Here is a 230,686-nt window from a genome sequence, read left to right as displayed (position 1 = left end):
GAATCACTGAATGTGCTTTCTGGCGTGATAAATATAGCATCCGTCAGTGCTTTTGGCTTGTATTGTAATTTTGTTGAACTGTATATATTAAAGCCATTATATTGAATACTATCTAATACGTATGCCTTGTTTTTCGAAACATTGTCGGTGAAAATATTTACTTTGCTAATTTGATAGATCTTAAAAGGAACTTGAGCTAAGGTATCTCCAGATTTTACCGTTTGTTGATCTACAATAAGGAGAATATTAGCTTTGTTCTTGCGGTCTATAATCGTATCTACCTCATAGCGAATGTTGATTTCTTGGAAGTGATAAGCTCCATTGTTTCTGTAAATCGACGTAATTCGCTTTCGCTCTTCTTCAAAGTTTTTGACATCAAACACCGTATTGGACTTGAGTAAGCTTTTGGATTGATGATCTTCATATAAAGTCTTTAATGCTGGTGTACCGATCAAATAAGAAATACTATCTAATAAATAAGGATCTCCTGTTGTTATATAATAGGAGTTACTTCTCTTTTGTTTGCCAATTTGCTTGGCTTCTTGCGTTACCTTCGTATCGAAGTACCCTTTGTTGAAGTAATAGTTCTTTAAACGGGTAATGGATTTTTCTGTTTTTACGCTATCGTATAATACTGGTGGTTCACCTGTTTTAATTAAAAAGTTATTAAACCCCGCAATAATAAATGACTCTCCTAAGCGATTAACTTGTTTGCGCGAAAGAACAGCTTCTAAGGTTTTGTTGGTTTTAGGGTGTTGGTCTAACCAAGCATGATAGTTAGAATCAGCATTTTGTTTGGCTAGGTTGTATAAGTTTAGTCGTAAACGAGAGCCAATAACAGGAAATTTGCTATTGGGTTGTTGGTATAATTGATTGTAGATCTCTTCCTTGGATGTTTTCTTGTCATTGATAACTATACTGTTCTCCATTAATAGATCATAATCCTCTGGCACATTCTTCGTTAAGGAACACGAAAAAAAACATGCAGAGATTATAAGAATAAATACTATTTTTGATAAAAAATTGCCCAACTTTATTACATCGATAAATACAGATCAAAAATACATTTTTTTATGGTTACCAAAAACCAAATTAAGGGAATAAAAAGCCTTCATCAAAAAAAATATAGAAAAGAACACCAATTGTTTATCGCAGAAGGAGTTAAAGTCATTCAGGAACTGCTGCAATCTTCCTTTGTTTTAGAGCATTTGTATGTGACAAACGAGATGGAATTTGATGTTCCTGCTCATCAGCGAACAATAGTGTCTGCAGATGATTTGAAAAAAATGAGCGCTTTGACCACAACGCCTAATTGTTTGGCGGTCTTTCATTGTTTAGAAAGTAAGTCGCTTGATTTTTCGGATTGGGTAGTGGCTTTGGATGATGTTCGAGATCCAGGAAATCTAGGAACAATTATTCGATTGTGTGATTGGTTTGGTATTCGACATATTGTGTGTTCTTTAGAAACTGTAGATTGTTACAATCCTAAGGTCATTCAGGCCACAATGGGATCTGTATCTCGCGTAAATATTGCGTATACCGATTTGGCTACGCGATTGAAAAAGGTAGATGCTCCTATATACGGAACCTTCTTAGGAGGTGAAAATATCTATGAAATGAAAGGTGTACAGCCAGGAGTAATCGTCATGGGAAACGAAGCAAACGGCATTTCTACTGAAATTGAGCAGCTTGTTTCTCGAAAAATAACAATTCCTCGTTTTGGCAATTTACAACAAACAGAAAGTTTGAATGTGGCTATGGCTACTTCAATTGTATTGAGTGAGTTTCGTAGATCTGTTTTTAATGAACAGTAAAGTTTAAGAAAACACCTCTTGTTTTCATGGAGCTAATGTGTCCTGTCCATGGGCTGTCTGGATCTTTGTCGCGAACTAATTCATCCCCTAGGCCAAATACCCCTCGGATAGAAGGACTAAATTTGAAGTATTCAAAATAGATGTCAATTCCTACACCTAGTTCGTAGTTGGTTGTCCACTGTTTCATTCTCCAAACTCCTTCATAGTTGTCGTCATCTGACTTGTGGTTGCTACTCAAGTTTAAGTCGGCAGAAAAACCTCCCAATACATAAGGGCGAATATTTCCCGTACGCATAGCAGAAAATTTGAGAAGTAAAGGCAAGTGAATCAGGGTAGAACTGATTGATTTTGTACTTGAATTAGTTATTTCTTGCATTGAAGGAACCGAATTAGGCTTGTTCTTCATGTAATAATCCATCACAAAAGCGCGAGGAAATTTTAAATCGCGTTTAGAATAGATTAAACCTGGTTCAAAACGCAAATCCAAATACTCCATAATACGCAAGTTCCCTACAAGTCCCACATTGAAACCCATATTGGTTGTTATTTGTATTTCAGTATGATCACTGCCATATTCGCCAGCTAGACTTTTTAGTTTGTCGTAATACTGTTTATCGTAGTCAAAATTAAAATTTAGAAAGTTCGATCCAATATAATAACCGTAGTGAACGCGTTGCTTGTCCCAATCAGCTTTATTTATGATTGGATTTCTTCCAAAAATCCCTTGTGCAGTTACGTGTGCAGAAGCGAATAGAATAATAAGTAAGATAAACAGTTTTTTCATAACTACTTTGAAGCAGAATATATGGTTGCTATACCCATCGTTTGCGGACGGTGTTTCACAGTCTTAAACCCGACTTTTACCAAAATATTGTTCAATTCTTGTCCAAAAGGGAAATTTTTAGCAGAATCAGATAAATATTTATAAGCATCTTGATCTTTTGAAAACAGTTTTCCCATGAAAGGCATAATGTTTTTCGTGTAAAAGAAGTATCCTTGCTTAAACGGAAATTTAGTCGGAACTGAGGTTTCTAAGATAATAAAAATTCCATTAGGTTTTAATACTCTTAAAATTTCTGTTAAACCTTTTTCTAAATTTTCAAAATTGCGTATTCCAAAACCTACAGTAATAGCGTCAAATGAATCGTCTTCAAAGGGTAAGTTTTCAGAATCGCCTTGAATCATTTCAATGCGATGGTCTAAATTCAGGGCTTTTATTTTTTTTCTACCTACTTCAAGCATTCCTGCAGATAGATCTAATCCTGTGATTTTGTGAGCATTAGTTTTGGATAAAAGTATTGCCATGTCTCCTGTTCCTGTTGCAATATCCAAAATCGTTGTGGGATTCGTCTCTTCAACTAACTTTAGTACTTTTTTTCTCCAACCTTGATCCGTCCCTAATGAGATCATTCGATTCAAATTGTCATAGTTACCTGAAATTGTATCGAACATTTGCTCTACTTGTTGTTTTTTTCCAAGCTGAGAATCTTTATAGGGCGTGATATTTTTACTCATTGTTATTATTTTTAGGCAAATATAAATAATCTAGAGCAAAAAGATAGGTTTCTCTAAAGGAATAAAAATAGGGAGTTAAAAAAGGGAATATCGATTCGATATTCCCTTTATATGACTTAGAATTGAATGTACATATGATAGTATTCTCCACCTACAAAATCAAGTTGTTTGCCTTGAATAAATCCAAGTCGAGCATATAATTTCATAGCATTGGGATTTTCTAGGTCGACGATTAATCCTACTTGTTTGTGCTGTTGTGATTTTGCAAAATCTGTAGCAGCTTTTAATAAATGACTGCCAACACCTTTCCCTTGTGCTAGGGGAGATACAGCTACTGTATCGAGATAGTATTCTCCTCCTTCTGTTTCTGGTTCGGGAATCCTATCGTTGTTGTATTTCTTTTTCATTAATTCAAGAACGGGTTCTCTAAGCTTGATAAAGTCATCTCCGTTGTATCCCGTTACTGAACCAACTACATTTTCCTCATCGTCAACGGCTACAAAAGTATTTTGGTAGCTGTATAAGTTATTAGGCTCTTTGAATAAGGTTGTAAGAAAATGAATGGCTTCTTCAATATCTTCTTGTTGGATGAAACTGAATACAATGTCTTCCATTGCTTGTAGCATTAATTCAGGTACAACATCAAAATCTTCCTTTTGTGCGGGTCTAATGGTAAAATGCATGATTTTGTTTTTTAATTTTTTACAAAGTTAGGAAAGAGTTTGTTAGGGTTCAACTAACTTTTTCTTTCTTTTAAGAGTTTGTACCAAATTGGACTCGCATTTTTGATATTGAGTTTTTCAGGATCAAAGATGGGATTGCGCCCTTGTTTATGTTGTGCGATATAATCATTCAAGGCAACAATAGTGGGTTTATACAGAAATAAAATCGCGATAAAGTTAATCCAAGCCATCAGGCCAACACCAATGTCTCCAATACTCCATGCAGTTGCAGATTCATTGATCGAAGCGTAGAAAACCGTAGCCAGCAAAACTAAACGCATCAGCCAACGCAGTATGATTTTCGGCTGATTGGTCAAGTAGTTAAAATTGGATTCCGCTATAAATACGTAAGACATAATGGTTGTAAAGGCAAAAAAAGTCAATGCAATTGCAATGAATTGACTGGCAAATAGAGGAAAATGAACCCCAATTGCTTTGACTGTATAAGCAGATCCTACTTCTACATCTGGAATATTGTTGATAATGTAATTACCTGCTTCATCAAAAACATTATACTGATGTGTGAACAAGATCATGAAAGCAGTAGCAGTACAAACAAAAAGCGTGTCGATATAAACAGAAAAAGCTTGTACCAGTCCTTGTTTTACGGGATGAGAAGTTTCTGAAGCCGCCGCCGCGTGTGGTGCTGTACCTTGTCCCGCCTCATTTGAATATATCCCGCGTTTGACTCCCCAAGCAATGGCCGCTCCAAAGATACCGCTAAAAGTCGCTTCTAAATTAAAGGCAGAACGGAAGATTAAAGCGAATATTGAAGGAATTTCTTTGGCGTTAATAGCAATAATGATCACGGCCATTATGATGTATATCACCGCCATGAAAGGCACAACTACTTGAGCAATGCGACCTATTTTTTTGGCACCACCAAACACTGTTAGACTTAGTAAAACACAAAGGGCTAAACCAGTCATCCACTGCGGGACATGGAAGGCATCTTTGATGCTAATTGAAATGCTATTTCCTTGAATGCTCGGTAAAAATAAAACACAACTAAGGATGGTGACAAAGGCGAAAAGCAAAGCTAGTTTTTTGCTGTTTAGCCCTTTTTCTATATAAAAAGCAGGACCTCCACAATAATGTCCATTTTTTTCTACTTTATAAATTTGAGCTAAGGTCGATTCAACAAAAGCAGAAGCGCTTCCTAAGAAGGCAATCATCCACATCCAAAAAATGGCACCGGGACCCCCATAAGCAATGGCTGTCGCAACCCCCACAATGTTTCCAACCCCCACGCGTCCTGCGATAGCAATGCTAAAGGCTTGAAAAGGACTGACTCCTTTTTCGGAAGAACCTTCTGTAAAGAGCAATTTGACCATCTGTCGGATATAGCGCACCTGGACAAATCGCGTTTTAATTGTAAAGAATAATCCTGCCCCAAGGCATAAGATGATGAATACATTCGACCATAATAGGTCATTAATAAATTTTATCGCTTCTCCCATCTGAAATAATTTAAACTGAAAAATAGTAATTTTTAATTAAATACGCTATTTATGTGTCAATATTGTACGTAATAGTAGTTTTTGGTTTGTATAGTTGAGTGTGTGTGGGGCTTTGTTTGCGAAAAAAAAAGGATTGCTCTTGTAGAGGATAGTGTTAAAGGTGCGGTATGAGGTGTTTTTTGCCTTGTTTTTCTTTTAGAAAACAGTCAAAAAAAAAGCTACTTCTATAGAGAAGTAGCTTGTGTATTTTGTAATCTAAATTTAAGCTTAGTAACGGATGCTGAATAAACCTTCTGCTTTGTTTTCTAAATTGTCAAAACGCGCTGTACATTCTTGAATCATTTTAACAGCAGCAGCTTTGTCTCCAAAACCATTTGTAGTCACTTGTTTGTTTTCTAAGTCTTTGTACACTTGGAAGAAATGTTCTACTTCTTTTTTGAAGTGCTCGTTTACATCGTTGATGTCGTTTAATTTGTTCATCAATGGATCAGATACAGGAACACAAAGAATTTTTTCATCTTGTCCTTTATCGTCAGCCATGTAGAAAATACCAATAGGTTTTACTTCAACAACCATTCCAGGAAGAGATGGCTCAGTAAATAATACTAGTACGTCTAGTGGATCTCCATCTAAAGCTAAAGTTTCAGGAATAAAACCATAATCAGCTGGATATCTCATGTTTGAGTAAAGTAAACGATCAAATCTCAATCGTTTTAAATCAAAATCATATTCGTATTTATTTCTACTACCTGCTGGAATCTCAACGAAGGCATCAAAAGTTTCGAATGTACTCATATTCATTTATTTTTATAGTCAAAAAACTTAATAATGGGTGCAAAAATACTTCAATTCGTGCGTTTTACCAAGTTTTATCTAGAATATTAGAAATAAATTCCGAATGACCCTCGAATCGCGAACTTTCTAGCATCAGGCATATCTAAATAATTTCCTCGCCAGCTTAAGTCAAGTCGGAAAATTTTAAAAATATTTCCCACACCCACATAATATTCGTAATAAAAATCTTCGGGAGCTTTGTAAACTAATTGAGAAGCGTTCAAATCGATATTCTCTTGAGATATTTTCCCGTATATTCCACGAATACCCACGATTTCTCTCAAATTTAAATCTCTAAACCACGGAATTCTCGAAAGCAAACGCCCTCCAAAATTGTGTTCTAGGTGAATAGAGGCATATTCATTGGTTACAAATTCGTAGTAGTTTAAGTTGGCAAAGGTGTTTTCAATGTTAAACCACGATTGGTTTCCAGGTACAACACTCAGTAACCCCAAGGGTACTTCACCAAAGGTTTTACCTGCTTCAACTGTGGTGGTAAAGGTCCCAAAACCTCCTAATAAAACGGGTTTTCTCGCATAGAATTGTACTTTGTCATATTGGAAATTACTGTCAAGTGCGCCCTTGAAGCCGTGACTATAGCGCAGGTATAGTTTGAAGTATTTCTGGTCGATTTCTTTGCGATCAACACCATAGCCAATCGTTCTTTTTCCAGGGGTATAATCAATAGCCATTTCTATTTCTGACTGCTTGGTCTCATTAGAAGTAATCGTTCGTTCTTTATCTACATAATAGTCTAAGTTAAACAGATCAGACGCAGGTTTTAGCGTGCGATAGCTGAATGTAGTGAGCAAGCAAAAGTTCTTAGCGGGTTCAATCTCTAAGCCTATGGTTGATAAATTGATATCTGTTAGTTTAGAGTTGTCTCCACTGGCAAAGAGGGAACTAGAGGCAAAACTGCGTCCTAATACATCGTTAGTCTCCGTAAGACTAACGCCAATTTGTTCTACATCTCGGCGGTTTCCTCCAAAAAGAATAAAGCGAGAGGGGCTGTGGAGCAGCACTTTTCCGCTGATTCCATATTTAAATTTATTGTCTTTGAAACCATAGGCACCATAGCCTTCTAAACGCCATTTGTCATTTGGACCAAAATACGTTCTTCCTCCAGCACGCATGCGCAATCCTTCAATATCGTTGTAGCCAAAAGTGGAAAAGATAGGACCATAGTCGAACTTGTATTTGGGGATATTGTAGTAATTGCTTGCAATAGTAGAGGTTAAGTCGAATAGAAATCTGAATTTCGGTACGGTTTTCAAGGTGTCTAACATTTTGTAAATGCCAAATTCATCTTTGCTCAGAGGCTCAAAACGGTACGTTTGCCAGAATTCATCTGAGCGCGTATAAATCGATTCGTCATATTCGTTGACATCCTTTTTGTAAAACTCATCTGGATGTTTGACGTTGAATTGGTGGTTTTGGTATACAGTTGTTCGCTTGCCGTAAATACCCTTAGAATCTTCTTTTTTTGAAAGGGCAAAATCGGACATGAAGTGATCTCGGGTCAGTAAAAAGACGGAGTCATTAAGCACGTCAAATTCTTGCTCAATGTAAATTTCTTTTACCCAGTTGATGTTGGCATCACGACTGGCTTCCATGTTGATTTTTTTAATAGCAAAGGTGGAGTCGTTCACCCAAAAATCCCCTTTGAAGGTCAGTTCTCCTTTTCGTCTAGGGTAGTACACAATATTATAGCACCATTTATGGTCGATAAATGCACTGTCGGCTAGAACATAGTTGTAGACATTAATCCCTGTTCGCGATAGGGGGCTGACAAAATCTTTGTCGAAAATCTTGATGTAGTTGTTGTAGATGTTATATTCTGCATATAAATCTTTCACAAACTCAATAATATGTTGATTGGTATCAAAACCTGAGTTCTTGTTTCCCAGTGTTTTTTCTATTTTTTTATTGTCGATATTATCTCCAAATACTTGACCAATATTCTCATTGAGAAAAATTGGAAGGTACGTTTTTCCTGTAATGCGATTGGTGTCCACTTGGTCAAAAATGAATTCCATCCCCTTGAAAATCTTTTTCTTGCGGTAAGCACTGTCAATGGTGTTTAAATCAAATTCAATCTTCTCGTACTTGTCAAACTCATATTGGCTGAACATGTGCAAGCCATTTTTGCGTTTGCGCTCCCATATTTTTCTCAAAATATCAAGAGCAGGGTTGTTTTTTTTGGATGTTTTACCCGCATAAATACGAACTTCTTCGAGCATATTGTCCTCTTGTAGCGCAATGCTTAAATCGAGGTTGGTACGGCTTTTTAAAGGGATGTAGGTTGTTTTGTATCCAACGAAAGACACCACTAATGTATCGTAGTTATTTTCAGTTTCCAGATAGAACTTTCCAAGCTCATTGGCAATCACACCTTGTGTAGAATTTTTGAAATATACACTGGCATAAGATACATCTACTTGGTTCGCGTCTTTGATTCTACCACTTACTTTTGTTTGAGCAATGCCTTGAATGCTAGCTAATAAAAGGAAAACTAGGTAAAATAATATCTTTTTTCTCATAGTCAATTTGGGAGTAAACAAAAAACTCCATCCTATTAAAAATAAGATGGAGTAATTCAAATATACAATATTTTTTTACTTAAAAAAGTTTATCTGTATAGTACTTTTTTCACTGCCTTGATTACGTCGTTTGCATTAGGCAACCATTGTTCAAGTAAAACAGGTGAATAAGGTGCAGGTGTATCTGCAGTTGTAATTCTTTGAATTGGAGCATCTAAATGGTCAAATGCTTGTTCCTGAACCAAATAAGTGATTTCTGAAGAAATACTTCCAAATGGCCAAGCTTCTTCCAAGATAACTAAGCGATTCGTTTTCTTTACAGAAGTTAAAATAGCTTCTTGATCTAATGGACGTACTGTTCGCAAGTCAATTACTTCACAAGAAATGCCTTCTTTCTCTAATTCTTCAGCTGCTTTCAGCGCTTCTTTGATGATTTTACCAAAAGAAACAATGGTAACATCTTTTCCTGCTTTTTTAATATCAGCAACACCTAAAGGAATCGTATATTCTCCATCAGGCACTTCACCTTTATCTCCATACATTTGCTCTGATTCCATGAAAATAACAGGGTCATTATCGCGAATAGCCGCTTTTAATAATCCTTTTGCATCGTATGGATTAGAAGGGACTACCACTTTTAATCCTGGTACGTTTGCATACCAATTTTCAAAAGCTTGAGAGTGCGTTGCACCTAATTGTCCAGCGGAAGCAGTTGGCCCGCGAAATACAATGGGAATGTTGAATTGACCACCTGACATTTGACGCATTTTAGCTGCGTTGTTTATTATTTGGTCGATTCCTACTAAAGAGAAGTTGAATGTCATAAATTCAACAATTGGACGGTTTCCATTCATGGCAGAACCAACGGCAATCCCAGCAAAACCAAGTTCTGCAATAGGAGCGTCAATTACGCGTTTAGGACCGAATTCGTCCAACATACCTTTTGAAGCTTTATATGCACCATTATACTCTGCTACTTCTTCCCCAATTAAATATATGGTTTCATCGTGGCGCATTTCTTCGCTCATAGCTTCACATACGGCCTCTCTAAATTGAATCGTTCTCATAAGTTCTTGTTTTCCGTAAAATTATTCAATAGGAGCAAAAGTATGAAAAAATATTCGTACCTCCCTTATCTAAGTTTCTGTTTTGTTTTTTTTAACGGGTCGTCTGCTAAACTAAGTTTAGGGAGCGCTAACAAGACCTTGTCGAGGAAGCACCATGGAGCGAGGAAGAAATGCTGAAAACGGATCGTATTTTGTCATAAAGAAAGGATGGATTTAGGGGTGGAATTGTGGAAAAAATACGCAAGGTGATGAAGTTTTGCCGATTCAAAAAAAAATGTTGTACAGCTTGAGAATCCTTGTTTTATTTGCATTTGTAAACAATAATAAAAACTAAAAAGTATGATGAAAAAGGTTAAAATTGCACTTGTATGTGCGATGGTTTCCATGGGAGTTTATTCATGTAGTAGTGACGATAATTCTTCAAGCGAATCAAGTTATGAAATTGTGGCTAAAACATCGGATAACGCTGTATTAAACACTATTGTTGTTGTAGAAGGTGGCACTACCGAAACAATTGCAGATTTAGGGAAAAAAGAATGGTCTAAGTCGTTCTCAGGGAAAAAAGTTGTCGCTGTTTCAGTTACTGGAGGAACATTAAACCAAGAGGATAAAACAGGTGTCTTAACTTTGGAAGTCGTGAAAAACGGAAAAGTAGTGGAAACATCTAAAGCAAATGGAAACATTTTAGTTGCGAGTATTTCACTGTAAGTACAAAATACTTGACAAAGAAACTGTAATTTTAAAAAACGAAATAAGAATAGAGGGTGTCCCAAAAGGTCACCCTCTTGCTTTTTGATAAAATCAGCTTTTCTGATTTCAATTGAGATTTAACGCATGTAAAACGCAATTTAGCTTTAGACTGTTTTATGGAGTTGTTTTTTAGGCGTGCGATTGTCTTTTGAAACAAATTTTCGTGTTATAGGGCGAATTACCCTTCCCCCCTTATGTTTATCCGAAAAAAAAGAAAGTTTATAGTTCCTTTTGGGTTTGCTTTGAGTTTGCTTGGTTTAGGGCCTTTTACCGAACAAGCATAAAACAAGATAAAACAGACTCATAATGAAGATGTAATGGCCCATAAGAAGAATCTCAACAACTACAGAGTGTTATATAGGTATAGTGAAAATAAAAAAATCAAAATAGCTGCAAAAAGCTCATAAATCTGACCTTTCAAAAGCTTTGATCGAAAATAATTAGTCATACGATGATTAGGTAAACTATTATCGGAAAGCTACATAAAATACTTGCAGATAATTGTTTTTGAAGACAAACAATGAAGAAACCCCGCTTTTTTAGCTGGGGTTTTGTGTTTTAAGCTTTTTAGACAGCCTTTTTTTGTTGGATTTAGGTGAAGGAGGGGATGGGTTTTTATTCATCAAATATTGACAGCTTATTGCTGATATATTTCGTGTATAACAGCAAAATGGATTTTTTTTTGATGTTGAAGTATTTAGAAAAATCTTGCGAGGGTAAGATTTGTAAATGAATTTAAAAGGTGGAAATTATGTTGAAAAAATGCAATTGGTACTGTTAAGTGTTTTAGTCGTTACTATGGGTGTAGTTGGCTATAGTCAACAGAAAAACAGTAAACGCGAAGTGCGTACAGAACAAAATCTGCAGTATGAGGTGGTCGTGCAGTCGACCAATGCCCGAATAACAAGTATTATGATGAAATTGAGCAAATAGGTATAGATGTAGTCAAGGACATGTTTCGTTGTGATTTTGTCGATTTACGTCCTATTTCTGGAACTCACGCTAATATGATAGTTTATGCTGCATTTACTAAACCTAATGATAAAGTCTTGTCTTTTTTAATAAAAAATATTATGAAACAAAAAATAGCGATTGCTTTCGGTGGAAAATCACCAGAACACCAAGTCTCCTTGCATTCAGCTACAACTATTTGTAATGCCTTGGATCAATCACAGTTTGATGTTATTCTCTTAGGTAACGACAGAAAAGGTGCATGGTATTATAATGTTGATTATGTAAAGGAACACATTGATTTAGCAATAGATGATTATTTTGAGCATGCACGGGAAGTATATATGCAAGAAAATCAAGGAGGTGGGGTGTTTTTTGATAGTCAGACACATGAGCTTTTAGCTAGTTTTTCTGTTGTTTTTCCTATTATACATGGAATTTTTGGAGAGGATGGATGCTTACAGGGATTTTTTAATTTTCTTGGCATCCCTTTCGTAGGCTCAGGTGTTTTGGGATCCTCAATTTGTATGGATAAAGAAATAACAAAACGCGTTTTAAGAGATAACGGAATTCCTATTACTCGGTTTATTTGTTTGAATAAAGCGAATAAAGAAACCGTTTCTTTTGAAGAAGTTGTGAATGAACTAGGGAATCCTTTTTTTGTTAAGCCTTGTAATGCTGGATCTTCTTTTGGAGTGAGTAAAGTAGATAAGAAAGCGGACTTTAAGACGGCAATAGCTCTCGCTTTTCAATTTGATAAAAAGATTTTGTTAGAGGAAGCAGTTGAAGGAAAAGAAATTGAATGTAGCGTTCTTGGCAATGAATTTCCTATTTCTTCAGTTCTGGGAGAAATAACGACAACAACAGGTTTTTATTCCTATGATGTAAAGTATTGGAATACTTCAAGGGCTACTCTGTGTATTCCTGCAGAAATTCCCGTTGAAATTTCTAATAAAATTAGAGTTTGTGCTATCCATGCCTATCGAGCTACTTGTTGTGAAGGCTTTGCGCGGGTTGATTTTTTTTTGAAAGCGAATGGAAATTTTGTTGTTAATGAAATAAACACTTTGCCTGGTTTTACGGCATACAGTATGTATCCTAAGCTTTTCGAATATGCAGGATTATCCATTCAAAAAGTAGTAAGTCGATTGATTGCATTAGCGCTTGAAACAAAGGAAAGGAATTAAATCTCTTGCTTAAGTCCTTTCCTTTGTTTCAATATTATTTAGCCCTAATTAAATTATAAATTTTTTAAGATTTTGTCTTTTGTTTCGCAAAATGGATATTTGAAGTACGAAATTTGATAAAAGATACGGGATTATTGTGTGATTTAGTACATTTTATTTGGTTAATTCAAACTAAAATAGTATGCTTGCATAGTAAAATATTGAAAATTAATTCTTATTTTCGTTCACAAGTAATATTGTAAAACAAAAAACTATAATAATAATGAAGATATTAGTTTGCATCAGCCACGTGCCTGATACTACATCAAAAATCAATTTCACAAACGGTGATGCTGAATTTGATACAAATGGAGTGCAATTTGTGATCAATGCTAACGATGAATATGCATTAACACGTGCCATTTGGTTTAAAGAAAAACAAGGAGCTACAGTAACAGTAGTGAATGTTGGAGGAGCTGATACAGAGCCAACCTTGCGTAAAGCATTGGCTATTGGTGCTGATGAAGCAATCCGCGTAAACGCTGTGCCTACAGATGGTTTGTTCGTTGCAAAGCAATTAGCTGAAGTGGTGAAAAACGGAGGATATGATTTGGTATTGGCAGGAAAAGAATCATTGGATTACAATGGTGGAATGGTTCCTGGTATGTTAGCTGCTATCTTAGGGTATGACTTCATCAATTCTTGTGAAGGAATCGAAGTGGATGGAACGGCTGTAAAAGCAATTCGCCAAATTGACGGGGGTAAAGAAACAATTTCTGGAAAATTACCTGTTGTTATTGGAGGACAAAAAGGATTAGTTGACGAGAAAGATTTGCGTATTCCAAATATGCGTGGAATTATGGCTGCTAGAACAAAAGCTTTAACGGTTCTTGAACCAGTGGGAGCGGATGTTGCAACAAAAGCAGTAAAATTCGAAAAACCAGCTGCAAAATCAGCGTGTAAAATGATTGCTCCGGATAACTTAGATGAGTTAATCAACTTGTTACACAACGAAGCAAAAGTGATCTAATCTCGTAATTTTTAACCTTAAACAGAAAAAGTATGTCAGTTTTAATATATGCTGAATCAGCAGAAGGAAAATTTAAAAAAGTAGCATTAGAATTAGCTTCTTATGCAAAAAAAGTAGCAGACTCATTGGGAACAACCGTTACAGCTGTAACAGTGAACGCTTCTGATGTTAGCGAATTAGGAAAATATGGTGTGGACAAAGTATTAAAAGTATCTAGCGATAAATTAAATACGTTCAACGCAAAAGCATATGCAGATGTAATCAAGCAAGCGGCTCAAAAAGAAGGGGCTAAATTGGTGGTTTTATCTTCTTCAACAGACAGTTTGTATGCTGCTCCTGCAGTTGCAATTGGATTGAATGCAGGTTTTGCTTCTAACGTAATCGCTTTACCTGAAAGTACTGCTCCATTTGTAGTAAAAAGAACAGGATTCTCAAATAAAGCATTCAACTTTACTGAAATTTCTTCTGATGTAAAAGTAATCGCTTTAGGGAAAAATTCATTTGGATTGGTAGAAGCTTCAGGTGCTGCAACAGCAGAAGATTTTGCTCCAAGCCTAAACGATGCGGATTTCAGCTTAAAAGTTGAAGGAGTAGAAAAAGTATCAGGAAAAGTAACAATCGCGGATGCTGATGTTGTGGTATCAGGTGGACGCGGAATGAAAGGACCTGAAAACTGGGGTATGTTAGAAGATTTAGCAGAGGTATTAGGTGCTGCTTTAGCTTGTTCTAAACCAGTATCTGATGTGGGATGGAGATCACACGAAGAGCACGTTGGACAAACAGGAAAACCAGTAGCAGCAAATCTTTACATTGCAGTTGGTATTTCAGGAGCAATTCAACACATTGCTGGAGTTAACTCTTCAAAAGTAAAAGTGGTAATTAACACAGATCCAGAAGCTCCTTTCTTTAAAGTAGCAGACTATGGAATCGTAGGAGATGCGTTCCAAGTATTACCGCAATTGGTTGAAAAATTAAAAGAGTTCAAAGCGAAAAACGCATAATCAGCATTTTTTGATTTAGATAATTTACCAAGACAGTAACTAAAATCTAAAGATTGTTTATCTTTGATTTAGTTACTGTTTTTTTGTTTTTATAAAGAAAATTATGAGTTTGATTAAGCTGACAGTTAAAGGAATTTCATATAGCCATTCTCAAAATGGTGCTTATGCCTTAATCTTAGATGAAGAGCATGGCGACCGAAAATTACCTATTGTTATTGGAGCTTTTGAAGCACAGGCCATTGCCATTGCCATCGAAGAAGAAATTCGACCTCCAAGACCTTTAACACACGATTTATTTAAAAGTTTTGCTGATACATTTGATATTCAACTCAAACATGTCATTGTTCACAAATTAGTGGATGGTGTGTTTTTTTCGAGTTTAGTTTGGGAAAAAAATGGCGTTGAAGAAGTTATGGATGCGCGTACATCGGATGCTATTGCTTTGGCAATTCGCTTCTTTGCACCGATTTATACCTATCCGGACATCATGAATAAAGCAGGGATTATCCTAAATGGCAGTCCTGAAATTGAAGAGGAAGATCAAGCCGATGACGATATTGCCAGTCAAGTGGAACAATTTTTAGAATTAGATATCGAAGGCAAAGGGTATACTAAATACGGATTACAAGATTTACAGCGATTATTGAACGAGGCTATTGGTAATGAAGATTATGAAACAGCAGCGAGAATTAGAGATGAAATTAGTAAGCGATCATAATTAACAAAGGAGGGATAAAGAATGAAACAATATTTAAATTTAGTACAAGAGGTTTTAAATCAGGGCGTGCAAAAAGGAGACCGCACGGGTACGGGTACAAAGAGTATTTTTGGTCATCAAATGCGCTTTGATTTAGCTGAAGGTTTCCCGTTGGTAACGACTAAAAAAGTGCATTTAAAATCGATTATTCACGAACTACTTTGGTTTTTAAAAGGGGAAACAAATATTGCTTATTTAAAAGAAAACGGTGTTCGCATTTGGGATGAATGGGCAGACGAAAATGGAGATTTAGGACCCGTATATGGCTATCAATGGCGCAATTGGAACGGAGAAGGCATTGATCAAATCAAAGAAGTAATCGATACACTAAAGAACAACCCAGACAGTAGACGTATTATGGTTTCTGCATGGAACCCCAGCGTACTACCGGATACGAGTGTTTCTTTTGCTGAAAACGTAGCGAATAATAAAGCTGCGTTACCTCCATGTCATTCCTTTTTTCAATTTTATGTAGCAGAAGGGAAGTTGTCTTGTCAACTGTATCAACGCAGTGCGGATGTTTTTTTAGGGGTACCTTTTAACATCGCTTCATATGCTTTATTGACGATGATGGTCGCTCAAGTATGTGACCTACAAGTGGGTGATTTTGTTCATACATTTGGAGATGTACACATCTATAATAATCATATTGAACAGGTAAATTTACAGTTGAGTAGAGCGCCTTATGCATTGCCAAAAATGAAAATTAACCCAGCGGTAAAAGATATTTTTAGCTTTACTTATGAGGATTTTACATTAGAAGACTATGTATCGCATCCTGCGATAAAAGGTAAAGTATCTGTATAATTCTAATCCAAAAATACGATGGAAAAAACGGAAGCAATTAAACAGTATGAATACGCAAAGAATCGAATCAAACAGCGCAAAATGTTGTTGTTTCACTTTGTTGTTTTTCTCTTGGGATCAATCGTACTATACGCCATAAATATGTGGGTAAAAGATCCGCAAGTGGTTGGAGTATGGTGGACGTATGCCGTAGGAGCTTGGGCTTTAGTACTCCTGTTTCACGTGATTAATGTACTCGTAATTAATCGCTTTATGGGACCTGCTTGGCAAGAACGAGAAATTGAACGATTAATTGCCATTCAACAAGAAAAAATCAAACAGTTACGAGCAAAAGTAGAAAAGGATTTTCCTTTAGTTGACGTAAAACGCGATTTAAATCACGACGATTCAAAACAGTAAATCATGATTACTTTAATAGCAGCAATTGCCGAGAATAGGGTATTGGGAAAAGACAATGCTATCATTTGGCATTTACCCGATGATTTCAAACACTTTAAAACGCTGACTTCCCATCACTACATCATCATGGGACGTAAAACGTTTGAGTCCTTTCCTAAACCATTGCCCAATCGAACGCATGTGATTATTACACGACAAGAAGAGTATAACGCTCCAGAAAATTGTCTGGTCGTACATAGTTTAGCCGAAGCTTTAACGCTTACCCAAAAGGAAGAAGAAGTGTTTGTAATTGGGGGAGGTGAAATTTATCATCAAGCTTTGGATTGCGCTGATAAATTAGAACTAACTCAAATTCACGCTTCTTTTGAAGGAGATGCTTTTTTTCCTGAATTCTCAACGTCCGATTGGCACTTGGTAAATGAGAGTTATCATCCACAAGATGAACGACACGCCTATGCTTTTACTTTTCAAACGTATATCCGAAAGTAGATATGAACAAGTTAGTCGCTTTTTTGATTCTTTGTTGTAGTCTTGCTACAGTGGCGCAAGAGTCTTTGCAAACGCAGTATTTAAATAGTGAAATCCTAAAAGAAAAAGAGGTCTTTATCAGTAAGGATATTTTTGACAACACTTTTACGCAAGAGGAAAATATATTGCGCAAACGAAGTAAATACAGTGCGGAACATTTTAGTTTGCCCAAGTTGGGAACACTGAAAATGGTTGACTTGACCCATGCTCAATTTCCGGTATTATTCTATAGCGATTTTAACTCCATCGTTTTACTGAGTAAGGAATTAGCGCTATTGAATACGCTGGATCTAACGGGGCGATTCTCAGCTATGGATCCTGCTTATGTCGGTACAAGTACACAGAAAAATCTGTGGATTGTCAATCAAGCCAATCAAAGTGTTTTGCGCTATAATTTGAGTACGCTAGAAGTGCGAAACATTTATACAATTAAAGAGGACCAAATCAAGACGTATCAGTCCACTTTGAATTATTTGTATCGCGTTACTGCAACGAATCAAATTATAGGAATAGATATCTATGGAAATGAGGTGTTGAATTATACATTGCCCTCAGCCTATGACCACATTCAAATTGTAAATAATAAACAAGTATTTTATTCACATCAAAATAAATTGTACTATGTTGATATGGAGAAGAATAAGGTTTTTGAAATTATAACTGATGTAAAAAGCATTTTAGGCTTCTTTTATAACACCCAAAAATTGAGTATTTTTGCCGAGCAAAAAATAAATAATTATCAAATAAAATTACCGTAATGCATATAGCGATTGCTGGAAATATTGGAGCGGGAAAAACAACACTAACAGACTTATTAGCCAAACATTATGGATGGGAAGCACATTATGAAGATGTGGTTGATAATCCCTATTTAGATGATTTCTATCATCAAATGGATCGTTGGTCATTTAACTTACAAGTGTATTTTTTGAATAGTCGTTTTCGCCAAGTACTTCAAATTAGACAAAGTGGAAAAACCATTATTCAAGATCGAACGATATATGAAGATGCTCATATTTTCGCTCCAAACTTGCACGCCATGGGTTTAATGTCAAATCGAGATTTCAAGAACTACTCCACTCTTTTTGATTTAATGCAAGATTTAGTGGCCGCACCAGACTTGTTGATCTACTTGAGAAGTACAGTACCTAATTTAGTGGGACAGATTCACAAAAGAGGAAGAGAATACGAAAATTCAATCTCTATTGAGTATTTGAGTGGGTTGAATGATCGTTATGAAAATTGGATTAAGGGATATGACAAAGGAAAATTGTTGGTGATTGATGTAGATGAATTGGATTTTGTGGATAAACCGGAGGATTTAGGATCTATTATCCATAAGATAGACACCGAAATTAATGGACTATTTTAGCAGTAAAAATAAAAAAAAGAGCAAGTGCTCTTTTTTTTATGACTATTATTCGTTTGCTGTAGTTGTAAATTCGTGAAAAAGCTTTTCTAAATTTTTATTTTTCGGTTGTAAAGAAAGCGTTTTTAAGCCTTGTTGTTGCGCAAAGTCATAAACCGTAGCGCGATAGTCTTGTCCCGAAGGGAAAACAAGTTCCCATTGGGTATCGTGAATGTGATTGGCTTTGATTAGATGTGGAATTCGATTGACAAATTCAATTTCTATCTTGAAATCAAATTCAACGGCAATAATTTGTTCTTCTTGGTTATCGAGTAATTCGTGTAAGAATTGATCTGCAACAATATGTCCTTTCTTAATGATGATGACGCGTTCGCAAATCGCTTCTACTTCTTGCATAATGTGCGTAGAAAGAAATACTGTTTTGTCCTTTCCAACCGCTTTGATTAATTCTCTAATTTCCACTAATTGATTGGGATCAAGTCCCGTTGTTGGTTCATCTAAGATCAATACCTCTGGATCGTGTAGTAAAGCTGTGGCAATTCCTACACGTTGGCGATAACCTTTGGATAGCTGACCAATCTTTTTGTGCGCCTCAGGTGTCAATCCCGTCAGGGCAATCACTTCATCTATGCGTTCTTTTTTCGTTTTGTAGATGGAAGCGTTGAACTGCAAATACTCTCTGACATACATATCCAAATACAGCGGATTGTGTTCTGGTAAATAACCAATCGATTGCTGTACTTTCTTTGCTTGTGTTGCTACGTTGTATTCGTTGACATAAGCAACTCCTTCGTCACTGTGAATAAAGGTAGTTAGTATTTTCATCAGCGTTGATTTTCCCGCTCCATTTGGTCCCAAGAAACCGACAATTTGCCCTTTGGGCACGGTAAAACTGATGGCGTTTAACGCTTGTTGTTCGCCGTAATATTTACTAATGTTTTCTACTTTAATTGACATATATACTGGAAGGTTAGTAAAAACAAATGTAGGTAAATTAATGAGAAAATCCGAAAGAGACGCTAAGAATGATAACCGCTATTACAATTAGGGTAATCACGACATATAGGCTGTCTTTTTCTAAGATAAAAGAAATTAACGATAGCAGTAAGCGCAGCACAGGAGTTAAAAACAAAAGCAAGATGCCCAAGAAAATAATCGACGCTCCGTTCCAATCCTTGACACCTTGGAAGATCGTGTTAAAAACAACAAATAGATTTTGGTCCTTTTCAACAAACGTAGAGAAAGAAACTACTTGCTCGGCGTCTTTTGCCAGCAAGATGATACCGCCAAGAAGGGTTACCGTTAACGCACTTAAGACGCCATAGCGCAACACATTGCCGATGATGCTTTGCAATTGATTATCTGTGAATTTAGTTGTACTCATTGGTTCTCGTTTTAAATTTTTCCTGTAATTCCGTTGTAAATCATGTTCAATGCAATAATGAAAATTAGAACAGCAAAGAACAATTTGAGTTTTTTGGTATTGGCTTTCATTAATATTTTAGCTCCAACCATAGAACCAAGGAGTACTCCAATAATGACAGGCATACAAAGGGTAGGTTCAATATAGCCTTTTTGAATGTAGATGACCGAACTGGCAATGGCCGTTACGCCCATCATGAAATTACTAGTTGTAGTTGATACTTTGAATGGAACTTTCATAATGGTATCCATAGCAATTACTTTAAAAGCACCCGAACCAATGCCCAATAATCCCGACATCATACCTGCAACGCCCATCATGCTAAATCCGCCGAGGATATTAGTCATGCTGTAGTGTGTTTTCTCGCCAGAGGCTGTTGGATAATGACCTGCTAGTTTGAGTTTCTTAGCTAGTATACTGCCTTGTTCTGGAAGGATGAGGTGGTCTTCTTTTTTGCGGATGGAATTCAAAGACGAGAATATTAAGGTAGCTCCAAAAATAATGGCGAGTAGAGAAGTAGGGGCGTTGGTTGAGAGCAGTGCACCAACTACGGCGCCAATGGTTGTTGCAATTTCCAGGAACATCCCCAATCGCATATTGGTAATTCCTTCGCGTACATAAGCAGATGCAGAGCCTGAAGAGGTTGCAATAACAGCTACTAGTGCTGTTCCAATGGCGTAGTGCATATCAACACCGAGGAAAACAGAAAGTAAAGGGATTATAATAATACCGCCTCCAAGTCCCGATAATGAGCCGATAAAACCAGCTGCAAAGGCTCCTAGAAATAGAATTAAGATAAAAGGTAATAATGACATTAAGGTTGAGTTTTTGATGAAAAGTAAATGTATTAATTATTATAAAAAACAAAGAATAAAAAGGACGTTATCTCGGTTTTGCCTTGTATCATTTTCGATTAAATCCCATTTTATAGAATATAACTCGTAAATTTGCATAAATGAAATTGTAAGAAATGAGTAAAGATTGGTTAACTGCTTTTCAAGGTCAGTCTCCTGCAATTATTGCAGGTCCCTGTAGTGCTGAAACACCAGAACAATTGTTGCAAATTGCTCACGCCTTGCCTAAAGAGGTGAAGGTATTTCGCGCGGGAATTTGGAAGCCACGAACAAAACCAGGAGGATTTGAGGGAGTAGGTGCTATTGGTTTGGAGTGGATGAGACAGGTAAAAGAAGAAACAGGATTGCTGTTAGCAACAGAAGTGGCTACTGCAGAACATGTCGAATTGTGTTTGCAAAACGATTTCGATATCTTGTGGATCGGTGCTCGTACCGCAGTGAATCCTTTTTCTGTACAAGAGATAGCAGATGCCTTGAGAGGAACGGATAAAATTGTCATGTTGAAAAATCCAATTAATCCTGATTTATCGTTGTGGATGGGCGGATTAGAACGCTTGGAAAAAGCAAATATCAGCAAGTTGGGATTGATCCATCGCGGATTTAGTACGTATGAGAAAACAAAATATAGAAATATTCCTGAATGGCAAATTCCGCTAGACATTAAATCAGAATTGCCGCATATTCCTATTTTTTGTGATCCTTCCCATATTACAGGACGACGCGATCGAATTTTAGCTGTATCTCAATTGGCTTTGGATTTGAATTTTGACGGGTTGATGATTGAAACGCATGGTAACCCTGACAAAGCATGGAGTGATGCTGCCCAGCAAGTGACGCCCGAACAATTGCAAACCATTGTTCAAACACTCAAGCTGCGCAATATTACGGATGATACGGAGGAATACTTACAGAAATTGCAAACCTATCGCATCCAAATTGACGATATGGATAGCAAAATATTAGATTTATTGAAAAAGAGAATGATGATTTCGGATGCCATTGGCTCTTTGAAACGCGAGCGAAACGTAGCTGTTTTTCAACAAGAACGATGGAATAGCATTGTAGAAAAAATGATGAAAGAAGGAGAACATTTGGGCTTTACCGATGCATTTATTCGAACGATTTATACCGCGATCCATCAAGAAAGTATTTACCGTCAGGATCAGGTAATTAATAGAAAAGACGATTAATAATAGTAGAGAATCACACAGAAGAGATAGACTAGGTGTTTTTCCACCTAGTCTCTTTTTTTTGGCTAGATTTTAAAATATATTTGCCTTATGAAAGGAACTGTTTATAAATCAACGGGAAGCTGGTATCTTGTAAAGGGAGAAGATGGGCTATTTTACAATTGTCGCATCAAGGGAAAGTTTCGTATTAAAGGTATTAAAAGTACGAATCCTATTGCTGTTGGAGATCATGTTACATTTGAGTTAGAAACAACCAATGATGCAACGACGGGAGTGATTAGTGAAATTGCACCTCGTATGAATTATATTGTGCGTAAATCGGTGAACTTGTCTAAACAATTGCATATCATTGCGTCGAATATTGATACGATGTTTTTGATTGTTACTATTGATAACCCCGTGACGACAACGAGCTTTATTGATCGCTTTTTAGTTACAGCAGAAGCGTATGGTATTAAAACTGTTTTAGTTTTTAATAAGATTGATACTTATTCAGAAGAAGCATTAGATGAACAATTGTACTTGCAATATATCTATACTCAAATAGGATATGAGTGTTTGCGAGTATCTGCATTGGAATCAAAGGGTTTAGAGGCTATTAAAGCGCGCATGCTCGGCAAAGTGTCGATGTTTTCAGGACATTCAGGGGTTGGGAAATCAACGTTGATTAATGCAATCGAACCAGGATTAAATCTGAAGACTGCCCAAATTTCAGAACAACATCAACAAGGGCAACATACTACTACGTTTGCTGAAATGTTTGATTTGACATTTGATGCAGCGATTATTGATACCCCAGGAATTAGAGGATTTGGTGTGGTCGATATGGAACCTCAGGAAGTAGGAGATTATTTTCCTGAATTTTTTGCGCTAAAGGATAAGTGCAAATTCAATAATTGTTTGCATCGAGAAGAACCCCATTGTGCCGTAAAAGAGGCGTTAGATAACGATGAATTGGCTTGGTCTCGCTACAAAACCTATATTCAAATTCTAGATGGAGAAGAAGAACATTATCGCACCGATATTTATAAAGACGGAAGAAACCAAGAGTAATAATAAGGTTGGGTATATCGAAAACAAAGGAGTTGTTTCAAGCGATGAAACAACTCCTTCTTTTTTTAAAAAAATAAAAATATTAAAAATTAGAAAAATAATAGGTATTGCCAAAACGATACGTGGCCATTTCTAATAACAATACATCTTTTACCTGTTGGGACAGTGTTGAATCTTCGAGTACTGCGGTTTCCATTTCTTTAGAATAAGCAGTAAAAAGAGCTTTATTATTGAGAGAGAGAAAGGTGCTTGTATATAATTTAGCAATGGGTTTGAAAAGCATTACGTCTGTTGGGTTTTTGAACAAATAGAGGTGTTCGTAATATGCATCACTTTCGTCATCCTCTACTTGATTGATTTTGTTCACTAGGTCAACTGCAATTTCTTTTTCATAGGAAGCATCTAACCCTAATTGCTTAGCTTCTTGATAGATTTTATCGTATAAAACTGCGGATACTTCACTTTGAGGAATTGTCAAAAGCGTTGAATCCTTGAGCACTTCATTAACTAATACATAATGATAATACCCCAAGTTATCCATAACATTGCGTTCAAAGGCTGCAGTTTTAATTTGTTGAATATCCGATAAAACTAAGGTTTGGTAAGGTTTTAAACCTGTAGCATCTTGCACCACCTTTTTTGAATTATCTCCAGATAATGCCTCTATTGCAGAGGCTGTAGCGCCAGCAAGCAAGGCTTCCTTCCAATCGCTATTTGTGCCGTGTTTGGCTACGTAGACTGCAACCGCCTTTGCATCAGCTGCCGCGATGTTCTTGAGCCAATTCCAAAAACTAGCCTTAGCTAGGCTTGGTTGTTCTTGCTGTTTTTGCAGATAGGTCGCTGTGATGCGTTCGTAAATACTACTTTCTGTATTTTGGGAGTCGCCTGCTGTTGTCTGAGGCTGATCGGAATTGCAAGAGGCAAAGAGTGTAAGTACACTGAAGATGATTATATATAACTTTTTCATGTTTGTAAATATTAAGTCAACCCTTTCGGATTGAGTAAATTAATTAATGCTAATTACGCCTAACACAAGGACAGTATAAAATCACTTTAAAAGAAATAATGTTTTATATGTTATGCTTAGTTGAAGAAAATAAAGAAATAGTATAGGCTATTTTTATTTACTGGATCAGGGGATTAATGCCGGCAATTAATCGTAAATACACCTCTAAATAGAATGTTACTTAAAGCGCAATCAAATAAAACAGCCAAATTGCAGACTATTTAATTTTTTTACTGAATTAGTTGTGATACATGTGTTTTTTAGCAAGTAACAATGTGTTTTTTTGCTTTAAATTTATTTTTTTATTTCAAGTGATGGAGTGAAATTAGAGTAAAAGCAGGGGGTTTTTAGTTAACTAATTGTTAAAATAAATAGGCTTATTCGAATTGTATATGAAATAGAAGTTCCTTGTTTTTTATGTGTAATCATACAACCAGAACGGTATGGCTTTCTTTTTCTTTTTCTTTTTTTGAGAGGGAAGAAATGGACGTCTTGAGCTGAGTGTAAATCCTCTTCAAAATAACAACATAAACAGAACTAGTTTTGTATTTTTGAAAATGAATAATAGTAAAGCCATTTAAATGAAGAACAAGATTGCATTAGTTGCCTTTGGTATTTTAGGTTGCATGGTTTGGGCGAAACAACCGTTGTATGCAAGTCCAAAAGAAAAGGATGTACGACAAACTACTCCTACTGCGATACAAGAACAAGCTGTTGCTGTGGTGCTGAACGAAGAAGGAATAGTTGACTACGAGTTTAGTGAAGAAAGTGGTTTTAAGATTAATCAAAAAGTAAAGCGCAGTATTCTGATTCAAACAGCGGAAGGAATTAGTCATGCGAGTTTACAAATTCCTTTTTATTCTGGGCGATATGCCAAAGAAACGGTCGTTATTGAATATTATAAAATCTATCGTTCAGTCAACGGAAGAGAAGAGGTTCTGGCTATTGAGGAGGCGACTAACACAAAAGTGGAGCAAGAGTTTTATCTCAAAGAGATCAAAGTCAACGATATTCGAGCAGGTGATCGCATTGAATATAGTTATACCAAAACCATAGACAATATCGACGTGATTCCAACGTGGTATTTTCAAGAAGATATACCCAAACTCAAAAGCAACTATACGGTTCGAATACCAGAGAACTTGACCTATTTTATTTCAAAGACGGGAAATTTACGTCTAAATGAAACCAAAGAGGTTACCCAAGATGCGCGAAATTTATCTTCATCAAAATGGGGAACTTCGTATCGATTCAAAGAGGCTATTCTTCAGTTTAGTGCCATCAATATTCCTGCTTTCCAATACGAGCCTTTCGCGAATAATGTTCAAAATAACATCAGTGGGATCCGCTTTGATTTAATTCAGTTTCAATATCCCATGAGTCCCTCTGTGGTAATTCCGCATGAGCCAGCTGCAGTAGCAAAAGAAATTTACAAAAGCAGAAATTTTGGCAGTGAGCTAGAGCTAGATGCATATTGGATAAAAGTACTGAAAGAATTTCCTGTAATACAGGGGAGTGAACGTGAAAAAGCGGAGCAGATGATTGCTTTTGTTCAGGATAAAATCAAGTGGAATAAACAGTATGGTTATCAAGCAGAAAAGGGCGTAAAGCGGGCGATGAAACAAGGAGAAGGAAATGGGGCGGATATTAACTTAGCGTTGATTGGAGCACTTGGAGCGGTTGGAATTCACGCAGAACCCCTTGTACTGAGTACGCAATCAAATGGCAAAGCTCCCTTGTTGTTCACTCGTTTTATCAATCACACCATCGTGGGACTAAAACTCGAAGATACGTTTTATGTTGTCGATGCAACGCTACCTAATACTGTATTAAATATACTTCCTTTTGAGGATTTAAATGGTGAGGGATGGCTGATTACAGCTAAATATGCAGTCAGTAAAGTAGATTTAACGCCTAAACAACTGTCTTTCCGACAAGAAGATTTTGTTTTACAACTGGACGAATCAGGACAGGCAGTAGGGCAGTTGAATAGCACATTAATGCGTTACGAAGCGTTGGCATTCCAAGAAAGATATGGCGAAAGCCCATTAAATAGAAGTAGAAGTGATATTGAAGCTCGTAGCCCACAATTATTCTTAAGCGATGGAAAAATAACGACAAAACCTGGAGAAGTTGAAGTGGCTTTTCACTTGCGAAAGTTTAACTTTGCCACTCTAGAGGAAGATGGGGAAATCATGAAATTTAATCCGATGGAGTTCTATCGCGATAAAGCAAATCCATTTGTTCGTGAAACCAGACAATCCGATATTGATTTTGTATATCCTTTTATGGATATCTATAAAGTGAATATTCAATTGCCAACGGGCTATAAAGTGAAGCAATTAGCGGCAAGTGGCGTTTTGACAAATAAATTAACAGGGATGAATATGACATATGAGGTAAAGGAAGTAGAGTCAAATCAAGTGCAAATTGGCTATACATTACGCGTGACAAACCCCATTATTGTGAAAGAATATTATAGCGAATTGCAATCCTTCTACCAGGAAGTCGACAGCAAAATGAACGAATTTATCCTGCTTGAAAAAAGAAACGAATTAGAAAATAATAGGAATTGAGAATAGTCATACAACGAGTAACAGAAGCCTCTGTTACAGTAGAAGGAACAACAATAGGTCGTATTGACATGGGACTATTGGTATTAGTCGGAATAGAAGAGGTAGACACGCAACAAGATATCGAATGGCTTTCGGGTAAGCTGGTGAATTTGCGCATCTTTGAGGATGAACAAGGTGTCATGAATAAATCGGTTCTCGATGTTGAAGGCGACGTATTAGTGGTGAGCCAGTTTACCTTACATGCTTCCACAAAAAAAGGCAATCGCCCTTCGTACATAAGAGCGGCAAAACCCGATTTTGCTATTCCGATGTATGAAGCTTTTATAGCTCAAGTTGAGCGTGATTTAAATAAAAAGGTACAAACGGGAAAATTTGGTGCAGCTATGAAGGTAGCTTTACTCAATGATGGACCTGTAACCATTTGTATAGACTCTCAAAATAAAGAATAATGAAAACTACCTTGATTAAATTTAGCCTATTTACGGTTATCTATATTTTGTTTTCGTGGTTTATTGCCACGGATTTTGTATGTGCCTTAAAGGGAGATCCACTGTGTATGCAGAATGTAGCGATTCGCTACGTGATTTTCATCGTGTTGATGGTTGTTTATGAAAAATGGGTAAAAAACAGATTGTTTAAAAAAAAGTAAAGTAGAATCAAATGAATATTAAAGACGCACAATTAGCTGTAGATACTTGGATTAAAGAACACGGTGTACGCTATTTTAACGAGCTAACCAATATGGCTCAATTGACCGAAGAGGTTGGAGAAGTTGCTCGAATTATCGCTCGTCGTTATGGAGAGCAATCGGAAAAAGAAAGTGATAAAAACAAAGACTTAGGTGAAGAATTAGCCGATGTAGTTTTTGTTGTTTTGTGTTTAGCTAACCAAACCGGGGTTAATCTACAAGAGGCATTTGACAAGAAAATGGATGTCAAAACCAAAAGAGATCACGATCGCCATCACAACAACGAGAAATTGAAATAACAATTAAATCATGCAGGTTCACTTACAAAAATCACCCTTAGAATCCGGACAAACGGTTGTTATTTCAGGAAGTAAATCCGAAAGTAATCGCTTGTTGTTGTTGCAAAAAATAATTCCGCAATTAGCGATTGAAAATTTAGCAGATTCCGATGATGTGGTGGCCATGCAAAAAGGTTTACTAACAACTCAAGGAACAGTAAACGTTCATCATGCCGGAACGGCGATGCGTTTTTTGACTGCTTATTTTGCGTTGTGTCAGGATCAAACCATAGTTTTGGAGGGTAGTGAACGCATGCACAACCGTCCTATTGCAATTTTAGTTGATGCGTTGCGCGACTTAGGCGCAGAGATTGCGTATATAGAGAAAGAAGGGTTTCCTCCTTTGAAAATCAAAGGAATACAAGCTGTTGGAGGAAGTATTTCAATCCCTGCGGGGATCAGCAGCCAGTATATTTCTGCTTTGCTGTTAGTTGGGGCACAGTTGAAAAATGGAGTAACGCTTGATTTGCTAGGAGAAATTACGTCGAGACCCTATATCGAAATGACATTGTCTCTACTTCGAGCATTAGGAGCAGCAACGTCTTTTGAAGGGCAAACAATTACCGTTCGACCTCCTGTTAAAATAAAACAAACTCATTTTACTGTTGAAGCGGATTGGTCCTCCGCCTCTTATTATTATTCACTTGTCGCTTTGTCTCCTCTTGGTACCACCCTGCGCCTTGGAAAATACAAGCAAGTTAGCTTACAAGGAGATTCACAATTGGTTGCTATTTATGCCAGATTAGGAGTGGAAACCGTGTTTGAAGCAGAAGATTATTTGCAATTAACTAAAGTAAAAGAGGTAGATGGACTTTTTGAAGCGGATTTTACAGCTACACCTGATATAGCACAAACGGTAGTGGTTACTTGTTTTGGATTGGGGATAGCTTGTCATATAACAGGATTGCATACACTGAAGATTAAGGAAACAGACCGTTTAGTCGCGATGCAAAATGAATTGGCTAAATTAGGAGGGCATCTCCATGTTACCGCAACGAGTTTGCATTTGTCTTCAGATCGAATTCAAATGACTGCAATCCCCGTGATCGATACGTATCAAGATCACCGCATGGCCATGGCGTTTGCACCACTTGTCGTGCAAATGGACCTCCTTGTGAATGAGGCTGAAGTTGTGAATAAGTCCTATCCTTCTTTTTGGGAGGACTTGAAAAAAACAGGTGTTCAAGCTGTTGAAATTAAGTTAGATATAAAAAAATAGTGCTAAAAACTTGACAACGCCTATCTCAAGGTTGTATATTTGTAAAACTTAAAAAGAATTGACTTCTTTTTATTGAACTAATTAAAATTGTTTTCAATGAAGTTATCAAACTTTAATTTTGATTTGCCTGAAACATTATTGGCAGAGTTTCCAGCTGAGAATAGAGATGAGGCTCGTCTAATGGTTATTGACCGTAAAACGGGTTCTATCGAGCATAAATTATTCAAAGATGTTGTAGATTATTTTGGAGAAGGGGATGTCATGGTGTTAAACAATACGAAAGTATTTCCTGCACGTCTTTATGGGAATAAAGAAAAAACAGGTGCTAGAATCGAAGTTTTCTTATTGCGCGAATTGAACGAAGAACAACGTTTGTGGGATGTATTAGTAGATCCAGCGCGTAAGATTCGAATTGGAAATAAATTATACTTTGGAGAAGACGATTCATTAGTTGCTGAGGTAATTGACAATACTACATCTAGAGGTAGAACGTTGCGCTTTTTGTACGACGGTTCTTATGAAGAATTCAGAACTAAATTACAAGAGTTAGGCGAAACACCGATTCCAAAATACATCAACAGAGAAGTAGTTCCAGAAGATGCAGAGCGTTATCAAACGATTTATGCTAAAGAAGAAGGAGCTGTAGCTGCACCAACTGCTGGTTTGCACTTTTCTAAACACTTGATGAAGCGTTTAGAAATTAACGGAATTAAATTTGCTGAAATTACACTTCACATTGGATTAGGAACATTCAATCCAGTAGAAGTAGAAGATTTGTCAAAACACAAAATGGACTCTGAAGAATTCGTTGTGTCTCAAGAAGCTTGTGATGTTGTCAATGAAGCAAAAGACCTGAAACACAGAGTATGTGCTGTGGGTACAACTTGTATGAGAGCATTAGAAAGTTCGGTTTCTTCTAGTCAAACGCTAAATCCATATAGTGGATGGACCAATAAATTCATCTTCCCTCCTTATGATTTTAGTATCGCGGATTGTATGATTACCAATTTCCACATGCCGAAATCTACTTTATTAATGATGATTTCTGCTTTCTGTGGACATGATTTAATGATGAAAGCCTACAAAGAAGCAGTGGAAGAAGGATATAAATTCTATTCTTACGGAGATGCAATGTTGATTTTGTAAGATCAACTAGAAATAAGATATCAATAAAAAATCCCTTGCCTATCCCAGCAAGGGATTTTTTATATGTAGAAAACAGTAAAAATATTGATAAAAATTCTACTTTTACAAAAACCAAAATTATAAAACATGAAATTTGAGAATACGTTAGCTTTTGCTCAAAGTCTTGATGCGAAAGATACCTTGTCAAGCTATAGAAGTGAATTTAACTTTCCTAAAGTAAATGGAAAGCAAGTGATTTATTTTACGGGTAATTCGCTAGGACTTCAACCTAAAAGAGCGGTAGAATACGTAAATGAAGTGATGACAGATTGGGCGGAGTTAGCAGTAGAAGGACATTTTTATGCAGATAAACCGTGGTGGGATTACCACGAAAGATTTAGCGAGCCCTTGAGTAAAATTGTGGGAGCAAAGGCTTCTGAGGTTACGGTGATGAATACCCTAACAGTAAACTTGCACCTATTAATGGCTACCTTTTACAAGCCTTCAGGAAAACGCGTGAAGATTTTATGTGAAGAAAAAGCCTTTCCTAGTGATCAATATTTAATTCAAACACAAGTAAAGTGGCACGGATTAGATCCAAAAGATATCATTGTTGAGGTAAAGCGCAGACCCGGTGAACACAACTTTAGATTGGAAGACATTTTAGCGAAGATTGAAGAAGTAGGAGATGAGTTAGCTTTAGTGTTAATGGGAGGTTTGAATTATTATACGGGACAAGTATTGGATATGAAAACCATCACAGCAAAAGCACATGAACAAGGGGCTTATGTAGGATGGGATTTAGCCCATGCTGCCGGAAATATCAATTTAGAATTACATAACTGGGATGCAGATTTTGCGGCTTGGTGTAGTTATAAATACATGAATTCAGGGCCTGGAAATGCTTCTGGGTGTTTTATTCACGAGAAACATCACGCAAATAAGGATCTAGTTCGCCTTGGAGGATGGTGGGGACACAACAAAGAAAGACGCTTTTTGATGGAGCCGAATTACGATCCAATTGAAAATGCGCACGGATGGCAAATCAGTAACTTACCGATCTTGTCTTTGGCACCCTATTTAGCTTCAGTAGAGCTATTTGCCGAAGTGGGAATGGATAAATTAATCGAGAAAAGAAATGTAATCACCGCTTATTTAGCATTTATTATCAATGCTATTGGTGCTGAAGTAGGAGGTAGTTTTGAGATTATTACTCCAATGGCGCAAGAGGAACGTGCAAGTCAATTGTCTATTTTATTGCATGGAGAAGGACGTGCCCTGTTTACTTACTTAATGGAAGCGGGTGTTATTGTCGATTGGAGAGAGCCAAACGTGATCCGTTTAGCGCCAGTGCCTTTGTATACTAGCTTTGAAGATATGTACCAATTTGGGCAAATCTTAAAAGAAGGGATTCTAAGCCAAAAATAATTTTGATAGTACAACAGTGATTTAATTCCTAAATTTGCAGCGAAAAATAACAGCTTAATATATGTCAACAAAGCAACAAAAAATAGAGACTTTTGATCCGTCTCAACCAGGGTTAGCTGATGCAACAATCTATGGTTTGCCTTTTACAGCAGAAGAAAGTGAAATTATTGTAGTTCCCGTTCCTTGGGAAGTAACCGTAAGTTATGGCGCAGGAGCATCAGAAGGACCAGAAGCAATTTTAGAAGCTTCATACCAAGTAGATTTGTTACATCAAAATTACCCTGAATTGTGGAAGTTGGGAATCTATTTTGATGAAGCACCTGCGCATTGGCAAGAACAAAGTGCCACGTATAAAACGTTGGCTCAACCGATTATTGAGGCCCTAGAAAATGGAGAAGATCTAGCAGATCATCCTGCTTTACAAGAGAGCTTGAATACCATCAACCAAGTGTGTGAAACTTTACACAAAGAAGTGGAAGCCAAGGTTGCGGATTGGATGAGCAAAGGAAAACGCGTAGTTTTATTAGGAGGAGATCACAGTACCCCTTTTGGATACTATAATGCAGTAGCGAAACACCATGATTCTTTTGGTATTTTGCACTTTGATGCACACATGGATCTAAGAGATGCATATGAAGGATTTACGTATTCTCACGCTTCTATTATGTTTAATACGTTGAAATTGCCTCAAGTGCAAAAAATTGTTCAAGTGGGAATTCGCGATTTCTGTGAACAAGAAGTAGACGTGGTAAAAACTTCAGGTCGAGTATTGGTACACACCGATGTAGATTTGAAAAAAGACGAATTTGAAGGCATGAGCTGGCAAGTGAAATGTGATCAAATTATCGCTTCTTTGCCGCAAAAAGTGGTCATCAGTTTTGATATTGATGCTTTATTGCCTTGGTATTGTCCAAATACAGGCACACCCGTGCCAGGAGGATTGACTTTTGAGCAAGCAACTTATTTAATCACTAGACTTTCAGAAACCAATAAGGAAATTATTGGAATGGATTTGGTAGAAGTTGCACCAGGAGAAGATGATTGGGATGGAAACGTAGGAGCGAGACTCTTATTTCATATGTGTGGAGCATTCGCAAAATCACAAGGATTAGCAGTAGGAAAGGAATTAACATTTGAGAAATAAAAAAATAATCCCTTTTAAAAGGGATTATTTTTTTTGATTTTCCTTGAGAAAGAAATTGACTAAGGTTAAAATGATGGCTAATGTCAACATACTATAGACAAATAAACCATCAAAATAAAAGATAAACTGACAGATGTACCAACAACCAGTCAGTAAAATCACGATAATCCAAATTAAATGTTTCATTGCTGTTAAGAGTGTGGATTAAAAGTAGTCGATAATACGTAGAGCTAAAAACACTATTCAAATATTAATTAGGTAATTATTTTAAAGATTCAAATATTGAAAAGGAATATGGGGAAAAGTATTGCAATTGTAGGAAGTGGATTGGTAGGAACTGTGTTGGCTATTGCATTAAAACAACAGGGACATCAGGTTTTTGTTTATGAAAAAGGAGATGATATTCGCACCATTGATTTTTCAGGACGCTCGATTAATTTAGCGCTTTCCGAACGCGGATGGAAGATGTTGAAACGCGTTGGATTAGAAGACAAGGTTCGACAGTTTGGAATTCCAATGTATCAACGCGCGATTCACCATGTTGATAAAGAAGAAAAACAACCCTATGGAATCCATGGAGAAGCAATTTGGGCCGTTTCACGTGGAGGTTTGAATAAAAAACTCGTGGAATGGGCAGAAGAAGTAGGGGTGCAATTTGTTTTTAATACGCCAATTTGGAGTCTTGATGTCAAAACAGGTATGCTTTATACAAGTGAATACGAGCATGAAGAATGGAAGGCGATTCAACACGATGTAATTTTCGGTGCAGATGGAGCCTATTCAAAAGTGAGAAGCCGCTTGCAAAGACGCAGTAGATTCGAATACCAACAAGCATATTTGCCCATTGCGTATAAAGAACTTGTCATTCCTGCCAAAGAAAAAGGCGTTTTTCCTATAGATGAAAATTCGTTTCATATTTGGCCGAGAAAAGATTTTATGCTAATTGCACTACCTAATATGGATGGCTCTTTTACTTGTACTCTTTTTATGCCTTATGAAGGTAAGGTCTCTTTTGAAGCAATTCAATCTGATGAAGCGATTCAACACTTTTTTAAAACCTATTTTCCTGATGCATTGCAGTTAATGCCGGATTTGTTGAAATTATATCGAAACAACCCCGTAAATTCACTTGTTACCACCAGGTGTTTTCCGTGGGTATACAAGGATAAAGTAGCCTTGATAGGAGATGCCGCTCATGCTGTAGTTCCATTTTATGGACAAGGGCTCAATGCAGGCTTAGAAGATGTGGATGTTTTATTGGATTGTTTACTAGAACATGATGCGAATTGGACGGATGCGTTGGATGCGTATCAACATTCTCGCAAAGTGAATGCCGATGCTATTGCAGAATTGTCGTATCGCAACTTTAGAGAAATGAGTGAACTCACGGCAAACCCCTTGTTTTTGCTGCGCAAGAAAATAGAGAGTAAGTTTGCTAAAAAATATCCTGATTTGTGGTTGCCTTTATATGATCGTGTAACCTTTAGTCAAGGAAGCTACCAAGAGGCTTTAGCCATTGGAGACCAACAAGCAGCAATTATGGATGTGATTATGGCGATGAATGAAATCGAAACACGCTGGGATAGCAGTGAAATTGAAGAAAAATTAAAACAGTTGATAAACGAAAATAGAGGATCTTAATCCTCTATTTTCGTTTTTTGGTTGATCGGGAGGAATTAGTTGAACCTCCCATTACCTTATTGAGTAAGCTAAATGCGCCTTTTATAAAGGTGGCACTTGTAACCACTTTTAATATACTCTTGGCTACGGTGTTGTCTTCCTTTTTAGCAGATGACGTTGTTTTTGTCGTTGTGGCCTCGGCTTGTTCATTTAGTGCTGTTGATCGCTTTTCTAAAATTTCATAGGCGCTTTCAACCGCTACCGTTTGATTGTATCGCTGCACGAGTTTAGATTGATCTGTGATCTGCTTGATTTCACCTGCTGTCAATACATCCATACGACTCATCGGAGCGCGCATTGTACAAACAACTAAAGGAGTGGGAATTCCCTTTTCGTTTAAAGCTGTTACCAATGCCTCCCCAGTCCCTAGTTGAGTAATGATCTCGTTGGTTGTGTAATAAGCAGTAGAAGGGAAGTTTTCGGAAGCTGCTTTGATGGCTTTTCTGTCTTTTTCAGTAAACGCTCGAAGCGCATGTTGGATTTTTAATCCCAGCTGTGCCAATACGCCATTGGGAATGTCGGTTGGATTTTGAGTGATGAAGTAAATACCAATCCCTTTAGAGCGAATTAACTTAACAATTGTTTCAATTTGATTTAATAAGGCTTTGCTCGCTTCATTGAAGATAAGGTGCGCTTCATCTATAAATAAAACTAATTCGGGTTGTCCACTGTCCCCTTGTTCAGGCATCTTATTGTAAATCTGTGTTAGCAGGTTCAACATAAATGTAGAAAACAGTTTGGGCTTGTCTTGAATGTCGGTTAAACGCAAAATATTGATGTATCCCCTTCCTTTTTCATCGTACCGCATCAAATCTAATACATCAAAAGACGGCTGACCAAAGAACAAATCAGCACCTTGTTGCTCTAATTCGATTACCTTTCTGAGGATGGCATTCGTGGAAGCAGGGGAAATTCGCCCGTATTCATTTTCAATTTCACCCTTTCCTTCGTTGGTTAAGTACTGTAAAAGCTTTTTAAAATCGCGTAAATCAACTAATTCTAGGTTGTGATCTGCTGCAAACTTGAAGAGCAAAGCGATAATTCCAGCTTGTGTATCGTTGAGTTCAAGTATTCGGCTGAGCAATATTGGACCAAATTCAGCTATTGTAGCGCGCAATCGTACCCCGTTTTGCTGTGAAAGCGTCAGTAATTCAACGGGAAAACCACTAGGAGCAAAAGGCAAATTCATTTGTTCGTGGCGATTTTGAATAAAGTCATTGAGCACGCCTGGCTCTGCGATACCGCTAAAGTCTCCTTTAATATCCATCATAAGAACGGGAATCCCCTTTGCAGATAGCTGTTCGGATAGTACCTGTATGGTTTTTGTCTTTCCTGTTCCTGTTGCTCCTGCTATTAATCCATGGCGATTTAACGTTTTTAATGGAAGATTAATAAAAGCATCTGCAACAATTTTTTGATCTAGATTTGCGCAGCCAATCGCAATAAAATCACTTTTATGACTATAGCCATTAATGATGTCAGTTTTAAAATTCGCTAGGCTCATGTTGTATATTTTATATAATTAAAGATGATTTTGAGTCAAATACACAAGTTTATGTGAATAAATGTTATAATTATCAAATGTTAAATGTATCTGTGTTGATGAAATAAAGATAGTAAAATTCATTTAGACTTATTATCTTTACCACTGCTTACTATTTTTTAAAAGTTAAGGTAAGTATAAAAAAGTCTTATGTTAAGTCAAGGTTAGCTTATTTTAAAAAAATAGATTTTAATTTTTTTATTTCATCTAAAAACATAAATTTGCGACACTGATGACTTTAAAAAAGTAAAAAAGTAATAAGTAATAATTGAAAAAAAGAATTAAATTTTAAAAAGATGACAAACGTATCAAACGAATCAGTTGAAAAAGTAGGGTCAAGCTCAGGAGCAAGTAGATTATTTGCATCATTAGCAGTAGTTTTATGTATTGTATTTGGTTACCTTATTTGGGAATTCATTATGGGTAACCCAGCAAACTTTGAGAATGGTGATCCAGCTGGACATCCACTACCAGGTAACTTTATGGGAATGGTGTATAAAGGAGGTCCTGTTGTTGCTGTGTTAATTGGTTTATTAACTATGACAATTGTTTTCTCAATCGAGAGATTTTTAGTAATCTCTAAAGCTTCTGGAAAAGGAGATGTTGGGAAGTTCGTTAAAGAAATCCAAGTTTCTATCAATGAAGGAAGAATCGAAGAAGCTATGGAAGCGTGTGATACTCAAAAAGGATCAGTAGCTAACGTTGTTAGAGCTGGTTTAGTTAAGTATCAACAAATGAAAAAAGAAGGATACAATAGCGAAGAAGCTACTGAAGCAATCCAAAAAGAAATCGAAGAAGCTACAACGCTTGAGATGCCAATGTTAGAGAAAAACATGATTGTATTGGCTACATTAGTATCTATTGGTACATTATGTGGATTATTAGGTACAGTAACAGGGATGATTAAAGCGTTCTCTGCTTTAGCAACTTCTGGTACTCCTGACTCAGCTGCATTAGCAACAGGTATTTCTGAAGCATTAGTTTGTACTGCAACAGGTATTGGTACTTCTACATTAGCGATTGTAATGTATAACTCATTTACTACAAAAATTGATAGATTAACTTATTCAATTGATGAAGCTGGATTTGCTATTACTCAAGCATACAGAAGATTCAAAGGATTAGTAAAATAATTTTAGAATAAGTATTAATTATCTTATATTGAGAAATATAGGAGTTAAAAAGATTTATCAATGGCTAAAGGTAAAATGAAAAAGAAGAGTATGAGCGTAGATATGACCGCAATGTGTGACGTGTCATTCTTACTCTTAACTTTCTTCGTATTAACATCGACAGCAAAGCTTCCGGAGCCATTACCAGTAGATACACCAAATTCAACCGTTCAAACGAAGTTGCCAGAAAGTAACTTAGCAACAGTTACAATTGGAGGAGAGCCAGGTAAAGAAAAGGTTTTCTTCGGAGTTTTGGGAAAAGAAGATCGTATTGCTACACTTGAAAAAATGGGTAGTCGTTATCAGATTGAGTTTAATGATGAAGAGAAGCAAGTATTTGCTTATACTGAAGGTATCGGAACTCCTATTAACGAATTGAAGAAATTTTTAAATCAACCAGCCGATGTTAGAAATAAAATTGGAGCAGACCAACCAGGTGTTCCAACTGACTCGTTGAACAATCAATTAAAAGATTGGGTTGAGATGGCACGTACAGTGGCAAAAGAGAGAAATAACAAAGTTTTAGACGTTGCAATTAAGGGAGATGCGGAAGCAAACTACCCTGCAGTGAAAAAAGTTATCGATATCTTGCAAGAACAACGTGTAAATAAATTCTTCCTAGTTACAGGGCTTAGAAACGAAGATTTTTAATCATTAAAAAATTAAACTGTAAATGGCTGAATTAAATACAGGCGGCGGAGGCAATAAGGATAAAAAAGTAAGAAGTAAGAAACAAAATGCCGGAGTAGATTTAACTGCGATGGTGGATTTAGCGTTCTTATTGATTACGTTCTTTATGTTGACAACATCTATGAACAAGCCTCAGTCTATGAATCTTGCGATGCCTGATAAACAAGCAGAGCTTGATATTGAAGACCAGAAGACTAAGGTAGATGAGAACCGTACAATGACGATACTAATTGGCGGAGACAATAAAGTAAAATGGTATATGGGTATGGTAAACAACCCAATAGAAGGACCTACAGATCAAACGTATGGCAAAGCTGGTATTCGTCAAGTATTGTTAGAGAAAGACAAACAAGCGATTGCTTACTCGAGAGAAGCAGACAAAGGATTGATCGTGATCATCAGAGCTAGTGAAAAAGCTACTTATCGCAATTTAGTTGATATTTTAGATGAGATGGCTATCTCAGGTATTAAATCATATGCATTAGTAGATATCACGCCTGAAGATTTAGAAATATTAGGTGAGAAGTAGTTAACGTTCTGAGAAATTAAGAAATTATGTCAAAATTAAATATCTTTAAAAAGGATTGGGTTGATATTATCTTCGAAGGACGTAACAAGTCTTACGGAGCATATCAATTGCGATCTGAAAACCCAAAAGTAACAACTGTAGCATTGTTCTCAGGTATTGCTTTGTTCGGTTTAGCATTGGTTTCACCCATGTTAATCGATATGGCAAAAGGAACTTTTGGAAATAATAAGGTGGATAAGTTGGATAAGGTTATCGAGATGGAAAATTTAAATTTGCCTGAGGATATCCCACCACCACCTCCACCACCAGAGGATGTACCACCACCTCCACCACCTCCACCAGCAGATGAGGTTAAGTCAATAAACGATACTAAAAAGTTTACTGAACCCGAAATTGCTAAGAAAGAGGAAGTGAAGGAAGAGATTGTTTCTCAAAAAGAGCTGGAATCAGCTGACGTAGGAACAAAGGATATGAAAGGTGATAAGGACAAAGGGGAAATCAAGATTAAAGAAAAAACAGGAGAAGCGGACAAAGGAACTGGTTCAGGTGGTGACGGAGATGGAAACGAAGTTTTCATCGCTGTACAAGTACCAGCTGAATACCCTGGAGGTATGCAAGCGTTTAATAAGCAATTTATTCAACGTTTCAGAACCCCAGACATCGATTCAGGTGTGAAATCTATCCGTGTTATCGTTATGTTTATCGTTGAAAAAGACGGATCTTTAACTGATATCAAAGTTGTACGTGACCCAGGTTACGGAGCTGGAAAAGAAGCAGTACGCGTGTTGAATAACATGCCGAAGTGGAAACCAGCCGTACAAAACGGGAAAACAGTTCGATCACAGTTTACATTACCTATTACAATTCAAGTTCAATAGTAATGTTTAACAATAAATTCAAACAAAAATCGCTCATTGAGCGATTTTTGTTCTTTTTTGGACTCTTGTTTTTTCTTCTTTATTTGTTTTGTGGTATTGCACTTATCGTAAGTAAGTCACTCCCTTTTCAAATGGAAGACAATCACCGAATCTTATTCGGTATTGTATTAATAGTCTACGGTTTTTTTAGATTCTACCGTTTGTGGAGTACTAATATGGGAAAAGATTAAAAAAAAGCTTCGATTCATTCGAAGCTTTTTTTATTCCTAGTTTTTATGTTAAAAACTACTTTTATTTTTTCCTTCTTGCAAAGAATATCTATCTTAGACGAAAGTAAATGAGCAAACTAAGTTTTGTTCTAAATTTGTTTTATATGATTCAAAGAAGAAGCGCTGCTAGAATGGGAATTTTAGCTGGTGTTTTAGTAGCAACGAGTTTGTTCTTTCAGTGTAAAGATAAAAACACGACAACTGCTGATTCCAATTCAGAAGTAGTTTCTCAAGAAGAGACTTTATTAAGCGGCAAGCTAACAATAGGAGTAGACGAATCTGTCTTTCCAATCGTTGAAGATGTGGCTGTTCTTTTTGAAAATGAATATAAAAATGCAAAACTAACCCTACTCCCTAAATCAGAACGCGAAGTGCTCAATTTATTGTTTGCCGATTCGATTCGCGTAGCTGTGATGCCTCGTTTGTTGACGGAGGAAGAATTGGAACACTATAAAGGAGTTGTTGCTCCAAAGCAAACGCACTTTGCCAGTGATGCCATTGTTTTTGTAACGAGTAAAATGGCCGTGGATTCTATCGTGGATTATACCGCTATTTTAAAGCAATTGGAAAAAGGCCGATTGAATGAAGCTGACTCTTTTCTTGTTTTTGATAATTACAACTCTAGCGTTTCTTCCGCATTTAGAAAAGCAACAGGCTTCGATTCTTTTCCTAAGGACTATGCCTATTTTCTCAATACAACTGAAGAAGTGATTGACTATGTTGTCAAAAACCCAAAAGCGATTGGCGTAATTGGATTGAATTGGTTGACACAACCCAATGCCGCGATTCAAAAGAATATTGAAGCTGTTAAAGTATTAGCAGTTAAAAACGACGCAGATAAGCAATACTATAAACCAAGTCAGAACAATCTTGCCGAAGGGACTTATCCGTTAATTCGAAAATTATACATTTGGGATATGCAAGGTAAAAATGGCTTAGGAACAGGATTTGCTTCGTATATTGCTGGATATAAAGGACAGCGTATTGTATTAAAATCGGGCTTGTTTCCATTTAATACACCACCAAGAGAAATTGTCGTAACAAAAGAGATTAAATAATAAACCACATACTTATAAAACAATAACGATATATTATGAATAAAAAGTATTCTATTTCATTGTTAACTTTAGCTTTAAGTAGTTCTTTTGCTTTTGCTCAAAGTATAAATGAAGCAAAAACAGCAATCAATGCAGAGCAATTTGATAAGGCTAAAGAGATTTTAAAAGATTTAATTGGTAAAAAGCCAGCAGACGGAATTAACTACTACTATTTAGGAGATGTATTCTTAAAAGAAGACCAATCTGATTCAGCACGTTATTATTTCGATAAAGGGCTTTTAGCGAAATCAAAAGGTTCATTAAACTATATCGGTTTAGGTCAAATTGAATTAGATAACAATCGCGCAGCTGAGGCAGTTACTAATTTCAACAAGGCTGAAAAAGAGATTAGAAAGAAAGATTACAGTGAGCAGTTGTTGATTGCGGCGGCTTATTTGAACTCAAAAATGCCAGATGCAAAAGCAGCACAAACTATCGCAGCTGATGTTGTAGCGAAAGATTACAACAACCCAATGGGGCATTTGCTTTTAGGTCGTTCATTCTTAGAACAGAAAAATTTAAATGACGCATTTGCATCATTTAGAAATGCATACGATTTAGATAATACATTAGTTGAAGCTAAATTGCAAATGGCTATGATTACAAAGCGCGCAAGAGCTTATGCTGATGCAATCAAAGCGTGTGAGGAAATCTTAGCTACAACCCCTGATTATGCTCCAGCTTATAGAGAAATTGCTGAAATTTCATATATGTGGTCTAAAGCAAACGCACCAAAAGAAAAAGAATTGATTGCGAAAGCAGGAGAAAACTACAAAAAGTTTATCAAGGCAACAGACAACTCAATTGATTCTCAAATGCGTTATGCGGATTTCTTGGTTTTAACAGAAAACTACCCTGAATTAGAGCGTGTAGCCATGCAAATGAAAGATATCAAAGGTGTAAACCCACGTATCCATAGATATTTAGGCTATGCAGCTTACGAAAATAAAAATTATCAAGTGAGTGCGGATGCTTTGGATAAATTCTTAAAAGTGTACTTGAAAGAATCAAAAAGCTTAAACGCTATTGGTAGAGATTATATGTATTTAGGTTTGTCTGAAATTGGATTGTCAAATGACGGAGCAAACAAAGAACTATACCACAAAGGACTAAATCACCTGAAAGATGCAGTGAATGTAGAAATTGCTATTGCGGGTGAATTCAATCGTTATGGGTTGGATTTGTTTAGAGCAAAAAAATACCAAGAGGTAATTGATATTTTGAGCATCTCTGCAGAGGTTAAAGAATCGTCTGGTTATATTTACGATAACTATTATGTTGGGTATTCTTATTACTTATTAGGGTCAACAGATCGTCCGGACAGTGAGGATTTATTGAAAAAAGCAGATGAATATTTAGCAAAAACAATCGAAGCATCGCCACTAACACAAGAAGCGTATTTCTATAGAGCACGTGCAAATCGCTACATCGATCACGTAGATGCTTATGATCGAATGTTTGAATCATACCAAGGGTTCTTGAAAGTGTTAACAGAGAAGAATGAATTGAAAAACACTTCAAATAAAGAGCAAGTAATCGAGGCACATACGTCAATAGCTACTTATTATGCAAATAAAAATAGAAATAAGGAAGCTGTAGAGGAATTTAAAAAAGTATTAAATTTAGATCCATCGAATAGTTTTGCTAAAAAAACAATGGAAGCGATTCAAAAAGGATAATAAATTATATAAAAGAAGTAAAAGGCTGAATATCTAAGGTATTCAGCCTTTTTTTTATGCAATTTCTATTGTAGTTTTCCTAATCCTACTATATTTGCCGGATGCAACTATCTATTATTATTTTAAATTATAATGTTCGCTATTTTTTAGAACAATGTATTAAATCTGTCCAATCTGCAATAAAGGCAATTGATGCAGAGATTATAGTAGTAGATAATAATTCTCAGGATAGTAGTGCTGCTATGATGCACGACATTTTTCCGGAGGTTCTTTATTTTGAAAATCAGGATAACTTAGGTTTTCCCAAGGGAAATAATATCGGAGTAAAACACGCCAAAGGCAAATACATCTGTATTCTTAATCCCGATACTGTTGTTGCAGAAGATACATTCGAACAGCTTTTAGCACTTTTTGAGCACAAAGAACGATTGGGAATTGTCGGTTGTCAATTAATTGATGGTCGCGGTGGTTTTTTACCCGAGTCAAAAAGAGGGATTCCAACCTATTGGCGCTCTTTAATGAAGGTAACGGGCTTATATAAGCTATTTCCGACGAGTACCTTTGCAAATGGCTATTACGCTTCCCATTTGCCTCAACACCAAAATGGAGCTGTTGAGATATTGGTGGGGGCCTTTATGTTTATGCCTCGTGCTTTATATTTAGAATTAGGAGGATTTGATGAGCGATTTTTTATGTACGTCGAAGATACCGATTTGTCTTATTCTAGCTTGAAAGCGGGATATGAAAATTATTATTTAGCGGATACAATGATTATTCATTACAAAGGAGAAAGCACAGTAAAAGATCTTGAATACGTAAAGCGATTTCATCGAGGTACACAAATATTTTATGAAAAGCACTTTCGTAAATCATACATCTTTGAATTTGCCATGCGTTTAATTGCATTCACTTTTCTATTTGCCAAACAAAGAACAAAAAGTCCAAACTTAGAAGTTGTCAGTTCGACTTTAGTGGTTAGCAATAGTTCAAGGTTAAAGCAACAGATTGAAGCAGCCCTGCAAAAGGCGATTATTCAGGTGGACAGTCTAGCTCAATTACAAGGTGAAATAGATCAAAAAGCAAAAGAAAATGACTATTTAGTAGAAATTATCTTTGATGGCGATTATTTAACTAATAAAGAGATCATTACCTTTATGCATAAAAATTATAGATCAGAAATAATTTATAAAATTAAACCTGTGAATTCTTTGTTTTTGATTGGTAGTAATGATAGTAATAGTAAAGGATCCGTGATAATTTTAGAAGAATGATAATTTTATCTTTACGTGGAAAAAGTCCGAAATATTATTAAATTTGTAATCTGAATTAAGAAACACAACCTTAGGTTATAAATATGGCAAAGTTCGAATTGAAATTACCCAAAATGGGAGAAAGTGTTGCGGAAGCAACCATTACAAACTGGTTGAAGAATGTAGGGGATCGCATTGAGGCTGATGAGACAGTATTAGAAATCGCAACGGATAAAGTTGACAGTGAAGTTCCATCAGAAGTCGAGGGAACTTTGGTTGAAATATTATTTCAAGTAGACGATGTTGTTCAAGTAGGACAAACAATCGCTATTATTGAAACAGAAGGAGGCGAAGTAGCTTCAACTCCAGCTGCTACAGCAACACCAACTGCAGCAGTAGAACAAACCGTACAAGTAGCACAAGACGTTGCTGCACCAGTAGATTTTTCAGCATCGGAGAAATTCTTTTCACCTTTAGTTAAAAATATCGCAAAAGAAGAAGGAATATCTTTGAGTGAATTGGAAGCTATCCAAGGAACAGGAAAAGAAGGACGAGTGACTAAAAACGATATTTTAGCTTATGTTGAGACAAGAGGTGCTCAACCACAAGCTGTAGCTGCACCAGTTGCTAAAGTGGAAGTAGCAAAACCAGCAGCAGCTCCTGCAACAGCAGCTAAAGCAGTTCCTGTGTCTGTTAACGGTGGAGATGAGATTGTGGAAATGGATCGTATGCGTAAACTGATTTCAGGATACATGGTACAATCACTTCAAACTTCAGCGCACGTACAATCGTTTATCGAAGTAGACGTGACGAATATCGTAAACTGGAGAAATAAAGTTAAAAATTCTTTCGAGAAAAGAGAGGGTGAAAAATTGACGTTCACGCCAATCTTCATGGAAGCAGTTGCTAAAGCGTTAAAAGATTTCCCAGGAATGAATATTTCTGTTGATGGAGATTTCATCATCAAGAAAAAGAATATCAACTTAGGAATGGCAGCAGCCTTACCAAACGGAAACTTAATTGTACCTGTAATTAAAAACGCAGATCAATTGAACTTAGTTGGCATGGCAAAAGCGGTAAACGACCTAGGGAACCGTGCAAAAGCAGGTAAATTAAAACCAGATGATACACAAGGTGGAACGTATACTGTAACAAACGTGGGTACGTTTGGAAGTGTTTTTGGTACGCCAATCATCAACCAACCACAAGTGGGTATTTTAGCTTTAGGAGCTATTAGAAAAGTACCAGCGGTTATTGAAACACCAGAAGGAGACTTCATCGGTATCCGTCAAAAAATGTTCTTGTCACACAGTTATGATCACCGTGTAGTAGATGGAGCATTAGGAGGTTCATTTGTGAAGCGTGTAGCTGACATTTTAGAAGCTTGGGATATTAATAGAGAAATCTAGTTTGGTTTACGGTGAACGGTTTACAATTCACGGTAGCGATATAAATATAAAAGGGATTGTCTAAGTGACGGTCCCTTTTTTTGTATTAGATGTTTTGGCTTTTACCTTTTGACTATTTATCATTTGACTATACGTTGTTTCTTTTTTGAAGGAAGTAAGAAAAGCAAAGGAAGAAATCCGGCTAGTATGACAATGACAATAAAATAGGTACCTAACCCTTCTGCATTTCCTAGAGCGGTTTGAATGGTTTGGAACTGAAGGTAGAACAGAATGATGAGTGTGGTTAGGTTTAAAACACGCATCATACGCGTGGCTTTGGTATAATACACTGCTGCATTTTCTTCTGTTATTTCCGTTGGATAATTATATAGATGGGGTTTATTCTGAAAGTAACGCAATAAAGCAAAAACGAAAACACCTATTCCCACCAATAAAAAGAGCGCAGCTTTATCTCCATAAGCATCTGGCTCTCCTGCTGCATTAAAGTGGGTCGGGATGGTTTCGGGTAACTGATTGTAGTAAAAGGCAGTAACTCCTACAAAAGCCAGTAGTATTAGAATATTCATTCCATCGAGGCAACGATCGATAGGAGTAGGGGTAATTTTAAGTACAGGTCTTTGATTCATTTGGGTTGTTTGTTTAATAAAGTTAAAATCAAATATAATAAAATTAAGTTAAGTTTAAATAAAATTTAATATTATTGTGTTGCTTTAGAAAAATAAATAATTTTAAATACAAGAATCTATAGTATATTAGATAAACAAATAGGAGAAGTATATTTTTAATTCAGCAGATGAAACATTTTTTACCTTTTTTACTGTTTTTGTTTAGTATGGGAACGTGTACTTCTTTACAAGCTTATCCCATTTTTCCACGAACGCTAAGTGATGTATATAAAGCAGCAGATCATGTGGTGTATGGCAAAGTGGTTGGATTTATTGAAGTAAAGGAAGATTCAGATCCAACGAAACCTCCACCTCCACCTCAAATGTATAATTCAATGGTTCAACTCTTAGTAAGAGAGGAGATAAAGGGAGAAGTCAAAGAAACGGAGATTTGCATTGCACATTATCGTGGAATGATGTGTCCTGAACCTTTTGATTTTACAGAAGGACAAGAAGTGTTACTTTTTCTGAATAAAGATGGAAAAGAAAATTTTTATTGGACTTATGCCTGGTCGTATGGGGCAAGAGAACTAAAGGCAGAGGAGTACCTACTGTACAAGAAGAAACTAGTCGATTTACAAACTATATTGGATAATTCGGATAAAGCGATTCAAGAACAGCAATATGTTGATTGGATGGTAGAGTGCATCAAAGAACCATTAACGCGTTGGGATGGTACTTTTGATTTACTCAATGAAAAATTGGAGGATACTCCTGAACGCAAACTAGTTGCTAATCCTTATCCTTTAAGTAGTGAGCAGAACAAAGAATTACGTCCACTTGTTTTTAGTAAAAAAGAATTAGATGACATAGATATTCGATTATTGAATCATTTGAGGGGTAAAGAAGACAAGGAGATCTTGGATTTGATGTATAAAAAAATGAAGACAACCCCTTTGGATAAGGGTAGTTATACTTTTTTTACTATGGGGACCAAAATGATAGCCGAATTATCACATCGAAAAGAGTTAATAACCTTGAGTTTGGAAATTGAAGATTTAGGACTATCTAAAGAAGGGGAAAGGAAAATCAAAGAGTTTCAAAAAATAATGTAAGCGAAAGAAGCCCTTTTAAGGCTTCTTTCTTTGTTTGTGCCAATCCTCTTTTAGAGCTCTTCTTTCAAATAATGTTGATGCATTTTCTCCACGCGTTTGGCAATCTGTCGTTGCAGATGACGGGGAGAAAGAACGACGATGGCTTCCCCAAAGCCCAGTATTTCGCGCTCTAGTTCAAAGTTAAGCACCACATCCAAGCGAATTTTCATTCCCTTTTCATTTTCTTCTAACACCACTTGAGAGCTGTGTAGGGGTTTTGTTTTGACATAAGGGGCATGGTACTGATTCACCCAGAGGATTACTTTTTGTGCGCGGTCTTGTTCTGTTTTGGTTACACCTAAAGTATCTTCAAAGTAACGATCAAAATCAACCCCTTGGTATGCTTTGTACGGTTCATTGGCAATGGAATAAACATTGACGATGCGGTCTAAGGCCAAGGTGAGTAAATGACGCCCTTTACTCGCTCTAGTAACCAAAAACCAACGGTTGCGGTATTCCTTGAGTAAATACGGATAATAGAACTGTTTAGAAGCCTCTTTGGACTTGAATGATTTGTATTCGATCAATAAGGTTTGCTTGCTCTTTATCGCTTCGTATAGCGGGCTAATGAACTTAATTCCCTTCAACAATGGGTTGCCCTCCATCTGAATGTAGTTCGGGGCTTGTGTACTGCGCGTTAGCAAACTATTGTCTAGTTTGGCAATCACCTCACTCATTTCATCTACCTGGCTAAATCCATTGAGGTGTTTTAAAATTGAAACCACTTCTTTGAGCTTTTCCATATCCGCCTCATTGATCGGTGAGTTTTTTATGCTGTACTGCGGATCTTCATAGGTATAGTACTTTCGATCTACCACAACAATAGGCGCATTATAGCCCAAACTATCACTGCGCATACTCTGAATATCCGATTGAATCGTGCGCTTGCTAATTCCCGTATCTATGCCTTCGTATTCATATAACCCATCGGCCACCTTTTCAATTAGGTCGTTCAAGGTCCATTTTCTGAATCGATTCTGTAAACATTCATCAATAATGCGGTAACGCAAAAGCGCTAGTTTGTTTGTTGCCATGAGATTTTACTTGTAATAGTCCTTCAAAAATACGCAAAATGCACAGAAGTACGCAATAGTTATGCGTAGTTGTTTTTTTTAGCAAGGGAGAGTCCTATCATTTAAACTTGTATCTTTAGGATTCAAACTAATCATCCATGACGATAAAACCCAACTTTCATTCCCAATGCGTTCTTTTAAAGAACAAGAAACAGGTGGTCATTAGAGAAGCTCAACCTGAAGATGCTTTGGCTCTAATTCAATTGATACAAACGTATTTAGAAGACAGCGAATACATTCCATTAGAACCAGCTGAATTTACGAAAACAGAAGAAGAAGGAGTACACTGGATTACTTCTTTGCAAACAGCTTCTAATTCGCTTTTTTTGTTGGCAGAATATGAAGGAAGGATTATAGGGAATCTCGACTTAACCGGACATGGAAGGAAGGCATTGCAACATACCGCTATTTTAGGGATGGGAATGCTAAAGGAATGGAGAGGTTGTGGTTTAGGAACCGCACTTGTTTGTCAGGCGATGGATTGGGCTAAGCAACAGCGTCAACTAGAATTAATTTGGCTTCAGGTTTATGAAGAAAACAAGGCAGCTATTGCGTTGTACCAAAAACACGGTTTTACAACCATTGGCATCATGCCTGCTTTTATCAAAGCTAATCATCGCTATTACAACAATCAAATCATGCAGGTTCAGTTGTAATATCTTCCCCTATAAAGCTGTAGGTCGAAAGAGGTTGTTCCAAAGAAGCACCTCTTTTTTTTGTTTATAGACCATACAGTCTACTTTTTTAGGTGATTTATTCTACTTTTATTCTTTATCTACGCAATAGTTATGCGTAGTTGTTTTTTTATACTCTTTTTTTAATTTTTAATTCCTTGATTTACAGTGTTTACGGTTTTATTTTGAAAATATTTTCATCTACGCAGTTCGCTTGCGGACATGGGTATGCATCTTTGTACTGTTCGAAAGATACAAACCTTGGAAGCGTTTCAGTATAGCGCGGAAGTAAGGCACAATCGTTCCCCTTATCCTGTTTGTATGTGTAGAATAATGAGGTTCGACTCCTCACATTCGCTTCGGTGAATGACTAGTGGTTTAATTCTGTTATTCGGGTCGTAGGTTCGAATCCTACTATTGCAGTAGCAATATAACTCAGCTGGTTAGAGTAGAATACCAATTGCCTTAAAAGCAATCATGATGAAGTTGGAGATCTTCTAAAAATCTCCTCCAAAAAAAAGTTCAGTCCATTAGTGTTTCTGTTTTAGCTGTTTTTCTCTTGAGAAAGACTGCACAAAACACCTTGCCTAAGCCTGTAAAAACAAGCGAGGCTACAAAAGAGGATTAGGGATGATATAGGGCGAATCACTTGCTTGCTGAGGGATTCCAGACTATAAACAAATAATCTAATTTTTTAGTCTGCTTCTTTTTCCGCCAACCGCAAGGGAAACCTAATTGAGGCTGTTCTTTTATACACATGACATAAAAAATAAAAAAGATAAAAATGAAAAAGTTACAAGTAAAAACCAACCACGTAGCCTTAGTGTTTAACCAAGGAGAATTGCAAAAAGTACATTCCGCAGGTCAGTATTGGTTATGGGGAAATAAAGAAGTGGTAGAGTATAACAAAGCCGAACTATTCCCTATGCGTAGAGATATGGATGCGTTGTTGAAAAATGAGCAGCTAGTGGAGATGTTAGAAATCGTCGATGTGATGGATAACGAAGTGGTTTTGGTGTACAAAAACAAAATCTTTCATACGGCAGTAGCTGCAGGACGTTATATCTATTGGAAAGACAATGGAATCTATTCGTTTGAACGCTATCAGACAACCACCTTAGAAGTGCCTGTTGCGATTGCTAGAAACATCAGAACCAAAGGCAATATGCTCAACTTCTTGCGTATGTACACTGTGGGAGCAAATGAAAAGGGATTGCTATTTGTCGATGAACAATTTCAAGGGGTTTTGAATGCAGGAGATTACTGCTATTGGAAAAATGAAATTAAAGTGCAAGTCCTCGTTGTGGATGTACGTCAACAAACGATGGATATGAATGGACAAGAAATCTTGACCAAGGACAAAGTACAATTGCGCATCAATTTCAACATCGTCTATCAAGTCCGTGATTTGTTAATCGCTTATGTGGCAAACAAAGAGGTAGAGAAGCAAATGTACAATGTCGTTCAATTGATGTTGAGACAAAAAGTAGGTCGCCTATCTTTCGATGAATTGATGGAAAACAAAGAAAATGTTTCCCAAGCTATTTTGGAAGACGTGCAAGCGGAACTTGTCGCTTTGGGAATCGACTTAAAAGCTTGTGGTATCAAAGATATCATCTTGCCAGGAGATATTCGAGAGATTATGAATCAGGTGTTGATTGCAGAGAAAAAAGCACAAGCCAATATGATTACGAGAAGAGAAGAAACAGCGGCTACCCGTAGTTTGCTGAACACCGCCAAATTGATGGAAGAAAATGATATGTTGATGCGATTGAAAGAGATGGAATACATGGAGAAAATCGCTGATAAAGTTGGGGAAATCAGTTTGTCTGGTGGTGGAAATGTATTGAAACAATTAAAAGAAGTATTTGGGTAGTTGATCGTTAACGGTTGACGGTTGACAGTTGACAGTTGATGGTTGACGGTTGATGGTTGACGGTTGACAGTTGATGGTTGATGGTTGATGGTTGACGGTTGATGGTTGACGGTTGATGGTTGACGGTTGACAGTTGACGGTTGACGATTGACAGTTGATGGTTGACAGTTGACGGTTGACGGTTGACAGTTGACGGTTGACGGTTGACGGTTGATGGTTGACGGTTGATGGTTGATGGTTGACGGTTGATGGTTGATGGTTGATGGTTGATGGTTGATGGTTGATGGTTGATGGTTGATGGTTGATGGTTGATGGTTGATGGTTGATGGTTGATGGTTGACGGTTGATGGTTGACGGTTGACGGTTGATGGTTGATGGTTGATGGTTGATGGTTGACGGTTGATGGTTGACGGTTGATGGTTGATGGTTGACGGTTGATGGTTGACGGTTGATGGTTGATGGTTGACGGTTGACGGTTGACGGTTGATGGTTGACGGTTGACAGTTGATGGTTGACAGTTGATGGTTGACAGTTGATGGTTGACAGTTGATGGTTGACGGTCACCTCACACCATCTCACCGAGCAAAAAACAAAAAACAAAAAAAATGGAAAAGAATACCCCAATTAACGGGAACGATTTAATAGCCTTAGGATACCCACAAACAGAACTAGTAGGTATTGCGTTAAAGGCAAATAAAAAGCGAACAGGGTTAACGAAAATAGAAATGTTAGCCCATTACAAAATGGTGTTGGATAATGCCGAAGATTACACCAACCATAAGATATTTGGAAAACTAGCCACTGCTATTATCGAAGGCGTTGGTCAACGAGAAGAAGAAGAGGTGATCCCACTGAGAGAAGAAGCCGTTGCTTATAGTATCTACGGATCAGAGCATATTGAAGAAGGAGCTATTCGTCAGATGGAAGTAGCCGTAAAATTACCCGTGGCGGTTGCTGGAGCCTTGATGCCCGATGCCCACCAAGGGTATGGATTGCCTATTGGAGGGGTTTTAGCCACAGAAAATGCCGTTATTCCCTATGGAGTTGGGGTGGATATTGGATGTCGAATGGCCTTGTCTATTTTTGATATGAAGGGAATAGAATTCTACGGAATGGAAGCCCTATTAAAAGAACAATTGGTGAAACATACCAAGTTTGGTGCAGGGCATGGGTTCCTGGGACAATACAAAGCGCAACATGCTATTTTAGACCGTGGTGAATTTAACCTGAACCCTTTTATCAAGAATTTACACGATAAAGCATGGGCGCAATTGGGTTCTTCTGGAGGGGGAAATCACTTTGTAGAATGGGGACTGATGGAGTTCTTGGAACGCGATGAGGTATTGAATATTGATAAAGGAACTTATGTGGCTCTACTGACCCATTCAGGATCCCGAGGAATGGGAGCCATGATTGCTGGTCGATATACCCAAATTGCCAAAGACCAATGTAAGTTGCCACATGAAGCGAAGAACTTGGCGTACTTGGATCTGAATTCAGAAGCCGGACAAGAATATTGGACGTTGATGAATTTAGCAGGTGATTATGCATCCGCTTGTCATGAGGTGATTCACGATAAATTGACCAAAGCCATTGGAGCAGAAGTGTTAGCTAAAATTGAGAACCACCATAATTTTGCGTGGAAGGAAATGTACCAAGGGAAAGAGGTGATTGTCCACCGTAAAGGAGCAACACCAGCCAGTAAAGGAGTGATGGGAATTATCCCAGGATCCATGACCGCACCAGGATTTTTAGTTCGAGGAAAAGGAGAAGAGGAAGCCTTGCATTCTGCTTCCCATGGAGCTGGTCGACAAATGAGTCGAACACAAGCCATTAAAACGCTAAAAGCACGCGATATAAAGGCTGTTCTACAAGATCACGGAGTAGAACTCATCGGAGCTGGAAAAGATGAAGCACCGATGGCGTATAAAGATATTCATCAAGTGATGGCCGCTCAAGGTGAGTTAGTCGATGTAGTAGCGATGTTTACCCCTAAAATCGTCCGTATGGCCGATGACGGAAGTAGAGAGGATTGAGTTGGTTGACGGTTAACGGTTTGCGTTTTCTGAATAGGTAAATTGTTCTCTAATCGAAAGCTTTGAGTAACGGATGCGTCCTCTCCTTGCGTCGAGGACATACTGTGTGTCCAAAATAGTAATCAGTTATGGGGTATCGGTTAATTTTTTGATTTAAGAATACATATATTCTTTAATCGATAATCTGGCGAAAAAGCAACTTGCGAAAAAACGAAAAAGCAAATTTAAAGGTTTACGGTTTGCGGTTTACAGTTTACGGTTTACGGTTTGCGGTTTGCGTTTTCTGAATAGGTAAATTGTTCTCTAATCGAAAGCTTTGAGTAACGGATGCGTCCTCTCCTTGCGTCGAGGACATACTGTGTGTCCAAAATAGTAATCAGTTATGGGGTATCGGTTAATTTTTTGATTTAAGAATACATATATTCTTTAATCGATAATCTGGCGAAAAAGCAACTTGCGAAAAAACGAAAAAGCAAATTTAAAGGTTTACGGTTTGCGGTTTACAGTTTACGGTTTACGGTTTGCGGTTTGCGTTTTCTGAATAGGTAAATTGTTCTCTAATCGAAAGCTTTGAGTAACGGATGCGTCCTCTCCTTGCGTCGAGGACATACTGTGTGTCCAAAATAGTTATCAGTTATGGGGTATCGGTTAATTTTTTGATTTAAGGATACATATATTCTTTAATCGATAATCTGGCGAAAAAGCAACTTGCGAAAAAACGAAAAAGCAAATTTAAAGGTTTACGGTTTGCGTTTTCTGAATAGGTAAATTGTTCTCTAATCGAAAGCTTTGAGTAACGGATGCGTCCTCTCCTTGCGTCGAGGACATACTGTGTGTCCAAAATAGTTATCAGTTATGGGGTATCGGTTAATTTTTTGATTTAAGAATACATATATTCTTTAATCGATAATCTGGCGAAAAAGCAACTTGCGAAAAAACGAAAAAGCAAATTTAAAGGTTTACAGTTTGCGGTTTGCAGGGCACTGTTAACAGTTAACCGTAAACCGTAAACTGTTAAGTCCCCATTTCAATTGCATCCCAATCGGTTTCTTGATTAATTAACCACTCGAAAGCACGACGGCGTTCGTACACAATCCCTTCATTAATAACTGCTTCTTTACCTTGGAGGCGTTCATCCACGCAATACCAATGCAAGCGGTAGTAATAATCAAGTTGGGTATAAATATCTTCAACTGTTCGACTAATTGTAATTTGATTCAATCGGCTGTTGTCTTCTCCTTCTTCCAGATTCGGTAACATCGTAGCCATCGACTCGTCGTTCCATTCGGTTTCATCTAAATGAGGAATCATTTTCGCTGCCCACATCAAGGCCCATAATCCTTCCAAATACCAACGTAGGGTATTGATTTCATATTGATCCAAATCCGCTTGTGTTTTGGTTAAAACTTCTTTTTCCCAAGTGGATAAGTGTGCAGTTAAGTTTTGGTCTTCAATCCATTGTTGAACCACGTCTACAGGAGCTTCAAAAGAGATGTTAATCAACGCATTCATCACAGACATACGTCCAATCAACGCTTCTTGACTGCGCATATTCGGATTTTCTAAAATGGGCAACCAATCAATATAGCGGTAATTCTTTTTTGCAATACGCGCAATATTAGCCTCTTTGATTGCGATACGCTGTTCTTCCGTTAGATTCATAACAGTTATTTTTTGTTTGAGGTAAAGGTAAAAGAAATAAGACGGTTATTTACCCCTGATTTTGGATAAATGCATCTAATAGTATTGAGTATCTAGCAGGATGTAAATCGTGTCCCATCTGTTCGATTAATACCAATTTCGATTGAGGAATAGCGGTGTGTAAATCCAAACCATGTGCTTGGGGGAAAATAGGATCAATTGTTCCATGTATAATTATTACAGGACATGGAATACTCGCCGTTATTTTATTAGCGGGATTCTGATGGGCTATTGTAAAAAAATATGCATCCAAAGTGAAAGGACTAGATGTTTCTTTTGTGAATTAAGCGTTGGAAATGACCAATAGCTTTGTGCGTCTTGTGGGTTATTTTTACCTGTATCAACACCTCCTAATGCCATTGTATTCGGTACGGGAATGCTCAAACAAAAGGATTTTAGATTAGGGGGAATGTTCGGTGCTTTTGTGGGAACGATTGTTATTATCCTATGGGTATTATTCTTACAAGAATTCACTGATTTTTTTGAGTATTTAAAGTAAATAGGAAATTCCTATTATAGTAGATAAGAACGCAAAGCGCAAGGGATTCTATTCCTTGCGCTTTTTTCTTTATCTAATCGAATTAGATGAAAGACTTTAGCTTTAACCTTATTGGGTTAGAGGCATAGCCTAAAAATATTTCCATCAAAAAACGAAGAAAGGATTGTAATTACATGCTCAAATCACATATAAGGTATTTGGGGTTATAGGTTCGGTTTAATTCTTGCTGGTAGTCGTTAGCAGATCATTTTCATAAGGCTTATAATTCTAGGTTTGAGGCTAAAATAAGCAGGGGCAACCAAAATCGTTGTACCTGGCTTGTGCTTGTTGTTCCTTTAACAAAAGGCAACGTGTGTTCTCTGGTATACTATTTTTTAACCGTGCATTTTTATTAATCAATAAAATTGAAATTCAGAATCAGGTGGTTGGAACTTTTATCAAAAGCAAACAGTGCCACCACTCTTTGTATAGAATCAGCGGGTAGGTCAAAGGTTAAGCTGTGTGAGGTGTATCCGCGTTGTTTCATTCTTGTTTTTATTAATCATTCAATACACAATAGCCAATGAAGGATATATTTTCAACTTATACCGGGGCAACAGACAGAACTCCTTTTTTTTCTGCTGCAAACCAACAGAGTAATGCCGTAGCCATTGCCAAACACTATATACCTGGGGTGAATCAATTAGTAGATGTCAAGTTTATGGCCGAGGGGAAAGAGTTGATTCACTATAAGAGTTTTGAGCTCAAACAAAGTACTCAAATGCATCATGCATTTGCAGTATCGTTTAGTCACGATTGCTTAGGAGTTAAAGAGACCTACCGCATGGAAGAAGCTCAAAAACTATTGGGTAAACGCCTCTTGGTTTCTATGCGCTATAAGAATCTACTAGATAAACCGGAGCGTTTTTTTTCAGGGGTTATTACTCAAGTAAGCTTTGAACAAGGGCATGGTAGTGAGGGGTATTTGGTTTTAAAAGGCAATAGCCCGACCATTCTTTTGGATCAGGCCCTTCATATTCAGAGTTTTGGAGGAAGTGCTCCTGACCCGTTGGATTATATTGTCCATAAGATTCTCGACCAGGGCTATCATCAGAATCACCTGTTTCAGTCTAGCATAAAATTGTCTCGTGCAATGACTGTTTCCTACAGTTGTCAGTACAATGAAACCGCCTATAATTATTTAGCGCGTTTAGCGGCTATGCATGGGGAACAATTTTTTTATGATGGGGAGGTTCTTCATTTTGGAGAATTACCCCATGGAGAAAAACCCATTTCATTGGTATATGGACGCGATGTTAGTCAGGTAGAAATACGCATGCAAGGGCGTCATGTCAATCGCAATCTCTATGGGTATAACAGTTTTAACCATGAACATTTACGGGCAGCTAGTGCAACAGATTTAGGGGTAAAAGGCACCTTGGCCCAGGCTTCTTATGCGCGATCCAAAGAAATTTTCAAAGCGCCTTCTCTACAGCAAGTCCCGCTAAAGTCCCCTAGCGATCAAGATGTTTTATACGCTCAACGCGGTGTAATTGGCGGTGAAGGGATTCAAGTGTTTGTCATTACAGGAGTTACGACGATTCCCTTCTTATACCCCGGTTGTGTGGTTGAGTTGAATATGCTACAACCCAATAAAAAAGGGAGTAGTCATTTTACAACTGTAATTATTACGGATATAGAACACAGGGTTGATGCTTTAGGTCAATATAAAGGCGAGTTTAAAGCAGTTGATGCGCAAACGGGGTATATACCTCCTTCTGTTTTTAAATCTCCTATGGTAGAACAACATATCGGTACGGTAGTCAGCAATGAAGATCCCGAGGGGAAAGGACGCGTACAGGTACAGTTTGGCTGGCAAGACACGAGTCAATACACCGACTTCATTCGGGTAATGAGTGGAGATGCAGGAAGTAGTGATCAAGTAAAAAAGAATCGCGGTATGGTTTTTATACCCGAAAAAGGCGATCAAGTAATGGTGAGTTTTGTGGGTAATCACCCCGATCGTCCGTTTGTGATGGGGAGTTTATTTTACGGAGAAAACGCAGCTGGAGGAGGTGTAAACAACCAAATTAAGAGTATCCAAACCCGCAGTGGTCATACCCTTAAGTTTACAGAAGAGAAATCCATCGAGATCTTTGATGCTAGTGGAAACTACATTGTATTGGATACAACTGGAAAAAGTATCACCGTATCCGCACCAGAAAATATCCTGCTTACAGCGAGAAACATCCAACTTCAAGCCAGTGAAAATATTGTAGCTCATGCCGGTGGGAATATTCGCATACAAGCAGAACAAAATATCGATCAGATGGCAGGAGAAACGTTTAGCCTAACAGCCAAAAATAATTATACTCAGATTAGCACTCAGACCAATATAAAAACCAAAGAGTACTTTGTTACAAGTCAGGTAGGCCGTATAGAAGCAACAAGAGATAATCTGCAGTTGTCTTCGAGTTGTGAAGTAGAAATGCTCAGTACTAAAAAAGTAAAAATGTTTTAAGGCTTATGGAAGGGAAGAAGAAGTACCTGAGTTTTTCGTTTTTAAATACACGAGTAGAGTATGATGTTGTGATTAAGATTGTCAACGGTGATAAACAACAAGAAATTCGCTATGCTACGGAAATTAAAAAAGTAGACGGTTGGCTCAATACTCATTATATCATTAAGCGAACACCTCAAATTGTATTTCCAGTAGTCGATAATCCTTATATGGAAGTGTTACAGTTGACGAGTTCCCTTTGGAAGGAGTTACATCTTTTGATAAACAACGATGGAGAAATAAAGAAGATTGTCAATTTAAAAGAGATTCAGGACTATTGGACAACCACATTACAATTTAAACTGGCGCAGCGATATGAAGGTACGCGTATTCAGGGATTAATCGCCCAATTAGATCAACTGGTTAAAAGCGAACCGCAATTGATAAGGAAAATTGAACAGGACCCGTTTTTTTATCACTGGATCAAGCACAATCTAGGAGAGTATGTCAAAAACGATGCTACTGGGGCCTACACAAAAGTAGGGAGTCTCCATTCTAGCTATCAGATAGAACAAACAAAAAATGGGAGAACAATACAAGAAAGTGTAAAGAAAACTGCAGCTGAATTAGAACAATTAAAACAGAAGTGGAAGCTAAATGTAGAGGAAGAGTTGAATGGCGAAGAGCACTGTAACAGTGAGTATAATAGCGATCGGGAACTTGTCAGCCTTGTTCGAAACGAGCGTTATAAGCAAGGAGAAAATGTGATACGCACTACCGCTTTTACGATAACAAAAAAATAAAGTAGGCTAGCTATAGCTAGACGAAAAAAAAGGACTATGAAAAAGGACAATCAAATAACAGCCGGACCAATTGAACAAGATCCTCCTAACAAGCAGGAAGCAGTAGGCTCAGGAGAATCTACTGCTACACAAGCAAGAGAAAGTCTCATCATCTCGGTAGAAGAACTAAATGATGCAACTCAAATGGATCAGGATAACTGTGATGCTGTTGTGTCAAGTGTAGAGCAAACTCAAGAAGAAAAACAAGAAAATGATACCGCTAATGAAACGATATCAGCACAATATGTGGTTTGTAAAGGAGCTACTTGTAACTGTGATGGGAATCCTTCGGCTAAGGGAACTTTAGAGGTTACTACCCATAAGAAATACTACATCAATGATCAAGGAACAGATAAACCTATTGCTACGGTTGAAGATGTGATGTTTAAGGAAGGAGTTTCACCCTTTATCACATGTAGTCATAAAAAGGGCAATGATAAAACTTGTACCTATGCCCCCAAAGGGAAGTGGAAAGTGCCCAATAATGCCAAATTTCCAGAAGTAGGAGGCAAGGATATTCTCACGGAATTAGGAACATTGAGCTGTGCCATAGGAGGGACATTGACAATTATGACCCATGGTCAAACTGTAGATATAGACGGTGAGGACGTACAAGAAGTAGAGGATGCTTTTGTTGATATGAGTGCGATCAATGCCATGCTGAGTTATGAAGAACTCCCATCAGAAGAACAAAAATATCCAGAAGAATATGTTAGTGATGTGTCTAAACTAGAATATATAGCAAGTGAGGATATTATCCTAACCCCTCAAAGCGAAGGTAATACCCGCGCTTTCTATGTGTTGAAAGGTCAGTTTGTCGATTTTAGAGCAACAGTAACCGTCAATACAGCGGATAAACACAAAAGAAGAGGAAATAATATCAGTTGGGGAATTACAGAAATTCTTTCAGAAGATGTATTTACAGGGGCGAAAAGTTCTTCGTCAAAAACCTATAAATTACAGCTAGCTGACCAAAATAAAGTCGTGTATAAAGCCTTTAAACGAGTCACTAATCCGTTTGGTTTCGCCTTTGCCAAAAGTGGACGCTATATTATAGATGCAAGTTCCCGTGAGAAAGAAGCAGGTAAGGAATGGGCTTACTATAAAGACCAGTATTTTTATATCGAAGTAGTAGATCAAGCGAGTATCACTGCCCTTAGTGTAAAGGGAATCAATCAGGAGATTTTTATTGGAAATGAGGTAACAATTACCGTGATTAGCAACCTTCCTTTATCCTCAACAACGTTGAGAAGTCTGACTATAACAATAGCATCCGTATCAATAACGGGGCAGGAATCTATACTGTATAGTTATCGCGATTCTTCTATCGAATCAATGGTGAACAGTAAACGCTACACACAGACTGCCAATAAATTAGAGGCGAAGTTTACCTGTGTAAATTCGGGTTTGTTTACGATTAAAATACTACAAGACGGACAGGAATTGACTGCGTTTCGTCAATCAATGGAAGTGTTAGAAAACAAAGTGATTGATATTAAACAAGTGGAAGGACGTATTCGTCGTGGAACCCAAGCTAGTTATCAGGCAATTTTAAAGAATGGAAATACAGTAGATACAACTAAAATAAGATGGAGAATTATAAGTCCTCAAGGAAGAACGTATGGAGAGGAAAAAGTGGGAGAGACAGGAATATTTGTTTTTAGAGAGTTAGGAAAGTATGCCCTACAATGCCTCTATGGAAGTCGCCTATTTTTTGACCAAGAGAAGGTGCAGAAGCAGATTGAAGTAATCGACAATAAAATAGAAGGCGTAACAGTACAGCATGCTGTGGCAAAAGAAGAAGGCGAAAATTATACTGTCTTTGTCAATCAGCGTGTTGTAGTTCATATCGGTACGCCTTTAGATTATGTTTATGAGGCTGTAGCACCTACTTCGAATACGAGTGCGTTGAATTTCCATGCCTCCAATGAAGAAGCCCTAGTTTATATCCATGCGAATAAAAGTAAAAAAGATCCTTTGTTACTTTATAGCCTATCGTATTTGGGAAAAGGTTCTAATCAAACCGAAGGCGAAATAAAACTAAGCAGAGAGATAACAAAAAAAATAGGAATTACTCCTGTTTACTTTACTGCAAGTACGGCTACCTTAGACTTGACTTTGTGCAGCGAAGGGATGTATTTTTTGAGCGTTCAGTTGGGGCAGGATACTCCCGTTGAGGTCGTTTTAAACAGCAGGAAGGGACGTATAAAACAGTGGTTTTTTCACGATGGCAAACACAAAACAACGAGGATTGGATATAAACAGAATTTTGGTATCACTGCAACGGTAGAGGGATGGACCAATAAAAAAGGGAAGCTCCATATTTGGTGGGACAATCGTACAAACGGTGGAACAATCTTAAAGCACAGTAAGGCAGCAGCAACCATCGAAAAAGAGCGACATCACTTAATTTATAGCCAAGAAGTTACTTTCGACAGCAAAGGGGTACTAAATAGAACGATAGGAGAAGGTACTGATTTTTGGAAAAAATTGGTTGAAGTAGTGGGTAGTAAACAAACAAAAGAAGAAATTTTTAATTTTTACTTTACCCTTTCCGAGGTAGAAGTGCCTTGTGAGAATCAAAACGAAGAAGTATACCATAGTGAGTTTCGAAAAGGGCATGTATTTCCCAATCAAAGTATAGCTTCAGGGACCTATGCTATTTTGGCTGAACAACCACATGGTGTTGGGAAATTTGTCGATAAGGATAAGAAAGCTTTAGATGCGATTGTTCAGTATACCGATCAGACTTCTATTGCCCTTCAGCTCTATAAAGGATTTGAAAATGAAATAGATCAGACGATTTACGAAATCCACCTCTATGAGAATAAAAAAGGAGACGACAAATTTATTGAGTGTTACAATATAGTGGCTCATGAAACGGAAATTGTCAATTATATTCAACTCCCTACCTCTAGTGCTGCGTATGGATCATCTACCCATGTGCAAGATAAAGGCAATGAGAAAAATCCTCGGTTGTTTTATTTTATCCTATATAAATGGAAGAAAGAAGACCAAAAAGAGTTTAATCGCTTGAAGGGACAACCCGCTCAAAAAAGGAGTACGTATAGCAATAGCAGTAAGCTTAAATTTAGGATGATGTATCCTGAAAACTTAGGAGTTAAAAGCCAAAATGACAGTAGCATTATTGAATTAGAAGAGGAGGATAAAGCCCAGTATATTGCAAATCTAAAGAAAAAGAAAGCGGAAAAGAAACGCAAGCAAGAACTCAATCAGAAGTATATGGCAAATGCTATAGAAGGGATGAATGATAGAGGTGATGAGTTCAGAAAAAAATATGCTCCTTTTATTCAAATTTACGAACAATTGGACCGTGAAATCAAGGCAATCGATCAGGAGATACAAACGCTATCAGCCTACAACGCGCGAATAGCACGCAACAACGCCAAGATGAGCGAAGGAAGAAAAGGCGTAAAGAACTACTTTCAACAGCTAAAACTCGCGGTTAATCCGATATACAATGAGGTACAGAATCGAAATAAAAAGCGGGTACCAGTGAAGGTGGAAAGTGGAAATTCAGAATCAGCGCATCGTAAGGATTGTATATGCAAACAACTTTATTTTGGAATGTATTTAAAAAGCTGTGAAGAACGTAAAAAGGTGATAGAAGTAGCAGGAAGGTTGTGGGGAGAAGAGGATAAAATCAAGTGGGCTAATTATATAATGACTATAATTTATACGGAAACTAATAAAACATATGATCCAAGTATTAAGAATACACAAGGAAATGTTGGGTTAATACAGTTTGGTAAAAGTGGTTCAAAAGATATTGGTACAACACAAGATGATTTGGCGAAAATGACATTCGTGGAACAAATGGATTATGTTGAGAAATTTTTGAAGAAGAATTATACAAAACTAAAAGTACCAGTTGATCTGTATTTGATGATTTTTAGACCTATAACTGCAGGTAATGGAAGTAATCCAAATTATGTTATTCTTGATTCAGAAATCAAAGAACAAAGGAATGCCTATAGAAATAATCCTAAATTCATGTTAGAAAAAGAGGAGAAATTATTAAAAAATGGCAAAACCTATGTGTGGGAAGTAGATGAAATAGTACAAGAAGTTTTTAGTTGGGGAAGTTGTAGTAAATATATAGGTGCTTGTGATCACGTTGATAAAGAAAAGTTTTATAACTATAGAGCTCCTTGGATGTATATCGCTATTGAAAAAGCCAAAGAAATGAAAGGGAGTACCGAAGATAGTAACCCGATGTATCTTAACGCAAAAACATATTTGAGATATTGTGATAATATGAAAGAACCAACAGATGGTACTTATGGACCATGGTGTGCAGCCTTTATGAATTGGTGTGTTAAACACGTAGGATATTCTCATGTAGCATCAGCCGCTTCATTAGCTCCCTTATGGGATAAAAGTAATCGCTATAAAAAAATAGAAGAGCCTATTTATGGGTGTATTGTGGTGTATATGTCTGACAATGGAAGAAATGGACATACTGGTTTTTTGTATGGTTTGACAAAAGAAGGAAATAATATTCTGTTAGGTGGAAATCAAGATGATAGGATTGCTTTTGCAGAATATGGATTGTATGCTGATCGAAAAAAAACAAAAAAGTTGTATGGTTATTACATACCCTCCGATTATGAAGTGAATGAAAGTGATAAACTTACAGAGGACGATAGGTATGATTTTGACTATAAATCTTTTAATGCATCTTTCGGAATATCAGTGGAAAAAGAATCTAAAAATAAAACCAATTAATAAAGATGAAAATAGTAAATCTCAGTTTGTTATTTCTAGTGCTGTTTTTAGGATGTAAGAAAACAGCGAATCAACCAAAACAACCACAAGAAGAAAATGTAATGGAACAAGTGAAAAAGAATAATATTGCGGAGTTGTCAGACATTGTGAATGTCTCTTTGTTGAAAAAACAGTTTGAATTACAGAAAGACAGATCATATAGTGATGAAGATGATGGAGCTTATAATTTAGCACAAGTAGATTTAGATCTGATCTCGGATTTGATGCTGTATGAATATAAGAAAAATGGTTATAAACAACTATCGGAAAGTGAATTTCTAAAAAGGTTAAAAAATATATTTCCTATAGACTGTAACTGTCTTAGCTATGGAAAGATTAGCGACCGCTATATTGTGTATCATGGAGAGTTGATGGATAGACAAAAGAGTACACTAGAGGAGGAAGCTGGAATGTATGTATCGCCTGCGATTACGAAGAATTTATTTTTTGATTTAAAAAATAGAATAGTGCTTCCTTCGTTACCTTTAGATTCATTTATTATCATTCATGAAGATGATAGTTATTCTTACAATCCTGATGAAAATAATGCTCAAAATAGAAAAGTAGATTATCACAGGAATAACTATTTTTTGAATAGTAGTAAAGCGAGTCTAAGATGGTTAATGGCTTATGATGAGTTTTTTGTAAGAGATTTAGTGAAAGTAGTAGGATATGAAAAAGACAAAGAACTTTTGGAATGGGTAATAGAAGAATCTTCGTTGCATTCAGAATTTGGTGGGATGGATTTGAATAAATACTTAAAATTGTTCTATTCTTATACTTGTAATGAAGAAGATATAAAATTTCATTTTGAAGTAATGAACATGATGGCCTCCTCCAATGAAGAACACAATTATAGCAATCTGAAATTACTACTACAATTACTAGATGGACCTAATGACAATAGCGGTAAAGGAATCCATTTTTATGAGAAGGCAAAAGTTGCTGCCTGTGTCTTGGAGATGGTAAGAAGGCTTGGAGAAAAAGAAGATGCTATTTTAGTAGTAGGAGATTTTTATGAAACGAGTTTGGTAAAAGAACAATACGACAAGGAGTTTAGAACAAATAACTTTTATGGATTTGAAGCCCTAGAGAGTTTTTGGGAAGCAGCAAAAGTAGCAGGTAAAGGGATTGAGAATGTAGAAGACTAGGTCATTATAGTGCCTTGTATTCTCAATTGTATCTACCAGAAAGCAGAACCGAATTACTCGCTTATTTGAAGAAGCATAACTATTTTGGTTATAATGATTATCCAGAGATGATCGAAGAGATTCGTATGGAGCATGGAATGTAGTAAATAAAGGCTCAGCGGAAGTTGAGCTTTTTTAGTATCAGCCTACAACGCGCGAATAGCACGCAACAACGCCAAGATGAGCGAAGGAAGAAAAGGCGTAAAGAACTACTTTCAACTGCCTTTAACTTCCAGTTATTTTTTTTCCATGAACAACTTCTCTAAATAGGCTGTTTTTTCTTTCTCCGCTTCTAATAGACGCTCATACAATTTTTTATTTTCTTCATACGCTTCTACTAATTTATCTAATGGATTGAATGTAGGGTTGTATAAATTCTTTATTGCAGAAGAATCATCTTGAAAGGTATTATTGCTAATAATATTCATTACTTTATCATCAGAATATTCTTTAATTACCTCAACAGGCACTTCTAGAATCTTAGCAATACTTTCCAGTTTAGTTTCCTCAACCGTTTCACTATTTTCAATATTAGATACTTGTTGCTGACTAACGCCTAAAAGCTCAGCTAACGTTGTTTGTTTCATTCCTTTTATTTCACGGATTCGACTAATATTTCTTCCTATATGTTTACGAGTGGTGGTGGTCATAGCTTCATGTGTTTAGCGTTTACAAATATATAAAAGAGACCTTCTAAAACCTAAAACGAGTCTATCTATAATACGAATGTAAGATACTAATTTTCAATTGTATTATACAAGTAAAATTAGTTCTGTACCGTTATTTAGGATACGATCTTTGGTTAGATTACAAAATCAATGCCAGGTACTAATTATAGAAAAAAATTAGTAATCAGTTAATTACAAACGTTGTGGAATAATTTTTAGACTACACAAGATGTACTTGCTCGGGCGGTTACAATCCTTCGATTAAAGGAAGGAATCTTTTCTTTTAGTAGAATCTACTGATCACTTTTTTATCTCTACTTCGTTTCGATTTGTGAAGAGGGTTAGGAGGGTTAGGAGGGTTAGGAGGGTTAACCGATTAATCAAACTAACCAATTAATCCATCATCAACAATTATTCCTTGTCAATTTGTCTAAACAAGTCCATAACCGCTTGTAGTTGGTTGCTTTTTACTTTAGGAAGTAATTCCACGGCAACAGCCTCTGCTGTTACTTTTGCTTCAGCATAGACGCGTTGCCCTGTTTCAGTTAGCACGACATAACTAACACGGGCGTCTCGTGTATTGCTCTCTCTTCCCACTAATCCATTTTTTTCCAACGGACTCAGTAAGCGCGTCACCCCTGATGGAGTAAGTCCTATGCGACTCGCCAGATCAATTCTCCTCATCTTACCTTCTGCATCAGAGGCAAGCAAATGGAGTAACATAAAATCAGTATAACTCAATCCATGTACACTCAATCGATCAAACTTTCGCTGAAGGATGGATTGAGTTTTTGTCAGGTTGAACAACAGTTGTAATGATTCATTTATCATTTGAAATATGTTTGATTAGTCAAATACTTTTACGAAGGTATAAAAAAAATCTACTTGAGTGAAAGCCAAGTAGATTTTTTTATTTATAACACCTAGGATTGGTGGTTTATCTCATTGTATGATTGGATAAAAATTACATTTTTTCCAGAAAATCAATTCGTTTTTCGATCGGAGGGTGGGTACTAAAAATAGAACCAATGCTTCCCATAAATCCTTTGCTTTCCGAATCGGAACTATTGTCAATGAAGAGTTCTTTTACTTCGTCGTTCGTTGTATCTAGTTTAGAATTGCCGCTAATTTTACGTAGGGCGCTAGCCAAGGCATGTGCATCTTTGGTCATTTCTACTGCTCCAGCATCGGCCATATATTCTCGACTTCTCGATAGGGCAAATTTAAAGATCATTGAGAAAAAGTAGATGACAAGCGTTACCACCAAAATAAGGATAATGATAGCTCCTCCATTGTCTTTTCCACCTCGTCTTCGTCCCAAACCATGGAATAATCCGCGGAGTAATAAATCCAGAATAACGCCCAAGATTCCTACAAATACAATGGTTACGATCAGTAATCGCACATCGTTATTTCGGATGTGCATCAATTCATGAGCAATCACCCCTTCCAATTCTTTATCGTCTAATTTCTCTATGATTCCCCTAGTTAAGGTAACAGAATGTGATTGCTGATTGATCCCCGAAGCAAAGGCATTTAAAGCCTCTGTTTCAATAATAAAGAGTTTCGGCATGGGCATACCCACAGACATGCATAGATTTTCTGTCAGATTATACACCCGCATATTGTCCTTTCGGTCCAACGGTTTTGCGTGGGTAGCCCGTTGAATCATTTGGTTGTGAAAGAAATAAGAAATAACAAACCAAACCCCAACGACGACAAAAACAATTGGAGTGACTTGCAAGATGGGATCATAGGCCATTTCCCAATTCCAACTAGCTAAGTAGTACAAAATAAAGACAATCCCCAATAAAATTAACAAGGGAAAAGCGAATAAAAGTAGAATGGACTTGGTATTATTTCGTCTTATTTGTGTATGTAAACCAACGTATGCCATTAAAATTTAATCTCAGGAGCTACATCAAGCTGCGCTCTTTGTTCAACACCTAACTCAAAGAAAGGTTGAGTTGTCATATTTTTCATTCCCGCTACAATGTTTGAAGGAATCGATTCAATAGCTGTATTTAATTCTTTCGTAGCGGAGTTGAAGTAACGGCGAACCGCTGCTAATTTGTTCTCAATATCCGAGATTTCATTTTGCAACTGTAAGAAGTTCGTATTGGCTTTCAAATCAGGATACGCTTCTACTGCAACACGCAATCCGGCTAATGCAGACGAAACTTGTTGTTCTGCTTGAATCTTGGAGTTGATGTCTCCTGCCTGAAGTGCTGCCGTACGGGCTGCTGTTAGTTTTTCCAAGGTGCTAGCCTCGTGTTCCATGTATCCTTTTACAGAAGAAACAAGTTGCGGAATTAAATCATGACGTTGTTTTAACTGTACGTCAATGTCTGCAAACGCATTTTCTCTGTTGTTTTTTAAGGCGACTAATTTGTTGTTGGTCACAATATACCAAAGTACCAGTAGAACAAGAACGCCAATTCCAATAAAAATTCCCATAATCATATTTTTTTTCTAATATACGATTATTAGCTCTTTTTTAGGGTGTAAATAAAAAAAAGAGCTGGTTAAAAAAAGAAAGATTAACAAAGTATAGCCATTTTTATACGGTTTCATGCAGTTGTATTTTTACTTAAAAAAAGAGAACTTTATCGAAACAAGTAAAAATAAACAGCTATCTTTGTATCGTAATATTACGATGATAGATAGAAGTAAAAAGTATGGGAATTACAAAATCAGAATTATTTAGCGACAAGAAAAACCGTTTAGCAGCCATGTTTAAAGTGTTGGGACATCCCGCTCGTTTGGCTATTTTACAGTTTATCATCAATCAAAAAGCGTGCATTTGCAGTGATTTGGTTGAAGAACTTGGATTAGCACAAGCCACCATTTCTCAACATTTAAAAGAGTTAAAGAACATCGGGTTATTACAAGGGTCAGTAGAAGGTAAAACCGTTTGCTACTGTATTGATGAGGAGGTTTGGAACGAATTTGCAGAAGAGTTCGCTGCTTTCTTCGGCCAATCCACCCATATTGACAAATGCTGCTAAAGCATTTTTTTATTCTAACGTATCGTAATATTACGATGTAATATAAAAATAGAAATCATGAAATTATCAGAAGTAAAACAAGTATTAGCCGGATTGGAAAAAGTAGATTTTCAATTGGAAGATGGAAGCTTTGTTCCCGAACATTTTCACGTAACGGAAGTAGGACAGGTAGAAAAGAAATACATCGATTGTGGAGGCGTAATTCGCACCGAAAAGAAAGTGAGTTTTCAGTTGTGGAATGCCAATGATTTTGAGCATCGATTAAAGGCAGGGAAATTATTGAATATTATTCGTTTATCAGAAAACAAGTTGGGTATTGAAGAGGGTGAGGTAGAGGTAGAGTTTCAAGGAAAAACAACCATTGGTAAGTATAACTTAGCCTTTAATGGAACCCATTTTATCTTGGTCAACACTTTAACGGCTTGTTTGGCTGAAGATGCCTGTGGGATCAAACCAGAAGATTTACCAGAAACGGCAAGTTCTTGTTGTGATCCTAATTCTGGTTGCTGTTAAGAATAGAGAGAAGAGAGAAGAGAGGGGAAATCGGAGCGCAGTGAACGTCCCTAAATATGGTTGACCGTTTTTAAACATTAACTTCATTATTAAATATAGTAATAAATGGTTTGGAAAAAGTACTTTTTCCAAACCATTTGTTTTCAAATTCAACTGGCGTCATTTTAGCTATTGAATTATGAGGTCTGGTATTATTATAGTGGTTGACTGCTTTTTTAATTAATCTTTTGAGTTCACAGAAGTTTTTAGGTTTCCAATATTCTAAATAATCATTTTTAATGGTTCTATTAATACGTTCAGCATAGGCATTATCTTGTGCAGAAAGAGCCATACTAATATTTATTCCTTTGTTTTTAAGCAACTGAACATATCCCTTATAAGTATATTGACTTCCTCTGTCCGAATGATGGATCAAAGGAGGAGTATTGTTTTTAAAAGCCATGTTTAAGGCTTTTATATTGGCTTGTGCTCTCATATTATCAGAGACGTGATAACCTACAATTTTCTTTGTATAAACATCTATAATAAAGACAGCATAATAAAAAGTTTCTCCTATTCTGATATAAGTTATATCTGATTGCCATATGGTTGAAGGAGCATTTACCTGCATGCCTTTAATTAAATTTGGATAGTGTATAGTAGAAGCTACTGTAGTTTTGATATAATTCTTGCGTTTGTGCAAACGATACCCTAAGCTCATAAAAATCTCTATAAACTTATCTCTACCTAAAAAACTGGGTTTTAAAGTATAGTACATCTTCTCAACCCCACAACCAGGATGTTCGCCTCGTAAATCATCCACCTCTAATACAAGTTTAGATACTTCTGTATCAAAAACAACTTGTTTCTTAGCATATTGATTTACGGCTTGTTTACTAATTCCAATAGTCCGATATAAACTATTTAAAGAATAGCTTATTTGTTCCTTTTCTTGGCGGAACCAGTTGATTGTGGGGTGTTTGAGTTTTTTAATATGTCATAATCTAACTCTTCACTAGCGATTTCTATAAGTTTAGAATAGAAATCTACCTGAATTTGTTTCTGACCAACCATGCGCTCTAGTTCTTTAACCTTAGCTTCTAGCTCTTTTACTTTGTTTGTGTTACTTGCTTTCATCTCTACAATTCTTTGTCCTGGTTCATTAAAGATAGAAAATTTATAAATCCATCGGTAAATTGCAGAGTTAGGAATTTTGTATAAACGACTTATTTGAAGGACACTATAGGTCCCTTTTTCAAATAAACTAACAATCTCGCGTTTGAATTCTTCAGAATAAACACGACTCTTTTGAATTTTTTTAACGTTTACTTTCATAGGAAAATTGACTTTTTATGGTCAACCTATATCAGAGACGTACACAGCGTAGATTCATCGAATACCAAAATAAAATATAAATCCAATGAGATAGAGAGGAGAGGAGTGAATTTTCGGATTAAAGAAGATTCTTTTTATTCAACAAAAATCGCTCAACCCCTCACCACCTCACCGTCTCACCTTCACACCCTCTCACCCCCTTCCTACAACAAACACCTCACCTTCACACCACCACAAATTCACAAAACACATACGCATGCAAACCAGAATGAAATTTTTAGACCGCTACCTTACGCTATGGATCTTTTTAGCCATGGGATTAGGCGTTTTGTTGGGGAATGTATTTCCCAACTTGCCAACAGCGATGAATCAATTCAGTGTAGGAAGTACCAATATTCCCTTGGCCATTGGATTAATTGTCATGATGTATCCCCCTTTAGCTAAAGTGAATTATACCTTATTGCCTTTGGCCTTTAAGGATAAAAAAGTATTAAGTCTATCGTTGGTGTTAAACTGGATTGTTGGGCCGTTATTGATGTTTGTTTTAGCCCTTCTTTTTTTACGTCAGCAGCCCGATTTAATGGTAGGGGTTATCCTGATTGGTTTGGCGCGTTGTATTGCCATGGTGATTGTGTGGAATGATCTCGCGAAGGGAAATCGAGAATATGCCGCTTTACTCATTGCCTTGAACAGTATTTTTCAAATCCTGTTTTACAGCGTATTTGTTTGGCTGTTCATCAATGTATTGCCTCCGTATTTTGGATTTGAAGCCTATGGTGTTTCCATTGACATGATGGATGTGGTTCAAAGTGTCGCCCTTTATTTGGGTATTCCATTCTTAGCGGGTTTTCTCAGTCATAAATACCTGTTGCAATACAAAGGAGAAACCTGGTACAACCATACGTTTATTCCCTTTATTTCTCCTTTTACGCTATATGCCTTGTTGTTTACCATTGTGTTTATGTTCAGCCTCAAAGGAGAACAAATCGTGCAACTCCCAGGACAGGTATTTCAAGTAGCCATTCCCTTGGTGATTTACTTTGTTTTGATGTTTTTTATTAGCTTTTTCATCAACAAATCTTGGGGTGTTCCTTATGATAAAAATGCCGCCATCGCTTTTACCGCAACAGGAAATAACTTCGAGTTGGCGATTGCCGTAGCCATATCGGTGTTTGGAATTCATTCCCCTCAAGCTTTTGTGGGCGTAATCGGTCCTTTGGTTGAGGTGCCGGTGTTGATTTTACTCGTAAAAGCTAGTTTGACATTGAGGTATGGAAAGAAGAAAGAGGAGAGAGGAGAGGAGTGAATTTTTGGATTGAAGAAGATTTCATTATCAAATGACAATGAATTTGAGAAAAGAAAGAAAAGCTATATTTTCTAAATAGAATAAGACCCTTTAAACGATAAGCTAAACCCAACACAAGTCAAATAATTGAAAAGACGGCAAAAATAAAATCGAAGCGTAGTGAAGATTCATCGAACTCCAAAATAAAACATAAACCTACTGAGATACATCTAAACCTACTGAGATAACCCCATGGAAATATTGTTTGCTAAAGTATTGTATTTCTGTTTTTTTGTTGTTTTTATATCTGTTATTTTTTGTTAATTTTGTGTGCAAAATAATTATTAAATTAATAATTGCATATGAAATTAAAATACTACGTAGTAGCAGCCTTGTTGAGTAGTGCTTGGGTAAATGCGCAAGTGAATGTGGATTTAAAGCACACCATCGAGCAGGTTCTCCTAGAACCGTTAACGGGAAATGTATTGGTAGAGGATAAAGAAAATATCTCTGCTATTGATGCTGAAAGCCACAAAGTGGTTTGGAGTATCGCAAAAAAAGACTATGTCAGTACGACGGCTTTGCAAAGCATCGATAAAATAAATTCAAAAGTATCGGCGAATGACTTTATTGGCGCTTTTTCCAAAAACGAAGAAATTTCGTTAATTCCCAATTCTCCCTTCGCATTAGTGAATTTAGAAAACAACGATTTAATCATCAATGCAGCAACGGGAAAAGTAGTATTTAATTCTGCTGATGCCGGTTACCGCATTTTAGAAACCTATTACCTACTTGCTGAAAACACGCTATTGGTTTTAGGAGTAAAAGGCGATCAAATTGAATTTGTCAACTTTGATTTAAATACAAAGGGAATCAAATGGTCTAATTCGGTAGGAACGGTAGATAGTTTAGGAAAAACCTTAGGCGGATTATTTAAAGTAAAACGAGTAGCCGAAGATAAGATTGTAGCAGTAGGCTCAACGATAATGGTGACGGTAAAAGGCGTTTTATACAACATCGATAAAAGCTCAGGAAAAGTAAATTGGAATACTTCTTATGCGATTACCAGTTTCTTTATCAATCAAAACAAAGATAAAGTAGTGGTAATTACAGATGAATCGAGTTTGTTTTCATCCAAATACGCCCTGAATGTATTGAACCTTTCCAATGGCGATAAGTTGTGGAAAGACAATATCACCACCAAGAATATTTCATATTTAGAAGATCATCAAGATAAAATTTTAGTAGCGCATACTACAGGATTCAACTTCTTTAGCTATAAGGACGGTAAAAAAGTTTGGAAGAAAGACGCTAAAGGAAAGAACATCAAACGCGTAATTCCAGTGGATCAAGATTATTTGTATATCGCAGATAATGAAATGAACTTGGTGAATAACAGTGGAGAAAACAAATGGAAGAAGTTTGTTGAGATTGCAGATGATGAAAAAGACGAAGTGTACTATTTAGATAAAGTAGGTAGCGACCGTGTTTTCTATTTAACCGATACCTATGGCAACATGGTAGACTATGTCTCAGGAAAGAAAATTTGGAAGAAGAACGTGAAGTTTGACAAGAAAAGACCGTTAGTTTATTCTGTTACAGGAGATAAGTTTTTAGTGTATAACAACAAGCGTATTTATACGTTCGATGCCAATTCTACAGATGATCCAAAACCAAAAGGGAAAGTAGAAGTAAACAACGATAAAACCATTAAAAGCATTGAAGCTTTTGATTGGGGCGTGTGTTTAGTAGGGGAGAACGATGTCATTGGTTTGGATTACGAAGGCAATCAACTGTATCACAATACCTACAAAGAGCCAGGAGAAGGACAACGAAGATTGTTGAAATCAGCAGGTATTGTTGGAGGAGCCTTGTTGCAAACAGGACAAGGAGCGAATGCAGCAATGGCGAATGCAACGGTAACAATGACCTATAGAGATACAAACGGAGAGTTGAAATCTGAAACCGGACATTTATTAACGGAATCAGCACAAAATCGCGCAAATAGAAATGCAGATGCTTTTGGTGGAGCTGCGGATGCGTTAGATAAAAACCTAACTGCTAAAGTAAAAAGTCGTTTCAACGCGATGAAACAAAATGACGAATATGCTTTCGTAGCCAATAGAGGAGAGAAAGGACCTGAATTGATCAAGGTGCGCAAGCAAGATGGAAAAGAAGTGGTAAAGATTGAATTAGATGGGAATAAACCGCTATATGAAATTGATCCAGTGAATGAAAATCTATACTACGCCAGTGGTAGTACGCTGAAGATTTACACGAAGTAATTCAGTTGAAATAAACAGCAAAAGGGTGTTCCAATCGGAGCACCCTTTTTTTTGTTCCTTGCAGTGAATGAGTTTCAAGTTGAGGTTTCCTTCTTTTTTCGTTCGTGCAGGGATAAAAAAACAATTACACCTAAAAAAACACAAGGAAAGTGCCTAAAAATGCGTGTTACCGCTGTTTTTATAGTATCTTGGCAGTACTGAAAAATAAAATTGCCCCATGACTGTAGCACCTTCCAAACGAATTACTTTTTGGCAACGTGTCCTATTGTATGAACTGTTGTTTGTGGCCTTGTCTTTTGTACAAGCGTCCCTTGCTATGTATCCATTTAAAGATCAGCCTTCCAGTAGTTTATCCTTCGATTTTTATACGGATGCTTTTTTTGCTTCCCTGCTTGTCAGTGTAGGCTATGTATTGGCGCTATTCCTTGTTTTGCGCATTAAACCTTGGTTGTTGCAGCTTGTGGTCCATCTACTTGTTGTTGGTTTGCTTTGGTTTTGGATTGATTTTGGTATTTTTCAGGACCGAGAAGCTGGATGGAGCACCTATACCACACAAGAAGCACTCTACGCGACGGTGGAGCATAGCCTTTGGATTATCCTCCTTAGTTCTGCTGTATTGGTGTGGGGAAATTGTAAAGTGCAACAACAGCCCTCCATCAAGTCCTAATGATGGCAACTAGTCTTCCTTTATAAATTGGTGATACTGACTCGAACTATTCCTATCTCCTTGAGCAGACTCCCAAATCGTCCAAATGTGGAGGCGTTGAACTTTTGGTAAAAATAAAACAGGAAGCTCAAGCTCTCCTTTTTGACGTTCACTTATTTGAATGCAAACAAAGCATTTGTCTTGTTTTTCACAATAGAGACACAAGGTTAATTTATCTTCCTTATGGGCGAGAATATTCATCAACGAAGTATCCCAAGTGATGCGTACTGTGGTTGCTGCAATTTGCTGAATTTCCACCGTATGTGCTGCGGGTAGTGTTCCGACAGCGAGTAGCGCTTGATCAATAAGGAGGTGAGGTTCTCCATCAATCACTTCAATTCCCTTTTTCATCAGTAAGGAAATTAATTGTTCTTTTCCCGATATTTTTTTGCCGTTTACCATCGCATGCGGATAGTAAAGCTTCACGGCTTCGCTCACTTTACGCACAAAACCAGAGACCAAACGCAGTTTGTCTCGTTGTAGTTTTTGGGCTGGAGTTGCTTTTTTTGACGATTTTCCAGGCCACGTGCGCAATAAACTTCGACCTCTCCACTGAACCCCTACAAAACCTCCAATTCTTCCACTTATTCCTCCAAAGATACCTTCTTTTAATTCTGCCATAGCTATGATTTTTAGAGTTGTAATATATCGAAAAAGCAACGCAGAAAAAGTTAACGCATCAAAGCAGGGTAAAATAAATAAATGCAGTGTTTACGAGGGTTCAGGAAGAAAGGGAAAGAAAAATAGGTGAATAGTTGAAATGAGAAACGGCAGAGCAGAACAAGGCGCAAGGTGCAAATGAAGATGTAAGGGCATGGGATCGATTTTGTTGGGATTAGGGGGCTGTTTGTAGTATGCTTTGAGGAAAATATCATTAGCTTGGAGATGAATTGGAGGTTCCTTGGACCTGGATTCGACAAAAAGGCTGTTTTTCCTTGTCTTGTCCATGGAAGGTCGGTGATTCGTCGAGCAAATTGAAAGAGTGGTGTAGAGGAGGTAGGAAGGGAGTTCAGTCTATAATAAGAAAATTCGCTAATTCAATATTTTCAATGTTGGAGAGAATAGGGGAATTGTGTTTATTAATGGAGATAAATGGAATGTTAATTAAATATGCCTAAATTTGATATATATAATTCAAATTAATGTCTGAAAAAAAATTCTAATATTTTTTGATTGCTTAATTCTATGAATAAACGTTTAAATGAAGCAGACAAAAGAGATAAGTTAAATAGTATGAAAAAAGTAGAGGTTGTTGCAGCAATATTGATGCATAATGATGAAATACTTTGTGCGCAAAGGGCGGAAAGTAAATTAGATTATATTTCGAAAAAGTTTGAATTTCCTGGAGGAAAAATTGAACTAGGAGAAACTCATAAAGAAGCTCTAAGAAGAGAATTAAAAGAAGAACTGAATATAAAACCTGAAATTAATGAGCTTTATCTTACTGTAGTTCATCAATATCCAGATTTTGAATTAACTATGCATAGCTTCTTGTGTAATATGCCAAATAGAGAGATTACTTTAAATGAACATATTTCTCATGTGTGGTTAAAGAAAGAACATTTATTAGAATTGGATTGGGCAGCTGCAGATTTACCTATTGTGTATAAAGTGATGCAAGATGAGTGAAAGTTTACACCATGATTTTATTGGAGGTATTCATCAGGGTTTTATAGATAAAGATATTGTATCTAATTCTATTAATATTCCTAAGCTTCTAACAAATAAGGATATTCCTAAGGAGAAAGTATTATCGACACTATTGCACGAACTCAATACTTGTAATGAGTTTCTTATCTCCGTTGCTTTTGTTACAACAAGTGGTATTGCGGTATTGTTTAATACACTTATTGCTTTAGAAAAGAGAAATATCAAAGGAAAAGTATTAGTGTCTCAATACTTAAATTTTACTCAGCCAGAAGCACTTAAAAAACTGAAAACTTTTAAAAATATTGAGCTTAAAATTTCAACACAAAACAATACACATACAAAAGGATATATTTTTCGTAAGGATACTCATTATACAATCGTAATAGGTAGTAGTAATTTAACTGCAAATGCCTTAACTGTAAATAAAGAATGGAATCTTAAAATATCAGGATTAAATGCAAGTGGTATTGTAGATGATGTTTTGAATGAGTTTCATCGTGATTTTGAAGAAGCTATCTCGGTTACAGATAAATTTATCACTTTTTATGAAGAATTGTATCTTAAGTTAAAGGAGAAAAGACAAATTGAATCAAAAGAGATCAATAGTGAAATAGTAATTCAACCTAATAAAATGCAAAAGGTTGCCTTAGGAAATTTAAGAAAACTAAGACAAGCAAATAAAAATAAAGGATTGATAATTTCCGCTACAGGAACAGGAAAAACATATTTGTCAGCTTTTGATGTGAAAAGTGTTAATCCTAAAAGAATGCTATTTGTAGTACATCGTTTAAATATTGCTAATGATGCGCTTCATACATTTAAAACGCTATTAGGGAAAGATAGAACATATGGGCTTTTTTCTGGGGACCAGCGTGATATGGAAGCAGATTTTATCTTTTCAACAATCCAAACAATCTCAAAAGAAGAAAATTTAGTCAAGTTTGATAAAACTCACTTTGATTATATTATAGTCGATGAATCTCATCGTTTGGGAGGAGCTTCATACCTGAGATTGTTAGACTATTTTGACCCTAAATTTTTATTGGGAATGACTGCAACGCCTGAACGTACAGATGGATTTGATATCTTTAGTCTTTTTGATCATAATATTGCTTATGAGATAAGACTGCATACGGCTATGCAAGAAAATATGTTGAGTAATTTTCATTACTATGGGATTTCTGATTTATTGGTTAATAATGAACATAGAGAAAATGTAAGAGATTTTAATTTGTTAGCTGATACCGAGAGAGTAAATAAGATTATTTTTAATGCTAAACGCTTTGGAAGTGATAATGGCATCATTAGAGGCTTGGTGTTCTGTTCGAGTAATGTTGAATCTGCTTTTTTATCGTCAAAATTTAATGAAAGTGGATTTAAAACACTTGCTTTATCTGGAAAAAGTACTGAAAATGAACGAATAGAAGCAATTGCTAGATTAGAATCTGATGATAATAAAGAAAAATTGGATTATATTTTTACGGTAGATATTTTTAATGAAGGAATAGATATACCTAAGATAAATCAGATTTTGATGATTAGACCTACTGAGTCTGCCATTGTTTTTGTACAGCAATTAGGACGTGGTTTGAGAAAAGCTGAAAATAAAGAGTTTTTAACTATTGTAGACTTTATAGGGAATTATGAAAATAATTATTTAATCCCTATAGCTTTGTATGGGGATACTTCATACAACAAAGACACTTTGAGAAGATTAATTTCCGAAGGAAGCAAGCATTTGCCAGGTGCGTCTACAATTAATTTTGATGAGATAACAAAAGAAAAAATTTACGAAGCAATTGCTACGGCTAATATGTCTACGCTGTCGGATTTAAAAAAAGATTATCAATTATTAAAATTTAGATTAGGAAGAATACCTTTGATGGTTGATTTTCTAGCGTATGAATCTAGAGACCCTTTTCAGTTTGTTGTCTATTCAAAATCTTATTACAATTTTGTAGTGCGTGTTGATGATACTTTTGAACCTGAATTAGATGAGAGTAGTATCGATTTATTGATGCTCTTTTCAAGAGAAATAAATAATGCGAAAAGAGTTGAAGAAAGTTATTTGCTAAAAATATTGCTGGAGCAAAAAAAAGTAACAATTCAATTTCTTAAAGAGCGAATTTATACAGTGTTTAACTACATACCAACTGATGCTACAATAGACTCGTGTATAAGAAATATTAATTTTGACTTTCTTAAAGAGTCTAAAAAGATAATTGTACAGAATCAAGACCATATTCAATTTCATCCAGAGTTTAACGAGATACTTGAAAAGGGTGTTTTTAAAAACTTCTTCGTTGATACGATTGAATATTCGATACAAGCGTTTGGGAAGTCGTTTACACCAATTAATTTTAGAGATGGATTAGTATTATATAATAAGTATAGTCGCAAGGATGTTTGCCGATTACTGAATTGGCCAACAGATATCAGTAGTACATTATATGGTTATAGAACAGTGAATGAAATTACTCCTTGTTTTGTAACATACCACAAATCGGATGATATTGAAGAAACAATTAAATATAATGATCACTTTATAAGTCCATCAATTTTTGCGTGGGATTCTAGGTCTAATAGGAAATTAGATAGTCCTGAGATAAAAAATGTACTTAATTCAAAGAGAATATTATTATTTGTAAAAAAAGAGGATGCCGAAGGAACGGATTTTTATTATATGGGAGATGTAAGTATAATTAAAGACTCAGTACAACAAAGTTATATGACAGATTCAGCATCGCCAGTTGTTCATTTTAAGTTTCAATTAGAGCAGCCAGTTGCAGAAGAATTATATGAATATATAACATCAGGAGCAATCATAGTGGATTAATATAAAAAAGTAAAAGACCGATTGAAGAAACACTTCACGTCGGTCTTTTTTATTTTCCTCTACCCAAATATTCCCTATATTTAATCGAAACGAATTGAAATGAAATACCTCCCTTTTAGTATATTGGTTTTGTTATTGATCAGTTGTCAACAGCCCCAAGCACAAACCTTGTTGGCAGCTTCACTCACACCCGAACAAAAGGCCAAGCAAGACCGCCTTATCGAAACCTATGCGACCAATAAAGCCCATCAGTATAATTACACCGTTCAACTAAAAGAATGGCAAGACGCTTTAGATGAAGGGTTGGCACAAGACCCTACGATTGCCTATTTGTGGCAGCAAAAGGCCATGCCTTATTTTAAGGCTAGAAAATACGAAGTGGGGATGGCGTATATAAACAAAGCCGTGTTGTATGATGCAGAACGTTATTTGGGCTATCGCGCCTTTATCAAATGCATCTTCTCCAAAACCTATCGCGAAGCTATTGCCGATTTCGAAACCTGTATTGCCCATTGGGGCGATCGTTATGAAATGGATCACACCTATACTTTTTACATCGGACTGTCTTATTTACAACTCAATGAATTCGACAAAGCCGAAGCCTATTTCTTAAAAGCCGTAGCCAAGCAAAAAGAAGTGTTTCCGGATGTGCATCACCTCGAACTTTTTTATTTGGGCATCGTTTGTTACGAACAAGAACGCTTTGCAGAAGCCATCGCTTATTTTGACCAAGCAGTGGTCAACTACAAAGAATTTTCAGACGCTTATTACTATAAGGGCTTATGCCAATGGAAAATGAATGAACCGAAAGAAAAGATTAAAGCAACTTCAGATCTGTTTTTTACCTACAACGAACAAGGGTTTTCTATTAATGAAGCCAATGCTATTTACGAGCGCTATCCCTATCAAATTCCGAAGCAAAATAAAGAGTAAAATAAACAGTTTTATGCGTATCTTACTTAGATCTAAAAGTGGAGTATGGATGCTTATCGCAAGTATATTGTAGGTTTTATTTGGGGCATTTCGGGAATCTTGATAGCGGCTTTTATTCTATTTGGCGGACTATTTTATATTGCAGAAACAGAGCGAAGACCCAGGAGTAGTGCTGATGAAGCGTTTTGTGGAGTGCCTAATTTACCAGAAGAAGTACAACAAGGAAAAGCGTTGTTTTATCAGCATTGTCTAGCTTGTCACAAGTTGGATATGGATGGTAGTGGTCCAGGATTAAGAAACGCAGATCCTCTGGTTTTACAGCGTTGGTTACTCGTTGATCCTGCACAAAAAGATCAAGTGGAATATGGACGTATGTTTCATCTCCAAACATTTAAAAATCAATTGTCAGAAGAAGATATTCAATCTGTTCAGACCTATTTGACGTATTGAAATAGAGAACATCAAATGATGTATCCCTTGTTTACTTTTACTTCAGAAATACTACCTTTGTATCAAATCAACTCACATGAAAAAACTAGTAATACTCGCAATCGTAGGTTTGTTTGCATTAGGATGTAAACAAAATACAACACAAGAACCACCGGTACAACAAGCTACAACCAAAGAAGAAGTGGCTAAAGCCTTTGCAACTACAGCAGCCCTTAAAAAGATAAGCAGTGAGTTATTGGTTCCCATGGAAATTGTAGAACCCGCAGCTAAGGAGGTAACAGCCAAATACGGATTGGAATTTGGGGGCAATTGCTATGCGTGTGACGTGGTGAATATCTTGATTGACGGAGAGATGATTACCTTGATGAATGCGTGCGATTTACACAGTCAAGTGTCTTATACAATCGAATCAGTAGAGGAAAAAGGAAAGCAAATTAGCATCCGAACGCAGTCTCATACATTTGTATTTGAACAAGTAGAGGAGTATCCCGTGTATAGCCTAAAAGTACAGGGAGATGAGATTGACGAATCCATGTTTAGAGAAGCCTCTTTTTATACCTTGCGCAGTTTGTTGGAAACATTTGAAGTACACGATTGTGGCGATTTTGAAGGATAAAAGTGCAAAAAAGTGTTTTTTTTGTGATTTTCATGAGAGAGACAAGTTGTATATTGGAGTAGAAAAACACACAAGATGATCAAGTACAGTTATACTATTATGTACGTAAAACACGTAGAAGCTACGGTTGCGTTTTACGAAAGTGCTTTTGGGTTTGAACGCAAGTTTATTACACCAGAAGGCGATTATGCAGAATTAATTTCAGGAGAGACAACACTAGCTTTTGCCTCAGCAGATTTAGCACAGTCTAATTTAGCTAAAGGATATACAGCTGTAAGTAAAGAGCAGGTGATGGGCATCGAATTGGGATTTGTCGTAGACAATGTAACAGAAGCTCTAAACAAAGCAATAGAAGCTGGAGCTACCCTATATGAACCCTTAAAGGTAAAACCTTGGGGGCAAAGCGTAGCATATGTTATCGATTGTAATGGTTTTCTAATTGAGTTATGTACAGCCATGGGAGGCTAAAAAAGACAATACAAGATACTACCCAAAGTTGGGTAAAAAGAAATTGTGATGGTCGCGCATCACAATTTTTTTTTTCACGTGAAGGGTATATCGTCTTGCGCTTAGTCTAGTTTGTTCTCATCGTCATCTTCTTCCTTTTTTGGGCTTCCTCCCATAAACATGAAGATCGCTATGACAAGTCCCACACATACTAAGCCAAAGATAATGATCATAAATGTGCCATTAGCAAAATTGTACAGAGGTAAATTCATTAAGTTCATAATACGTGTTTATTTATGTTATTCTGTACTAATTTATGAAAAATAATAATAATATAGTCTGATAAATGTCAGTTGTTTATTGTGAATAATAAAAAAAGCCCCTTTTTTTTGGAAAGGGGCTTCTGTTTGCTATAGCTTATCTAAGGTATTTCCTAAGGGAAGGTTCATTTTTTTAGTTAAAGAGGAAAGTTCTTTTAAACTGAAGTTTCCTGTAATGAGTACTAAAACACTTTCTTTTGTTGGATCTACACTGTCGTTGTACATGACTAGTTCCGAAATAGTTTGATTCGTTCCCGATTTGTCGATGTAAATAACAATCTTAGAGTCGTTGTCTTTTTTGTTGATTAATTCCTTGAGATTTTTGGACTGTACGTACTCAGAGATTGTAGTAGTCATGTCTTTTTTTACCTCTTGCGTTTTTGTGTTGAAAACGCGTAAACTTGTCAGCTTTTTAATTAAGTCAAAATAGCGTTGCTCTTCTGTGTTAGTCGCTTCTACTTTTACGTTAGCCATCATTTCGAACATCTTTTTGTTGACAACAACATTGCTGATGTTTTTATTTTTTTCAAATTTTGAAAAGCTGTCTTGTGCCCAAACTACATTTGCTGTAAATAATAAGAAGCAACAGATCAAATAAGGTACGATTCGTTTCATAAAAATCTAATTAGTTGTATCGCTAGTATTTAAAGCTTTGGAAACCTCGGATAAAATTGATTTACACTCCTGATAAGCGAGTTCAGGATTGGAAAAAGTGCCGAGATTGGTCTCTGAGGGTGGCGCTTGTATCGTCTTGAGATATTGAGATTGTACAATCAAGACAAGTAAGCTAACAATCAGGATACCGCCAATGAAGTAAGTGATGTTTTTTTTGTTCTTCATTATTTCTTGCGAACTAAATTAATATTATAGTAAAAATAGAAAATATAATTGAAAAATTATTACTTTTTACGAAGATAGTGTCGACGAGTAGCAATAAAAAAGAGTCCCTGAGGACTCTTTTATTTTTTATTTGTAGTTCGCGTAGAAATGTTTCGTTAGAATTCCTGCTGTGAAACTGCTCACCTTCTGTCCATTTTGGTAAACGTGAACCGTGCTTGGATCTAGCATATCTCCTGCATCACCCACGTAAATCGTATTCTTAATTACATTGAAGCCGTAAAAAGTTGAAGCTTCGATGTATTCTTTTTCTGGAATTGTCAATACCGGAGCTACTTGTACATTGGTATCATGTGGATTCCATTTGTACACCGCGTTATTACTTGTGTAGTACATGTCGTTATTGTCTACACGCAAATTCTTAGCAGCTGTGTTTCTGGTTGAGAAAAATTCAGTTACCTTCTCATCCGTTTGTGCATCAATCTTATAGAAAAAAGATTTGTCTGCTGTACTTGAAACAGCGAAAATAAAATCACCTAATGTTACAAAGTCCTTCAATTCTTTTTGAACAGGTATAGACTTGATAATATTGAATTTTTCATCCACAACAACGATTTCACTCTTATCTGCTGAAATGTTTTTCTGTACGTATACTTTGGTATGCCAAGCTAAAATTTGTCCTACTGGAGCATTGATTTTAATCAAGGTAAGGAATTGGTAGTTTGAATCGTACACACTTACTGTTTGTGTTTCTTCATTGGTAACATACACTTTGTTGTTTGCAAAAGCAATGGATAAAGGTTTGTTTAAACCTTCTGTAATTGTTCCTTCGTGTTTGAAGGTATAGCGGTTGAAAATTTCAACTTTATTCGATCCTTTTAATACAACAAATGCTTTGTTGTCTTTGAAGGCCATACTTTGTGCACCATCTCCTAATGCTCTATCTGCCGTTTGCGCAATATTAGCATGATATTTATCGTAAGCAAAACTTGAAAATCCTATGGATGCATCATTATACGCTAAACCGCCTTGATTTAAAATAAGTAAACCGTTGTCAAGGTTAGGTACTTGTGGTACTTCTACAAAAGGATCATCCGATGTACTACAAGATGTTGAAAGGATTGATAATGATAGTGCTAGAAATAAAAGTTTTTTCATATTTAGTTGCATAGTATTAGTATTACACAAAAGTGAAAGTTTAATAAAATGTTAATTTTTATCTTTCTCAAAATTAGTTTTTATTCTGAAATAAACAAGTGCTAATTGGTAAAATTTATAGGTCAACTCCTTAATTTACATTCAAATCACTTGTTCTGTACCATTCATTCGCAGCAGAAGGGATTTGTCAACCTATTTTAACCCCATAAAATACGCTTTTCTCCCTTCTTCTTCTTTCTCTTTCTCCTAACGTAAATTGGGGAATTGTAGTATAGTAAACAGGCGTTTTTTTTTGAAAAAGGAGAAAGGGCTATTTTTTTGTTAACTATTTTTAACAATTGAAGGTGCTTTGTAACCTACTAGGTGAATTAGAAGTTTTACATGCTGTTTTTTACTTGGTGGATTTAAATCGAATGAAATTCAATCAAGAGATGTCTTTTGCCAACTGCATGAAAAACCTCGCGCATTTAACAGCCAATATCCAAGATGTTGAAAAAATGGCGGAGCATTACGCGCGATTGATTGGCAAAAGTTCGAAGGAAGTTTTTATTCGTTTGTGGTTAGAAACAATTAAGTTTCAACTTAGATGCTACAAAAAAGAAAGAGATTAAGTTTAGAATCAAACAATTTTATTTTAGTTCGGATAGAAGAAAGGAGAAAGGAGTGTGAATTTTCTTAAAAAGAATCACTTCTTTAATCGAGAATTCACACTCCTTTCTTCTGACCTCTTTCCTCTTTCTTTTTTCCGCTCTCCAAATAAGAAGAAATAAGTTTATTTTTGTGTGGTAAACGCAAGTATGTATGAGAAAAATAGCTTTTTGTTTGTTGATGTGTATGGGGGGGCTTTTGTTTGTTGGGTGCAAGGATAAGCCAACAACAGAAGTAGGACAAACGACACAACAGCCCCTGATTACCTACGCCAAAGGTTTTACGTTAACTGCGTATGACAATCTATATGTAGTGCAAATTATCCAACCTTGGGTTTCCGCAAAGGAGCGTTTTACTTATGTGTTGAAAAGACAACAGGCGCAAGTACCTGATTCGCTGCAGCGCTATACGCAAATTCAAATTCCTATTCGAACAATGGCTTGTACGTCTACTACCCATATTCCCGCTTTAGACGTTTTAGATGAAGTTCCTGCCCTTGTTGGGTTTGCAGGCTTAGATTATATTTCAACAGCAAGTGTTCGACAACAAATTAAAGCTGGAAAAATCAAAGAACTAGGGCAAAATGAGGCGTTGAATGTTGAAGTCGTAGTTGATATGCAACCCGATGTACTGATGGCCTTTGCAATGGACAATGGAAATAAAGCACTACAAACCATTGAACAAGCTGGAATTCCCGTTTTGTACAATGGAGATTGGACGGAACAAAATCCGTTGGGTAAGGCGGAATGGATCAAGCTGTTTGGCGTTTTGTTCGATAAAGAAAAAGAAGCCAATCGCTTTTTTGATCAACTGCTAACCGATTATACCGCTGCTTTACAGCTGGTAACAACACAAAAACAACAACCAAGCGTATTAAGTGGAGTGATGTATGCCGATGTATGGTATTTACCAGAGGGAAATAGTTGGGCAGCAACCTATTTTAAAGATGCTAAAACCAATTATTTATGGCAAGAGACAAAGGGGGTCGGTAGTTTAGCCTTATCTTTTGAACAAGTGCTGGAAAAAGGACAACAAGCGGATCTTTGGATTAATCCCGGACATTATGAATCACTGCGTGATTTAGCCGCAGCTAACCCGCACTACAAAGAATTTGATGCGTTTAAAAACAAAAAAGTATATTCTTTTGCACCGACCAAAGGGGAAACGGGAGGAACTCTTTTTTATGAATGGGGACCACTGCGACCAGATCTTGTGCTGAAGGACCTAATCAAAATCGCACATCCAGAAATTCTCCCAAAGTATCAACCTCATTTTTACAGACAATTACAAGAATGAAAAAACAAAAAATAAGTTGGTGGCTCGGGAGTATACTCGTTTTATTCGTCCTGATACTCAACCTTTCTTGGGGGAGTGTTCAAATTCCCTTTAAAGAAGTTGTTCGCATTCTCCTAGGACAAGAAGGAACAAAAGCATCATGGGAGTATATTGTATTGCATTATCGATTGCCCAAGGCCATTGTTGCCATGCTCGTGGGGATAGCACTATCACTGAGTGGGTTGTTAATGCAAACACTGTTTCGAAATCCCATGGCAGAATCCTATGTCTTGGGAATCAGCGCAGGGGCAGGACTCGGTGTTGCCTTGGTATTGATGGGAGGCGCAGTGCTTCCCGCTTTTATTACCCCCTACCTTACCTCTAGCTATGCGCTATTGCTTACGTCCGTTTTAGGTAGTACGCTGCTGTTGCTGTTAGTTCTGGGAGTCTCACATCGTGTCAAGAACTCCGTTACCGTATTAATTGTCGGTTTGATGTTTGGTAGTTTTGCCAATGCCATCATCTCCATACTAACCTATTTTAGCGAAGCAGAACAACTCAAAAAGTACACCGTATGGATGTCGGGCAGTTTAGGAAACTTAACCAAAGAAATGCTCTGGCTTTTTTTGATTGTCGTTGGTATTGGGGTGCTACTGTCTGTATTTTTAATCCGACGATTAGATGCGCTGTTGTTGGGAGAAGCCTATGCAACTTCACTGGGAATAAACGTCAAGCAAACGAGAAATTTAATTATTATCACTACCAGTCTATTGGCAGGTGGTGCAACGGCATTTGTTGGACCGATTGCCTTTATTGGCTTGGCGGTTCCGCATATGGCGCGTTTGTTGTGGAAAACCAATACGCATCGCACATTAATTGGCGCTTGTATTTGGATGGGAAGTATTGTCCTCTTACTCTGTGACATGCTTACACAGATTCAGCCCCACGCGATTCTGCCCATCAATGCCATTACCGCTATTTTTGGAGCGCCCATCGTAATTGCTTTGCTATTTAAATATCGCGTTTTTTAGAAAATAGAAAAATAGACAAAAACTAAGCTTGATGACTAGTTTTTAAATTATCTTTGCAAGCTGTAAATAGACAATATGAAGTTCGAATTATTACATACTGATGTTCAGTCACGTGCGCGTGCTGGAAAAATTACGACGGATCACGGCGTAATTGAAACACCTATTTTCATGCCTGTGGGTACAGTTGCAACAGTAAAGGGTGTACACCAACGTGAACTAAAAGAAGAAATTAACCCAGATGTCATTCTAGGAAATACCTACCATTTATATTTACGACCAAAAGTAGAAATTTTAAAGCAAGCCGGTGGTTTGCATAAATTCATGAATTGGGACCGCAATATTTTAACTGATAGTGGAGGATTTCAAGTGTATTCGCTTTCTGCTAATAGAAAGATTAAAGAAGAAGGAGTAAAATTTAAATCCCATATTGATGGATCGTATCACTTTTTCTCTCCAGAGAATGTGATGGAAATTCAACGTGCGATTGGAGCGGATATCATCATGGCTTTTGACGAATGTACGCCTTATCCTTGTGATTATCGCTATGCAAAGCGCTCAATGCACATGACGCACCGTTGGTTAGATCGTTGTGTGACTCATTTTAATAACACACCTGAAATGTACGGGTATTCTCAAGCATTATTCCCTATTGTTCAAGGAAGTACGTATAAAGATTTACGTCAACAATCAGCAGAGTATATTGCCAATGTTGGAGCAGAAGGAAATGCCATTGGTGGATTATCTGTAGGAGAACCTGCAGAAGAAATGTACGCCATGACAGATGTGGTTACCTCTATTTTACCAGAAGATAAACCACGTTATTTGATGGGGGTGGGTACACCAATTAATATTTTAGAAAATATCGCCCTAGGTGTAGATATGTTCGACTGTGTAATGCCTACGCGTAATGCGCGAAATGGGATGTTATTTACATCCGAAGGAATTATCAATATGAAAAATAAAAAGTGGGAAAATGACTTTTCTCCGATCGATGCAATGGGACATACTTGGGTAGATACGGCTTATTCGAAAGCGTATTTGCGCCATCTATTTGCCGCTAATGAGTCGCTTGGAAAACAAATTGCGTCTATCCACAATTTAGGTTTCTATATGTGGTTGGTACGCGAAGCACGCCAACAAATCTTAGCAGGAACATTCGCAACTTGGAAAAATAAGATGGTGAAGCAATTAGGAGAAAGATTGTAAAAATCAACAAACGTCAAATAGCAAAAGTAGGGTACAGATGAAAATTATAGACTGGTATATTTTAAAGCGATATTTAGCCACTTTTTTTGTGATGCTCTTGCTATTTGTACCTATTGGTATTGTGATTGACGTCTCTGAAAAGATTAATAAAATCCTAGAAAACAAGGTGCCAGTACAAGCTACAGTTTTGTATTACTTGGATTTTACCGTCTATTTTGCCAATATGTTGTTTCCTATATTTCTGTTTATTTCCATTATTTGGTTTACGTCCAAACTGGCGAATAATACCGAAATTGTAGCTATTTTAAGTTCGGGAATTTCCTTTACGCGATTTTTACGCCCTTATTTGATTGGTGCAACATTAATTTCATTTCTAGCGCTAGCTATGTCCATGTATATCGTGCCTAAAGCGAGTGCGGGGTATAACGATTTTCGCTATAAATACCTGAAAAGAGATGAGGTGCGCGAAAGTCAGAACGTATTCAAGCAAATCAATCCGAATGAATTTATCTTTGTCAGTAACTTCAACTACAGTACCAACACGGGATATAACTTTACCATTGAAGAATTTGACGGAAATAAGTTAGTCTCTAAAATTGAAGCGAAACGCATTGAATGGAATGAAGAAACGAAAATGTATACGCTGTACGATTACTTTAAAAGAGAAGTAGGAGAAAAGGGGGATGTTTTGGAATCTGCTAATGCTAAGGAATTGAAATTAGAATTCGATATAGATGATTTAAGTCCAGTTGTTTACGCAGCAGAAACGATGACTTTAGGCCAGTTGAAGCGCTTTATTGAAAAAGAACGCATGCGTGGGTCTTCTAATATCAATGTGCACTTAGTTGTGTTGTATAAGAAATACAGTGTGCCTGTATCGGCTTTTATTTTGACCATTATTGCCGTATCCGTGTCTTCAATGAAGCGAAGAGGAGGGATGGGGATCAACTTAGCTATTGGTATTGCCTTAGCTTTTATTTATGTCTTTTTTGATAAGATTTTTAGTGTTTTAGCGGAAGCCTCTAGTATGTCACCTTTAGTGGCCGTGTGGATTCCCAATGTCACATTCGCAATTTTAGCTATATTTTTATTACGAAATGCTCGCAGATAATGTAAAGAGTAATTTGCTGTTACACCTCATTGTATTCGTTTGGGGGTTTACCGCTATTTTAGGTAATTTAATTACACTAGATGCTCTACCTTTGGTTTGGTACAGAATTGTTATTGCTGTTATTACGTTGCTCTTGCTGTTTGCGTTTAAACGACAAACGCTACAAGAAAGCAAGAGTAATATCTCTAAATTTTTAGCCGCTGGAATAGTTATCGCACTGCATTGGTTGACCTTTTTTTGGGCCATTAAAGTGTCTAATGTATCCGTTACCTTGGCCTGTTTGTCAACAGGTGCTTTTTTTACTTCAATTTTAGAACCGATCTTCTATAAACGCAAGATTATTGCCTATGAAGTATTCTTTGGTTTTATCGTTGTATGTGCGTTAGGATTGATTTTTAGCGTGAGTACCGAATATGTTGAAGGAATTATGTTGGCCTTGTCCGCAGCTTGTTTGTCTGCTGTTTTTTCTATTATCAATGGAAAATTCGCACAACATTCCTCGGCTTCAATCATCACCTTTTACGAAATGGTCGGCGGATTGTTGATCCTGTCCCTCTATTTGTTGTTTAGTGGTGGGTTTACAGCAGAATTCTTTGTCGTTACTACTTCAGATTGGCTGTGGTTGTTGGTGTTAGGTACTTTTTGCACCGCTTTTGCATTCATCGGTTCGGTCTATGTAATGAAGTATATTACTCCCTTTACCGTGATGTTAACCATCAACTTAGAACCGGTATACGGTATTCTACTTGCAATTTTGATCTTTAAAGACAGTGAGAAAATGAGCCCCGAATTTTATGTCGGTGCCTTGTTAATATTAAGTACAGTAGTACTGAATGCTATTGTTAAAAACAGGAAAAAGATAAAAGTTGACAAAATATAGTAGGGCTATATAGAGGAAAATTTTATCTTTGTCCTTAGTAATTGAAACTAAAATTTATTCATAAATGGAATATTTAGATTTTGAGCTTCCTATTAAAGAACTTGAGGAGCAGTTAAAAAAATGTACGTTAATCGGGGAAGAATCTGATGTGGATGTATCAACGACTTGCTCACAAATCGAGAAAAAATTAGAAGAGACAAAGAAAACAATATATAAGAATTTGACTCCTTGGCAACGCGTACAGTTGTCAAGACACCCAAACAGACCTTATACCGTTGATTATATTAAAGCGCTTTGCGGAGATACGTTTTTAGAATTATTTGGTGATAGAAATGTGAAAGATGATAAAGCAATGATCGGTGGATTAGGTAAAATTGGCGATCAGAGTTTTATGTTTGTAGGTCAACAAAAGGGATTCAACACAAAGACTAGACAGTTCAGAAACTTTGGGATGGCAAATCCTGAAGGATACAGAAAAGCTTTGCGTTTGATGCAAATGGCTGAGAAATTTAATATTCCAATTGTTACTTTAATCGATACGCCAGGGGCATACCCAGGATTAGAGGCTGAAGAAAGAGGACAAGGTGAAGCTATCGCTCGTAATATCTACGAAATGTTCCGTATTAAAGTGCCAATCATCTGTATTATTATCGGTGAAGGTGCTTCAGGAGGTGCTTTGGGGATTGGTGTGGGTGACCGCGTAACCATGTTAGAAAATACTTGGTACTCTGTAATTTCACCAGAATCTTGTTCGTCTATTTTATGGAGAAGCTGGGAATATAAAGAACAAGCAGCAGATGCATTAAAATTAACATCTTATGACATGAAAAAGAATAAGCTTGTTGATGATATTATTGCAGAACCTCTTGGTGGAGCTCACTCAGATAGAGAAGCTACTTTTGAATCAGTGAGATCTTATATTGTAAAAACACACAAGGAATTAGCAAAAACTCCATTGGATAAGTTACTAGACCAACGCATGGAAAAGTACTTCGAAATGGGAGAATACAAAAGCTAATTAAACCTGTAATACATAAAGAAAATCCGAGTTTTTACTCGGATTTTTTGTGCTTTACTATTTCTTGAATCAAATGAAAATAGGATATTTTTATTGATTGTAAATGGAATAGAAGAGTAGGTAACAAAAAAAGAGTTATTTTCGCATTATGGAACAAGCAAAAGATATACGTACCTATGCCAGCTCTTTTAATAAAGATGTAATTGCTTTAGAGAAAGGGAAGTTACCGCCTCAAGTTACTGACTTTGAGGAGGCTGTGTTGGGTGCAATGATGATTGATAAAAAGGGAATTGACGAAGTGATTGATATCCTTCAGCCTGATGCTTTTTATAAGGAAGGACACAAGTATATTTTTGAAGCAATTGATCAATTGTTCGTGGGAAACCAACCTATTGATTTGTTGACTGTATCTGCTCAGCTGCGAAAAAACGCAAAACTGGATATCGCAGGTGGGGATGCTTATTTGGTTAGCTTAACGCAAAAAATCAGTTCTTCGGCGCATATTGAATTTCACTCTCGTGTGATACTGCAGAAATTTATTCAACGCAGTTTGATTCGAATTTCAAATGAAATTATCGAAGACGCTTATGATGAAACAACCGATGTTTTTGATTTGTTGGACAAAGCGGAAGCGAAGCTTTATGAGGTTACACAAGGAAATATTAAAAAGAGCTCGGAAACAGCTCAAAGTTTAGTGGCACAAGCCAAAAAGCGAATCGAAGAAATTAGTACCAAAGAAGGATTGAGTGGTTTGCCTACGGGTTTTCATAAATTAGATGAGCTAACGTCTGGATGGCAACCGAGTGATTTGATTATTATCGCTGCACGTCCAGGGATGGGGAAAACGGCTTTTGTATTATCGATGGCACGTAATATTGCCATTGAAGCAGGAGCAGGAGTAGCCTTTTTCTCCTTAGAGATGTCCTCTGTTCAGCTAATTACGCGTTTGATTTCCTCAGAAACAGGATTGTCCTCTGAGAAATTGCGTACAGGTAAACTAGAGAAACACGAATGGGAGCAATTGAACGTAAAAGTGAAAGATCTTGAACGTGCACCTTTGTTTATCGATGATACACCTTCGTTGTCTATTTTCGATTTACGTGCGAAAGCAAGGCGTTTAGCTTCGCAATACGGCATTAAACTAATCGTGATTGACTACTTGCAGTTGATGACAGCAGGAGGAAGCCAAAAAGGTGGTGGAAACCGTGAGCAAGAGATTTCAACGATTTCTCGAAATTTAAAAGCGTTAGCCAAGGAGTTGGATATTCCTGTTATCGCCTTGTCGCAGTTATCGCGTGCGGTAGAAACAAGAGGAACGTCTAAACGACCTTTATTATCGGATTTAAGGGAGTCTGGAGCGATTGAGCAAGATGCGGATATCGTATCGTTTATTTATCGTCCAGAGTACTATAAAATTGAAGAATGGGATGATGAGTTCCGTTCTCCTACAGCAGGACAAGCTGAATTTATTGTAGCAAAACACAGAAATGGTGGTTTGGACAATATCCGCCTAAAATTCTTAGGTATGTTTGGTAAGTTTGATAACCTAGATGAAGATGCACGTATGGAAGGTTTTACTGGTGGTGATGGAGTGTATTCTTCCGCTATTAATGAAGGTGGAGCCAATATGACACAACACTTACCACCCGCCAGGGATGTATTTAACGATGATGATGTACCGTTTTAGTGAACGGTTGACAGTTGACGGTTGACGGTTAACAGAAGATATTCAATAGTAAGAAAATCATTCCTTTATAGGAGTGATTTTTTTGTTTAGATGAGATGAATAGTTAACGGTTGACGGTTGACAGTTGACGGTTGACGGTTAACAGAAGATATTCAATAGTAAGAAAATCATTCCTTTATAGGAGTGATTTTTTTGTTTAGATGAGATGATGAGGAATAACTCGTAGTGGCAAATGGCAATTTACCAACCTGTCACTCCGGTCTGTATGTCACCCTGAGGAAACGAAGGGTCGCATCCGCTGCGTCTATCTTAGGGGGAGGTTAATAGTTAATAGTTGACAGTTAACAGTTGACAGTTAACAGTTGACAGTTAACAGAAGATATTCAATAGTAAGAAAATCATTCCTTTATAGGAGTGATTTTTTTGTTTAGATGAGATGAATAGTTAACGGTTGACAGTTGACGGTTGACAGAAGATATTCAATAGTAAGAAAATCATTCCTTTATAGGAGTGATTTTTTTGTTTAGATGAGATGAATAGTAATCAGTTGACGGTTGACAGTTAACGGTTGACGGTTGAAATTGTCTAAATAGACATGTACTCTTTAATCGAAAGAATTACGCAAAAAAGCACCTTGCAAAAAAACAAAAAAGCATAACAAAAAAGTACCTTGTAAAAAAGCAGAACCAGTGTTGAGTGACAGATGTGTCTATCTTAGGGTGAGGTTAATAGTTGACAGTTGACGGTTGACGGTTGACGGTTGAAATTGTCTAAATAGACATGTACTCTTTAATCGAAAGAATTACGCAAAAAAGCACCTTGCAAAAAAGCAAAAAAGCAAAACAAAAAAGCAAGGATAGAATTAAATCAGAGTATTTACCCTTTTCCCCTCTCTCTATTTACCTCTCTCTATTTTCCAATCTGCGATTGGCAAACTCCCAATTCAAATGAGGAAGCAGTGCTTTGATGTATTTTTCTTTGTCGTTTTTATACAAAGGCAAGTAAGCGTGTTCCCATAAATCAATAACTAAAAGAGGTTTTCCCAGTCTTAAAGTGATTGGATTTGTGTTGTTGTCAGTGGTAACCAAAGTCAAGTTATTGCGGTGGTCAACCAACAACCACAACCAACCAGCTCCTTCGAATTCTACTGCGATTCGCGTGATTTCAGCTTTTAAATTGTTGTACGAGCCAAAGCTAGAAGTTATCAAAGCAGATAAGCTTGTATTAGGGCTCGTTGTTGTATTTTTATTAATAGACTGCCAAAAGAAATCGTGATTATAAGAAGCGCCGGCTAAATTTGCTATCTCAATTTGTGCGGGTGTAACTTTGTTTAGAATCCCCACCAAGCTATCCGTAACATAAGGTGTATTGTGAATAGCTGTGTTTAATCGATTTACGTAGTCCAAGTGAATTACACCATAGTGAAGCGCTAGATCTTCGGGTTTAAACAAGTCCTCGATCTCTTCATATTGAAAAGAAAGCGCGGGCATATCGAAAGGGCCTTGTTTGGTTTTTACTTTTTCCTGCCCAAGAACCGATTTCTTCTCTACGACAAATGTTTCTCTTTTAGGAATCTCTACTTCAATGCGGTCATTTTGCTTGCCACAAGAAGACGCTGATAGGGCTAAAAAAAGAAATGCGAGGTGTAACAACTTGATGTTTTTCATTCTTCGCTTAAAATAGATTGAGCTAGCTTGATGTACTCTGTTTTCGCTTGTTCAGTGGATAGGTGACTGACCTGAGTCCAAGCATTGAATTTAAACGCTTTTTTCAAATCATGCGACATATGTTCAAAGTCTTGGTGACTCAAACCATTGGTTGCTTGTTTGTAATACGCATAAATCCGCAGCATAACATCGGGTGCCAAATTTCTCGCTTCCTTTGAAATTCGGTTATAGGCTTCTAAGAAGTCTTTATCTAGTTGCTCGTTCATTATTGTTTTTTTGCAATTACCGTTTTGTTACCAATAGCTTTTTGGTTTAATACCACATCTACTTTTGTTCCAATCGGCAAATATAAATCTACTCTAGATCCAAATTTAATAAAACCAGCATCTGTTCCTTGAATGGCTTGCATCCCTGGTTTTGCATAATTTATAATGCGTTTGGCTAATGCACCTGCAATTTGGCGATACATTACCTCTCCAAAAACTTGATTTTCGATGACAACTGTCGTTCTTTCGTTTTCTTCACTTGCCTTCGGATGCCAAGCTACAAGGTATTTTCCCGCGTGATATTGACTGTATTTAATCAATCCGCTTAACCCGTAACGCGTAACGTGTACGTTAATTGGAGACATGAAGATAGAAACCATTAAACGTTTGTCTTTAAAGTACTCAGGCTCATAAACTTCTTCGATTACAACTACTTTTCCATCCACAGGCGCCACAATAACGTGGTCGTTAGGGGTAATGTTTCGGTTTGGATTTCTAAAGAATTGCAAGACCAAGATTAGCAGGGCTAGAATAATAGATGACAAGGTCATTCTTAACCAATCAATCGTTATCACATAATCTAAAACTACAATAAAGATTACAGCGACTACTAACGAGAAAAAAATAATTTTAGTTCCTTCTTTATGAAACATGACTTATAAAATTTGAAAAATGATATACAAAAATGGTGAGATAAATAAGATACTGTCTAAGCGATCTAAGATACCTCCGTGTCCTGGCATGATACTGCCACTATCTTTTACGCCTGCTTCTCGTTTGAAATGAGATTCAACTAAGTCGCCAAGTGTGCCAAATAATCCTACAAAAATAGCACTTGCAATCCAAATATACACATTTAAAAAGGTAAAAAAGTGATTTAGTATAAGTGATGCGATAATAGCGAATAGAATTCCCCCTAAGAGACCCTCAATTGTTTTCTTTGGCGAAATGCGTTCAAATAGCTTGTGTTTGCCGAATTTCTTGCCGACAATATAGGCAAAAGTATCGTTGGTCCATACCAGTAGTAGGATGCCTATTACGATTTGTGGTTGATAGCCTTCGGCCGTATAAGGAAGATGTAAAAAAGCGAAAAAAGTACCAATTACATAGCCTAGAAAAATAATAATCTTTAGTGGTAAACTGCGATTGGGTTTACGGGTGGTAAATAATTCTGCTGTAATAGCAAGTAAAATTAAAAAAGTTACCATTACCATGGTCTGAATTGGAAGTGCAACATAATCTTGGAAGAGAGCTGCAACAGCAACCAAACTGACACCCACACAAAAGTATTTGGATAGTTTAATCAATTTAGCAAACTCGTAAGCTGCTACAACCATAAAAAAACCAAAGAGTATTTTGAATGTTAGTGCATCGTATAAAGTTGCACTTAGCAGTAGAACAATATAGATAATACCTGATATTGCTCTTTTAATGGTTTCAGACATAATTTATAGATCTTCTAATAAAAGTAAATATAAGTTTTTAGGAGATCTGCCATAACTTAAGAAATCTTGATTGGCAGAAGGCTTAAAGCAATTGATTGCCGTAATATTGGTAGGCAAGGCACTGCTGTATTTTCTTTTTATCTCGCGAAGTCCATCGCTTTTTGTTCGTGTAATTTGACTTGTTGCGGCAATGATAATAACATTGTCGGGAATTTCATGCGGCTTATAGTCCTTAAGTTGTTTGTCACAAAACAGAATAGCTCCATCGTCAGCGATTAAGCTTTCACAGGATGAAACAAAAAATAAAGGCTGCTTAGCATTGATAAAGTTGATGTTATTCTCTTTCAACAGCGAATGAAATTGTTTTTCATTCGTTAAAGCTTGCTTTTCAAACCAGTCATTTTCAATCAAAACATTGACAAAAGCTTCTTGTAATTCGGTTTGGGTATCGCAGTATAAAAACTTACCGCCGTTATGCTTAAAGTTAACAGTGAAAAGGTCATCAACAGGCATAACAGTTTCTGGAAGATATTGGCTTCTTAAATCATCAGCCTCTTCGTTGCTTTGTTTTGACATAAATCCGCTAATTAACTTCTTTAGAAAGCTCATACGCTAAGTGTCGAAATGTATAAATTTTATTATTTTCAAAGATAAAAAAAATCTTAACTTAAATGGGTCTTTAAGTTAAGATTTTTATATTGATTCTTAGTAAAGTCTTACTAAGCGATTGTATTTTCTGTATCCGTTTGAGGTTGAATCGGATTTTCCTCTGGATTTGATTTGTCAAAAGGACGTTTACCAAAGATATTTTCTAAATCTTTTTGGAAAATTACCTCTTTCTCACAAAGTAAATCGGCCAGTTGGATTAATTTGTCTTTGTGTTCAGTTAAGATGGCTTGAGCGCGCTCATATTGTCCTTCAATTAACTTGGAGATTTCTTGGTCAATTACTTTAGCCGTATCTTCTGAATAAGGTTTGCTAAAGTTGTATTCGCTTTGACCTGATGAATCATAATACGTAATGTTTCCTAGCTTGTCATTTAAACCGTAAATGGTTACCATAGCTCTCGCTTGTTTGGCTACCTTTTCAAGGTCACTTAACGCTCCTGTAGAGATTTTGTCAAAAACAATTTTCTCCGCAGCACGTCCACCCATAGTAGCACACATTTCGTCTAACATTTGTTCCGTACGTACAATTTGTCGCTCTGCAGGTAGGTACCAAGCAGCTCCTAAACTTTGTCCGCGAGGAACAATGGTTACTTTTACAAGTGGTGCTGCGTGTTCACACATCCAACTTACTGTTGCGTGACCTGCTTCGTGTATTGCAATAGCGTATTTCTCTTCTACGGTGATGATTTTGTTTTTCTTTTCAAGACCTCCAATAATTCGGTCTACCGCATCCAAGAAGTCTTGCATATCTACTTCTTTCTTGTCCTTACGCGCTGCTGTTAAAGCGGCTTCGTTACAAACATTGGCAATATCAGCTCCAGAGAATCCCGGTGTTTGTTTTGCCAAGAAATCAATGTCTAAATCATCTACTCGTTTGATGTTGCGCAAGTGTACATTGAAGATTGCTTCTCTTTCCTTAACATCGGGAAGATCAACGTAAATCTGTCTGTCAAAACGACCTGCACGCAATAAAGCTTTATCTAAGATTTCAGCTCTATTTGTCGCTGCTAATACGATAACATTGGTATGAGAACCAAAACCATCCATCTCAGTTAACAATTGGTTTAGCGTGTTTTCTCTTTCGTCATTTGAACCAGAGAAATTGCTTTTTCCACGTGCTCTACCTACAGCATCAATCTCATCGATGAAAATAATAGCAGGAGATTTTTCTTTTGCTTGTTTGAATAAATCGCGTACACGCGATGCTCCAACACCCACAAACATCTCAACAAAATCAGATCCGGACAAGGAGAAGAAAGGTACTTTCGCCTCTCCTGCCACTGCTTTAGCTAATAGTGTCTTACCTGTTCCTGGAGGCCCTACTAAAAGCGCTCCTTTTGGTATTTTCCCTCCAATGGAAGTATATTTCTCAGGGTTCTTTAAGAATTCTACTATTTCTACAATTTCTTCTTTTGCCCCCTCTAATCCTGCAACATCACTAAACGTTATTTTGAGGTCATTTTTCTCGTCAAAAAGCTTGGCTTTTGATTTTCCAATAGAGAAAATTTGCCCGCCACCGCCAGCACCACCGCCACCAGTCATTCTCTTCATCATAAATAACCAAAATCCAATGATAATGATGATAGGAAGGAAACTAATAAAATAATCGCCCCAATTGCTTTCTGGTTCGGATTTATACTCCACTAATTTGCCTTCTCCAGCTGCCTCGTCTAATTTCTTTTGGAATATCTCAGAGTTACCTATTTCAGTTACAAACTGTGGACCTGTACTTTCTTTACCTAGGATTGACTTTCGTTGTAATTCTTCAAAATCTTTACTCTGTAAAGCATCTTTCGTCAAATATACCTTAGCAACAGAACGATTGAATTCTACCTTTTCTACTTTTCCTTCTTTTAGGTAGTCGAAAAATTTAGAAAGACTCAGTTGTTTGGAATCTCCAACACCACTGCTGTTCGATAAAAAGTTTATAACCAATACGATAACCACAATGCTCGCGTATAAAATCCACGGGCTAAATTTGGGTTTGTTTTGGTTTGGTTTTATGTTTCCCGCCATGAAGAATAAATTTTAAAGTTTAGTATTGGCTGTTGATATTTGTAATCTTTGCGTCTCCCCACAAGCTCTCTAAGTTGTAAAATTCGCGAATCGATTTCTGGAACACGTGTACTACTACATTAACGTAGTCCATTAAAATCCATTCTGCATTAATCTCACCTTCAACATGCCAAGGTTTGTCGTGTAATTCTTTTGATACAATTTTTTGAACGGAACCTGCAATCGCATTGACTTGCGTATTCGAATTCCCATCGCATATAATGAAATAATCACAAGGTGTGTTATCTATTTCTCTTAAATCTAAAATCGTCGTATTTTCCCCTTTTACAGCTTCAATTCCTTTGATAATATTAGCAATCAATTCGTCGTTGTTGATAGTTTTGTTTGTCATTTATTGATTTTATCTAAATTTCTTCAAGTTAACAAAAATATGTTTCCTAATTTTGGGTTCAAATATAGTGAATCGCTTCTGATTAGACTACAATAATTTTATATGAATATCATCAAACTCGATGCCACTGCGTCCACAAATACTTATTTAAGAGCGATGTTAACAAATTGTAATTTGGAAAACTTCACTACAATTGTCACAGAAAATCAATTTGCAGGGAAAGGACAAAGAGGAGAAAGTTGGGTTTCTGAAGCAGGTAGTAACTTGACTTTTAGTGTTTTGATGAAGAGTAGCCCTCAAGCGGTAACGGGGGTCTTTGACTTGAATGTGATGGTCGCTTTGCGCGTGGCAACTACTTTAAAAAAAATAACATCTCTGCCATATTTTATTAAATGGCCAAATGACATTTTGTCTGCAAACAAGAAAGTAGGTGGCATATTAATCGAGAATATTATCAAGGCAAATGGGGAGGTGTTTTCTGTTGTTGGTATTGGTATTAATGTAAATCAGCTTCATTTTCCTGCCCTAAGTAAAGCGAGTTCTTTGGCGTTGCTACAGGGGAATAACATAGATAAAGACTTACTTTTACATGCTTTGCTTGCTGAACTAAAAGAAGGTTATGAGGAATTACAGCAAGAGAATACACTGGCTTTATGGGAAAAATACAAAGCCCATCTGTATCGAAAAGATGTAGTTTCTGTATTTCAAAAACCTGAGGGAGAGCGTTTTAATGGTATTATTCGAAACGTGACAGCCTATGGTAAATTAGTGATAGAAACCGAAGATCAAGGCGAATTGGAATTTGCCCTAAAAGAGGTTCAGCTCCTATATTAGTTCAAAATAAGGAAACCCTTATTTTGAACTGTGTATCTTATTTTTGATGGGTAATCGAAATGGAGTTGATGCAATAGCGATGCCCTGTTGTTTCTTGAGGTCCGTCAGGAAATACATGACCTAAATGCCCCTGGCAGTTTGAACAGACAACTTCTACGCGAATCATGCCGTGTGATACATCTTTGATGTAGGATACACTGCCGTCGATCGCTTGGTCAAAAGAGGGCCAACCACAAGCAGAATCGAATTTCGTTTGAGCTTCAAATAGCAACTGCCCGCATCCAGCACAATGGTAGTGTCCGCCTTCAAAAAAATCAGTGTAAATTCCAGTGAAAGGACGCTCTGTACCTTTTTCTCTTAAAACGTAGTATTGCTCTTCTGTTAGGATTTCTTTCCACTCTTGTTCGGTGGTGTTCTTGTCTTTTTTCATAATGAGAGAGTTTAGCGTAATCTTCTTTATTCTTGTGTGAAATCGCGAATGCGCTCAATAACTTTTTTATCGCCTAATACCTTGCGATGCCCCAGCCCACTAGTAATCATTAATTGGCTGTTTGGTGCGTGTTTTTTAATTTCATAGGCCGCTTTAATAGGTACATCAATATCATCCTCGTCGTGTATAATGAGTAGGGGAATGGCAATTTGTTCTGCCGCTTTATGCACGCAATAGCTGTCCATCGTGCGGTTGAATTGTTTTTCAAAGCGCATTTTAATAATTTCTGCAATACGAGGTTTTAGTTGAAGTTGCTTCACGAAATCTTCAATCACATCTTGTACAATATCTCCACTGCCAATAATAATCGCTTTTTTTGCTTGAAGTCCATCGCGCAAAGCGTTCATCGTTGTCATCCCACCTAGCGAATGTCCAACAACTAATTCAAAAGGGCCAAATTGCTTTTCAATCTCAAAAGCAGAAGCGATGAATTCGGTTAAATTCGTTTTCGTCTTGGGTGCAAAACCATGACCAGGAGCATCAAAACTCACAATGTCGTATCCCTGGCGAATTAAAATATTGGCAATGGTAACCAATTGGGTCCCACGACCGTTCCAACCGTGAATTAATAGCGCTTTCTTGTTGGCTCTTTTGTTGATGCCATATTCGTACATGACAATGTCTTTCTTAATGGCATTGACATACAATTTACTGCGTTTGCTTTTGGCGAGCATTTCCTTTTCTCGCTTGGGTGTTTTGAATTTTATAGGTGTGATAAAGAGATTCTGTGCAAATTTAGCCGCTAATGGAAGAGAGAAACATTGTAACATCTTTCCTGTCCAAATAATTGACTTAGGTACTTCTAAGGAATGTTTTGCTTTTTTTGAATTGTTTTGCATGAGTTAAAAACATTTGAAACAAAAGTACAAAATATATTGGCAGACGTCTTTTGTTTTTGCTTTTCTGTATTTTCGTTTTTTTGTAAAGTTTCCTTAGTATATAAAATCTTCTTTTTGTTAAAAGGGAAATGATCTAACTAAAGAATAAGTTCAACAAAAACGCAACTAGCAAAAAAAACAAAAAGGCTTTTTTGCTTTTCTGTATTTTCGCTTTTTTGTAAAGTTTCCTTAGTATATAAAATCTTCTTTTTGTTAAAAGAAAAATGATTCAACTAAAGAATAAGTTCAACAAAAACGCAACTAGCAAAAAAACGAAAAGGCTTTTTTGCTTTTCTGTATTTTCGCTTTTTTGTAAAGTACCTCTTGTATAAACAATTTTCTTTTTGTTAAAAGGGAAATGATCTAACTAAAGAATAAGTTCAACAAAAAAGCACCTAGCAAAAAAACGAAAAGGCTTTTTTGCTTTTCTGTATTTTCGTTTTTTTGTAAAGTACCTCTTGTATAAACAATTTTCTTTTCATTGAAAGGGAAATGATCTAACTAAAGAATAAGTTCAACAAAAACGCAACTAGCAAAAAAACGAAAAGGCTTTTTTGCTTTTCTGTATTTTCGCTTTTTCGTAAAGTTTCCTTTGTATATAAAATCTTCTTTTTGTTAAAAGAAAAATGATCTAACTAAAGATTAAGTTCAACAAAAACGCAACTAGCAAAAAAACGAAAAGGCTTTTTTGCTTTTCTGTATTTTCGCTTTTTTGTAAAGTTTCCTTTGTATATAAAATCTTCTTTTTGTTAAAAGAAAAATGATCTAACTAAAGATTAAGTTCAACAAAAACGCAACTAACGAAAAAGCAAAAAAGCACCCCACAAAAAAGCAACTAGCAAAAAAACGAAAAGGCTTTTTTGCTTTTCTGTATTTTTGCTTTTTCGTAAAGTTTCCCTTTGTATATAAAATCTTCTTTTTGTTAAAAGAAAAATGATCTAACTAAAGATTAAGTTCAACAAAAACGCAACTAACGAAAAAGCAAAAAAGCACCCCACAAAAAAGCATCCCACAAAAAAGCACCCCACAAAAAAACTCTCCAATAAATCAACTTGTGGAATAAGTTTTGTATGAATAACGACGTTTAATTTTAATATTGTTTAGTTATGCATGTTTTTTATTTTGAAAAGCTTTTAGTATGGCAAAATGCTAGAAGTGTAACAAAAGATATTTATATTGTTACAAGAAATTACCCTAATGATGAAAAATTCGGTTTAGTTTCCCAACTTCGACGCGCTGTCTCAAGTGTGACTGCAAATGTTGCGGAAGGAATGTCTCGAGCAACAAATAAGGATAGATTACACATGTTAAACATAGCATACTCTTCAGCCATTGAAGTGATTAATTTTTTAATTCTAAGTTTAGATTTAGGTTTTATATCGGAAGAAGAATATCGTGTACTTAGGCAAAAAATTGAATTGATTACAAATCAATTACAAAGTTTAGGCAATAAGCTGAGGGAGTAACTAGCGTAAAGGCTTTTTTGCTTTTCTGTATTTTCGCTTTTTTTGTAAAGTACCTCTTGTATAAACAATTTTCTTTTCATTGAAAGGGAAATGATCTAACTAAAGATTAAGTTCAACAAAAACGCAACTAGCAAAAAAACGAAAAGGCTTTTTTGCTTTTCTGTATTTTCGCTTTTTCGTAAAGTTTCCTTAGTATATAAAATCTTCTTTTTGTTAAAAGAAAAATGATCTAACTAAAGAATAAGTTCAACAAAAACGCAACTAACGAAAAAGCAAAAAAGCACCCCACAAAAAAGCAACTAGCAAAAAAACGAAAAGGCTTTTTTGCTTTTCTGTATTTTCGCTTTTTTGTAAAGTACCTCTTGTATAAACAATTTTCTTTTCATTGAAAGGGAAATGATCTAACTAAAGAATAAGTTCAACAAAAACGCAACTAGCAAAAAAACGAAAAGGCTTTTTTGCTTTTCTGTATTTTTGCTTTTTCGTAAAGTTTCCCTTTGTATATAAAATCTTCTTTTTGTTAAAAGAAAAATGATCTAACTAAAGATTAAGTTCAACAAAAACGCAACTAACGAAAAAGCAAAAAAGCACCCCACAAAAAAGCAACTAGCAAAAAAACGAAAAGGCTTTTTTGCTTTTCTGTATTTTTGCTTTTTCGTAAAGTTTCCCTTTGTATATAAAATCTTCTTTTTGTTAAAAGAAAAATGATCTAACTAAAGATTAAGTTCAACAAAAACGCAACTAACGAAAAAGCAAAAAAGCACCCCACAAAAAAGCACCTAGCAAAAAAACAAAAAAGCCCTTTCCTGTTGTTAAACATAAAAGAATAGTTTTATTTTTGAAGAAAAAATAGAATGAAAAAACTAGTTTTATCTTTGGGAGTGCTTCTTTTGGTAAGTGGTTGTAAGACCAATCCGTTTAGTGGTAAAAGCACAATGGCTTTTGTGTCCGATGCTTCTTTATTTCCATCGTCTTTTCAGCAATATGGAGATTTTTTAAAAGAACACAAAGTGGTGAAAGGCACAAAAGATGCCAAGCGCATTGAAGATATTGGAAATAAAATTCGCGTAGCCGCTGAAAAATGGCTGACAGCGAATGGCTATCCTACTTATTTGCAAGATTATCGTTGGGAATATAACTTAGTGGATGATAAAGAGGTGAATGCTTGGTGTATGCCAGGAGGGAAAATCGTTTTCTTTACGGGGATTTTGCCAATTTGCCAAACAGATGCTGGAATTGCTACGGTTATGGGGCATGAGGTTTCACACGCTTTAGCAAATCACGGACAGCAACGAATGAGTGCGGCGATGTTACAGCAAGCTGCAGCTATGGGATTGGATGCTGCTACGACAAATAGTAAGGAATCAACCAAACAAGCTTTGGGAATGGCCTTCGGATTAGGAAGTCAATATGGAGCCATGTTGCCTTTTAGTCGAAGTAATGAAACAGAAGCCGATAAAATTGGACTAACCTTAATGGCGATTGCAGGGTATAACCCCGATGAAGCGGTTTCATTTTGGAGCCGTATGGCCGCCAATAGTGGAGGAGGAGGGGGATCTTCGTTCTTGAGTACACACCCTTCAAACCAAGAGCGCATTGATAATCTGAAAAAATTAATTCCAGCTGCTAAAGCTGAAGCTGCCAAATTTGGCGTGACATTTTAAAATATAGTAGAAAAAAGCGACCGGTCTAGGTTGCTTTTTCTATTTTAGTGGGTTATTTAGATTCAATAGTATGAAAAACTTCCAAAAGGGAAATCCTAAATTATTAAATGCATGGGCCTTTTACGATTGGGCAAATTCTGTTTATGCATTAGTTATCTCTTCCTCTATTTTTCCGCTGTACTATGGTATGTTGTTCCGAGCAAGAGAAATCAATAGTTACTCTTTTTTTGGGATAGAGATGAACAGCGAAAGCATCATCAGCTACATTACGGCTTTGGGCTTTTTGTTGATTGCTTTTATCTCTCCTTTGCTTTCTGGAATTGCCGATTATTTGGGAACCAAAAAGTTTTTTATGAAGCTTTTTTGTGCGATTGGCTCAATCTCTTGCATGCTCCTCTACTTTTTTAGCTTAGACTATTTTGGGTTGAGTTTGTTGATTTACATGATGGGATTAATCGGCTTTTGGGGAAGTTTAGTTTTTTACAATTCTTATTTACCCGATATCGCTTTTGAAGAACAACAAGATCGAATCAGCGCGAAAGGATATGCCCTTGGCTATGTTGGAAGTGTACTCTTGTTAGTGATGAACTTAGGTTTAATCATGAATGCGGAAACCTTGGGGTTTGAAGACGCTACACAAGCCATGCGTTTCTCTTTTATTTTAGTTGGACTTTGGTGGCTGACTTTCAGTCAGATTACTTTTAGAAGATTGCCCGATTTTAAAAATGACAAAAAACTGACGCGTGAAATTTTCTTTAAAGGATTTAAAGAATTAAAAAAAGTAATGGAACAGCTAAAAGAACAAACCATACTAAAACGGTATTTAGTTGCGTTCTTTGTGTATAGTATGGCAGTGCAAACGGTCATGATAATCGCCGCTTTTTTTGGAGAAAAAGAAATTGCATGGGCCGATGATCAACAGCGTAGTATGGGGTTAATCGTTAGTATCATGCTCATTCAAATTATTGCTATTCTAGGCGCATTTACCACAGCTAGTTTATCTAAACGCATCGGAAACATCCGAACGCTGTGTGTGTTGAATGTACTTTGGGTCTTTATTTGTATTTATGCTTATACCATTGTGACACCCAATGAGTTTTATGTCGCCGCGGCTTTTGTAGGATTAGTGATGGGGGGAATTCAATCCCTGTCGCGCTCTACGTATGCAAAACTATTACCTGAAACAACGGATACCACGTCTTTTTTTAGTTTCTACGACGTGACAGAAAAAATAGGAATTGTGGTGGGAATGTCAATTTATGGATTAATTAGCGATTTAACAGGGAAGATGCAAAATGCAATTTTATTTTTAATTCTGTTTTTTATCGTTGGTTTTTTCTTATTATTGCGGGTAAAAGATAGGAAGAATTAAAAAGAAGATTTTTTGTTAATTTATTTTTGTTAAAAAATATTTAAAATCTATTAAAATATATATATTTGAATCTGTAATTAGAATATTAAATTATGAAGAAAATTTATTCGATATTGATTGGTGCAAGTTTGTTAGCTTTATGTGGGGTTGGGGTTTCGTCATGTAGTAGTTCAGATGATGATTTTGTTGATCCAGATTTCAAAGTACCAGCTTATTTTACAGTTACACTTCCAGATACAACTTTTGTTAAGAAAGAGAAGTTTAATGCTTATGTTGATGAGAATGGCGAATTCCAATTCTATATTGACGATTTAAAACAAGGACACTTCTTTGATATGAAAATCTTGAAGTTTCAAGTGGGAAATTTTCCAACCAATATCAATACCATAGATTACACTTATAGCGTTGGCGAGAACAGCTTTGAGTTTTTTAATTCAACTGATTTAGCGAACCCGAAACGAAACAATGGAATAATTAAAATTACCAATATAGATCGAAATGATATGCTAGTAAGTGGAAACTTTAGTAGCTTATTATTGCCTTCACCTTTGAATCAATACATGAATCAATCGTTCAGAATTACCGGAAGTTTCGAGAATATTCCTTATGAGCGTATTGGAACGAACGAGGCTGGGTACATTTTTGCCAATGTTAATGGAGAAGATCTTAGAGACATGGATGTGTTTTCTAAATTTGAAGGAGATATCCTAAATGGAGAGATTGTGATGAATGCTAGAAGTAAATCAATGCGCAAGCGAATGATAAAAATTAGCTTTGATAAAACACTTCCTATAGGTAGCTATGATTATGCGAAAGTAAAAGTACAATATACTTCTGAAAATGGAGTAGTTTACGTTTCGAATGACAAAGATGAAGATTTGGTAGGTAGTGTGTTTAGAATCGATAAAATCGAACCTTTAACGATCGACAATAAAAAAGTATATGCTGGAAAATTTACCTTCAAGTTAAAATCAAAAGAAGGAGATATGATTACGTTGAACTTTGGAGATTACAAAGCAAAGTTATCGATGAAAGAGGTAATTATAACCAATCCAGATCCAGGAACTGGTGGCCCAGGAACTGGTCCAGAGATTCCAGAACTATAGTTTGATAAGTATATAAACTGACATAAGACCTTGCTTTATGCGAGGTTTTTTTATGGCATAAAGATTGAACTACTAGGGTAGTATAGAACTAATAAGTAGTTAAAGTAATTGATAGTTAATGACTTGTGATTTTGGTTGTTACCTTTGTATTATTAGCTACTGACAAAATGACGTGATATTTATAATATGGCAAACCAAAAAATAATAACATTAGATAATTTGATGCTTGATGATTTCTTAGATGGTGATTCTGAATTTATTCCTTTGTTAAGTCAGGAAGATGAAGAAGAAATGAATAATGAAGAACTGCCAATTGAATTGCCAATTTTGCCTTTGCGTAATATGGTTTTATTTCCAGGAGTAGTTATTCCGATTACTGCGGGAAGGGATAAATCAATTAAGTTAATTGAGGCTGCAAATAAAAAAGGAAAGAGTATTGGGGTAGTTGCTCAACTCAATGAAGATACGGAAGACCCAGGTTTAAACGATATTCATCACCAAGGAACAGTGGCGCGAATTATTAAAGTCCTTAAATTACCTGATGGCAACATAACGGTAATCTTACAAGGGAAAAAGCGATTTGAAATCGCGGCTTTAGTTTCAGAAAAACCTTATTTAACAGCAACGGTAAAAGAATGCGACGAAATTCGCCCAGAAGGGGATGATCAGGAGTTTTTGGCTGTGGTAGATTCAATTAAAGAATTAGCAGTTGAGATTATCAAAGAAAATCCAAATATTCCAACAGAGGCTTCTTTTGCAGTTAAAAATATAGAAAGCAATTCGTTTTTAATCAATTTTGTGTCTTCGAATCTGAATTTGTCAGTGGAAGATAAACAGCGTTTATTACGCGTTAACGATTTAAAAGAACGCGCTTATGATACGTTGCGTTTGATGAATGTAGAGCTGCAAAAACTACAGCTAAAAAACACAATTCAGACCAAAGTGCGCATTGATTTAGATCAGCAACAAAAAGAGTATTTCTTACACCAACAGATGAAAACCATCCAGGAAGAACTAGGCGGGTTTTCGAATGAGGAGGAATTTGAAGAAATGCGCAAAAAGGGCAAAGATAAAAAATGGTCCAAGGAGGTACGCGAGCGTTTTGACAAGGAATTGATGAAATGGCAACGCATGAATCCTCAAGTGGCTGAATTTGGAATTCAACGCAACTATTTAGAGCTTTTATTAGAACTACCTTGGAAGAAATATTCAGAGGATAAGTTTGATTTAAAGCGCTCTCAAAAGATTTTAGATAAAGATCACTACGGGATTGAAGACGTAAAGAAAAGAGTATTAGAGCACATGGCTGTTTTAAAACTGCGCAATGACTTGAAAGCTCCAATCTTGTGTTTATACGGGCCTCCAGGTGTTGGTAAAACGTCGATTGGAAAGTCGATAGCCAAGGCGTTAGGTCGTGAATACGTGCGTATTTCACTGGGTGGTTTACGCGATGAAGCAGAAATTAGAGGACATAGAAAAACCTATATCGGTGCAATGCCAGGGCGTATTATTCAAAGCTTGAAGAAAGCTGGAACCTCAAATCCTGTATTCTTATTGGATGAGATTGATAAATTGTCGGTAAGTAATAATGGAGATCCTTCTTCTGCCTTGTTAGAAGTGTTGGATCCTGAACAAAACAGCGACTTCTATGACAACTTCCTAGAAATGGGCTATGATTTGTCTAAAGTGATGTTTATTGCGACATCGAATAGCTTGTCAACGATTCAGCCTGCTTTGAGAGATCGTATGGAAATCATTGAAATGACGGGGTATACGATTGAAGAAAAAGTGGAAATCGGAAAACAACACTTATTGCCAAAACAGCTAGAAGAACACGGGTTAACAGCCAAAGATTTAACTGTGGGCAAAAAGCAAATGGAATTTATTGTTACTCATTATACGCGTGAATCTGGAGTGCGTGGATTGAATAAACAATTGGCTCATGTAGCAAGAGGTATCGCAAAACGCATTGTATTAGAAGAAGAGTACAATCCAAAAGTAACGGATGAAGATATTCGCAAAATCTTGGGAACACCAAGATTTGAAGCAGATAAATACGAGAATAACGATGTAGCTGGTGTAGTGACTGGTTTAGCTTGGACAAGTGTAGGAGGAGATATCTTGTATATCGAATCCATCATTTCTAAAGGAAAAGGCGGATTGAGCATTACTGGAAACCTGGGTACAGTTATGAAAGAATCGGCTACGATTGCTTTAGAATACATCAAAGCTCATGCCGATGAATTCGGAATTGAATCGGATGTGTTTGAACAGTATAAGATTCACATTCACGTGCCAGAAGGAGCAACACCAAAAGATGGCCCAAGTGCCGGAATTACCATGTTGACTTCGATGGTGTCTTCCTTTACGCAACGCAAAGTGAAAAAGAACTTAGCCATGACAGGTGAAATTACCTTAAGAGGAAAAGTGTTACCTGTAGGTGGAATTAAGGAGAAAATCCTAGCTGCGAAACGCGCCAATATCAAGGAAATTATCTTGTGTAAAGAAAATAGAAAAGATATTGAAGAAATTAAAGAAGACTATGTGAAAGGATTAACCTTCCACTACGTTGATCGCATGGAAGAGGTGTTGGATATTGCTTTATTGAAAGAAAAAGTAAAAAATGCAAAGAACTTCAACACAGAAAAAGCAAAATAAGCGTAAACTTTAGTCAATAAAATAACAAAAGGGTGTCCCAAAAGGTCACCCTTTTGTTATTTGCTCTTTGCTCTTTGTGAAGTTGTCGATTCTCTACAAAGCACAAATCGAAATGAGAAAGAAGAGAGAGGAAATCGAAACGTAGTGAAGATTCATCGAATACCAATATAAAATATTAACCTAATGAGATAAACCTCACGATGAGCAAACCTCACGATGAACAAACTTTTACAATTGTTTTTGAAAATGTAATATATTAGCATCATAATACAAAACTTCAAATGAAGCATTCAATCGCAGGGATTTGTTTATTCGTTTTCTACTTGCTATCGCCTGATGCGCATAGTCAAGTTGGTGCAGACTATACCTATCAGTTTTTGAACTTACCCTCTTCTCCTAGGCAAGCGGCTTTAGGAGGCAAAAACTATGGATTTACCGAACAAGTGGGGCAGGCCTTTTGGAATCCAGCCGTGATTAATGAAGCGATGGATAATCAGTTGGATTTGAGTTTCAGTAAAGTATATGGCGTAGCCAATTACGGTTCTTTGGGATATTCCAAAACGTTTCGTTCCAAGCGAAATCTCTTTGTCGGAGTGAATTTTATCAACTATGGAGACTTAGAGGGATACGATGAATTTGGCAGTTATACGGGTAGTTTTAAGGGGAATGAGGTCGCTTTAACCTTGGGGTCTTCCTATCAAATTGAACAATCCGATTGGTATGTAGGAGCCAATGTCAAGTTTGTATTTTCCTCGATGGAGTCTTACCAGTCTATTGGGGCAGCCATTGACCTAGGTGTCTTGTATAAGGATGAAATTGATCGATGGGATTTTGCGCTAACTGCTAGAAACTTAGGGGCTCAACTACAGACCTATGCCGAGTATCGAGAAAAATTGCCATTAGATGTCGCAATTTCGCTTTCAAAAGAATTAGAAAATGTACCTTTGCGCTGGCACATTACAATAGATAATTTACAACAATGGGATTTGTCCTTTTCAAACCCCAATAGGGGCACTACGTCTATAGACGAAGAATTCAAAGAAGAAAAGGTCGGTTTTTTTAATAATGCACTACGGCATTTCATTGTTGGAGTAGAACTCTTTCCTCGAAAGAAGTTCCAACTTCGCTTGGGATATAACTTCCGAAAAGGAGAGGAATTGCGCATTGTCGACAATAGACATTTCGCAGGAATCACTGCGGGCGTTGGGTTACAACTCAAACGCTTTAAATTCGACTATTCTTATGCACGCCAAACCGCAGCAGCAAACACGAGTATGTTTGGTGTTCGTATTGATATGAATTAATTGTAAATTTTTCAAATTTGAAAAAGATAACTATAGCGATTGACGGTTTTTCCTCTACAGGAAAAAGTACGTTAGCCAAAGCACTGGCCAAGTCATTGGGATATATCTATATTGACACCGGTGCGATGTATCGCGCCGTGACACTTTTTGCCATGCGCAAGGGGTTAATCTCGTCCAAGTCTTTTGACGAAGCACGATTGATTGAACTATTAGATACTTTTGATGTACACTTTGAATACAACGTAGCCAAAGGGTATGCCGATATCTACTTGAACCAAGAAAATGTGGAGGAACTCATCCGCACCCTGGAAGTATCCCAGTTTGTGAGTCAAATTGCAGCTGTTTCAGAAGTGAGAAAAAAATTAGTAGAGCAACAGCAAAACCTAGGTAGAGCAAAAGGCGTTGTCATGGATGGTAGAGATATTGGAACGGTTGTTTTTCCCGACGCAGAATTGAAAGTTTTCATGACGGCCTCTCCTGAGATTCGCGCAGAAAGACGCTTTAAAGAATTGCAGGAAAAAAACAGTTCGGTGGTCTATGAAGAAGTATATCGCAACGTGGTTGAACGAGATGAAATCGATACGTCGCGCAAAGATTCGCCTTTAGTAAAAGCGGAAGATGCTATCGAAATTGACAACTCAAACTTGTCCAGAGAAGAACAATTCGATTTAATCCTGAAATTAGTAAAAGAAAGAATTTAATATGATCCATGAAAAAACGCGCATGGGGCATACGCATGCGGTTTGTTTCTACACACTATACACGATATAATTATGAATGTAAAATTGAAACTAACGTTTATGAACTTCCTCGAATTTGCTGTTTGGGGAGCGTATCTAACGTCAATGGGAAACTATTTAGGATCTATTGGATTAGGACCTAAAATTGGTTCGTTTTATGCCATGCAAGGGATTGTGTCTATATTTATGCCTGCTATTATGGGAATTGTGGCAGATCGATGGATCCCCGTTCAACGTTTATTGGGAATTAACCATTTATTAGCGGCAATCTTTATGTTTGCCACAGGGTATTATGGCTATGTTTCGGGTAGTAACGTAGATTTTACAACAATCTTTACCCTATACACCATTAGTGTGGCCTTTTTTATGCCAACGATTGCCTTATCCAACTCTACGGCTTATACCGTATTAAAACAAAACCAATTGGATGTAATCAAGGCCTTTCCGCCGATCCGTACCTTTGGAACCATCGGTTTTATCATCGCCATGCTATTTGTGAATTTCTTTGGCTATACGGATGGAATTCTAGGATTCAACTTCAGTAGTAGCCCTGATTTTATCAGTTTTCAACAAGACTATCACCAGTTTTACGTTTCTGGATTTTTAGGGGTAATCCTGTTTTTATACAGCTTTGTTTTGCCAAATTGTCCCGTGAATAAATCGAGTGAGAAGCGCAGTTTAGCAGATGCCTTTGGCTTAAAAGCCTTTGCTTTATTCAAGCAAAAGAAAATGGCGATTTTCTTTATCTTCTCTATGTTGTTAGGGGTATCGCTACAAATTACCAACGGCTATGCCAATCCTTTTATTACGACGTTTAAGAATATTCCCGAATATGCGAGTACTTGGGGAGCAAGTAATGCCAATGCGTTAATCTCGCTTTCTCAAATTTCAGAAACCCTGTGTATTTTGTTGATTCCGTTCTTCTTGAAGCGCTTTGGAATTAAAGTGGTGATGTTGATGTCGATGATTGCTTGGGTATTGCGCTTTGGATTATTCGGATTAGGAGATCCAGGAAATGGCGTGTGGATGTTTATCTTATCGATGATTGTGTACGGAATTGCTTTCGATTTCTTCAACGTATCGGGATCTTTATATGTAGATAACGAAACCAGTGAGGATATCCGCTCATCCGCTCAAGGAGTATTCATGATGATGACCAACGGATTTGGGGCAACCATCGGAATGTTCTTAGCACAAGCTGTGGTGAATCACTATGTATACAGCCAAGAGGATTTGGTATTGCAAGTAGAAGGATGGAGACATTCGTGGATCATCTTCGCTTTATTCTCTTTAGTTGTGACGATTTTATTTGCGATTGTCTTCAAATACAAACACAAACCAGAGGATGTAGAAAATCTTTCGCATTAGAAGGATATTAATTGATATAAAAAGGAGGTTTCAGTAGGTTGAAATCTCCTTTTTTCGTTTTAGCAGTTGGGTTGTCAAATACCAGATTGAATGTATCAGATTGAATTTTGTTGTAATTTAGTAGCTGTATCCAAGCTGTTAGGGTTGCTAGTGGTGATTTTTGGCTGGGTATGCGACAAGAGTTGATTACGAGTGGATTGAATCATGCGATGCATATGGTTGTAGAAGGTGATAAAGTGAAAAGAGCTTTAGAAGAAATGGTTGTGAGGGAGCAAGAACAATCAATAATATCTTTGCATATGATTTAAATAAAGGAGGATTTCTTTATAATGCACAAGAACATACAAAATATATAAACATGGCAAAAGAGAATAAATGGAGCTATTAATAAATAACATGATAAAAAAAGTAACACAATTCGTTTTCCTTTTTTTATTTCTTCCGCTTGGATATGGACAAATTGGAGTAAGAGTAGAAATCTTAAATTCAGAAGTAATAGATGGAGATCTACTTGAAATAAGAATTAGTAATCAAACTGACCAATCAATTTTTCTTCCTTGGGATGTATCTGTACTGTCTTATGAAATGTTGATGGTAGATTTTGAACGAGTAACCGTTTTTGTCCCAAAAATTTTATTAAGAGATTTAGATACAAATGAACAAATTCCTTTTATAGGTGAAGGAACTTCAATATGTGGAGGAGGTTTTGGTAAGCTTGATACATGGAAGGCGTGGTTAGCAAATAAAAAGGAAGAGGATTTTATTCTGCTCAAGAAAGGAGAAGAAAAAGTAATTACAATTCCATTTAAATTGCGATGGACTGAAAATACGGATAATTTTTATCAGTATAATGTTAGTGAGAATACCTATAATTTGAATTTGAGCTATCAATTGAATCAAGAATTGATGCATAAGTTTATTGATAAAAAGGTTTTAAAACAACTCAAGAAAAAAGGATATATTCCTTATTTTGAAAAAATCCCATCCAATCAAGTACTTATACATATCAATGAAGAAAGCATCTGATAAAAGTAGAAGGTTTTTTATAAAATAGGAATTAAAAAGAGTAGGTGAATTAGTGAGCGGAATATCTTTCACTAAATACAAACTAAATATGAATGAAATAAAAGAATTATTGCGTTTGATGAGTGGAAGAACAGATCCTAAAAGTGCTTTTCAAGATTTGATTATTTCCCCAAATGGACCTCAAAAATATAGTATTCTCCACAAGGAATTATGTGAGTTTTTTATCACATTATACGATAAGGAAATTGATAAATTAGATTGGTTAAAAAGAGAACTGAGTCAATTAGAGAATCTTTCTATGAAAGTATTTCTCAATGAGGATGATGAATTCAATGAATTATATAATAAGTCACGTTTCAAGTTTGATGCGATTCCAGTATATTTTCAACACAAAAAATATAACGATTATTTTGATTTGGCGTTATTTATTAAAACGATGTTTAATAGAGGTGATGATTCTCTCAAAATTGCATTAGTTCATTTTATGTGTTGTTCAAGTGCTGTATTTACTGCGTTAAAAAAGAACCAAGATACGCTGGATTTAATTTTATTAGTTGTTGAATATTTTTACAAATTAGATATGGGTGATGGTGATTTTATAATTGAAGTAAATGATTATCTAAGTTCTGAATGCACTCCAAGAGAAATTGAATGGATGAAGAAAGCTTCACCTGTTTATTTTACCAGTTTCTATAATAGACAATGTTTCATAGAAGACTAATATTTTGGTGTATTTGTGAAAATGTCCACAATGCATGAATGATAAAAAGCAGTAGAAAACAATCTTCTACTGCTTTTTTTACTATAACCAGATACTTTATAATGAGTAATTTGATGCATATTTAATTGTCTATTTTTAAAAATGAACGCAGTATATAGTCTATGTGCGTTTTGTTGTAATTTAGCAATCAAACCCAAATTACCAAGTCCAGTAGGTTTTTTTTATAAAGATGGAAATATGACGAGTCAGCCATCTGTTGTGACAATCATTCCAAAAATATTTAAACAATAGTGATGAAGGTATTAAACATAGAAACAATTACTAAAGAAAAATATCAAGAGCTTGATGTACAAGTTCTCTTTGACGATAACTTGACTGATAGAGCATTTGCCACGATTTTAATTAATAATGTTACTTACAAATTTGCTTGGGGAAGTGATGTTGTTAAACCAATAATAAAGATTATAAATAATCAATATTGTACGATAGGAATTGATCTTGAATTTATTGTTATTAATATGATTGAAAATGTTATTATTAATAACGTAAAACTTGATTTTTTCTTTTATGATACACAAGTATTCAATAATTTACTTTTTGTTATAACAGAACTTCAAATTCTTAAAATGGATACACAATCCTTTGAGATTATTGATAAAATAGATTTACCAGATATATTTGAATCTTTCGATGTCACTGATCAAAGTATTTTGGTTACTTGTTTTAATGATTATAAAGTTTTAATTCAAATGTAAGTTTGTATTTTCTTTATGAGAGTTGATATAGGATGGAGTTCTTATTTTAAATAGGATAGAAATATCCATTAGACAAAAAAGCGGTAATAAAAAGTTTGGATCTTCAAACATTACTACTGCTTTTCTAAGTTTTAGGATTATATTCAAAAAATTAAATTAGTAATTTTAGTCTATTTTTATATCCATAAATCATTACAAAAAAACACTATATCTACTTGCTGTTTAATTATAACTTAGTCCTCAAACCCAAGCTGCCATGATTGCTGGTGGTGGTTTATCTGGTGGTATTTCTTCTACTATTGCAGGTGGTGATTTTTGGCAGGGCATGCGACAAGGGTTGATTACCAGTGGGTTGAATCATGTGATGCATATGGTAGAACATGAAATTGATAAGGCAAGGGTAGATAAACGATTGAGAGCCAAAGGATATAATGAACCAAATGATGCTGCAGAAGATTTATATCGTGATCATAGTAAAATAAATGATTTTGCTGCAAACGTAATTCCTGAATATTACGAAGCTGCTCAAAAACCTGATTTTATTGTGGATAATACGATTCATGATGAGAATGGGAATCAATCTGTTGGTCAAGTAAGAAGTAAATGGATACAAAAAGGAGATGATTTTAATTATTCTCTTACAGATGGAAAAGTTAGACTTCGTTCCACTGTATTTAACAGCTATAGAAGTTTAACTTTAACCATGATACATGAATTAAGCCACGTCATTGATGTTGTATCAGGATTAAGAGGTATTTGGCATGGGCGCTATGATGAGAAAGCTTCTTTGCATATGTCTGAGGTGAAAGCGTATCAATTGCAGATGAGTTGGGGAGATAATTATATAGAATTCAATCCCATTTATTTAAATCATCTAAACAAAGTTAACAGTAATAATTGGCAATTTTAAATTATAATATAAAGATGAAAAGATCTTATTTCAAGAGAAAACACTATTACTTATTATTGTTTTTTATGACAGTATCCTTCTATGGTCAGAATACTACTCAGAGAGAGATATCCTTAACTATTTTAAAAGACTCTATTGAAAATAATAGCTTGGTTACGGTTGAATTTTTTAATCATAGTAATACAAACTATTATCTTCCTTTAGACACTTCAATGGATCGACATCTTGGTTTTAATAGTTACTATGATAAAAGAGGAGATTTTTCACTGAATGAGGTATGGTATGATAGCAGTATGGAACCTGGCAATAATAGAGGAACAGGTATGACAGATTGTATGGATGTGAAACAAAGTTCATTTAGTTTCAAAACGATGAAGGAAGAGGAGAATTTTAAGAATGTTGACATCTTGTTAATGGAATCTAATACTTCAGTAAGAATAAAAGTAGCTATACAATTTATTAAGAATGATATTTATTCTTGTTCTTTATACTATCAGAGCACAGATAATTTATTTGCTAATTTCCAATTAAGCTATCAACTTGAAAAAGAGAAAATGGAGCAGTTAAGACATGGGAATGAATTTTATGGTAGAAGAAATCTAGAAGATGAAGGGTATCAATTATATACGCAAAAAATAGAAAGTAATATAGTTCCGTTGAAAATTTCTAGAGCGATGAAAGAGTTCATGAAAGAACCCTATTATGGGAAAGCTTTTTTAGAAATCGAAAAAGAATAAATTTAATAAAAAAAGCAGTAGATTTTTTTCTACTGCTTTTTTGTTTTTAACTAAAATAATTTCTTATAACAGAAAATTCAACAGTTAACAGTAAACCGTTAACTGTTAACAGTTAACTAATTCCCGATCATCTTCTTCGGATCTACCCAAAGATCAAAATCTTCTGGCGTTACATAGCCCAAACGAACCGCTTCTTCTTTTAAGGTTGTACCATTAGCGTGAGCCGTTTGCGCAATTTCAGCGGCTTTGTAATAACCGATTTTTGTATTTAGAGCTGTCACGAGCATTAACGAATTATCTACCAATTCTTGAATGCGTTTGTGGTTAGGTTCAATTCCCTGTGCACAATGCTCATCAAAAGAAACACAAGCATCCCCAATTAATTTTGCCGATTGAATAAAATTAGCTGCCATGACAGGTTTGAATACATTCAATTCATATTGTCCTTGGGTACCGCTGAATGAAATCGTTACATCATTCCCTAGCACTTGAGCCGCTACCATCGTTAATGCTTCACATTGGGTTGGATTTACTTTTCCTGGCATAATAGAAGATCCAGGTTCATTCGCAGGGATGATAATCTCACCGATTCCCGAACGAGGTCCAGAAGCCAGCATGCGGATGTCATTGGCAATTTTATAGAGGGAAACCGCTAGTTGCTTCAGCGCACCATGCGTTTCTACAATAGCATCATGAGCGGCTAAAGCCTCAAATTTATTCGGAGCCGTAACAAAAGGTAAGTTTGTAAAATCCGCAATGTGTTTAGCCACTACGACATCATAGTTAACAGGCGTATTTAATCCCGTTCCTACAGCTGTTCCACCCAAAGCCAATTCTGCCAAATGAGGTAACGTATTTTGTAGTGCTTTTAAGCCATGTTCCAATTGCGCGACATAACCCGAAATTTCTTGCCCTAAGGTTAGCGGCGTTGCATCCATTAAGTGGGTACGTCCAATTTTTACTACGTCTTTGTATTCCTTCGCTTTGGCAGCCAAGGTGTTTTTTAGTTGAGTAACCCCAGGAATCGTCGATTCAATTACTGCTTTATATGCTGCAATATGCATAGCCGTAGGGTAGGTGTCATTCGAAGATTGTGATTTGTTGACATCGTCATTGGCTTTCAACACCGGTTCTCCTTCTCCAATCTCAAAACCAGCTAGTACTTGCGCGCGATTAGCAACCACCTCATTGACATTCATATTGGATTGTGTACCAGAACCCGTTTGCCAAATCACCAAAGGAAACTGATCGTCTAATTTTCCCGCAATAATTTCATCACACACTTGTGCAATCGCATCTCTTTTCTCTTGACTCAATACGTTTAAATCAAAATTGGCATAAGCAGCAGCCTTTTTTAAATAAGCAAAAGCCTCAATAATTTCATGAGGCATGGATGCTTCGGGTCCAATCTTAAAGTTGTTTCTCGAACGCTCTGTTTGTGCACCCCAATATTTGTCTTTGGGTACTTGTACTTCTCCAATTGTGTCTTTTTCTATTCTATAGTCCATGTTGTGATTTGTATTTAAAATTACCTTAAAGGTACTGAATTATTTAGTTTGATTCTAAAGAAGGGGTAAAATAAAATAAGAGGTATTGTCAAATCGAGAAAAGGATGTATATTTGGGACGTATACAAAAAAAATCAGGAATAAAATGTTTGAATTTCAACAGTATTTAGGTTTCATCGTTGCCATGACCGTTATTACAATGGCGTTTTGGCTTTTGATATTCTTAATTGGTTTCGCTTGCTACTGGGCAACTGGAGGCGCAATGGAGTTATTAAAAGAGAAGAAAGCTAAAAAACAGCAGTTAGAAGAAAGTCAAATGTAGAATTTGATTTTACGAAATAAAAGAGGTCATGCGATGCATGGCCTCTTTTTTGTTTACGGTGAACAGTTAACAGTTGACGGTTTAGTTTTTCTGATTTAAGAGCATTTAATCTTTAAACGAAAATCCACCCACCTCTCATTTCTTCTCTATCTCATTGGTTAATATTTATTTTGGTGTTCGATGAATATATCTCACAAGGTTTATATTATCTCATTAGGTTTATGTTTTGTTTTGGTATTCGATGAATCTCCACTGCGTTACGATTTGGTTTTGGTGTTCGATGAATCTACGCTACGCTCCGATTTTCACTACGCTCCGATTTTTTCTTTCTCATAACGAAGATTGTTGATTGAAGACAGAATATTATTAGATTAGAGAATTTACCCTTTTCCTCTTTCCTCTTTCCTCTTTCCTCTTTCCTCTTTCCTCTTTCCTCTTTCCTCTTTCCTCTTTCCTCTCTCCAATACCACCAATAACATTCCCTTAAAAAGACAACCTATTACTTAACACAACAAGCAAAACCGAAACACAATCATAACGATATCGAAACACCTTTTCATAGGGGGAGGACTAAGTTTGTCTAAAACTATTCAATGTTATTATGATGAAAGTAAAGTACTTCTTATTCTTTTTTACCCTTTGTTTGGCGTGGACCTTACAAGCGCAAAATGCGGATAAAAAACATGGTATTGTATCCGGACGCGTGATTGATGCAACAGATAAAAGCTCGCTTCCAGGAGCAGCCGTACTATTAAATAACGGAAAACAATATACTATTAGCAATACCAATGGTTATTATGAGTTTTTAAATATACCTGTGGGACACTATACCTTATCTGTTAGTTATATCGGATATGCTCCTATCGAACAAGAGGTAGAAGTGACGGCAGGACAAAATACAGTAATCAACCTCAGTTTATCTACCGATATTCAAACCTTAGAGGGGATCGTTATTATAGGAGATCGTCTAAAAGGACAAGCCAAGGCGTTAAATCAACAAAAGAACAACGCCAATGTAACCAACGTAATTTCGGCGGATCAAGTGGGGCGTTTTCCCGATTCTAACGTAGGGGATGCGTTAAAACGCGTACCGGGAATTACGATGCAAAACGACCAAGGAGAGGCACGTAATATTGTAATTAGAGGATTGGCTTCAAGCTTAAACTCTGTCACTTTAAATGGTGACCGCATTCCTTCTGCAGAAGGAGACAATCGAAATGTACAGATGGATTTAATTCCTTCGGACATGATTTCGTCTATTGAAGTAAATAAAACCTTAACCCCAGATATGGATGCGGATGCGATTGGAGGATCGGTTGATTTGATTACTCGCGCTTCGCCTTATGGAGAGCGTATTTCAGCAACCGTGGCGGGAGGATACAACCCCATTCGAGAGAAAGGGAATTACATCGGAAGTTTTGTGTATGGAAACCGCTTCTTGGATTCTAAATTTGGGATGATTTTAAGTGGATCGTACAACAGCAATAACTTTGGTTCTGACAACGTAGAAGGGGTATGGGATCAAGATGATCACGGCAATGTGTATATCAGTGAATATGACATTAGAAAATATGATGTACAACGTGTACGCCGCAGTTTCTCAGGAGCTTTTGACTATAAAATCAATGACAACCATACGATTTATGCCAGTGCGATGTACAACTGGAGAGATGACAGAGAAAATCGTTACCGCGTGCGTTATAGAGGGATTACGCCTGAATATGATGCAGAGAACAATATCACAGGGTATAAAGGAGATATCCGCAGAGAAACAAAAGGAGGAATCGACAATAACCGCAATAAGAATACGCGTTTAGAAGATCAACGCGTACAAAATTACGCCTTAAGTGGTGAGCATTTATGGTCGAGTAATTTGGATATGGATTGGTCGGTAAACTATGCGCGTGCTTCAGAAGATAGACCAGGTGAGCGTTATTTGGATTTTCAAAACAAGAAAGTAGCGATGATAGAAGATTTGTCCAATGGCGATTTTCCTTTAATCACGGCTGCAAAAGATACACCCGAAAACTTTAGCTTTAGAAAATTAACGGAAAACCACAACTTTACCAAAGACAGTGAGTTTGGGGCTAAATTGAATTTTAGAATTCCTTTCTCCGTAATTGAAGATCAAAAAGGGCGTTTGCGCTTTGGAGGACGTTTGCGTCTAAAAGACAAGAAACGCGATAATATGTTCTATGAATATACACCTATTGCTCCCAATGCAATCGGTAAGTTAGCTGAGGTTCCAAACAACTTCTACGACGGAAAAGACTTTCAGCCAGGAAGTAAATACGTTCCTGGATATTTTGCTTCTAAAGAATACTTAGGAGGATTGGATCTCAACAAGGCTACTTTATTTGAAAAAGAAGCCAAACCAGAAGAATACCTGGCGTTGAATTACAAAGCCAAAGAAAAAATTTACGCAGGATATATCCGTTGGGATCAAGATTTCAATGAAAACTTATCCATGATTGTTGGAGCTCGTGTAGAGCATACGAGTATTGATTATACCGGAAATCACATTGTGGATGAGAGTGATTTAGTTGGAGAGGTAAACAATACCAACAGCTATACCAATGTAATGCCGAGTTTGACGTTTAAATATCAAACGGATACCGATTGGATCTATAGAGCAGCTTTTACAACGGCTTTAGCAAGACCCGATTATTACGCTTTAGCTCCGTATATCAGTGTAGTCTCTCAAGATAATGCTCTTGCAGCAGGTAATCCTGATTTGAAAGCGACCTATGCGTATAACTTTGACTTAATGGCAGAAAAATACTTCCAATCGGTAGGGATGTTTTCTGCAGGAGTGTTCTACAAAAATTTAAATGACTTTATTTACACCTATCGTTCAGATTCATTCAACCAGGATAATTTCAATGCGGCTTTCCCAGACCAAGTAAACCCAATTAAAGCAGGGGATAACTGGAAGTTTATGCAACAGCGCAATGGAGATCAAGTGAACTTATTTGGAGTTGAGGTTGCGTTTCAGAGACAATTGGATTTTATTCCAGGGAAATTCTTTAAGGGATTGGGTATTTATGTAAACTATACCTACACCCATTCAGAGGCAAAGGGAATTACCAATGCGGATGGAGAAGTTAGAAAAAATATGGAATTACCAGGGTCAGCTCCTCATATGTTTAACGGATCTTTATCTTGGGAAAATGAACGCTTCTCTGCGCGTATTTCCTTAAACTATGCTTCGGATTACTTAGATGCTTTAGGAGGAAACAGTTTTGAAGATAGTTACTACGACAAACAATTGTTTTTAGATGCCAATGCCTCTTATAAAATCACTTCGTATTTACGCGTATTTGCTGAAGCGAATAACTTAACGAATCAACCGTTGCGCTATTACCAAGGGGTGAGTAACCGCGTAAAACAAATGGAATACTACCAACCGAAGTTTACGTTGGGACTAAAATTTGATTTATAAAATAAACCATACACAAGAAAATTACAGCGAATAGTTCTATTGGCTGTAATTTTTTTTCATACACAACAGATGAAGAACATACTATATACTTTATTTTTACTTAGTTTCACGGGGTTAGCCCAGGCACAAACGCCTTTTGAATACGAAAAGAGCACAGGCTATTCTGGACAAAATATCCCGAGTTTACAATACCAAGAAGACAGTTTTAATTTCTTAGTTTTAGGGGATTTTGGACGTGTAGGGGATTATTATCAAAAAGAAGTAGCCCGAGAGATGGGCAACGCTATGGTGGTACTTGATGGAGAATTTGTCGTTTCGGTTGGGGATAATTTCTATCCCAATGGCGTAGCGAGTACACAGGATTATCATTGGACATCTTCTTTTGAACAAGTGTATACCAATCCGTCACTCTATGCCGATTGGTATGTTGCTTTGGGAAATCACGATTATTTGGGGAACGTACAAGCACAAGTGGATTATTCTAAAATCAGCAGACGTTGGAATATGCCAGACCGCTATTACAGTAAAACGTTTAAATTGGACAATGGAAAAAAACTGTTGTTGGTGGTAATGGATACCAATCCGTTTATTGATAATTACCGAAAAAGTGCCAAATACGGAGATTTAAAAGAACAAGATACAGCCAAGCAGCTGCAGTGGTTGGAAGAAACACTGGGACAAGCAGGGGAAGATATCCAATGGAAAATTGTGGTAGGACACCATCCGATGTACAGCGGAGGAAAGCGAAAAGTCAATAAAGATACCCAAGGATTCGAGCAGCAATTTGCCGATTTCTTTGATCGCCATCAAGTAGATGCATATATCTGTGGACATGAACACGATCTGCAAATCATCAAACCCAAGAATAGATATACGACCCAATTCTTATCGGGTGCAGCGAGTGAAGTTCGCCCAACAGGAACCATGGAGCACACGATTTTTACAGCAGCTGAACCGGGGTTTATGACCTTTTCAATTCTGAATAATACCTTGACAGTGCAGGTGGTAAAAGCAAATAAAGAAAATGGAGAAGTTATTTATACCCATGCCATTCAAAAGAAAAAATAATGAAAAATAAAACAATATACTTCTTACTTAGCTTGGCATTGCTAACAAGCTGTAAAGATAAATTAGCTCCAGTAGCTCCAGATGCCATTCAACCAGGGGTTGTAACAGAACAAACGGTTTTTGATACCGATGATCCCGCCATTTGGATTAACAAAATCGATCAATCCAAAAGTTTGGTTATTGGAACAGATAAAGAAAATGGCGGTGGACTCTATGCTTATGATTTACAAGGGAAGATTGTGCGTAAATACACCGATATGGCACGTCCAAATAACGTGGATATCGCCTATGATTTCCCATATCAAAATGAATTAATCGATATTGCCATAGTAACCGAGCGCAATGCAAATGCTATCCGAATATTTAGATTACCTGAATTAACGCCAATTGACGAAGGGGGATTGAAGGTGTTTGAAGGGGAGACAACGGAAGGATATAACGAACCGATGGGAATTGCCCTTTATGAAGGAGGAGAAGGAGAGACAAAAGTATTTTATGCCATTGTAGGACGAAAAAACGGACCTGCTGAGGGGTATTTAGAACAATATGCTTATCAAACTCGTGCGGATGGAAAGGTAGAGTTGCAGTTGGTGAGAAAATTTGGTGCTTATAGCGGAAAGAAAGAAATTGAAGCGATTGCTGTCGACCAAGAATTGGGGTATGTGTACTATTCCGATGAGGGAGCAGGAGTGCGTAAATATCACGCTGATCCAACAAAGGGAGATCAAGAGTTGGCCTTCTTTGCGCAATCGGATGCGAAACGCGATCACGAAGGAATCGCCATCTATAAAAAAGATGCGTTAACTGGTTATTTGGTGGTGTCCAATCAACAAGATAATTCCATTCTGATCTACCCAAGAGAAGGAGAAGCCAATCAACCACATCAACATCAGTTAATTACCACTATTCCCGTGGCTGCCATTGAATGTGATGGATTGGAAATTACCGCTCAAGGATTGGATCCTCGATTTCCAAAAGGCATGTTAGTGATGATGAGCAACGGCAAAGTATTTCATTATTACGATTGGGCAATGATTCAAGAAAAAATTGATCAAACGAAAAAATAAAGATTTTACCATAAAAAAAGACATCTCGAGGGATGTCTTTTTTTATGGAGGGATGGTGAAGGATGAGAATTTCTCAGCTCTCACCCTCTCACCACCTCACCACCTCACCCTCTCACCATCTGTACGTCTCTGATATAGGTTGACCATAAAAAAGTCAATTTTCCTATGAAAGTAAACGTTAAAAAAATTCAAAAGAGTCGTGTTTATTCTGAAGAATTCAAACGCGAGATTGTTAGTTTATTTGAAAAAGGGACCTATAGTGTCCTTCAAATAAGTCGTTTATACAAAATTCCTAACTCTGCAATTTACCGATGGATTTATAAATTTTCTATCTTTAATGAACCAGGACAAAGAATTGTAGAGATGAAAGCAAGTAACACAAACAAAGTAAAAGAGCTAGAAGCTAAGGTTAAAGAACTAGAGCGCATGGTTGGTCAGAAACAAATTCAGGTAGATTTCTATTCTAAACTTATAGAAATCGCTAGTGAAGAGTTAGATTATGACATATTAAAAAACTCAAACACCCCACAATCAACTGGTTCCGCCAAGAAAAGGAACAAATAAGCTATTCTTTAAATAGTTTATATCGGACTATTGGAATTAGTAAACAAGCCGTAAATCAATATGCTAAGAAACAAGTTGTTTTTGATACAGAAGTATCTAAACTTGTATTAGAGGTGGATGATTTACGAGGCGAACATCCTGGTTGTGGGGTTGAGAAGATGTACTATACTTTAAAACCCAGTTTTTTAGGTAGAGATAAGTTTATAGAGATTTTTATGAGCTTAGGGTATCGTTTGCACAAACGCAAGAATTATATCAAAACTACAGTAGCTTCTACTATACACTATCCAAATTTAATTAAAGGCATGCAGGTAAATGCTCCTTCAACCATATGGCAATCAGATATAACTTATATCAGAATAGGAGAAACTTTTTATTATGCTGTCTTTATTATAGATGTTTATACAAAGAAAATTGTAGGTTATCACATCTCTGATAATATGAGAGCACAAGCCAATATAAAAGCCTTAAACATGGCTTTTAAAAACAATACTCCTCCTTTGATCCATCATTCGGACAGAGGAAGTCAATATACTTATAAGGGATATGTTCAGTTGCTTAAAAACAAAGGAATAAATATTAGTATGGCTCTTCTGCACAAGATAATGCCTATGCTGAACGTATTAATAGAACCATTAAAAATGATTATTTAGAATATTGGAAACCTAAAAACTTCTGTGAACTCAAAAGATTAATTAAAAAAGCAGTCAACCACTATAATAATACCAGACCTCATAATTCAATAGCTAAAATGACGCCAGTTGAATTTGAAAACAAATGGTTTGGAAAAAGTACTTTTTCCAAACCATTTATTACTATATTTAATAATGAAGTTAATGTTTAAAAACGGTCAACCATATTTAGGGACGTTCAATCTCACCCTCTCACCCTCTCACCCTCTCACCCTCTCACCCTCTCACCCTCTCACCCTCTCACCCTCTCACCCTCTCACCCTCTCACCCTCTCACCCTCTCACTCTCTCACCATCTCACCATCTCACCCTCTCACCCTCTCACCATCTCTCACCACCTCACCCTCTCACCACCTCACCACCTCACCATCTCACCCTCTCACCCTCTCACCCTCTCACCCTCTTTAAAATAAAGTTTTTAAATCGAGAGGAAAGAAAATCAACTTCCTTTTTTGTATCTTTAAGAATTATCAAAAAGAAAAAACACCATGAGTTATACCGAAAAAATGTTGCCACCAACGGCATTAAAAGATAAAGTCGTTATTGTTACAGGAGGAGGAAGTGGTTTGGGAAAATCCATGTCTGCGTATTTTATGGAGATTGGAGCGAAAGTCGTGATTACTTCTCGTGATTTAGATAAATTACAGCAAACAGCCAAAGAGTTAGAAGAACAAACAGGAGGAGAGTGCTTCCCTGTGAGTTGTGATGTGCGACACTATGACCAAGTTGAGCAAATGCTGCAAGCAGTATTGGAGAAATGGGGAAGAGTAGATGTCTTACTCAACAATGCTGCGGGAAATTTTATTTCACCAACAGAAAGATTGTCTTCAAATGCTTTTGATACCATTGTTGATATCGTATTAAAGGGAACGAAAAACTGTACCTTGGTTTTAGGAAAACACTGGATTGAACAAAAACAACGCAATACCGTTGTATTAAATATTACCACCACCTATGCGTGGACTGGATCGGCTTATGTTGTACCCTCTGCTGTGGCAAAAGCTGGGGTGTTGGCCATGACGAGAAGTTTGGCTGTCGAATGGGCAAAATATGGCATGCGTTTCAATGCCATTGCGCCAGGACCTTTTCCAACAAAAGGAGCTTGGGATCGCCTGTTGCCAGGTGATTTAAAAGAGAAATTTGACCTAACGAAGAAGATCCCATTGCGCAGAGTAGGTGAGCATCAGGAACTTGCTAATTTAGCCGCTTACTTAATTTCCGATTTTTCTAGTTATATCAATGGAGAAGTTATTACCATTGACGGAGGGGAATGGCTGCAAGGTGCGGGAGAGTTTAATATGCTCGATCAGATTCCAGAAGCCATGTGGGATCAATTGGAAGCGAGTGCACGCAAGAAATAAAGCTGCAAATAAAATAAGTAAAAAAAAGGGTATTCTTTTGTATAATAAGAGATTACCCTTTTTTTAATTCAAGGTTATCAATTGAGAATGTTAATAAAATAGATTTTATATACAGATAATTAATTGTATTTTTACCACTCAAAAAATTTTTGATACGAAAAAAATGGGGAAAATTATAGCTGTTGCAAATCAGAAGGGTGGAGTTGGTAAAACAACGACTTCTGTGAATTTAGCTGCTTCGTTAGGAGCACTTGAAAGAAAGGTATTGTTGATTGATGCCGATCCTCAGGCTAATGCTACTTCTGGTTTAGGTGTGGATGTAGATGCTGTTGAAGTAGGGACGTATGAAGTTCTAGAACACAGCTGTACTCCTGCTGAAGCTGTAGTTGATTGCACAGCCCCCAATGTATATTTAATTCCAGCTCATATTGATTTAGTGGCGATTGAAATCGAACTAGTAGATAAGAAAAATAGGGAATATATGCTTAAAGAAGCCTTACAGTCAATTAAGGATAAATATGATTATATCATTATTGATTGTGCTCCTTCGCTGGGATTGTTGACATTAAATGCATTGACCGCTGCGGACTCAGTAATTATTCCGATTCAGTGTGAATACTTCGCACTAGAAGGATTGGGTAAACTATTGAATACGATTAAAAGTGTACAGCGTATTCACAACCCTAAATTGGATATTGAAGGACTGTTGTTGACGATGTATGATTCGCGTTTGCGTTTGTCTAATCAAGTAGTAGAAGAGGTGCAAAAGCACTTCAACGACATGGTTTTTGATACCATTATTCAACGCAATGTGAAATTAAGTGAAGCACCAAGTTTCGGTGAAAGTATCATAAATTACGATGCAACAAGTAAAGGTGCTACAAATTATATTAATTTAGCGGAGGAAATAGTAAAAAAGAATCACTAAAAAATAGGAGAGGAAAGATAAACTATGGCAAAAGCAATAAAAAAACAAGCTTTAGGAAGAGGATTGTCAGCGCTGTTAAAAGATCCTGATAACGATATCAAGTCGATTGACGATACAAATGCAGACAAAGTTGTAGGGAATATCATTGAATTGGATTTAGAAGCAATTGAGATTAATCCTTTTCAACCTCGTACCAATTTTAATGAAGAGTCTCTCCAAGAGTTAGCAAGTAGTATTCGTGAGCTAGGTGTGATTCAGCCGATTACGGTTCGAAAAATTGATTTTAATAAATATCAGTTAATTTCAGGGGAGAGAAGGTTAAGAGCTTCTAAAATTGCTGGCTTATCCACGATTCCTGCTTATATTCGCATCGCAAACGACAATGATTCGCTTGTTATGGCTTTGGTTGAAAATATCCAACGCCATGATTTAGACCCCATTGAGATTGCCATGTCATATCAACGTTTGATGGAAGAAATTAGCTTAACACAAGAGCAAGTCAGTGATCGTGTAGGTAAAAAGCGATCGACCATTGCGAACTATTTGCGTTTGCTGAGGTTAGATCCAATCATACAAACCGGAATTCGAGATGGTTTTATTACAATGGGACACGGAAGAGCTATCATTACTATTGATGATTTAGACGTACAAACGGATATTTACCATAAAATTATCGCCGAAAACTTATCTGTTCGCGAAACGGAAGCCTTGGTGAAAAACTATCAAGAAGGTGATAAAGGACAAGCAAGTGTAAAAGCACAGCCTAAACCTCAAGCTGTCGTACCAGAAACGTATAGACAGTCATTTGGCAAGTTCTTTGGAGCAAAGGTAGATATTAAGGCAAGCCAGAGCGGAAAAGGAAAAATCACCATTCCTTTTTACTCAGAAGAAGATTTAGAGCGTATTATCAAACTTTTAGAAAAGTAGTGAGAAGTAAATTTTTATTGATAATGATTTTCAGTTTGCTTTTTCAAGTGACAAGTTTTGCACAAGAAGAAGACGGAATTGACAAAGAGAGTAAAAAAGAAAAAAGAAAGAAAGAGGCAGCATATAAGCCTCTTGATCCTGTCGCACCCTCTCGTGCCGCATTCTATACTACAATCGTTCCTGGTTTGGGACAGATTTACAACAAAAAATACTGGAAGGTTCCACTCGTTTATGCTGGAATTGGAATTCCCGTTTACTTTTGGGCGGATAATCAACGCAATTATGATCGTTATCGAAACGAATATAAAAATAGATTACAAGGGAAAGTAGATAAAACGGATGAAACCCTAGCAGGATTAGATGATCAACGTTTGCTAGACGGACAGAATTTCTATCGCAAAAATAGAGATTTATCTGTTGTTATCGCTGTTGGATTCTATGTGTTGAGTATTGTTGATGCGAACGTGGATGCGCATTTGATGCAATTCAACGTAAACGAAAACTTAACCATCAAGCCCGTAATTGAATTAGATCAAAAAGGTTTGATTCAACAGCAGCAGTACCAATATGCGATTAATGTACAATATCGCTTTTAATCTGAATCTAATTTATGAATATTGCATTATTAGGCTATGGCAAAATGGGTAAAATCATTGAGCGTATCGCCGTCGAAAGAGGACATTCAATTGTCTATATCAAACAGAGAGAACAAGTAACAGGTAGCCTGGAACTAGCCGATGTGGCTATTGACTTTAGTGTGCCTTCAGTTGCTGTTGCTAATATTCAAGAAGCTTTAACGGCTCGTGTTCCCGTTGTATGTGGAACAACTGGATGGTTAGAACAGTATAGTGAAATTGTTGATTTTTGTAAGATGAAGGACAGCGCTTTCTTATATGGTTCCAACTTTAGTTTAGGGGTGAATATTTTCTTTGAGTTGAACGACTACTTAGCCAAAATGATGAAAAATTTTGAGCAATATGACGTTTCCATGCAAGAAATTCACCATACACAAAAATTAGATGCGCCAAGTGGAACAGCAATCACTTTAGCAGAGGGGATTTTAGCAAATTCTCGTTATGAAAGCTGGACCTTAGACCCTCAAGCGACAGACAAGCAAATACACATTGATGCGGTAAGAGAAGATCAAGTGCCCGGAACACATACCGTGTGTTATGACTCAACCATCGATCAAATTGAAATTAAACACACCGCTCACAATCGCGAAGGATTTGCCTTAGGGGCTGTCATCGCAGCAGAGTGGATTAAAGATAAAAAAGGTATTTTCTCAATGAAAGACGTACTTAATTTGAAAAAATAAGTAAATTGGGATTCTAAAAAAATAAAAAAGTATGACAATAGCACAATGGTTTATTTTTTTCCTGTTGATCCAAGTGATTCACTTTATAGGAACTTGGAAATTATATGTAAAAGCAGGAAGAAAAGCATGGGAAGCCGCTGTTCCAGTATATAATGGCGTAGTATTAATGAAAATTATCAATCGCCCTTGGTGGTGGGTAATTCTATTGTTTATTCCAATTGTAAACTTGATTATGATTCCTGTTGTTTGGGTGGAAACATTGCGAAGTTTCGGGAAAAAATCAACAGTTGATACGATTTTAGGTGTCTTAACTTTGGGGTTATACGTGGCGTACATTAACTATGTGGGTGATGTACACTACCGAGAAAACCGATCGCTAAAACCAGAAACAGAATCAGGAGAATTTGTAAACTCTATTTTGTTTGCAGTGGTTGTCGCTACCGTTATTCATACGTATGCCATTCAACCCTATACGATTCCAACATCCTCTTTAGAGAAGACATTAATGGTGGGAGATTTCTTATTTGTAAGTAAGTTTCACTATGGAGCAAGAACGCCGATGACAACGGTTGCTTTGCCCATGGTTCACGATACGATTCCTTATACTTCTAAGAAGTCTTATTTATCAGAACCTCATTTACCCTATTTTAGATTACCTGGATTCCAGAAAGTACAACACAATGATATTGTTGTTTTTAACTGGCCTGTGGATACCATTTACAAGTTTAATGACCCCGTGAAACGACCAGGTGTTATCAAGCCAATCGATAAAAAGACAAACTATGTAAAACGCGCAGTTGGGTTGCCGGGTGAGAACTTATCTGTACGCGACGGAATCGTGTTTATCAACGACAAAGAATTACAACTCAACGATAGAGCAAAAATTCAATATAGTTATTTAGTAGAGACTGATGGTACACTTGATTTAAGGGCAATTATTAAAGATAGAAAAATAAGTGATTTCGTAACTTATGTCGAGCGTCCACAATATGGCGTTTACTTTCGATCTTTAACGGATGCAGATATTCAATACCTGAAAACTTTTAGTGGAGTAAAAGCGATACATAAAAGCCCAGGTGAGAAGGAACTTCCTAGCTTAAGACCAGTGAAAAACTATATTTTTCCTTACAACCAACCAATGTGGACTGAAAATAACCTAGGACCTATTCACATTCCTGCAAAAGGGGAAAACATCATCTTAACGGAAGAGAATTTACCGATGTATAAACGCGTTATTCGTGTATACGAAGGAAATGTATTGGACGTAAAAGATGGTCAAATCTATATCAATGGACAAGCGACAAACCAATATACCTTCAAGCAAGATTATTACTTCATGATGGGGGATAATCGTGATAATTCTGAAGATAGTAGAATTTGGGGATTTGTACCAGAAGATCACATTGTAGGTAAACCTGTTTTTGTATGGATGAGTTTGGATCAAGCGATTCCGTGGTCTAAAGCTTTTGATAAAATCCGTTGGGAACGAATGTTTATTACGGTAAATGGAAATGGAGAACAAGTGTCTTATTTCCCTTATTTTGCAGTAATTTTAGTAGGATGGGGAGGATATAGTTTATACAAGAGAAGAAAAGAAAAAAAGAATTCTAAGTTTTAATAATGTCGAATACAATTATACTACATCCAACTTATTTCCCTTCTATAAGTCACTATGTAGCGATGGCGCAAGCAAAGGAGCTTGTTTTTGAGGTAGAAGATAACTTTCAAAAGCAAACCAATAGAAATAGAATGTACATTCACAGTGCCAATGGCATTCAAATGTTGAATATTCCCATCAAGCACACGAAAGAAGGAGTAAATCAAAAATTTAAAGAGGTTGAAATTGAATATGCCTTTGGATGGCAAAAGCAACACTTTAAGAGCTTAGAAGCGGCTTATCGCACCTCGCCTTACTTTGAGTATTTTGAAGATGACATTCGCCCTATTTTTGAGAAACACCATAAGTATATGCTGGATCTTAATTTAGAGATTCACGAAATCATCACAGATTGCTTAGGCGTAGATTGGAAATACCGCAAAACGGAAGAATACCTCAAAGAAATTGCAGCTGATGTACTTGATTTTAGAACACTAGCTAATGGCAAGAAAGATGAAAATCAATTCGAGCCTTACATTCAAGTCTTTCAAGATAAAAATGGATTTTTAAACAACTTGAGTATTTTGGACTTGCTGTTTAATGAAGGAAGAAGCGCTGTTGATTACTTACAACGTCAACAAATAAAATAAAAAAATCCTCCCTAAAGCGGAGGATTTTTTTATTTTATTTGTTATGAGTTAACTCATAACCGATAACTGATAACTATTTTCTATCTGCAGTTTCATACAATTTCATCTGAAACACTAAGTCTGTATTTGGTGGGATTGGGCCAACGCCGCGTTCGCCATACGCCATATGAGACGGGATAAAGATAATAGCTGTATCTCCAAAACTCATCTGCTCAATACCTTCGATAAAACCTGGGATTAATCCTGTTTTAGCTCCAAATTTGAAAGGAATTGGACCATATCCATTCATGTCTGCTCTGCGTTGATCAAAAGCATCAAATTCATTCAATAAAGAAACAATGCTTGAATCAAATAAAAGGCCATTTTCAAAGAAACCTGCATAATCAACAAATACTTCTTGGCTGATTACTGGTTTTTTACCTGCCCCTTTTTCAATGATTACATACGATAATCCTGAGTCTAGTTTGGTTGCTTTGTCTTTTAAATCAGCAAATTGGTCTGCGTATTTTTTTTGTGCATCTGCTAATTTATCTTCTTTTTGCTTTTTCTCTTTTGCCGCTTCTTCAAAGTAGTTTTTGAATACTTTTACAGCATCAAATTTTTTCGCCTCTTTTCCTTGACGGATAATTTTTACGCTTTCAATTACGTCATCTTTGACGATGCTATTCACTATATCCATTCCTTTTACTGTATAGCCGAAAACAGAATGTCTGTTGTCTAAGAATGGAGTAGGTTTATGGGTAATGAAAAATTGGCTACCATTGGTAAATGGACCACTGTTTGCCATGGATAATGTTCCTGGTTTGTCATGAGTCAATTCAGGAGAAAACTCGTCTTTAAATACAAATCCAGGTCCACCAGCACCTGTTCCTGTTGGATCTCCACCCTGAATTACGAAATCGTTCTCCACGCGGTGAAATTTAATTCCATCGTAATATTGCTTTCCTTTATATTGTTCATCAACAAAAGGGTTTTTCCCTTCAGCTAAACTCACAAAGTTTGCAACCGTTACAGGAGCTTTTTGATATGCTAACTCCACGATGATATGACCTTTGTTTGTTTTAATGTCTGCGTACAAACCATCAGGTAAATCTGATTTTTGCGTAGTACAAGACGACACTAAAGCGACTAAACTTAAAATTAGACTCGTCATTTTTTTCATTTTTATTAATTAGATTTTTTGATTGATTCCAGTGAAATAATGAAAATTAAGGGTTGGTTTTTTGCAATAGCCTTTTGATCTCCTAAATAGCTATAAGCTAAGCTAGAGGGGGTTAAAACTTTAATGCTTTCTGTGGGCTTTAAAATTTTAAGGCTGTGGCGTAAAACAGGTAAAATATCCTCCTCGTCGACTTGATACGTCAAGGAGCCAATTTCTTTCTGCGTATAGATAATACTGTCATTCACTTGGCGTACTTCATACGTATATTGAACGATATCGCTTTTTTTAGCTAAGGTAGAATCTTTAACCGCTCGTTTTAAATAAGCAAACCAAAATCCCGTATTGGAGTGGATGTAAGTATTGTCTACATCGCTTGCTCGGTATTTGGTAAAAATGTCTTCTTCACTCTCTCTTAGTTCAATATTACGATCAATAGAAAGCTTGGTTTCTACGGATCTAGAGTTTGAAATAGGTTTTCGAGCGTCTTCTTTTTCTTGACAACTTGTCAAGAGCAATACGCAGGTAAGAAATGTGAAACAAAAGCGATAGTTAAACATAAAAGTCCTGTTTGTGGTTGTTTACAATTTCGACATAACGCTCAATCGTTTTCTCTAAGGATAGCAAGGATTTGCCGCCAGCAGCATTGATATGTCCACCACCTTCAAAATAGGTGCGAGCAAATAAATTGACGTCTAAATTTCCAGATGAACGGAAAGAAATCTTGATGATTCCTTCTTCTTTTCGTTCAATGAAAAAAGCCGTTAAATCGATACCGCTAATTGAGAGGCCGTAATTAACTAAGCCCTCCGTATCCCCTTTTTGATGCGTAAATTCGCGCAAATCTTCATCGTTTAAATAAAGGTAAGAAGATTGTGTGTTGGGAATTAAATGCAGATTTTGTAAGGCTCTTCCCATCAACTGTAGTCGGTTGAAGGAACTATTGTCAAAAAGTGAATGGTGAATTTTTGGATTATCAATTCCCTTGTCTATTAACGCCGCAACAACTTGATGCGTTTTTGCTGTAGTTTTAGGAAATCTAAATGAACCAGAGTCGGTCACAATTCCAGTATAAATACAAGTAGCAGCTTCTTGCTGTACTAGGTCAGTCATTTCCATTTGTTCTAAAAGAGAATACAGCAATTCACAAGTAGAACCAAAAGACGTATCCGAAAAGGTGAGTTTAGCGTAATCTCCTGGCATTTGATGATGGTCAATCATCACAAAATCATTGGGTAAACTCGCTAAAAAAGCACCCATTTCATCACCTGTTCGCGATAAAATGTTGAAATCTAGTGTAAAAATACAGTCGCTATTTTTCAGGATATGTTGACCTGCAGTTTTATTAAAATCGTAGATTTTGATATTTGCAGTTCCAGGCATCCAAGCCAAAAAGTTAGGGTATTCGTTGGGTGAAATAATATCTACCTTATGTCCCAGTTGTTTTAATACGTGATATAAACCTAAACAAGAGCCAATAGCATCACCATCGGGATTGCGATGAGGAATAATAGAAAAGGCTTTTGCTGGTACACGAATCAGTTGCTTTAACGTATCGATTGATGTATGCTTCATCATGCGAAAATAAGTTATTTTGCATCATTTGCATAAAAATAGAGCTGAATTTAATGAAATTAAAATAACAGTTGTCATTTATTCTGCCAATGCACGGAGTTCTCTCTTGTCCAATAGAATGATATCTTTTCCTTTGAGCTGAATAATACCGTCTTTTTTCATTTCAGACAAAAGGCGAATACAACTTTCTGTGGCTGTTCCTACCATATTGGCTAGGTCTTCACGTGATAGTTTGATGTTTAAGGCTTGCGTTTCTGATGAAGATCCCCCTAAATCATCTAGTTTTAAGAGTATAATCGCTAGGCGTTCTTTAACCGTTTTATGTGTTTGATTGGCTAAATCTTGGTCGGCATCTTTTAAGTGTGTACAAATGTCGCGAGTAATTAATAAAGAAAATTTATTGTTCTCTGTAAAGTGATCCAACATCTCTTTTTTGGGGATAAAACACACTTGCATGTCTTCTAAGGCAGTAGCAGAAAGATTAGATGTCTCTTCATTGATTATCGAACGTTGGCCTAATAAGTCTCCTCTTTTTGCCAATTTGACAATAGAGTCCTTTCCGTTTGAATTCAACTTCGTTAATTTACAGAACCCTTCTTTGATACAGTAAACCCCATTTAAACTTTCTCCTTCGGAAAATAGGCTTTCTCCTTTTCTAATAATAAAGTGGGTTTTTGTTTCTGAAATGGCTAGTAACTCCTCTCTAGTTAAAGCCTTTAGAGAACTGAACTCTCTAATCATACATTGCTCACATCTTCCCATACCTATATAAACTATTTTATGCAGTTGGTAAAAATACCTCTGCAAAGATAGTGCTATTTACTGATAAATGTCATAATTTTTAGGAGAATTAACTAAGACCTTTGTACAAGGTAAATGAGCAAATTTTATGGATAAAAAAGCGTGTTTTCATTGTGGTAACAGTGTTACTGCCTTTAATCGTATAGACTACGATGAGAAAATGTTTTGTTGTAACGGTTGTAAGACCGTCTACGAAATATTTAATGAAAACGATTTAACCTGTTATTACGACCTAGAAGCAACACCTGGTGCAACACCTGAAGAGGTAAATGGCAAATATGACTTTCTTGGCAATTCTGATATTGTTGAGAAATTGTTGGAGTTTAACGAAGGATCTACAGCAATAGTTTCGCTGTATATTCCGCATATTCATTGTAGTTCGTGTATTTGGATTTTGGAAAATCTACACAAGCTCAATCCCGGAGTGTACCGCGTTTTGGTCAATTTTCCAGAAAAGAAAGCAACCATTACTTTTAATACAGAAGCCATCGACCTAAAGGAAATCGTCCTTTTGCTTTGCCGCATTGGTTATGAACCTTATATCAGCTTAAAAAGCTACGAAGAAAAACCCAACAGCATTGACCGAAGTTTAATCTATAAAATAGGAGTTGCCTTTTTCTGTTATGGCAACGTCATGATGCTGTCTTTTCCAGAATATTTTAATATCGATGATGTTTGGATGCAAGAGTACAAGAATTTCTTCCGTTGGTTGATTTTATTCTTGTCCTTGCCTGTTTTTTTCTATTCCGCATCGCCTTATCACAAAGCCGCTTGGACGGGAATTAGAACTAAAAACTACACCATTGATATTCCAATGTCTTTGGGAATCATTGTGATGTTTATTCGCAGTACAGTAGATATCGTTTTTGATTTAGGGCCTGGTTTTTTCGATAGTATGACCATGTTGGTGTTCTTTATGTTATTAGGAAAACTATTCCAACAACGCACCTATAATTTCTTGTCTTTTGAACGTGATTACAAATCGTATTTTCCTATTGCGATTACTAAATTAACGAAACAAGGTACAGAAGAACCCATTCAAGTATATGACGTGGAACAAGGGGATCGCCTGTTGATTCGCAACCAAGAGCTACTACCTGTAGATTCTATTTTGTTGTCAGAACGCGCTTTTATTGATTATAGTTTTGTGACAGGAGAAGCTATTCCCGTAGAAAAGAAGTCTGGAGATAAGTTATTCGCAGGAGGAAAACAAATGGGAGAAGCGGTGGAGGTAGAGGCTATTAATAAAGTGTCTCAAAGTTATTTGACGCAATTGTGGAGTAATGAGGTGTTTCAAAAACGCGTGGATTTGAAATACAAAACGATTACAGATACGGTTAGTCATTATTTTACGCCTGCTTTGTTGACAATTGCTGTATTGGCATTCACAGGATGGGCTTTTGTAGATTTAAATAGTGCTTTTAATGTGGTGACGGCTATTTTAATTGTGGCATGTCCATGTGCATTAGCGTTAACTGCTCCATTTACCTTGGGAAATGCCATTCGCATTTTAGGCCGCAAAAAGTTCTTTTTGAAGAATGTGACTGTCGTTGAGCAAATGGCAAAGGTGGATACACTAGTTTTTGACAAAACAGGAACCATCACCACGAATGCGCAATCGACGATTCAATATGAAGGAGTAGAATTAGATAAGACACAACAAGCAGATATCAAAAACTTAGTCCGTGCATCCAATCACCCATTAAGCCGAAAGCTGTATGCTTTTTTACAGGCAAAAGTAGTGAGTAAGCCAACGCAGTTTGAAGAAATTGCTGGAAAGGGAATTGTAGGGGAAATCAACGGAAAAGCATATAAAATCGGATCTGCAACTTTGGTGGGAGCAAAGGCAACAGAACGCTTAAATGAAACGGCAGTACACCTCGCAATTGACGGGCAGTATTTGGGGAAATTTATTTTTGAAAATCACTACCGACCAGGACTGGAAGAGTTGTTTAAAAACCTGAGCCAGTCCCAGTATAAGTTGAGTATACTTTCGGGAGATAATGAAGGAGAAAAAGCCTATTTAGAATCGATTTTACCCCGAGAAACAACGCTGGCTTTTAATCAAAAACCAGAAGAGAAATTGGAGTATGTAAAAGGCTTGCAACAAAAAGGTGGAAATGTCATGATGATAGGAGATGGGTTAAACGACGCAGGTGCTTTAGCGCAAAGTAACGTTGGAGTTTCTGTATCGGAGAACGTCAATGTCTTTACTCCAGCTAGTGATGCCATCTTAGATGCGAGTGTATTTGATCAGCTTTTAGGGTATTTGAATTTTTCTAAACAATCTGTTAAAGTTATCAAAATCAGCTATGTACTCGCGTTGACGTATAATGTTATTGGTATCACCGTGTCAATTATGAATATGATGTCTCCTTTATTGGCTGCAATATTGATGCCAATAAGCACGTTTACAATCATTAGCTTTGTTACTTTATTGACAAATTATTATGGAAAAAAGATAAAATAAAAAAACTAATTATTAGGTTTTCGGTGATATTTATCATATTTTTAGGTAAAATATATTGTTAACTTTGTTTTAATATTTATAAGGTATGAGTGTTATATATTTCTTAATTAGTATCAGTGTTTTTGTGGCGGGAATCTTTCTCTACATTTTCATTCGATCTGTAAAAAGTGGTCAGTTTGACGACGCTTATACGCCCTCTGTACGCATGTTGTTTGACGATGAATTGAAAAAAACGGAACCTAAGGAAGGGAAAAAAGACAAAAAAATAAATCAAAAAGAAAATCAAATATAAACAACTATGGAAGTGCAACAATTTTATTATGACAACAAAATTGTAAAGAAATTCCTTTATGCATCTATATTTTTTGGTGCAATTGGGATGCTTGTGGGATTACTATTAGCGGTAATGTTTATATTTCCTAACTTAACGGATGGGATTCCATGGTTAAGTTACGGAAGACTACGTCCGCTACACACGAATGCAGTTATTTTTGCTTTCGTTGGAAATGCAATCTTTGCAGGGGTTTACTATTCTTTACAGCGTTTGTGTAAGTCAAGAATGTACAGTGATGTTCTGAGTAACATTCACTTTTATGGATGGCAAACGATTATTGCAGCAGCAGCAATCACCTTGCCTCTAGGTTTTACTACTTCAAAAGAATACGCGGAGTTAGAGTGGCCAATTGATATCGCTATTGCGGTGATTTGGGTGACCTTCGGTATCAACATGATTATGACGATTATTAATCGTAGAGAACGTCATATTTATGTTGCTATTTGGTTCTACTTAGCAACTTTTGTAACAGTAGCTGTATTGCATATTTTCAACTCATTAGAGTTGCCAGTACACGGATTGAAATCGTATTCTGTTTATGCAGGAGTTCAAGATGCACTGGTGCAATGGTGGTATGGACATAATGCCGTAGCATTCTTCTTGACAACGCCATTCTTAGGATTGATGTACTACTTCTTGCCAAAAGCGGCAAATAGACCGGTGTATTCGTACCGTTTGTCTATTATCCACTTCTGGTCCTTAATTTTCTTGTATATCTGGGCAGGACCTCACCACTTATTATATTCAGCTTTACCAGAATGGGCGCAAAACTTAGGCGTTGTTTTCTCGGTTATGTTAATTGCTCCATCTTGGGGAGGTATGATCAACGGTCTACTTACATTACGTGGAGTATGGGATAAAGTACGAGTTGATCCAGTGTTGAAATTCTTCGTAGTTGGTATTACTGGATACGGGATGGCAACGTTCGAAGGTCCGATGTTATCGCTGAAAAACGTAAACGCAATTGCTCACTATACAGACTGGATCGTAGCACACGTTCACGTGGGAGCTTTAGCATGGAACGGTTTTATGACCTTCGGTATGATCTATTGGTTAATCCCTAGAATGACGAAAACTGAATTGTTTTCGAAAAAGTTAGCGAATTTCCATTTCTGGATTGGAACATTGGGAATCATCCTTTATACCATTCCTTTATATGTAGCAGGGTTCTCTCAACACTTAATGTGGAAAGACTTTGATCCATCAGGAACATTAAAATACGGAAACTTCCTTGAAACGGTAACAGCTATTATGCCAATGTACGTAATGCGTGCAATTGGAGGTTCGTTCTACTTAATCGGATTATTTGTGTTAATCTACTTGGTGTATAAAACAGTAAGAGCTGGTAAACCAGTAGAAGATGAATTAGCAGAAGCACCAGAATTAAAAAGAATTTCTGCTTCTCGTTTAAAAGGAGAAGCTTGGCATGCTTGGTTGGAAAGAAGACCTATTCAATTTACAATCTTGACTACTATCGCGATTTTAATTGGAGGTATTGTTCAAATTGTACCTACTATTTTCGTGAAATCAAATATTCCAACCATTACAAGTGTAAAACCTTATACTCCTTTGGAATTAGAAGGTAGAGACTTGTATATCCGTGAAGGATGTGTGGGATGTCACTCCCAAATGATTCGCCCATTCCGTTCTGAAGTAGAACGTTACGGAGAATATTCAAAATCAGGAGAGTATGTGTATGACCACCCATTCTTATGGGGTTCTAAACGTACAGGACCCGATTTAATGAGATTAGGACAGAAATATTCAGATATCTGGCATTTCAACCACATGTATAATCCACAATCAACATCTCCAGGATCTATTATGCCAGGGTATAAATGGTTGTTCGATAATAAACAAGCAGATTTTTCTCATATTGAGAAGAAAATGAGCGTAATGAGAACGTTAGGTGTTCCTTATACAGATGAAGATATTGCAAATGCAAGACAATCAATGAAGGAACAAGGAGAGCAAATTGCCTTAAACTTCCAAACAGATCCGGATTATAAAGATTCGTATTTAGCAAGTGAAAAAGCAGCTAAAGAAAATGGACAGGAGTTCGTTCCGATGAGCGAGCGTGAGATTGTAGCGATGATTGCTTACTTACAACGTTTAGGTACAGACATCAAAAATAGAGTTGAGGAATAATAAAAAAGGAGCATTATGTTGAAATTTATAAAACATACCATGGAAACCATAGGAGGGATTGAAATCTATCCGATTATTTCCCTATTGATTTTCTTTACCTTTTTTGTAGGCTTATTTGTATGGGTGTTTACCTATAAAAAAGAGACGATTGAGGAATTGAGCAATATGCCGTTTCTAGATGATGAAAAGCACAATGTTGATCCTAATTCAGAAAAATTATGAAAAAGTATTTTCCAGTATATGTAAGAGTTCCATTACTATTCGTACTATTTTATGTATTAGTAGAATGGGTGGCAGGCGGAACGGCACAAAGACCTGCTTTTGTAGATCATCCTGCGGTGCTTATTTTGTTGGGATTGTTTTTATTCGCTTTAATAGCTGTAGAAATAGTTGCTTCAGCAACCAATAAAGTACTGAATCGATTGATGACACCTGAAGAAATCGCAGCGAAAGAGAAAGTAGACAACCTTTCATTTGCTGATCGTCCGTGGGTGAAAAAAATGATGCAGAAAATGACTCGCACCACTGCGATAAGCGACGAGAAAGAGTTATTGATGGATCACGATTACGATGGTATTAAAGAGTTAGATAACGAATTACCGCCTTGGTGGGTTGGATTGTTCTATGTAACCGTTATATTCTCTGTGGTTTACTTATTGAGATTCCACGTATTTGGAGGCGACAACCAAATTGTGGAATACGAAAAAGCCATGGCAATTGCCAAAGAACAAATTGAAGAGTATAAAAAAACGGCTGCAGATTTAATCTCAGCTGATGAGGCGCAATACCTAGCCGATGAGAGTTCGTTAGCAGCAGGTAAAAAGATTTTTGAAACCAACTGTGTGGCTTGTCACCAAGCTGACGGTGGAGGGGGAATCGGACCGAACTTAACAGATGATCATTGGATTTTAGGTGGTGGAGTAAAGAATATTTTCCACACCATTGCTAAAGGAGGAAGACCTGGTAAAGGAATGGTGGATTGGGAAAAAACACTTAAACCATCTGAAATTGAGAAAGTGACTTCTTACGTTATTTCATTAAACGGTACAACTGCTGCAAGTCCAAAAGAGGCAGAAGGAGATATCATTTGGTCTAAAGCTGAACTAGATGCACAGGGGGATGATGCCGCTGAAGCAAAAGAAGAAGCGACAGATACAAAGGATGAAGCTTCTGCTACTGACACAGCAGAAGTAGGTCAAGACTAACCACTTGGCAAAAACAAAAAAAACTAATAAACAGATAAAAAAGGAGTTGAGTGAGTATTATACATGCTCAGCTCCTTTTTATAAAACACACACAAGGCTATGGAAAATGGAAATAATGAGAGTTTTAGAGACTCGATAAGTACCATTGACAAAGATGGTAAAAGGGCATGGATTTATCCTAAGAAGCCGTCTGGGCCATTCTACAACAAAAGAAAAATTGTCAGCTACTTATTACTCGCTTTTTTATTAGCTGCTCCCTTTATAAAAATAAACGGAAATCAATTGTTGCTATTTAATGTTATTGATCGAAAATTCAACATTTTTAGCTTCCCTTTTTGGCCACAAGATTTTTATCTGGTCGTAATTTCAATGATTATCGGTGTTGTTTTTGTAACCTTATTTACAGTTTCTTTCGGTCGTATTTTCTGCGGTTGGATATGTCCGCAAACTATTTTTATGGAAATGGTTTTCAGGCGTATCGAATATTGGATTGACGGCGATAGAGGTGCTCAAATGAGATTAGACAAACAACCTTGGAATGCGGAGAAAATACGCAAGAGACTCTTGAAATGGTTTATTTTCTTTGTTATTTCTTTTATTATTGCCAACGTCTTCTTATCCTACATTATCGGAAGCGACGCTGTGCTTTTAATGGTCGAAGATGGTCCGTTTGCACATACGGGTAATTTTATCGGATTGATTATTTTTACTTGTGCGTTCTATTTTGTATTCACTTGGTTTAGAGAACAAGTGTGTGTGATTGCTTGCCCTTACGGGCGTTTACAAGGGGTTTTGCTGGATGATAAGTCTATTATTGTAGCGTATGATCACGTAAGAGGTGAAAGTACAAATGGAAGAGCGAAGCTGAAAAAAGATACGGATAGAAAGGCAGAAGGTTTTGGAGATTGTATCGACTGTAAACAATGTGTCAACGTATGTCCAACGGGAATTGATATCCGAAATGGAACACAGTTAGAATGTGTGAACTGTACTGCTTGTATCGATGAGTGTGATTTTATTATGGAGAAGGCAGGTTTCCCTAAAGGATTAATTCGCTATGCTTCGGAATCTGAGATTGTGGATAATAAACGCTATAAATTCACGCCTCGTCAAAGAGGATATACTGTAGTATTATCCATTTTGATTGCGCTTTTAATTGGACTCTTATTCTTGAGAACCGATGTGGAAGCAAGGGTTTTACGCGTAGCTGGAAAAACATTTGAACACAAAGGGGCTAATATCTCCAATGTCTATACGTTTAAAATCATGAATAAAACGATGAAAGAGTACGACAACCTGAGCTTTAAAGTGAAAAATCCAGCTGGAGCACAAGTGAAAATGGTGGGTAATGATATCATCGAAGTGAAAAAAGAAAGTTATAGCGAAGGGGTATTGTTTATCGAAATTCCACAAAAGGATCTCGATGGATATAGTACAAAAGTGACCATTGAGGTTTATGATGGTGATCGTTTGATTCAAACAACCAAAACAAACTTCTTAGGCCCGCGCTTAATGAATTAAAAATTAAAAAATAGTTAGGTATGAAATTTAATTTTGGAACAGGAATCGTAATAGCCATAGGCTTATTTATGATATTCATTTTACAATATGTTATTCGCGTACAAGTAGATGCGAGATATGACAACCAATTAGTGACAGAAAATTATTATCAACAAGAAGTTGAGGTGGACTCCCGTCGTGAGAGAGAAATGGAAGCGCTGAAACTCGATGAACAAGTTACAATATACAGTACAACCGATGGGATTAGGATCACTTTTCCTGCCAGTTTTGACTATAATAAAATACATGGAAAAATATTCCTATACAGACCGTCTAACCAACAATTAGACTTTGATACTCTCATATCATTGTCTTCTTCAAATTTGCTCATACCTAACACAAATCTGGTAGACGGTCGTTGGGATATTGTGGTGGAATGGAGCTATAACGATGTAGCATATAGAAATGTAAAAAGTTTAACGATTAAGTAAAAAACACGTTGATTTCGGCACTTATTTTTGGTTTAGTGAGTAGTCTGCACTGCATCGGTATGTGCGGTCCCATCGCACTGATGTTGCCAATTAGCCAGAACAATCAAGTTTTAAAAATTAGGCAGATGTTCACCTATCACATAGGTAGGATAGCTGCCTATTCTTTATTAGGGCTTGTTTTTGGTTTTTTTGGCAAAGGCTTGTTTTTGGCAGGATTTCAACAGCAACTTTCCATTGTCGTTGGACTTATCATGATTGCTTTGGCACTGATCCCTGCCAATCGAATAGGGAATTTCAATGTAATGAAACCCCTTTATCGATTTGTAAATTGGATAAAATCTTCTTTAGGTAAACAATTCAAGAAAAAATCACCTAAAGCATTATTTCTTATCGGCTTCTTTAATGGCTTCTTGCCTTGTGGTATGGTTTATGTCGCTTTGTTTGGCGCTTTAGCAACGCAAGATGTATTCTTGGGTATGACTTATATGGCCCTGTTTGGTTTAGGTACGGTTCCGTTAATGAGTTTGGTGATCTATTTCAAAAATCTATTCTCCGATGCATTTCGAAGAGGAATAATGAAGTATTATCCAATTGTTATTATAATTATTGGGATGTTATTTATTATTAGAGGATTGGGGTTAAATATTCCATACTTATCCCCTGATACGTTGAATTTGTTCGTGCGAGGAGAAGCAATGTGTTAAATAAAACTTAATTATGTGACTTTTTCGCCTTGTACTTGTCTTAATACTAGAACAGCAGAAAATACGAATTTATTAGCTATGAAAAAGTGTAGAGCCTGTTGTTCAATTGCTATTGAAAAAGGATTAAAAAAAAGGAAAGCCATGGCTTTCCTTTTTTTTGTTGTCTTTTTAGCCTTTGACGGTCTATTTTGACGTGCTAATTACTTAAAATTGATCTTTTATTACCTAAAAAATGAATACTATATGTTCATAAAATTTTATTTATAGTTGATTATCATAAAATTTCGATTTTTTTGTTTGTTTTTTCTTCTTTTTAGCGTTAATGTTTTGGTAATATATTTGCATTTGTGATTTTTGTTTGTTTTTTTTTCTATGTATTTAATATAATAATTAGCTATAGTGTATGTTGGGTATTGGAAGCTTGTCGGATTAGTAAAAATTAGCGTCTATTTCTTAGCTAACGTAATATTTCTTAAATTCACATAGGAAAAAAAATTAAAATTTGTTGTTTATGAAAGCAAAAGTACAGTATAACGATTTTAAAGGTACTGTGGCTGCAGACATATCAGATATGATTGCAGTTAACAAAGGTAATTACATCAGTAGTATTGGGGAATACTTCGGTGTAGATCAAGAGCGTTTTAGAGTTGTAGGAGTTTCGCTACAAGGCATTCAAAATTTTGAATTGACCATGCTTTGTGTTGATAGCGTAAAGAGTACACCGTTCAAAGATCACTTAGTCAAGATGCAATTTGATCTTGATGCAGAAGGGCAAAAACAAATGTTAGGTTTGTTGTTTAAACGATTGAATGTCGTTCTTTTCGATTCAGGAGAAGAAAATTTTGACAACGACAATTATGATGAAATTGTAAATTATGCAGATCATCATCAAAAAGAGTATTTGGATTAAGAAGTAAATTAATTGTACGAGATAAAAAGGTTTTTGTGAAAGCAAGAACCTTTTTTTATGGGTGAAAGGCAAATAGAGACATTCTCCGGCCTAAATTGTTTTTATTGTAGAAGAATTTGAATAAAAATGGAACAACGCTTAAACCTCATGGATTCGCGCGGGCGATAGGGGAAAGGGAATGTCTGATGAATAGGGAGGGTGAAATCTACGATTTCGCAAAGTGTAAACTTAATAATTGTCTTTACGCCAAAGGACTACATCTGCTAAGATTTTCTCTGTATCAGAATGTACTTCATCTAAGTAATTTTCGGTGTATAAATTATAAGTTACTTTATCTAAGCGCAATTTTACTTGAGCGTTATTCATAACGCGTACGGAAATTTGACCAGACTTATCTACGAATAACTGATGGCGTTTAGAACTTTGATCTTCTTCTAACGTCAAGAAAATAGGGGATTGTACTCCGTTTAATCGTATGTCTTGTTGATAAACCAATGTCGCTTTGCCATCTTTATAGGTAAAGTAATAGTTTTTAAACATAAACGTTTTTGCAGTGAATACTTTTGTTTTGCTCTTGTCTAAAGTATAAGGGGAAGAAACTATAGTTTCAGTAGTTTGACAGCTCTGTACAAGAGGCGCCAAGGCTAATAGAGTGAGAAGAAATAGTTTTTTCATAGCTTTATTGGTAATAATTTCAATAAGACCAAAATAGGATAATAATTCAATAAAACAAAATATTTTTTACACAATAGTAGTTTTTAAGCTATTTTTTATTCGAAAGTAAAGGTGTTTAAGGCTCAATTGATGTTGATTTTTTAAAAACTAAGTTTTCGATAGAAGTGATATATGTCAGTGTTTATGAAAAAAAGGAAGCGTAATTTAATACTGCAAATTAAAGTAGTGTGAATTATGATTAAAAAGGTGGTTTTATTTGTTGTTTTAACAACGTTTATGGGGTGTAAAAAAGATAAATCAAATGCATTTGAATTTGTTCAAAAGGGAAATGCTGAATTATTAACACAAGCTCAAACTTTTTTTCAACCTATCTCATCCATTGAGGTGCCTCCGGCAGATTCGGCTAAGGTGGCTTTAGGTAAGTATTTGTATTTTGATACGCGTCTGTCTAAGGAAGGCAATATAAGTTGTAATTCTTGCCATAACTTGAATACGTATGGAGTAGATAACTTGGCTTTTTCACCGGGTGATACCGGTTCTTTGGGAGGGCGTAATTCACCAACTGTTTTTCATGCGGCCCTGCACAGCATGCAATTTTGGGATGGTCGTGCAAAAGATGTTGAAGAGCAAGCAGGCGGGCCAATTCTAAATCCAGTTGAACACAATATCAAAGATGAAAAGGAATTAGAAGAGCGATTGCGCAAAGTAGAGCTGTACAAAGCGATGTTTGCTACAGTCTATCAGGCGGATAAACAGCCTATTGTGTTTAAAAACATCACCAATGCTATTGGGGCTTTTGAACGTACGTTGATGCCTGCAAGTCGATTTGATGCATATTTAGAAGGAGATCGCAGTGCACTGACAGAGCAAGAACAGAGAGGGTTGGAGACTTTTATGGCTGTTGGATGTACGACTTGCCATAGCGGTGTCGCATTAGGAGGGCAGATGTTTCAGAAATTCGGACTCTATGGCGATTATTGGGTTGAAACAAAATCGGATAAAGTAGATAAAGGATTGGCTGATTTGAGTAAAAAAGAAAATGAAAATTACTTTTTTAAGGTCCCAGGATTGCGCAATATCACGCACACAGGACCCTACTTTCACGATGGATCTGTTGAAGATTTAAAAGAAGCAGTTCGCATTATGGCTAGTTTACAAACAAATAGTAAATTAAATCAAGAACAAATAGAAGATATCACCGTGTTTTTAGGTAGTTTGTCTAGTGATATCCCAGAGCAGGTGAAAAAATCACCTTTTTAAGTAGAAGTGCACGTTTAGTGTTGGTTTAAAGTAGGGTGCGAAAGCTGTTCTGTTTCAGGACAGCTTTTGCTTTTTTAATTGGTTTTAATCTAGGTATGTGTGTGTTAGGTTGATGTTGGAAAGGAAAATAGAAACTAAACCCTAGGAATTGTATTGGCTAAACTTTTACATTTGTTATATTTGTAGATAAATAAACCAAGAAATATGGAGTTGAAATTACATAGACCTATTTGTTTTTTTGATTTAGAAACAACAGGAGTGGATGTTGCAAGAGATAGAATTGTAGAAATAGCTATTTTGAAAGTTTTTCCCAATGGAAATAAAGAGAGTAAAACCTGGTTGGTTAATCCAGAGCGACCAATTCCAGAAGCGTCTTCTAAAATTCACGGAATAACAGATGAAAAAGTGGCAAATGAACCTACATTTAAAGAGTTAGCTCCCTTGGTTTATCAGATGATTAAAGATGCGGATCTCGCTGGATTTAATTCGGATCGATTTGATATTCCCCTATTGGCAGAAGAATTGTTGCGCGCAGGTGTTGACTTTGATTTAGGTAATCGCGTTACGGTTGATATTCAGACCATTTTCCATAAAAAAGAAGAGCGCACCTTGAGTGCAGCATATAAATTTTATTGTAACGAAAGTTTGGAAAATGCACATTCGGCAGAAGCGGATACGCATGCAACCTATGAAATTCTCAAAGCGCAATTGGATCGCTATGATGATTTGGAAAATGACATGCGCGTGTTGTCTGAATTTACCACCAGAAAGAGAAGTGTTGATTTTGCTGGATTTATCGCACTAAATGAAGAAGAACAAGAGGTTTTTACTTTCGGTAAACACAAAGGAGTACTTGTGGAAGAAGTCTTGGAAAAAGAACCAGGATATTACGGCTGGATTCAAAATGCAGATTTTCCGTTGTATACCAAAAAAGTTTTGACGGCAATCAAGTTGAGAAAACTCAATAATAAACTATAAAAGAAGAGGAAGATGAAAATTATCTGTGTAGGAAGAAATTATGTGGATCACATCGCAGAATTAAACAATGAAAGACCAGATGCCCCTGTATTGTTTATTAAACCAGATACGGCTTTATTGGGTAAAGAGTTTCCGTTTGTTATTCCAGATTTTTCTCAAGATATTCATTACGAAGCAGAAGTAGTGGTAAAAATCACAAAAGTTGGGAAGTATATCGATGCTAAATTTGCCTCTAAATACTATGATCAAGTGTCATTGGGGATTGATTTTACAGCAAGGGATATCCAAAGCAAGTTGAAAGAGAAAGGACTGCCTTGGGAAAAAGCGAAAGCATTTGACAACTCGGCTTTTGTAGGTGACTTTATGCCAACGACCGCTTTTGAGTCCCTCGGCGATTTGCCATTTTCTTTCCAACAAAATGGAACGGTTGTTCAACAAGCAACGACCGCTCAAATGATTTGGAAGATAGATGAATTAATTGCGGAGATTTCTAAGTACTTTACACTAAAAACGGGTGATTTAATCTTTACTGGTACACCAGCAGGTGTTGGTAAAGTTAGTCCGGGTGATACACTTGAAGGCTTTCTGGCAGGTAAAAAAGTTTTTGATTTAATCGTAAAATAATTCATTATGGCCCTTTTTTATGACGTAAAATCGCTATACGTGAAACACAATAATACAGAAGAACTCGTTGTGGAAGAGCTTGTTTTTTATGTAGAACAAATGTCTAAGCGTATAGAAAAGATAAAAAAACACATTGATGCTAAAAATTATGAAAAGCTTCAAAAACACGTGAAAGTTTTACAGCCCATAGTGGAAAGTCTCGGTATGGATCAAGCCTTTGAAGAATTTAACAGCATTCGCGATTGGATAGAGCAAAAAGGGAAGACAAAAGAAATTAAAGAAGTATACAAACTACTGCGCAAACACATTCGCTCAGCAGTTAAAGAAATAAAAAAAGACTATCATATTGTGGTGCAATGAAAGCAAGTATCTTAACCATTGGCGACGAAATATTGATTGGACAAATCCTAGACACAAACTCTAATTATCTAGCGAATTATCTGGATAAGTTGGGATTTGAAATTGTAGAAATACGGTCTGTTTCTGACGGAGAACACGCAATCAAAGAGGCGATGAATCGACAAGTAAATCAGGTGGATTTGGTCTTGATTACAGGTGGGTTAGGACCGACGAAAGACGATTTGACCAAACAAGTATTCTGTGATTTCTTTGAGGATGAATTAGTGGAAAACCCCCGTGTATTTACCCACGTAAAAACAGTAATCGAGGGGTATTTTAAACGTCCAATCTCTGAGCTGAATAGGAAGCAAGCTTTAGTTCCTTCTAGGGCAACTGTGCTTTTTAATGAATTGGGAACAGCGCCTGGGATGATGATGAAAAAGGGCAATACGCACTATGTGTCCTTACCTGGTGTGCCTTTTGAAATGAAAGGCATCGTGGAAAAAGAACTGACGCCTGTTTTGAAAGCGCAATTTGCTCTGCGCTTTAACGTACATAAAACACTAGTAGTTTACGGTATTGGAGAGAGTTTATTGGCTGAGTATTTAAGTGATTGGGAAGAGGCCTTACCTGTTGATGTGCAATTGGCCTATTTGCCTAGTAGAGGAAGAGTGCGTTTGCGACTGTCTTCGTCTGGAGAAGATAAAGAGAAAATCGAACACTTAATCGAAGAAGTAATTGCGAAAATTCCGCTCAATGTTAAAGAACATATTCGCGCATATTCAGATTTAAGCCGATCAGAAGTAGTTATTGAAAAATTAAAAGCCGAAGGAATGACAATCGCTTGTGCAGAAAGTTGTACAGGAGGACGTCTAGCCGTGCTATTTAGCGCTAAAGAGGGTGCGTCAGCCTTTTTTAAGGGTGGAGTGGTCACTTATGCCACCCAATCTAAAATTGACGTTCTAGGCGTTAAAAAAGAGATAATAGACGCCTACAGTGTAGTGAGTGAACAAGTGGCTTGTGCAATGGCGGAACAAGTTCGTCAAAAGTTTCAATCGGATCTTGCTGTTGCTACTACGGGAAATGCGGGGCCTTCTAAAGGGGATTCGGCAGTAGAAATAGGGACTGTCTATGTGGGGATTGCCTCAAATATGGGCACCTATGCTATAAAGTATGAATTAGGTCAGCCTAGAGAGCAAGTGATTGAACGCACCATTAGTAGGGCTTTAGAACTGGTTTATAACGAAATATTAAAAAAATAGTAGAAAGATTTTGTTTAATAAAATTCTTTTTCTTTACTTTGCACCCTGATTTTGAATATTGAAATAAAAGATTAGATATAATGTCAAGAGTTTGTGAAATTACCGGAAAGAGAGCGATGGTTGGAAACAACGTCTCTCACGCGATGAATAAAACTAAAAGAAAGTTTTCTGTAAACTTAATTAAAAAACGTTTTTACATTGCTGAAGAAGACAGATGGGTAACATTAAAATTGTCTACCACTGCATTAAAAACAATTAATAAGAAAGGTATTACTGCTGTTTTGAAAGAAGCAAGAGTAAAAGGATTAGTGAAATAATCGCACCATAAAAAAACGAGGAAAACGATGGCAAAGAAAGGTAATAGAATCCAAGTAATCTTAGAGTGTACTGAACATAAAACATCTGGTTTAGCAGGTACTTCACGCTACATCACTACTAAGAACAAGAAAAACACACCTGATAGATTGGAAATTAAGAAATTCAATCCTATCATGAAAAAAGTAACAATTCATAAAGAAATTAAATAATTAAGTCATGGCAAAGAAAACCGTAGCTACTTTAAGAACATCTTCTAAGAAGTTGACTAAAGCAATTAAAATGGTTAGATCTCCAAAGACAGGTGCTTATACATTTGTTGAGTCTGTTATGGCTCCTGATTTTGTAGATGAATTCTTGAGTAAAAAGTAATTTACCATTAAATATCTTGAAAAAAAGCTGCCTGATTCAGGTAGCTTTTTTCATTTTTATACGGTTTAGTTATCGCAACCGTTATGAGATGATATACTTTTATTCTTTATATTTGTACAAACTAATAGGAACGTTATGAGTTTTTTTAAAAGAATATTTTCTTCCGAAAAAAAGGAAACTTTAGATAAGGGATTAGAGAAATCTAAAACGTCTTTTTTTTCCAAATTAACCAAAGCAGTAGCTGGAAAATCTAAGGTAGATGATGATGTATTAGATAATCTAGAAGAGGTATTAGTTACTTCTGATGTTGGTGTAAATACAACATTGAAGATTATTGAGCGTATTGAAGCAAGAGTTACGCGTGATAAATACGTTGGAACAGAAGAGCTAAATCAAATTCTGAGAGAAGAAATTGCTGGATTGCTTTCTGAAACAGCCTTAGGTGAATCAACAGAATTTGAAATTCCAAAAGATAAGAAACCATACGTTATTATGGTTGTAGGAGTAAATGGAGCTGGTAAAACGACAACTATTGGAAAATTGGCGTATCAGTTTAAAAAAGCTGGACTCCATGTCGTTTTGGGAGCAGCGGATACGTTTAGAGCGGCCGCTATTGATCAATTACAAGTATGGGCAGATCGCGTAGGTGTGCCTATTGTACGTCAACAAATGGGAAGTGATCCGGCTTCGGTAGCGTTTGATACGCTACAATCTGCTGTGACACAAGGTGCTGACGTAGTGATAATTGATACAGCTGGACGTTTACACAACAAGGTGAATTTAATGAATGAGCTCTCCAAAGTGAAGCGCGTCATGCAAAAAGTAATCGCTGATGCACCTCATGATGTAATGCTGGTTTTAGACGGTTCAACGGGACAAAATGCCTTTGAACAAGCAAAACAATTTACTGCCGCAACAGAAGTTACTTCTTTAGCTGTCACTAAATTAGATGGAACAGCAAAAGGAGGGGTCGTTATCGGTATTTCGGATGAGTTTAGAATCCCAGTGCGCTATATTGGTGTAGGGGAGGGAATTGAAGATCTTCAAGTGTTTAACAAATACGAATTTGTCGATTCGTTTTTTAAATAAAATTAAACATGCGCAGTTTATACGTTTTTTTTAGTTTATTTCTCGTTGTTGTTTTGCAGGCTTGTCAATCTAAAGTGGATGCGGAAGCCGTGAAAGGACATATCACAGGATATTGGGAAATCGAAAAAGCTCAATTACCTGATGGAACAGAAAAAGATTATACCATGAACTCTACCATTGATTATTTTGAATGGAAGGAAGATCAAACAGGGATTCGATTTAAAGTTGTTCCTCAATTTAATGGTGAGTTTTTGACCAATGATATGCCAGAAGCCTTTGTAATGCTTGAGAAAGATGGCGCTATTTGGTTGCAGTATAAAACGGATTTTGCAACATGGGAGGAACGCGTAGTTTCGGTGAGTGATGAAACTATGGTGATGGAAAATGAAAACAAAATTATATACTACTATAAAAGAGCTCAACCCATTCAAATTAAAGAGTAATCGTGAATAAAAACAATCCTTTTAACCGAAATAAAATTAGCCCGCGTACTCGTGAGGGTAAAGGAATATCTGAATTGTTACAGCTGTTTAGAACAGAAAACAACTTAGATCAAGGATTGAATGAGTTTGATGTGTTTGAAGCCTGGAAAACAGTCTTAGGACCTGGAATTTCCTCCTATACTACAGACGTGGCTTTTAGGCGATCTACTTTATATGTCAAATTGTCTTCTTCTATTGTTCGTGATGAACTGAGTTATGGAAAAGAGAAAATCGTTAAGATGTTGAATGAGGAATTGAAAAGAGCACTAATTACAGATTTAGTTTTGCGATAAAATATACAGCGACATTAACCAAAAAGGGAATGTCGCTTTTTTTATTTTACAATAAAAGACTTTTTTGTCTTTTATTGTAAAATAAAGTTTATCTTTGTGAGGTAAAAGTAAAGGTATGTTCTCTAAAGCTTGTGAATACGCAATTCGTTCTGTTGTTTTTATTTCGGTATCCTCACTGAAAGAAACACGTGTAGGCTTTAAGGAAATTGCCAAAGAAATAGATGCTCCTGAAGCATTTGTGGCCAAGATTTTACAAAAGTTAGTAAAGGGAGGTATCATTGAATCAATTAAAGGAGCGGGAGGTGGATTTGAAATCCCTGTGCAGCAATTGGATAAAATCAAATTGTGTGAAGTCGTCAATGTTATCGATGGAGATTCTATTTACAAAGGTTGTGGATTGGGTTTAGCACAGTGCTCAGAAACGCATCCTTGTCCTGTTCATTTTAAATTCAAAGCCATTCGAAATGAACTAAAGCAAATGTTAGAAACAACTTCTTTGAAAGAGTTAGCCAATGGTACCAAGTCTGGCAATACTTTTTTAAAGATATAATAAAGGGGTGAGAGGGAATGGTCCCTTTTTTTATAATCAAATAAAGGATAAAAAAGTCTTCTATTTTAATTGTATGAATACAAATCAAAGAAAATTATGGATAGCATTTGCGATAGTGATGTTATTCTCCTTCGGGGTACTCGGTTATTTTGGTATAGAAATTTATCAAGAAGCGCCACCTATACCGACGGAAATCAGAACAGCTGAAGGACAAGTAGTTCTTACAGCTGGTGATATTAAAGACGGTCAGAATGTATGGCAGAGTATTGGAGGACAAGAAGTAGGTTCTATTTGGGGACACGGAGCGTATGTGGCGCCCGATTGGACTGCTGATTATTTGCATCGAGAAGCATTATTCCTCTTGGATTACTATGCGAACGAGGAATTTGGAAAAACCTATGAGGCGGTTAGCGAAGAAGAGCAAGCGTTTCTACAAGTGCGTTTACAGCGAATGATTCGCGCCAATACGCATGATAAGGCCACAGGTGTCTTAACGATTACGGCTGAGCGAAATCAAGCGCGTTTGTACTTAGAGGATTATTACGGCAAATTGTTTACCGATGATCCTGCTTTTGATCAACTGCGTAAGGATTATGCAATTCCCAATAATGCGATTAAAGATGCTGGACGATTAAAGCAAATGAGCGCTTTTTTCTTTTGGGCAACTTGGGCAACGGTAACGAATAGACCCGATAGCGACATCAGTTATACACATAACTGGCCTGCGGATGATTTGGTGGGAAATAAAGCAACGACTCCTTTATTAGCGTGGTCAGGCGTGAGTATTATTCTGCTCATTTTTGCAGTTGGTGTTCTTGTATACTATCATGTGGCATCAAAGAAAGAGGAAGAAGAATTAATTCCTGTAGCGGATCCTGTTTCTAATGGAGTGACGACAAAAAGTATGATGAGGCTCAAAAAATATTTTTGGATTGTTAGTTTATTGATGTTACTTCAGGTGGGATTGGGAATTATTACGGCGCACTATGGTGTAGAGGGGCAAGGATTGTACGGGATTCCCTTGGATCAGCTACTTCCTTATTCCGTTACGCGAACCTGGCATACGCAATTGGCTATTTTTTGGATCGCTACTGCCTGGTTAGGTACAGGATTGTATATTGCTCCAGCTGTGGGAGGGAAAGATCCGAAGTACCAAGTATTTGGTGTAGACTTTTTATTTGTGGCTTTACTTATTATCGTGCTAGGTTCTATGATTGGACAATGGTTTGGTATCATGCAAAAATTAAACTTAGTTCAAAACTTCTGGTTTGGGCATCAAGGGTATGAATATGTCGATTTAGGGCGTTTTTGGCAACTCTTTTTGTTTGTGGGACTATTCCTATGGTTAGCCTTAATGATTCGTCCGTTACTACCTGTTTTAAAAGCCAAAGGAAGTCAACGCAACCTCATTGTGCTATTTCTTATTTCTTGTGGTGCAATCGCCTTATTTTATGGGGCTGGACTGATGTGGGGGAGGCAAACAAATCTTGCTATAGCAGAATACTGGAGATGGTGGGTCGTGCATTTATGGGTGGAAGGATTTTTTGAAGTATTTGCTACAGTTGTATTGGCCTTTTTATTTGTGCGTTTGGGACTGATTAAAACTAAAACCGCAACCAATGGCGCGCTTTTATCTACGATTATCTTTATGTCTGGCGGGATTATAGGTACATTTCATCACCTTTATTTTTCGGGTACGCCAACTGCGGTAATGGCATTAGGTGCAACCTTTAGCGCCTTGGAAGTAGTCCCTTTAACTTTAATTGGATACGAAGCCTATGAAAATTATAAGGTATCTACACATAAAGGCTGGTTACAAGATTACAAGTGGCCGATTTACTTTATGGTGGCCGTGGCTTTTTGGAATTTCTTAGGAGCCGGCGTATTTGGCTTTATTATTAATCCACCTATTGCGTTATACTATGTGCAAGGGTTAAATACCACACCGCTACACGGGCATACCGCTTTGTTTGGTGTGTATGGCATGTTGGGTATCGGATTGATGCTCTTCGTTTTGCGCAGTATGTATAGAGAGGTGCAATGGAATGAAAAATTATTAAAAATAGGCTTTTGGGGACTGAATGCGGGCTTATTGCTTATGGCTTTATTAAGTCTGTTGCCCATCGGAATATGGCAAGCAATTGAAAGTATTCAACATGGGATGTGGTATGCGCGTTCAAGTGAATTAATGCAATTGCCTGCCATGAATACACTCAAATGGCTTCGTACCATCGGAGATGTGATATTTACTATAGGCATTTTTGCCATCGTCCTATTCATATTTAAACTAACATTAAAAAAACAAACGCATGAAAAATAGAACAATTGGCTCATTTGTAGCAGAAGATTTTAGAACAGCAGCCGTATTCAATAAATATGGGATTGATTTTTGCTGTAAAGGAGGACGTACCTTAGACGAAGTATGTGATAAAAAATCCATCAAGACAGAGGATTTAATAAGTGAATTAGAGCGCTTATTAAATCAACAGGCGGAAAATAATATTGATTTTAGACATTGGCCTCTAGATTTATTAGCGGATTATATTGAAAAAACGCATCACCGATATGTAGAAGAAAAGATTCCCGTACTCTTGCAGTTTTTGAATAAGTTAAGTAAGGTGCATGGAGAGAGACATCCAGAACTACATGAAATTAATGAACTGTTTATTGGATGTGCGCAAGAGTTAAGTCAACATTTAAAAAAAGAAGAATTAGTGCTTTTTCCCTTTGTGCGCAAAATGGTTTCCGCAACAATGACAGGACAAGCGATAGAAGCACCTCATTTTGGTACGGTTGAAAATCCAGTAGCTATGATGATGCATGAACATGATGGCGAAGGAGAGCGCTTTCGAAAAATTGCTGCTTTGTCTAATAATTACACGCCTCCAGCGGATGCCTGTAATACGTACAAAGTAACCTTTGCCATGTTGAAAGAGTTTGAAGAAGATTTACACAAACACATCCACCTAGAAAATAATATTCTATTTCCTAGTGCAATTGTATTGGAACAAAAATTTAATTAAAAGCGTAAGATACAGCAGAAGTGCCTCCCTAAAATGAGGCACTTTTTGTTTATATCTAAAAATAATCGCGTAATTTTAAAGAAACTAGTTTAGACTTAAAGAAAAAGTTATGAATGAGATTCATCTTTTATTGTTATTTCACTTGCTCGGTGCTAGCATTTGGGTAGGTGGACATATTGTATTGAGTGTGATTATTCTCCCTCAAGTTTGGAAAGAGAAAGCAATAGAAAAGTTGTTTCACTTCGAAAGCAGATATGAGTGGATTGGGATGCCTGCATTAGCAGTGATGCTTATTACCGGCGTGCGAATGGCTTATTTATACAACGTCAAAATCGCAACCTGGTTTACTTTTAAAACCCCAATTGAAACGGTAATCTCACTTAAATTGTTGTGCTTGTTTAGTCTTGTTTTATTTGCGTTGAGCGCGCAGTTTTATGTTTTACCTCGATTGAAAACAGATCGTAAAAAGTTGCCTTTGATGACGTTTCATATTGTAGCCGTCACTTGTATTAGCATCCTGATGCTGATTTTAGGAAGTTTTGTGCGATATGGAGGAATCGCCTTGTAATTTATTCTTATCGTCTTGAGTAAAAGGTGTTTTGCTCCCCCATTGTTCTTAAACAAACCAAATTGGAGTTTAGCAAAAGAATAAAATAGAACTACTGCTCTAACTGTGTGAAATACAGGAGGGAGCAGTAGATTCTTTCATTAATAAGTAACTGCTTAAGGCAGTGAAGCCAGTTGTTTTTCAATTTCTTTAATTGTTGGTGCATAATCAATACCGAGGCCTTCTTGTTGATAATCGAGTTCTCCTTTTGTGTTGAATACACTGATAATGTTGGAATGAGAAAAATCAATAGGCGATATTTTCTTGTAATTAACAGCTAGAGTTGCAGCAAATTCTCGAGTATTATCTTCTGTGGAACGCAAGAATATCCACTGATTGCCCTCCATTTTATTTTCTTGTGCAAAGGCCTTTAAGCGTTCGGGGGTATCTACTGTTGGGTCTATACTAACTAAGATGTATTTGACTTTATCTTTATTTTTAGCTTGTACTTTTTCTTCAATATGGCGCATATCGGCAACCAATCGAGGGCAAGCAGCCTTGCAAGAGGTGTAAATCATCACCATCACTAATACTTGACCTTGTAATTCTTTTAGTTCAATCTCCTTTCCGTTTTGTGTGGTCCAGGTAGAGGGTAGGTTATAAATAGATAGGTCTGATATGGCTTCTGCTACAGTGCTTTTTTCTGTTGGCTTAGCGGAAGTATGTTCTGCTGTATTTGCTTGTTTACAATGGTAAAACAAGAGCGTTATACCAGCGATAAATAAAAGGGAAATCTTTTTCATAGTTTACATTTTAAAGGTCTTTGGCGCATCTGAAACCGAGGTTTTTTGTTGTGAAATTGGCTCGTAAGCTTCCTCTAAAGCCATAGCGCATAAAAGCAGCATAATCCATGAGATCTGAAGCGTTAATCGAGGCGCTACCACAAAATAAATTTTCATCATTGCCTTTGTCTTTTCGACTTTCTCCAGATAAGAAAATAGAGTTGTAATCGAATACCCATTCCCAAATCAAACCGTGCATATCGTAAACACCCCAATAGTTTTTAGGGGTACTGCCTACTGGGTTGAGGTAGGTTTTAGGTGTTTCATACCACGCCAAGATATATTGGTTGTAGGCTGTTTTTTCTCTAGCATCCATTTGTTGTGCATCAGCCATAGCTACATATTCCCATTCATCTAAGGTGGGTAGCCTTTTTCCTTGGCATTCACAGTATTTTTTAGCTGCAAACCAAGAAATGTTAGTGACTGGAGCTTGTGGATGTAAATCGCCATAATCTAAGTTGCCTTTCCAATGGGATAAATAGCTCTTAGTTGCAAATAAGCCTTTGATTTGCGAGCGCTGATAAGATGGATTTTGGTTTAAAAAGTCCAAATATTGTGCATTGGTTACAGCAAATCGATCCAGTTGAAAGGAAGCTACTTTGACATAACCTTCTTCCGTACTGCCATAAAGAGGCGTGAAAGTACCACTTTGAATGGTTTGCATTGGAGTTGCTTGCTGGGCGTTTAGCAGTATTCCTGTCAAAACGCTCAACAAACACAACACCAAGCGAAAGGGATGAGTCATCATTGTATTATCTGTTTTTTTGAACCATTTGAGGGGTTACCACAGTTTTAGAATTGCCCCAACTATTGTAAACATAAGTCAATACGTCTGCTATCTCTTGATCGCTTAGGTTTTGACTAGTCATGATGGAGTTGTATTTAATTTTATTAACCGTAATTTCTCCTTCTAAACCATTGATGACGGTTTTGATTGCCCTGCTGACATCTGCATTCAAATAGTCGGAGTTGGCCAAAGGTGGGAAAATCCCTTCTATCCCTTGTCCTTCTGCTTGGTGACAGGCGAAACACGTTCTCGTAAAAATATTTTTACCATCTGCAATCTGTTGCGCGAGTGTTTTATTTTCTATCGGTGCTTTTTTACCCGTTTCTTTCGGCATGGTTTGTATAGTCCCTCCTTCAGGTAAGTAAATACCCTCTTTAATTTTACCCGCAAATACTTTTTCATTTTCATCTCCCTCTACTTTGAGCATGCCCAAGGCTCCTTTATTAAAAGCTCTAAAGATAGCGTGATCAACCAGCACAAAAGTTCCAGGCGTATTTACTTTGAATTCTACAATGGCTGCTCCTCCTGCTGGTATAAGCGTTGTTTGTACATTCTCATTGATTAAATCTCCACCTTCTACGTGTACGCGATCAAATATTTCTCCAATAACGTGGAACGAACTAACCAAGTTAGGTCCTCCGTTACCTACAAATAAACGAATGGTTTCTCCTACTTTAGCTGTGATGGCGTTGTCGTTGACCAATCCATTGACATGACCATTAAACACAACATAATCGGGTTGTTCTTTGACGGCTTTGTTCATGTCAAAAGGTTGAAGCCCTTTTTCACCGTAATTTCCTTTGGTGTAAAAATCACCTTGCATGATGTAGTATTCTCTATCAACGGGTGCTAGTCCTCCTTCAGGTTCTACTAAGATAAGACCATACATTCCGTTGGCGATATGCATGCCCACTGGAGCTGTTGCACAATGGTAAACATAAAGACCAGGGTGAAGGGTTTTGAATGAAAAGGTAACTTCATGTCCCGGTGCTACCAATGAGGAGGCGGCTCCACCACCTGGACCTGTTACGGCGTGTAAGTCAATGTTGTGTGGAAGCTTGTTGTCTGGATGGTTTTTAAGTGTAAATTCAACTTCATCCCCTACGCGTGTACGGATAAAACTACCGGGAACAGTACCGCCAAACGTCCAATACATGTATTGGACTCCGTCCACCATTTCACCTTCTTGCTCCAGAATTTCCAAATTGACATTCAACTTAGTAGCGGCTCTTTTTCCAACAGGTTTAGGAACAAAAGGAGGTGCTGTTAATTCTGCCTCATGCTCGCCATGTGCAACGATTCGTTCTGCCCAATCGGCATTCTTTACGATGTTCTTCGATTCTTTTTGAGAACAACTTCCCAAGCTTAGTGCACTTAAAACCAAAACAAGTGCCGCAAGTGTACCTTTTAGATTTTGTGATTGTGTATTCATAATCATCACTTTATTCGTTCATTTTAGTCTATCAAATATAAAAGACATTTTTATCCTTTATATTGATATTTATCAGTTTCGTGTTGAAATACAGTATTTTAGTTGTTTTTTTAATTGACTAAAAAACGAAAGTAGATTGTGAGAGATGATGAAGGAGATAAAAAAAGACCGCTTTATGAAGCAGTCTGATTTTAAAAGGTATAAAAAACAAGTTATAGGAAACTTGATATCGTTTTAAATGGTAAAATTCTGATCTATTTGTTTCAAGATAATTTCAGCTAGTAATTTTTTTGCGCGCATAATTTTAATTTTGACATTGTTTAACGGTTCATTGAGTATGCTGGCAATTTCATTATAAGAAAGTTCTTGAAAAAAACGCAATTCGATTACTTCTTGGTAATGCGGTTTTAAAAGGCGGATGTAGTTCTTGAAAATTTCTAAATTCTGTTCTCGAATTAATTCATCTTCTATGGTTTCCGAGTCGTCAATAATATTGTTGTATTGTTGTTCTTCATCCGTAATGTCCACAAAGTGTACGTTTTTTCTTTTGCGAATTAAATCTATATGCGTATTTTTTGCAATAGTAATCAGCCAAGTATTAAAAGCGTATTTGCTGTCATAGGACTCAATACTGCTAAAGGCTTTCGAAAAAGTTTCAATAGTAATATCTTCGGCATCTGTTTCATTACCTGTTTGTTTGAGCATGAAATGGTATACTTCAGACCAATATTGATTCAAGAGGGAAGTAAAAGCCGTTTGATCTCCTTTTTTAGCAGCTTCTATCGTTTGGCTTGTTGCGCTTGTTTTCAAATTTTCTTACGTGTGATAAAGTGTTTAAACGCAAAATAGTGACCGGTTAGTATGTGAGTAAATTCAAAAAAAGGAAATACCCAAACCAGATCTTTTTCATTGAAGTTTTTCAAAATTTTTGCGAAGTAGAAGATACTAATTATATATCGGAAAACAAATAGCCCTAACACAATTTCCCATTGATATAAATGAAGAAGTAGGAAGGCTAGCAAAGCGTAAAAAGCCAATACGCTAAAATGATAGAATCGTAGTTTTAGTTGATTGAAAATTCCAGTTCGCTTCCAGAGTAAGTCATTGTTTTTTTGAAGTTGAAAAGCCGAACTCCACGATACTTGTTGATGGAGCGTATTAATGCTTTCAGGTGCAATGGTAAAGGCTGTGTTGGATTTTTTTCCAATCTGCCTGATGAATTCCTGTTCTTCCCCTTGGCTAATTTTCATTTCCTTAATAAAGCCATTGACTTTGTAAAATAAAGTTTTTTTATAGGCTTGATTTAAATTATTACCATAAAGTGGTTTTCCCAATTCTACCCAAACGAAATTGTGGAGTGTTTTGAGAAATAATTGAAATCTAGCATATTTATTGCTCAAGCTTTTTTTCTTCTTTTCTATTGTGGTATGAGCGATAACAACCTCTTTTTTGGCTGTAAACAAGGCAGTCATGCTGGCAATCCACTGCGTAGAGTTCGGAAGTGCTTTGGGTTCGGTGAATAGAAGGTGATCATACGATGTTCTTTTAATTCCCAGTGTTAAAGCATATTTTTTATTTCCCCAAAAAGCTTCGTTGTTTTCTACATGGACTAACTTAGCTAGGCGATGTTGAGCGACAAATTGTTCTAAAATTTCAAGACTCTCATCTTCGGATGCATTGTTTACCAGAACAAGCTCATAGGTGGTGTAATCTTGTGCAAGCATCGCTTCAAGGAACTGGGGTAGATCGGCCTCATTGTCTTTGATATACACTACAACCGACACAGGCAATGGTTGTTCGCTGGCTTTGCTCTTTAATGAGCTATTAAACGCGATATTGCTGTATAAAACTACATAATAAAGCGCGTGAAATAAAAGAATACCAATCAGTATGTAAAATAAGATGGTTAGCATGGTGTATAAACTAAATTAAGCAAGGTGCAAAGGTATCAATAATCGCTTTTTTGTGCAATATATCTAAAAGATATTCACTTCGGCTTCTAAGTGAATGCTAAAAATGGCGAAAACTTCTTGTTGAATCGTTTCGGCTAGTTTCTTTAGCTCTATTCCTTGAGCATTTCCATAGTTAACTAATACAAGAGCTTGTTTGCTGTGTACGCCTGCATCTCCAATTCGATATCCTTTGTATCCACTAGTTTCTATTAACCAACCTGCTGGGATTTTTACCTGCTCTTCATCAACAAGATAAAAAGGCATGGTCGCGTATTTTTTTTGTAAGTTGTCAAATAGACTTTTGGAAACAATCGGGTTTTTGAAAAAACTACCGCTGTTTCCTATTTCTGCTGGATTGGGTAATTTGCTGCTTCGAATAGCAATAACAGCTCTACTTATATCCTGAATAGTTGGGGTAGTGATGCCCATTTTTTCCAATTCGGAGTGAATTATGCCATAATTGGTATGTAAAACGTGATTTCTCTTCGTTAATCGATAAATGACTGATATGATGATATACTGGTCTTTGGCCGTTTTTTTAAAGATACTCTCCCTGTAGTCAAATTGACAGTCCACATTCGCGAATTCTTCGACTTCGAGTGTTTTAATATTTAAAGCCTTACAACTCACCATAGTGTCTTTGATTTCAACACCATAAGCCCCGATGTTTTGTACGGGTGTGGTACCCACATGGCCGGGAATTAACGATAAATTTTCTAAACCACCGTAATCTCGCTCCAAGGTCCATAGAACAAAATCATGCCATATTTCACTCGCTTGACTTTCAACCCAAACAAAATCTTCGTTCTCTTCAACAATTCGGATCCCTTTGATGTTTAATTTGATGACAAGCTGTTCGATATCATGAGTTAATAACATATTACTTCCTCCACTTAATACAAAGTAGGGTTCATTGGGAAAGGATTGAATCAAGTGCTGTAGCGCTGATAGAGAGCTGACCTGTGCAAAGCGCTTGGCCTGAACGTCCAAACCAAATGTGTTAAAAGGTTTTAGTGATATGTTTTCTTGAATCATAGCGTATGGATTGAAATCTAGTTGTTATTCTATGGTAAAGATTTTGAAATCTTGATTGATCGAATTTAAGAGGGATTCTGTGCGATCCAAATGGGTGTCTGTAATAAACATCTGTCCAAAAGTATCTAAATTTACAAGTTCTAAAATTTGTCGTACTCGTAGCTCGTCTAGTTTGTCAAAGATATCGTCAAATAACAAAATAGGCGCAATATTATGTTGTTTCTTTAAAAATTCAAATTGAGCAAGCTTTAAGGCTATTAAAAATGATTTCTGTTGGCCTTGTGAACCAAATTTTTTAATGGGGCTATCTTTGAGTAAGAACACCAAATCATCTTTGTGAATACCTACAGAAGTATAGTGCAAGACACGGTCTTTTGCTAAGTTTTGATCGAAGAGCTCTCTCATGCTGTGATGTTCTAATTGAGATTCATAAACCAAATTGACATCATCTTTGTTTCCCGTAATTAACTGGTGATATTGATTGAACACAGGAATGAAATCGCGCAGAAAATCGCGACGAGTTTCGTAAATAGGGTGAGCAAGACTTTCAATTTGCTCATTGTAAATCTCCAATGTATCGCGATCAAAATAATTATTAGCAGCGAAGCTCTTTAACAACGCATTGCGTTGCGCAATCAATTTTTGATGTTGAATGAGCAATTGCAAATAGGAGCTGTTCATTTGTGAAATAACACTGTCTAAAAATTTTCGTCTTGTTTCACTTCCTTCAATGATCAAATCACTATCGGAAGGGGAAATAATAACGAGCGGAATAAAACCAAAATGATCAGAGAAACGCTCGTAATTTTTGTTATTGCGTTTGAGTATTTTTTTTTGACCCTTTTTCAAACTACACAAAATGTGTTCGCTTTGTTCATGCTTTTCAAACAGACCATCAATCACAAAGAAATCAGCACCGTGTTTGATATTTTGAACAGCAATAGGATTAAAATAACTACGACCATAAGCAATATAGTAGATTGCATCTATTATATTGGTCTTGCCAACGCCATTTAATCCAATAAAACAGTTGATTTTAGCGTTAAATTCAAAAGATTTATCTTCAATATTTTTGAAATTGAGAAGATCTATTTTTTTTAAATACACGGGAATATAGGTGTTTTTAACGAGTGAGTGATAGTATTATCTAATTTGGTTGCAAATTATCAAAAATATTAATAGTAAGCACTTTTATATTACAATAAAAATCATATTTTTGCCTTTCATTAAACTTTTTATACATGGCAACTTATAATAAAAGAGGTTATAAAGCTCCTAAACCGGAAGACGAAACGGTAGATAACGAATTTGATCAGTATAGTTCAGTTGATACTGCTAACAGTACTACGGCAGAGGTATTTAATTCCTTAGATCAAGGAGCAAATAAAATGGAAGGTTGGGTAGCGAGAAATCAAAAAGCAATTTTTGGTATCGTTGGAGCAATTGCTTTAGTTACTATTGGTTATGTTGGATATAATAAGTTTGTAGTTGAGCCTAAAAACGAGGATGCAGCAAATGAAATGTTTCAAGCACAATCTTATTATAATGATGCCTTTACAAATGAAGCAGATAAGCAAAATCTATTTAACTTAGCTTTAAATGGAGGAGAAGGTAAATTAGGGTTCTTGGGAATCATTGAAAATTATAAAGGGACTGCATCAGCTAATTTAGCGCACTATTATGCAGGAACAACTTACCTGAATCAAGGAGAGTACAAAAAAGCAATTGAGCAATTAGAACAATATAAATTAGGATCAGAAGCTATCATTGGTGCATCAGCACTAGGAGCTATCGGTGATGCTTTTTCTGAATTAGGGCAACATGCGGATGCATTTGACTACTACAAAAAAGCAGCAGAACACAATAAAAACAGCTTCACTACACCTAGATTCTTGTACAAAGCAGGATTAGCAGCGTTAGAAGAGGGCAAAAAAGCAGAGGCATTAAAAATGTTTAACGAGGTTAAGAATAACTATGCAACGGCTATGGAAGCAACGTTGGTAGAGTCTTTAATCGGTCTGGCTCAATAATATGGCAACAGCAAATAAAAACTTATCGGCATACGATAAAACAAAATTACCTTCGGCAACAGATATGAAAGTGGGAATCGTTGTTTCCAATTGGAATGATGCGATTACGGAAGGATTATTTGACGGTGCAAAACGAACGCTTGTCGATTGTGGTTTACAAGAAGAAGGATTAATTCGTTGGGATGTACCTGGAAGCTTTGAATTGGTTTTCGGTGCGAAACGAATGATCGAACGCTTTGAAGACCTTGATGCCGTTATCGTAATTGGCTGTGTAATCAAAGGGGAAACCATGCACTTTGAATTTGTTTGTGAAGGCGTTACACACGGAATTAAAGATTTAAATTTAATAGCAGATATACCTGTCATTTTTTGTGTACTTACAGATAACACAATAGAACAATCACTCGCTCGAAGTGGAGGTGATATGGGAAATAAAGGGGTTGAGGCCGCGGTCACTGCCTTGAAAATGATTGCTTTAAATAGTTTATAAAATAAAAAAATAAGCCTGTGTAAAAGCAGGCTTTTTTTTATCATACGAAGTTGAAAAGTGAAAAAATAGTTAAGGAAGTAATTCCCCTATTTATTTAATTAAATTTGTATGAATAGAGTTCAACTTAATTAAAAATCTCCCTTTTTTTAAATGTCTAATATTATTCGATTATTACCAGATCACGTAGCCAATCAAATTGCCGCAGGAGAAGTGGTTCAAAGACCTGCTTCTGTTGTGAAAGAATTGATAGAAAATGCAGTGGATGCAGGGGCAACGGAAATCAAATTGGTGCTAAAAGAAGCAGGAAAAACGTTGATTCAAGTTATTGACAACGGAAAGGGAATGAATGAAACTGATGCTAGAATGGCCTTTGAACGCCATGCTACATCTAAAATAGCCAAAGCAGAAGATCTCTTTGCCTTAAATACGAAAGGTTTTCGAGGAGAAGCCTTAGCTTCTATTGCCGCTATTGCTCACGTAGATCTAAAAACGTGTTTACACACCAGTGAATTGGGGACCCATATTGTTATGGAAGGGTCTAAAGTCATCTCGCAAGAAGTGGCTGTTACCCCTCCAGGTACGGTTTTCTCCGTGAAAAATCTCTTTTTTAATATTCCTGCGCGTCGCAATTTCTTGAAATCGGATAATGTCGAATTGCGCAATATCGTTGATGAGTTTGAACGCATTACCTTAGTTCATCCTACCGTTAGCTTTACGATGATTCACAACGGAAGTGAGGTCTTTAATTTACCGAGCTCAAATTTACGCCAACGCATTGTCAATGTATTCGGAGCGAGAACCAACGAAAAGTTAGTTCCCATCGAAGAAATAACGGAAATTGTTACCATTCGTGGGTTTATTGGAAAACCCGAATTTGCAAAAAAAAGCAGGGGAGAACAATTCTTCTTTGTCAATGATCGCTTTATTCGAAGTGGTTACTTACATCACGCTGTATTAGCCGCGTATGAAGGATTGCTAAAAGATGGTACACAACCGACGTACTTTATCTATCTATCCGTACCACCAAGTTCTATTGATATCAATATTCACCCGACAAAAACGGAAATTAAATTTGACGATGAGCAAGCCTTGTACAGTATTTTGCGCTCTGCGATCAAACACAGTTTAGGGCAATTTAACGTGGCTCCAGTGCTCGACTTTCACCGGGATGAAGAATTGGATGTTCCCTACGAATTTAAAGATAGGGAAGCAGAAACACCTTTGATCGAAATTGACACACACTATAATCCGTTTAGCAATGAAGGATTAAATCCAGAAGAAGAAGTCTATAATCCCTTTGAACAAAGACCAACAGGGATAAGTAATGGCTTGCCTTCAGACTTTGTTTCAAGAGGTTTTAATCCTTTTGAGGAGAGTTCTTTCTTGCGCAAAGAAGAGGAAGAAGGAGAAGAAGAAAATCAGTCGGAAGAACCTCATGATACCGCAGTTTTTGAAAGCAAATTAACAACGACTGCAGCGACAATTGATTTTTCCTCGTTTAAACAGGAGGGAAGAAAAGCAGATGAAGCCGTTTTTTTTGCAAGTAAATCTAATAAAACAGAAATTAGAAAGTCTTCTGCTACTGAAGTAGGAGCTTGGCAAGAAGTTTTTGAAGGACTCAAAGGCGAAGGGAGTGCTCTTGATGTTAGTGGATTGACGTTTGAAGAAGAGGAAGTAACCGGAAGCCTATTTGATGAAACGACAGAAACCACTTTGGCTTCTCGTACGTTTCAGATTCAGCGAAAATACATTGTCAGCCCAATTAAATCCGGGATGGTTATCATCAATCAAGGACGCGCGCATCAGCGAATTTTATACGAGAAATTCATTGGAAATATCACAAAATCCAATGCCGTTTCTCAACAACTGCTTTTTCCCTTAACCTTGTACTACGCACCTTATGAGGTGATATTGTTGAAAGAGATCCGAAACTCATTAAAACAAATGGGCTTTGATTTTGAAGATATGGGGGATGACCACGTTATTTTATCAGGATTACCCGTGAATGTAGCGGAAAGTGAAGCGCAAATTGTATTAGATGATTTAATTATGAGTTTTCAAGAGGGAATTCCCGAAACCAACTACATCCAAACCGAACGCATTGCCAAAACTTTGGCACAGAGTTTGGCGGTAAAATCGGGAACCATTTTAAACGAAACTGAACAAGAAGATATTGTGAATTCTTTATTTGGATGTAAAGAACCCAACATATCGCCATTTATGAAGCCTACTTTCATCACCATGAAAGTAGAAGATATTGAACGAAAATTTATACTGTAATGAGAATATCAGAAGGAGTAAAACAGTTATTGATTATAAATATCCTATTTTTTATAGGGAGCATGTTCGTTCCTGCTACCTATGATTATTTAGCGATGTACTATTTTGAGAATGCCAAGTTTCAACTTTGGCAACCGCTGACTTATATGTTTATGCATGGTGGAATTATGCATATCTTTTTTAATATGTTTGCGCTATTCTCTTTTGGAACCACATTAGAAACAATTTTTGGAACAAAAAGACTCTATGTCTTGTTCTTGATTTCTGGATTAGGTGCCGCTTTATTGCATATGGGAGTGAATTATTATTCTGTGTCGAATGGAGTCAGTCAATTGATTGCCGCAGGTTTTCCAGAATCTGAAATCTATAGCTTATTGAAAAGTGGAATGTATGACAGACGCTGGGAATCTCACCTGAGTTCGGGTGATTTTAGCGCTTTGATTTCTGCCTTTAATACTCCAGTAGTAGGTGCTTCAGGAGCAGTCTATGGTTTCTTAGTCGCTTTTGCCTATATGTTCCCGAATGCGGAATTGATGATGATGTTTATTCCCGTGCCAATCAAAGCAAAATATTTTGTTCCTGGAATCTTGGCGATTGACTTAATCGGTGGATTAACAGGTGGATTTAGCATTTTTGGAGGCGGAACAGGAATTGCTCATTTTGCACACGTAGGTGGGGCATTAACGGGATTCTTATTGGTGAGGTATTGGAAACAAAACCAGTTCAAACAAAATCGTTGGGATTTGTAAAATGAAAGGATTAGCCGATTTAAAGCGAACAATCAAATTAGGCGATAAAGTACAGCTGCTTATTGTTGTTAATATCGTTGTCTTTGTTGTGCTATATGGATTATCTGTTGTGGCAACTTCAGCCTACCACAGCGTATTTCCCTATCTCGCTTTTGTAGCGGATGGGATGTCGTCGTTGGGTCGCTTCTGGACGTTTATCTCTTATTCCTTTGTTCACGCCAATATATGGCACTTGCTGTTGAATATGATTATGCTGTTCTTTGTCAGCAATCTATTCTTCACTTTTTTTACAACAAGACAATTTTTATTCGTCTATTTCGCAGGAGCCTTAGGTGGAAGTATCTTGTATTATATCAGTGCTTTCTTCTTTTCGATGGGGGCTGGACTTGTAGGAGCTTCTGCTGCTGTTATGGCACCGTTGATTGCCATAGCCGCGTTTGCCCCAAAGATGGAAGTGCGCTTAGCGCTTTTAGGACGTGTAAAAATGATTTATATTGCCGCAGTTATTATTGTGATTGACTTGTTTCAATTATCTTCTAGTAATGTCGGTGGACATCTAGCCCACCTTGGTGGTGCCTTGGTTGGCTTTGGCTATATCTTCTTACTCAAAAGAGGAATAGATCTCGCTAAACCTAAAAAACGAACAGCAAAAAATAAATCTACTTTTAAAAAGATTTATGTCAATAAATCAGTAGATAAAAACGTTACTAAGGAAACGACCACGCAAAAGGAAATTGACGCTATTCTAGATAAGATTAGTAGGTCGGGATATGAAAGTTTGAGTAAAGAGGAAAAAGAATTTCTTTTTCGTCAGGGAAATAGATAAGTGTAAGGATGAAGAAACTATCTTGGTTTAATAAAATTATATTTTTCTTTAATGTTCTCGTTGCAATAGGAACATTATTAGGCTATGTATTGCCTTTTTTAGCACCCAAATTATTTCCTCTTTTATCCGTTTTTACCCTAATTTTACCTTCGCTTTTATTGCTGAACTTCTTCTTTTTACTCTATTGGCTCATTCAGGTAAAAAGACAAGTCGCCTTGTCAGCTTTAATTTTGATCCTCGGGTTTACCTTTATCACCAAATTTTATAAAATCACTGGAAAAGACGAAGCAACGGATAAAAATGACATCGTTTTAATGACGTATAACGTGCGTTTATTTAACTTGTTTAAGTGGATTCCCGATGAATTTGTTCCCCAAAAAATTAAAGAATTTATCGATTTACAAGATCCAGATATCTTGTGTTTACAGGAATATTCTAAAAGTGCAGCACTGAACTTTAAGCAATATCCCTATAAATATGTGGTTTCTCATGGAGATAAAATAAAAACGGGGCAAGCTATTTACTCCAAACACCGCATCATCGATAAGGGAGAAATCAATCTACCTAATTCAAATAACAATGTGATTTTTGCAGATGTACTAATTCAATCGGATACAATTCGAGTCTACAGTATCCATTTGCAATCCGTTAGTATTAGCCCTGATATACACGAAAAATTGGATGAAGAAAAATCAAAACGCATTTTTAAACGCATTGCCAGTGCTTTTAAAGAACAGCAAATGCAATCGGAATTGATTCAATCCCATATGAAAGACGCTACACACCGCAAGGTGATTTGCGGTGATATGAACAATAGCGCCTTTTCCTATGTGTATAGTAATATAAAAGGGGATTTAAAAGATGCCTTTATCGAAGCAGGAAGTGGATTTGGAAAAAGTTATGACTTCTCTTATTACCCCATGCGTATTGATTATGTTTTTGTTGATCCTAGCATTCAGGTAAAGTCGTTTAAGACCTATAGCGATTTTAAAAATTCAGATCACTTTCCAATTGTAACGCGTTTAGCGCTGGAAGAACGATAGTTATTTTTGCCTTTTTAAGGTTAAGGCTAATACTACCGCAAGGCTTGAAAATAGAAGTAATACCCAGCCGAAATGATGCAACAAACTACTACAGTATAAACCCAATCCAATCAAAATATAGTACAATAATCCAAACAAAGCACCTGCTGAACCTATGGCTGTTTTGTAAGATACCAAGGCCTGACTTAAAATGTTGGGAATGGCTATTCCAAAGGATGCAACAACCAATACGACAGGAAGCAAAAACCACATCGAAGGAAGCAACTGCCAAACAAATAATGCGCTGACTAGGGCTAGTAGGGCTGATCCAAGGATCAATCTAGTACTGGATATGCCTTTGCTGATGCAAATCTTGTTGAAATAACTTCCTGCAAAGGATCCTAAAGCCAACACAATACCACTATAGCCGTAAATGGAAGCATCATATCCATTCGACTCAAAAATAAACGGAGCAAATGAATAGTAACTAAATAACAAGACATTATAGCTCATCACTAACAAAGCGTAACGCCAAATACTGCGATCAGTATACAGTTGCTTGGCGAGTTTCATCACAGCTTTAGCCGTAATTTTATCCTGTGTTTGTTTCGTTTCAGGCAAGTGATAATAGGCCTTGACGACCAAAAATAAGGCGAGTATAGCCAGCAGGGCAAAAACGCCAACGTGTCCAAAAGTAGAAACCGTTATTCCGCCTAGTAATAATCCAATTACAGGACTAATCGATAAGGCAATCCCCATGATGGAGAAAACTTTGCTCAGTTCTACTCCGGTATAAACATCGCGCATCATCGTTTGCGTAATGACCGACCCTACGGCAATCCCAAAGGCGGCGAGAATACGCGCAGCTAATACCAGTTCAAAGGTAGGAGCCAGTAATGCAAGGATAGAAGCAACCATATAGGTCGATAAGCCCCAAATCATCGCCTTTCGTCTTCCAATAGAATCACTTTGAATGCCCCACCAAATGACACCTAGTGCAAAAGCAATAAAATAAGTGCTTATAGTAAGTAGTGCTTGTGTATCAGTTACTTGATACTGCTGAGCAATGTTGGGTAATGCTGGACTGTAAACGGTTTCAACGAATTGGGGAAACATCATCAAGAGCACCATAAAGCTCAATTGTACTTTTGTTTTCATTTCTATTATTATTTCTAATGCAAAATTCCGATGCATTTCGCTTATCTTTATAACAGGATAAAAGCAAAAAATATCAAAAATAGGACAAATGGCGTATTTGAATAAAGAACAACAGCTGCATTTAATGCAAATAGATCAAGAAGTAATTGGTTTAGCTTCTGATTTGGTTCAACATGATTCGGGATTTCACCAGCATCCAGAACATGCGCAAATTCTATATGCCCCAAGTGGTTGTATGACGTTGTTGACACGTAATCGACAAGTTATTTTACCGCCTCAAAAATTGCTTTACATTCCCGCTGGACTTGAACATCGGGTTGCGTTTCGCAATGTGGTAGCTTATCGGTCGCTTTACTTAGATAGGCGTAAACTCAAGCTAGAGCATATCGCCCTACAAGTACGCGTGGTATCTCCATTACTAGCTGAGGTGATCGAGCGTATTTGCTGGTGGGAATGGGAGGGAGCGCCTACAGAGAAACAACAGCATATTTTACGTGTTTTTTGGGATGAGTTTCTGGACGCTAAAGAGGAATCTTATGCATTGGAAATTCCCTCAGATTATCGTTTGCAATCGTTTATGACTTCCTTTATGTTAGAAAAAAAAGTGCCTCCTTTCTTACATGAGTTTGCACAATATGTAGGAGCAAGTGAAAAGACGATTACGCGTATATTCAAGCGAGAAACCAATATGACTTATCAAGCTTGGCGACAACAATGGCGCGTTTATCGCGCAATAGAACTCCTGGCAGAAAATACCAGTATTTCAGAAGTTAGCCATCAATTGGAATTCTCTTCAGATAGTGCGTTTATTGAATTTTTTAAAAATCATACAGGAACAACACCAGCTAAATATTTTTTGTAGGATGGTTTTGTGTTTGTTGTTCGTTGTTCGTTGTTTGTTGTTCGTTGTTTGTTGTTCGTTGTTTGTTGTTTCAACCATCAACCATCAACGTTCAACCATCAACGTTCAACCATCAACGTTCAACCATCAACTATCAACCATCAACTATCAACTATCAACTATCAACCCCTAACAACCCTAGTTTACCTTAATTTTTCGAGAAAACATATAAACTAAACTCAACACAATAATAGCTGTACTAACATACATGATAACAGGAATATGTTCAATGTGGTCTTTGTAGTACCAGCCAGCGGCAAAAGCACCTCCGCCAATTCCCGCTTCTAAGGCAATATACATCGTAGAAACGGCTCTTCCTCTTTGATCAGGTGAACTAAAGTCAATCGTCCATGCATTCAAGGCAGGTGATAAGATTCCCAAGGATATCCCATACATAAACGCCCCCATATACAGGCCGTTAATCGTTTGAAAAAAGGCAATAATAAACAAGGAGATAATCAGCAGAACCAGACCTACATTTATAATTAATACGCGACCATAGCGATCGGATACTTTACCAGCAAAAAAACGCACCAATAAAGAAGAAATCGTAAAAATAACAAAGAAAACACCTTTGTTTTCCAAGCCTAAATGCCCTGTCCAATCCGGAATTAAGGTCAAGATAACTCCGTAGGCAATATAGGATAGAAAGGTAACTAGAGCTGCAGGTAAAACGTTGAAATCAAATAAATCTTTACGAGAAATCTTGAGAAGGGAAAAGGAAAATTTTTCTTTCACCTTTAAGGTTTCCTTCATATTGAGTAAGATGAGAATAGACAATAGGGCAAATAAGGCAGAAGTGTAAAATAAGAAATTAATAGAGGTGTAAATCTTGATTGTACTTCCAATGGCAGGACCGATGGCCATACCCGTGCTAAAGCAAATGCCGTGTAGTCCCAACGCTTCTCCCCAGCGCTCCTTCGGAACAATATCAGCTACATAAGCAGCCGTAGCAGTCGGTTTAAACCCCGTAGAAAAACCGTGTAATAGGCGTAAAAACAAAAAACCAGAAACTGTAGTTAAAATAGGATAGAGCAAACTACAAATAAAACAAACAATAGACCCAATGGCCATGATGGGAACACGTCCAATTTTATCCGTTAATTTACCACTAAAAGGCCGAGAAATTCCCGCTGTAATGGTAAATAATCCAATGATTAATCCTTTGTATTCGCCACCACCTAAACTCGATAAGTAATCTGGAAGTTCGGGAATTAGCATATTAAAACTAGCAGAGAATAACAGGGAACTTAAACAAACTAACATGAATTGTAGGTTGTATATGGGATGCACGGAGCGGGAGAATAAAGACATAGCTGAAATGAATAGCTGCAAATTTATTGAAATCAATTGGGCTAGACAATTTTAGTTTAATCGGTTTACAGTTTACAAGTTAATCAACGTTATAGGCAAGGCTTGTTTAAAGAAAGCAGTTTTAGCTTATGGACTCACGGTCGACTTATAAAAAAATGCCCTATACGTAATTTGGGGGCGTATAGGGCACAAGTAGTATGAAAAAAAGTTTCTAATAGAAAATCAATTATTGTGCCAATTATTTTTTTCGCGAAAAAAAGAAAAAAAAGTAAATATCATTTTAACATATACTACTGGCGTTGAGATAAAATAGGTCATTTTTTTGTGTTGATTCATGGAATTTTTTGGAAATTGAAGTAAATTTAGAAGGAATAAAAAAGTAGATTATGACTATACAAGAAGTACAGGGCATCCGTAAACAATTTGAGTACTATCGCACTTTAGCTGATAAAACGATACTCCTTCTCTCTCAAGAAGAATTGAATTGGCAATACAACGAAGAAAGTAATTCTATTGCTATGTTGATGCGTCATATTACTGGGAATTTAGCTTCGCGTTTCACCAATTTTTTTACAGAAGATGGTGAAAAAGATTGGAGAAATCGAGATAATGAGTTTGCTGTTGGTATTTATAATAGACATGAATTGATCACAAATTGGGATAAAGGCTGGGCGATTTTGTTTGGTGTTTTAGATTCGATTACAGAGAAAAATGTGGAGGCTGTTGTAAAAATAAGAAATCAAGAGCATACTGTAGGTGAAGCCCTTTATCGTCAATTGGCCCATTATCCTTATCACATTGGACAAATGGTCTTTATCGGAAAACTCATCAAAAATCAAGCGTGGCAATCGCTGTCTATTCCTCGAAATAAATCGAAAGATTACAACCAAGAAAAATTTAATAATCCAAATTCAGATTCGCATTTTACTGATGATTATTTAAAGAAATAGATTGAAATGCCAGGAATGCGCTTTTTACGTGAAGGAAAACGAGGTGGGTATAACCTAATTTTATATATTTGTTGAAAGACGATTAAAGTATTAATTATGAAATTAAACACCATGGCATGTATTGTATTGGCTTCGGCAATGGCATTATCATGCGGAAAAAACAAAGAAAAAGAAGGAGAAAATACAGCTGGAGTAGAAAATTTCGAATTTAGTGTAGATCAATTTGCTGATATTGAAGTGTTGAGATATCAAATTCCTGGATGGGAAGATTTGACGTTGAAAGAAAAAGAATTGGTTTACTACTTAAGTCAAGCTGGATATGCTGGACGCGATATTATTTGGGACCAAAACTACAAACACAACTTAGCAATCCGTCAAGCATTAGAAAGTATTTATGTAAACTATGCTGGGGATAAGGGAACAGAAGATTGGAAAAACTTCGTTGTTTACGTAAAACGAGTGTGGTTCTCTAACGGAATTCACCACCACTATTCAAACGATAAAATCAAGCCAGCATTCACACAAGCGTACTTCAATACCTTGTTAGAGGCAACGAAGACAACGCTAGATGCAGGTATTGTGGATATTCTATTTAATGACGTAGACAGTAAAAAAGTAAACTTAGACTTGGCGAAAGGCCTAGTGGAAGGGTCTGCTGTAAACTTCTATGGCGAAGGGATCACAGAAGCTGAAGTAGAAGCTTTTTACAACAACATGAAGAGTCCAGATCCATTACGTCCACTTTCAACAGGATTGAATTCTAAGGTGGTAAAGGAAAATGGAAAATTAGTTGAGAAAGTTTGGAAAAGCGGGGGAATGTATGGCCAAGCGATTGACAAAATCATTTACTGGCTAGAAAAAGCTGTGACGGTTGCTGAAAACCAAAAACAAGCCGATGCTTTAAAACTGTTAATTAAATACTACCAAACGGGTGACTTAAAAACATGGGACGATTACAACGTAGCATGGGTAGCAGCAACGGAAGGAAATATTGATTACAACAACGGATTTATCGAAGTATACAACGATCCGTTAGGACACAAAGCTTCGTATGAAAGTGTGGTTCAAATCAAAGATTTCGATATGTCTAAGAAAATGGAAGTGCTTTCAAAAGAAGCGCAATGGTTTGAAGACAATTCACCTTTGATGGAAGAACACAAAAAGAAAAATGTAACGGGAGTTACGTATAAAACGGTAATTGTCGCTTCAGAATCTGGAGATTCATCTCCATCAACACCAATTGGAGTGAATTTACCCAATGCAGATTGGATTAGAGCAGAGCATGGATCTAAATCAATTTCATTAGGCAATATCATTGATTCATACAACCACGCTGGTGGATCAGGTAAATTGAAAGAATTTGCACACGATGAAGAAGAAGTACAATTAGAAGAAAAATACGGAGAATTAGCTGATAAATTACATACTGCTTTACACGAAGTAATCGGACATGCTTCTGGACAAATCAATCCGGGTATTGGTCAACCAAAAGAAACACTGAAAAGCTATGCATCTACTTTAGAAGAAGGTCGTGCGGATTTAGTAGGATTATTCTATCTATACAACCCTAAATTACAAGAAATAGGATTAGTAGAAGATTGGAAAGCCGTTGGTATGGCAGCGTATGATGGATATATTCGAAATGGTTTAATGACGCAATTGGTGCGTTTAGAACCAGGAGCTGATATCGAAGAAGCTCACATGAGAAACCGCCAATGGGTGAGTGCATGGGTGTTCGAAAAAGGGAAAAAAGACAACGTGATTGAAAAAGTAGTCCGTGACGGAAAAACGTATTTCAACATTACAGATTACGAAAAACTACACGCTTTATTTGGAGAATTACTCAAAGAAACGCAACGCATTAAATCAGAAGGAGACTACAACGCAGCAAAACAACTAGTAGAAAACTACGGTGTAAAAGTAGATCAAGCGATTCACAAAGAAGTATTGGAACGCAATTCGAAGTTTAATTCAGCGGCATATAGAGGATTTGTTAACCCTTATATTGTACCTGTTACAAATGATAAAGGAGAAGTTACTGATTATGTAATTAAACAACCGAAAACGTTTGAAGAGCAAATGTTATACTACGCAAAGGAATATAATTTCTTACCCGTAAAAAACTAAATAAAAACCAAAGCCAACTGAAAAGTTGGCTTTTTTTATGCTTTTATTTAGGGTGTGTTTCAAAATATTCACTGGGGCGTTTGCCTAGTAGTTTTGTAAAAACATTGCTATAGGATTGGGCACTACTGTATCCCACGCGAAAGGCAATTTCACCAATGTTGAGGTTTCCTTCGCTTAAAAGCTCTAGCGATTTTATTATGCGAACCATTTGGATGTACTTCGCTAAACTAATACCCGTCTCTTTTTTAAATTGACGTTCGAGCGTTCGTACACTGACAAAACCAATGGACGCTAATTCATCTATCGTAATTGAAGTGCCATATTTTTGGTGAATATGGGCCGTAACAGCTACTAAATTGGCTGATTTAGGAACAGGGGTTAGTAAAGGAATTGACTCCTGAATAAAAGAAGGTAGCTCTTCTAAAATAGCAAGTAAAAAAGTCTGCTCACTCTGGCGATATTCCATGTTCAACGACCATTTTTCAGTGTACATAATCATTTCTCTCAATACCGCAGGAACAGAAAATAAATACAGCTCCTCATAAAAAGGAGGCATGCCATCGGTGTTAAAATAAAGCGTACGCAATGAAACAGACTCCGAAGCAGCAGTCGTTTTATGCGGTAAGTTGGACGGAATCCAAGCCGCATGATGCTGAGGTAATAAAAACTGATTATTCGTCGTGTGTAAGTATTGGTATCCTGACTCCACAAATACGAGTTGCGCTTTGTGGTGCTGGTGAAATTCATTGTTGTGCTTCCAATTTTCTGCATGCCAAACAAATCCATTTTTCCTTACTTGATCGACTAATTCTGGTCCGTACATACTTGTCGTTTTAGTTATGATATATGGCGAATATAATCATTTAAAACCATTTAATTTTGACCTTGTAAAACAAACGCATAAAATATATATGAGTCATTCAATAGATAAAGAGATAGAAAAAGTTTCGAAAACAAAAGAAATCTTGATGCTGCTAGGGGTTATATTTATTGCATCCAATCTTCGTGCCCCTCTAACTTCAGTAGGGCCTGTGATTGGTGAAATAAGTCAATCCTTAGCTTTGTCTAATACCACAGCAGGTTTAGTAACCACGATTCCACTGATGGCTTTCGCTTTCTTATCGGGTATGGTGCCCAGGTTCTCTAGAAAATACGGCATGGAATTCGTTTTGCTTCTTTCTTTAATCTTACTGAGTATTGGATTGCTTATTCGTCCATTAGGTACTATTGTTTCTCTTTTTTTAGGTGCCGCTTTAGTGGGAACTGCGATTACCGTTGGCAATGTATTGATGCCCGCTTTTATAAAAAATAATTTCCCTCATAAAGTAGGAAGTATGATGGGGATTTACTCCGTTGCCATGAATTTAACCGCCGCATTAGCTGCAGGTTTCAGTATTAGCTTAGGGACTTATACCGCTATGGGATGGAAGGGATCTATTGGAATTTGGCTAGTACTTTCTTTGGTGACGATTTTTGTTTGGATTCCACAAGTGAAGAAAAAGAAAGTAGATCCTATTAAGGGCAATTTTGCAGTAGAAGAACAAACCGTAAATCTTTACAAATCAGGATTAGCCTGGGCGGTAACTGTATTTATGGGTGTGCAGTCACTCTTGTTCTACTGTTTAGCTGCTTGGTTACCGAAAGTGATGCAAACCTGGGGAATGTCCGTAGAAGATTCAGGATGGATCTTGTCTTATGTACAATTCGCTCAATTGCCTATGACGTTTATTGGCGCTATTATCGCCAGTAAAATGAATAACCAAAAACTATTAGCTTTAGTCGTAGGAGTCTTGTTTATGGTGGGAATCGGAGGGATTCTACTCTTCCGCACAGACTATATTCTCCTTTGGTGTATTCTTATTGGATTGGCAAGTGGTTTGGCTTTCAGTTTGTCCATGTTGTTCTTTGTATTGCGTACGCGAAGTACAGTACAATCCGCAGAATTATCAGGTATGGCACAGTCGTTTGGCTATTTAATTGCCGCTTGTGGTCCTCCCATTTTTGGAGCGCTATTTGATCTTTCTAAAGATTGGATGTATTCCCTTTTGTTCTTGTTTATTATGTCTGTAACACTTTTGATATCAGGGATTATTGCAGGAAGAGATACTTGGGTAAAGTAAAAAAAAAAGAGTGTATTACTCTTAATTTATATAAGTTCTGGTTAAAAAAAGGAAGCCTCATGGGCTTCCTTTTTTAATTGATCACTTCTGTAAAGGATATGTTTTTGACAAGTAAATCACCTCCATTGGCTTTAACTAGTTTCTCTAGTTTAGTTCTCTTAGGTGATCGCAGTGCAGGAGATTTTACTTTTCTGCTAATAATTCTAGCTTGTAGTCTTGAAACCTCAATACAAGGTGTTGTAACTAATGCTTGAATCGTTTGTAAAAGTTGTTCGATTCCGTCTTCTACATTACTTCCTTTGAGTTCGATAAATCGCACAGTATTTGAGGATGGGATGTAGATTACAAAATCACATTGTTTAGTTCTGTTGTTATTAATCAGGCCACCATCTACGTTGTAAACAATATAGTCTAAGGGTGTAGAATTGGATATAATATATTGCACTCCTTTTGTTTCTTCTAAGACAAGTGTTCTACGATTGTCTTGACAATAAATAAATGAGGTATAGCGTTGGTTAAACCTCATGATACTGTGTATTTAAAAGGTTGTCAAACTCATTGTTTAAAAGCTGAGATACTTCATCAATCTTAGTAGCATCAATTTGTCTTTCTTCTTGATCTAAGATGCATTCAATCGTCCCATTTTTCACAAACCACACGCCTACATCATCAAAGTTTACCCAATAATCTTCTGCTATAATGGTTGGAACATCTGTACTGTTCTTTGCACAATCAGATGCATAAATTAAATTATTCAGTGTAGTCAGGATATACGGACTATGCGTAGTGATAAATAAACTATGCATTCTTCCTTCCTCATTGTGATAAGTGGATTGGACCAAATACTTCACAAGTTCTCGTTGAGTCGTAGGAAATAAATTGACTTCTGGTTCTTCCAAGAAGATACTACATTGCTGTTCGGTATTAGTTTTATAGACCTGTTCTAATTCTTTTCTTTCTAGAGGAGTTAAATCCGTATGACTAAAACCTTCTAATTTCGAACTCATAATTTCAAAAATAGTGTTTGAAAACGTATCACTAGATACAATTCTATTGATTTCAGTATTAATTTCCTCTTCTAAATGATCTAAGCTAGTTTCTTGTGATGTGATTTTATTTAAAACCCGTTTTTTTATTTGGTCAACATCTATGTTTTCTTGAACTTTTTTCTTTAACGACTCTTCATGAAGTTTGTATTCCCTAGCTAAGATGGTTACTGTACTTAGATTTTTGATGAAATCAGTTTTATTGTATTTTGAAAATAAATCAAATGTGTAATACTTAATTAAGGTATACAATGGGATAAGTGATTGTAATCCACTAGAAGCATTTCTGAAATATATTTTTCTACTGTCACGTGATAAAATTAATTCGTCTCTGTCTATTTCTTCATTATAGCGATAAACAACTCCTAAATCTAAGATAGGAAATGAGCTTTTGTTATAGAAATTCCTTGCTTCCTGCCATGCAGACATGAAACTACGCAAGTTAGAGTTGTCTAGTTTGATGTCAAACCAATTGGGTATAACAGCTACAATATTGCGTTCAGCTGGAATGTATAAGGTTTTGGTTCTATTGTACTGTAAATTTGAATTAGTTAATTTCCATTGAAATGAAAAGCTAAGATTGTGATGCGAATAACTAAAAAAGATAAAGTCTGTTTCATATTCAATAAAAGAATATTCATTCAGAAAACCTTCAAGTTTGTGAAATTCTATTAATTGATCTGAAAAATAGGAACCTTGTTCAAAAACTTCAACTGATTGTTTAAGTAAGATTTCTTTCTCTACCCAAGAGCAATGACAGGCTATTTTATTAATGGTACTCTTCCCTGAACTCTGAAGACCTATTAAAACATTAATACGTTTTAAATCTATACAAACGGATTGAATTGGTCCAATATTTCTAATTGTTAATCTTCTCATTTTAATTGATTTAAAAGTTAATGTTTGAAAATAACAGCAAACAGGCTCTAACAAAAATACGGAAAATACAAATACTAGATTTTTTATCCAGAAAGAAATGAATATAAAAAAAGGAAGCCTCGTGGGCTTCCTTTTCTTTAATCTATAAAATTGATGGGTTGGTAATAAATAGATGTTGTATAAAAATTGTATAAGGTGAATTAATAATTAATTTATACACAGTTGTAAATCTAGATAAAATAATTGAATGATTTGTTTTTTTACCTTAAATAAGTTGATTATTTTACTACAAATTTAAATTGTTCTTGACTATTTGATGTTTGTATTTGCACAAAATAAGTACCTTTTGTTAAGGTTCGAACATCCAATTGGTACACTCCAGCTTGTTGATTTACCGTAGGAATGATTCTCTTTCCAGCCATATCATGAATCGAAAAGCTAGCCTCTAAAGCTGTTTGAACAAAGAGGTAATCACGAGTTGGATTGGGATAAATAGCAAACGTACTTTGATCAAATTTTGTAGTACTTAACGTTTCAATGTTCACGGTTTCTGTATAAGAATAGGTGTCATTACAACTTGTCACGGTAAGTGTAACTGTAAATTGCCCCGTTTGCTCATAGGCGTGTATCGGATTGTTCGCTGTTGAAGTTGTTCCATCTCCAAAATCCCAATGAACCGCCTGTGTATTGGGCGTAATATTGCTAAAGTGAATAGTGGAAGAATCAGTTATTTCATAGGTGTATTTCGCTTCGTTGTAGTGAACCCCAATAAACCATTTTTCAAAATCATCGTAAACAGTTTCTTTGACAATGCGCTTAATATTAAGTGCCTGTTCAGCAGATAAGGTTCCATTAAAAGTAGTTAGCGTGGGGTCTTTTTTGAAAATAACGGTGTAAAAAGTATAAGCGGCCACCATTGAACCTAGAGGGGAGGGATGTGAATTGTCGCGATCATACAGTTCATAAGCTGGGTATTGTTGGCGTATTTTTCTCCACACGTTGCCTACAGGTGAAACATGTGCTTGGTTCTCCAAGGCTAAACGCATATAGGAATCGTAAATCTTATCATCCATACCCTCATATGTACACATATAGGTTAAACCTGCGTTGCAGTTGGACGGATCACCCGTTTTGTACCCCCAAGTCATATAAAATAAAGTCTTAGCACATGGAGAAGAATTTTTTATGCGTTCGTTTAATGCAGCAGCATACGGAAAGGTATACGAGTCGTTCAAGGCAGGTCTTTGACTTTGTTCTTGTAAAACTACATAATCCCAAGCTTTGCTATTAATCTTTGTTGTCACCACTTCGTTATAGAGATGATTTTGTAAACTAGCTCCTCCAGCTGTAGTTTGTTCAAAATCAAGAAAATCACCTGCTGAGTGTGCTACTTTTTGCGTTAAAAGGGGTAAATCATTGTAATAGGTATAACTATTACCAATGAAATAAACTGATTTTCGAATTTGTCCATAAGACAGGATCGAAGTGAAAACAAGAAGAAATAAGATGTACTGTTGTTTCATTAGAGAATCTTTTTTGGTTGGTTAAAATTATTAAAAAAATGTTAACATAGGTAGGGGTGTTAAATAAAGTATGTGCAATTTGTAAGGTAATTCTTTTATTTTGGGCTAATTGGTCCTGATAACCTCTTGGTAACTGTTAAATGTATAGGGACAAGCCCTTCTTAAGTTGTATCTTTGATAGATAGGAGGATAGCTAGATCCTCCACAATTCATTTAAAAAAGTAGAAATATGAAAGTAGAAATATGGTCAGATGTGATGTGTCCTTTTTGTTATGTTGGAAAGAAACACTTTGAAAACGCATTAGAACAATTGCCTTTTAAAGATAAAATTGAAGTAGAGTGGAAGAGTTTTCAGTTGGATCCAACTTTGCCTGTAGAAGGAGCTTCTCAATCAACGATTGATTATCTAGTGAATAGAAAAGGTATGCCGAAAGAGCAAATTGAAGGGATGATGAATCACTTACAACAAGCAGGATCTGCCGTTGGAATTGAATTTAGACAAGATATTTCAATTCCAGTAAATACCTTTAGAGCACACCGTTTAATTCACTTTGCTCAAAGTAAAGGCAAAGGGAATGAAATGGAAGAGGCCTTGTTCTTGGCACACTTTACAGAAGGAAAGAACGTAGGAGAAATTGAGGTATTAACGGAGTTAGCGACTAGTATTGGTTTGAATAAAGAGGAAGTCGTTACTTTATTAAACAGTGATGCACATACACAAGAAGTGAAAAACGATATTGAAGAAGCACAAACGTTGGGAATTTCAGGAGTTCCTTTCTTTGTAGTAGATCGAAAATACGGTATCTCAGGTGCCCAACCGATTGACACGTTTGCAGAAGCCATTACACAGGCATACCAAGAAAGTCAACCACAATTTGAGATGAAAGGCAATACAGATGCTAATTCATGTGGTCCTGATGGATGTGAAATCTAAGGAGAATAGCGAACAGGCTGTTCGCTTGTATCTAAAATAGAAAGGCTGATGATTCATCGGCCTTTTTTTAAATGAATTCCAACATAATGTGCCCCTTGATAAAAACAAGTATGAAAAGAACCTTATTGATTGTAGCAGTTGCGTTTTTCTTATTCAGCTGTAAAGAAAGAGAAATTAATTTCAATCAACTTGAGCTTAGAGCCGGAGTGTATTCCGAACTGAATCAACTAACTCCTTATACGGGGATTGTTAAACAATATGATGAAAACGGCGCTTTAAAAGAAGAAGCTTACTTACAAGAGGGAAAACTCGATCGTTTTTTTACCTCCTATTTTGAAAATGGACAAGTATGGGAAGAGCGAAAGTTGAAAGACGGAAAGAAAGAGGGAGAAGCCTTTGTTTATTATGAAGATGGACAAGTGAGAAAACACTCCCATTGGAGTAAGGGATTGCAAATAGGGGTTTTTAAAGAATATTATCCCAATGGGGATTTAGCGGTTGAGACCCCATTTAAAGAAGGAAAAGAAGACGGATTGCATCAAGCATTTTATGAAAATGGACAACTTTATGAGAAAGGCCTTTTTATAAAGGGAAAGAAACAAGGTTTTTTTATTGGGTATTTTGACGATGGAAAAATAAGAGAAGAAGCAAATTGGAATGAGGGCTTAAAAGAAGGTTTGTACAAAGACTACTTTAAAAATGGCAATCTAAGTACTGAAGCTACTTTTATCAAAGGAAAAAAAGAGGGTATTGTCAAAGACTATCATTCAACCGGAACCTTGATGATAGAATCCCTGTGGGAGAATGGTGAACAAGTAGAGATTATAAAAATATACGAAGACGACTAGTCAAACTCAATGTGCTATAGTATAGGGTAGATGAGTCAATCATCAGTATAAAAAAAACCGTTGTCTTACAATGTGAATTTGTTTAAGACAACGGTTTTTTTTTTTATGTGCGTCCGTATATTTTAGTTAGGCTTTATCTCCACGTATTTGTCTTTCTTCCTGTATGAGGTTAAAAACTGCTGTGAAATCGCGTTTGATGTTGGGGTTTGTTTGAAATTCATTCGAGGATAATAGCATGATTAAGAATTCTTTATTTGTCATGTTATTTGCTTCTTGTGCATCTCTCAGTACCGTTTCTGAGATTCTTCTTGAGTCAAGCATACTGTATTTCCATTGCCCCTCTTCTTTAAAAAAATGAGCGGGTTGCATCCCAAAAATCATTCCTGTAGCTTCGTATTCCTCAATCTTTAAATCAGACAGTACAGCACTAGAAAGCACCTCTATTTTTTTATCATCCACGGCCGAGTTTAAAAATAAAATTTCAACCAATTTCTTGGTATCCGTGGTCTGTAAATCCGCATCACTGAATAAGAGCAAACCATTGGCAATATTCATTTGATCCACTAAAGTTCCTTCTATGTTTTTTGTTTTGACAGCCGTCAATATTTCTTCATAGTATGCAATAGACTCTTGATCTAAATTGTCGTATAACAAGATTCCATCTTTATTGATTAACGCGCTGTTTATCTTGTCGTAAACAATGTTAATCTCATCATAGGCTACTGCAAGAGCTACGGGATCCAGGGTTTTCTTGTTTTGACAAGAAACAACTAGGATCAGGGCAAGTACGAAAGGTACAATCTTTTTCATCTTTTTAATTTTTATACGAAATTAACTATTTAATGTTAAGCAGGTGTTTTTTATACGCTTAATATTCTTGTACTGGTGTCGGTTTTGTCTCAACCAAGTGTTTTCACCCCATAACCCATAACCGATAACTCATAACTAAAATAACTAGCGATTCCCCAATATAACTTTTATCTTTGAGAGGTAAACAAAAGGGAAGCATGAAAGTTAAGATACTACATACGGCAGATTGGCATTTGGGAAAGCGATTAGACAATTTTTCAAGAATAGAAGAACAAAAAGAAGTATTGAATGAAATATGTGAGCTTGCTGATGTACAACAAGCGGATATTGTTGTTATTGCAGGAGATTTATTTGATACTTTTAATCCTCCAATTGAAGCCGAAGATTTGTTCTACAAAACCCTTCGTCGTTTGACGCACAATGGTCAACGTCCCGTTATTGCTATCGCAGGAAATCACGATAGCCCAGAACGCATTGATGCACCAGATCCCTTGGCACGCGCTTGTGGTATCTTACTTGTGGGATTACCCAATACGATTGTACAACCCATGGAAGAAAATGAAGCCTTTACCTTGACGCAATCAGCAGAAGGTTTTGTGGAATTGACTTTGGCTCATCTTCCTTTTCCGATTCGCATTATTCACACGCCTTATGCCAATGAAGTGCGATTGAAAAAAGCATTAAATGTAGCAGATAAAACAACCGCTTTAAATGAAGTATTGGAAAGCAACTGGCAAGCGTTAGCTACAGCGTATTGCGATACAGCAGGCGTTAACCTCTTAATTTCTCATCTGTATATGATGAAAAAAGGAGGAGAAGAACTCGAAGAACCCGATGGAGAAAAACCATTAAAAATAGGAAATGCCGATTTGATTTACAGCGATAGTATTCCCAAGCAAATTCAATATACCGCTTTAGGCCATCTACACCGTGCCCATCAAATTGGAGAAGTAGATCGTCCTGTGGTCTATTCAGGAAGTCCGTTGTGTTATAGCTTTAGTGAAGCAGGGCAGGAAAAATACGTGATGATGGTTGAGGTAGAACCCAATGTACCTGCAACCTACGAGAAAATTCCCTTGCAAAAAGGACGTCCCTTAACGCGAAAGAAATTTAACTCCGTTGACGATGCCGTTGATTGGTTACAACAACATCAACATCATTTAGTAGAGTTGACACTTGTGAGTGATACTTTTTTAAAAGCAGATGATATCAAGCGAATTCACCAAGCACATGACGGTATTATTACCATTATTCCCGTGGTGAATTTAACGGATCAAGCGGATTTGAATAAAAGAAAACAAGTCAACCTTGAACAAGATATTCAGGGGCTATTTGCAGATTATTTTAAACAGAAGAACAATGGACAAGATCCCAATGGAGAAATTATGGATTTGTTCAACGAAATTATAAATTAAGATTGACCATGATACCCATTACATTAACGCTAGAAGGTTTTTATTCCTACCAAGAAAAGCAAGTCATTGATTTTACCCAATTGATTCAAGCTGGGCTGTTTGGAATTTTCGGTAAAGTAGGATCAGGTAAATCGTCAATTTTAGAAGCCATTTCTTTTGGATTATACGGTGAGAGTGAACGATTAAATGCTCGAGATAATCGCGCCTACAATATGATGAACTTAAAGTCAGACCGCATGAGTATTGATTTTGAGTTTTTTAATTTTAAAGAAAAAAAATACCGCATTTACAGAGAATTTAAACGTAATTCCAAACGTTTTGACGACGTCAAGCGAGGAGATGCCGTATTGTATCAATGGAAGGAAGAACAATGGATTCCCTTGCCCGATTTAAATGTAGAAGAGGTAATTGGCTTGAGTTATGAAAATTTCAAACGCACCATTATTATTCCACAGGGAAAATTCAAGGAATTTATTGAATTGGGAGGTAAAGATCGAACCAAAATGATGCAGGAAATCTTTGGGTTGGATCGTTTTGATTTAACGGGAAAAACCAAAGCACTATATAGTGAAACCCGTCAAAAGTACGATCATTTGCAAGGTCAATTGCAGCGTTTTACTACCTTGACCAAAGAACAAATAGACGAAGTTAAGGTACAACACCAAAAACAAGAGCAGCAGTTAAAACAAATGACACTTGTCTTTAAGCAAGAACAAGAGCGTTACCAACAGCTAAAAGCCGTTAAACTCGATTTTGAGGCTTTGGAAGAAAGTCGTACTACCTTACGCGAATTAGAACAAAAAGAAGGAGAGGTAAAAGCACAAGAACTAGCGTTGCTACAGTACGAAAAAGTAGAGAAAGTTTTTCGTTCATTGCTAGTCGAAAAACAGCAAACAACGCTAAAACTCAACGAGAAAACCGCGAATTACCAAGTAAAGCTAGGAGAATTTCAAACCAAGCAAAACCAGTATATTCAGGTCAAAGAAACGTTTACAACTCTTGAAAAACAGTACGAATCTCTTGAAAGAGAGCGAACAGAGTTAGCAGAACTGCAATTGGTTCAGGCTATTCAGGAAACTGAGGTAACGAAGAAGACATTGACAGAACGCTTGGTAAAAGGACAAGAAGTCGTTGTAGCAACCAAAAAGGAATTAGAGCAAAAGCAAATCCTGCTTCTTGCTGGAGAAAAACAACTGAAACAATTAAAGGAAAACCGCGTTGATCCCATGCGTTTAATCGCGTTGGATAAGTGGTTTACCGATTTTGAATACTTAGAAAAAGCAGCAGGTGAATGGGCAGACAAACAAAAGCAGCTGCAACAGGAAATTCAGCGTTTAGTTCAAACACTAGAGCAATTTGAATTTACTACAGAAGAAGAGTGGAGAGAGAGAATAGCGAAACAGCGCACAGTAAATCAACAATTACATTTGTTAGTAACGAAGGAGCTCAATCAGCTACGCGTTTCTCAACAATTGTCGCATTACGCTTCCGCTTTACATGATGGTGAAGCTTGTCCGTTATGTGGTGCATTAGAGCATCCCGCTATTTTAGAGGGAGAAGATGTGTCCAAATCAATGCAAGACTTAGAAATGAAGCTTGAAAAAATTCAAGACGATGAACAGATATTAAATCGAAAAGAAAGAGAAATTCAAGCTTTGCTCGATAAAAAGCATTTGCTTGAAATTCAAGATAGCGAAGCTGTAAATCATCGAAAAGAAAAGCAAGAGGAGCTAATCAGACATCAAGCAGCTTATTGTTGGAATGAAATTGAAAGCGGAAATAAAGCACAACTCGAGCAGTTGAAACAACAAGCGGTACAAGTCAATCAAGCGATAGAAAAAGCCGAGAATCAACAGCAACAAACCATAAAAGAAGTCGATGTTGTTCGAAATAATTTAGAAAAATACGCAGAAGCATTAGCCGATATTGAATTAAAACAGGCGAGATTAGAAGCGGAAATTGACGCCAAAGAACAACAAATACGCTTGATTAAATTGAGTGAAAAAATAGTTGTAAAAAAAGAAATATTAGAGCTGGAAATTAAGGCAAAAGAACAACACATTGTTGAGGTAGAGCAAGCGTATAAATCACAAGCACAGCTCTTGCAACAGTTGGTACCTATTCTTGCTTCTTTAGAAACAGAGTTGAAGAATATACAAACCATACAAGAAGAGTTGACAGCTTCACTTCAACATATTGATTTAGGCGTTAAGCAAGGATTGGAAGTATTTCAATTTGAGTCTGTTCAAGAAGTTGAGGTAGTTTTAGCTAAAAATATAGCAGTAGAAGAGACGCGTGCAAGTATTCAAGCCTTTATGTTGAAAATAGAAGTATTGCGCAATCAAGTACAGCAATTATCGAAAAAACTCGAATCTATTGCTTTTGATTTGCCTCACTTTCAGCAAATGGAACTAACGGTCACAGCATTAGAACAACAAGTGAAGGAACAAACAACCTTAGTAGCAAAAGTAGCAGGTGAAATAGAGCGTTTAGAACAAGACTATAAAGAAAAAGAAACCTTGTTAGATCAGTTTGCTCAAGTTGAAAAGCGATTGAAAAATATCAATCTTCTGGACAATATGTTTAAAGGTGCGGGATTTGTCAACTATGTGTCAAGTATCTATTTGATTAATTTGTGTGATATTGCCAATCAACGCTTCCATCGTTTGACTCATAATCAACTGAGTTTGCAGTTAAATGAAAGTAACGAATTTGAAATCATTGATTATTTGAACAACGGAAAAGCGCGAAGTGTAAAGACATTATCTGGAGGACAAAGTTTTCAAGTGTCTTTATCCCTAGCACTTGCTTTGGCAGAAAGCGTACAGAGTTTATCCAAATCCAATAAGAACTTCTTCTTTATAGATGAGGGATTCGGAACACAAGATGCAGAATCTGTTAACATTGTATTTGAAACGTTGAGTAGCTTACACAAAGAGAATCGCATTGTCGGTATTATCTCCCATGTAGATGAATTACAAGAGCGAATCCCCCTATCGTTGTCTATTGTCAAAGACGAAGAAAAAGGAAGTAGAGTATTGACTTCTTAAAAAGAAGTGAAGAAAAAGAGTAGAATCAAAAAAATAAGTACATTTGTTAGAACAAATGAACGAATTAATAGCATCGAATAGTTGATATGAATGTAAAATATACAAAAGAGGAAAAAACGTCAATCGTTATTACATTGGGCATTACCCTTTTATTTTTCCTTCTTTTATTCTTTATCAAATTTATGGATAGTCACACGTCCTATACCAGTTTTGGTGGGGGCGGAGGTGGAGGAGATGGCGTTGCTATTTCCTTAGAAGGAACACCGGGCGATCATTTGACGACTTCTTCAAAACCTGTAGAAGTCGTGGAAGAACAACAACAAATTGCAAAAGCAGAACCCATAGAAGACAAGGAGGTCTTGGCTTATGATAAAGGAGAAGAAACTACAGTTGTTGTAAATAAAAAAGACGAAACGAAGAAAACCAAGCCCGTTGTTGAAAAGCAATTGGATCATGTTGCAAAGAAAACGACGGAGAAGAAAGTAGAAACGACGGAGAAAAAAGCAACTACACCAGCACAAGCGAAACAAGATGTTTCCAATACGACAAAAGACGCAATTAGCAGCTTTATGAATGGAGGAACAGGGTCTGGCGGCGGCGGAACAACAGGAAGTGGAAAAGGAGGTTTATCTACCAATGGAGGATATTACGGAACAGGAACTGGAAACGGAACGGGAAGTGGAAGCGGTATGGGAAGTGGAACAGGTACTGGAATTGGCAGTGGATCTGGAGGAGGAGTCGGTAACGGACATGGTGATGGAAGAGGTGATGGAATTGGTTATTCCTTAGATGGAAGAAGTGCAACAGTCAAAGCAATTCCAAAATACACTTGTAATGAAATCGGAACTGTTGTTGTTGAAGTTTGGGTAGATCAAGTAGGAAATACAGTAGAAGCCAGAGCGGGAGTAAAAGGAACAACCAATACAGCAAACTGTTTATTAGAACAAGCTAAAATTGCAGCCTTGCAAACCAAATGGCAAGCCAATGATAAGGCACCTGCCAAACAAGTAGGAAAAATAGTCTATCAGTTTAAGCTGAATTAAAACAATAAAAAAAAGGAGCGATTTTTCGCTCCTTTTTTTTATTGCTTTTGTGTAGCAATTACAAATTTGATGTTGTTTTTAACTCCAATTTGTAAGACATCTACTAGTTCTTGTATCTGTGAATTAAATGGAATTCGGATTACAACAGATTGATCTGTATTTCCTCCTAATTCCGCTAATAACGTTTGTTCTAACGCTTCATAAGGGACTTCCGTTTTATTGATGAAAAAACGCTTATCCTCAGTAACCGAAATGGTCAAATGCTGTTTGTTCGTCTTTTCATTCGATGCCGCTTTCGGAAGCATCATTTTTATGACATTGGGATTGGCTAACGTCGATAAAATAAGAAAGAATAAAAGCAAGAAGAACATAATGTCACTTAAAGAGGAAGTGGCGATTTCCGCTTTAAAACGTTTATTTCTTTTGATTGCCATTTGGTCGTTGTATTGCATTAATAAAATCTAAAATTGTTTGTTGGGTGTTCAACAAATAATTATCAATAGACGTATTCAATAAGTGATATGCTGCATACGCTATAATACCCACAACTAAACCAGATCCACTACTAATCATTTTTTCATAAAGTCCTCCAGAAATATTAGCAATACTAATATCTTCCGAAATACTAATGTTGTAGAAAATGCGGATTACTCCTAAGATTGTTCCAACGAAACCTAAAGTTGGAGCAATACCTGCAATCAATCCAAGGTGGCTCATCTTTTTCTCCATTTTTCCAATTTCAATAGTCGCTAGTCGTTCCATATTACCCTCAATTTCAGTAATCGGTCTTCCTATAGAACGAGTTCCCTCTAAAATTACTTTAGAATAAGAGTTGTTATCTCGAGAAAGTGTTAACTCTACAGAATCCATCTGACCTTTTTCTAACAATGTTAGGGTACTAGGTAATGCGGTTGAGTCGTATTTTGTTTGTTTGCGGATATACAAATACCTTTCAATGGAAAGATAAATGGTATAGATAAATAAAAGAATAATTGGAATCATAAAGACTCCTCCTTTCATAACAAAATCTAAGGCAGAAATTTGACTTTCTTGAGTTACTACTTCGTTTAAATCAGTGACAGCAGTAGTAATTGCATCTGGTGAAGCTTGCAAAAATGTAAACATTAATAATAGTTTAAAATATGATCAAATATAAAAATAAAAATGAACAATTGAGTGGCGATTAGTGATTCAATTGTTAGAGAATATATAAATTTAGTTCGAAACGTCTAGTCGAATAAAGCGATTTAAAAAAGTAATGGACAACCCCATAACTGCAATGATAGCAAAGGCTGTTTGTAAAGAGGCTTGTTGTGCAATAAAACCAATAACGGGTGGACCTAAAAAGAACCCAATAAATCCAATACTTGTGACCAAAGTTAACGCCTGCTGAGGAGGCATTGTGCGGCTATTTCCCGCTAAATGGTAGACCATAGGCACTACCGCGGAAACGCCAAAACCAACAACCATAAAAGATAGTATAGTGGTGTAAACATTGGGAAATAAGACCGCAGTTCCCAACCCTAGGAAGATGAGTAAACCACAGACAGATAGTGTTTTGCGTTCTCCGTATTTGCGAACGGTATAGTCAGATATAAAACGGCCACTTGCCATGGTAAACATATAAGCAGTTAAACCATAACCAACCAATTCAATAGGCGCTAGTGCAATGTGTTTCATGTATTCACTAGACCAATCGGTCATCGTTCCTTCTGTAACCATAGAGAAAAAGGCTAATAAACCTAAAATAGCTAAGTTTTTATCAGGCCATTGCCAACTTTGTTTTTCCTTTGTTTTTTCGGTTGCTCCTTCGTCCTGTACTAAAAAGCGAAACATCAAAAGTGAAGCTACCATGCCTATACTAGAAAAGTAAATAAAGTGTTCCAGAGGAGGAACATAACTGCTAATCATTTCGGCTCCTAACCAAGAAGCTGCAAAACCACCAATACTCCATGTACCGTGTAGGGACCCAATAATCTGCCCTTTGTACCGCTTGGAAACAGTAATAGCTTGTGTATTAATCGAAATATTGGTCAGGTTACTGCATACGCCAAATAAAACGAGATTGATTTTTAGTTGCCATAGCATATCCCAATAGCCAATGCCAATCAATAGAATGAAATAGGAAAGTAAAAAATACAAAGTAGATCGTTTGCTTCCCATTTTTGCAATGATAGAACCCGCAAAGGGTAAAGAAATTAGTGTTCCAATGGAAATATACAACAAGACAAATCCCCAAGCCGAGTCATTAACGCCAAAATATTCTTTAATTGTCGGAATTCGAGAGGCCCAAGAGGCAGATATACCACCAAAAAAGAAGAATAGAACCGTAACGGCTATTCGAGCTATATGTTTAGACATTTGTCTGAATTAGAAGTTAGAAATTCGTTTGATGCCCCAAAGGTATAAAAAGAACAAAGGAGGAAGAGCGGATAACTGGGTTAATTGAGTATAAAAAAAGCGAAAAAAATTAATTTTTCGCTTTTTTTATCTGTTGTGTAAGTTTGTAGATTAGCTTAATCCTTCCACTAAACCATCTATTAAATCGATTTTTGTAGCTTGTGGTACTTTTGGCAGTCCAGGCATACGCATAATATCCCCGGCAATAGCCACGATGAATTCCGCTCCGTTATTGATAACGATATCGTTGATGGCAAGGGTAAAATCTTTCGCAACGCCATAAGCATTGGCATCTGCAGAAAAAGAATACTGTGTTTTTGCAATACATACAGGGAATTGATCCATAGCAGTAGCTTTAATCTGATTTAATTTTTTCTGAGCGATTGGACTAAAAGTCACTGCGGAGGCTCCATATATTTTAGTTGCAACCGCTTTTACCTTATCCGCAATTGTCATGTCGTCAGAATAAGGAAACTGCAACGTTTGACTTGGTTTGTTCTCAATCATCTGTACGACCTCATTTGCTAGAGCAATCGCTCCAGTTCCTCCTTCAACAAAAGCATTGTTTATTGCAAAGCCCAAACCATTAGCACGACAGTAATTTTCGACCAATTGAATTTCCTCCGCACTATCGGTCGCATATTTATTAAACGCTACGACAATGCTTTGACCAAAGGATTGTAAATTACTTACGTGTTTTTCTAAGTTTTCCAATCCCTTTTTAATTCCTTCTATATTTTGTTCTTTGATGTTTTCTAGAGCAACACCCCCGTGCATCTTTAAGCCCTGAGCAGTTGCTACAACAACGGTCAACTTCGGTGCTAAGCCCGATTTTCTACATTTGATGTCAAAGAATTTTTCTGCACCTAAATCTGCACCGAATCCGGCTTCCGTTATGACATAATCACCATAACTCATCGCCATTTTTGTAGCAATTACAGAGTTACAACCATGTGCTATATTAGCAAATGGACCCCCGTGTATAAAAGCAGCTGTATTTTCTGTCGTTTGAACTAAGTTTGGATTCAAGGCGTCTTTCAATAAAACCGCAATAGCTCCCGCTACGCCTAAGTCTTTTACCGTAAAGGAACTTCCATCATAACGATACCCCAAAAGGATGTTCTCAATGCGTCTGCGCAGATCATCAATATCTGTAGCCAAACACATAATTGCCATAATCTCTGAAGCAGGTGTAATATCAAAGCCACTTTCTTGAGGTACACCATTGGCATTTCCTCTTAATCCTGTGGTGATATAACGCAAACTGCGATCGTTGACATCCAAAACGCGTTTCCACAAAATTTCTTTAATACCATTTGCTTCGGCTCTATTTTGATACATATAGTTGTCTAATAAAGCACTCAACGTATTATGTGCTGAGGTAATAGCATGAAAATCTCCCGTAAAGTGAAGGTTGATGTTTTCCATGGGAAGAACTTGCGCATAACCTCCACCAGCGGCACCCCCTTTCATCCCGAAACACGGACCTAGCGAAGGCTCTCTTAACGCTACAACCGCGTTTTTGCCAATTTTGTTTAACCCCAATGCTAAACCAATAGAAACAGTGGTCTTTCCAATTCCCGCTTTGGTTGGTGTAATAGAGGTGACTAAAATTAAATTAGATCGCTTTTGCTGCTCTTGTTGCTGAGCTTCTAGTTGAACTTTCGCCATGTTTTTTCCATAAGGAATAACATACTCCTCTGGTAATTGGATATTTTTAGCAATTTCGTAAATGTTTTTTAATTCACGCGCTCTTGCGATTTCAATATCTGTTTTCATAGTACTATAGAAATGTGTTGTTATGGAGTAAAGTTAAACCTTTTGATAGAATATTGAAATAGGGATTTTGAACTGACATACGGTAAGAAACAATGCAACAAACAACAAACAACATCTCATCACTATTATCAAATTAGAGGCATTATGGTGTATTTGTTTTTAATATAAAGGAGTTTTATTGTTTTTTATAAATAGATTTTTAAAGTTATATTTGCACCTTTAAATTATATTCTATAAAGTATTATGAAAACGGAAGCGGAGTTAAAAGACAGAAGTGGAAATAAATGTGAACTATGTGAATCTACAGGACAACTAAAGGTTTATGAAGTTCCCCCTGTGGCTGCTAATGAGGCAGATAAAGAAATTTATATTTGTGAAACTTGTTCGGATCAAATTGAAAAAAAACAAGAGCTTGATAGCAACCATTGGCAATGTCTAACCACATCAATGTGGAGTGAAGTGCCTGCTGTACAAGTAGTGGCTTGGCGTATGTTAAATCGCTTTAGACAAGAAAGCTGGGCAGCAGATAATTTAGAAATGATGTACTTAGACGATGAATTGATGGAATTTGCTAAGGCAACTGGAGATCATACAGGTGATGGATCGGTAGAATTGCACAAGGATAGCAATGGAAATATTCTATCTGCAGGTGATAGTGTTACCTTAATTAAGGACCTAGATGTAAAAGGCTCTTCTTTAAATGCTAAAATAGGTACAGCAGTTCGCAACATCCGATTAGATCCAAATAATGTAGAGTATATAGAAGGTAAAGTTGACGGGCAAATGATCGTTATTCTTACTAAATATGTGAAAAAACAAGGATAAAAAATAAGAAAATCTCAGTTGCTACTGGGATTTTTTGTTTTTTAACCAGAGGGGGAGGGTGAATTCTTCTAAGAGATGAGCCAGAGGAACTTGTTGATAGTTCTCGTAGGTTAGCCATTTTACTTCTTCTAATTCTGCATGCGGAACAATAGGAGTTTCGGGGAGGATTAGATGGAAAATAGTAGCGTGTACCCAAGTGTTTGCCTCATTGACCGCCTGCGTTTGATGAATACCCAAGTAAGTAACTGTACTAGGAGCTATTACTAGGCCTAGTTCTTCGTGTAATTCTCGAATTAGGGCTTCTAAAGGTGTTTCTTCCTTCTCAATTTTTCCCCCCGCCATCATATAGTAAATAGATCCTTTTTTTCGAACCGTTAAAAGCGCTCCACTAGTATTTGTTATCATAGCTGAGGCTAAGTATATTGTTTGAGTTGTTTGCATTCGGCTGGTATTAGGCTCCAAAAGTAATAGAATTACGCATGGAATTCAAAATACCTCAATAGAAAGGGGAGAATAAAAGATTAGATAAAGGACTTATTTCGCGCTATAAATAAAGAAGAAGTCGGTTTTTTTAATTGAAAATCATAATTTTATAGCATGATAAAAGAAAAAAATAAGAATATTTATAGAATTGTTTTTTGTAAAAGAAAAAATTTTATCTTTATTCAATCAAACAGGAGCCTAAAACAAGGGGCAAATCCTGTATAGTTTAATTTAATTTGAAAATTGAGCCTATATCCAAGGCGAAAATGAACAGTACAATGGTAAAACAAGAATTTACTGCATTATTTAAAGGATACAAAATTCCAAAGGAATTAATGAACTTATTAGAGTTTCAAGTATCAGAAAACATCCCATCTTATTATTCAAATGCTATTTATTTAATGACAGAAGAAGCTTCTTTGATTGAAAGTTTTTCAACAGAAGAAGAATTTCTGAAAGCATTTATTCCATTTGCAGAAGCAAATAGCACAGGAAGTATTTATGCTTTTTGGATTAATAACAAAGAAATTGACGACTTAACCCAAGCTCCAATCGTTGCGTTTGGAGATGAAGGAGGGGTTTTTGTCGTAGCTAAAAACATTCAAGAATTATTGCAAATAGCTGCGTATGACGTTGAGGCTGTAGTGTATGAAGATGAATTTTATTTCCAAGATAAAGAAGTCTTAGAAGAAGAAGGAGAATTTACTCCCGCTGAATTTTATTCAGAATACTTGGATTGGCTGCGTAGTGATGCAAAATTAAAACCAATTCTTACTATTGAAGATGTGGATACCCTTGTTGAGCATGCTCAAATAGCTTATCAAGAAAAATTAGAACAGTACATTAAACAATTTGTTTAGTAAGGGTAAAAAAGTAGTATATTGCGTTAAAATTTTAAGAAATGGATCAGAATCGTTTTAATCAGCAGTTTGATACTGCAGTAAATCAAGCGCATAACCAAAAACCAGAGAAACCGAATAGCTATATAGCTTTGTCGATTGTATCAACGATTTTAGGTTTTTGTACTTGTTTGGGTTTAATACTTGGTATCGTAGCTATTGTTATGTCGGCTCAATCAGGTCAAAAGTATGAAAGAGGAGACTACCAAGGTGCTATTAGAGCTGCTAAAACAGCCAAAATTCTTAGCTTTGTTGTATTGGGAATGGTTGTTCTTAGTATAATATACATCTGGATCGGTATCCAACAAGTCGGAGGATGGGATGCTTACAAAGAAATTATTGAAGAAGCATACAGACAAGGACAAGCTGCTGGAATGTAATTGATTTGATATGCGGATCTTGTATCGAGTCCTTTTGTATCTAATCCTACCCTTAACAATAGGATGGGGTATAGTAATAGGGATGCGTTATTTTCCCATTCTTGTTACTTGCACGATTAAAGATTTTACTGGACTAGATTGTCCGGGATGTGGTGGACAACGAGCAATTGATGCTATTATCAAAGGGAAATTTATAGCGGCTTTCTATTATAACCAGCTAATATATTTGTATCTAAGTGTAATTGCTTATATTTATGTATTGTTTGTCGAAAGTTATCTCCTGAAAAATAAAGAATTTGTACGACAATTTGGATTCACAACTAAGTTTGCCTTGTTGTTTGTACTAGCTATAATTTTATTCTTTGTCATAAGAAATGTATAAAAAAGGTTCGATTGTATTTCAATCGAACCTTTTTTGTTTATATGTTATTAGTTTTGTATTTTGTTTGAGGGTATGGGTGTTTTGTTTCTTATATGTTGAGAATTGTATATCTTTTTTCGAGCTAAGTTTAGTTAAAAATCTATTTTAGTTAAAATTAGCATTATTATTTGTTTTATGCTTAACTTTCCGCACCTAAAAATGGAAACAACCAAAATTCAGAGTTTATGAAAAAAAATACCTTGTTGCTATTCAGCTTATTTTCTCTGTGGGGAGTGAGCGTGAGTGCACAAACCGGAGAGATTCGCAAAAAGATTATTTCTACGTATGATAAAGTTAATGTAGAAGAATTGGAGGCTTTAGAAAAAGAGAGAATCCAAGAAAAGGAGTTTGCTTATAAAATGGCCAAAGAAAACAATAAGCCAATTTCAGGAGTGATGAAAGATGGTAGGGTGTTTTCTCTTCAGCGAATTAACGAAAATGGCACTTATATTTACTACGCAACGAGTAATGCAGGGAGTAGAAGAACAGCAAGGGTAGATGATGTAGCGCCAGGGGGAAGCCTAGGTTTAAACCTGGATGGAACAGGGATGCTTGTTGGAGTATGGGATGGTCAACCTGCTTTAGATACACATGTGGAGTTTCAAGCAGCAGCAGGGGGGAGTCGTATGACATTGAGAAAACCATTGCTGAATCTAGGGACAGCTAGTAATGATGAAAAAATTGCTTTTGAACGTGGACGTTCACATGCTACGCACGTGTCGGGAACTATTGCGGCTAAAGGAACAAATGCTTCGGCAAGAGGAATGGCGCCTGCAGCGCGTATCATTAGTTATGATTGGGATAGAGATACGGAATATATGCGTCGTGCTGCTCAGCAAGATGCTTTGTTGGTGTCGAATCACTCGTATGGATACCCTGCAGTTGACGATAACGGAAATGCAATGTTAGCAGTTTTGGATTTTGGTACGTATGATAGAAAGAGTGTAGATTTTGATAAAGTCATCTTTCAATTTAAATACTATCAACCTGTTGTGGCAGCAGGAAATGATAGAGATGATTATCGAATTATCAATCCAGGTAAAGGAGGGAATGACTTGTTGACAGGCACAGCTGTTTCTAAAAATGCAATTGTTGTTGCTGCAGTTGAACAAGTAGCAAGTTATACAGGGCCTAATAGTGTAAGAATGTCTGTGTTTAGTAATTTTGGCCCTACGAATGATTTTCGTATTAAACCTGATATCTCAGCGAAAGGAGTTTCAGTGCTTTCAAGTAATTATCAATTGCCAACACCTATAAATGGTGCACCTAGAAATAATTTGTACTCAAATTCAAGTGGAACATCTATGGCAGCACCTGCTGTTACTGGTGTAATTGCTTTATGGCAACAATGGGCAATGGAAAAGAATAACGAGGCATTTAAATCGGCAACGATCCGCGCATTAATGGTGCATACTGCGGATGAAGCTGGTGATGCTCCAGGTCCTGATCATAAATTTGGATGGGGATTGATTAACGCTAAAGGAGGTGTTCAAGTTCTAGAAGGAAGCAAAGTTAGTGGAGTTGTTCTAGAAGAAAATGTTTTAGCACAAGGAGCAACATTTGAAAAACAATTCTCTGTAGGTGAAGGAGGAATCAATATTATTGTTACAATGGCTTGGACGGATCCGGAGGGTGTTTATGTGGCTAATAATTCAAATGAAACGTACGCAAAGAACAATCCTTCTTTAGTGAATGATTTAGATTTGCGCGTTTTTAAAGACGGAGTAGAATATTTTCCATGGAGATTAAATAAAGATTTTAATAATCTAGTCGCTCAAAAAGGAGATAATAATGTAGATAATGTTGAGAAAATAGAAATTGAAGGAGCTGAAGCGGGAATTTATACGGTTAAAGTAACGCATAAAGGAACGTTGAACGGTGGAAATCAAGAATTTTCTATCATTATGAGTCGCAATGATTTCAATAATCTATCCACGGAGGAGTTTGAATTGAACGATTTGTCTTTCTCTATTTGGCCTAATCCTGTAGTGGATCAGTTGAATGTAACAATTCCGGAAGAGATTCAGGTGCAAGGGATGTCTATTCAAGTTTTTGATATGACAGGACGTTTGGTTAAAAATGTACCAACACTTACTTCAAACCAAGTGGAGTTAGATATGAAAGGGTTGTCTTCAGGGACCTATTTTGTAAAGATAAAAGGCAATGGCGTTGATAAAACAGAACGCATTGTAAAGAAATAAGACAATAGTATATTGTTTTTGTATAAAAAGGAGAGCTTAGGCTCTCCTTTTTTTTCTCCTTATATATAGGAGAGATAAACCCCTCCTTTTCCTTTATTTTTACAGCAGCCTTCTTTTTTCTGATTAAAAACAAAGGGTTTCTCTTTAGGTTCTTTTTAGGTGCCTGTTCATTTAGCTCGAGAGTTCTTCGACTTTCCTTGGAGTATCCTAGGAAAAAGGGTGTTTTTGTCGAGGGAATGTCCAAGGAAAGTCCACTGAAAGTCGATTTTAGTCAAAGTACCCTTAAACTAAACTTCAACTGAACCCTATATAAAGTAGAACACGAACACTTTTTTTTTAGCTATTCAGCGAGTTGTACCCCGATTTTAGCATTATTTTTCTTTTCTCCTCTATATAGGTATGGGAGCTAAAAAAAGCTAAATGTTTGAAAATGAATACAAAACCAAAATTCCTTGAAAAGTGCTCAAAAAAGAGATAAAGCATCGTTTTGGTTCAAGATTGGTAGTTGAGACTGTTTAGAGGTAAAAATACAGTAAACGCCTAAAAAAAGTTTCAGCTGTAAAAGGTAGCATAATAGCGAGTTGCGAATAAAGGTGTAAAATCATTGCAAAAAAAGCAACAAATAATTTGGAAGTGGCAAAAAAGGTGCTACTTTTGCATCCGCATTAAACAAGCAGACGTTCATAGAAAAGCAGAGGAAAAGACGACAGATTAGTTCAGAAATATTTTTAAAAAATAAATTTGGATTAATGAAATAAAGAGTCTTATCTTTGCAGTCCGCTTCAGTAAACACTGAGGATTGGCAAAAAGGGAAGAAAAATTTTTTCTCAAAAAGTTTTGCCAGTTCAAATAAAGTTTTTACTTTTGCACTCGCTTTAGTAACCGACTGGTTGACGAGGGATACAGAAAAAAAATCAAATTTTTTTTTGTCAAATCGAAAAAGTTGATTACTTTTGCACTCGCTTCGAAAATCAAGTAGTAGCGAGATTGAAACACGATCATAGACATATTGGACAACAGCATACAAAATAAAGAGAGTAAGGTGATTTTAGGATCACGAATAAACTAGCTAACTTTTTACAATATTAAAAATATACGATGAAGAGTTTGATCCTGGCTCAGGATGAACGCTAGCGGCAGGCCTAACACATGCAAGTCGAGGGGTATAGAGAGCTTGCTTTCTAGAGACCGGCGGATGGGTGAGTAACGCGTATGCAACCTACCTTTCACAGAGGAATAGCCCGGAGAAATTCGGATTAATGCTTCATGGTTTAATTGGATGGCATCATTTGATTAATAAAGATTTATCGGTGAAAGATGGGCATGCGTATCATTAGCTAGTTGGTGTGGTAACGGCATACCAAGGCGACGATGATTAGGGGTCCTGAGAGGGAGATCCCCCACACTGGTACTGAGACACGGACCAGACTCCTACGGGAGGCAGCAGTGAGGAATATTGGTCAATGGAGGCAACTCTGAACCAGCCATGCCGCGTGCAGGATGACGGTCCTATGGATTGTAAACTGCTTTTGTACGGGAAGAAATGTATCTACGTGTAGATATTTGACGGTACCGTAAGAATAAGGATCGGCTAACTCCGTGCCAGCAGCCGCGGTAATACGGAGGATCCGAGCGTTATCCGGAATTATTGGGTTTAAAGGGTTCGTAGGCGGTTTAGTAAGTCAGTGGTGAAATCTTACAGCTTAACTGTAAAATTGCCGTTGATACTGCTAGACTTGAATAGTATGGAAGTAATTAGAATATGTAGTGTAGCGGTGAAATGCTTAGATATTACATGGAATACCAATTGCGAAGGCAGATTACTACATACTTATTGACGCTGATGAACGAAAGCGTGGGTAGCGAACAGGATTAGATACCCTGGTAGTCCACGCCGTAAACGATGGATACTAGCTGTTCGGTTTTCGGACTGAGTGGCTAAGCGAAAGTGATAAGTATCCCACCTGGGGAGTACGTTCGCAAGAATGAAACTCAAAGGAATTGACGGGGGCCCGCACAAGCGGTGGAGCATGTGGTTTAATTCGATGATACGCGAGGAACCTTACCAGGGCTTAAATGTAGATTGACAGGTTTAGAGATAGACTTTCCTTCGGGCAATTTACAAGGTGCTGCATGGTTGTCGTCAGCTCGTGCCGTGAGGTGTCAGGTTAAGTCCTATAACGAGCGCAACCCCTATTGTTAGTTGCCAGCGGGTCATGCCGGGAACTCTAACAAGACTGCCGGTGCAAACCGCGAGGAAGGTGGGGATGACGTCAAATCATCACGGCCCTTACGTCCTGGGCTACACACGTGCTACAATGGCCAGTACAGAAAGCAGCTACCAGGCAACTGGATGCGAATCTCAAAAACTGGTCTCAGTTCGGATTGGAGTCTGCAACTCGACTCCATGAAGCTGGAATCGCTAGTAATCGGATATCAGCCATGATCCGGTGAATACGTTCCCGGGCCTTGTACACACCGCCCGTCAAGCCATGGAAGCCGGGGGTACCTGAAGTCGGTCGCCGCAAGGAGCTGCCTAGGGTAAAACTGGTAACTAGGGCTAAGTCGTAACAAGGTAGCCGTACCGGAAGGTGCGGCTGGAACACCTCCTTTCTAGAGAAAAAAAGAGGTTGGTTTATTTACTCTCGCTGTTTGTTCAAATATAAAATAAGTAATATACAGAGTCTCGTAGCTCAGCTGGTTAGAGTACTACACTGATAATGTAGGGGTCGGCAGTTCGAGTCTGCCCGGGACTACTAAGTATTACAAAGGAAATTCTAGAGGTTAGTTAAACCGTTGAAAGTTACTGTTAACCGTAAACTGTTAGCTGTTGACCGATAAAAACGGGGGATTAGCTCAGCTGGCTAGAGCGCCTGCCTTGCACGCAGGAGGTCATCGGTTCGACTCCGATATTCTCCACTAGGACTACGGTCCAAAACGATCATTGACATATTGTAACGACAAATACAGTTAGATAGTAATTTAATATTATTATTTAATAAAAATTTTATAGAAAGTACGATTCGAAAGAATTGTAAGCACATAAGCAAAATAAGGGCGTATGGGGAATGCCTAGGCTCTCAGAGGCGAGGAAGGACGTGATAAGCTGCGAAAAGCTACGGGGATTGGCACACACGATTTGATCCGTAGATATCCGAATGGGGCAACCCACTATGTTGAAGACATAGTATCCGAATAGGAGGCGAACCTGCTGAACTGAAACATCTAAGTAGGCAGAGGAGAAGAAAACAAAAGTGATTCCGCTAGTAGTGGCGAGCGAACGCGGAATAGCCCAAACCAATGTTGTTACGGCAATATTGGGGTTGTAGGACCACGACATTTCTTGCGGATTGAATTAGAATTACCTGGAAAGGTAAACCGAAGAGGGTGATAGTCCCGTATAAGTAAGAGAAGATAAGGATAGTGGTATCCTGAGTAGGTCGGGGCACGTGAAACCCTGATTGAAACTGGCGGGACCATCCGCTAAGGCTAAATACTCCTGAGAGACCGATAGTGAACCAGTACCGTGAGGGAAAGGTGAAAAGAACCGTGAATAACGGAGTGAAATAGATCCTGAAACCATACGCCTACAAGCGGTCGGAGCCCCTTTGTGGGGTGACGGCGTGCCTTTTGCATAATGAGCCTACGAGTTACCGTTGCTGGCAAGGATAAGTGATTAAGTCATGGATCCGTAGCGAAAGCGAGTCTTAATAGGGCGCTTTAGTCAGTAGTGGTAGACGCGAAACCGTGTGATCTACCCATGGGCAGGTTGAAGTTTAGGTAACACTAAATGGAGGACCGAACCGTTTAACGCTGAAAAGTTTTCGGATGACCTGTGGGTAGGGGTGAAAGGCCAATCAAACTCGGAAATAGCTCGTACTCCCCGAAATGCATTTAGGTGCAGCGATGATCATAGTTACTTAGAGGTAGAGCTACTGATTGGATGCGGGGGCTTCACCGCCTACCAATTCCTGACAAACTCCGAATGCTAATTAATGATAATCATCAGTGAGGGCATGGGTGCTAAGGTCCATGTCCGAGAGGGAAAGAACCCAGACCATCAGCTAAGGTCCCCAAATGTATACTAAGTTGAAAAAACGCGGTTTGATTGCCCAGACAGCTAGGATGTTGGCTTGGAAGCAGCCATTCATTTAAAGAGTGCGTAACAGCTCACTAGTCGAGCGATCGAGCATGGATAATAATCGGGCATAAGTATACTACCGAAGCTATGGATTTACGTTTTAAACGTGAGTGGTAGGGGAGCATTCTATCGACGTAGAAGCCGTACTGTGAGGTATGGTGGAGTTTATAGAAAAGAAAATGTAGGCATAAGTAACGATAAGGGGTGCGAGAAACACCCCCGCCGTAAGACTAAGGTTTCCTGAGCTATGCTAATCAGCTTAGGGTTAGTCGGGACCTAAGGCACACCCGAAGGGGGACGTCGATGGCCAACGGGTTAATATTCCCGTACTACTAATAATTGTGATGGAGTGACACAGTGATGAAAGCACCGCGAACTGACGGAATAGTTCGTTGAAGCACGTACCTATATCAGCTATAGTAAAATGCGTAGTTGATGGAGAAATGCGATAGTACTCAGCGTTTTCGAACAACGAGATAGTGTGCCTAAGGGCTGTCAAGAAAAGCTTCTAAACTTAGATTATTAGTACCCGTACCGTAAACCGACACAGGTAGTCGAGGAGAGTATCCTAAGGCGCTCGAGAGATTCATGGCTAAGGAACTAGGCAAAATAGACCTGTAACTTCGGGAGAAAGGTCGCCAGCGCAAGCTGGCCGCAGTGAAAAGGTCCAGGCGACTGTTTATCAAAAACACAGGGCTCTGCAAAATCGTAAGATGAGGTATAGGGCCTGACACCTGCCCGGTGCTGGAAGGTTAAGAGGAGATGTTATTCGCAAGAAGAAGCATTGAATTGAAGCCCCAGTAAACGGCGGCCGTAACTATAACGGTCCTAAGGTAGCGAAATTCCTTGTCGGGTAAGTTCCGACCTGCACGAATGGTGTAACGATCTGGACACTGTCTCAGCCATGAGCTCGGTGAAATTGTAGTATCGGTGAAGATGCCGATTACCCGCAGTGGGACGAAAAGACCCTGTGCACCTTTACTATAGCTTAGTATTGTTCTTGGATAAGTGATGTGTAGGATAGGTGGGAGACTTCGATCCTGCGTCGCCAGGCGTAGGTTAGTCATTGTTGAAATACCACCCTTTGCTTATTTGAGATCTAACTCTGCGTTGCAGAGGACATTGCTTGGTGGGTAGTTTGACTGGGGTGGTCGCCTCCAAAAGAGTAACGGAGGCTTCTAAAGGTTCCCTCAGCACGCTTGGTAACCGTGCGTAGAGTGCAATGGCATAAGGGAGCTTGACTGGGAGACTAACAAGTCGATCAGGTACGAAAGTAGAGCATAGTGATCCGGTGGTTCCGCATGGAAGGGCCATCGCTCAAAGGATAAAAGGTACGCCGGGGATAACAGGCTGATCTCCCCCAAGAGCTCATATCGACGGGGGGGTTTGGCACCTCGATGTCGGCTCGTCACATCCTGGGGCTGGAGAAGGTCCCAAGGGTTGGGCTGTTCGCCCATTAAAGTGGCACGCGAGCTGGGTTCAGAACGTCGTGAGACAGTTCGGTCTCTATCTACTGTGGGCGTTAGAAATTTGAGTGGATCTGATTCTAGTACGAGAGGACCGAATTGGACCAACCTCTAGTGCATCTGTTGTCTCGCCAGGGGCATCGCAGAGTAGCTACGTTGGGCAGGGATAAGCGCTGAAAGCATATAAGTGCGAAACCCACCACAAGATGAGATTTCTTTAAAGGGCCGTTGAAGATGACAACGTTGATAGGCTATAGATGTAAAGGCAGTAATGTCATAGTCGAGTAGTACTAATAGTCCGTAAGCTTATGTGTATCTCCCTCTACCTTGTGTAGAGGGAGGGCAACTTTCTAAAAAAAGTAAGTATTTGTTACGTTATAATATACAATATTAGTTATAGGATCCTATAAGGGAATTTATAACAACCGCTTTAGGGTGGTTATTGCGGCGGGGCTCACCTCTTTCCATTTCGAACAGAGAAGTTAAGCCCGCTAGCGCAGATGGTACTGCCTCACGGTGGGAGAGTATGTCGTCGCCCTTCTTTTAAAAAGCCTGATTACGTTAGTAGTCAGGCTTTTTTGTTTTATGCTTTTTTGTGGGTTGTGGGTTGATTGTTGTGAAGATGGTCGATTAAAAACGGTTCTCCTTATTTAAGAGATGTTCAAACAACCAACGACAAGCGACAAACCCCTCTCACCCTCTCACCTTATTTAAAAGGAAAGCCTCTCTTATTTAGAGAATATTCAAACAACCAACGACAAACAACACCATACAACTCATCAACTCATCAACTCATCAACTCATCCTCTCATCTTATTTAAAAGGAAAGTCTCTCTTATTTAGGAAAGTTCAAACAACCAACGACAAACACCATACAACTCACCTTCTCATCTGTTCATAAAAAAATCACTCATTTAATGTAACGTTTTTGTAATTTGCATACTAACTAGTTAAATAGACAATAACACATTTTTCATGAGACGTTTACTTCTTATTATTTGCCTTTTTCTTTCTTCTTTTACTGTGGTAAAAGCTCAAGATAACTTGGATAAATCAATTCTTTGGGAAATATCAGGTAACGGTTTAGCAGGATCATCTTATGTATTGGGAACCTTTCATCTAGTTTGTGAAGAGGATTTACACCTGGCTGATAAAGTCTTAGCAGTGGTTGAATCTGTAGATCAAATTGCTTTAGAGGTGAATTTAGCTGATATTGATGAACTAATGAGTATGCAAAGCCTGATGATGTCTACCGTTTCTCTTTCTTCTCAATTAACTGAAAAAGAGCAAATTGAATTTCGCGATTTGTTGCAGTATAAGTATGCTCTTGATTTGGATGTGGTCGATCATTTTCAACCTATTGTTTTAATGGGAATGCTAGCCATGAAAGATGTGCCTTGTCCGGTAAAGGGCTACGATATGGAAATTTTGAATTTAGGACTGCGTAAGAATAAACCTATTTTAGGCTTAGAGCATTTTAAAGATCAAATCGAAATGACCAATCGCATTTATACTGCTAAAGAAATTCTGACTCAATTGCGATCAGAAGAGGATGGAGAAGCAAATTTTAGTACGATGCTAGACGCTTTTAAACAAGAAGATATCGAGCGCTTGTATCGCATAGCAACAGAGCCAGCATCTTTATCTGAGGAAGGAAAGATTGTGTTGTTGGACAATCGCAATCGTGCGTGGGTAGAAAAAATGGGGGATCTTATGCCAAGAGAACGCATTTTATTTGCTGTGGGGGCTGGACATTTAGCTGGGAATAAGGGAGTTATACAATTATTAAAAAATGCGGGTTATCAAGTAAAAGCAGTTTTAAACTAGTGTTTTGTGCAGAATAAGTTAGAAAAAGAATTTTTGGAACGGATTAACGAGCATAAAGGTATCTTATTTAAGGTGGCTAAGCTGTATATGGATACAAAGGACGATCAAGAAGATTTGTATCAAGAAATGGTTTGTCAATTGTGGAAATCTTATGCAAGCTTTAAAGGTAATAGTCAGTTTTCTACTTGGATGTATCGCGTTTCTTTGAATACAGCGATTACTTATTTTAAAAGGGATAGTAAAAGATCCGAGCATACTAATTCCTTAGGTTTAGCTGAACATCAACTGCGTAATGAGGAAAGTGATTGGGAAATTGAGCGTCAAATAGAGTATCTCTATAAGGCAATTCACGAACTAAACGATGTAGAGAAGGCCTTGATTTTTCTTTATTTGGAAGGTTTTTCTCATGATGAGATTGGACAAAATCTTGGTATTTCTGAAGGAAATGCACGGGTGAAATTAAATCGAACAAAAAATAAATTACAAGAAATTATTAAAGTAAAGGGCTATGAATTTTGATGACATAAAAAAATCTTGGGATACTCAGAACGTGAGCATACCTAATTTGACAGCAGAATCTTTGGTTTCGTCTATTGATCGTCTACCCTTAGATCGCATTCGGAAAAATGCACGGAAAGATATTTTCTTGCAAACAGTAAGTATTATTGGTATTGCTTTTTTTCCTCAGCTATATGCCATGCCGGAAGAAAATAGACTCATTTTTTATGTGGTTTATTTGCTATTTGCTTTTGTGTCTTTTTATTATATCATAAAAATGGTTTTGTTCTATCGTACCTCTAGTACATTTGATATGAATTCAAGGGATAGTTTGTACGAAGTATATTTTAACGCGCGTATGTATGTGCAGTTGTATGAGAATTTCTGTTGTTCTATTGCGCCTTTTGTTATCTTTTTTATCCCCTTTTTTATGGGATTCACCTTAGATAAAATGGGACGACTATTTACTAATGTTGGATTTGTACTTTATTTTGTGGGCCTTTGCTTCTTCGTTTTTTTTGTTTGTAAATTTTGGATTAACCGATTATATGGTAGATACCTCAAACAAATAAAGGAATCACTCGATCAATTTAAGGCAACAGAGTAATATTTTTTGCGCATAACTAATAAAGAGAACATGATGAAAATTATGCAAGCCTCATTTAGTAGAAGAGCTATCATTCGCTTTGCATGTAAGTTATTTCTCGTGGGAATGTTACTAGGTGCCTATGTTGCTTATAAACAGAATGAGGTAAAAAATAAAACGTCCTATTGTGCTTAGGACGTTTTATTTTTTATAGATTTTAAGTGATGGTGGCGGTTATATAAATTTCATTTTCTGAATTCTCACTGCATTTAGGATGGCGAGTAGGGCAACCCCAACATCGGCAAAAACAGCTTCCCACATGGTGGCAATTCCTCCAGCACCTAAGATGAGTACAATAATTTTCACCACTAAGGCTAAGGTAATATTCTGAATAACGATTTTGCGTGTTTCTTTACCAATGTGAATAGCAGTGGCTATTTTAGAGGGTTGATCCGTTTGAATAACGACATCTGCTGTTTCAATGGCCGCATCACTACCTAAACCACCCATGGCAATTCCTACATCACTTAAAGCGAGTACGGGTGCATCATTAATTCCATCTCCTACAAAGGCAATAGCACTCGTCGGATTGTCTTTCTTCAGTTGTTCTACTTGTTCTACTTTCCCTTCAGGTAATAGTCCACCCATTGCAAAATCAATCCCCGTTTCTTTGGCTACTTTTTGGGTGATTGTATCTTTATCGCCACTCAACATAATTGTTTTTTGGACCCCCATGGATTTCATCAATCGAATCGCGTCTTTGGCGTCTACTTTAATTTGATCCGCAATGGTAATATAACCTGCATATTGATTATCAATAGCAACAACTACAATACTTTCAACGATTGCATCGATTGCTGTTGGATATGCAATATGATGTTGCGATAATAAAGCGGTATTTCCCACTAGTATTTCTTGATTATTGATAATTCCTGCTAGACCTTTACCAGATATTTCTCTTACGTTTTCCGCTACTAGTGAAGTGGGATAAGCTTCAACAATAGCTTTGGCAATAGGATGCGTTGATTGTTTTTCAATCGCAGCTACGAATTGTACGAATTGCTCCTCTGGCCAAGTTGTTTCTACCTTTTGAACTTTAAAAACCCCTTCTGTCAGCGTTCCGGTTTTATCCATGACAACAAGATCTAGTTTGGCCATTAGCTCTAAGAAATTCGATCCTTTAAATAAGATACCGTTGCGCGAAGCAGCTCCGATTCCACCAAAATAACCTAGTGGAACAGAAATAACTAAAGCACATGGACAAGAAATTACCAAGAATACCAGGGCTCTTTCTAGCCATTGAGCGAAGACATAAGCATCACCTAAAAAGAAGTAAGGAACAAAGGTCAATAATACCGCTAAAAAGAATACAATAGGTGTATAGACTTTAGCAAATTTTCGAATATACAATTCTGTTGGCGCTTTACGCGCACTAGCTTCCTGTACCATTTCTAGGATTTTAGCCAACGAACTGTCTTGGTATAATTTAGTGGTACGAATTTCAATGACTTGTTCTAAATTGATCATCCCTGTTAGAACCGTTTCTCCTTTTCTATAGCTAGAAGGTTTACTTTCTCCTGTTAGGGCAGCGGTATTAAAACTTCCTTTATCAGATAATAGCTCTCCGTCTAATGGGATTTTTTCTCCCACTTTAACCTGAATGCGTTCACCTAGTTGTACTTCTTCTGGATTAACTACGGTAAAGGCGTTATTTCTAAATACACTTGCCTCATTTGGACGGATATCCAGTAAAGCCTTAATGTTGCCCTTTGCTTTGTTTACTGCTGATTCTTGAAATATTTCCCCAATGGTGTAGAATAACATAACAGCCACGGCTTCGGGATATTCTCCAATAGCAAAAGCTCCTAAAGTAGCAATTCCCATTAAAGAGAATTCATTAAAAAAATCTTTTTTTAAGATGAGGGAGAATGCTTCTTTGAGGACAGGGAATCCCACAGGAACATAAGCAGCCAAATACCATAAAATGCGCAGTGTAGGATTTCCTACGAACCATTCGGCTTTGAGTATATTAGCAAAGAGTACGCCCAAAAAGAACATCACAATACTAAAACCAATGGCGTATTTGCTATTCATCTCCCCGTGGTTGTGATCGTGGTCGTCGTGACTGTGATCATGACCTTCGTGATTGTGATTGGAGGTTGGTTTTTTGTTGAATTCAAGTTTTGAATTACAGCAACTGTCTTTATCTTGATGTATCATAACTATTTATATTTATTCTATATACAAAGTTAAGTACTTCTGTACAATATAAATAGAGGGGCATCAAGTTTGCAACACTGCTACATTGGTTAACAGTTAACGGCTGACAGTTAACGGCTGACAGTTAACGGTTCTTTGTAAACGGTTCTTTGTAAACGGTTAACTGTAAACGGTTCTTTGTAAACGGTTAACTGTAAACTGTAAACTGTAAACTGTAAACTGTAAACTGTTAACCGTTTTCCACATATTTCTTTTTAAAAATATACATCAAAGGAAAACTTCGACAACACATCCAAACGGCGAAGGCAATCCAAACGCTGTATAGTTGGAATCCGAAATAATCGAGGAGGAGGAGGGTAGGAAGAAAGCCACAAAAAGTAGCAAAGATCAAGTTGTTTCTCAGGAATTTTGCATCGCCCATTCCCTTAAAAATACCATCGTAAATATACGCGAGTGAATTGATGGGTTGTACCAATAGAATAATCCAAAACACCGAAGTAAAAACGCGGATTACGTCAGGGTCTTGATTAAAGAGCAATCCAATCTGTTCGTAAAAAACAAAGCAAATTGCAATGAGAATAATGGAAATGACAATTGCATATCGACTGATAGCCTTACTCATTTTCCACATGAGCGTATAGTTCTTTTCCCCCAATAGTTTACCTGCCATGGCATTTCCAGCAGTGGCATATCCATCAATAAAAAAAGAGAAAAACAACCAAATATTCATCAAGATACTTTGAGCAGCGATAAAGCTTTTCCCATAACCCGTTGCATAAGCATTGGCTAAGTAGATGGCAACATTCAAGGTTGCTGTTCGAATAATAAAATTAAAGCTCATGATGATAAAGGGCTTCAATGTCGGGTTGATATTTTTACTGATACGCATCGTAAAAGGCGTGTATTTGAAGAAGTAGTAAAAGGCCATACCAAGCATAACCGTTTGAGCCACTACGCTAGCATAGGCAGCGCCTTTGATGTGATAAGCCGGGATGAAACCTTCTATTCCATAGACTAAAATATAGGTAAGAACAACATTTAACGCAGCTCCTGTTAGACTACATTTCATGGCCCAAATCGTATTTTGTAACCCTCTAAAAACCCCATATAAGGCAAAGGTGATTAAGGTTAATGGAAAACCCCAAGCGCGAATTAAATAGTATTCTTTAGCGTAGTTAAGTAGTAATCCCTCAGCATTATAGGCAGTGAAAATTTCGTGTACAAAAAAGGTGGTTGTCAGGAATAAAAAAAGACTCAAAGCAAAGTTGAAGAGAATAGCCTGTGGGATCAAGGTTTTGATTACCGTTAATCGATTTGATCCATAATGTTGAGATACCGTAGCAGAGAGTGATGTTTTGGTTTGAGCCACAACCCAGATAATAGCAGATAAGAATGAACCGACTAATCCTACGGCTCCTAAGGCCTCCACACTATTTTCTTTTAAATTTCCCACAATAGCAATATCGGTTAGTGTAATGATCGATTCCGATATTCCAGAAAAAATGGCGGGTATAGCGAGTTTATTGATTCCTTTGAAAGAGATAGACGAGTCCATTTACTTAGCTTGTTTTACGAAGTAAGCAAAGGTCGGCAAAAAGAAAGAGCAAAAAAAATGTTCCCAACCAAGAGTTGGTTGGGAACATCTTATAAAAAAAAATTAATTGAATGATTAAAAACGCATCCCTACACCAAAACCAATCAACATAGGGTCAATTTTTACTTTAGCAGGAAGATCTAATTGTGTTCCTTTAGGATTTAAGTTTGTAGCATCAACTGTTACGTCTGTTTTCAAGAATAATTTTTTGAAGTCAACGTTGATAAAGAACTTATCCGTGATGTCAATATCAAATCCGAATTGGTATCCCCAACCAAATTTATTATCATAAGAAATAGCTTTAGCATCCCCTGATTTTTCGTTATAGAAGATGGTGTAGTTTACCCCAACCCCAACATACGGTTTGAAGTTATTGGTTACAGGATAGTGGTATTGTACCATTAATGTAGGAGGTAATAACCATACGCTTCCTAAATCTACATTCGCACTAGAAGCTCCATCAATAGCAGTTAAATCAGAACCTAAAGTACCAACTGTGTGTCTTGAAGTACCCAAGATTAATTCTGCAGCGATGTTTTCTGTAAAGAAATACGTAAAGTCAAGCTCTGGAATGAAGTTGTTGTTCACATCGATTTGTCCTCCAATAGTTCCAATTTCCGCTCTGTTGTGAGGAATTACACCAACACCACGTAGGCGTACTTGCCATTTGTACGATTCTTTCTCGTTTGTAGGTGTTTCTTGAGCAGTAGCCGTGTTACCCATTAATAAAACAGCTCCTAATAATGATAGAAATAGCTTTTTCATAGTTATCTGTATTACAATTATACTTTAACAAATGTATCTATTTTTTTAATATAAAAACATGATTTTTATCATTGTGTTATGTTTTTGTTTGGATAAACTTCTAATCTTGTTGGGAATTTGTTTTATTTAAGATAATTTATTATATTTATAGGTAAGACTAAAAAACATGAAGAAAACAATCGTTTTAGGTGCTTCTTTGAAAGAAGAGCGCTATTCGAATCAGGCGATTCGAATGCTACGCGAATATGGTCATCCTGTCGTAGCTCATGGTTTGAGAGCAGGACAAGTCATGGATGTAGATATTCAAACAGAACTGAAGATGTATGCCGATATAGATACGGTTTCCCTCTATTTGAATCCGCAAAGACAAGAAGAATTTTACGACTATATTATTCAACTAAAACCCAATCGCGTAATTTTTAATCCTGGAACGGAAAATTCTGATTTTTACAAGCGATTAATTCGTCATAACATTGGGTATGAAGAAGCGTGTACGTTAGTACTTCTACGCACGAATCAGTTTTGATTTAGCGCTGATACAAAGTAATAGGATAAAGGTAATCAGCGCATTGACTAGGATTAATTCATTGTCAAAAACATAGCCATTCAACAAATCAGTTGCCTTGTTGCTAAACCACAGGGTGGCAAAAGGGGAAATCAAACAAATGTAAGGGACTAATTTGTCTTTCACTTGGCGATTTTTAAATAGAATGGCAAAGCTGAATAATCCCAATAGTGGACCGTACGTATAAGAAGCAATCTTAAAAATCATACTGACAACTGAAGCGTCATTGATCGCATTGAACAGGATAATGACTAAAAACATCAAGATAGAAAATCCAAAGTGCACTAGTTTTCTTCTCCATACATTAGCTGGATTGTCTTTGTTTTTATCCATGTGTAAGAAATCAATGCAGAAGGAAGTTGTTAAAGCTGTCAAAGCTGAATCTGTCGTGGCAAAAGTAGCTGCTGTTAGTCCCAATAAAAAGATAAGCGCGGGAATCGTGGATAAGTGATTGAATGCTATCTCTGGAAATAGTAAATCCGTACGTGGTTTTTGCGTTACGGCGTCTAAGGGCACTTCAATACCTTGGTTGTTTGCGTAAATATACAGGAGGGCACCAATTCCCAAGAAAAGAAGATTGATAATAACGAATATTCCTGTAAACGAATACATGTTTTTTTGGGCTTCTTTGATGTTTTTACAACTTAAATTCTTTTGCATTAAATCCTGATCCAAACCAACCATGGCAATGGTAACGAATATACCTCCCAAGAATTGTTTGATAAAGTGATAGCGGCTACCCATAAAATCCTCAAAGAAAAATATTTTGGAATAGTTGCTGTTTTTAACCTCTTCAAATGCCTGAATAGCTGATAAATCCAATTGGTGACAGATGAAAATAATCGTCAAGATAACAGAGGATACTAAGAAAAAGGTTTGTAGTGAATCGGTGATAATAATTGTTTTCAAACCTCCTTTATACGTATAAGCGTAGATGAGCAAGAGCGCAATTAGTACCGTTGCAAAAAAGGGAACGCCAAAGTAATCAAACACATAGCGCTGTAAAACAATCACTACGAGGTAGAGGCGAAAGGCTGAGCCGATTGTTCTACTGAGTAAGAAAATAGAAGCCGCACTTTTGTAGCTATAAAGGCCTAATTTCTTTTCGATGTAGGTATAAATAGAAACTAAATTATACTTGTAATACAAGGGGAGTAGTACGGCAGCTGTGATAATAAAACCAACAGCATTTCCCAAGATGAACTGAAAATACTTGAACTGTTCTCCATTGGGAGAACCTACTTCGCCAGGAACTGAGATAAAAGTAACCCCAGAGAGGGCGGTGCCAATCATTCCAAAGGCAACTAAATACCATTTCGCATTTTTGTTTGCACTAAAAAAAGCATCATTGCTACTGTCCTTTTTACTCGTTAACTGAGAAATACCAATGAGTATTCCAAAGTAGATAGCGATAATGATGATGATAGTGATCGGTGTCATAGTGCACGTATTATTAGGTCATTCAAGAAAATCAAAAGTAAGTAAATTTTGTGTATTCGCTCTTATGGTCTAGTATTAAATAGCGAAAGAACTTAGGTCATCTGCGGTGTTTTATACGTAAGAAAAGAAGGGATTCACCGATTGCATAGGGGAGAAATATGGAAAATAGTTGTATATTTCATATCTTTGCCCCCATGGATTTTCCTTCAAAATTATTAGAAAAAGCAGTAGAAGAAATTTCTCAACTGCCTGGAATTGGCAAGCGTACGGCTTTGCGATTGGCTTTGCATTTATTAAAACAACCGGAAGAACAAACGTCTCGTTTGGTTGTGGCATTGGATAAGATGCGCCGTGAAATTGGTTATTGTACAAGTTGTCACAATATTTCTGATGCAGCAAGTTGTGAAATTTGCTCTAATCCGTCTCGCGATCATCAAGTTATCTGTGTGGTGGAGGATGTGCGCGATGTAATGGCTTTGGAAAATACGCAATTGTTCAAGGGAATATACCACGTGTTAGGAGGAAAAATATCTCCTATTGACGGGGTTGGACCTAGTCAACTGAATATCCAATCTTTAGTGGAAAAAGTGAAAAGTGGAACTGTAAAAGAGTTGATTTTTGCTTTGAGCTCTACGATGGATGGGGATACGACTAACTTCTATATTTATAAGCAAATCAAAGATTGTGACGTGATTACCTCAACTATTGCAAGAGGAATTGCCGTCGGTGATGAGTTAGAATATGCGGATGAAGTTACTTTAGGGCGCAGTTTAGTTCATCGTGTTCCTTTTGAAAGTGCATTTAAAGCGATTTAAATATCCTTTTTAATTTTTTATGTTTTTTGTAAGACGAATAGAATGAGAATGATAGGCTCGTTATGTGTTTTCGTCTAGGTTCGCTATTCTTTTTTATTTGTATAAATTATAAATTACGCTAAAATTATTGTTAGGCTTGTCTAATTTTGTAATTTTGCATATCTAAACAAGAAGAGAGAATGAATTTATCGGATTTAAAATTAGGGAATAAAGGTATTATAAAGGGAATTGCAAAAGAGTGCCCTAAAGAAGTACATCAGCGATTTCTCGATTTAGGATTTGTGGCAGGTGCTACAATTGCTGTGCATAGCATTAGTCCCTTAAAAGATCCGGTAGCTTATTCTATTTACAATACAATTATCTCGCTGCGCAGGGAAGATGCACAAATGGTGTTGTTGGAGACAGCGTTATAATTTAGAAGAAAGGAAAGGATATGACGACACATTCAGCCTGTGACTTATGTGATTTAAATAAAGCGGCCGATTTAAAAAAATTGGGAAGCCTATCGGGCAAATACGATTATGCGATTGCTTTGGCAGGAAATCCCAATACAGGAAAAAGCACCTTATTTAATGCACTTACAGGACTTAAACAGCATACAGGAAACTGGCCTGGAAAAACAGTAACTCGAGCAGAAGGGAGTTTTTCCTATGGAGATCAAACCTATCGATTAGTTGATTTACCTGGAACCTATTCTTTGATGTCTACTTCAGAGGACGAAGAGGTAGCACGGGATTACATTTTATTTGGAGAGCCTGATGTGACCGTAGTTGTTGTTGATGCCGGAAGATTGGAACGCCATTTGAGTTTAGTCATTCAAATTCAAGAGATAACCACAAAAGTAGTGGTTTGTTTGAATCTAATGGATGAAGCGAAACGCCATGGGGTAGAAATTGATGTGCGAGGGTTGTCTCGCGATCTCGGTGTTCCCGTAATTCCAACATCAGCGAGAAATAAAGAGGGCATCACTGATCTCTTACATGCTATTGATCAAGTTGCGACTGGAAAATTTGTAGCGGAGCAAAAGAATATAACGGGGATTACTGGTGCATCGAGAAAAGCAGTTCAGGATGTAGCGGCGGATTTAAATACTTTAGATGCCAATTTGCCTAGCGTATCGTGGATTGCCATGCGTTTGATTCAGCAAGATGCCAGTATTCAAACAGCTTTAGCTAGTGGAACCTTATCTCCACTTATAACGGAAAAACAAGTGGAACCCCTTGTAGCAAAAGCAAAAAAATATAATGAAACCCTTGGACTAGATTATTCCGATAATGTCGCCAGTGCTATTTTTGCACAAGTTTCTAAAATAGTAAAAGGACGTGTTCAAGCAGATGAAAATCAACGGGCTTTCCGAATTGATCGTATGATTGATCGGGTGGTAACGAGTAAAAGCTTGGGATTTCCACTAATGCTTTTATTACTTGGCGGTGTACTTTGGTTGACGATCGTCGGATCAAATTATCCTTCTAGTGCTTTGTCTTATTTGCTTTTGGATCAACTGTATCCCTTTTTAAAGGAAGGAGCGATTCACCTGAATTTCCCTTGGTGGTTGTCCGGTTTTTTAATTGATGGTATATACTTAGCAACGGCTTGGGTGATTGCAGTAATGTTACCTCCCATGGCAATCTTTTTTCCTTTATTTACACTGTTAGAGGACTTTGGATATTTACCTCGAGTTGCTTTTAACCTGGATCGAATTTTTAAAGGAGCAGGCGCTCATGGCAAACAAGCTTTGACCATGAGTATGGGATTTGGTTGTAATGCCGCCGGTGTTGTTGCTACGCGAATTATAAATAGCCCACGTGAGAAGTTAATTGCAATTATAACCAATAACTTTTCGCTGTGTAATGGACGTTGGCCGACGCAAATTTTGATGGCAACTATTTTTATCGGTGCGCTAGTACCCAAATATATGGCACCTACAGTTTCTACTTTAGCAGTAGTTGGCATTGTCGTTTTGGGTATTTCCTTCACGTTTTTTACCTCGTGGTTACTGTCAAAAACGATGTTAAAAGGAGAAGCTTCGTTTTTCACGTTAGAATTACCGCCTTATCGCCCTCCAAGAGTATGGCAAACGGTTTATACGTCTTTGATTGATCGAACCTTAATTGTACTTTGGCGTGCTGTTGTTTTTGCAGCACCTGCTGGAGCGCTTATTTGGTTGGTTTGTAATATTGACATTGCAGATAAAAGCATAGCCTTATGGATGATTGAAGGGATGAATCCTTTTGCAGTAATTATTGGATTAAACGGGGTGATCCTATTGGCATATATTGTAGCCATTCCAGCTAATGAGATTGTGATTCCCACGATTTTAATGCTCACGGCTATGGTATTGGGTGATGCCACGTTGGGGGAAGGAGCAGGAGTGATGTTTGAGGTTTCAGATGGAGAGATTGCCACGATACTACAAATGGCTGGCTGGACAACCTTAACGGGAGTCAACCTCATGCTGTTTAGTTTGTTGCATAATCCGTGTAGTACAACTATCTATACCATTTACAAAGAAACGCATAGCGTAAAGTGGACCACAGTGGCTTCTGTTTTGCCTATTGTATTTGGATTAATTGTTTGTTTTATGGTTACCCAAATTTGGCAGTTATTCACTTAAGGAAAGACAATAAATAAAAAAGTCGAGTAAACTACTCGACTTTTTCTTGTTTTAACCCTTCTCCAATGAGAATTTGTGGGCCTAAATATTTTGGTTTTTTATCAATCAATTGATCGAGTAATACTTTAACTCTTGCAAATTTTTCGCGCAATAGGGTTTTGAATCCATACTTACGCGTAACATCTTGGGCATTAAATCCTATGGTTTTTAACCCTAAATGATTGGCAATGTAAACTGCTCTTTCATTGTGAAACGGCTGTGAAATGATGGTAAAAGCTTCTTCATTGAATATGGCTTGCATGCGATAAACAGAATCCAACGTTCTAAAACCGGCATAATCCAAATAGATTCGATCTTTGGGAATACCGCGTTCAATCAATGCTTCTTCCATGTCTTTCGGTTCGTTATACCCCGCATGACTGTTATCGCCACTGACTACAATGAAATCAATTTTACCCGCGTGATACAATTGTGCTGTTGCTTCCATGCGATAGGTAAAATAGTAATTGAGTTGTCCGCCAGAAAGATGTTTTGAGGTCCCTAAAACCATTCCTACTTTATGATGCGGAAGACTGTCTATGTCGTTAAAAAGTTGATCTTTTGTACTGGATGCAACCTGTGTATTCGCCCACCAGATAAAAGTGAATAGGAGAACTCCTACCAAGAGTACCCCTAGAAGTAGTCTTTTCATGCTTTTGAATTACAAGAAGATTAATACCAACGTTTTTTATTTTTCTTTGAATTCTCTGATTTTCGAGAATTGGCGTTTTTATTGCGATAATCCTTTTTAGGTGTCGCTTCTCCTTTTTTAGGTTCTTCTTTCCAAGGAAAAGGGTGATCGGTTACTATTTTGGGTTGAGTACGCGTGAATTTTACAATATCTTCCCAATATTTTTTCTCTGATTTATCACAAAAGGAAATCGCTAATCCTTCATTCCCCGCTCTTCCTGTACGTCCAATGCGGTGTACAAAAGTTTCGGGAATATTCGGTAAATCGTAATTGATAACAATGGGCAGAGAGTCAATGTCAATTCCCCTTGCTGCGATATCTGTAGCCACTAATACTGTTGTGTCTTTTTTCTTGAAGCTATCCAAGGCTTCTTGTCGTAAGTTTTGCGATTTATCTCCGTGAAAAGCAGCGGCGTTAATTCCATTTTTTTCTAAAGCTTCTACCACAGCATCAGCTCCGTGTTTGGTGCGAGTAAAGACTAATACATCGCTTAATTTTTGATTGCGTATAAGGTGATATAATAGTTTTTTCTTCTCTCCTTTTTCAACAAAATACACCTGTTGTTTCACCGTTTTTGCACTAGATGAAATAGCATCAACAACTACATATTCTGTTTTTTTTAAGAATTCATGTGCCAGTTCTCGAATAGGTAAAGGCATCGTTGCTGAAAACAAAAGCGTTTGTCTGGTATCTGGCGTCAATTGGATGAGTTTTTTTACATCGTCAATGAATCCCATGTCTAACATTAAATCTGCCTCATCGAGTACCAAGCAATGAATGTGATCCAAATCAAGGTGTTTTTGCTTGTATAGATCCAACAAACGCCCAGGAGTACCGATAATAATATCAGCTCCTTTGTTTAATTGTTCAATTTGAGGTTTACTCGATACGCCTCCATAGATAGTCATTAAGGTAGCGTTAGTGTATTTTGCGTAAAGCGCAAAGTTATCTGCGATTTGCTGGGCTAATTCTCGGGTTGGTGTTACCACTAATACGCGCGCATTCTTCGTGCGTTTGGTATTGCCTAAGCGATGAAGATAATGCAAAATAGGCATGGCAAAAGCAGCGGTTTTTCCTGTTCCCGTTTGGGCACAACCAATGACATCCTTTTCTTGTAAGACCAGGGGAATTACCTTTTCTTGAATAGGTGTAGGAGATTGATAATCAAGTTCCCCAATGGCGCGTAAAATATTTTTATTAAGCTGTAAATCTTCAAATGTCATAATCGCTATTTATAATATCATACAAAGGTACGCGATTTGAAGATAACTAACAGAATATCACCTAAAAAAGGAGGGGTTAATGTTTTTAATTTATTGTTTATTAGTTTGTTAGGATGGATTTGAAAATAAAGCGCGTTGAATCTCTTCCGTTGTAGCTCGCACTTTCACCGCCTCAATTGCCAAGGCCAATAAATTATGGGTTGGATTGGATACTCCTTGAGTTAATTGAGTTAATGCCCATTCTACTTTTTGTGTATCGCGTTCTACCTTAATTACGGCTTGACGTTCCTTCTGCATGGTGTCGGGAAAAAAAGCTGTTGTGTCACCATTTTGTTGTTGTTGAGTCTCATGCTCTTTTTGAAGTGAGATAGCAACAAGATCGTCTGTAGGGCAAATTTCTTCTAAGATATTCCATGCTTTTTCTGCAAGGGCTAAGGTGGTGTGTTCTACATAATAACTACCTGCCCAAGGATCTACCGTCTTAGTTGCCTTCATTTCTTCTTGCATAAATTGATGCAGTTGTAAAGCGGTATGTTCCCCATAAGCGGTATGGTCAAAAGCGATAGCCAATGCTTGTGTACCACCAAAAACAGCAGTAGTTGAAGCTGTTGTAACGCGTGTTAAATCGTCTTTTGTATCGGCTCCCCAGCGCTCGGTTTGGGTTTGAATCGTTAAGGCTAGGGATTGTTCGCTCTTTGGATGAAAAGAATGAACTAATCTCGACCAAAGCCAGCGAGTTGCTCTCATTTTGGCTATTTCCATAAAGTAATTCACCCCCGTATACCAAGAAAATGTAACCTGTGAGGCTATATAGTCAATTGGAATTTTTTCGCTTACTCCCGATTTAATATAGGTCAATCCCTGAGCTAAACTATACGCAATCTCTTGATCCGCGCTGAGTTTTTTCTTTTTTAAATGGTGATTCGAAAGAGATAATACCTTAAAATGCGGCATATGTTGATAGGTATAATCTAAACTGTCGAGAATAGCTTTGTGCAGTGGAGTAATCGTATTCGGTGCGAAATCAAATGCATCATATTGAAGATTTCCGCGTAAAAATTTTGTATCAATGCCTTGTTCTTGCGCAGCGACAATATACATAGCCAAGAGCGGTAATAGTGCTTCATTGGTGCGGATAGTAGCCGTTATTTCCGCCAAAGGCAGTTGATCGATTAGTATTTTGACATCTTCCACGGTGTGAATGCTAAATCCTCCTGCTGAAGTAGAAGGGGATAGGTCGAAAAGAAGATGCTTTTGTCCTAATGCTATTTGTTTGCGATAAGAGATATTGCCTGCTTCCAATTGATTTGTAGCAGGAAGGAGTTGAATCTCCCATGGTTGTTGTACATACATCAACGGAGATATTCCTCTGACATAAGGGGCAAAACCAGCGGCAAAATCCACAGCATCTAAAGCTTCGATATCCTCTTTTTCGTATTTTTGTTGGATGACCATGCCTTCGATGGTCGTACTAACAGAGGGCGTTGATGCTGTATTGAATGAAGTAGAATTCAAATTCAAATGTTGTACATCCTTTCTTTTCATACGTGTTACACTTATTTAATTTCCTCTGTTAATCTTTTTTGTTCTATTATTTCAGCTAAGCGTCTTTCAATTAATGGAACAATCAACGTTTTACGTGGATTCTGTTTGACAAAAGGATACAATTCCATTTGCGCATGAAGCTGCTCTCTAGCACTTGCTAAGGCATTAATTCCAACTAAAACTTCTTGATTGGCTTGAAATAATTCTTGTTCTTTTGTTGCAGATTCATTGACTTTTCGCTGAATCGTTCCTTGGTGTAAGGAAGTAATCAAGCCTTCTGCTTTTTCAATTTGTTTGAAAATATCCAAGGCTTTTTCTGCAATTTGCTTGGCGAGATACGTTGGGTAATACGCACCTTCCGTTGGATTGTCAACCGCATTGACATGACTTTCTTCTTTGAGTATCAATAGCTGATTTCGCGCCATTTGTTGACTTGCAAAATTGTCTTTTCTATATAATACATCATAAGGTAAATTGCCAACGTAATCCGCGCCTCCTAAAATGGCACTCATACATTCTGTTGCCGTGCGCATTTGATTAATTTTTGAGGCATAAACTGTTTTATTTCGCTTCGTGGGTATGGCAAGAATTCTAATATCCAGTGGATGTTCTGTATATTCACGCCCAATCAAATCAAATAGCATACGCAAAGCTTTGAGTTTGGCTATTTCAAAAAAATGATTGGCACCTACAGCTACTTCCACAAAGATTGGCTGTTCTAGGAAGGTTATTCGCGCGAGATATTCATGTAAATGTGCACAGGCATATGCAACTTGTTGTACAATAGTTGCTCCGGCATTTTGATATGTTTTTGTATCAATCAGGAGTTGTATATCCTTTTGCTTCACTAGTGCCTCGAGGGTGTTGAAATCCTGTGTCACACCGTGAAACCAATTACCATCAGTAACTAGTTGATGAATAGGGTCGACAACTAGATGTATTGTATACTGCTGTTGCTTTGCCCACTGGGAGATACGTGTGATATAAGGTTCATCTAAAAAATCAAATCTAAAAAAATAGACGATTTGTTGAGGTAAAGCAAGGAGTAGTTCAATCAAGTCAATCTTGACATGAGGGACTGTAAAATAGATAGTTTCAGTTCCTTTCTGTATAGAAGCTAGTGCATTTTGAATGGTTTTTTCTACATCGTAAATGTAAATTGATTGAAGAATACGCCATTGCGTTGTTTGCGTGACAACGGGAATTGATTCCCCGTCCTGCGCATGGTAAAAAGGACGCACTTTAATGCCTTCCAAACTTTCCCAAACAAGGGTTGTATTATAATCGGCCCCCGCTAGTTCATATTGAATTCTATTTTTCCATTGTTTCGATGGAATAGAATGGAATGGCTCGAAAAGTGTATGATTCATAGTGATAAGACCTCAAGTTTATGGGGTAGATAATGTATCGAATTCAATAATAAAAATATCTTCATTATCTCGCTTCATATAGTATTTCTCTCTGGCGTATTTTTCAGTTGCATCACCGTCTTTTAAATTCTTGATGGCTTGCTTGTCTTTGTCTATTTCACTTTGAAAATAGTCTCTACGCTCTTCTAATTTATCTATCTCTTGATCGATGGTATGGTGTTCAATAAGAGAATAGCTGTCAAAGAAAACAATCCAAACAATGAAGCCAACAGTGATTAAAAAAAACGGGTTTTTCACTATTCGGATGTATCTCAGTTTGCGAAGCATGCTTTTTGAATCCATTGGCTTGATTGTTATTTATTTGGTATAAAGTTAACCTATTTTCTCATTAATTACAGTGCGAACAATATCAATTGCTACGGTATTGTAAGTATCGTTGGGAATAATAATATCAGCATAAGCTTTTGATGGCTCAATAAACTGATCGTGCATCGGTTTTAATGTGTTTTGATAACGGTTTAGAACCTCAATCATATCGCGTCCGCGTTCGGCTATATCGCGTTTTAATCGACGGATTAAACGTTCATCAGAGTCGGCGTGAACAAAAATTTTGATGTCGCATAATGCTCGTAATTCTGGATTACACAAAATTAAGATTCCTTCTACAATCATTACTTTCCTAGGATGAGTCAAGATATAATCATCTGTTCTGTTGTGTTTCACAAAAGAATAAACAGGTTGATTCACACTCTTTCCTTCTTTTAGCTCTTTTAAGTGTTGAACCAATAATTCGAAATCAATGGATCTAGGATGATCAAAGTTGATTAAGGTTCTTTCCTCTAAACTGAGATTGTCTGTCGCTTTGTAATACGAGTCTTGCGATATAATACCTACTTCTGTTTCAGGTAGTTCGTTCATGATTTGATGAACTACGGTTGTTTTTCCACTTCCTGTACCGCCTGCAATTCCAATAATTAACATGTTTGTTTCTATATTTTTAGCAAAAATAAACATTAATCAAAGAGAGGAAAAACATTTTTTATATTTAGCGCCAACTTCTTTGTTTTTATAAGGTCGATAAAGACAATGGGGTGAAAGAGGGATTTTATTGGATGAATGGAAGATTGATGTGCTATTTAAACTTAATCTAATTTAAAAAAAGTATATTTGCTTTGTATCTTGATAGATAGAGCAATTGATTTTATAAATAAATTAAGGGTATATGGCTAAGAAAACTGTAGATCGAGGAATATTTACACTAAAAGAAAGAACTTATATTACTCCACATTACATCCGCATTACACTAGAGGGAAAAGACGCACAAAAGTTTAACCGCACAACAATTGGGGTAAACAATAAAATATTTTTAGCTCCTGAGGGATGTGAACGAGTGTACCTGCCTGAGTTTGATTCTGAAAAGGGGCAATGGGTACCGATGGATGAAGCGATTCGTCCGAGTGTTAGAACTTATACCCATAGGGGAATTGATCTAGAAAAAAATGAATTATACGTAGATTTCGTTGCACACGGTGATGAAGGACCCGCTTCTAAATGGGCAATTCAAGCGCCAATTGGTGCAGAATTGGGCGTGGCAATGGGAACGGAAGCATCTGAATTATATCCGCAAGCCGATCGGTACATTTTAGTAGGAGATGCTACGGCTATTCCTGTATTGGGGGCTATTTTAGAAGATGTCGTAGCTACAGCACAAGTGAAGGCATTTATTGAAGTAGAAACACAAGAAGATATTCAGCCTTTACAAACAAAAGCGCAAGTAGACATTGAGTGGATTGTCAATTCAACACCAGGTCAAAATACAATATTAGCAGAAAAAGCCTTGGCTTATATTGAAGCACAAGGAGAAATGGAATCAAAATTCGCTTATGTAGCTGCGGAATTTTCCAATGTAAAGCTATTGCGCAACTTCTTGCGCAAAGAGAAAAATTGGACAAAGGATGAGCTGTATGCTTATTCCTATTGGAAGTTCGGAAAAGCAGAAAATGTATCAGAAGCAGATCGACGCGCAGAAAAAGCAAGTATCGACTAACAATAAAATGCAATACCTACCTACATGTTGTTATTGTCATTACAAAAGGTAGATTCATCATTTATTGCCTTTGATTTAATCGAAAAACGAGGTTTGAAGGCCTCGTTTTTTTGTTTTAATCTTGCTAATCCGTTGGTATGGAACGGAGATTTTAAAATCAAGTTAAATCTAAAGCATGAATTGCATTATTTAGTTTGATAAGAAATAATATTTCTTACCTTTGTCGGCTGAAATAAAAATTCAAATCATTTTAAGTTCTTTAGTAGCATGTTAAATCGAAGACACATTCGTATCAAGGTTATGCAGACGCTTTATGCGTTGCACCAAAGTAATTCTGACCAAATTCAAACGGGTGAGAAATTTTTAAACCACAGCATGGATAGTATACAAGAGTTGTATTTATTGATGCTAACCCTCCTGATAGAAATTCGAAAAAAAGAAGAAGAATATATCGAAATTTCTCAGAAAAAACATTTAGCTACTTACGAAGAACGCAATCCAAACAAGAAATTTATCGAAAACCAAGTGCTTGAGTTATTGAGTAATTCTACTTCTATTAGCAATAAAGTGGAAGAGCGAAATATGACGTATTGGCAAAGAAAGGATCATTATGTTCAGTTGGTATTAGATGAAATCAAAGCAAGTGAGCTGTATAAGAACTACATGAAATCGACGACGCGTTCTTTTCAAGAAGATCAAGATTTTATCGTGAATGTATACACGGAAATTATTGCGCCAAATGAAAAGTTATATGACTTTTTAGAAGATACTAAATTGACTTGGGTAGATGATTTACCCGTGGTAAATACGTTAATTCAAAAGCAAGTAAGACAATTGAAAAATGTTGAGCAAGCATTTTTTGTTCCTAAAGTTTTTAAAGATGCAGAAGACAAGGATTTTGCTCAGGATTTGTTCCGTAGAACGTTTTTAAATGGTGCTGAATTAGCAAAAGAATACGATGGTAAAACACCAAATTGGGATATAGAACGTATCGCTACTATTGATATTGTAGTTTTAAAAATGGCTATTTGCGAGATGTTGCGTTTTTCTTCTATCCCTGTAAAAGTTACAATAAATGAATATTTAGAGGTTGTGAAAGAGTATTCTACACCAAAAAGTAGTATATTTATCAACGGTATTCTTGATAATATTTCAAAAGAACTTGAAGCTCAAGGTCGATTGAATAAAATTGGAAAAGGACTTTTATAAGACGAATTAACCATAATAACTATAACTGAAATGAAAAACGTATTTATGTTGTCTTGTGTAGCTTTGTTGACCTTGACAGCTTGTAAAAAAAATGACGCATCAAGTCGTATTAGTGAAGATAGCGTTGCTAAAATCGAACAAGAAACTATCGATAAAAAGACACAAGGTAGTCCAAAAATGGAATTTGTATCTCTTGCACATGATTTTGGAACAATCGGAAATAACGAAGCGGTAGAGACAGAATTTGAATTTACAAATACTGGAGATGCAGATTTAGTTATTATTGACGCTCGTGCTACTTGTGGATGTACTGTTCCGGAATATCAAAAAACACCAATTAAACCAGGAGAAAAATCGAAGCTAAAAGTTAGATTTCAAACTGGAGCTGTTGGACAACAACAGAAAACGGTTACTTTAACAACGAATACAGAAAAAGGAGAGGAGTTACTTACGATTAAAGCTAACGTTTCTCCAGCAAACTAATTTTTAAATACTTATATTTTATGGAAGGTATACAACAATTTTTACCTATGATTTTCATCTTTGTTGCGATTTATTTCTTTATGATTCGTCCGCAACAAAAGAAAGTGAAACAAGAAAAGACATACGAAGCTAGTCTGAAAGTAGGAGATCGTATCGTAACTAAATCAGGTTTACACGGAAGAATTGCTGAGTTAAATGAATTAACAGTTGTTGTAGAGACAATGGCAGGAAAACTTTTAATGGAGCGTTCTGCTATTTCTATGGATATGAGCCAAAAGCTTCAAGAGAAAAAATAATTATACTTCGTATATATAATACAAAAAATGGGTATTGCGAAAGCAATGCCCATTTTTTGTATTATATATTTATTTTGGAAATCGATTCCTACAAGAATCAGTGGAATAGGCATTTTTCAATGCGACTTCGCTTTGTTAAATGAATTTCCAAGTCCATACGCTGAAGAATGGCTTCAAGAGACAAGTTCAGCTTGTCATGGCAGGGTTAATCTTTTTTAATCGATTCAAAATATAGAATCAAATCAATCAAACGGGAAGAATACCCAATTTCATTGTCATACCATCCAACAACTTTAACCATGCGATCAATAACAGAAGTTAGCTGAGAATCAAAGAGACAAGAATGGGTATTGCCAATGATGTCTACAGAAACAATAGGATCTTCAGTATAGGCTAAAATACCTTTTAATTCATTTTCTGCCGCATCTTTGAAGGCTTGATTGATTTCCTCAATGGTTATTTCTCTTTTTACATAACACGTAATGTCGGTCAATGATCCATCGGGAACGGGAACTCGAATTCCGCCACCGCCGATTTTTCCTTCGTATTCGGGGAAAATCTTCGTGAGTGCTTTTGCTGCTCCTGTAGTTGTAGGAACAATAGATTGAGCTGCTCCCCGTGCTCTTCTTAAATCTTTATGTGGTTGGTCGTGTAAACTTTGATCGGTCGTATAGGAGTGTACTGTTGTGATATAAGCCTGTTCCATACCACATAGCTTTTTGATAATCTTGACCATTGGAGCTGCATTGTTTGTTGTACAACTTGCATTGGAAATGATTAATTCCTCTCCAGTTAAGATGTGTTCGTTTACTCCCAAAACAATGGTCTTGATTTCATTATCCTCTGGAGGAACTGATAAAATAACGCGTTTGGCCCCTTGTTTAATATGCTCTTCGAGTAAAGCTGTTGTCTTGCGTTTTCCTGTTGCCTCTATTACATAATCAATGTCTAAGCTCGCCCAAGGTAAGGCTGCAATAGCCTTTGAACTGAAATAAGGTATTTTCTGTTGATTGATAATCAGGTGATTGTCATCATACGATACATCCGCTTGTAAGATACCGTGAATACTGTCGTATTTGACTAAATGCGCCATGGTTTGCACATCTGCTAAATCGTTTATAGCAACAACTTCAATGACAGGATGATTGAGCAATAATTTGAATAGATTTCGACCAATGCGTCCAAATCCATTAATTGCAACTTTAATTTTTTTCATTGGTTGTAAAAGAAGATGGTCGCCAAACAGCGACCATCAATATTATAATTATAAAATATGTTTCTGAGCTTTGTATGATGAACGAACAAGTGCACCACTTTCAACGTGTCTGAATCCTAATTCTAACCCGATTTCTTCGTATTTCTTGAATTGTTCTGGTGTGATGAATTCTTTTACAGGCAAGTGTTTTTTACTCGGTTGTAAATATTGACCTATAGTTAAGACATCTAATCCAACGGCTTTCAAATCGTGCATCGTTTGGATTACTTCTTCTTCTGTTTCTCCTAAACCTAACATAATCCCTGATTTCGTACGCTTAGCGCCGTTGTCTTTTAAATATTGCAACACGGCTAAACTGCGATCGTATTTGGCTTGGATTCGAACCTCTCTCGTTAAGCGACGAACCGTTTCCATATTGTGCGAAATTACTTCCGGTGCCACTGCTAAGATACGATCCAATAAACGCTCTTCGCCTTGAAAATCTGGAATTAGTGTTTCCATAGTCGTTCCAGGGCTAATACGGCGAACTGCTTTCACTGTTTCTGCCCAAATAATCGACCCACCGTCTTTTAAGTCATCTCGGTCAACACTAGTAATTACCGCGTGTTTAATGCTCATTAGCTTGATCGAACGAGCCACTTTGTCTGGTTCATCCCAATCCACTGTTTCTGGACGTCCTGTTTTTACTCCACAGAAACCACATGAACGCGTACAGATGTTTCCTAAAATCATAAAAGTCGCCGTTCCTTCTCCCCAACATTCTCCCATATTTGGACAACTACCCGAGGTACAGATGGTGTGCAACTTGTACTTGTCCACTAAACCTCTTAATTCAGTATATTTTTTACCTGTAGGCAATTTTACACGTAACCATTTCGGTTTGGCCTGTGGTTGTATATTTTTGTCTAAGATTGTATCCATACTTTCATTTTATCAAAGTACAAATATACTGAAATCTTCTCTTTTATCTTTGGTTTTTTCGGAATTATAAAATGGTGTGAATTCCTTTTCTTCACTTGGGTTTCTTGTTCTTTTTTGAGGATATTCTTGCTGAAAATACGCATTTGAAGTCAAAGTAGATTAGAATAAAATCAATTTAATGAGGTGATGTAGGGGCTAATGTGTATTTTTGAATTGTAAAATAGCGTTAGGGGTAGACTCGGAATACGCATTACAGAAGGAGAAAAGAGTGTTTATACCTATGGTTTGTTCGATTTAGGCAAATTGGGAACTCGAAGTGGTTCACTCAGTTTTAGCATTAGGAGAATTGTATTCTTTCTTGGTGAATTTTTGTTCGTATGTCATAGGAAGTAATGTGGTGTTTAGACAAGGAGAGACTTTCGGGTATGCCGCAGAACAGAAGATGAATATTACCTCTTCTAAGGTATTTTTGTAGGAGGGGGAAAACCTTGAAATTAGAGATGTAAGTCAATGGATACCATTCTTGAAGACGACGACGACCTATCTTTTGTTAGTAGTTAGAATAAAAAAATAGCAAAAGTGTTTTTATTGATATACAGATGAAAAGGCTATTTTGTTTTTCGACTCTTACGAAATGAGTGTTAAATTTGTGTATTGTTAGGTCAAAATTAAAAATACCTAAGGATAAGGTTTTTTTATAACAAAATATAAGAAAGCGTAAAATTAGAAGATAGTAAAAAATAATAGGCTTGTTTGGTTAAAAGATAGAGGAAACCTATATTTGGTATTAAATTTTTATACAAATTCAAAATAAATGGAAGATAATCTGAAGTTAACACCAGCAGATAAAATGATGGCTCCTGTTAGTAAATTCATGCAAAAATCTACATCAGGCGGAATTATATTATTTATTGCTGCTTTGATTGCCATCTTTATGGCTAATTCTGCTTGGGCAGATCAATACAATGCTTTTTGGGAAGAGAATCACATTGCTTTTTCATTTAATGATTTTTCATTGAATCACTCGTTAAAACATTGGGTGAATGATGGATTGATGGCTATTTTCTTTTTTGTTGTTGGGTTAGAATTAAAAAGAGAGTTAACAACAGGTGAACTATCTTCTCCTAAAAAGGCGATGTTGCCAATTATTGCTGCGATAGGAGGTATGGTTGTGCCGGCTTCTATTTATGCTATTTTTAATGCAGGAACAGATGCTGCCCACGGATGGGGAATTCCCATGGCAACGGATATTGCCTTCGCCTTAGGTGTTCTTTATTTGTTGGGAGATAAGGTACCTACTTCTCTGAAAGTTTTCTTGACTGCTCTTGCTATTGCAGATGATTTAGGTGCGGTATTAGTGATTGCGATTTTTTATACGGAACAAC

General features: G+C 36.9%; 219 protein-coding genes, 2 tRNA genes, 3 rRNA genes and 1 pseudogene (2 of these 225 running past the window's edge). 150 read left to right on the top strand and 75 right to left on the bottom strand.

Annotated elements, in window-relative coordinates; genetic code table 11:
- A protein-coding gene (gene tamL / locus FBR08_RS03515; RefSeq protein WP_449406767.1) for a translocation and assembly module lipoprotein TamL crosses the window boundary here: on the bottom strand, positions 1 to 1,031 show its 5' portion. Its footprint begins 1,534 nt before the window's first position; the window shows 1,031 of its 2,565 coding nt (coding positions 1-1,031); its start codon is at positions 1,029 to 1,031; the stop codon falls past the left edge of the window.
- A gap of 42 nt (positions 1,032 to 1,073) precedes the next feature.
- On the opposite strand from tamL, the gene FBR08_RS03510 reads away from it, so the two are divergent.
- Positions 1,074 to 1,814, top strand: coding sequence for a TrmH family RNA methyltransferase (locus tag FBR08_RS03510; RefSeq protein ID WP_158961439.1), 741 nt, complete (start codon positions 1,074 to 1,076; stop codon positions 1,812 to 1,814).
- On the opposite strand, the gene porT is transcribed toward FBR08_RS03510, so the two are convergent.
- From porT to FBR08_RS03475, 7 genes are all read right to left on the bottom strand, one after another.
- Positions 1,801 to 2,598 (bottom strand): type IX secretion/gliding motility protein PorT/SprT, encoded by a 798-nt coding sequence (porT, locus tag FBR08_RS03505; RefSeq protein ID WP_158961438.1) that lies wholly within the window; start codon positions 2,596 to 2,598, stop codon positions 1,801 to 1,803. The two genes, FBR08_RS03510 and porT, sit on opposite strands and share 14 nt — an antisense overlap.
- A 2-nt stretch (positions 2,599 to 2,600) precedes the next feature.
- The gene (gene ubiE / locus FBR08_RS03500; protein WP_158961437.1) at positions 2,601 to 3,329 is read right to left on the bottom strand and encodes a bifunctional demethylmenaquinone methyltransferase/2-methoxy-6-polyprenyl-1,4-benzoquinol methylase UbiE; all 729 of its coding nucleotides are present in this window, start codon (positions 3,327 to 3,329) and stop codon (positions 2,601 to 2,603) included.
- A gap of 116 nt (positions 3,330 to 3,445) precedes the next feature.
- Entirely contained in the window at positions 3,446 to 4,012 is a 567-nt protein-coding gene (locus FBR08_RS03495; RefSeq protein ID WP_158961436.1) for a GNAT family N-acetyltransferase, read from the bottom strand.
- Positions 4,013 to 4,065: 53 nt separating this feature from the next.
- Positions 4,066 to 5,511 (bottom strand): alanine/glycine:cation symporter family protein, encoded by a 1,446-nt coding sequence (locus FBR08_RS03490; protein WP_158961435.1) that lies wholly within the window; start codon positions 5,509 to 5,511, stop codon positions 4,066 to 4,068.
- Positions 5,512 to 5,778: 267 nt separating this feature from the next.
- Positions 5,779 to 6,306 (bottom strand): inorganic diphosphatase, encoded by a 528-nt coding sequence (locus tag FBR08_RS03485; RefSeq protein WP_158961434.1) that lies wholly within the window; start codon positions 6,304 to 6,306, stop codon positions 5,779 to 5,781.
- Positions 6,307 to 6,392: 86 nt separating this feature from the next.
- Positions 6,393 to 8,885 (bottom strand): DUF5686 and carboxypeptidase-like regulatory domain-containing protein, encoded by a 2,493-nt coding sequence (locus tag FBR08_RS03480; RefSeq protein WP_199268626.1) that lies wholly within the window; start codon positions 8,883 to 8,885, stop codon positions 6,393 to 6,395.
- Between the two features lie 89 nt (positions 8,886 to 8,974).
- Positions 8,975 to 9,952, bottom strand: coding sequence for a pyruvate dehydrogenase complex E1 component subunit beta (locus FBR08_RS03475; protein WP_158961433.1), 978 nt, complete (start codon positions 9,950 to 9,952; stop codon positions 8,975 to 8,977).
- A 339-nt stretch (positions 9,953 to 10,291) separates the two neighbouring features.
- On the opposite strand from FBR08_RS03475, the gene FBR08_RS03470 reads away from it, so the two are divergent.
- The 11 genes from FBR08_RS03470 (at position 10,292) to FBR08_RS03415 (ending at position 18,713) form a co-directional block, all read left to right on the top strand.
- Positions 10,292 to 10,660 carry a hypothetical protein gene (locus FBR08_RS03470; RefSeq protein WP_158961432.1) on the top strand — a complete coding sequence of 123 codons (369 nt, stop codon included), beginning with the start codon at positions 10,292 to 10,294 and terminating at the stop codon, positions 10,658 to 10,660.
- Positions 10,661 to 11,431: 771 nt separating this feature from the next.
- Positions 11,432 to 11,635 carry a hypothetical protein gene (locus FBR08_RS03465; protein WP_158961431.1) on the top strand — a complete coding sequence of 68 codons (204 nt, stop codon included), beginning with the start codon at positions 11,432 to 11,434 and terminating at the stop codon, positions 11,633 to 11,635.
- 140 nt (positions 11,636 to 11,775) lie between these two features.
- Complete coding sequence (locus FBR08_RS03455) at positions 11,776 to 12,840, top strand: D-alanine--D-alanine ligase family protein (protein WP_158961430.1); 1,065 nt, start codon at positions 11,776 to 11,778, stop codon at positions 12,838 to 12,840.
- Between the two features lie 262 nt (positions 12,841 to 13,102).
- Positions 13,103 to 13,849, top strand: a complete 747-nt coding sequence (locus FBR08_RS03450) for an electron transfer flavoprotein subunit beta/FixA family protein (RefSeq protein ID WP_158961429.1) — start codon at positions 13,103 to 13,105, stop codon at positions 13,847 to 13,849.
- A gap of 32 nt (positions 13,850 to 13,881) precedes the next feature.
- Positions 13,882 to 14,850 carry an electron transfer flavoprotein subunit alpha/FixB family protein gene (locus FBR08_RS03445; protein WP_158961428.1) on the top strand — a complete coding sequence of 323 codons (969 nt, stop codon included), beginning with the start codon at positions 13,882 to 13,884 and terminating at the stop codon, positions 14,848 to 14,850.
- A 103-nt stretch (positions 14,851 to 14,953) separates the two neighbouring features.
- Entirely contained in the window at positions 14,954 to 15,568 is a 615-nt protein-coding gene (locus FBR08_RS03440; protein ID WP_158961427.1) for a bifunctional nuclease family protein, read from the top strand.
- A gap of 21 nt (positions 15,569 to 15,589) precedes the next feature.
- A complete protein-coding gene (locus FBR08_RS03435) occupies positions 15,590 to 16,414 on the top strand; it encodes a thymidylate synthase (protein ID WP_158961426.1) in 825 nt (274 codons plus the stop codon).
- A gap of 18 nt (positions 16,415 to 16,432) precedes the next feature.
- On the top strand, positions 16,433 to 16,813 hold the full coding sequence (locus FBR08_RS03430; protein WP_158961425.1) for a 2TM domain-containing protein: 381 nt from the start codon (positions 16,433 to 16,435) through the stop codon (positions 16,811 to 16,813).
- 3 nt (positions 16,814 to 16,816) lie between these two features.
- Complete coding sequence (locus tag FBR08_RS03425) at positions 16,817 to 17,302, top strand: dihydrofolate reductase (protein WP_158961424.1); 486 nt, start codon at positions 16,817 to 16,819, stop codon at positions 17,300 to 17,302.
- A 2-nt stretch (positions 17,303 to 17,304) separates the two neighbouring features.
- Positions 17,305 to 18,099: a hypothetical protein gene (locus FBR08_RS03420; RefSeq protein ID WP_158961423.1), complete on the top strand. Its 795-nt coding sequence runs from the start codon at positions 17,305 to 17,307 to the stop codon at positions 18,097 to 18,099.
- Positions 18,099 to 18,713 carry a deoxynucleoside kinase gene (locus FBR08_RS03415; protein ID WP_158961422.1) on the top strand — a complete coding sequence of 205 codons (615 nt, stop codon included), beginning with the start codon at positions 18,099 to 18,101 and terminating at the stop codon, positions 18,711 to 18,713. The genes FBR08_RS03420 and FBR08_RS03415 overlap by 1 nt, the downstream gene beginning before the upstream one ends.
- Before the next feature lie 45 nt (positions 18,714 to 18,758).
- On the opposite strand, the gene gldA is transcribed toward FBR08_RS03415, so the two are convergent.
- From gldA to FBR08_RS03400, 3 genes are read right to left on the bottom strand one after another with little or no spacing between them, the layout of a single operon-like run.
- Positions 18,759 to 19,667 (bottom strand): gliding motility-associated ABC transporter ATP-binding subunit GldA, encoded by a 909-nt coding sequence (gldA, locus tag FBR08_RS03410; protein WP_158961421.1) that lies wholly within the window; start codon positions 19,665 to 19,667, stop codon positions 18,759 to 18,761.
- 37 nt (positions 19,668 to 19,704) lie between these two features.
- Positions 19,705 to 20,094 (bottom strand): DUF1634 domain-containing protein, encoded by a 390-nt coding sequence (locus FBR08_RS03405; protein ID WP_158961420.1) that lies wholly within the window; start codon positions 20,092 to 20,094, stop codon positions 19,705 to 19,707.
- 11 nt (positions 20,095 to 20,105) lie between these two features.
- Entirely contained in the window at positions 20,106 to 20,948 is an 843-nt protein-coding gene (locus tag FBR08_RS03400) for a sulfite exporter TauE/SafE family protein (protein ID WP_158961419.1), read from the bottom strand.
- Between the two features lie 155 nt (positions 20,949 to 21,103).
- Between FBR08_RS03400 and FBR08_RS03395 the strand changes: the two genes are divergently transcribed.
- Positions 21,104 to 22,177, top strand: coding sequence for a chorismate mutase (locus FBR08_RS03395; protein WP_158961418.1), 1,074 nt, complete (start codon positions 21,104 to 21,106; stop codon positions 22,175 to 22,177).
- Positions 22,178 to 22,267: 90 nt separating this feature from the next.
- Complete coding sequence (gene rsgA / locus FBR08_RS03390; protein WP_158961417.1) at positions 22,268 to 23,230, top strand: ribosome small subunit-dependent GTPase A; 963 nt, start codon at positions 22,268 to 22,270, stop codon at positions 23,228 to 23,230.
- A gap of 82 nt (positions 23,231 to 23,312) precedes the next feature.
- Here the strand turns inward: rsgA and FBR08_RS03385 are convergent, their stop codons facing one another.
- Positions 23,313 to 24,197 carry a hypothetical protein gene (locus FBR08_RS03385; RefSeq protein ID WP_158961416.1) on the bottom strand — a complete coding sequence of 295 codons (885 nt, stop codon included), beginning with the start codon at positions 24,195 to 24,197 and terminating at the stop codon, positions 23,313 to 23,315.
- 620 nt (positions 24,198 to 24,817) lie between these two features.
- Here FBR08_RS03385 and FBR08_RS03380 point away from each other — a divergent pair.
- From FBR08_RS03380 to FBR08_RS03345, 8 genes are all read left to right on the top strand, one after another.
- Complete coding sequence (locus FBR08_RS03380; protein ID WP_158961415.1) at positions 24,818 to 26,812, top strand: DUF3857 domain-containing protein; 1,995 nt, start codon at positions 24,818 to 24,820, stop codon at positions 26,810 to 26,812.
- Entirely contained in the window at positions 26,809 to 27,261 is a 453-nt protein-coding gene (dtd, locus tag FBR08_RS03375) for a D-aminoacyl-tRNA deacylase (RefSeq protein ID WP_158961414.1), read from the top strand. The genes FBR08_RS03380 and dtd overlap by 4 nt, the downstream gene beginning before the upstream one ends.
- Positions 27,261 to 27,461, top strand: a complete 201-nt coding sequence (locus FBR08_RS03370) for a hypothetical protein (RefSeq protein WP_158961413.1) — start codon at positions 27,261 to 27,263, stop codon at positions 27,459 to 27,461. The genes dtd and FBR08_RS03370 overlap by 1 nt, the downstream gene beginning before the upstream one ends.
- A gap of 11 nt (positions 27,462 to 27,472) precedes the next feature.
- The gene (locus FBR08_RS03365; RefSeq protein ID WP_158961412.1) at positions 27,473 to 27,799 is read left to right on the top strand and encodes a nucleotide pyrophosphohydrolase; all 327 of its coding nucleotides are present in this window, start codon (positions 27,473 to 27,475) and stop codon (positions 27,797 to 27,799) included.
- Between the two features lie 10 nt (positions 27,800 to 27,809).
- Positions 27,810 to 29,057, top strand: coding sequence for a 3-phosphoshikimate 1-carboxyvinyltransferase (locus FBR08_RS03360; RefSeq protein ID WP_158961411.1), 1,248 nt, complete (start codon positions 27,810 to 27,812; stop codon positions 29,055 to 29,057).
- A gap of 96 nt (positions 29,058 to 29,153) precedes the next feature.
- The gene (queA, locus tag FBR08_RS03355; RefSeq protein WP_158961410.1) at positions 29,154 to 30,203 is read left to right on the top strand and encodes a tRNA preQ1(34) S-adenosylmethionine ribosyltransferase-isomerase QueA; all 1,050 of its coding nucleotides are present in this window, start codon (positions 29,154 to 29,156) and stop codon (positions 30,201 to 30,203) included.
- 126 nt (positions 30,204 to 30,329) lie between these two features.
- On the top strand, positions 30,330 to 31,610 hold the full coding sequence (gene kynU / locus FBR08_RS03350; RefSeq protein ID WP_158961409.1) for a kynureninase: 1,281 nt from the start codon (positions 30,330 to 30,332) through the stop codon (positions 31,608 to 31,610).
- Between the two features lie 61 nt (positions 31,611 to 31,671).
- The gene (locus FBR08_RS03345; RefSeq protein ID WP_158961408.1) at positions 31,672 to 32,754 is read left to right on the top strand and encodes an agmatinase family protein; all 1,083 of its coding nucleotides are present in this window, start codon (positions 31,672 to 31,674) and stop codon (positions 32,752 to 32,754) included.
- 24 nt (positions 32,755 to 32,778) lie between these two features.
- On the opposite strand, the gene FBR08_RS16735 is transcribed toward FBR08_RS03345, so the two are convergent.
- On the bottom strand, positions 32,779 to 32,940 hold the full coding sequence (locus FBR08_RS16735) for a hypothetical protein (RefSeq protein ID WP_199268625.1): 162 nt from the start codon (positions 32,938 to 32,940) through the stop codon (positions 32,779 to 32,781).
- 108 nt (positions 32,941 to 33,048) lie between these two features.
- Between FBR08_RS16735 and FBR08_RS03340 the strand changes: the two genes are divergently transcribed.
- Entirely contained in the window at positions 33,049 to 34,395 is a 1,347-nt protein-coding gene (locus FBR08_RS03340) for an FAD-dependent oxidoreductase (protein WP_158961407.1), read from the top strand.
- 4 nt (positions 34,396 to 34,399) lie between these two features.
- Here FBR08_RS03340 and FBR08_RS03335 read toward each other — a convergent pair whose 3' ends face one another.
- Positions 34,400 to 35,938, bottom strand: a complete 1,539-nt coding sequence (locus FBR08_RS03335; RefSeq protein WP_158961406.1) for a helicase HerA-like domain-containing protein — start codon at positions 35,936 to 35,938, stop codon at positions 34,400 to 34,402.
- A 335-nt stretch (positions 35,939 to 36,273) separates the two neighbouring features.
- Here FBR08_RS03335 and FBR08_RS03330 point away from each other — a divergent pair, with 335 nt between their 5' ends.
- The 8 genes from FBR08_RS03330 to FBR08_RS03295 all read left to right on the top strand — a co-directional run bounded on the left by FBR08_RS03330 (position 36,274) and on the right by FBR08_RS03295 (position 44,950).
- On the top strand, positions 36,274 to 37,110 hold the full coding sequence (locus tag FBR08_RS03330) for a MotA/TolQ/ExbB proton channel family protein (RefSeq protein ID WP_158961405.1): 837 nt from the start codon (positions 36,274 to 36,276) through the stop codon (positions 37,108 to 37,110).
- A 60-nt stretch (positions 37,111 to 37,170) separates the two neighbouring features.
- Positions 37,171 to 37,800, top strand: a complete 630-nt coding sequence (locus FBR08_RS03325; protein ID WP_158961404.1) for an ExbD/TolR family protein — start codon at positions 37,171 to 37,173, stop codon at positions 37,798 to 37,800.
- Positions 37,801 to 37,822: 22 nt separating this feature from the next.
- Positions 37,823 to 38,368 carry an ExbD/TolR family protein gene (locus tag FBR08_RS03320; protein WP_158961403.1) on the top strand — a complete coding sequence of 182 codons (546 nt, stop codon included), beginning with the start codon at positions 37,823 to 37,825 and terminating at the stop codon, positions 38,366 to 38,368.
- A gap of 26 nt (positions 38,369 to 38,394) precedes the next feature.
- Entirely contained in the window at positions 38,395 to 39,246 is an 852-nt protein-coding gene (locus tag FBR08_RS03315; RefSeq protein WP_158961402.1) for an energy transducer TonB, read from the top strand.
- Positions 39,247 to 39,619: 373 nt separating this feature from the next.
- A complete protein-coding gene (locus FBR08_RS03310; RefSeq protein ID WP_233266226.1) occupies positions 39,620 to 40,573 on the top strand; it encodes a PstS family phosphate ABC transporter substrate-binding protein in 954 nt (317 codons plus the stop codon).
- A 35-nt stretch (positions 40,574 to 40,608) separates the two neighbouring features.
- Positions 40,609 to 42,291 carry a tetratricopeptide repeat protein gene (locus FBR08_RS03305; protein ID WP_158961401.1) on the top strand — a complete coding sequence of 561 codons (1,683 nt, stop codon included), beginning with the start codon at positions 40,609 to 40,611 and terminating at the stop codon, positions 42,289 to 42,291.
- Positions 42,292 to 42,392: 101 nt separating this feature from the next.
- Positions 42,393 to 43,562, top strand: a complete 1,170-nt coding sequence (locus FBR08_RS03300) for a glycosyltransferase family 2 protein (protein ID WP_158961400.1) — start codon at positions 42,393 to 42,395, stop codon at positions 43,560 to 43,562.
- Between the two features lie 83 nt (positions 43,563 to 43,645).
- Positions 43,646 to 44,950: a dihydrolipoamide acetyltransferase family protein gene (locus FBR08_RS03295; protein ID WP_158961399.1), complete on the top strand. Its 1,305-nt coding sequence runs from the start codon at positions 43,646 to 43,648 to the stop codon at positions 44,948 to 44,950.
- Between the two features lie 119 nt (positions 44,951 to 45,069).
- Here FBR08_RS03295 and FBR08_RS03290 read toward each other — a convergent pair whose 3' ends face one another.
- The gene (locus FBR08_RS03290; RefSeq protein WP_158961398.1) at positions 45,070 to 45,576 is read right to left on the bottom strand and encodes a DUF1648 domain-containing protein; all 507 of its coding nucleotides are present in this window, start codon (positions 45,574 to 45,576) and stop codon (positions 45,070 to 45,072) included.
- A gap of 167 nt (positions 45,577 to 45,743) precedes the next feature.
- On the opposite strand from FBR08_RS03290, the gene FBR08_RS03285 reads away from it, so the two are divergent.
- Positions 45,744 to 46,670 (top strand): hypothetical protein, encoded by a 927-nt coding sequence (locus FBR08_RS03285; RefSeq protein ID WP_158961397.1) that lies wholly within the window; start codon positions 45,744 to 45,746, stop codon positions 46,668 to 46,670.
- A gap of 50 nt (positions 46,671 to 46,720) precedes the next feature.
- Here FBR08_RS03285 and FBR08_RS03280 read toward each other — a convergent pair whose 3' ends face one another.
- Positions 46,721 to 47,743, bottom strand: coding sequence for a helix-turn-helix transcriptional regulator (locus FBR08_RS03280; RefSeq protein WP_158961396.1), 1,023 nt, complete (start codon positions 47,741 to 47,743; stop codon positions 46,721 to 46,723).
- Positions 47,744 to 47,880: 137 nt separating this feature from the next.
- Between FBR08_RS03280 and FBR08_RS03275 the strand changes: the two genes are divergently transcribed.
- Both FBR08_RS03275 and FBR08_RS03270 read left to right on the top strand, forming a co-directional pair.
- Complete coding sequence (locus tag FBR08_RS03275; protein WP_158961395.1) at positions 47,881 to 48,438, top strand: GNAT family N-acetyltransferase; 558 nt, start codon at positions 47,881 to 47,883, stop codon at positions 48,436 to 48,438.
- 802 nt (positions 48,439 to 49,240) lie between these two features.
- Entirely contained in the window at positions 49,241 to 50,332 is a 1,092-nt protein-coding gene (locus FBR08_RS03270) for a slipin family protein (RefSeq protein WP_158961394.1), read from the top strand.
- Here FBR08_RS03270 and FBR08_RS03265 read toward each other — a convergent pair.
- Complete coding sequence (locus tag FBR08_RS03265) at positions 50,312 to 50,896, bottom strand: hypothetical protein (RefSeq protein ID WP_158961393.1); 585 nt, start codon at positions 50,894 to 50,896, stop codon at positions 50,312 to 50,314. The genes FBR08_RS03270 and FBR08_RS03265 overlap by 21 nt on opposite strands.
- Before the next feature lie 41 nt (positions 50,897 to 50,937).
- On the opposite strand from FBR08_RS03265, the gene FBR08_RS03260 reads away from it, so the two are divergent.
- The gene (locus FBR08_RS03260; protein ID WP_158961392.1) at positions 50,938 to 52,368 is read left to right on the top strand and encodes an RtcB family protein; all 1,431 of its coding nucleotides are present in this window, start codon (positions 50,938 to 50,940) and stop codon (positions 52,366 to 52,368) included.
- A gap of 1,014 nt (positions 52,369 to 53,382) precedes the next feature.
- On the opposite strand, the gene FBR08_RS03255 is transcribed toward FBR08_RS03260, so the two are convergent.
- Together FBR08_RS03255 and FBR08_RS03250 are read right to left on the bottom strand one after the other, a co-directional pair.
- Positions 53,383 to 54,030, bottom strand: a complete 648-nt coding sequence (locus FBR08_RS03255; protein ID WP_158961391.1) for a DUF4272 domain-containing protein — start codon at positions 54,028 to 54,030, stop codon at positions 53,383 to 53,385.
- 49 nt (positions 54,031 to 54,079) lie between these two features.
- Complete coding sequence (locus FBR08_RS03250; RefSeq protein WP_158961390.1) at positions 54,080 to 54,322, bottom strand: alpha/beta fold hydrolase; 243 nt, start codon at positions 54,320 to 54,322, stop codon at positions 54,080 to 54,082.
- Positions 54,323 to 54,376: 54 nt separating this feature from the next.
- Between FBR08_RS03250 and FBR08_RS16850 the strand changes: the two are divergent.
- The 5 genes and pseudogenes from FBR08_RS16850 to FBR08_RS03225 form a co-directional block, all read left to right on the top strand.
- Positions 54,377 to 54,568 (top strand): annotated as a pseudogene (locus FBR08_RS16850) (SLC13 family permease); the annotation flags it as partial.
- A gap of 562 nt (positions 54,569 to 55,130) precedes the next feature.
- Positions 55,131 to 57,068, top strand: coding sequence for a type VI secretion system Vgr family protein (locus tag FBR08_RS03240; protein ID WP_233266221.1), 1,938 nt, complete (start codon positions 55,131 to 55,133; stop codon positions 57,066 to 57,068).
- 5 nt (positions 57,069 to 57,073) lie between these two features.
- Complete coding sequence (locus tag FBR08_RS03235) at positions 57,074 to 57,850, top strand: hypothetical protein (RefSeq protein ID WP_158961389.1); 777 nt, start codon at positions 57,074 to 57,076, stop codon at positions 57,848 to 57,850.
- A gap of 36 nt (positions 57,851 to 57,886) precedes the next feature.
- Positions 57,887 to 62,638 carry a TIGR02594 family protein gene (locus tag FBR08_RS03230; protein WP_158961388.1) on the top strand — a complete coding sequence of 1,584 codons (4,752 nt, stop codon included), beginning with the start codon at positions 57,887 to 57,889 and terminating at the stop codon, positions 62,636 to 62,638.
- Positions 62,639 to 62,643: 5 nt separating this feature from the next.
- Positions 62,644 to 63,828, top strand: coding sequence for a hypothetical protein (locus FBR08_RS03225; protein ID WP_233266219.1), 1,185 nt, complete (start codon positions 62,644 to 62,646; stop codon positions 63,826 to 63,828).
- Positions 63,829 to 64,103: 275 nt separating this feature from the next.
- Here FBR08_RS03225 and FBR08_RS03220 read toward each other — a convergent pair whose 3' ends face one another.
- The 4 genes from FBR08_RS03220 to FBR08_RS03205 all read right to left on the bottom strand — a co-directional run bounded on the left by FBR08_RS03220 (position 64,104) and on the right by FBR08_RS03205 (position 66,992).
- On the bottom strand, positions 64,104 to 64,517 hold the full coding sequence (locus FBR08_RS03220; RefSeq protein WP_158961387.1) for a helix-turn-helix domain-containing protein: 414 nt from the start codon (positions 64,515 to 64,517) through the stop codon (positions 64,104 to 64,106).
- A 429-nt stretch (positions 64,518 to 64,946) separates the two neighbouring features.
- A complete protein-coding gene (locus FBR08_RS03215) occupies positions 64,947 to 65,366 on the bottom strand; it encodes a MarR family winged helix-turn-helix transcriptional regulator (protein WP_158961386.1) in 420 nt (139 codons plus the stop codon).
- Positions 65,367 to 65,499: 133 nt separating this feature from the next.
- Positions 65,500 to 66,432, bottom strand: coding sequence for a M48 family metallopeptidase (locus FBR08_RS03210; protein WP_158961385.1), 933 nt, complete (start codon positions 66,430 to 66,432; stop codon positions 65,500 to 65,502).
- Positions 66,432 to 66,992: a LemA family protein gene (locus tag FBR08_RS03205; protein ID WP_158961384.1), complete on the bottom strand. Its 561-nt coding sequence runs from the start codon at positions 66,990 to 66,992 to the stop codon at positions 66,432 to 66,434. The genes FBR08_RS03210 and FBR08_RS03205 overlap by 1 nt, the downstream gene beginning before the upstream one ends.
- A gap of 221 nt (positions 66,993 to 67,213) precedes the next feature.
- Between FBR08_RS03205 and FBR08_RS03200 the strand changes: the two genes are divergently transcribed.
- Positions 67,214 to 67,543: an ArsR/SmtB family transcription factor gene (locus FBR08_RS03200; RefSeq protein ID WP_158961383.1), complete on the top strand. Its 330-nt coding sequence runs from the start codon at positions 67,214 to 67,216 to the stop codon at positions 67,541 to 67,543.
- A gap of 57 nt (positions 67,544 to 67,600) precedes the next feature.
- Positions 67,601 to 68,056: a DUF6428 family protein gene (locus FBR08_RS03195; RefSeq protein WP_158961382.1), complete on the top strand. Its 456-nt coding sequence runs from the start codon at positions 67,601 to 67,603 to the stop codon at positions 68,054 to 68,056.
- 70 nt (positions 68,057 to 68,126) lie between these two features.
- Here the strand turns inward: FBR08_RS03195 and FBR08_RS03190 are convergent, their stop codons facing one another.
- Entirely contained in the window at positions 68,127 to 68,936 is an 810-nt protein-coding gene (locus tag FBR08_RS03190; RefSeq protein WP_233266307.1) for an IS3 family transposase, read from the bottom strand.
- Between the two features lie 35 nt (positions 68,937 to 68,971).
- On the bottom strand, positions 68,972 to 69,370 hold the full coding sequence (locus FBR08_RS03185; RefSeq protein WP_158961336.1) for a transposase: 399 nt from the start codon (positions 69,368 to 69,370) through the stop codon (positions 68,972 to 68,974).
- A 256-nt stretch (positions 69,371 to 69,626) separates the two neighbouring features.
- Between FBR08_RS03185 and arsB the strand changes: the two genes are divergently transcribed.
- The 3 genes from arsB to FBR08_RS03170 all read left to right on the top strand — a co-directional run bounded on the left by arsB (position 69,627) and on the right by FBR08_RS03170 (position 73,607).
- Positions 69,627 to 70,676, top strand: coding sequence for an ACR3 family arsenite efflux transporter (gene arsB, locus FBR08_RS03180; RefSeq protein WP_158961381.1), 1,050 nt, complete (start codon positions 69,627 to 69,629; stop codon positions 70,674 to 70,676).
- Positions 70,677 to 71,017: 341 nt separating this feature from the next.
- On the top strand, positions 71,018 to 72,940 hold the full coding sequence (locus FBR08_RS03175; RefSeq protein ID WP_158961380.1) for an outer membrane protein assembly factor BamB family protein: 1,923 nt from the start codon (positions 71,018 to 71,020) through the stop codon (positions 72,938 to 72,940).
- A 217-nt stretch (positions 72,941 to 73,157) separates the two neighbouring features.
- The gene (locus FBR08_RS03170) at positions 73,158 to 73,607 is read left to right on the top strand and encodes a hypothetical protein (RefSeq protein WP_158961379.1); all 450 of its coding nucleotides are present in this window, start codon (positions 73,158 to 73,160) and stop codon (positions 73,605 to 73,607) included.
- Between the two features lie 9 nt (positions 73,608 to 73,616).
- Here FBR08_RS03170 and FBR08_RS03165 read toward each other — a convergent pair whose 3' ends face one another.
- The gene (locus tag FBR08_RS03165; RefSeq protein ID WP_158961378.1) at positions 73,617 to 74,267 is read right to left on the bottom strand and encodes a DUF6266 family protein; all 651 of its coding nucleotides are present in this window, start codon (positions 74,265 to 74,267) and stop codon (positions 73,617 to 73,619) included.
- 564 nt (positions 74,268 to 74,831) lie between these two features.
- Here FBR08_RS03165 and FBR08_RS03160 point away from each other — a divergent pair.
- The 6 genes from FBR08_RS03160 to FBR08_RS03135 all read left to right on the top strand — a co-directional run bounded on the left by FBR08_RS03160 (position 74,832) and on the right by FBR08_RS03135 (position 80,599).
- Positions 74,832 to 75,275, top strand: a complete 444-nt coding sequence (locus tag FBR08_RS03160; RefSeq protein ID WP_233266217.1) for a (deoxy)nucleoside triphosphate pyrophosphohydrolase — start codon at positions 74,832 to 74,834, stop codon at positions 75,273 to 75,275.
- Entirely contained in the window at positions 75,268 to 78,132 is a 2,865-nt protein-coding gene (locus FBR08_RS03155) for a DUF3427 domain-containing protein (protein ID WP_158961377.1), read from the top strand. Before FBR08_RS03160 ends, FBR08_RS03155 begins: the two co-directional genes overlap by 8 nt.
- A 99-nt stretch (positions 78,133 to 78,231) precedes the next feature.
- The gene (locus FBR08_RS03150; RefSeq protein WP_158961376.1) at positions 78,232 to 79,065 is read left to right on the top strand and encodes a tetratricopeptide repeat protein; all 834 of its coding nucleotides are present in this window, start codon (positions 78,232 to 78,234) and stop codon (positions 79,063 to 79,065) included.
- 45 nt (positions 79,066 to 79,110) lie between these two features.
- Positions 79,111 to 79,515: a c-type cytochrome gene (locus tag FBR08_RS03145; RefSeq protein WP_158961375.1), complete on the top strand. Its 405-nt coding sequence runs from the start codon at positions 79,111 to 79,113 to the stop codon at positions 79,513 to 79,515.
- 76 nt (positions 79,516 to 79,591) lie between these two features.
- Complete coding sequence (locus FBR08_RS03140; protein ID WP_158961374.1) at positions 79,592 to 80,131, top strand: hypothetical protein; 540 nt, start codon at positions 79,592 to 79,594, stop codon at positions 80,129 to 80,131.
- Positions 80,132 to 80,206: 75 nt separating this feature from the next.
- The gene (locus tag FBR08_RS03135) at positions 80,207 to 80,599 is read left to right on the top strand and encodes a VOC family protein (RefSeq protein WP_158961373.1); all 393 of its coding nucleotides are present in this window, start codon (positions 80,207 to 80,209) and stop codon (positions 80,597 to 80,599) included.
- 101 nt (positions 80,600 to 80,700) lie between these two features.
- On the opposite strand, the gene FBR08_RS16730 is transcribed toward FBR08_RS03135, so the two are convergent.
- From FBR08_RS16730 to FBR08_RS03125, 3 genes are all read right to left on the bottom strand, one after another.
- Complete coding sequence (locus FBR08_RS16730; protein WP_199268624.1) at positions 80,701 to 80,859, bottom strand: hypothetical protein; 159 nt, start codon at positions 80,857 to 80,859, stop codon at positions 80,701 to 80,703.
- Between the two features lie 129 nt (positions 80,860 to 80,988).
- The gene (locus tag FBR08_RS03130; protein WP_158961372.1) at positions 80,989 to 81,513 is read right to left on the bottom strand and encodes a DUF4252 domain-containing protein; all 525 of its coding nucleotides are present in this window, start codon (positions 81,511 to 81,513) and stop codon (positions 80,989 to 80,991) included.
- A 351-nt stretch (positions 81,514 to 81,864) separates the two neighbouring features.
- Positions 81,865 to 82,893 carry a YncE family protein gene (locus FBR08_RS03125; RefSeq protein ID WP_233266215.1) on the bottom strand — a complete coding sequence of 343 codons (1,029 nt, stop codon included), beginning with the start codon at positions 82,891 to 82,893 and terminating at the stop codon, positions 81,865 to 81,867.
- 344 nt (positions 82,894 to 83,237) lie between these two features.
- Here FBR08_RS03125 and FBR08_RS03120 point away from each other — a divergent pair, with 344 nt between their 5' ends.
- The 8 genes from FBR08_RS03120 to dnaB all read left to right on the top strand — a co-directional run bounded on the left by FBR08_RS03120 (position 83,238) and on the right by dnaB (position 91,749).
- Positions 83,238 to 83,504, top strand: coding sequence for a hypothetical protein (locus FBR08_RS03120; protein ID WP_233266213.1), 267 nt, complete (start codon positions 83,238 to 83,240; stop codon positions 83,502 to 83,504).
- 190 nt (positions 83,505 to 83,694) lie between these two features.
- Complete coding sequence (locus FBR08_RS03115) at positions 83,695 to 84,837, top strand: ABC transporter substrate-binding protein (protein ID WP_158961370.1); 1,143 nt, start codon at positions 83,695 to 83,697, stop codon at positions 84,835 to 84,837.
- The gene (locus FBR08_RS03110) at positions 84,834 to 85,847 is read left to right on the top strand and encodes a FecCD family ABC transporter permease (RefSeq protein ID WP_158961369.1); all 1,014 of its coding nucleotides are present in this window, start codon (positions 84,834 to 84,836) and stop codon (positions 85,845 to 85,847) included. Before FBR08_RS03115 ends, FBR08_RS03110 begins: the two co-directional genes overlap by 4 nt.
- Positions 85,848 to 85,922: 75 nt before the next feature.
- A complete protein-coding gene (gene tgt, locus FBR08_RS03105; RefSeq protein WP_158961368.1) occupies positions 85,923 to 87,053 on the top strand; it encodes a tRNA guanosine(34) transglycosylase Tgt in 1,131 nt (376 codons plus the stop codon).
- A gap of 37 nt (positions 87,054 to 87,090) precedes the next feature.
- Positions 87,091 to 88,164, top strand: coding sequence for an LptF/LptG family permease (locus tag FBR08_RS03100; protein ID WP_158961367.1), 1,074 nt, complete (start codon positions 87,091 to 87,093; stop codon positions 88,162 to 88,164).
- Positions 88,151 to 89,044: a DMT family transporter gene (locus tag FBR08_RS03095; protein ID WP_158961366.1), complete on the top strand. Its 894-nt coding sequence runs from the start codon at positions 88,151 to 88,153 to the stop codon at positions 89,042 to 89,044. The genes FBR08_RS03100 and FBR08_RS03095 overlap by 14 nt, the downstream gene beginning before the upstream one ends.
- Before the next feature lie 64 nt (positions 89,045 to 89,108).
- A complete protein-coding gene (locus tag FBR08_RS03090) occupies positions 89,109 to 90,062 on the top strand; it encodes an acetyl-CoA carboxylase carboxyltransferase subunit alpha (protein WP_158961365.1) in 954 nt (317 codons plus the stop codon).
- 148 nt (positions 90,063 to 90,210) lie between these two features.
- Positions 90,211 to 91,749, top strand: a complete 1,539-nt coding sequence (gene dnaB, locus FBR08_RS03085; protein WP_158961364.1) for a replicative DNA helicase — start codon at positions 90,211 to 90,213, stop codon at positions 91,747 to 91,749.
- 899 nt (positions 91,750 to 92,648) lie between these two features.
- Here dnaB and FBR08_RS03080 read toward each other — a convergent pair.
- The 7 genes from FBR08_RS03080 to rsfS form a co-directional block, all read right to left on the bottom strand.
- Positions 92,649 to 93,416 carry a superoxide dismutase gene (locus FBR08_RS03080; protein WP_158961363.1) on the bottom strand — a complete coding sequence of 256 codons (768 nt, stop codon included), beginning with the start codon at positions 93,414 to 93,416 and terminating at the stop codon, positions 92,649 to 92,651.
- Positions 93,413 to 93,682, bottom strand: coding sequence for an acyl-CoA-binding protein (locus FBR08_RS03075; protein ID WP_158961362.1), 270 nt, complete (start codon positions 93,680 to 93,682; stop codon positions 93,413 to 93,415). Before FBR08_RS03075 ends, FBR08_RS03080 begins: the two co-directional genes overlap by 4 nt.
- Positions 93,682 to 94,335 (bottom strand): phosphatidylserine decarboxylase family protein, encoded by a 654-nt coding sequence (locus FBR08_RS03070; protein WP_158961361.1) that lies wholly within the window; start codon positions 94,333 to 94,335, stop codon positions 93,682 to 93,684. The genes FBR08_RS03075 and FBR08_RS03070 overlap by 1 nt, the downstream gene beginning before the upstream one ends.
- Before the next feature lie 3 nt (positions 94,336 to 94,338).
- Entirely contained in the window at positions 94,339 to 95,127 is a 789-nt protein-coding gene (locus FBR08_RS03065; RefSeq protein WP_158961360.1) for a phosphatidate cytidylyltransferase, read from the bottom strand.
- A gap of 3 nt (positions 95,128 to 95,130) precedes the next feature.
- Positions 95,131 to 95,703 (bottom strand): LUD domain-containing protein, encoded by a 573-nt coding sequence (locus FBR08_RS03060; RefSeq protein ID WP_158961359.1) that lies wholly within the window; start codon positions 95,701 to 95,703, stop codon positions 95,131 to 95,133.
- 143 nt (positions 95,704 to 95,846) lie between these two features.
- Positions 95,847 to 97,811 carry an ATP-dependent zinc metalloprotease FtsH gene (gene ftsH, locus FBR08_RS03055; protein ID WP_158961358.1) on the bottom strand — a complete coding sequence of 655 codons (1,965 nt, stop codon included), beginning with the start codon at positions 97,809 to 97,811 and terminating at the stop codon, positions 95,847 to 95,849.
- 19 nt (positions 97,812 to 97,830) lie between these two features.
- The gene (gene rsfS, locus FBR08_RS03050; protein ID WP_158961357.1) at positions 97,831 to 98,202 is read right to left on the bottom strand and encodes a ribosome silencing factor; all 372 of its coding nucleotides are present in this window, start codon (positions 98,200 to 98,202) and stop codon (positions 97,831 to 97,833) included.
- A gap of 102 nt (positions 98,203 to 98,304) precedes the next feature.
- Between rsfS and FBR08_RS03045 the strand changes: the two genes are divergently transcribed.
- Positions 98,305 to 99,036: a biotin--[acetyl-CoA-carboxylase] ligase gene (locus FBR08_RS03045; RefSeq protein WP_158961356.1), complete on the top strand. Its 732-nt coding sequence runs from the start codon at positions 98,305 to 98,307 to the stop codon at positions 99,034 to 99,036.
- 37 nt (positions 99,037 to 99,073) lie between these two features.
- Here FBR08_RS03045 and msrB read toward each other — a convergent pair whose 3' ends face one another.
- The gene (gene msrB, locus FBR08_RS03040; RefSeq protein ID WP_158961355.1) at positions 99,074 to 99,466 is read right to left on the bottom strand and encodes a peptide-methionine (R)-S-oxide reductase MsrB; all 393 of its coding nucleotides are present in this window, start codon (positions 99,464 to 99,466) and stop codon (positions 99,074 to 99,076) included.
- Positions 99,467 to 99,492: 26 nt separating this feature from the next.
- Positions 99,493 to 100,365, bottom strand: a complete 873-nt coding sequence (locus FBR08_RS03035) for an alpha/beta fold hydrolase (protein ID WP_158961354.1) — start codon at positions 100,363 to 100,365, stop codon at positions 99,493 to 99,495.
- 1,145 nt (positions 100,366 to 101,510) lie between these two features.
- Between FBR08_RS03035 and FBR08_RS03030 the strand changes: the two genes are divergently transcribed.
- From FBR08_RS03030 to FBR08_RS02965, 13 genes are all read left to right on the top strand, one after another.
- On the top strand, positions 101,511 to 101,870 hold the full coding sequence (locus FBR08_RS03030) for a four helix bundle protein (RefSeq protein WP_158961353.1): 360 nt from the start codon (positions 101,511 to 101,513) through the stop codon (positions 101,868 to 101,870).
- Between the two features lie 854 nt (positions 101,871 to 102,724).
- The gene (locus FBR08_RS03025; protein WP_158961352.1) at positions 102,725 to 103,534 is read left to right on the top strand and encodes a M48 family metalloprotease; all 810 of its coding nucleotides are present in this window, start codon (positions 102,725 to 102,727) and stop codon (positions 103,532 to 103,534) included.
- 70 nt (positions 103,535 to 103,604) lie between these two features.
- The gene (locus tag FBR08_RS03020; RefSeq protein WP_158961351.1) at positions 103,605 to 104,906 is read left to right on the top strand and encodes an MFS transporter; all 1,302 of its coding nucleotides are present in this window, start codon (positions 103,605 to 103,607) and stop codon (positions 104,904 to 104,906) included.
- Between the two features lie 92 nt (positions 104,907 to 104,998).
- Positions 104,999 to 106,012, top strand: a complete 1,014-nt coding sequence (locus tag FBR08_RS03015) for a hypothetical protein (protein WP_158961350.1) — start codon at positions 104,999 to 105,001, stop codon at positions 106,010 to 106,012.
- Positions 106,013 to 106,198: 186 nt separating this feature from the next.
- Positions 106,199 to 108,670, top strand: a complete 2,472-nt coding sequence (gene lon / locus FBR08_RS03010; protein ID WP_158961349.1) for an endopeptidase La — start codon at positions 106,199 to 106,201, stop codon at positions 108,668 to 108,670.
- Positions 108,671 to 108,951: 281 nt separating this feature from the next.
- A complete protein-coding gene (porQ, locus tag FBR08_RS03005) occupies positions 108,952 to 109,974 on the top strand; it encodes a type IX secretion system protein PorQ (RefSeq protein ID WP_158961348.1) in 1,023 nt (340 codons plus the stop codon).
- 17 nt (positions 109,975 to 109,991) lie between these two features.
- Complete coding sequence (cmk, locus tag FBR08_RS03000; RefSeq protein WP_158961347.1) at positions 109,992 to 110,675, top strand: (d)CMP kinase; 684 nt, start codon at positions 109,992 to 109,994, stop codon at positions 110,673 to 110,675.
- A 72-nt stretch (positions 110,676 to 110,747) separates the two neighbouring features.
- On the top strand, positions 110,748 to 112,082 hold the full coding sequence (locus FBR08_RS02995; protein WP_158961346.1) for an MFS transporter: 1,335 nt from the start codon (positions 110,748 to 110,750) through the stop codon (positions 112,080 to 112,082).
- 375 nt (positions 112,083 to 112,457) lie between these two features.
- Positions 112,458 to 113,108, top strand: a complete 651-nt coding sequence (locus tag FBR08_RS02990; protein WP_158961345.1) for a hypothetical protein — start codon at positions 112,458 to 112,460, stop codon at positions 113,106 to 113,108.
- An 88-nt stretch (positions 113,109 to 113,196) separates the two neighbouring features.
- Positions 113,197 to 113,829 (top strand): hypothetical protein, encoded by a 633-nt coding sequence (locus FBR08_RS02985; protein ID WP_158961344.1) that lies wholly within the window; start codon positions 113,197 to 113,199, stop codon positions 113,827 to 113,829.
- 293 nt (positions 113,830 to 114,122) lie between these two features.
- Complete coding sequence (locus tag FBR08_RS02975; RefSeq protein WP_158961342.1) at positions 114,123 to 114,584, top strand: hypothetical protein; 462 nt, start codon at positions 114,123 to 114,125, stop codon at positions 114,582 to 114,584.
- A 256-nt stretch (positions 114,585 to 114,840) separates the two neighbouring features.
- Positions 114,841 to 115,494 carry a hypothetical protein gene (locus FBR08_RS02970; RefSeq protein WP_158961341.1) on the top strand — a complete coding sequence of 218 codons (654 nt, stop codon included), beginning with the start codon at positions 114,841 to 114,843 and terminating at the stop codon, positions 115,492 to 115,494.
- A gap of 212 nt (positions 115,495 to 115,706) precedes the next feature.
- On the top strand, positions 115,707 to 116,231 hold the full coding sequence (locus FBR08_RS02965; RefSeq protein ID WP_233266211.1) for a hypothetical protein: 525 nt from the start codon (positions 115,707 to 115,709) through the stop codon (positions 116,229 to 116,231).
- Positions 116,232 to 116,347: 116 nt separating this feature from the next.
- Here FBR08_RS02965 and fumC read toward each other — a convergent pair whose 3' ends face one another.
- A complete protein-coding gene (gene fumC, locus FBR08_RS02960; RefSeq protein ID WP_158961339.1) occupies positions 116,348 to 117,739 on the bottom strand; it encodes a class II fumarate hydratase in 1,392 nt (463 codons plus the stop codon).
- Between the two features lie 144 nt (positions 117,740 to 117,883).
- Between fumC and FBR08_RS16725 the strand changes: the two genes are divergently transcribed.
- The 14 genes from FBR08_RS16725 to FBR08_RS02895 all read left to right on the top strand — a co-directional run bounded on the left by FBR08_RS16725 (position 117,884) and on the right by FBR08_RS02895 (position 131,673).
- Positions 117,884 to 118,060, top strand: coding sequence for a hypothetical protein (locus tag FBR08_RS16725; protein WP_172462211.1), 177 nt, complete (start codon positions 117,884 to 117,886; stop codon positions 118,058 to 118,060).
- Between the two features lie 604 nt (positions 118,061 to 118,664).
- A complete protein-coding gene (locus tag FBR08_RS02955) occupies positions 118,665 to 121,502 on the top strand; it encodes a TonB-dependent receptor (protein ID WP_158964144.1) in 2,838 nt (945 codons plus the stop codon).
- 69 nt (positions 121,503 to 121,571) lie between these two features.
- Complete coding sequence (locus tag FBR08_RS02950; protein ID WP_158961338.1) at positions 121,572 to 122,570, top strand: metallophosphoesterase; 999 nt, start codon at positions 121,572 to 121,574, stop codon at positions 122,568 to 122,570.
- Positions 122,570 to 123,637, top strand: coding sequence for a phytase (locus FBR08_RS02945; RefSeq protein WP_158961337.1), 1,068 nt, complete (start codon positions 122,570 to 122,572; stop codon positions 123,635 to 123,637). Before FBR08_RS02950 ends, FBR08_RS02945 begins: the two co-directional genes overlap by 1 nt.
- A 165-nt stretch (positions 123,638 to 123,802) precedes the next feature.
- Positions 123,803 to 124,201: a transposase gene (locus FBR08_RS02940; protein ID WP_158961336.1), complete on the top strand. Its 399-nt coding sequence runs from the start codon at positions 123,803 to 123,805 to the stop codon at positions 124,199 to 124,201.
- Positions 124,202 to 124,314: 113 nt separating this feature from the next.
- Entirely contained in the window at positions 124,315 to 124,854 is a 540-nt protein-coding gene (locus FBR08_RS02935; RefSeq protein WP_158961335.1) for a DDE-type integrase/transposase/recombinase, read from the top strand.
- A complete protein-coding gene (locus FBR08_RS17110; RefSeq protein WP_158964142.1) occupies positions 124,824 to 125,045 on the top strand; it encodes an integrase core domain-containing protein in 222 nt (73 codons plus the stop codon). Before FBR08_RS02935 ends, FBR08_RS17110 begins: the two co-directional genes overlap by 31 nt.
- A 335-nt stretch (positions 125,046 to 125,380) precedes the next feature.
- A complete protein-coding gene (locus tag FBR08_RS02925; protein ID WP_158961334.1) occupies positions 125,381 to 126,253 on the top strand; it encodes an SDR family oxidoreductase in 873 nt (290 codons plus the stop codon).
- Between the two features lie 163 nt (positions 126,254 to 126,416).
- The gene (locus FBR08_RS02920; protein WP_158961333.1) at positions 126,417 to 127,181 is read left to right on the top strand and encodes a ParA family protein; all 765 of its coding nucleotides are present in this window, start codon (positions 126,417 to 126,419) and stop codon (positions 127,179 to 127,181) included.
- Positions 127,182 to 127,205: 24 nt separating this feature from the next.
- A complete protein-coding gene (locus FBR08_RS02915) occupies positions 127,206 to 128,108 on the top strand; it encodes a ParB/RepB/Spo0J family partition protein (RefSeq protein ID WP_158961332.1) in 903 nt (300 codons plus the stop codon).
- Positions 128,109 to 128,131: 23 nt separating this feature from the next.
- Positions 128,132 to 128,704 carry a DUF5683 domain-containing protein gene (locus FBR08_RS02910; protein ID WP_158961331.1) on the top strand — a complete coding sequence of 191 codons (573 nt, stop codon included), beginning with the start codon at positions 128,132 to 128,134 and terminating at the stop codon, positions 128,702 to 128,704.
- 14 nt (positions 128,705 to 128,718) lie between these two features.
- Positions 128,719 to 129,426 (top strand): 4-hydroxy-tetrahydrodipicolinate reductase, encoded by a 708-nt coding sequence (gene dapB / locus FBR08_RS02905; protein ID WP_158961330.1) that lies wholly within the window; start codon positions 128,719 to 128,721, stop codon positions 129,424 to 129,426.
- A 31-nt stretch (positions 129,427 to 129,457) separates the two neighbouring features.
- Positions 129,458 to 131,044, top strand: a complete 1,587-nt coding sequence (lepB, locus tag FBR08_RS02900) for a signal peptidase I (RefSeq protein WP_158961329.1) — start codon at positions 129,458 to 129,460, stop codon at positions 131,042 to 131,044.
- 2 nt (positions 131,045 to 131,046) lie between these two features.
- Positions 131,047 to 131,673, top strand: coding sequence for a WbqC family protein (locus tag FBR08_RS02895; protein ID WP_158961328.1), 627 nt, complete (start codon positions 131,047 to 131,049; stop codon positions 131,671 to 131,673).
- A 73-nt stretch (positions 131,674 to 131,746) separates the two neighbouring features.
- Here FBR08_RS02895 and FBR08_RS02890 read toward each other — a convergent pair whose 3' ends face one another.
- From FBR08_RS02890 to FBR08_RS02875, 4 genes are all read right to left on the bottom strand, one after another.
- Positions 131,747 to 132,835: a peptidylprolyl isomerase gene (locus tag FBR08_RS02890; RefSeq protein WP_199268622.1), complete on the bottom strand. Its 1,089-nt coding sequence runs from the start codon at positions 132,833 to 132,835 to the stop codon at positions 131,747 to 131,749.
- A 5-nt stretch (positions 132,836 to 132,840) separates the two neighbouring features.
- Positions 132,841 to 133,392 carry a gliding motility-associated peptidyl-prolyl isomerase GldI gene (gene gldI, locus FBR08_RS02885; RefSeq protein ID WP_158961326.1) on the bottom strand — a complete coding sequence of 184 codons (552 nt, stop codon included), beginning with the start codon at positions 133,390 to 133,392 and terminating at the stop codon, positions 132,841 to 132,843.
- A complete protein-coding gene (locus tag FBR08_RS02880; protein ID WP_394350544.1) occupies positions 133,385 to 134,410 on the bottom strand; it encodes a DHH family phosphoesterase in 1,026 nt (341 codons plus the stop codon). The genes gldI and FBR08_RS02880 overlap by 8 nt, the downstream gene beginning before the upstream one ends.
- Before the next feature lie 75 nt (positions 134,411 to 134,485).
- Positions 134,486 to 135,169, bottom strand: a complete 684-nt coding sequence (locus tag FBR08_RS02875) for a Crp/Fnr family transcriptional regulator (protein WP_158961325.1) — start codon at positions 135,167 to 135,169, stop codon at positions 134,486 to 134,488.
- Positions 135,170 to 135,296: 127 nt separating this feature from the next.
- On the opposite strand from FBR08_RS02875, the gene FBR08_RS02870 reads away from it, so the two are divergent.
- The 9 genes from FBR08_RS02870 to FBR08_RS02830 all read left to right on the top strand — a co-directional run bounded on the left by FBR08_RS02870 (position 135,297) and on the right by FBR08_RS02830 (position 144,970).
- Entirely contained in the window at positions 135,297 to 137,678 is a 2,382-nt protein-coding gene (locus tag FBR08_RS02870; RefSeq protein WP_158961324.1) for a heavy metal translocating P-type ATPase, read from the top strand.
- Positions 137,679 to 137,763: 85 nt separating this feature from the next.
- Entirely contained in the window at positions 137,764 to 137,970 is a 207-nt protein-coding gene (ccoS, locus tag FBR08_RS02865; protein ID WP_158961323.1) for a cbb3-type cytochrome oxidase assembly protein CcoS, read from the top strand.
- Positions 137,971 to 137,976: 6 nt separating this feature from the next.
- Positions 137,977 to 140,160 carry a cytochrome-c oxidase, cbb3-type subunit I gene (ccoN, locus tag FBR08_RS02860; RefSeq protein WP_158961322.1) on the top strand — a complete coding sequence of 728 codons (2,184 nt, stop codon included), beginning with the start codon at positions 137,977 to 137,979 and terminating at the stop codon, positions 140,158 to 140,160.
- Positions 140,161 to 140,175: 15 nt separating this feature from the next.
- Positions 140,176 to 140,382: a cbb3-type cytochrome oxidase subunit 3 gene (locus FBR08_RS02855; RefSeq protein ID WP_158961321.1), complete on the top strand. Its 207-nt coding sequence runs from the start codon at positions 140,176 to 140,178 to the stop codon at positions 140,380 to 140,382.
- Positions 140,379 to 141,365 carry a cbb3-type cytochrome c oxidase N-terminal domain-containing protein gene (locus tag FBR08_RS02850; protein ID WP_158961320.1) on the top strand — a complete coding sequence of 329 codons (987 nt, stop codon included), beginning with the start codon at positions 140,379 to 140,381 and terminating at the stop codon, positions 141,363 to 141,365. The genes FBR08_RS02855 and FBR08_RS02850 overlap by 4 nt, the downstream gene beginning before the upstream one ends.
- A gap of 99 nt (positions 141,366 to 141,464) precedes the next feature.
- The gene (gene ccoG / locus FBR08_RS02845; protein ID WP_158961319.1) at positions 141,465 to 142,886 is read left to right on the top strand and encodes a cytochrome c oxidase accessory protein CcoG; all 1,422 of its coding nucleotides are present in this window, start codon (positions 141,465 to 141,467) and stop codon (positions 142,884 to 142,886) included.
- Between the two features lie 20 nt (positions 142,887 to 142,906).
- On the top strand, positions 142,907 to 143,356 hold the full coding sequence (locus FBR08_RS02840; RefSeq protein ID WP_158961318.1) for a FixH family protein: 450 nt from the start codon (positions 142,907 to 142,909) through the stop codon (positions 143,354 to 143,356).
- A gap of 8 nt (positions 143,357 to 143,364) precedes the next feature.
- Positions 143,365 to 144,060 (top strand): sulfite exporter TauE/SafE family protein, encoded by a 696-nt coding sequence (locus tag FBR08_RS02835; protein WP_158961317.1) that lies wholly within the window; start codon positions 143,365 to 143,367, stop codon positions 144,058 to 144,060.
- Between the two features lie 511 nt (positions 144,061 to 144,571).
- Positions 144,572 to 144,970 carry a hypothetical protein gene (locus FBR08_RS02830; protein ID WP_158961316.1) on the top strand — a complete coding sequence of 133 codons (399 nt, stop codon included), beginning with the start codon at positions 144,572 to 144,574 and terminating at the stop codon, positions 144,968 to 144,970.
- A gap of 228 nt (positions 144,971 to 145,198) precedes the next feature.
- Here the strand turns inward: FBR08_RS02830 and FBR08_RS02825 are convergent, their stop codons facing one another.
- Positions 145,199 to 145,645, bottom strand: coding sequence for a hypothetical protein (locus FBR08_RS02825; RefSeq protein ID WP_158961315.1), 447 nt, complete (start codon positions 145,643 to 145,645; stop codon positions 145,199 to 145,201).
- A 234-nt stretch (positions 145,646 to 145,879) separates the two neighbouring features.
- Here FBR08_RS02825 and FBR08_RS02820 point away from each other — a divergent pair, with 234 nt between their 5' ends.
- From FBR08_RS02820 to FBR08_RS02750, 15 genes are all read left to right on the top strand, one after another.
- A complete protein-coding gene (locus FBR08_RS02820) occupies positions 145,880 to 146,905 on the top strand; it encodes a cytochrome-c peroxidase (RefSeq protein ID WP_158961314.1) in 1,026 nt (341 codons plus the stop codon).
- A 204-nt stretch (positions 146,906 to 147,109) separates the two neighbouring features.
- Positions 147,110 to 147,883: a 3'-5' exonuclease gene (locus FBR08_RS02815; protein WP_158961313.1), complete on the top strand. Its 774-nt coding sequence runs from the start codon at positions 147,110 to 147,112 to the stop codon at positions 147,881 to 147,883.
- A 12-nt stretch (positions 147,884 to 147,895) separates the two neighbouring features.
- Positions 147,896 to 148,507 (top strand): fumarylacetoacetate hydrolase family protein, encoded by a 612-nt coding sequence (locus FBR08_RS02810; protein WP_158961312.1) that lies wholly within the window; start codon positions 147,896 to 147,898, stop codon positions 148,505 to 148,507.
- A gap of 6 nt (positions 148,508 to 148,513) precedes the next feature.
- On the top strand, positions 148,514 to 148,867 hold the full coding sequence (locus FBR08_RS02805; protein WP_158961311.1) for a hypothetical protein: 354 nt from the start codon (positions 148,514 to 148,516) through the stop codon (positions 148,865 to 148,867).
- Complete coding sequence (locus FBR08_RS02800) at positions 148,864 to 150,108, top strand: CinA family nicotinamide mononucleotide deamidase-related protein (RefSeq protein WP_158961310.1); 1,245 nt, start codon at positions 148,864 to 148,866, stop codon at positions 150,106 to 150,108. The genes FBR08_RS02805 and FBR08_RS02800 overlap by 4 nt, the downstream gene beginning before the upstream one ends.
- A gap of 80 nt (positions 150,109 to 150,188) precedes the next feature.
- Positions 150,189 to 150,425, top strand: coding sequence for a 50S ribosomal protein L28 (gene rpmB, locus FBR08_RS02795; protein ID WP_002990304.1), 237 nt, complete (start codon positions 150,189 to 150,191; stop codon positions 150,423 to 150,425).
- A 27-nt stretch (positions 150,426 to 150,452) separates the two neighbouring features.
- Positions 150,453 to 150,635, top strand: a complete 183-nt coding sequence (gene rpmG, locus FBR08_RS02790) for a 50S ribosomal protein L33 (RefSeq protein WP_158961309.1) — start codon at positions 150,453 to 150,455, stop codon at positions 150,633 to 150,635.
- Between the two features lie 7 nt (positions 150,636 to 150,642).
- Positions 150,643 to 150,795 carry a DUF4295 domain-containing protein gene (locus FBR08_RS02785; RefSeq protein WP_002990306.1) on the top strand — a complete coding sequence of 51 codons (153 nt, stop codon included), beginning with the start codon at positions 150,643 to 150,645 and terminating at the stop codon, positions 150,793 to 150,795.
- Between the two features lie 135 nt (positions 150,796 to 150,930).
- Entirely contained in the window at positions 150,931 to 151,884 is a 954-nt protein-coding gene (gene ftsY / locus FBR08_RS02780) for a signal recognition particle-docking protein FtsY (protein WP_158961308.1), read from the top strand.
- An 8-nt stretch (positions 151,885 to 151,892) separates the two neighbouring features.
- A complete protein-coding gene (locus FBR08_RS02775) occupies positions 151,893 to 152,327 on the top strand; it encodes a hypothetical protein (RefSeq protein WP_158961307.1) in 435 nt (144 codons plus the stop codon).
- A 2-nt stretch (positions 152,328 to 152,329) separates the two neighbouring features.
- On the top strand, positions 152,330 to 152,659 hold the full coding sequence (locus tag FBR08_RS02770; protein ID WP_158961306.1) for a DUF721 domain-containing protein: 330 nt from the start codon (positions 152,330 to 152,332) through the stop codon (positions 152,657 to 152,659).
- Between the two features lie 115 nt (positions 152,660 to 152,774).
- On the top strand, positions 152,775 to 153,209 hold the full coding sequence (locus FBR08_RS02765) for an RrF2 family transcriptional regulator (RefSeq protein ID WP_158961305.1): 435 nt from the start codon (positions 152,775 to 152,777) through the stop codon (positions 153,207 to 153,209).
- A 73-nt stretch (positions 153,210 to 153,282) separates the two neighbouring features.
- Positions 153,283 to 155,529 (top strand): nitric-oxide reductase large subunit, encoded by a 2,247-nt coding sequence (locus tag FBR08_RS02760; RefSeq protein WP_158961304.1) that lies wholly within the window; start codon positions 153,283 to 153,285, stop codon positions 155,527 to 155,529.
- Entirely contained in the window at positions 155,519 to 156,232 is a 714-nt protein-coding gene (gene ric / locus FBR08_RS02755) for an iron-sulfur cluster repair di-iron protein (protein ID WP_158961303.1), read from the top strand. The genes FBR08_RS02760 and ric overlap by 11 nt, the downstream gene beginning before the upstream one ends.
- Positions 156,233 to 156,341: 109 nt before the next feature.
- A complete protein-coding gene (locus FBR08_RS02750) occupies positions 156,342 to 156,800 on the top strand; it encodes a CopD family protein (protein WP_158961302.1) in 459 nt (152 codons plus the stop codon).
- Between the two features lie 155 nt (positions 156,801 to 156,955).
- Here the strand turns inward: FBR08_RS02750 and FBR08_RS02745 are convergent, their stop codons facing one another.
- The 7 genes from FBR08_RS02745 to recF all read right to left on the bottom strand — a co-directional run bounded on the left by FBR08_RS02745 (position 156,956) and on the right by recF (position 163,934).
- A complete protein-coding gene (locus tag FBR08_RS02745) occupies positions 156,956 to 157,582 on the bottom strand; it encodes an SCO family protein (RefSeq protein WP_158961301.1) in 627 nt (208 codons plus the stop codon).
- 10 nt (positions 157,583 to 157,592) lie between these two features.
- Positions 157,593 to 158,369, bottom strand: a complete 777-nt coding sequence (locus FBR08_RS02740; RefSeq protein ID WP_158961300.1) for a formylglycine-generating enzyme family protein — start codon at positions 158,367 to 158,369, stop codon at positions 157,593 to 157,595.
- A gap of 4 nt (positions 158,370 to 158,373) precedes the next feature.
- Positions 158,374 to 159,846, bottom strand: a complete 1,473-nt coding sequence (nirK, locus tag FBR08_RS02735; RefSeq protein WP_158961299.1) for a copper-containing nitrite reductase — start codon at positions 159,844 to 159,846, stop codon at positions 158,374 to 158,376.
- A 228-nt stretch (positions 159,847 to 160,074) separates the two neighbouring features.
- Positions 160,075 to 160,650 (bottom strand): RNA polymerase sigma factor, encoded by a 576-nt coding sequence (locus FBR08_RS02730; RefSeq protein ID WP_158961298.1) that lies wholly within the window; start codon positions 160,648 to 160,650, stop codon positions 160,075 to 160,077.
- Positions 160,647 to 161,753: a glycosyltransferase gene (locus tag FBR08_RS02725; protein ID WP_158961297.1), complete on the bottom strand. Its 1,107-nt coding sequence runs from the start codon at positions 161,751 to 161,753 to the stop codon at positions 160,647 to 160,649. The genes FBR08_RS02730 and FBR08_RS02725 overlap by 4 nt, the downstream gene beginning before the upstream one ends.
- 63 nt (positions 161,754 to 161,816) lie before the next feature.
- Positions 161,817 to 162,827, bottom strand: coding sequence for a UDP-N-acetylmuramate dehydrogenase (gene murB, locus FBR08_RS02720; protein WP_158961296.1), 1,011 nt, complete (start codon positions 162,825 to 162,827; stop codon positions 161,817 to 161,819).
- A 24-nt stretch (positions 162,828 to 162,851) separates the two neighbouring features.
- Positions 162,852 to 163,934, bottom strand: a complete 1,083-nt coding sequence (recF, locus tag FBR08_RS02715) for a DNA replication/repair protein RecF (protein ID WP_158961295.1) — start codon at positions 163,932 to 163,934, stop codon at positions 162,852 to 162,854.
- Positions 163,935 to 164,068: 134 nt separating this feature from the next.
- On the opposite strand from recF, the gene FBR08_RS02710 reads away from it, so the two are divergent.
- From FBR08_RS02710 to FBR08_RS02685, 6 genes are all read left to right on the top strand, one after another.
- Positions 164,069 to 164,857, top strand: coding sequence for a tetratricopeptide repeat protein (locus FBR08_RS02710; protein WP_158961294.1), 789 nt, complete (start codon positions 164,069 to 164,071; stop codon positions 164,855 to 164,857).
- Between the two features lies 1 nt (position 164,858).
- The gene (gene ribH, locus FBR08_RS02705; RefSeq protein ID WP_158961293.1) at positions 164,859 to 165,347 is read left to right on the top strand and encodes a 6,7-dimethyl-8-ribityllumazine synthase; all 489 of its coding nucleotides are present in this window, start codon (positions 164,859 to 164,861) and stop codon (positions 165,345 to 165,347) included.
- A gap of 150 nt (positions 165,348 to 165,497) precedes the next feature.
- A complete protein-coding gene (gene mutL, locus FBR08_RS02700; RefSeq protein WP_158961292.1) occupies positions 165,498 to 167,627 on the top strand; it encodes a DNA mismatch repair endonuclease MutL in 2,130 nt (709 codons plus the stop codon).
- The gene (locus FBR08_RS02695) at positions 167,627 to 168,376 is read left to right on the top strand and encodes a rhomboid family intramembrane serine protease (protein WP_158961291.1); all 750 of its coding nucleotides are present in this window, start codon (positions 167,627 to 167,629) and stop codon (positions 168,374 to 168,376) included. The genes mutL and FBR08_RS02695 overlap by 1 nt, the downstream gene beginning before the upstream one ends.
- 1 nt (position 168,377) lies before the next feature.
- Positions 168,378 to 169,202 carry a rhomboid family intramembrane serine protease gene (locus FBR08_RS02690; protein ID WP_158961290.1) on the top strand — a complete coding sequence of 275 codons (825 nt, stop codon included), beginning with the start codon at positions 168,378 to 168,380 and terminating at the stop codon, positions 169,200 to 169,202.
- A gap of 8 nt (positions 169,203 to 169,210) precedes the next feature.
- Positions 169,211 to 170,245, top strand: coding sequence for an endonuclease/exonuclease/phosphatase family protein (locus FBR08_RS02685; protein ID WP_158961289.1), 1,035 nt, complete (start codon positions 169,211 to 169,213; stop codon positions 170,243 to 170,245).
- Here FBR08_RS02685 and FBR08_RS02680 read toward each other — a convergent pair whose 3' ends face one another.
- The gene (locus FBR08_RS02680; RefSeq protein WP_158961288.1) at positions 170,246 to 171,382 is read right to left on the bottom strand and encodes a multidrug effflux MFS transporter; all 1,137 of its coding nucleotides are present in this window, start codon (positions 171,380 to 171,382) and stop codon (positions 170,246 to 170,248) included. It abuts the gene before it with no gap.
- Positions 171,383 to 171,470: 88 nt separating this feature from the next.
- Between FBR08_RS02680 and FBR08_RS02675 the strand changes: the two genes are divergently transcribed.
- On the top strand, positions 171,471 to 172,244 hold the full coding sequence (locus tag FBR08_RS02675) for an AraC family transcriptional regulator (RefSeq protein WP_158961287.1): 774 nt from the start codon (positions 171,471 to 171,473) through the stop codon (positions 172,242 to 172,244).
- A 177-nt stretch (positions 172,245 to 172,421) separates the two neighbouring features.
- Here FBR08_RS02675 and FBR08_RS02670 read toward each other — a convergent pair whose 3' ends face one another.
- Positions 172,422 to 173,597, bottom strand: coding sequence for an MFS transporter (locus FBR08_RS02670; RefSeq protein WP_158961286.1), 1,176 nt, complete (start codon positions 173,595 to 173,597; stop codon positions 172,422 to 172,424).
- 386 nt (positions 173,598 to 173,983) lie between these two features.
- On the opposite strand from FBR08_RS02670, the gene FBR08_RS02665 reads away from it, so the two are divergent.
- Positions 173,984 to 174,547, top strand: coding sequence for a DUF1572 family protein (locus tag FBR08_RS02665; RefSeq protein ID WP_158961285.1), 564 nt, complete (start codon positions 173,984 to 173,986; stop codon positions 174,545 to 174,547).
- Positions 174,548 to 174,643: 96 nt separating this feature from the next.
- Entirely contained in the window at positions 174,644 to 176,674 is a 2,031-nt protein-coding gene (locus FBR08_RS02660; RefSeq protein WP_158961284.1) for a dipeptidyl-peptidase 3 family protein, read from the top strand.
- A 43-nt stretch (positions 176,675 to 176,717) separates the two neighbouring features.
- Here the strand turns inward: FBR08_RS02660 and FBR08_RS02655 are convergent, their stop codons facing one another.
- A complete protein-coding gene (locus tag FBR08_RS02655; RefSeq protein ID WP_158961283.1) occupies positions 176,718 to 177,497 on the bottom strand; it encodes a helix-turn-helix domain-containing protein in 780 nt (259 codons plus the stop codon).
- A gap of 88 nt (positions 177,498 to 177,585) precedes the next feature.
- Here FBR08_RS02655 and FBR08_RS02650 point away from each other — a divergent pair, with 88 nt between their 5' ends.
- Positions 177,586 to 178,794, top strand: coding sequence for a CynX/NimT family MFS transporter (locus FBR08_RS02650; protein ID WP_158961282.1), 1,209 nt, complete (start codon positions 177,586 to 177,588; stop codon positions 178,792 to 178,794).
- A 73-nt stretch (positions 178,795 to 178,867) separates the two neighbouring features.
- Here the strand turns inward: FBR08_RS02650 and FBR08_RS02645 are convergent, their stop codons facing one another.
- The 3 genes from FBR08_RS02645 to FBR08_RS02635 form a co-directional block, all read right to left on the bottom strand.
- The gene (locus tag FBR08_RS02645) at positions 178,868 to 179,320 is read right to left on the bottom strand and encodes a hypothetical protein (RefSeq protein ID WP_158961281.1); all 453 of its coding nucleotides are present in this window, start codon (positions 179,318 to 179,320) and stop codon (positions 178,868 to 178,870) included.
- Complete coding sequence (locus FBR08_RS02640; RefSeq protein ID WP_158961280.1) at positions 179,310 to 180,719, bottom strand: AAA family ATPase; 1,410 nt, start codon at positions 180,717 to 180,719, stop codon at positions 179,310 to 179,312. The genes FBR08_RS02645 and FBR08_RS02640 overlap by 11 nt, the downstream gene beginning before the upstream one ends.
- 278 nt (positions 180,720 to 180,997) lie before the next feature.
- Complete coding sequence (locus FBR08_RS02635) at positions 180,998 to 182,242, bottom strand: DUF4886 domain-containing protein (protein WP_158961279.1); 1,245 nt, start codon at positions 182,240 to 182,242, stop codon at positions 180,998 to 181,000.
- Between the two features lie 229 nt (positions 182,243 to 182,471).
- On the opposite strand from FBR08_RS02635, the gene FBR08_RS02630 reads away from it, so the two are divergent.
- On the top strand, positions 182,472 to 183,176 hold the full coding sequence (locus FBR08_RS02630) for a DsbA family oxidoreductase (RefSeq protein WP_158961278.1): 705 nt from the start codon (positions 182,472 to 182,474) through the stop codon (positions 183,174 to 183,176).
- Positions 183,177 to 183,286: 110 nt separating this feature from the next.
- A complete protein-coding gene (locus FBR08_RS02625; RefSeq protein WP_158961277.1) occupies positions 183,287 to 184,024 on the top strand; it encodes a toxin-antitoxin system YwqK family antitoxin in 738 nt (245 codons plus the stop codon).
- 126 nt (positions 184,025 to 184,150) lie between these two features.
- Here FBR08_RS02625 and FBR08_RS02620 read toward each other — a convergent pair whose 3' ends face one another.
- Positions 184,151 to 184,834: a hypothetical protein gene (locus tag FBR08_RS02620; protein WP_158961276.1), complete on the bottom strand. Its 684-nt coding sequence runs from the start codon at positions 184,832 to 184,834 to the stop codon at positions 184,151 to 184,153.
- Between the two features lie 197 nt (positions 184,835 to 185,031).
- Between FBR08_RS02620 and FBR08_RS02615 the strand changes: the two genes are divergently transcribed.
- From FBR08_RS02615 to FBR08_RS02605, 3 genes are all read left to right on the top strand, one after another.
- The gene (locus tag FBR08_RS02615; RefSeq protein ID WP_158961275.1) at positions 185,032 to 186,249 is read left to right on the top strand and encodes a metallophosphoesterase family protein; all 1,218 of its coding nucleotides are present in this window, start codon (positions 185,032 to 185,034) and stop codon (positions 186,247 to 186,249) included.
- 8 nt (positions 186,250 to 186,257) lie between these two features.
- Positions 186,258 to 189,299, top strand: coding sequence for an SbcC/MukB-like Walker B domain-containing protein (locus FBR08_RS02610; protein WP_158961274.1), 3,042 nt, complete (start codon positions 186,258 to 186,260; stop codon positions 189,297 to 189,299).
- 86 nt (positions 189,300 to 189,385) lie between these two features.
- Positions 189,386 to 190,342 carry an energy transducer TonB gene (locus FBR08_RS02605; RefSeq protein WP_158961273.1) on the top strand — a complete coding sequence of 319 codons (957 nt, stop codon included), beginning with the start codon at positions 189,386 to 189,388 and terminating at the stop codon, positions 190,340 to 190,342.
- Between the two features lie 38 nt (positions 190,343 to 190,380).
- On the opposite strand, the gene FBR08_RS02600 is transcribed toward FBR08_RS02605, so the two are convergent.
- The 4 genes from FBR08_RS02600 to FBR08_RS02585 form a co-directional block, all read right to left on the bottom strand.
- The gene (locus FBR08_RS02600) at positions 190,381 to 190,776 is read right to left on the bottom strand and encodes an ExbD/TolR family protein (protein ID WP_036462946.1); all 396 of its coding nucleotides are present in this window, start codon (positions 190,774 to 190,776) and stop codon (positions 190,381 to 190,383) included.
- A complete protein-coding gene (locus tag FBR08_RS02595; RefSeq protein ID WP_158961271.1) occupies positions 190,757 to 191,467 on the bottom strand; it encodes a MotA/TolQ/ExbB proton channel family protein in 711 nt (236 codons plus the stop codon). The genes FBR08_RS02600 and FBR08_RS02595 overlap by 20 nt, the downstream gene beginning before the upstream one ends.
- A 90-nt stretch (positions 191,468 to 191,557) precedes the next feature.
- Positions 191,558 to 192,703 (bottom strand): MFS transporter, encoded by a 1,146-nt coding sequence (locus tag FBR08_RS02590; protein ID WP_158961270.1) that lies wholly within the window; start codon positions 192,701 to 192,703, stop codon positions 191,558 to 191,560.
- 150 nt (positions 192,704 to 192,853) lie between these two features.
- Positions 192,854 to 194,521 carry a formate--tetrahydrofolate ligase gene (locus FBR08_RS02585; RefSeq protein ID WP_158961269.1) on the bottom strand — a complete coding sequence of 556 codons (1,668 nt, stop codon included), beginning with the start codon at positions 194,519 to 194,521 and terminating at the stop codon, positions 192,854 to 192,856.
- A gap of 243 nt (positions 194,522 to 194,764) precedes the next feature.
- On the opposite strand from FBR08_RS02585, the gene FBR08_RS02580 reads away from it, so the two are divergent.
- Positions 194,765 to 195,346, top strand: coding sequence for a PhnA domain-containing protein (locus FBR08_RS02580; RefSeq protein WP_158961268.1), 582 nt, complete (start codon positions 194,765 to 194,767; stop codon positions 195,344 to 195,346).
- 21 nt (positions 195,347 to 195,367) lie between these two features.
- On the opposite strand, the gene FBR08_RS02575 is transcribed toward FBR08_RS02580, so the two are convergent.
- Complete coding sequence (locus FBR08_RS02575) at positions 195,368 to 195,751, bottom strand: NUDIX hydrolase (protein ID WP_233266207.1); 384 nt, start codon at positions 195,749 to 195,751, stop codon at positions 195,368 to 195,370.
- Between the two features lie 356 nt (positions 195,752 to 196,107).
- On the opposite strand from FBR08_RS02575, the gene FBR08_RS02570 reads away from it, so the two are divergent.
- From FBR08_RS02570 to FBR08_RS16720, 13 genes are all read left to right on the top strand, one after another.
- A complete protein-coding gene (locus FBR08_RS02570) occupies positions 196,108 to 196,689 on the top strand; it encodes a cell wall assembly protein (RefSeq protein ID WP_158961266.1) in 582 nt (193 codons plus the stop codon).
- 41 nt (positions 196,690 to 196,730) lie between these two features.
- On the top strand, positions 196,731 to 197,108 hold the full coding sequence (locus FBR08_RS02565; protein WP_158961265.1) for a CD225/dispanin family protein: 378 nt from the start codon (positions 196,731 to 196,733) through the stop codon (positions 197,106 to 197,108).
- Positions 197,109 to 197,190: 82 nt separating this feature from the next.
- Complete coding sequence (locus FBR08_RS02560; RefSeq protein WP_158961264.1) at positions 197,191 to 197,490, top strand: DUF2752 domain-containing protein; 300 nt, start codon at positions 197,191 to 197,193, stop codon at positions 197,488 to 197,490.
- A gap of 224 nt (positions 197,491 to 197,714) precedes the next feature.
- The gene (locus FBR08_RS02555; protein ID WP_158961263.1) at positions 197,715 to 199,730 is read left to right on the top strand and encodes a S8 family serine peptidase; all 2,016 of its coding nucleotides are present in this window, start codon (positions 197,715 to 197,717) and stop codon (positions 199,728 to 199,730) included.
- Between the two features lie 1,095 nt (positions 199,731 to 200,825).
- A 16S ribosomal RNA gene (locus FBR08_RS02550) occupies positions 200,826 to 202,343 on the top strand.
- Positions 202,344 to 202,412: 69 nt separating this feature from the next.
- Positions 202,413 to 202,486 (top strand) — tRNA-Ile (locus FBR08_RS02545).
- Positions 202,487 to 202,575: 89 nt separating this feature from the next.
- Positions 202,576 to 202,649, top strand: a tRNA-Ala gene (locus FBR08_RS02540).
- 121 nt (positions 202,650 to 202,770) lie between these two features.
- Positions 202,771 to 205,651: ribosomal RNA gene (locus FBR08_RS02535) — 23S ribosomal RNA — on the top strand.
- A 117-nt stretch (positions 205,652 to 205,768) separates the two neighbouring features.
- Positions 205,769 to 205,878: ribosomal RNA gene (gene rrf, locus FBR08_RS02530) — 5S ribosomal RNA — on the top strand.
- Together the 16S, 23S and 5S rRNA genes with 2 tRNA genes alongside form the textbook arrangement of a ribosomal RNA operon.
- 434 nt (positions 205,879 to 206,312) lie before the next feature.
- Positions 206,313 to 207,164: a TraB/GumN family protein gene (locus tag FBR08_RS02525; protein ID WP_158961262.1), complete on the top strand. Its 852-nt coding sequence runs from the start codon at positions 206,313 to 206,315 to the stop codon at positions 207,162 to 207,164.
- Positions 207,165 to 207,245: 81 nt separating this feature from the next.
- A complete protein-coding gene (locus tag FBR08_RS02520; protein ID WP_394350557.1) occupies positions 207,246 to 207,683 on the top strand; it encodes an RNA polymerase sigma factor in 438 nt (145 codons plus the stop codon).
- A complete protein-coding gene (locus tag FBR08_RS02515) occupies positions 207,673 to 208,269 on the top strand; it encodes a hypothetical protein (protein WP_158961260.1) in 597 nt (198 codons plus the stop codon). Before FBR08_RS02520 ends, FBR08_RS02515 begins: the two co-directional genes overlap by 11 nt.
- A gap of 30 nt (positions 208,270 to 208,299) precedes the next feature.
- A complete protein-coding gene (locus FBR08_RS16720; protein WP_199268621.1) occupies positions 208,300 to 208,443 on the top strand; it encodes a hypothetical protein in 144 nt (47 codons plus the stop codon).
- Positions 208,444 to 208,482: 39 nt separating this feature from the next.
- Here FBR08_RS16720 and FBR08_RS02510 read toward each other — a convergent pair whose 3' ends face one another.
- From FBR08_RS02510 to FBR08_RS02500, 3 genes are all read right to left on the bottom strand, one after another.
- A complete protein-coding gene (locus FBR08_RS02510; protein WP_158961259.1) occupies positions 208,483 to 210,468 on the bottom strand; it encodes a heavy metal translocating P-type ATPase in 1,986 nt (661 codons plus the stop codon).
- Between the two features lie 229 nt (positions 210,469 to 210,697).
- Positions 210,698 to 212,023 (bottom strand): MATE family efflux transporter, encoded by a 1,326-nt coding sequence (locus tag FBR08_RS02505; RefSeq protein WP_158961258.1) that lies wholly within the window; start codon positions 212,021 to 212,023, stop codon positions 210,698 to 210,700.
- Between the two features lie 114 nt (positions 212,024 to 212,137).
- Positions 212,138 to 212,827 carry an OmpW/AlkL family protein gene (locus FBR08_RS02500; RefSeq protein WP_158961257.1) on the bottom strand — a complete coding sequence of 230 codons (690 nt, stop codon included), beginning with the start codon at positions 212,825 to 212,827 and terminating at the stop codon, positions 212,138 to 212,140.
- Between the two features lie 166 nt (positions 212,828 to 212,993).
- On the opposite strand from FBR08_RS02500, the gene FBR08_RS02495 reads away from it, so the two are divergent.
- Positions 212,994 to 213,353: a CoA-binding protein gene (locus FBR08_RS02495; protein ID WP_158961256.1), complete on the top strand. Its 360-nt coding sequence runs from the start codon at positions 212,994 to 212,996 to the stop codon at positions 213,351 to 213,353.
- Here the strand turns inward: FBR08_RS02495 and FBR08_RS02490 are convergent.
- Positions 213,333 to 214,832, bottom strand: a complete 1,500-nt coding sequence (locus FBR08_RS02490) for a sodium:solute symporter (protein ID WP_158961255.1) — start codon at positions 214,830 to 214,832, stop codon at positions 213,333 to 213,335. The two genes, FBR08_RS02495 and FBR08_RS02490, sit on opposite strands and share 21 nt — an antisense overlap.
- A gap of 194 nt (positions 214,833 to 215,026) precedes the next feature.
- Here FBR08_RS02490 and recR point away from each other — a divergent pair, with 194 nt between their 5' ends.
- The 3 genes from recR (at position 215,027) to feoB (ending at position 218,261) form a co-directional block, all read left to right on the top strand.
- Positions 215,027 to 215,647 carry a recombination mediator RecR gene (gene recR, locus FBR08_RS02485; protein ID WP_158964139.1) on the top strand — a complete coding sequence of 207 codons (621 nt, stop codon included), beginning with the start codon at positions 215,027 to 215,029 and terminating at the stop codon, positions 215,645 to 215,647.
- Positions 215,648 to 215,826: 179 nt separating this feature from the next.
- On the top strand, positions 215,827 to 216,060 hold the full coding sequence (locus FBR08_RS02480; RefSeq protein ID WP_158961254.1) for a FeoA family protein: 234 nt from the start codon (positions 215,827 to 215,829) through the stop codon (positions 216,058 to 216,060).
- Positions 216,061 to 216,080: 20 nt separating this feature from the next.
- Positions 216,081 to 218,261, top strand: a complete 2,181-nt coding sequence (feoB, locus tag FBR08_RS02475; RefSeq protein ID WP_158961253.1) for a ferrous iron transport protein B — start codon at positions 216,081 to 216,083, stop codon at positions 218,259 to 218,261.
- Positions 218,262 to 218,292: 31 nt separating this feature from the next.
- Here feoB and FBR08_RS02470 read toward each other — a convergent pair whose 3' ends face one another.
- From FBR08_RS02470 to udk, 6 genes are all read right to left on the bottom strand, one after another.
- Positions 218,293 to 218,952 carry a SanA/YdcF family protein gene (locus FBR08_RS02470; RefSeq protein ID WP_158961252.1) on the bottom strand — a complete coding sequence of 220 codons (660 nt, stop codon included), beginning with the start codon at positions 218,950 to 218,952 and terminating at the stop codon, positions 218,293 to 218,295.
- A gap of 20 nt (positions 218,953 to 218,972) precedes the next feature.
- Positions 218,973 to 220,214, bottom strand: coding sequence for a DEAD/DEAH box helicase (locus FBR08_RS02465; protein ID WP_158961251.1), 1,242 nt, complete (start codon positions 220,212 to 220,214; stop codon positions 218,973 to 218,975).
- Between the two features lie 108 nt (positions 220,215 to 220,322).
- The gene (locus FBR08_RS02460) at positions 220,323 to 221,759 is read right to left on the bottom strand and encodes a methylmalonyl-CoA mutase family protein (RefSeq protein WP_158961250.1); all 1,437 of its coding nucleotides are present in this window, start codon (positions 221,757 to 221,759) and stop codon (positions 220,323 to 220,325) included.
- Positions 221,760 to 221,770: 11 nt separating this feature from the next.
- Positions 221,771 to 223,129 carry a methylmalonyl-CoA mutase family protein gene (locus FBR08_RS02455; RefSeq protein ID WP_158961249.1) on the bottom strand — a complete coding sequence of 453 codons (1,359 nt, stop codon included), beginning with the start codon at positions 223,127 to 223,129 and terminating at the stop codon, positions 221,771 to 221,773.
- A gap of 18 nt (positions 223,130 to 223,147) precedes the next feature.
- A complete protein-coding gene (locus tag FBR08_RS02450; protein WP_158961248.1) occupies positions 223,148 to 223,471 on the bottom strand; it encodes an FtsB family cell division protein in 324 nt (107 codons plus the stop codon).
- 30 nt (positions 223,472 to 223,501) lie between these two features.
- Positions 223,502 to 224,110 (bottom strand): uridine kinase, encoded by a 609-nt coding sequence (udk, locus tag FBR08_RS02445; RefSeq protein ID WP_158961247.1) that lies wholly within the window; start codon positions 224,108 to 224,110, stop codon positions 223,502 to 223,504.
- Positions 224,111 to 224,351: 241 nt separating this feature from the next.
- On the opposite strand from udk, the gene FBR08_RS02440 reads away from it, so the two are divergent.
- From FBR08_RS02440 to yajC, 4 genes are all read left to right on the top strand, one after another.
- Positions 224,352 to 225,176, top strand: a complete 825-nt coding sequence (locus FBR08_RS02440; protein ID WP_158961246.1) for a siderophore-interacting protein — start codon at positions 224,352 to 224,354, stop codon at positions 225,174 to 225,176.
- A 267-nt stretch (positions 225,177 to 225,443) separates the two neighbouring features.
- The gene (gene nusB / locus FBR08_RS02435; protein WP_158961245.1) at positions 225,444 to 226,385 is read left to right on the top strand and encodes a transcription antitermination factor NusB; all 942 of its coding nucleotides are present in this window, start codon (positions 225,444 to 225,446) and stop codon (positions 226,383 to 226,385) included.
- A 30-nt stretch (positions 226,386 to 226,415) separates the two neighbouring features.
- Positions 226,416 to 226,868 carry a DUF1573 domain-containing protein gene (locus FBR08_RS02430; RefSeq protein ID WP_158961244.1) on the top strand — a complete coding sequence of 151 codons (453 nt, stop codon included), beginning with the start codon at positions 226,416 to 226,418 and terminating at the stop codon, positions 226,866 to 226,868.
- 20 nt (positions 226,869 to 226,888) lie between these two features.
- Positions 226,889 to 227,164: a preprotein translocase subunit YajC gene (gene yajC / locus FBR08_RS02425; protein WP_158961243.1), complete on the top strand. Its 276-nt coding sequence runs from the start codon at positions 226,889 to 226,891 to the stop codon at positions 227,162 to 227,164.
- A gap of 205 nt (positions 227,165 to 227,369) precedes the next feature.
- Here yajC and gap read toward each other — a convergent pair whose 3' ends face one another.
- Together gap and lipA are read right to left on the bottom strand one after the other, a co-directional pair.
- Positions 227,370 to 228,380, bottom strand: coding sequence for a type I glyceraldehyde-3-phosphate dehydrogenase (gene gap / locus FBR08_RS02420; protein WP_158961242.1), 1,011 nt, complete (start codon positions 228,378 to 228,380; stop codon positions 227,370 to 227,372).
- Between the two features lie 48 nt (positions 228,381 to 228,428).
- Positions 228,429 to 229,301: a lipoyl synthase gene (lipA, locus tag FBR08_RS02415; protein WP_158961241.1), complete on the bottom strand. Its 873-nt coding sequence runs from the start codon at positions 229,299 to 229,301 to the stop codon at positions 228,429 to 228,431.
- Positions 229,302 to 229,617: 316 nt separating this feature from the next.
- On the opposite strand from lipA, the gene FBR08_RS02410 reads away from it, so the two are divergent.
- Together FBR08_RS02410 and nhaA are read left to right on the top strand one after the other, a co-directional pair.
- Entirely contained in the window at positions 229,618 to 229,776 is a 159-nt protein-coding gene (locus tag FBR08_RS02410; protein ID WP_233266205.1) for a DUF4261 domain-containing protein, read from the top strand.
- 339 nt (positions 229,777 to 230,115) lie between these two features.
- Positions 230,116 to 230,686: the 5' portion of a Na+/H+ antiporter NhaA gene (gene nhaA, locus FBR08_RS02405; protein WP_158961240.1), read on the top strand. Its footprint extends 770 nt past the window's final position; the window shows 571 of its 1,341 coding nt (coding positions 1-571); its start codon is at positions 230,116 to 230,118; its stop codon lies off the right edge, out of view.

It is taken from the genome of Myroides fluvii, from assembly GCF_009792295.1.
Classification (GTDB): Bacteria; Bacteroidota; Bacteroidia; order Flavobacteriales; family Flavobacteriaceae; genus Flavobacterium; species Flavobacterium fluvii_A.
Note: the sequence above shows the minus strand (reverse complement) of the source record. Positions and strands in the feature narration are given on the sequence as shown.

Excerpts from the sequence above, each read along its gene's own strand:
- FBR08_RS02920 (WP_158961333.1), top strand. The coding sequence starts at position 126,417 with ATGGGGAAAATTATAGCTGTTGCAAATCAGAAGGGTGGAGTTGGTAAA.
- FBR08_RS03495 (WP_158961436.1), bottom strand. The coding sequence starts at position 4,012 with ATGCATTTTACCATTAGACCCGCACAAAAGGAAGATTTTGATGTTGTA.
- FBR08_RS03340 (WP_158961407.1), top strand. The coding sequence starts at position 33,049 with ATGGGGAAAAGTATTGCAATTGTAGGAAGTGGATTGGTAGGAACTGTG.
- FBR08_RS03370 (WP_158961413.1), top strand. The coding sequence starts at position 27,261 with ATGAAAACTACCTTGATTAAATTTAGCCTATTTACGGTTATCTATATT.
- rsgA (WP_158961417.1), top strand. The coding sequence starts at position 22,268 with ATGAAAGGAACTGTTTATAAATCAACGGGAAGCTGGTATCTTGTAAAG.
- lipA (WP_158961241.1), bottom strand. The coding sequence starts at position 229,301 with ATGGATACAATCTTAGACAAAAATATACAACCACAGGCCAAACCGAAA.
- FBR08_RS02600 (WP_036462946.1), bottom strand. The coding sequence starts at position 190,776 with ATGGCAATCAAAAGAAATAAACGTTTTAAAGCGGAAATCGCCACTTCC.
- FBR08_RS03135 (WP_158961373.1), top strand. The coding sequence starts at position 80,207 with ATGATCAAGTACAGTTATACTATTATGTACGTAAAACACGTAGAAGCT.
- FBR08_RS02830 (WP_158961316.1), top strand. The coding sequence starts at position 144,572 with ATGAAAGCAAAAGTACAGTATAACGATTTTAAAGGTACTGTGGCTGCA.
- FBR08_RS02690 (WP_158961290.1), top strand. The coding sequence starts at position 168,378 with ATGAAAGGATTAGCCGATTTAAAGCGAACAATCAAATTAGGCGATAAA.
- FBR08_RS02785 (WP_002990306.1), top strand. The coding sequence starts at position 150,643 with ATGGCAAAGAAAACCGTAGCTACTTTAAGAACATCTTCTAAGAAGTTG.
- FBR08_RS02685 (WP_158961289.1), top strand. The coding sequence starts at position 169,211 with ATGAAGAAACTATCTTGGTTTAATAAAATTATATTTTTCTTTAATGTT.
- FBR08_RS03205 (WP_158961384.1), bottom strand. The coding sequence starts at position 66,992 with ATGGGAATTTTTATTGGAATTGGCGTTCTTGTTCTACTGGTACTTTGG.
- FBR08_RS03225 (WP_233266219.1), top strand. The coding sequence starts at position 62,644 with ATGAAAATAGTAAATCTCAGTTTGTTATTTCTAGTGCTGTTTTTAGGA.
- FBR08_RS02620 (WP_158961276.1), bottom strand. The coding sequence starts at position 184,834 with ATGAAAAAGATTGTACCTTTCGTACTTGCCCTGATCCTAGTTGTTTCT.
- yajC (WP_158961243.1), top strand. The coding sequence starts at position 226,889 with ATGGAAGGTATACAACAATTTTTACCTATGATTTTCATCTTTGTTGCG.
- FBR08_RS02710 (WP_158961294.1), top strand. The coding sequence starts at position 164,069 with ATGGCAACTTATAATAAAAGAGGTTATAAAGCTCCTAAACCGGAAGAC.
- FBR08_RS02515 (WP_158961260.1), top strand. The coding sequence starts at position 207,673 with ATGAATTTTGATGACATAAAAAAATCTTGGGATACTCAGAACGTGAGC.
- FBR08_RS03160 (WP_233266217.1), top strand. The coding sequence starts at position 74,832 with ATGAATAAACGTTTAAATGAAGCAGACAAAAGAGATAAGTTAAATAGT.
- FBR08_RS02585 (WP_158961269.1), bottom strand. The coding sequence starts at position 194,521 with ATGAAAACAGATATTGAAATCGCAAGAGCGCGTGAATTAAAAAACATT.
- FBR08_RS03220 (WP_158961387.1), bottom strand. The coding sequence starts at position 64,517 with ATGACCACCACCACTCGTAAACATATAGGAAGAAATATTAGTCGAATC.
- FBR08_RS02450 (WP_158961248.1), bottom strand. The coding sequence starts at position 223,471 with ATGGATTCAAAAAGCATGCTTCGCAAACTGAGATACATCCGAATAGTG.
- FBR08_RS03415 (WP_158961422.1), top strand. The coding sequence starts at position 18,099 with ATGCATATAGCGATTGCTGGAAATATTGGAGCGGGAAAAACAACACTA.
- FBR08_RS03165 (WP_158961378.1), bottom strand. The coding sequence starts at position 74,267 with ATGGCAGAATTAAAAGAAGGTATCTTTGGAGGAATAAGTGGAAGAATT.
- rpmB (WP_002990304.1), top strand. The coding sequence starts at position 150,189 with ATGTCAAGAGTTTGTGAAATTACCGGAAAGAGAGCGATGGTTGGAAAC.
- porQ (WP_158961348.1), top strand. The coding sequence starts at position 108,952 with ATGAAGCATTCAATCGCAGGGATTTGTTTATTCGTTTTCTACTTGCTA.
- FBR08_RS02765 (WP_158961305.1), top strand. The coding sequence starts at position 152,775 with ATGTTCTCTAAAGCTTGTGAATACGCAATTCGTTCTGTTGTTTTTATT.
- queA (WP_158961410.1), top strand. The coding sequence starts at position 29,154 with ATGAAGTTATCAAACTTTAATTTTGATTTGCCTGAAACATTATTGGCA.
- FBR08_RS02895 (WP_158961328.1), top strand. The coding sequence starts at position 131,047 with ATGTCGAATACAATTATACTACATCCAACTTATTTCCCTTCTATAAGT.
- FBR08_RS02750 (WP_158961302.1), top strand. The coding sequence starts at position 156,342 with ATGAATGAGATTCATCTTTTATTGTTATTTCACTTGCTCGGTGCTAGC.
- udk (WP_158961247.1), bottom strand. The coding sequence starts at position 224,110 with ATGTTAATTATTGGAATTGCAGGCGGTACAGGAAGTGGAAAAACAACC.
- FBR08_RS02470 (WP_158961252.1), bottom strand. The coding sequence starts at position 218,952 with ATGAAAAGACTACTTCTAGGGGTACTCTTGGTAGGAGTTCTCCTATTC.
- ccoG (WP_158961319.1), top strand. The coding sequence starts at position 141,465 with ATGGAAAATGGAAATAATGAGAGTTTTAGAGACTCGATAAGTACCATT.
- FBR08_RS02725 (WP_158961297.1), bottom strand. The coding sequence starts at position 161,753 with ATGCTAACCATCTTATTTTACATACTGATTGGTATTCTTTTATTTCAC.
- FBR08_RS02800 (WP_158961310.1), top strand. The coding sequence starts at position 148,864 with ATGAAAGCAAGTATCTTAACCATTGGCGACGAAATATTGATTGGACAA.
- FBR08_RS03185 (WP_158961336.1), bottom strand. The coding sequence starts at position 69,370 with ATGAAAGTAAACGTTAAAAAAATTCAAAAGAGTCGTGTTTATTCTGAA.
- FBR08_RS02455 (WP_158961249.1), bottom strand. The coding sequence starts at position 223,129 with ATGAATCATACACTTTTCGAGCCATTCCATTCTATTCCATCGAAACAA.
- FBR08_RS03325 (WP_158961404.1), top strand. The coding sequence starts at position 37,171 with ATGGCTAAAGGTAAAATGAAAAAGAAGAGTATGAGCGTAGATATGACC.
- FBR08_RS03035 (WP_158961354.1), bottom strand. The coding sequence starts at position 100,365 with ATGCAAAACAATTCAAAAAAAGCAAAACATTCCTTAGAAGTACCTAAG.
- FBR08_RS03170 (WP_158961379.1), top strand. The coding sequence starts at position 73,158 with ATGACTGTAGCACCTTCCAAACGAATTACTTTTTGGCAACGTGTCCTA.
- FBR08_RS02570 (WP_158961266.1), top strand. The coding sequence starts at position 196,108 with ATGGTAAAACAAGAATTTACTGCATTATTTAAAGGATACAAAATTCCA.
- FBR08_RS02465 (WP_158961251.1), bottom strand. The coding sequence starts at position 220,214 with ATGACATTTGAAGATTTACAGCTTAATAAAAATATTTTACGCGCCATT.
- FBR08_RS02580 (WP_158961268.1), top strand. The coding sequence starts at position 194,765 with ATGAAAACGGAAGCGGAGTTAAAAGACAGAAGTGGAAATAAATGTGAA.
- FBR08_RS03320 (WP_158961403.1), top strand. The coding sequence starts at position 37,823 with ATGGCTGAATTAAATACAGGCGGCGGAGGCAATAAGGATAAAAAAGTA.
- FBR08_RS02560 (WP_158961264.1), top strand. The coding sequence starts at position 197,191 with ATGCGTTATTTTCCCATTCTTGTTACTTGCACGATTAAAGATTTTACT.
- FBR08_RS02495 (WP_158961256.1), top strand. The coding sequence starts at position 212,994 with ATGAAGAAAACAATCGTTTTAGGTGCTTCTTTGAAAGAAGAGCGCTAT.
- FBR08_RS03445 (WP_158961428.1), top strand. The coding sequence starts at position 13,882 with ATGTCAGTTTTAATATATGCTGAATCAGCAGAAGGAAAATTTAAAAAA.
- FBR08_RS02565 (WP_158961265.1), top strand. The coding sequence starts at position 196,731 with ATGGATCAGAATCGTTTTAATCAGCAGTTTGATACTGCAGTAAATCAA.
- FBR08_RS03145 (WP_158961375.1), top strand. The coding sequence starts at position 79,111 with ATGGATGCTTATCGCAAGTATATTGTAGGTTTTATTTGGGGCATTTCG.
- FBR08_RS02850 (WP_158961320.1), top strand. The coding sequence starts at position 140,379 with ATGAAAAAGTATTTTCCAGTATATGTAAGAGTTCCATTACTATTCGTA.
- FBR08_RS02745 (WP_158961301.1), bottom strand. The coding sequence starts at position 157,582 with ATGAAAAAGATTTCCCTTTTATTTATCGCTGGTATAACGCTCTTGTTT.
- FBR08_RS02945 (WP_158961337.1), top strand. The coding sequence starts at position 122,570 with ATGAAAAATAAAACAATATACTTCTTACTTAGCTTGGCATTGCTAACA.
- FBR08_RS03270 (WP_158961394.1), top strand. The coding sequence starts at position 49,241 with ATGAAAAAGTTACAAGTAAAAACCAACCACGTAGCCTTAGTGTTTAAC.
- lepB (WP_158961329.1), top strand. The coding sequence starts at position 129,458 with ATGACAATAGCACAATGGTTTATTTTTTTCCTGTTGATCCAAGTGATT.
- FBR08_RS02630 (WP_158961278.1), top strand. The coding sequence starts at position 182,472 with ATGAAAGTAGAAATATGGTCAGATGTGATGTGTCCTTTTTGTTATGTT.
- kynU (WP_158961409.1), top strand. The coding sequence starts at position 30,330 with ATGAAATTTGAGAATACGTTAGCTTTTGCTCAAAGTCTTGATGCGAAA.
- FBR08_RS03240 (WP_233266221.1), top strand. The coding sequence starts at position 55,131 with ATGAAGGATATATTTTCAACTTATACCGGGGCAACAGACAGAACTCCT.
- FBR08_RS03420 (WP_158961423.1), top strand. The coding sequence starts at position 17,305 with ATGAACAAGTTAGTCGCTTTTTTGATTCTTTGTTGTAGTCTTGCTACA.
- FBR08_RS02890 (WP_199268622.1), bottom strand. The coding sequence starts at position 132,835 with ATGAAAAAAATGACGAGTCTAATTTTAAGTTTAGTCGCTTTAGTGTCG.
- FBR08_RS02695 (WP_158961291.1), top strand. The coding sequence starts at position 167,627 with ATGAGAATATCAGAAGGAGTAAAACAGTTATTGATTATAAATATCCTA.
- FBR08_RS03045 (WP_158961356.1), top strand. The coding sequence starts at position 98,305 with ATGAATATCATCAAACTCGATGCCACTGCGTCCACAAATACTTATTTA.
- FBR08_RS03025 (WP_158961352.1), top strand. The coding sequence starts at position 102,725 with ATGAAAAAACTAGTTTTATCTTTGGGAGTGCTTCTTTTGGTAAGTGGT.
- FBR08_RS03430 (WP_158961425.1), top strand. The coding sequence starts at position 16,433 with ATGGAAAAAACGGAAGCAATTAAACAGTATGAATACGCAAAGAATCGA.
- FBR08_RS03385 (WP_158961416.1), bottom strand. The coding sequence starts at position 24,197 with ATGAAAAAGTTATATATAATCATCTTCAGTGTACTTACACTCTTTGCC.
- FBR08_RS03230 (WP_158961388.1), top strand. The coding sequence starts at position 57,887 with ATGAAAAAGGACAATCAAATAACAGCCGGACCAATTGAACAAGATCCT.
- FBR08_RS03130 (WP_158961372.1), bottom strand. The coding sequence starts at position 81,513 with ATGAAACGAATCGTACCTTATTTGATCTGTTGCTTCTTATTATTTACA.
- FBR08_RS02910 (WP_158961331.1), top strand. The coding sequence starts at position 128,132 with ATGATTTTCAGTTTGCTTTTTCAAGTGACAAGTTTTGCACAAGAAGAA.
- FBR08_RS16735 (WP_199268625.1), bottom strand. The coding sequence starts at position 32,940 with ATGAAACATTTAATTTGGATTATCGTGATTTTACTGACTGGTTGTTGG.
- FBR08_RS02965 (WP_233266211.1), top strand. The coding sequence starts at position 115,707 with ATGGATCGACATCTTGGTTTTAATAGTTACTATGATAAAAGAGGAGAT.
- ccoN (WP_158961322.1), top strand. The coding sequence starts at position 137,977 with ATGGAAGTGCAACAATTTTATTATGACAACAAAATTGTAAAGAAATTC.
- FBR08_RS02440 (WP_158961246.1), top strand. The coding sequence starts at position 224,352 with ATGGCTAAGAAAACTGTAGATCGAGGAATATTTACACTAAAAGAAAGA.
- FBR08_RS16720 (WP_199268621.1), top strand. The coding sequence starts at position 208,300 with ATGATGAAAATTATGCAAGCCTCATTTAGTAGAAGAGCTATCATTCGC.
- FBR08_RS03215 (WP_158961386.1), bottom strand. The coding sequence starts at position 65,366 with ATGATAAATGAATCATTACAACTGTTGTTCAACCTGACAAAAACTCAA.
- FBR08_RS03280 (WP_158961396.1), bottom strand. The coding sequence starts at position 47,743 with ATGGCAACAAACAAACTAGCGCTTTTGCGTTACCGCATTATTGATGAA.
- FBR08_RS03290 (WP_158961398.1), bottom strand. The coding sequence starts at position 45,576 with ATGAATCAAAGACCTGTACTTAAAATTACCCCTACTCCTATCGATCGT.
- FBR08_RS02970 (WP_158961341.1), top strand. The coding sequence starts at position 114,841 with ATGATTGCTGGTGGTGGTTTATCTGGTGGTATTTCTTCTACTATTGCA.
- FBR08_RS03425 (WP_158961424.1), top strand. The coding sequence starts at position 16,817 with ATGATTACTTTAATAGCAGCAATTGCCGAGAATAGGGTATTGGGAAAA.
- gldA (WP_158961421.1), bottom strand. The coding sequence starts at position 19,667 with ATGTCAATTAAAGTAGAAAACATTAGTAAATATTACGGCGAACAACAA.
- dnaB (WP_158961364.1), top strand. The coding sequence starts at position 90,211 with ATGGAACAAGCAAAAGATATACGTACCTATGCCAGCTCTTTTAATAAA.
- FBR08_RS03305 (WP_158961401.1), top strand. The coding sequence starts at position 40,609 with ATGAATAAAAAGTATTCTATTTCATTGTTAACTTTAGCTTTAAGTAGT.
- FBR08_RS02875 (WP_158961325.1), bottom strand. The coding sequence starts at position 135,169 with ATGGGAAGATGTGAGCAATGTATGATTAGAGAGTTCAGTTCTCTAAAG.
- FBR08_RS03275 (WP_158961395.1), top strand. The coding sequence starts at position 47,881 with ATGACGATAAAACCCAACTTTCATTCCCAATGCGTTCTTTTAAAGAAC.
- feoB (WP_158961253.1), top strand. The coding sequence starts at position 216,081 with ATGACGACACATTCAGCCTGTGACTTATGTGATTTAAATAAAGCGGCC.
- FBR08_RS03475 (WP_158961433.1), bottom strand. The coding sequence starts at position 9,952 with ATGAGAACGATTCAATTTAGAGAGGCCGTATGTGAAGCTATGAGCGAA.
- FBR08_RS03440 (WP_158961427.1), top strand. The coding sequence starts at position 14,954 with ATGAGTTTGATTAAGCTGACAGTTAAAGGAATTTCATATAGCCATTCT.
- gldI (WP_158961326.1), bottom strand. The coding sequence starts at position 133,392 with ATGTTTAACTATCGCTTTTGTTTCACATTTCTTACCTGCGTATTGCTC.
- FBR08_RS03115 (WP_158961370.1), top strand. The coding sequence starts at position 83,695 with ATGAGAAAAATAGCTTTTTGTTTGTTGATGTGTATGGGGGGGCTTTTG.
- FBR08_RS02605 (WP_158961273.1), top strand. The coding sequence starts at position 189,386 with ATGAATGTAAAATATACAAAAGAGGAAAAAACGTCAATCGTTATTACA.
- lon (WP_158961349.1), top strand. The coding sequence starts at position 106,199 with ATGGCAAACCAAAAAATAATAACATTAGATAATTTGATGCTTGATGAT.
- FBR08_RS02775 (WP_158961307.1), top strand. The coding sequence starts at position 151,893 with ATGCGCAGTTTATACGTTTTTTTTAGTTTATTTCTCGTTGTTGTTTTG.
- FBR08_RS02820 (WP_158961314.1), top strand. The coding sequence starts at position 145,880 with ATGATTAAAAAGGTGGTTTTATTTGTTGTTTTAACAACGTTTATGGGG.
- FBR08_RS03455 (WP_158961430.1), top strand. The coding sequence starts at position 11,776 with ATGAAACAAAAAATAGCGATTGCTTTCGGTGGAAAATCACCAGAACAC.
- FBR08_RS03315 (WP_158961402.1), top strand. The coding sequence starts at position 38,395 with ATGTCAAAATTAAATATCTTTAAAAAGGATTGGGTTGATATTATCTTC.
- FBR08_RS03125 (WP_233266215.1), bottom strand. The coding sequence starts at position 82,893 with ATGAAAAAACTTTTATTTCTAGCACTATCATTATCAATCCTTTCAACA.
- FBR08_RS03065 (WP_158961360.1), bottom strand. The coding sequence starts at position 95,127 with ATGTCTGAAACCATTAAAAGAGCAATATCAGGTATTATCTATATTGTT.
- dapB (WP_158961330.1), top strand. The coding sequence starts at position 128,719 with ATGAATATTGCATTATTAGGCTATGGCAAAATGGGTAAAATCATTGAG.
- FBR08_RS02615 (WP_158961275.1), top strand. The coding sequence starts at position 185,032 with ATGAAAGTTAAGATACTACATACGGCAGATTGGCATTTGGGAAAGCGA.
- FBR08_RS02990 (WP_158961345.1), top strand. The coding sequence starts at position 112,458 with ATGGAGCTATTAATAAATAACATGATAAAAAAAGTAACACAATTCGTT.
- FBR08_RS03140 (WP_158961374.1), top strand. The coding sequence starts at position 79,592 with ATGAAAAAACTAGTAATACTCGCAATCGTAGGTTTGTTTGCATTAGGA.
- nusB (WP_158961245.1), top strand. The coding sequence starts at position 225,444 with ATGTTAAATCGAAGACACATTCGTATCAAGGTTATGCAGACGCTTTAT.
- FBR08_RS02825 (WP_158961315.1), bottom strand. The coding sequence starts at position 145,645 with ATGAAAAAACTATTTCTTCTCACTCTATTAGCCTTGGCGCCTCTTGTA.
- FBR08_RS03030 (WP_158961353.1), top strand. The coding sequence starts at position 101,511 with ATGCATGTTTTTTATTTTGAAAAGCTTTTAGTATGGCAAAATGCTAGA.
- FBR08_RS03310 (WP_233266226.1), top strand. The coding sequence starts at position 39,620 with ATGATTCAAAGAAGAAGCGCTGCTAGAATGGGAATTTTAGCTGGTGTT.
- FBR08_RS03195 (WP_158961382.1), top strand. The coding sequence starts at position 67,601 with ATGAAATTATCAGAAGTAAAACAAGTATTAGCCGGATTGGAAAAAGTA.
- recR (WP_158964139.1), top strand. The coding sequence starts at position 215,027 with ATGGATTTTCCTTCAAAATTATTAGAAAAAGCAGTAGAAGAAATTTCT.
- FBR08_RS03400 (WP_158961419.1), bottom strand. The coding sequence starts at position 20,948 with ATGTCATTATTACCTTTTATCTTAATTCTATTTCTAGGAGCCTTTGCA.
- FBR08_RS03480 (WP_199268626.1), bottom strand. The coding sequence starts at position 8,885 with ATGAGAAAAAAGATATTATTTTACCTAGTTTTCCTTTTATTAGCTAGC.
- ubiE (WP_158961437.1), bottom strand. The coding sequence starts at position 3,329 with ATGAGTAAAAATATCACGCCCTATAAAGATTCTCAGCTTGGAAAAAAA.
- FBR08_RS02555 (WP_158961263.1), top strand. The coding sequence starts at position 197,715 with ATGAAAAAAAATACCTTGTTGCTATTCAGCTTATTTTCTCTGTGGGGA.
- FBR08_RS02650 (WP_158961282.1), top strand. The coding sequence starts at position 177,586 with ATGAGTCATTCAATAGATAAAGAGATAGAAAAAGTTTCGAAAACAAAA.
- FBR08_RS02805 (WP_158961311.1), top strand. The coding sequence starts at position 148,514 with ATGGCCCTTTTTTATGACGTAAAATCGCTATACGTGAAACACAATAAT.
- FBR08_RS03435 (WP_158961426.1), top strand. The coding sequence starts at position 15,590 with ATGAAACAATATTTAAATTTAGTACAAGAGGTTTTAAATCAGGGCGTG.
- FBR08_RS03360 (WP_158961411.1), top strand. The coding sequence starts at position 27,810 with ATGCAGGTTCACTTACAAAAATCACCCTTAGAATCCGGACAAACGGTT.
- FBR08_RS03380 (WP_158961415.1), top strand. The coding sequence starts at position 24,818 with ATGAAGAACAAGATTGCATTAGTTGCCTTTGGTATTTTAGGTTGCATG.
- FBR08_RS03015 (WP_158961350.1), top strand. The coding sequence starts at position 104,999 with ATGAAGAAAATTTATTCGATATTGATTGGTGCAAGTTTGTTAGCTTTA.
- FBR08_RS02870 (WP_158961324.1), top strand. The coding sequence starts at position 135,297 with ATGGATAAAAAAGCGTGTTTTCATTGTGGTAACAGTGTTACTGCCTTT.
- porT (WP_158961438.1), bottom strand. The coding sequence starts at position 2,598 with ATGAAAAAACTGTTTATCTTACTTATTATTCTATTCGCTTCTGCACAC.
- FBR08_RS03210 (WP_158961385.1), bottom strand. The coding sequence starts at position 66,432 with ATGGCATACGTTGGTTTACATACACAAATAAGACGAAATAATACCAAG.
- FBR08_RS03060 (WP_158961359.1), bottom strand. The coding sequence starts at position 95,703 with ATGTCAAAACAAAGCAACGAAGAGGCTGATGATTTAAGAAGCCAATAT.
- fumC (WP_158961339.1), bottom strand. The coding sequence starts at position 117,739 with ATGGACTATAGAATAGAAAAAGACACAATTGGAGAAGTACAAGTACCC.
- FBR08_RS03470 (WP_158961432.1), top strand. The coding sequence starts at position 10,292 with ATGATGAAAAAGGTTAAAATTGCACTTGTATGTGCGATGGTTTCCATG.
- FBR08_RS03300 (WP_158961400.1), top strand. The coding sequence starts at position 42,393 with ATGCAACTATCTATTATTATTTTAAATTATAATGTTCGCTATTTTTTA.
- FBR08_RS03090 (WP_158961365.1), top strand. The coding sequence starts at position 89,109 with ATGGAATATTTAGATTTTGAGCTTCCTATTAAAGAACTTGAGGAGCAG.
- FBR08_RS02645 (WP_158961281.1), bottom strand. The coding sequence starts at position 179,320 with ATGAGGTTTAACCAACGCTATACCTCATTTATTTATTGTCAAGACAAT.
- rpmG (WP_158961309.1), top strand. The coding sequence starts at position 150,453 with ATGGCAAAGAAAGGTAATAGAATCCAAGTAATCTTAGAGTGTACTGAA.
- FBR08_RS02525 (WP_158961262.1), top strand. The coding sequence starts at position 206,313 with ATGAGACGTTTACTTCTTATTATTTGCCTTTTTCTTTCTTCTTTTACT.
- FBR08_RS02975 (WP_158961342.1), top strand. The coding sequence starts at position 114,123 with ATGAAGGTATTAAACATAGAAACAATTACTAAAGAAAAATATCAAGAG.
- FBR08_RS02610 (WP_158961274.1), top strand. The coding sequence starts at position 186,258 with ATGATACCCATTACATTAACGCTAGAAGGTTTTTATTCCTACCAAGAA.
- FBR08_RS03235 (WP_158961389.1), top strand. The coding sequence starts at position 57,074 with ATGGAAGGGAAGAAGAAGTACCTGAGTTTTTCGTTTTTAAATACACGA.
- FBR08_RS02660 (WP_158961284.1), top strand. The coding sequence starts at position 174,644 with ATGAAATTAAACACCATGGCATGTATTGTATTGGCTTCGGCAATGGCA.
- FBR08_RS02940 (WP_158961336.1), top strand. The coding sequence starts at position 123,803 with ATGAAAGTAAACGTTAAAAAAATTCAAAAGAGTCGTGTTTATTCTGAA.
- ric (WP_158961303.1), top strand. The coding sequence starts at position 155,519 with ATGAAAAATAGAACAATTGGCTCATTTGTAGCAGAAGATTTTAGAACA.
- FBR08_RS03100 (WP_158961367.1), top strand. The coding sequence starts at position 87,091 with ATGAAAATTATAGACTGGTATATTTTAAAGCGATATTTAGCCACTTTT.
- FBR08_RS03330 (WP_158961405.1), top strand. The coding sequence starts at position 36,274 with ATGACAAACGTATCAAACGAATCAGTTGAAAAAGTAGGGTCAAGCTCA.
- FBR08_RS03255 (WP_158961391.1), bottom strand. The coding sequence starts at position 54,030 with ATGAATCTAACGGAAGAACAGCGTATCGCAATCAAAGAGGCTAATATT.
- FBR08_RS03465 (WP_158961431.1), top strand. The coding sequence starts at position 11,432 with ATGAATTTAAAAGGTGGAAATTATGTTGAAAAAATGCAATTGGTACTG.
- FBR08_RS02670 (WP_158961286.1), bottom strand. The coding sequence starts at position 173,597 with ATGTCTTTATTCTCCCGCTCCGTGCATCCCATATACAACCTACAATTC.
- FBR08_RS03450 (WP_158961429.1), top strand. The coding sequence starts at position 13,103 with ATGAAGATATTAGTTTGCATCAGCCACGTGCCTGATACTACATCAAAA.
- FBR08_RS03485 (WP_158961434.1), bottom strand. The coding sequence starts at position 6,306 with ATGAGTACATTCGAAACTTTTGATGCCTTCGTTGAGATTCCAGCAGGT.
- FBR08_RS03365 (WP_158961412.1), top strand. The coding sequence starts at position 27,473 with ATGAATATTAAAGACGCACAATTAGCTGTAGATACTTGGATTAAAGAA.
- FBR08_RS02590 (WP_158961270.1), bottom strand. The coding sequence starts at position 192,703 with ATGTCTAAACATATAGCTCGAATAGCCGTTACGGTTCTATTCTTCTTT.
- FBR08_RS02460 (WP_158961250.1), bottom strand. The coding sequence starts at position 221,759 with ATGAAAAGAAAGGATGTACAACATTTGAATTTGAATTCTACTTCATTC.
- FBR08_RS02595 (WP_158961271.1), bottom strand. The coding sequence starts at position 191,467 with ATGTTTACATTTTTGCAAGCTTCACCAGATGCAATTACTACTGCTGTC.
- FBR08_RS02510 (WP_158961259.1), bottom strand. The coding sequence starts at position 210,468 with ATGATACATCAAGATAAAGACAGTTGCTGTAATTCAAAACTTGAATTC.
- FBR08_RS03175 (WP_158961380.1), top strand. The coding sequence starts at position 71,018 with ATGAAATTAAAATACTACGTAGTAGCAGCCTTGTTGAGTAGTGCTTGG.
- FBR08_RS02815 (WP_158961313.1), top strand. The coding sequence starts at position 147,110 with ATGGAGTTGAAATTACATAGACCTATTTGTTTTTTTGATTTAGAAACA.
- FBR08_RS02915 (WP_158961332.1), top strand. The coding sequence starts at position 127,206 with ATGGCAAAAGCAATAAAAAAACAAGCTTTAGGAAGAGGATTGTCAGCG.
- FBR08_RS03080 (WP_158961363.1), bottom strand. The coding sequence starts at position 93,416 with ATGAAAAACATCAAGTTGTTACACCTCGCATTTCTTTTTTTAGCCCTA.
- FBR08_RS03095 (WP_158961366.1), top strand. The coding sequence starts at position 88,151 with ATGCTCGCAGATAATGTAAAGAGTAATTTGCTGTTACACCTCATTGTA.
- FBR08_RS03295 (WP_158961399.1), top strand. The coding sequence starts at position 43,646 with ATGGCAAAGTTCGAATTGAAATTACCCAAAATGGGAGAAAGTGTTGCG.
- FBR08_RS02760 (WP_158961304.1), top strand. The coding sequence starts at position 153,283 with ATGAATACAAATCAAAGAAAATTATGGATAGCATTTGCGATAGTGATG.
- FBR08_RS02855 (WP_158961321.1), top strand. The coding sequence starts at position 140,176 with ATGTTGAAATTTATAAAACATACCATGGAAACCATAGGAGGGATTGAA.
- FBR08_RS02665 (WP_158961285.1), top strand. The coding sequence starts at position 173,984 with ATGACTATACAAGAAGTACAGGGCATCCGTAAACAATTTGAGTACTAT.
- FBR08_RS03395 (WP_158961418.1), top strand. The coding sequence starts at position 21,104 with ATGAGTAAAGATTGGTTAACTGCTTTTCAAGGTCAGTCTCCTGCAATT.
- ftsH (WP_158961358.1), bottom strand. The coding sequence starts at position 97,811 with ATGGCGGGAAACATAAAACCAAACCAAAACAAACCCAAATTTAGCCCG.
- FBR08_RS02925 (WP_158961334.1), top strand. The coding sequence starts at position 125,381 with ATGAGTTATACCGAAAAAATGTTGCCACCAACGGCATTAAAAGATAAA.
- mutL (WP_158961292.1), top strand. The coding sequence starts at position 165,498 with ATGTCTAATATTATTCGATTATTACCAGATCACGTAGCCAATCAAATT.
- FBR08_RS03020 (WP_158961351.1), top strand. The coding sequence starts at position 103,605 with ATGAAAAACTTCCAAAAGGGAAATCCTAAATTATTAAATGCATGGGCC.
- FBR08_RS02505 (WP_158961258.1), bottom strand. The coding sequence starts at position 212,023 with ATGGACTCGTCTATCTCTTTCAAAGGAATCAATAAACTCGCTATACCC.
- ribH (WP_158961293.1), top strand. The coding sequence starts at position 164,859 with ATGGCAACAGCAAATAAAAACTTATCGGCATACGATAAAACAAAATTA.
- FBR08_RS16725 (WP_172462211.1), top strand. The coding sequence starts at position 117,884 with ATGTTTGAATTTCAACAGTATTTAGGTTTCATCGTTGCCATGACCGTT.
- nirK (WP_158961299.1), bottom strand. The coding sequence starts at position 159,846 with ATGATTATGAATACACAATCACAAAATCTAAAAGGTACACTTGCGGCA.
- msrB (WP_158961355.1), bottom strand. The coding sequence starts at position 99,466 with ATGAAAAAAGACAAGAACACCACCGAACAAGAGTGGAAAGAAATCCTA.
- FBR08_RS02680 (WP_158961288.1), bottom strand. The coding sequence starts at position 171,382 with ATGAAAACAAAAGTACAATTGAGCTTTATGGTGCTCTTGATGATGTTT.
- FBR08_RS02950 (WP_158961338.1), top strand. The coding sequence starts at position 121,572 with ATGAAGAACATACTATATACTTTATTTTTACTTAGTTTCACGGGGTTA.
- FBR08_RS02635 (WP_158961279.1), bottom strand. The coding sequence starts at position 182,242 with ATGAAACAACAGTACATCTTATTTCTTCTTGTTTTCACTTCGATCCTG.
- FBR08_RS03405 (WP_158961420.1), bottom strand. The coding sequence starts at position 20,094 with ATGAGTACAACTAAATTCACAGATAATCAATTGCAAAGCATCATCGGC.
- gap (WP_158961242.1), bottom strand. The coding sequence starts at position 228,380 with ATGAAAAAAATTAAAGTTGCAATTAATGGATTTGGACGCATTGGTCGA.
- FBR08_RS02625 (WP_158961277.1), top strand. The coding sequence starts at position 183,287 with ATGAAAAGAACCTTATTGATTGTAGCAGTTGCGTTTTTCTTATTCAGC.
- ccoS (WP_158961323.1), top strand. The coding sequence starts at position 137,764 with ATGAGTGTTATATATTTCTTAATTAGTATCAGTGTTTTTGTGGCGGGA.
- FBR08_RS03285 (WP_158961397.1), top strand. The coding sequence starts at position 45,744 with ATGAAACATTTTTTACCTTTTTTACTGTTTTTGTTTAGTATGGGAACG.
- FBR08_RS03335 (WP_158961406.1), bottom strand. The coding sequence starts at position 35,938 with ATGAGCCTAGCGAATTTTAAAACTGACATCATTAATGGCTATAGTCAT.
- FBR08_RS03200 (WP_158961383.1), top strand. The coding sequence starts at position 67,214 with ATGGGAATTACAAAATCAGAATTATTTAGCGACAAGAAAAACCGTTTA.
- arsB (WP_158961381.1), top strand. The coding sequence starts at position 69,627 with ATGCAAACCAGAATGAAATTTTTAGACCGCTACCTTACGCTATGGATC.
- murB (WP_158961296.1), bottom strand. The coding sequence starts at position 162,827 with ATGATTCAAGAAAACATATCACTAAAACCTTTTAACACATTTGGTTTG.
- rsfS (WP_158961357.1), bottom strand. The coding sequence starts at position 98,202 with ATGACAAACAAAACTATCAACAACGACGAATTGATTGCTAATATTATC.
- FBR08_RS03110 (WP_158961369.1), top strand. The coding sequence starts at position 84,834 with ATGAAAAAACAAAAAATAAGTTGGTGGCTCGGGAGTATACTCGTTTTA.
- tgt (WP_158961368.1), top strand. The coding sequence starts at position 85,923 with ATGAAGTTCGAATTATTACATACTGATGTTCAGTCACGTGCGCGTGCT.
- FBR08_RS02985 (WP_158961344.1), top strand. The coding sequence starts at position 113,197 with ATGAATGAAATAAAAGAATTATTGCGTTTGATGAGTGGAAGAACAGAT.
- FBR08_RS03075 (WP_158961362.1), bottom strand. The coding sequence starts at position 93,682 with ATGAACGAGCAACTAGATAAAGACTTCTTAGAAGCCTATAACCGAATT.
- FBR08_RS02675 (WP_158961287.1), top strand. The coding sequence starts at position 171,471 with ATGGCGTATTTGAATAAAGAACAACAGCTGCATTTAATGCAAATAGAT.
- FBR08_RS02480 (WP_158961254.1), top strand. The coding sequence starts at position 215,827 with ATGAATTTATCGGATTTAAAATTAGGGAATAAAGGTATTATAAAGGGA.
- FBR08_RS03510 (WP_158961439.1), top strand. The coding sequence starts at position 1,074 with ATGGTTACCAAAAACCAAATTAAGGGAATAAAAAGCCTTCATCAAAAA.
- FBR08_RS02995 (WP_158961346.1), top strand. The coding sequence starts at position 110,748 with ATGAATGTAAAATTGAAACTAACGTTTATGAACTTCCTCGAATTTGCT.
- FBR08_RS02810 (WP_158961312.1), top strand. The coding sequence starts at position 147,896 with ATGAAAATTATCTGTGTAGGAAGAAATTATGTGGATCACATCGCAGAA.
- FBR08_RS02740 (WP_158961300.1), bottom strand. The coding sequence starts at position 158,369 with ATGATGACTCATCCCTTTCGCTTGGTGTTGTGTTTGTTGAGCGTTTTG.
- FBR08_RS03260 (WP_158961392.1), top strand. The coding sequence starts at position 50,938 with ATGGAAAAGAATACCCCAATTAACGGGAACGATTTAATAGCCTTAGGA.
- ftsY (WP_158961308.1), top strand. The coding sequence starts at position 150,931 with ATGAGTTTTTTTAAAAGAATATTTTCTTCCGAAAAAAAGGAAACTTTA.
- FBR08_RS03070 (WP_158961361.1), bottom strand. The coding sequence starts at position 94,335 with ATGTTTCATAAAGAAGGAACTAAAATTATTTTTTTCTCGTTAGTAGTC.
- FBR08_RS02490 (WP_158961255.1), bottom strand. The coding sequence starts at position 214,832 with ATGACACCGATCACTATCATCATCATTATCGCTATCTACTTTGGAATA.
- FBR08_RS03150 (WP_158961376.1), top strand. The coding sequence starts at position 78,232 with ATGAAATACCTCCCTTTTAGTATATTGGTTTTGTTATTGATCAGTTGT.
- FBR08_RS02840 (WP_158961318.1), top strand. The coding sequence starts at position 142,907 with ATGAAATTTAATTTTGGAACAGGAATCGTAATAGCCATAGGCTTATTT.
- FBR08_RS02880 (WP_394350544.1), bottom strand. The coding sequence starts at position 134,410 with ATGATGAAGCATACATCAATCGATACGTTAAAGCAACTGATTCGTGTA.
- FBR08_RS02500 (WP_158961257.1), bottom strand. The coding sequence starts at position 212,827 with ATGAAAAAGCTATTTCTATCATTATTAGGAGCTGTTTTATTAATGGGT.
- FBR08_RS16730 (WP_199268624.1), bottom strand. The coding sequence starts at position 80,859 with ATGAACTTAATGAATTTACCTCTGTACAATTTTGCTAATGGCACATTT.
- FBR08_RS02430 (WP_158961244.1), top strand. The coding sequence starts at position 226,416 with ATGAAAAACGTATTTATGTTGTCTTGTGTAGCTTTGTTGACCTTGACA.
- FBR08_RS02955 (WP_158964144.1), top strand. The coding sequence starts at position 118,665 with ATGAAAGTAAAGTACTTCTTATTCTTTTTTACCCTTTGTTTGGCGTGG.
- FBR08_RS02640 (WP_158961280.1), bottom strand. The coding sequence starts at position 180,719 with ATGAGAAGATTAACAATTAGAAATATTGGACCAATTCAATCCGTTTGT.
- FBR08_RS02575 (WP_233266207.1), bottom strand. The coding sequence starts at position 195,751 with ATGATAACAAATACTAGTGGAGCGCTTTTAACGGTTCGAAAAAAAGGA.
- FBR08_RS03490 (WP_158961435.1), bottom strand. The coding sequence starts at position 5,511 with ATGGGAGAAGCGATAAAATTTATTAATGACCTATTATGGTCGAATGTA.
- FBR08_RS03155 (WP_158961377.1), top strand. The coding sequence starts at position 75,268 with ATGAGTGAAAGTTTACACCATGATTTTATTGGAGGTATTCATCAGGGT.
- FBR08_RS03345 (WP_158961408.1), top strand. The coding sequence starts at position 31,672 with ATGTCAACAAAGCAACAAAAAATAGAGACTTTTGATCCGTCTCAACCA.
- FBR08_RS02655 (WP_158961283.1), bottom strand. The coding sequence starts at position 177,497 with ATGTACGGACCAGAATTAGTCGATCAAGTAAGGAAAAATGGATTTGTT.